The following is a 230,686-nucleotide window of genomic DNA, read 5'->3' as shown; positions in this document are numbered from 1 at the left end:
TCCGTTTTCTGGCTGAATATTCTCTCCGTACCGCCCAAAAAATCAGACCCGCATAATCAGTATCTCAATGTGGCGTATCAGACGCGAATCAAGCTTTTTTACCGACCTGCCGGACTGGAATTGAGTGCAGAGGCTGCCGGGGAGAAGCTGCAGTGGAAAAGAGAAGGCGACACCTTCAGCGTATTTAATCCCACGCCTTATCATATTACGTTGCTTAACGTCAGCGGAGAAGCAAACAATAAAGCCACCTCACTTCAGGGCGAAATGATTCATCCTTACGAAAAGCGCGTCATAGCGAAACAGATCGGTATGAAAAGCGGGGAACAGATAAATTACGCTATCGTGGATGATTTTGGGAAAGCGCTGCCACTGACTGCCAGGCTGAACTAAAAGGATTTAATAAAAGGAGCAGGGGATGCGATATTTTTTATTGATAATAATGTGGGTGATGTTTATAAAACCCGTTTATGCTACCGCGTGGGGGACGGACTGCAGTTACACAACAAAAACCGTTAATGTTCAGATACCATCGGGTAAGAAAATAACCATCGACCCGAATGCGCCCGTGGGGACCGTTTTTTTTGAGCATTTTGTACCGGCAGTTATCGGCCAGGATTTCAAATGCCAGACGGCGGGCGATTATACTCGTCAACACGCTTTAATTTATGGAGCCGGGGGGCAGACCGTAAGCATAAGCGGTGGTGGGTTGAACAATACCTATACAGTTTATAAAACGGACGTGCCGGGTATTGGCCTTGTTGCCCGCAATGGGATGTCCGGATTTCCTGTCTATTGGTCTTCAGTATCGTATACCAATACGGTGTTAAACTACTCTACCAATAGTCAGACAATGGTATTTGATATTGATGTTGTTAAGTATGGTGATATTCCGCCAGGGGCGCGCACTGTGCATATTGACTCAACGGTAATAACAAGTATCGACTGGATTATCAGAATAATATCTAGCGACAATAATTCCCGGTTACCTATCGGCAATGTGCCAACTGTCCGTTTTGTTTTATCTCCTGCCACCTTCGATATAGTTACCGGCACCTGCGATACCCCGGACTTCACTGTTGATCTGGGCAAACGCAGGAAGGGGGATACGAGTAACCGTGAGGGCGGGAAATTTGCCACCCCCTGGACGGATGCCAGCATCCGTTTAACCAACTGCCCGGTCTTCTACGGTACCGGAGAACGGGGTAGCAATAAAGATATCGTTCGCGACAACGTCATGACCGTCACCCTGACGCCGGGCAATGCGACCACCAGCAACCAGGGGATAATGCCTGTCGATAACGTCAGCCAGGCGGCAACGGGCGTGGGTATCCAACTGGCGTACGGCACCGCCGCTTCACCACAGCCTGTTAACTTTTCGGCAGGGAAAGCAGAGCAAAAATATACCATGTCGTCCAGCCAGGGGCAGAACTACACCATCCCTCTGGTGGCGCGCTACATTCAAACGGCAGGCTCTATAAACGACATCATGCCCGGAAAAGCCAACGGTAAAATTACCTACCTGATTAATTATTATTAACCGCCTTTAACTCAGTTTAAACGCGCCTGCGGGCGCGTTTTTTGTCATATTTGAAGGTTTAAAGTAAGCATACGTGATCGCGTTATTGTGCTCTGAATGTTTCAGCATTATTCTTTAAGAAATTCACTAAATTCGTTTTTCTAATATCTAATCTGAGAGAGTACCAGGTGAAATGATGGTGGCCGGACAGTCTTATTAAGATGAAGGGCACCCGATGGGTTCTGGTTTTTACTCTGTTCTCTTACTTTTTATCACCCTCATAAATTTCAGCGCGCAGGCCGGGATCGTCATCTCCGGGACGCGGGTTATTTACCCTGCGGATAAAAAAGAAGTGACCGTCAGTATGAAGAATACCGGGCGGTCGCCTGCGCTGGTCCAGAGCTGGATCGATACCGGCGATCCGACTGAAGTGCCGCAGAATATACAGGTGCCTTTTGTGCTGACGCCACCCATCGCCCGCATCGATGGCGGTAAGGGCCAGACGTTGCGGCTGATGTACACGGGCGGGGCGCTGCCGCAGGACCGGGAGTCCGTTTTCTGGCTGAATGTGCTGGTTATCCCACCAAAAACTCGCCATCAGGGAAAAAACCATATTGATATTGCCTGGCAGACGCGGGTGAAACTGTTTTATCGCCCGGCCTCGCTGGCCGTTCCTGCGGATGACGCACCACAACAGCTGCGCTGGAAAAAAGAAGCGGGCGCATTAACCGTGCACAATCCCACACCTTACTATATTACTGTCACCACCATTGGCTGGACGCTTAAGGGCGCAACGCATTCTCTGCCGGGAAATATGCTAATGCCATACTCCTCCTCCGTTTTCCCTGAGCCAGAAAAAGGGGGATTCAATAACATAACGTCCCTTTTTTACCAGGTAATTAACGACCAGGGCTCCGCCAGAGAATTTCATACTGAATTATAGTAAAACTATAACAGGAGTTACTCTATGTATTTTCGGCATACTCTATTTGGTTTGGCACTGTTTGCATTCACCTATCCCGCATGGTCATTTTCATGGGGAAGCTGTACATATACGACAAATGAATATACATTGACGCCTCCGTCCGGGGCTAAATTGTCAATAGATCCTAATGCGGCTAACGGGACGGTATTATATTCTATAAAGTATTCGGTGGGGGTTACTGGTTCGATGATGTGTACTAAGCCGAATAGTTACACCCAAAAATTAGGCTATATACTAACTAATGGCATTTCTGCAGCATCAGTGAGTGGATACGGATTGATTAGTATGGATTCAACATACCCGGTATTTAAAACCAGCGTGGATGGTATTGGGGTAGTGTTTAGATCTGATTCCAAAGCGCTGCCCTATTTTTTACACACTGATTTAATAAACGGCACAGTCGGTAATGCCTGGCTGATGAAATTTTCCATGGATTTGATTAAATATGGCACGATTAAGCCAGGACTCAGTCTGGTAGAAGTTAAGTCGGCTGATATGCCCATATTAGAATATGTTTATAATGTTTCCGGCAGTACGAATACAACAGGGCCAACGGCGATCCCCAATGGAAGTGCAACAGTATCGCGTATAAAAATAGCTTCGGCGACGTTTAGTGTTCTGAATGCTACCTGTAATACTCCTGATGTTTCTGTCGATCTGGGGATACGAGGGCTCTCCGATTCTGCAAACCAGTCCGGGGGGAAATTTGTAACCCCGTGGGTGGATTCCAGCATCCGATTGACCGGGTGTCCGCAGTTTCACGGCATTGGCGGACGGAGTTATGAAGGCACCACACGTAACAATGTCATGACCGTTACCCTAATCCCGAATAATGCGACCACCAGCGGTAAGGGGATCATGCCAGTCGACGCGGGCAGTGATGCGGCAACAGGGGTGGGTATCCAGCTGGCGTACGGCACTGCCGCTTCACCACAGCTTGTTAACTTTTCGGGAGGGAAAGCAGAGCAAGACTATACCATGTCGTCCAGCCAGGGGCAGAACTACACCATCCCTCTGGTGGCGCGCTACATTCAAACGGCAGGCTCTATAAACGACATCATGCCCGGAAAAGCCAACGGCAAAATCACCTACCTGATTAATTACTATTAACCGCCTGCTACCGAATTACAGACGCGCCTGCGGGCGCGTTTTTTGTCATAATTCACAGTTAAACGTAAAAATGCGTGATCGTGTTATTGTGCTTTGAACGCGCAGTCATTATTGTCTTTGAGGGTTTTCTTAAATTCATTTTTCTAATTTCTATTCTGAGAGAGTACCAGGTGAAATGATGGTGGCCGGACAGTCTTATTAAGATGAAGGGCACCTGATGGGTTCTGGTTATTACTCGATTCTTTTACTTGTTATCGCCCTGATAAATTTTAGTGCGCAGGCCGGGATTGTCGTGGCCGGGACGCGGGTTGTTTACCCTGCGGATAAAAAAGAAGTGACCGTCAGCATGAAGAATACCGGGCGGTCGCCTGCGCTGGTGCAGAGCTGGATTGATACCGGCGACCCAACTGAAGCGCCGCAAAACATAACGGTGCCTTTTGTGCTGACGCCACCCATCGCCCGCGTTGATGGCGGTAAAGGCCAGACGCTACGGCTGGTCTACACGGGCGGGGCGCTGCCGCAGGACCGGGAGTCCGTTTTCTGGCTGAATATTCTCTCCGTACCGCCCAAAAAATCAGACGCGCATAATCAGTATCTCAATGTGGCATATCAGACGCGAATCAAGCTTTTTTACCGACCTGCCGGACTGAAGTTGAGTGCAGAGGCTGCCGGGGAGAAGCTGCAGTGGAAAAGAGAAGGCGACACCTTCAGCGTATTTAACCCCACGCCTTATCATATTACGTTGCTTAACGTCAGCGGAGAAGCAAACAGTAAAGCCAACTCACTTCAGGGCGAAATGATTCATCCTTTCGAAAAGCGCGTTATTGCGAAACAGATCAGGATGAAAAGCGGGGAACAGATAAATTACGCCATCGTGGATGATTTGGGGAAAGCGCTGCCACTGACTGCCAGGCTGAACTAAAAGGATTTAATAAAAGGAGCAGGGGATGCGATATTTTTTATTGATAATAATGTGGGTGATGTTTGTAAAACCCGTTTATGCTACCGCATGGGGGACGGACTGCAATTACACAACAAAAATCGTTAATGTTCAGATACCCTCCGGTAAGAAAATCACCATCGACCCGAATGCGCCCGTTGGCACTGTTTTTTTTGAGCATTATGTACCCGCATATAGTGTGAGCTTTCAGTGTTCAACCAGCGCAAGCCATAGTTTTACAAGACAACGTGGCATTATTTATGCGGCAGGGGGGCAGGCGGTATCTATCAGCGGTGGTGGTCTGTATAGTCAGAATGGTGCTAACTATTCTGTATATAAAACCAATGTGCCCGGCATTGGTCTGGTTGCACGAGTGGGGGCATGGGCCTGGCCCTATTGGTGGAACAGTTCTGATTACACTGGTGTATGGGGCTACAGTGAAAGCTCCATCTCAAATTTCGATATTGATATTGTTAAATATGGTGATATTCCGGCGGGCGCCCGCACGGTAGAAATCGATCCTTCGGTAATCTCTGGTTTTGACCAAGTCATGAGATATTCCAACAGCGCCGATACTACCGGTTTTCCCAACGGGGATGTTATCCTGGCTCGCTTTGTTTTATCCCCTGCCACCTTCGATATTGTCACCGGCACCTGTGACACCCCGGACTTCACTGTTGATCTGGGCAAACGCAGGAAGGGCGATACCAGTAACCGTGAGGGCGGGAAATTTGCTACCCCCTGGACAGATGCCAGCATCCGCTTAACCAACTGCCCGGTCTTCTACGGTACCGGAGAACGCGGTAGCAATAAAGATACCGTTCGCGACAACGTCATGACCGTTACCCTGACGCCGGGCAATGCGACCACCAGCAACCAGGGGATAATGCCTGTCGATAACGTCAGCCAGGCGGCAACAGGGGTGGGTATCCAGCTGGCGTACGGCACTGCCGCTTCACCACAGCTTGTTAGCTTTTCGGGAGGGAAAGCAGAGCAAAAATTTACCATGTCGTCCAGCCAGGGGCAGAACTATACCATCCCTCTGGTGGCGCGCTACATTCAAACGGCAGGCTCTATAAACGACATCATGCCCGGAAAAGCCAACGGCAAAATCACCTACCTGATTAATTATTATTAATCTTCTTCCCTTTTATTGAGACCGAGCGGCTATTCACCAAAGATATGCCTGTCGACGGAAGCCATCGTGCACGTTATCTTATTTTACGTATCGATAACGTACCTGTGGTGAAAGGAGCGGGACAGTGCAGAGAGCACGTTGTTATCTGTTAGGTGAAACGGCAGTGGTGCTGGAGCTGGAACCTCCGGTGACGCTGGACACACAAAAACGCATCTGGCGCTTAACCCAGCGCCTGGTGGATGTGCCAGAGGTGGTCGAAGCGATTCCCGGTATGAATAACATCACCGTGGTGTTGCGTGAGCCGCAGGCCCTCGCCCTGGATGCCATTGAACGGCTACAGCGCTGGTGGGAAGAGAGCGAGGCGCTGGAGCCCGAGTCACGCAACATTGAGATTCCGGTGATTTACGGGGGGGAGGCTGGGCCGGATCTGGCGCTGGTAGCTCGTCACGCGAAATTATCGGAAAAGCAGGTGGTGGAACTGCACGCCTCGGTGGATTACGTGGTCTGGTTTTTAGGTTTTCAGCCGGGTTTCCCTTACCTTGGTGGGTTACCTGATGTGCTGGCTACCCCGCGTCGTGCTGAACCGCGCCTTCGCGTACCGGCCGGATCGGTGGGTATCGGCGGGGTGCAAACCGGCATTTATCCCTTGCAAACACCGGGCGGCTGGAATCTGATTGGCCGCACGGATGTCCCACTCTTTAACCCTTCATTACCCGAACCGGTGCTGCTTCGCCCCGGTGATACTCTCAGGTTTATCCCTCACAAGGAAGGCGTATGCTGACAATTATTCGTGCCGGGATCCACACCAGCGTTCAGGGCGGAAAACGCATCGGGTTGCGTCAGTCAGGCGTGAGCTATTGCGGTGCGCTCGACGGCCCTGCGCTCTCCATTGCCAACGCGCTGGTGGGCAACGACCTTAACGCGGCAGGACTTGAAATCACTCTTGGGCAGTGCGAGGTGGAATTCGCAAAAACAAGTTGGTTTGCGCTGACCGGGGCCGGCTGCGACGCGAAACTGGATGGTCAGGATGTCTGGACGGGCTGGCGTTATCTGGCGAAAGCGGGTCAGCGGCTGGTGTTAAAGCGTCCTCTACACGGGATGCGCAGTTACCTTGCCGTGGCGGGTGGGCTGGATGTGCCTGACGTGATGGGCTCCCCCAGCACTGACCTGAAAACCGGCGTGGGCGGACTGGAAGGGCGGTTGCTGCGTGACGGCGATCGGCTTGCTCTCAAACCGGCATCAAAACAGTTTTCCGGGCCGCAAGGGGTCAAGCAACTGCTGTGGAACAACCGTATTCGTGCGCTACCGGGGCCGGAGTATCACGAGTTTGCCAAAACCTCTCAGGAGTCGTTCTGGCGTTTGCCGTGGCAGTTGAATCCGCAAAGTAACCGAATGGGGTACCGCCTGCAGGGGCAACCGCTGGTCAGGACCGCTGACCGGGAGCTGGTTTCACATGGCCTGTTACCGGGCGTGGTTCAGGTGCCGTCTAACGGCCAACCGATTGTACTGATGAACGACGCTCAAACCACCGGCGGTTACCCGCGCATTGCCTGCATCATCGAAGCCGATATGTACCATCTGGCGCAGATCCCGCTGGGGCAACCGATCCATTTTGTTCCCTGTACCCTTGAAGAGGCATTGGCGGCACGCAGTGAGCAGACCCGTTTTCTGGAACAACTAGCCTGGCGCATTCGTCATGAAGATTGATCTCAATGCCGACCTGGGCGAGGGCGGGGCGAACGATACGGCGCTGATGGCGTTGATATCCTCAGCCAATATCGCCTGCGGTTTTCATGCCGGGGACGCGCAAACCATGCTGCTCTCGGTACGGGAGGCTCTGAGGCTGGGTGTCGCCATTGGCGCGCACCCGAGCTTTCCCGACCGCGAAAACTTTGGCCGCACGCTGATGCACCTGCCGCCCGAGGTGGTCTTTGCCCAGGTGGTGTACCAGACGGGCGCGCTGGCGGCGATCGTCAACGCGGAAGGCGGTCAGTTACGCCATGTTAAGCCCCACGGCATGCTCTATAATCAGGCGGCCAATGATCCTCAACTGGCGGAGGCTATCGCGCGTGCGGTGTATGCCGTCGACCCGGCGCTCATTCTGGTGGGGCTGGCAGGCAGCGAACTGATTCGCGCGGGCGCACGCTACCAGCTTGCCACCCGGCAGGAAGTGTTTGCCGACCGCGGCTATCAGGACGACGGTAGTCTTGTGCCTCGTACACAACCGGGCGCATTAATCACCGATGAGTCTCAGGCGCTGGCACAAACGCTGGAGATGATACTTAACGGCAAAGTGACCAGCGTGAGCGGGCAGCAGGTTGATGTGGCGGCGCAGACGGTCTGTTTACACGGTGACGGTGAGCATGCGCTGCTGTTTGCCCGTCGTCTTCGACACGCTTTTGCACAACAGAACATTCGGGTCAGTGCCGAGATTTAACAGGAGATGTGATGCCGGAAGGACCGGAAATTCGCCGTGCCGCAGACAGCCTCGAAGCGGCCATCAAAGGGGAGCCTTTAACCGATGTCTGGTTTGCTTTCCCTCATTTGCAACCTTTCGCAGCCGGGCTTATCGGCTGCACCGTTCAACAGATTGAAACCCGTGGCAAGGCGTTGCTGACCCATTTTTCCAATGGCCTGACGATGTACAGCCATAACCAGCTTTATGGTGTCTGGCGGGTGATGGATGCGGGTCAGACGGCGCAAAGCACCCGTGTATTGCGCGTGCGGCTGGAGACGGCGGACAAAGCCATTTTGCTCTACAGCGCCTCGGATATTGCGATCCTTACGGCGGATGAGCTGGCGGCACACCCCTTTTTACAGCGGGTTGGCCCGGATGTGCTGGATATGTCGCTCACCGCGGAAGAGGTGAAAGCGCGGCTGGTTTCTCCCCGTTTTGCGAAACGCCAGTTTTCCGGATTGCTACTGGATCAGGCCTTTCTGGCGGGGTTAGGCAATTATCTGCGGGTGGAGATCCTCTGGTCTGCGGCGCTGGCGCCTCAGCACCGCGCCTGCGATCTTAACGATACGCAGTTAACCACGCTTGCAAAGGCAATGCTTGATATTCCCCGCCTCTCTTACCAGACTCGGGGCAGGGTGGATGAAAACCGGCATCATGGGGCCCTGTTCAGTTTTAAAGTCTTCCACCGTGCGGGTAAGAAATGCGAGCGCTGTGGCGGGGTGATTGAGAAAACCACGCTCTCCTCCAGACCGTTCTACTGGTGCCCTGGCTGTCAGAAATAAAAAAACCCGCCGAAGCGGGTTTTTTGTCATAGGGCAAATTACTTGTTGAGGTCGGAGCTGAATTCGCGCTTCGCATAGCCGGTATACAGCTGACGCGGACGGGCGATTTTCAGGCCGTCGTCGTGCATCTCATTCCAGTGAGCAATCCAGCCTACGGTACGCGCCATCGCAAAGATAACGGTAAACATGGATGACGGAATGCCCATCGCTTTCAGGATAATGCCGGAGTAGAAGTCGACGTTCGGGTAGAGTTTGCGCTCAATAAAGTACGGGTCGTTCAGCGCAATGTGCTCAAGCTCCATGGCCACTTCCAGCAGATCGTCTTTGGTGCCCAGCTCTTTCAGCACTTCATGGCAGGTTTCACGCATCACGGTGGCACGCGGATCATAGTTTTTATAAACACGGTGACCGAAGCCCATCAGACGGAACGAATCGTTCTTGTCTTTGGCGCGACGCAGGAATTCCGGAATATGTTTAACAGTGCTGATCTCTTCCAGCATCTTCAGCGCAGCTTCGTTCGCGCCGCCGTGTGCCGGTCCCCACAGGGAGGCAATACCTGCTGCGATACAGGCAAACGGGTTCGCGCCCGATGAACCGGCAGTACGCACGGTGGAGGTGGAGGCGTTCTGCTCATGGTCCGCGTGCAGGATCAGGATACGGTCCATTGCGCGTTCCAGCACCGGGTTAACCTCATAAGGTTCGCACGGCGTGGCGAACATCATGTGCAGGAAGTTGCCTGCATAGGAGAGGTCGTTACGCGGATAAACAAACGGCTGACCGATAGAATATTTGTAACACATCGCTGCCACTGTCGGCATTTTGGACAGTAAACGGAACGCAGCGATTTCGCGGTGGCGTGAGTTGTTCACATCCAGCGAATCATGATAGAACGCAGCCAGCGCGCCGGTAACCCCGCAAAGGACGGCCATCGGGTGTGAGTCGCGACGGAAACCGTGGAACAGACGGGTAATCTGCTCATGAATCATGGTGTGGCGGGTGACGGTCAGTTTGAATTCGTCATACTGTTCCTGGGTTGGCTTTTCGCCGTACAGCAGGATGTAGGATACTTCCAGATAACTTGAGTCGGTGGCCAACTGGTCGATGGGGAAACCACGGTGCAGCAGAATCCCTTCATCACCGTCGATAAAGGTGATTTTGGATTCGCAGGATGCGGTAGAGGTGAAACCTGGGTCAAAAGTAAAAACCCCTTTTGAACCGAGACTACGGATATCAATCACATCCTCACCGAGCGTGCCTTTTAGCACATCCAGTTCAATAGCAGCGTCACCATTGTAGGTGAGGTTTGCTTTTTTATCAGCCATTTACGGTCTCCTTAGCGCCTTATGCTTAAGACTACCTGTTACCGGATTTGCATTCAAACTGCCTTTTAACGCTACCAGATTATAATGTTGCTCGCTGCTCTGATGAGAGGAGGAACCAGGGTACAGAGCGATGGGCGCATGCAGGTCAGCATCGAAAGTTCAGTTGAAACAACAACAAATCAGGGAGTCGGTAGTCCGAAATTGACAAAACTGGTTATCACTAATAACTGTCCTGATTAATTCGGTCAACACCATCACACTGTTGCATAACTTATTTGTAGTTGCATAACTTATTTGCAGGTGAAAGATAGACCCCATAACTTTTGCGAATTATATCTCTCTTCTGGTGAAGTTTGTAACAATAATGTTTAATATTTGTCAAATCCAATGGTTAAAGTTTAAAAAAATGTTGTTATCGTGACGCCAGTCACTGTTCTGCATAAAACCCGACAAACTATATGTAGGTTAATTGTAATGATTTTGTGAACGACCTATACTGCCGCCAGGTCTCCGGAATACCCTGCAATCCCGAGCCACCCAGCGTTGTAACCTGGCGTTTAGCATCTGGATGCACATTTTTTTGCATGACGCGCAGTTATAGAAAAGGACGCTGTCTGACCCGCACGCAGACCGGAGGAAGGAAACTAATAAGAACAGCATGTGGGCGTTATTCATGATAAAAAATGTGAAAAAACAAAGACCTGTCAATCTGGATCTGACAACGATCCGGTTTCCTGCCACGGCTATAGCCTCCATTCTCCACCGTGTTTCCGGCGTGATAACTTTTGTCGCCGTTGGCATTCTCTTGTGGTTACTGGGCCTGTCGCTGTCATCCGAAGAAGGCTTCCAGGCTGCTTCAGCCATCATGAACGGCTTTTTTGTTAAATTCATTATGTGGGGCATTCTGACTGCGCTGGCGTATCACGCCGTTGTCGGTATTCGCCATATGCTGATGGATTTTGGCTGGCTGGAAGAAACTTTTGAGGCAGGAAAACGTTCCGCTAACATTTCTTTTGCAATAACTGTCGTGCTTTCACTTCTCGCAGGAGTCCTCGTATGGTAAGCAACGCCTCCGCACTTGGACGCAACGGCGTACATGACTTTATCCTGGTCCGTGCTACCGCCATCGTCCTGACGCTGTACATCATCTATATGGTGGGTTTCTTCGCCATTAACGGTGACATTACCTGGCAAGTCTGGTCAGGCTTCTTCTCATCCGCCTTTACCAAAGTCTTCACCCTGCTGGCTCTGTTCTCTATTTTGATCCATGCCTGGATTGGCATGTGGCAGGTGTTGACCGACTACGTTAAACACGTGGCTTTACGCCTGATGCTGCAACTGGTGATTGTGGTTGCGCTCGCGGTTTACGTTATTTATGGATTCGTTGTGGTGTGGGGTGTGTAATGAAACTGCCAGTCAGAGAATTTGATGCTGTTGTAATCGGTGCAGGCGGCGCAGGCATGCGCGCGGCGCTACAAATTTCCCAGAGCGGCCAGACCTGTGCGCTGCTCTCTAAAGTCTTCCCAACCCGTTCCCACACTGTCTCTGCGCAGGGCGGCATCACCGTCGCGCTGGGTAATACCCATGAAGATAACTGGGAATGGCACATGTACGATACCGTCAAAGGGTCGGACTATATTGGCGATCAGGACGCGATCGAGTACATGTGTAAGACCGGCCCGGAGGCGATTCTGGAGCTGGAGCACATGGGCCTGCCGTTCTCTCGTCTGGATGACGGCAAAATTTACCAACGTCCATTCGGCGGCCAGTCTAAAAACTTCGGCGGCGAGCAGGCAGCCCGTACTGCGGCGGCGGCGGACCGTACCGGCCACGCGCTGTTGCACACGCTTTATCAGCAAAACCTTAAAAATCATACTACTATTTTTTCCGAGTGGTACGCGCTCGATCTGGTGAAAAACCAGGACGGTGCGGTGGTCGGCTGTACCGCGCTGAGTATCGAAACCGGTGAAGTGGTTTACTTCAAAGCCCGTGCTACGGTGCTGGCAACCGGCGGTGCGGGTCGTATTTATCAGTCCACGACCAACGCGCATATCAATACCGGTGATGGTGTTGGGATGGCCCTGCGTGCCGGTGTGCCGGTGCAGGATATGGAAATGTGGCAGTTCCACCCGACAGGCATTGCCGGGGCGGGGGTGCTGGTCACCGAAGGCTGCCGCGGTGAAGGCGGTTACCTGTTAAATAAACACGGTGAGCGTTTCATGGAGCGCTATGCGCCAAACGCGAAAGACCTGGCGGGTCGTGATGTGGTGGCGCGTTCCATCATGATCGAAATCCGCGAAGGTCGCGGTTGTGACGGCCCATGGGGTCCCCACGCCAAACTGAAACTCGATCACCTCGGCAAAGAGGTGCTGGAATCGCGTTTGCCAGGCATTCTGGAACTCTCCCGTACCTTTGCGCACGTCGATCCGGTGAAAGAGCCGATCCCGGTGATCCCAACCTGTCACTACATGATGGGCGGCATCCCGACCAAAGTGACCGGTCAGGCGCTGACGGTGAACGAGCAGGGCGAAGATGTGGTCATTCCGGGTCTGTTCGCGGTGGGTGAAATTGCGTGTGTGTCCGTACACGGCGCTAACCGTCTGGGCGGCAACTCTCTGCTCGACCTGGTGGTGTTTGGTCGCGCAGCGGGTCTGCATCTGCAGGAGTCCATCGCGGAACAGGGTGAACTGCGTGATGCCACTGAGGAAGAGGTCGAGGCTTCACTGGCTCGTCTGAACCGCTGGAACGGTAACCGTGATGGCGAAGATCCGGTGGTGATTCGTAAAGCCCTGCAAGAGTGCATGCAGCACAACTTCTCGGTGTTCCGTGAAGGTGATGCGATGGCAAAAGGCCTTGAGCAGTTGAAGGCGATTCGCGAGCGGCTGAAAAATGCCCGACTGGATGATACCTCCAGCGAGTTCAATACCCAGCGCGTTGAGTGTCTGGAGCTGGATAACCTGATGGAAACCGCCTATGCGACGGCGGTATCTGCCAACTTCCGTACCGAAAGCCGTGGCGCGCATAGCCGCTTCGACTATCCGGAAAGGGATGATGAAAACTGGCTGTGCCATTCCCTGTACCTGCCAGAGACGGAATCCATGACGCGTCGCAGCGTCAACATGGAACCGAAACTGCGTCCGGCATTCCCGCCGAAGATTCGTACTTATTAATGCGGAGACAGGAAAATGAAATTCGAGTTTTCAATTTATCGTTATAACCCGGATGTTGATGACGCTCCGCGCATGCAGGAATACACGCTGGAAGGTGAAGAAGGGCGTGACATGATGCTGCTGGACGCGCTGATGCTGATTAAAGAGCAGGATCCGAGTTTGTCATTTCGTCGCTCATGCCGTGAAGGGGTCTGTGGCTCCGATGGCGTGAACATGAACGGCAAAAACGGCCTGGCTTGCATCACTCCGCTTTCGGCATTGGGTAACGGCAAGCAGAAAATTGTTATCCGCCCGTTGCCGGGTCTGCCGGTTATCCGCGATTTGGTTGTGGACATGGGCCAGTTCTATGCTCAATATGAGAAGATTAAACCTTACTTATTGAATAATGGACAAAATCCACCCGCTCGCGAGCATTTACAGATGCCGGAACAGCGCGAGAAACTCGACGGATTGTATGAGTGTATTTTGTGCGCCTGCTGCTCTACATCCTGTCCGTCGTTCTGGTGGAATCCGGATAAATTTATTGGTCCGGCGGGTCTGCTTGCGGCCTATCGTTTCCTTATCGATAGCCGCGATACCGAAACCGATAACCGTCTGGAAGGCTTGAGCGATGCTTTCAGCGTATTCCGCTGCCATAGCATTATGAACTGCGTCAGTGTGTGTCCGAAGGGGTTGAACCCCACGCGCGCCATTGGTCATATCAAGTCGATGTTGCTGCAACGTAGTGCGTAATAAAAGTGAGGGGAGTGCCGTTCCCCTCACCCTGACCCTCTCCCCACAGGGGAGAGGGAATAACGCAGGAAATCTTTAAAAACCGCCAGATGGCAGTTCCAGTCATCGAGTCGTTCTGAGCGAGACAAGGCGGCAACTGAGCGCATTTCCAGGAGCATAGTGAACTATGTGACTGGGGTAAGCGAAGGCAGCCAACGAGGTCGCAGCCTGAACGACGAAGATGAATGGCAGTTTTTAAAGGTTCCTTCGCGGGCCAACAAGAGCTCGCAAGTGAACCCCGGGACGTGCGCGTTGCTGCGCGCGTCGTAGTTATCCACGGCGATGTAAGCATAACAATGCTTAAGGGATCACGATGCAGAACAGCGCTTTGAAAGCCTGGCTGGACTCTTCTTACCTCTCTGGCTCTAACCAGAGCTGGATAGAACAGCTCTATGAAGATTTCTTAACCGATCCTGACTCGGTTGATTCAAACTGGCGTGCCATGTTTGAAGAGCTACCGGGCACCGGAGTGAAACCGGATCAATTCCATTCCAAAACACGTGACTATTTCCGTCGTTTAGCGAAGGACGCCTCACGTTACTCTTCCTCCATTTCCGACCCTGACACCAACGCCAAGCAGGTTAAAGTCCTGCAGTTGATCAACGCCTACCGTTTTCGTGGTCATCAGCAGGCCAATCTGGACCCGCTGGGACTCTGGCAGCAGGATAAGGTCACCGACCTCGATCCGGCTTTCCATGATTTAAGTGAGGCCGATCTTCAGGAAACCTTTAACGTTGGCTCCTTTGCTATCGGCAAAGACACGATGCAACTGGGTGACCTGATTGAAGCGCTCAAGCAAACCTACTGCGGCTCCATCGGTGCGGAATACATGCACATCACCAGCACCGAGGAGAAGCGTTGGATCCAACAGCGCATCGAATCGGTTGTCGGTCATGCCACTTTCAGTAAAGAAGAGAAGAAACGTTTCCTGAGCGAGTTGACCGCTGCAGAAGGTATGGAGCGCTATCTCGGTGCGAAATTCCCGGGCGCGAAACGCTTCTCGCTGGAAGGCGGCGACGCGCTGGTACCGATGCTTAAAGAGATGATTCGTCATGCCGGTAAAAACGGTACCCGCGAAGTGGTACTGGGTATGGCGCACCGTGGTCGTCTCAACGTTCTGATCAATGTGCTGGGTAAAAAGCCGCAGGACCTGTTTGACGAATTTGCCGGCAAACATAAAGAGCACCTCGGCACCGGTGACGTGAAGTATCACATGGGCTTCTCATCTGATATGGAAACCGAAGGTGGCCTGGTGCATCTGGCGCTGGCGTTTAACCCGTCGCACCTGGAGATCGTAAGCCCGGTGGTCATGGGGTCAGTACGCGCACGTCTGGATCGCCTTGATGAGCCGAGCAGCAACAAAGTGCTGCCAATTACCATTCACGGTGATGCGGCGGTGGCCGGGCAGGGCGTGGTTCAGGAGACACTGAACATGTCCAAAGCGCGCGGTTATGAAGTAGGCGGTACCGTGCGTATCGTCATCAATAACCAGGTGGGCTTTACCACATCTAACCCGCTGGACGCCCGTTCCACACCGTACTGTACCGACATTGGTAAGATGGTGATGGCACCGATCTTCCACGTCAATGCAGACGACCCGGAAGCGGTCGCTTTCGTTACACGCGTGGCACTGGACTTCCGTAACACCTTTAAACGTGATGTCTTCATCGATCTGGTGTGCTACCGCCGTCACGGCCATAACGAAGCCGATGAGCCGAGCGCGACCCAGCCGCTGATGTACCAGAAAATCAAAAAACACCCGACGCCGCGCAAACTCTATGCTGGCAAGCTGGAGCAGGAAGGGATTGCAACGCTGGAAGATGCCACCGAACTGGTGAATCTGTACCGTGACGCGCTGGATGCCGGTGAGTGTGTGGTGGACGAGTACCGTCCGATGAACATGCACTCCTTTACCTGGTCGCCGTACCTCAACCACGAGTGGGATGAGAGCTACCCGAACAAGGTCGAGATGAAGCGCGTACAGGAACTGGCGAAACGCATCAGTACCGTGCCGGATGCCATCGAAATGCAGGCGCGTGTGGCCAAAATTTATAATGACCGTCAGGCGATGGCCGCTGGCGAGAAGCTGTTTGACTGGGGCGGCGCGGAAAACCTGGCGTACGCCACCCTCGTGGACGAAGGCATCTCCGTGCGCCTGTCCGGTGAAGACTCCGGTCGTGGCACCTTCTTCCATCGTCACGCGGTGATTCACAATCAGGCTAACGGCTCAACTTACACTCCGCTACACCATGTGCATAACAGCCAGGGGCCGTTCAAAGTCTGGGACTCCGTCCTTTCTGAGGAAGCGGTACTGGCGTTTGAATACGGTTATGCCACGGCTGAACCGCGCACCCTGACTATCTGGGAAGCGCAGTTTGGTGATTTTGCCAACGGTGCGCAGGTGGTGATTGACCAGTTCATCTCCTCCGGTGAGCAGAAATGGGGCCGTATGTGTGGGCTGGTGATGCTGCTGCCGCATGGTTACGAAGGCCAGGGGCCGGAGCACTCCTCCGCGCGTCTGGAACGTTACCTGCAGCTGTGTGCTGAACAAAACATGCAGGTTTGCGTCCCGTCGACCCCGGCACAGGTTTACCACATGCTGCGTCGTCAGGCGCTGCGCGGTATGCGTCGTCCGCTCATCGTGATGTCACCGAAGTCCCTGCTGCGTCACCCGCAGGCGGTCTCTTCGCTGGATGAACTGGCTAACGGCACCTTTATGCCAGCGATCGGTGAAGTTGATGAACTGGATCCGCAGGGCGTTAAGCGTGTTGTGATGTGTTCTGGTAAGGTTTATTACGACCTGCTTGATCAGCGTCGTAAGAACGACCAAAAAGATGTCGCCATTATCCGTATTGAACAGCTCTATCCGTTCCCGCACCAGTCGGTTCAGGATGTGCTGAAACAGTATGCTCATGTGAAAGATTTTGTCTGGTGCCAGGAAGAGCCGCTTAACCAGGGCGCATGGTATTGCAGCCAACATCATTTCAATGAAGTGATTCCATTTGGGGCTTCACTGCGTTACGCAGGTCGCCCGGCCTCCGCTTCGCCAGCGGTAGGATATCTGTCCGTTCACCAGAAACAGCAACAAGATCTGGTCAATGACGCGCTGAACGTCGATTAAATAAAGGATAAATAATGAGTAGCGTAGATATTCTTGTACCCGACCTGCCTGAGTCCGTAGCTGATGCGACCGTTGCGACCTGGCATAAAAAACCGGGCGATACCGTCCAGCGCGACGAAGTGCTGGTAGAAATCGAAACTGACAAAGTGGTACTGGAAGTACCGGCTTCGGCGGATGGCATTCTGGACGCAGTGCTGGAAGACGAAGGCACCACCGTCACCTCTCGCCAGATTCTGGGTCGCCTGCGTGAAGGCAATAGCGGCGGCAAAGAGAGCAGCGCGAAATCTGATGCAAAAGAGTCCACGCCGGCTCAGCGTCAGCAGGCCTCGCTTGAAGAACAGAATAACGATGCACTCAGCCCGGCGATCCGTCGTTTGCTGGCTGAACACAACCTCGAAGCCAGCGACATCAAAGGCTCAGGTGTGGGTGGACGTCTGACCCGTGAAGATGTTGAAAAACATCTGGCGAAAGCCCCGGCGAAGAAAGAAGAGAGCAAACCCGCGGCACCGGCTGCTGCCCCTGCTGCGCCACAGCTGGCTGGCCGCGCTGAGAAACGCGTGCCGATGACCCGTCTGCGTAAACGCGTGGCCGAGCGTCTGCTGGAAGCGAAAAACTCCACGGCGATGCTCACCACCTTTAACGAAGTGAACATGAAGCCGATTATGGATCTGCGTAAGCAGTACGGCGACGCCTTCGAAAAACGTCACGGTATCCGCCTGGGCTTTATGTCCTTCTACGTGAAAGCGGTCGTGGAAGCGCTGAAACGCTACCCGGAAGTGAACGCTTCTATTGATGGCGATGACGTGGTTTACCACAACTATTTCGACGTCAGCATGGCGGTTTCTACCCCGCGTGGCCTGGTGACCCCGGTTCTGCGTGACGTGGATACGCTGGGCATGGCAGACATCGAAAAACGGATTAAAGAGCTGGCCATCAAAGGTCGCGACGGCAAGCTGACGGTGGAAGATCTGACCGGTGGTAACTTCACCATCACTAACGGTGGTGTCTTTGGCTCACTGATGTCTACCCCGATCATCAACCCGCCGCAGAGCGCGATCCTCGGCATGCACGCCATTAAAGACCGCCCGATGGCGGTGGACGGTAAAGTGGAGATCCTGCCAATGATGTACCTGGCGCTCTCCTACGATCACCGTCTGATCGATGGTCGCGAGTCCGTTGGTTTCCTGGTGGCGATTAAAGAGCTGCTGGAAGATCCGACTCGTCTGCTGCTGGACGTGTAGTAAGCAAAAGTATCCCCTGCCCCGTAGGCCGGATAAGGTGTTTATGCCGCCATCCGGCGTTGGTGCGATGCCTGATGGCGACGCTTTTGCGGCTTATCAGGCCTACGGGTTTAAAGATAATGATGACCTGAAGGATGGACAGAATACATGAACTTACATGAATACCAGGCAAAACAGCTTTTTGCCCGTTACGGTCTGCCTGCCCCAGTAGGCTATGCGTGCTCGACGCCACGCGAAGCTGAAGAAGCCGCGTCCAAAATCGGCGCGGGCCCGTGGGTAGTGAAATGCCAGGTTCACGCAGGTGGCCGTGGTAAAGCCGGTGGCGTAAAAGTAGTGAACAGCAAAGAAGAGATTCGTGCCTTTGCTGAGCACTGGTTGGGTAAACGTCTGGTGACCTACCAAACGGATGCGAACGGTCAGCCGGTTAACCAGATTCTGGTAGAAGCGGCAACGGATATCGACAAAGAGCTGTATCTGGGCGCCGTTGTTGACCGCAGCTCCCGTCGCGTGGTGTTCATGGCTTCCACTGAAGGTGGCGTGGAAATCGAAAAAGTGGCGGAAGAGACGCCTCACCTGATCCACAAAATCGCACTGGATCCGCTGGCGGGCCCGATGCCGTACCAGGGCCGTGAGCTGGCGTTCAAACTGGGTCTGGAAGGTAAGCAGGTTCAGCAGTTCACCAAAATCTTTATGGGCCTGGCGACTATTTTCCTTGAGCGTGACCTGGCGCTGATCGAAATCAACCCGCTGGTCATCACCAAACAGGGCGACCTGATCTGCCTCGACGGCAAACTGGGTGCGGATGGCAATGCGCTGTTCCGTCAGCCGGATCTGCGCGAAATGCGTGACCAGTCTCAGGAAGATCCGCGTGAAGCGCAGGCGGCGCACTGGGAACTGAACTATGTGGCGCTGGATGGCAACATCGGCTGCATGGTTAACGGTGCGGGCCTGGCAATGGGCACCATGGACATCGTTAAGCTACACGGCGGCGAACCGGCAAACTTCCTTGACGTGGGCGGCGGCGCAACCAAAGAGCGCGTAACCGAAGCGTTCAAAATCATTCTCTCTGACGACAATGTGAAAGCCGTGCTGGTGAACATTTTCGGCGGCATCGTGCGTTGCGACCTGATCGCAGACGGGATCATCGGTGCGGTAGAAGAAGTGGGTGTTAACGTACCTGTTGTGGTACGTCTGGAAGGCAACAATGCGGAACTGGGCGCCAAGCGTCTGGCTGACAGCGGCCTGAATATTATTGCAGCGAAAAGTCTGACGGATGCAGCGCAGCAGGTTGTTGCCGCAGTGGAGGGTAAATAATGTCTGTTTTAATCAATAAAGATACCAAGGTTATCTGCCAGGGTTTTACCGGTAGCCAGGGCACCTTCCACTCTGAACAAGCCATTGCTTACGGCACCCAGATGGTTGGCGGTGTGACGCCGGGCAAAGGCGGCACCACGCATCTCGGCCTGCCGGTGTTCAACACCGTGCGTGAAGCGGTAGAAGCCACGGGCGCAACCGCCACCGTTATCTACGTTCCGGCACCGTTCTGCAAAGACTCCATTCTGGAAGCCATTGACGCAGGCATCAAACTTATTATCACCATCACCGAAGGCATCCCGACTCTGGACATGCTGACCGTGAAAGTGAAACTCGACGAAGCGGGCGTGCGCATGATTGGGCCGAACTGCCCAGGCGTTATCACCCCCGGCGAGTGCAAAATCGGTATCATGCCAGGCCACATTCATCAGCCGGGCAAAGTGGGCATCGTCTCCCGTTCCGGTACCCTGACCTATGAAGCCGTTAAGCAGACGACTGATTATGGCTTCGGCCAGTCCACCTGCGTGGGCATCGGTGGTGACCCGATCCCGGGCTCTAACTTCATCGACATCCTGAAGCTGTTCCAGGAAGATCCGCAGACCGAAGCGATCGTCATGATCGGTGAGATCGGCGGTAGCGCGGAAGAAGAAGCGGCGGCTTACATCAAAGATCACGTGACCAAACCGGTTGTGGGCTACATTGCCGGTGTCACCGCGCCGAAAGGCAAACGTATGGGGCACGCAGGCGCGATCATCGCGGGCGGTAAAGGCACGGCGGATGAGAAGTTCGCGGCGCTGGAAGCGGCTGGCGTGAAGACTGTGCGTAGCCTGGCAGATATCGGCGAAGCGCTGAAATCCGTCATCAAATAAGATTCAATGCCCCACATGAAAAGGGGCAGTAAGATGTTCGACATGGTTGGCCGCTCCACTAGAGCGGCCTTTTTTTATGCGCCCAGTTTGCGCACCTGCGTCTCTTGCGCCGACAGGACAGTGCCATCTCCGGCATGAGGTAGCATCGGGGCAACCGCGCGCCCGGTTCGCCTGTCTATCAGCACCGAGTGGGGTTCATCTGGGGCAAACAGATGACCTTCACCCCACTGACGCAGCGCCACGATCACGGGAAACAAGGCATTTCCTTTCGGTGTGAGCACATACTCCTGATAAGCGGTGCCGTCTGAGGCCGGTTGGGTCGTCAGGATTTTCGCGTCCACCAGCTTGCGTAACCGATCGGTAAGAATGTTACGCGCCATTCCCAGTCCACGCTGAAAATCACCAAAACGTCGGGCGCCATCGAAGGCATCCCGAATGATAAGTAGCGCCCAGCGGTCGCCCAGCACATCAACAGAACGTGCGACCGGGCAGGGCTGATAATCGGGCGGTAATGCGTTAGGCATCGGCTGACCTCATGAATAATATTCCGGTTGCATTTTAAAACTGGTTTCTTTAGGCTTCAACTAGTTTTCTTTTGCAACCAGGTTAACAATGAAAGCCTCTGTTATTGGGTGTGCTGCTTCTGAGAAGCGTTTGCCAGGCCGGCTGGTCGTGCTGTTTGCGGTTGCCAGCGGAATGAGCGTTGCCAATGTCTATTACGCTCAGCCATTGCTGGATGCTTTGGCGCGGGATTTTGCGATTAGCTATGCTGCGGTGGGGGGCGTGGTGACCGCCACCCAGGTGGGCTGCGCGCTGGCATTACTGCTGCTGGTCCCGCTGGGAGATATCATAAATCGGCGCAGGTTAATGCTGGTTCAGCTCATCGCACTGGTGATGGTGCTGGGCGTTGTGTCATTGGCAAACTCCACAGGGATGCTGCTTGCCGGGATGCTGGCGGTTGGCTTACTGGGCACGGCAATGACGCAAGGGCTTATCGCCTCTGCCGCCAGTGCATCCGATTCGCAGGAACGCGGGCGAGTGGTGGGAGCGGCTCAGGGGGGCGTCTTTATTGGCCTGCTGCTGGCCCGCGTTTTTTCAGGCGTGGTGAGCGACCTGGCAGGTTGGCGCGCCGTCTACGGTACCTCGGCACTGTTAATGCTGGTGTTGCTGCTGCTTCTCTGGCGGTGGCTACCCCGTTTCGAAACGCAGGAGCAGCCGGTCCGTTGGTCGCAGTTACTTTTTTCAATGCTGAAACTGCTCATTACCGATCGTGTGCTGGTGATTCGGGGGATGCTGGCGTTACTGATGTTTGCCGCCTTCACGATTTTCTGGAGTGCGATGGTACTGCCCCTGAGCGCGCCACCGTACCGTTTTTCGCATACTGTTATTGGGCTGTTTGCCCTGGCCGGGGTGGCGGGCGCGCTTGCTGCTGCCAGGGCAGGGCAGGCCGCCGATCGGGGTTATGCGCAGCGGACCAGCTTTCTTGCGCTGCTGGTGCTCTTGCTGGCGTGGTGGCCTCTCTCCCGACTTGAGCACTCAATTCCGCTGTTGCTGCTGGGGATTGTGCTCCTCGACCTGGGCGGCCAGGCGCTGCACGTCACCAACCAGAGTCTGATATTTCGTGCGGCGGCCGATCTGCATGGGCGGCTGGTGGCGCTTTATATGCTGTTTTATGCCATCGGCAGCGGCGTCGGCGCACTATTAACCACCGCCGTATATTCACAATATGGCTGGCAGGGTGTCTGCTGGCTGGGGGCATCAGTGAGCCTGCTGGCGCTGATGATATGGGGATTAACGCGACGCCTGATGCCAGAAGAATACCGATAACACAACAGGGGATTAAGATGGAAGAACGTGAATTACTGGCAGAGGCTGACGCGCGCGGCCTGCGTTATCTTGAGGGGACTAATACGCGGCGCGTATTTCCTTCGCCCGAGGCGATAGCGGCCCTTGCGGCCTTCGATGAGCCCCTGCCGCAGGCTGGGTTGCCCGCAGAAGAAACCCTGGCCTTGCTGGATGAGCGGGGCTCGCCTGCGACCACTGCATCCAATGGGCCGGGCTATTTTGGCTTTGTGGTGGGGGCCACCTTACCGGCAGCCGCAGCGGCAGAGCGCATGGTAATGGCCTGGGATCAATGTGCCTCTTCGTTTATCAACTCCCCGGTCGCTGACCGCATCGAACGCGTTGCCGGAAGATGGACGCTGGAAGCGCTCGATCTGCCGCGTGACAGCGCCGTAGGGTTTGGCACCAGCGCGACAGCCTGCACGCTGGCCGCCCTTGCGGCTGCCCGGCGTGAACTGTTGACCCGTGCGGGTTGGGATATCGACAATGACGGCTTACTGGGTGCGCCGGAGATAAAGGTCGTGGTCTCTGAACTGGCCCACATCACCATAAAAAAAGCGCTGCGCATCCTCGGATTTGGCCTGTCACGTCTTATTATCGCCCCGGTAGATGGTTTTGGGCGCGTAGACGTGGCTCAGCTCCCTCCGCTGGATGGCCGCACCATTCTGTGCTTGCAGGCCGGAGAGGTAAATACCGGGGAGTTCGACCCCTTTGCACAGTTAATCCCGCTTGCCCACGAGGCAGGGGCCTGGGTCCATGTGGACGGCGCATTTGGTTTGTGGGCGCGGGCTTCTTCACAGGCAGCCCTTACGGAAGGTATTGAGCTGGCGGACAGCTGGACGACCGATGCCCACAAATGGCTGAATACCCCCTATGACTGTGCAATGGTGATATGCCGCGATCCGCAGGTGCTTGCCGGTGCGATGAACAGCGATGCGGTCTATATGCGTGCCAGCGCCGATGCACAAAAAAACCTGACGCTGGAGTTTTCTCGCCGCCCGCGTGGGATCCCGGTCTGGGCTGCATTGCGTTCTCTGGGGCGGGAGGGGATAGGGGCAATGATAGACACGCACTGTGCCCTGGCGCGCGTCATCAGCGAGGGGCTCAGCGCACAGGGTTTTGAGGTATTAAACCGGGTGGTGATCAATCAGGTCTTGTTCCGTTGCGCCACCGATGCACAGACGGAAGCGGTGCTGGCGGCGGCGCAGGCGTCAGGAAACATCTGGTTTGGCAGTACCCGATGGCAGGGAAGGTTAGCCATGCGCATTAGCGTTTCGTCATGGCGTACCGAGCAACAGCATGTCGCCAGGCTGCTTAATACCCTGAAGACACTGCGCACGGGTCAGTAATCTATAACCGCCGGGAATAGTATTGACCAGTAAATAGCGTGCCAATGTAAATTAAGCCATGCATTATTTTGCGTGGCTTTTTTAAATAGTCACGCTGCGGTGTTAAGTCTCATAAAGGAGTAAGTGAAATAATTGTAAAATCTTACTTTCATACTTCTGTCACCCTCCCCAAACCGTGTTTTTACCAAATCCACAAGCCGAATAATGCCCCGGTGTTAAACGTTAAATAAGCTCGGTAATATTTCCTCTTTCTCGCCGATTGATAACCATAAAGCACGATAAAGTATACATATCGTTAACATGGTCTTTACTAAGCGGATACTATGGCTACAAAATTAACATGCCAGAATTAAATTGATTTAAATCAATATTTAAAAGCTTGGAAAAAACCCTAAAAATCGATAAATTGTCGCCGATCAAATTGGCTTAAAGTGAGCAAATTAGGTATAAATTGATCACTGTCGAAAAACGTAAAACAAACCCAATAAAAACCTTTTTATTGTAAGGGTTTTGCGGAGTAATATATTCGAGAGATCAATTCGGGTTTTTATTAACGTGGTTGTAACTTTTTTGAATCGGCATCAGTTTTATTCATGATGGCGATTTAAAAGTGCAACAACTTTGTATTGGGGCATGCGTGTAAACCTTCACTAACAGGGTTTACTCTCGGAGTCTTCATGCGATGAGCAAGGAGTCAGGATGTTAGATATTGTCGAACTGTCACGCTTACAGTTTGCCTTGACCGCGATGTACCACTTCCTTTTTGTACCACTGACGCTCGGTATGGCGTTCTTGCTGGCCATCATGGAAACGGTCTACGTTCTTTCCGGCAAACAGATTTATAAAGATATGACCAAGTTCTGGGGCAAGTTGTTTGGTATCAACTTTGCTCTGGGCGTGGCAACCGGTTTGACCATGGAGTTCCAGTTCGGGACTAACTGGTCTTACTATTCTCACTATGTTGGGGATATCTTCGGTGCGCCGCTGGCCATTGAAGGCCTGATGGCTTTCTTCCTCGAGTCGACTTTTGTAGGTCTGTTTTTCTTTGGTTGGGATCGTCTGGGCAAAGTGCAGCATATGGCAGTGACCTGGCTGGTTGCGCTGGGTTCTAACTTATCTGCATTGTGGATCCTGGTGGCTAACGGCTGGATGCAGAACCCGGTTGCCGCAGATTTCAACTTCGAAACCATGCGCATGGAGATGGTGAGCTTCGCCGAACTGGTGCTTAACCCAGTTGCTCAGGTGAAATTCGTACACACCGTCGCCTCCGGCTATACCTGCGGCGCGATTTTCGTGCTGGGTATCAGCTCCTACTACCTGTTGCGTGGCCGCGATATCGCCTTCGCCAAACGCTCTTTTGCCATTGCAGCAAGTTTCGGTATGGCTGCAATTCTCTCTGTTATCGTGCTGGGTGATGAGTCCGGTTATGAAATGGGTGACGTGCAGAAAACCAAACTGGCTGCTATCGAAGCAGAGTGGGAAACCCAGCCTGCGCCGGCCGCCTTTACCCTGTTTGGTATCCCGGATCAGGACGGGCAGAAAAACAACTTCTCCATCCAGATTCCTTATGCGCTGGGCATCATTGCTACCCGTTCCGTCGACACGCCAGTGGTTGGCCTGAAAGACCTGATGGTGCAGCATGAAGAGCGTATCCGTAACGGGATGAAAGCGTATCACCTGCTGGAGCAACTGCGTTCAGGTTCCACCGATCCGTCTGTTCGCGATGCGTTCAACACGGTGAAAAAAGACCTGGGTTACGGTTTGCTGCTCAAGCGCTACACCCCGAACGTTTCTGACGCCACTGAAGATCAAATCAAGCTGGCGACGCAGGACTCCATTCCACGCGTGGCGCCGCTGTACTTCGCCTTCCGTATTATGGTGGCGTGCGGTGTGCTGATGCTCTTCATCATCGCCGTGGCGTTCTGGACCGTGTGTCGTAACCGTATCGGTGAGAAAAAGTGGCTGCTGCGCGCGGCGCTGTATGGTATTCCGCTGCCCTGGATCGCTATCGAATCCGGTTGGTTTGTGGCGGAGTATGGCCGTCAACCGTGGGCCGTGGGTGAAATGCTCCCGACTGCGGTAGCAAACTCTACGCTGACCGCAGGCGACCTGATCTTCTCGATGGTGCTGATTTGTGGTCTCTATACCCTGTTCCTGGTGGCTGAAATGTTCCTGATGTTCAAATTTGCACGCCTTGGCCCAAGCAGCCTGAAAACCGGTCGCTACCACTATGAGCAGACCAAGGGTGTTTCTGGCGAATATGAGCAGTCCACCGTGGCTTCTCAGCCGGCACGCTAAGACAGGAGTCGTCAAATGATCGATTATGAAGTATTGCGTTTTATCTGGTGGCTGCTGGTTGGCATTCTGCTGATCGGGTTTGCCGTGACGGACGGTTTCGACATGGGGGTCGGCATGCTGACCCGTTTCCTGGGGCGTACTGACACCGAGCGCCGCGTGATGATTAACTCCATCGCGCCGCACTGGGACGGTAACCAGGTGTGGTTGATCACTGCAGGTGGCGCATTGTTCGCTGCCTGGCCGATGGTCTATGCCGCCGCCTTCTCCGGCTTCTATATGGCGATGATTCTGGTACTGGCGTCCTTGTTCTTCCGTCCGGTCGGTTTTGATTACCGCTCCAAGATTGAAGACACCCGCTGGCGTAACATGTGGGACTGGGGCATTTTCATCGGTAGCTTTGTTCCGCCTCTGGTGATTGGCGTGGCCTTTGGTAACCTGCTGCAGGGCGTTCCGTTCAGCGTGGATGAGTATCTGCGCCTGACCTATACCGGTAATTTATTCCAGCTGCTCAACCCGTTTGGTCTGCTGGCCGGTATTGTGAGCGTGGGCATGATCGTCACGCAGGGCGCGACCTACCTGCAAATGCGTACCGTTGGCGAGCTGCGTCTGCGTGCACGTTCTGTCGCTCAGTTTGCCGCCTTGTTGACCATGGTGTGCTTCCTGTTGGCCGGTATTTGGGTGGTTCTGGGTATCGACGGCTATGTCGTGACCTCTACGCTGGATCATCACGCGGCGTCTAACCCGTTGAATAAAGAAGTGGCACGTCAGGCCGGCGCCTGGTTGGTTAACTTCAATAACACCCCGATTCTTTGGGCGATTCCGGCTCTGGGTGTGGCTTTACCGGTACTGACCATCCTCAGTGCGCGTCTGGAAAAAACCGCGCTGGCGTTTATCTTCTCTTCATTAACGCTGGCGTGCATTATCCTGACGGCCGGTATTGCGATGTTCCCGTTTGTGATGCCATCCAGTATTATGATGAATGCCAGCCTGACTATGTGGGATGCCACATCAAGTCAGATGACGCTGAATCTGATGACCTTCGTGGCGCTGGTGTTCGTTCCGTTGATCCTTATCTACACCAGCTGGTGTTACTGGAAAATGTTCGGGCGCATCACCAAAGAGCAAATTGAAACCAATACCCACTCAATGTACTAAGTAAGGAGCTGATAATGTGGTATTTCGCATGGATTTTAGGAACGCTTCTTGCCTGTGCTTTTGGGATTATTACCGCGTTGGCGTTTGAGCACGTGGAAGCGACCAAAGCTGGAAAAGAAGAACATTGATGGATGAGATTATCGCAAAGCTCTATGCGGTAATGGATAAGCGCCCGTTAAGGGCGCTTTCCTTAATCATGGCGTTGGTGCTGGCGGGCTGTATTTTCTGGGACCCGTCAAAATTTGCGGCAAAGACCAGCGAGCTTGCTGTCTGGCAGGGCTTTCTGTTGATGTGGGCGGTGTGTGCCGGTGTGATCCACGGCGTGGGTTTTCGTCCGCGTTCGCTCGTCTGGCAAGGCGTCTTTTGTCCGTTAATCGCTATGGTTGTTTTGTTAACAGGTCTGATTTTTTTCTTCTTTTGAATAAGAAATCTCCGTTTACGACATGGGCTTGCAAAAGCCCATATATTTTTACTCTCCGTTTACTTCAACCCATTCCAAACCACCTTTCCCGCGCGTATAGTAACGACGTTTAAAAGTTCTAACTTTTTTTTGCATTACCGGGATGTAAAGTGAATACAACGCTGTTTCGATGGCCGGTTCGGGTCTACTACGAAGATACCGATGCCGGGGGTGTGGTGTACCACGCCAGCTATGTTGCTTTTTATGAACGAGCACGCACTGAGATGCTGCGCCATCACCACTTTAGTCAGCAGGTTCTGCTGGCCGAGCGCGTCGCATTCGTGGTACGCAAATTAACGCTGGAGTATTTTGCGCCCGCCAGACTCGACGATATGCTCGAAGTCCAAACGGAAATTACATCAATGCGTGGCACCTCCCTGGTCTTTACGCAGCGGATTGTCAATGCAGAGAACACGGTCTTGAATGAAGCCGAGGTTCTGATTGTCTGCGTTGATCCACTCTTAATGAAGCCTCGTGCGCTTCCCAAGTCTATTGTCGCGGAGTTTAAGCAGTGACTGACATGAACATCCTTGATTTGTTCCTGAAGGCTAGCCTTCTGGTCAAACTTATCATGTTGATTTTGATTGGTTTTTCCATCGCATCCTGGGCCATCATCATCCAGAGAACGCGTATTCTTAACGCAGCCGGCCGTGAAGCGGAAGCGTTTGAAGACAAATTCTGGTCTGGCATTGAACTGTCGCGTCTGTACCAGGAGAGCCAGGGGCGTCGCGATAACCTGACCGGGTCGGAACAAATTTTCTACAGCGGCTTTAAAGAGTTTGCCCGACTGCACAAGGCCAACAGCCATGCGCCGGAAGCCATCGTAGAAGGCGCGTCGCGGGCGATGCGTATTTCCATGAACCGCGAACTGGAGAGCCTTGAAACCCATATTCCTTTCCTCGGTACCGTAGGTTCCATCAGCCCGTACATCGGTCTGTTTGGTACGGTTTGGGGGATTATGCATGCCTTTATCGCACTGGGTGCGGTGAAGCAGGCGACATTGCAGATGGTTGCGCCAGGCATTGCTGAAGCGTTAATCGCGACTGCGATCGGTCTGTTTGCGGCTATTCCTGCGGTAATGGCCTATAACCGCCTGAACCAGCGCGTGAACAAACTGGAAATGAATTACGACAACTTTATGGAAGAGTTCACCGCTATTCTGCATCGTCAGGCGTTTACCAGCACCGAGAGCAACAAGGGGTAAACCATGGCCAGAAAGCGTGGACGCGGCAGTCGTGACCTCAAGTCCGAAATCAACATTGTGCCTCTGCTGGATGTGTTGCTAGTGTTGCTGCTGATCTTTATGGCAACCGCTCCGATCATTACGCAGAGCGTTGAAGTTGATCTGCCAGACGCGACAGATTCTAAAAGCGTCAGCACCAACGACGAACCACCGGTCATTATTGAGGTCTCGGGTGTCGGACAGTACAGCGTGGTAGTGGAAAAAGATCGTCTCGATCAGCTACCGCCTGAACAGGTGATTGCAGAGGCGCAGCGCCGTTTGCAAGCCAATCCGAAAACCGTTTTCCTGATCGGTGGCGCGAAAGAAGTGCCGTACGATGAAATCATTAAAGCGCTAAACCTGTTACATAGCGCGGGTGTGAAGTCGGTTGGCTTGATGACGCAGCCTATTTGATCCCCGGCATAACAGGCGGGCAGTTTTTGGGAACCGAGAGTGTCAAAGGCAACCGAACAAAACGACAAACTTAAACGCGCGATCATCATCTCAGCCGTGCTGCACGTAGTGCTTGTGGCCCTGCTGATATGGAGTTCGTTCGATGAAAATATTGACGCTTCTGCTGGCGGCGGTGGCGGTTCATCCATTGATGCGGTGATGGTTGATCCCGGCGCCGTTGTACAAAATTACAACCGTCAGCAACAGCAGCAGTCCAGCGCAAAACGTGCCGAAGAACAGCGTGAGAAACAGGCGCAGCAGCAGGCTGAAGAACTGCGTGAAAAGCAGGCTGCTGAGCAGGAACGCCTGAAGCAGCTTGAGCAGGAGCGTTTGCAGTCGCAGGAAGCGGCACGTCAGCAGGCTGAGCAGCAGAAGAAAGCAGAAGAGGCGGCGAAGAAAGCGCAGGAAGTGCAGAAGCAGGCGGAAGAAGCCGCTGCGAAGTCTGCAGCCGATGCGAAAGCCAAAGCGGATGCCCAGGCTAAAGCGGCTGCGGATGCGCAGGCTAAAGCCGCTGCGGATGCGGCGAAGAAAGCAGCAGCCGACGCACAGAAGAAAGCTGAAGCCGATGCGGCCAAAGCGGCTGCGGATGCGCAGAAAAAAGCCGAAGCCGAAGCAGCTAAAGCCGCAGCAGACGCACAGAAAAAAGCGGAAGCAGAAGCGGCGAAGAAAGCTCAGCAGGATGCTGAGAAGAAAGCGGCTGCCGACGCGGCTAAGAAAGCAGCGGCGGCTGAAAAGGCCGCTGCCGAGAAAGCTGCCGCCGCAGAAAAAGCTGCCGCCGCTGAGAAGGCTGCCGCCGAAAAAGCAGCAGCAGACAAAAAAGCCGCCGCCGCAGAGAAAGCGGCTGCCGATAAAAAGGCCGCAGCGGATAAAGCAGCAGCCAAAAAGGCGGCTGCAGAGAAAGCCGCGGCTGCATCAGGCGTGGATGATCTGTTTGGCGACCTGAGTTCCGGTAAGAATGCACCGAAAACGGGCGGCGGAGCGAAAGGGAACAATGCGGCTCCTGCAGGTTCAGGTAACAATAGTCGTAATGGCGACAATGGTGCCAGCAATGAAGACATCAGTAAGTACACTGGGCAGATAAGATCGGCTATTCAGAGCAAGCTTTATAATGCTGATTTGTTTGCAGGTAAAACATGTGATTTACATATCACGCTAAGATCGGATGGTTCGTTGAGCAACATCGAATCGAAAGGTGGCGATCCTGAACTTTGTGAAGCCGCACTCCGGGCTGCGCGTACGGCGAACATGCCAACGCCTCCGAGTAAAGCTGTCTATGAACGAGTTAAAGATGCCACGCTTGGGTTTAAGCTTTAAAGCGTCATTAATGAAGAATGCCTGACTCGCAATTGCGGGTCAGGATGTATAATTATCGTGTTTTGAGTTTGTTAACATTCTGCTAAATTATCGCGGGTTTTTTGCCCGGATAAGGGAGATACGATGAAGCAGGCATTACGTGTAGCGTTTGGTTTTTTAATGCTGTGGGCAGCGGTGCTGCATGCAGAAGTACGTATCGAGATTACCCAAGGGGTCGACTCGGCACGCCCAATCGGTGTTGTACCTTTCCAGTGGGCAGGGCCGGGTGCTGCACCTGAGGACATCAGTGACGTTGTTTCCTTCGATTTGCGCATGAGCGGCAAATTCAACCCGCTGGACCGTTCACGTCTGCCACAGACGCCAGCGACGGCACAAGAAGTTCAGCCTGCGGCATGGTCTGCACTGGGCATCGATGCGGTAGTGGTGGGTCAGGTTACCCCTAACCCGGACGGTAGCTTCAACGTTGCCTATCAACTGGTTGATACCGGTGGCGCACCGGGCACCGTACTGTCTCAGAACTCCTTCAAAGTCACCAAACAGTGGTTGCGTTACGCAGCACATACTGCCAGTGATGAAGTGTTCCAGAAACTGACCGGTATTAAAGGCGCATTCCGTACCCGAATTGCTTATGTTGTCCAGGCTAACGGTGGTCAGTTCCCGTACGAACTTCGCGTATCGGATTACGATGGTCACAACACCTCGGTGATCCACCGTTCATCTCAGCCGCTGATGTCACCTGCCTGGTCGCCGGATGGTTCACAGCTGGCCTACGTGACGTTTGAAAGTGGTCGTTCAGCGCTGGTGATTCAAAACCTGGCAACCACTGCAACGCGTCAGGTTGCCTCTTTCCCGCGTCACAACGGTGCGCCTGCATTCTCGCCTGATGGCAGCAAGATTGCCTTTGCACTGTCTAAAACCGGTAGCCTGAACATCTATGTGATGGATCTGGGTTCCGGTCAAATCCGTCAGGTTACCGACGGTCGCAGCAATAACACTGAACCGACCTGGTTCCCGGATAGCCAGAACCTGGCGTTTACTTCCGACCAGGCAGGCCGTCCACAGGTCTATAAAGTCAATGTGAATGGCGGTGCAGCACAACGTATTACCTGGCAGGGTTCGCAAAACCAGGATGCTGACGTGAGTGCTGATGGTAAATTTATGGTAATGGTGAGCTCCGAAGGCGGTCAGCAACACATTGCCAAACAAGATCTGGCAGCGGGTGGCGTGCAAGTTTTGTCGTCAACGTTCCTGGATGAATCGCCGAGTCTGGCACCTAACGGCACGATGGTAATCTACAGCTCTTCTCAGGGGATGGGATCCGTGCTGAACCTGGTTTCTACAGATGGGCGTTTCAAAGCGCGTATTCCGGCGTCTGATGGACAGGTAAAATCACCTGCCTGGTCGCCGTACCTGTAAATAATAAATAATTGATTACTAAAGGATCAAAGAAATGCAACTTAACAAAGTGCTGAAAGGGCTGGGTATCGCTCTGTCCGTAATGGCAATCGCCGCATGTTCTTCTAAAAAGAACGTGAGCAACGACCAGAGCGGCGAAGGCATGATGGGTGCCGGTACCGGTATGAACGGCAATGGCAATATGTCTTCTGAAGAGCAAGCGCGTCTGCAGATGCAGCAGCTGCAGCAGAACAACATTGTTTACTTCGATCTGGACAAGTTTGACATTCGTTCTGACTTCGCTGCAATGCTGGATGCGCACGCTAACTTCCTGCGTAGCAACCCGTCTTACAAAGTCACCGTAGAAGGTCACGCGGACGAACGTGGTACGCCGGAATACAACATCTCCCTGGGCGAACGTCGTGCTAACGCCGTTAAAATGTACCTGCAGGGTAAAGGTGTTACCGCTGACCAGATCTCCATCGTTTCTTACGGTAAAGAAAAACCTGCAGTACTGGGTCATGACGAAGCGGCTTACTCCAAAAACCGTCGTGCCGTACTGGTTTACTAAGAGAATTGCATGAGCAGTAACTTCAGACATCATCTGATGAGTCTGTCGTTACTGGTTGGCATAGCGGCCCCCTGGGCCGCTTTTGCTCAGGCGCCAATCAGTAGTGTCGGCTCAGGCTCGGTAGAAGACCGGGTCACTCAACTCGAGCGTATTTCTAACGCTCACAGTCAACTTTTAACCCAACTCCAGCAGCAGCTTTCTGACAACCAATCCGATATTGATACCCTGCGCGGTCAGATTCAGGAAAGTCAGTATCAGTTGAACCAGATTAATGAGCGGCAGAAACAGATTCTGACGCAGATTGACAGTCTGGGCAGCGGTGCAGGCGCGGCTGGGGGGCAGAACCCGCAAACTTCTGGCGACCAGAGTGCGGCAGCGGCACCTGATGCCTCTGCGTCCACCGCGGCCCCAGTGCAGAGCGGTGACGCCAACACGGATTACAATGCGGCAATCGCTCTGGTGCAGGATAAATCTCGCCAGGACGAAGCTATGGCTGCATTCCAGAACTTCGTCAAAAAATACCCGGATTCGACTTATATTCCGAATGCCAACTACTGGCTCGGGCAGTTGAACTACAACAAGGGTAAAAAAGACGACGCGGCATACTATTTTGCTTCCGTAGTGAAAAATTATCCGAAGTCGCCTAAAGCGCCTGATGCCATGTTCAAGGTCGGCGTCATCATGCAGGACAAAGGTGATGCGGCGAAAGCGAAAGCGGTGTATCAGCAGGTGGTCGCGAAATATCCGGGCACTGACGGCGCAAAACAAGCGCAAAAACGTCTCGGGTCGATGTAGCGAATAGCGCTTGACCAGAAATCGCATTATTTCTGGTCTTGTCGCGCGAATCGTAAGCAGTTAAGTGATCTTCCTCGAAATTTTTGTTGCGCTGAATTCTTAAATCAGTAATATATGCCGCCGTTGCCAAGGGATATCAAACATCCCAAAAGCAGTGCAGAAGTGGGTCGTTAGCTCAGTTGGTAGAGCAGTTGACTTTTAATCAATTGGTCGCAGGTTCGAATCCTGCACGACCCACCAATCGTTCTGGTGGAACGCGATAGTAAAACGTGAAGGATAGCGTTGCGTTTGCAACGGCCCGTAGGGCAAGCCTTCCTGCACGACCCACCGCTCACATAAGTGAGTAAGTTGTATCCAGCGCAGTATCGGGTGATTAGCTCAGCTGGGAGAGCACCTCCCTTACAAGGAGGGGGTCGGCGGTTCGATCCCGTCATCACCCACCACTCGGGTCGTTAGCTCAGTTGGTAGAGCAGTTGACTTTTAATCAATTGGTCGCAGGTTCGAATCCTGCACGACCCACCAATTTTAACATCTCGCTCAGGTGTTAACCGTGAAGGATAACGTTGCGTCAGCAACGGCCCGTAGGGCGAGGCGAAGCCGAGTCATCCTGCACGACCCACCACTTTATGTGGTTCCGAGTAAAAATCTTTCAGGTGACACCCGTATGGGTCGTTAGCTCAGTTGGTAGAGCAGTTGACTTTTAATCAATTGGTCGCAGGTTCGAATCCTGCACGACCCACCAATTCCAAGGTGGTCACTGGTAGAGAACGTGAAGGATAACGTTGCGACAGCAACGGCCCATAGGGCGAGGCGAAGCCGAGTCATCCTGCACGACCCACCATCCTGAATGATTAAGCACTAAATCCCGCAAGGGGTCGTTAGCTCAGTTGGTAGAGCAGTTGACTTTTAATCAATTGGTCGCAGGTTCGAATCCTGCACGACCCACCAATGTAAAAATGGCGCTGGCGGCGCTTTTTTGCTATCTGCGATCTATGCGATTCGGCATTTCCTTTGGCACGCTTTCCCCCGGCTCTTCATTTGTTGTGACTTTTCACCCTCAATCGGCTATCTTGTTTAGTATATAAAACTTATTGGCCTGTCTTTGCTCTGCTGTTGCTAAAGAAAGGCATTATTGTTAAGCCAGTAAAACGAGTAAGCATGATGAGCGTAATGTTTGATTCTGAAGCTGCGATTTATCCCTTCCCGCCAAAACCCTTGCCTCTCACGCTGGATGAGAAACATTTCTACCGTGAGAAAATCAAACGCCTGCTAAAAGAGCGGGATGCGGTTATGGTGGCGCATTACTATACGGACCCAGAGATCCAGCAGCTTGCTGAAGAAACCGGTGGCTGTATTTCAGATTCGCTGGAGATGGCCCGTTTTGGCGCGAAAAATCCGGCCTCGACGCTGCTCGTGGCCGGCGTGCGCTTCATGGGGGAGACGGCAAAAATCCTCAGCCCGGAAAAGACCATTTTGATGCCGACACTCAATGCGGAATGTTCTCTTGACCTCGGCTGCCCGATTGACGAATTCAGTGCTTTTTGCGATGCCCATCCAGACAGAACGGTGGTGGTGTACGCCAACACCTCCGCTGCGGTCAAGGCACGCGCTGACTGGGTGGTCACCTCCAGCATTGCAGTGGAACTGATCGAACATCTGGATAGCCTGGGTGAGAAAATTATCTGGGCACCGGACAGGCATTTGGGAAGCTATGTGCAAAAGCAGACCGGTGCCGATGTGTTGTGCTGGCAGGGGGCCTGCATTGTCCACGATGAGTTTAAAACGCAGGCGCTGGCTCGGATGAAGGCCCTCTATCCTGAGGCGGCGGTGTTAGTGCATCCTGAATCACCCCTCTCCGTGGTGAAACTTGCCGACGCGGTAGGGTCGACCAGCCAACTGATCAACGCCGCCAAAACGTTGCCGCACAAGCAGCTTATCGTCGCCACCGATCGAGGTATCTTTTATAAGATGCAGCAGGCGGTGCCGGAAAAAGAGCTGCTGGAAGCACCAACGGCAGGAGAGGGGGCCACATGCCGCAGCTGTGCACACTGTCCGTGGATGGCGATGAACGGCTTAAAAGCGATTGCTGAGGGGCTTGAGAATGGAGGAGCCGCGCATGAGATTCATGTGGACGCGGCGCTGCGTGAAGGCGCGTTACTGCCGCTTAACCGTATGTTAGATTTTGCGGCTACACTACGTCCTTAACGTTCTATAACGCGTAGGAATACGCTCTGGGGAGAAGATGGATTTTTTTAGCACGCAGAACATTCTGGTACATATTCCGATCGGCGCCGGTGGCTACGATCTTTCATGGATTGAAGCGGTAGGAACGCTGGCGGGGTTACTCTGTATCTGGCTCGCCAGCCTCGAGAAAATCAGTAACTATGCGTTTGGTTTAATTAACGTTACCTTGTTTGCCATTATCTTCTTTCAGATCCAGCTCTACGCCAGCCTGTTGCTGCAGCTGTTCTTCTTTGCCGCTAACCTCTATGGCTGGTATGCATGGTCACGTCAAAACACTGCCAATGAAGCCGTGTTGCAAATTCGCTGGCTCCCCTTACCCAAAGCCATTGCATGGCTTGCTGCCTGCGTCGTGGCCATTGGCGTGATGACGGCCTTCATTGATCCGGTTTTTGCGGTGCTGACGCGCGTAGCGGTGAACATAATGCAAGCGCTTGGGCTTAACGTCGCCATGCCGGAACTGCAACCTGACGCCTTCCCGTTCTGGGATTCCTGCATGATGGTGCTGTCGATAGCGGCGATGATCCTGATGACCCGCAAGTATGTGGAAAACTGGCTGCTTTGGGTCATCATCAACGTGATAAGCGTGGTGATATTTGCCCTGCAGGGCGTTTGGGCGATGTCACTGGAATATATGCTGTTGACGTTTATTGCACTCAACGGCAGCCGGATGTGGATGAAGAGCGCCCGTGAGCGTGGCTCCAGGGCGTTTTCTCATTAATGATGGTGTGAATGTGCGTGGTCAGCCTGCGTCTCGCTGAGATGGCAGTCTGGCCCGCTACAGGGCTGATATTCCATCTGGACAGTGGCATGCTCAACCTGATAATGATGCTGCAAGAAATGTTCGATTTGATGCAGTAAGCCGTCATGATCGTGCGGAGGAATGACATGCACATGCAGGGTCATCACGATTTTTTCCCCCACCAACCACACATGAACATGATGAACATCTCGTACCGCAGGGACTGAACGGCGCAAATGGCGTTTAACTGCCTCGATGTCCATCGACACCGGCGCCCCTTCCAGCAACTCATTCACACTCTCACGCAGTAACGACCATGCGCTGCGCAGCACCAGTACAGAAACCAGCACTGAGAGTATCGGGTCGGCAGGCGTCCAGCCGGTAAACATAATGATAAGCGCCGCAATAATCGCCCCGACTGAGCCCAGTAGATCGCCAAGAACATGTAACGCAGCGGCCCTGACATTTAAGTTCTTTTCCTCATTGCCCCGGTGGAGCAACCAAAACGCCAGGATATTCGCCACCAATCCCGCCACCGCGATAGTCATCATGGTTGCACCTGCCACGGGTTGCGGGTGCGTGAAGCGAACGAATGCCTCCCAGACAATAAAAATGGTGATCACCACCAGCGCAATCGCATTAACAAAGGCCGCCAGCGTCGTCAGGCGCAGCCAGCCAAAGGTACGCTTTGTGCTGGGTGGGCGTCGGGCAAAATGCACCGCCAATAGCGCAAAGAAGAGGGCGGCTGCATCGGTGAGCATATGCCCCGCGTCGGCCAGCAGAGCCAGCGATCCGGAGAGAAACCCGCCCACCACTTCAACCAGCATAAACAGCGCCGTGACGCTGAAGGCGAGCAGCAGCCGGCGAGCGTTGGCATCATCAGGGAGGGAAGAATGAGAATGCGCCATGTTAAGCGTCCTTTGTCAAAACGATATCAGCGACTTACATCATTGCAGATCTTTTCACATCCTACAGAAAAAATTAAGGAGAGCCGAAGCTCTCCTCTTAACTACGGGTCTCTCACTTACTGAGTAGTGCCGTCGGTTTTGGTCTTCGCATCATTATTGATGCCGTCACCAGTCTGGACTTTTTCGTTGATGTCCGGACATTTACCGTCTTTACACTGAGAGTTTTTGTGAATTTCGTCTTTGCTCAGACTGTCATCACTGATCCCATGTTTGCCATCATTATTCTGATGCAGCATGGTACCGCTCTGCGTACCGCCAGTGTTTGGTGCAAGATTCTCTTTCGCATCCGGGGCAACCTGGCCCGCATCTGCTGCGGCGTTGGCCTGACCGTTATTGGTTTGCGAGGTTGAGTCTGCTGCCAGCGCTGCGCCACTCGCCATGGTGAGGGTAGTCGTCAGTAAAAGTGCCGCTAATTTATTCATTTTCATCATGATGCTCCTGTTCTGGTCGTCATCTGCCGATCGGTTGATCGGTTTAACGTGCGCGAACGAGTTATCACGCTCAGTGGTTAAAAATTCCTGGCATGCAATAAAATGCAGCATGGAATATCGCAATAAAATAAAAACAAAGTATTTACACTTAAAAAGTGTAGTCCTTGAATCAATGAACGCTACTTTCCGGCGATTTTTTGCATAATTCCAGGAATTTTCTGCCCGTAGTGTAAAATCGCGTTTACACTCCTTGACCGACAAGATAGATTGGATGGATTGCATTCATTAAAAATAGTTGGCAAAGCTGGAACGAACATGACTTATCAGAACGATGACTTACGTATTAAAGAGATCAACGAGTTATTACCGCCTGTCGCACTCCTTGAGAAATTCCCTGCCACTGAAAACGCAGCCAATACGGTTTCCCATGCCCGTGCTGCCATCCACAGCATTTTGCGCGGTAGCGATGACCGCCTGCTGGTGGTGATTGGTCCTTGCTCCATTCACGATCCTGCGGCGGCTAAAGAGTACGCTGCGCGTCTGCTGACGCTGCGTGAGGAGCTCAAAGGCGAACTGGAAGTGGTGATGCGTGTTTACTTCGAAAAACCACGGACCACCGTTGGCTGGAAAGGGTTAATTAACGATCCGCACATGGATAACAGCTTCCAGATCAACGACGGCCTGCGCATTGCCCGTAAGCTGCTGCTCGAAATCAACGATAGCGGCCTGCCCGCAGCCGGTGAGTTTCTCGATATGATCACGCCGCAATACCTGGCGGATTTAATGAGCTGGGGAGCCATTGGTGCCCGCACCACTGAATCTCAGGTGCATCGTGAACTGGCTTCCGGTCTCTCATGCCCGGTGGGTTTCAAAAACGGGACGGATGGCACCATCAAAGTCGCCATCGATGCCATTAATGCTGCCAGCGCGCCGCACTGCTTCCTCTCCGTCACTAAGTGGGGCCACTCCGCGATTGTAAATACGGCGGGTAACGGCGACTGCCATATTATTTTGCGTGGCGGAAAAGAGCCTAACTACAGCGCTGCCCACGTTAAAGAAGTCAAGCAAGGGTTGGAAAAGGCAGGTCTGAAAGCGCAGGTGATGATTGACTTCAGCCACGCAAACTCCAGCAAGCAGTTCAAAAAGCAGATGGACGTGGGGACGGATGTTTGTGGTCAGATTGCCGGTGGTGAAAACGCCATTATGGGCGTGATGATTGAGAGCCATCTGGTGGAAGGCAATCAGAATCTGGAAAGCAGTGAACCGCTGGTTTACGGCAAAAGCGTAACCGATGCCTGTATCGGCTGGGAAGATACGGAAATCGTGTTGCGTCAGCTGGCAGAAGCAGTAAAAGCCCGCCGCAAATAAATACACTTCATCCTTTGGCCTGTCTCTTTGTTGGCCGCACTCAGAAACCCCAGTCACATAGTTACCTATGCTCCTGGGGATTTCTTCCTTTGCCGCCTCGACACAGCCTCAAATGATTTTGTGTATTGGCCCACAAAGAAAAAAAGCGTGGATGGCTCCACGCTTTTTTATATCTGGCGAAAAATTACTTCGCTTTACCCTGGTTAGCGACAGCCGCCGCTTTTGCTGCGATTTCGTCAGCATTGCCCAGGTAATAATGTTTGATCGGCTTGAAGTTTTCATCGAACTCATACACCAGCGGTACGCCCGTCGGGATGTTCAGCTCAAGAATTTCGTCTTCGCCCATGTTGTCCAGGTACTTCACCAGCGCACGCAGGGAGTTACCGTGAGCTGCGATGATGACACGCTCGCCGCTTTTCAGACGTGGCAGAATGGTTTCATTCCAGTAAGGCACAACGCGCTCAATGGTCAGCGCCAGGCTTTCCGTCTGCGGCAGCTCTTTGTCGGTCAGTTTTGCATAACGCGGGTCGTGGCCCGGGTAACGCTCATCATCTTTCGTCAGCTCCGGCGGGGTCACTGCGAAGCCGCGACGCCATTGTTTAACCTGCTCGTCGCCGTACTTCTCAGCGGTTTCCGCTTTGTTCAGACCCTGCAGCGCGCCGTAGTGACGTTCGTTCAGCTTCCAGGATTTCTCAACCGGCAGCCAGGCCTGATCCAGTTCGTCCAGTACGTTCCACAGAGTGTGGATAGCACGTTTCAGCACCGAGGTATAAGCAAAATCGAAGCTGAAGCCTTCATCTTTCAACAGCTTACCTGCTGCTTTTGCTTCGCCCACGCCTTTTTCTGACAGATCAACGTCGTACCAACCGGTGAAGCGGTTTTCATTGTTCCACTGACTTTCGCCGTGACGAACCAGAACCAGCTTAGTTACAGCCATACACTTACTCCTCATAAGCCTGATTGAATGATAACAATTCTCATTATATTGCTGCAGGATAAGCCGCAGCAACGATTACCCTTAACCATAGCGAAAATAGTCGCGCAGTGTAAGCTGCTTGTGAATCGGCGGTTGCCATTTTGTCGATAACTGGCGGATATTTCAGCACTATGGGCAAAAAAAACCCTCCGAACGGAGGGCTTTGCATCATGCCGGGATGAAGTGGTACGCCGTCAGGCTGACATACTGGTCGCCGGGCTGAAGTACGCAGTCTGGTTGTGGGAAGTCAGGACGATTGGGACTGTCGGGTAAGAATTCACTTTCAAGCGCCAGACCCTGCCAGGCGCTGTAGACGTTATTACCCCGTGCCGGTGTCCCTTCCAGATAATTCCCGGAATAGAACTGCAATGCAGGCGCGGTGGTATAAACCGCCATCTGCAACTGCTTATCGGCAGACCATAACTGTGCTGCCGGTGTGGTGAAATCGCCTTTGGCCTGCAGTAAAAACGCGTGATCGTAGCCTTTCACTGCCCGCTGATCGTCATCGCTGAGAAACTCAAGCGCGATTGTTTTCGGCTGACGGAAATCGAAGCTGGTCAACGCCACCTTCTTCAATGAGTCAACCGGGATGCCCATCTCGTCTACAGGTAAATACTCATCCGCCAGTAGCTGCAGCGTGTGGTTACGCACATCACCCTGTTCGCCGTCGAGGTTGAAATAGGCGTGGTTGGTGAGGTTTACCGGACAGGCTTTGTCCGTCGTGGCACAGTATTCAATGGTAAGACGGTTATCGTCACCCAATCGATACAATACGCTGGCGCTCAGATTACCCGGAAAGCCCTGATCGCCATCGGGAGAACGCAATGACAACAGCGCTTCGCCGTCGTTCTGGCGTTCGATTTTCCAACGGCGCTTATCGAATCCTTCCGGCCCACCGTGTAACTGATTCTCTCCCTGGCTTGGGGTGAGGAAATAGGTTTCATCCCCCAGGGTGAACTGGCTCTTTGCGATGCGGTTAGCATAGCGGCCCACCGAGGCCCCCAGAAAAGCGGTTTGCTCGATGTAGTGTTCAGGCGTTGCACAGCCCAGCAGGGCCTCGCGGACGCTGCCGTCTTTCATCGGCACGCGCGCGGATAATAAGGTTGCGCCCCAGTCCATAACGGTGACGACCATACCTGCGCTGTTGCGCAGCGTGATCACACGAAAGGGCAGGCCGTCTGGTGCGGCCCCTGTCGTTTCATTTAGCACTGTCCTGCTCCCTGTGATGGTTTACAGACATAGAAGGTTTCTTTGATACCGGTTTTCGCCTCGTATTGCGCTTCCACGGCCTGCTGGACGGTGGAGACCAGCGATTCCGGTACCAGAGAGACGATGCAGCCGCCGAAGCCACCGCCGGTCATACGCACGCCGCCCTTATCGCCAATGGCCGCTTTAACAATCTCAACCAACGTATCAATTTGTGGGACGGTGATTTCGAAGTCGTCACGCATAGAGGCATGTGATTCAGCCATCAGCTCACCCATGCGTTTCAAATCGCCTTTTTCCAGTGCGGAAGCCGCTTCAACGGTGCGGGCGTTTTCGGTCAACACATGGCGAACGCGTTTTGCCACCACCGGATCAAGCTCATGGGCGACGGCATTAAACTGGTCGATATTCACGTCACGCAGGGCTTTTTGCTGGAAGAAGCGGGCACCGGTTTCACACTGCTCGCGGCGGGTGTTGTATTCGCTACCCACCAGCGTGCGTTTGAAATTACTGTTAATAATGATAATAGCGACGCCTTCCGGCAGGGAAACGGCCTTCGTCCCGAGAGAACGACAGTCAATCAGCAGCGCATGATCTTTTTTACCCAGCGCAGAAATCAGCTGATCCATAATGCCGCAGTTGCAGCCGACAAACTGGTTCTCCGCTTCCTGACCATTAAGCGCGATTTGCGCGCCGTCCAGCGGCAGGTGATAGAGCTGCTGGAAAACGGTACCGACCGCCACTTCCAGCGAAGCGGATGAGCTTAGCCCCGCGCCCTGTGGAACGTTGCCGCTGATCACCAGATCCGCGCCGTGGAAGTTATTGTTGCGCTGTTGCAGGTGTTTCACCACCCCACGCACATAGTTCGACCACTGCTGGCTGTCGTGAGCGACGATCGGCGCATCCAGCGAAAACTCATCCTGCTGGTTGTCATAATCTGCGGCAATCACACGCACGATGTTATCCGGGCGCGGCGTACAACTGATCACCGTCTGGTAATCAATGGCGCAAGGCAGCACGAAGCCGTCGTTGTAATCGGTGTGTTCACCAATCAGGTTGACGCGCCCCGGCGCCTGGATAGTGTGAGTGGCAGGGTAGCCGAATTTTTCAGCAAACAGAGCAAGCGTTTTTTCTTTCAGACTCATTTTTAAACTCCAGATTCGCGAAAATGGACATCACTGACCGCACGCAGGCGTTCGGCAGCTTGTTCAGCAGTCAGGTCGCGCTGCGTTTCCGCGAGCATTTCATAACCGACCATAAATTTACGTACGGTGGCGGAGCGCAGCAGCGGCGGATAGAAGTGCGCATGCAGCTGCCAGTGGGTATTGTCTTGTTCAACAAAGGGGGCACCGTGCCAGCCCATAGAGTAGGGGAAGGAGCACTGGAACAAATTATCGTAACGGCTGGTGAGTTGCTTCAGTGCCAGCGCCAGATCGCTGCGCTGCGCGGCGGTTAAATCAGTGATCCGCTGAATGTGCGCCTTTGGCAGCAGCAGCGTTTCAAATGGCCAGGCTGCCCAATAAGGCACGACCGCAATCCAGTGTTCGGTTTCAACTACCGTACGGCTGCCGTCTTTGCCTTCACGAGCGGCGTAATCCACCAGCATCGGTGAGCCGTAGTGAGTGAAGTATTCTCTTTGCAATCTGTCTTCGCGCTCGGCTTCATTAGGCAGGAAGCTGTTGGCCCAGATTTGCCCATGTGGATGTGGGTTAGAGCAGCCCATGGCCGCGCCTTTATTCTCGAACACCTGAATCCACGGATAACGTTGACCCAGCTCCTGCGTCTGTTCCTGCCAGGTTTTCACCACATCTTCCAGCGCGCTGAGGCTCAGTTCTGGCAGTGTTTTGCTGTGATCCGGTGAGAAGCAGATGACGCGGCTGGTTCCTCGCGCGCCCTGGCTGCGCATCAACGGATCGTCGCTCTCCGGCGCATCCGGCGTGTCGGTCATCAGGGCGGCGAAATCGTTGGTGAACACATAGGTGCTGGGGTAATCCGGGTTTTTATCGCCGGTGACGCGGGTGTTCCCAGGGCACAAGAAACAGTCCGGATCGTGTTGGGGCAGCGTCTCTTTTGACGGTGTCTCCTGCGCGCCTTGCCATGGACGTTTGGCGCGATGGGGGGAGACCAGGATCCATTGTCCTGTCAGCGGATTATAACGGCGATGCGGGTGATCAACCGGGTTGAATTGCGTCATGATCCTTCCTTAATCTTCGTAACCTTGTGGATGGCGAGACTGCCAGCGCCAGGTATCTTGTGCCATTTCATCCAGCGTGCGGGTGACACGCCAGTTCAGTTCGTTATCCGCTTTGCTGGCATCCGCCCAATAGGCCGGGAGGTCACCGTCGCGGCGCGGTGCAAAGTGGTAACTGATCGGTTTACCGCAGGCTTTGCTAAAGGCGTTAACCACGTCCAGTACGCTGCTACCAACGCCTGCGCCGAGGTTATAGGTATGAACACCGGCTTTGCCTGCCAGCGTTTCCATGGCGGCGACATGGCCGTCGGCCAGATCCATCACGTGGATGTAATCGCGCACGCCGGTGCCGTCCGGGGTAGGGTAATCATTGCCAAATATCGCCAGCGAATCGCGACGCCCCACGGCAACCTGCGCAATATAGGGCATCAGGTTATTGGGAATGCCTTGTGGATCTTCGCCCATATCCCCTGACGGATGAGCGCCTACCGGGTTGAAATAACGCAGTAAGGCAATGCTCCATTCAGGCTGTGCTTTTTGCAGATCGGCGAGAATCTGTTCCACCATCAGTTTGCTTTTGCCATACGGGCTTTGCGGCGTACCGGTCGGGAAACTTTCCTGATAAGGGATTTTTGGTTGATCGCCGTAGACGGTGGCAGAGGAGCTGAAAATGAAGTTCTTCACGTTTGCCGCGCGCATGGCGTTTACCAGCCGCAGGGTGCCGTTCACGTTGTTATCGTAATATTCCAGCGGCTTAGCAACGGATTCACCCACGGCCTTCAAGCCGGCAAAATGGATAACTGCTTCGATGGCGTGATCGTGCAGAATTTCCGCCAGCAGCGCCTCGTCGCGGATGTCCCCTTCGACAAAGAGTGCGGACTTGCCACCCAGCCGCTCAAGCACCGGTACGACGCTGCGCTTACTGTTACAGAGGTTATCGAGAATGACAACGTCATGGCCATTTTGCAGCAATTGTACGCAGGTGTGGCTTCCAATGTAACCGCTACCACCGGTAACAAGAACTTTCATTTTTCACTCCATTAGGCGTATGTTATCAACTAACAGTAGCATAACAGAGATGTCAAAACTGTGATATGTGATAAGTTTGTGGAATCGCTTACACTAAGGAATCAGGCCATAGATTCCCGAAAAAAATATATTATAAATCATGCGCATGATTGTATGGTGATGCATAAAGTCTGAAAATGATACCACCAGAAAGCGGGAACGATTGTCCCCGCCCGTGAAACTTAATCAAGCTGATAGCGCCAGCCCTCTCCGTTCGGCACAAACTGCAGGCGGTGAGTAATGCAGTCAGGTGCATCGCTGGCATGATGCGAGACAAAGAGCAGCTGCGTCTCGCCTTCACCAATCAGCACATCGACAAAGCGACGGATAAGCTGGCGATTGAGCGGGTCCAGCCCCTGCAAGGGTTCATCCAGAATCAGCAATGTTGGATGCTTAACCAGCGCCCGGACAATCAGTGCCAACCGCTGCTGCCCCCATGAAAGGCTATGGAAAGGCGCATCGGCCGTTTGCGCGCTGAAACCCAGTATATCCAGCCATTGTTGCGCCAGTTTGCGCTGCTTGTCCGACACGGCCTGGTAAATACCAATCGAATCAAAATAGCCCGATAAAATCACATTACGCACGGTGGTGCTGACGCGATAATCCAGATGCAGGCTGCTGCTCACATAACCGATATGTTTTTTGATATCCCAGATGGTTTCACCGCTGCCGCGACGCCGGCCAAACAAGGTCAAATCGTTGCTGTAACCCTGCGGATGATCGCCGGTCACTAAACTTAACAGCGTCGATTTTCCTGCGCCGTTAGGGCCACTGATCTGCCAGTGTTCTCCCGCCTTCACCGTCCAGTCGAGGTGCTGAATGATCGGTCGATCGTTGTAAGAGACGAGGCCATCTTTAAGAACAATCAGCGGCTCACCCTGGTGAAGCAACTCCCGGGCTGGCGGTGCATCAGGCTCCGGAAGACGCATACCCGACAGTTTTTCACTGTGCGCCAGTTGGGCGATCAGCGCCTGCTCCAGCAGGGCGGCCTTTTCCCCGGTCTCCGTCAGGGCGCAGTCGACCAGCACCCCTGCGTGCTGCACAAAACGCGGGATCTCATCGAAGCGGTTCAGCACCAGCACCAGGGTATAGCCGTCAGCATTTAACTCCGCGAGTAACTCAGCCAGCTGTTCGCGCGAGTGGACGTCCAGCCCGTCGAAGGGTTCATCAAGAATCAGCAGATCCGGTTGCGACATCAGGGCCTGGCAGAGCAGCGTCTTGCGGGTTTCGCCGGTCGAAAGATACTTGAACCGGCGGGAGAGCAGGTGAGTTATCCCAAAACGCGCCGCCAGTTGCTGGCACCGATCGCTCTCTTTGACCTCGTCCTGAATAATGTCAGCGGTGGTGCGCCCGGTATCATCCTCACCGGGGCTTAGCAGGTCGGTGTTGTTGCGTTGCCACTCCTCGCTCACCAGTTGCTGTAGTTGCTCAAAGGAGAGACGCGTGACACGGCTAAATGTGCACTGACGGTCGCCTTTTAGCAGCGTAAGTTCACCAGCCAGGGCTCTGGCCAGCGCCGACTTGCCGCTGCCATTAGCGCCAACAAAGGCCCAGCTCTCACCAGCATGAAGCGTTAAATGGTCAATAGTAAGTGTACGGGTGTCGCTAAGACGAAACGTGCCTTGCGAAATTTGCAATGATGACATGATGTATCCCATTTTTTGCAGCGATAACCACAGGGATACGTCCTCATGCCACGCTTGTCAATCGACTCAGCACAACGTGGCGAGAATAACCTTATCGGCATTGAAATATGCGGTAACGTCGGCCCCTTCTGTGAAATCTTGCGTCTCTGCAACCGGCACCGTGGCGCAGAGTTGCTGCCCGTCGGGCAGGGTCATCAGCACCTCACACTGGGTTTCGCCGCGCTCAATATGGCTGATTCGTCCATGGAACTGGTTATCAGCTCTCTTTGCCAGCGTGTTATCCAGCGTGATGCCAACCCACGGCGCTTTAAGCAGCACCAGCACCTCTTTTCCTTGCTCCAGACTCAGGCGTTCGACGCTTTGACTGGTGATCGCCACCTTCACCGAGGTTTCCCCGTCCGCCAGCAGCACATCCACATGCTGTTGAACCTGCTGGTGGTCCAGCGCCGTAATGGTGCCAAACCACTGATTGCGGGCGCTGGTTTGCAAAGAAAAGCGGGAAATCGCGGCCAAAAGGCTGTTTAACGGCAGGGCATCGTCATCGCTCAATACATCAAATGCTTTTTGCTGGATTTGCCCCAGCAGATCGTAAAGCTCAATCAGACGGTGTCCGTAGCGGGTGACCACCGCACCGCCGCCCCCTTTGCCGCCGGTAGCGCGATCAACCAGCGTATGCTCACTTAGCTGATTCATTTCATTAATTGCATCCCAGGCGCTTTTATAACTAATGCCTGCGTTTTTTGCCCCCTGGCTAATTGAGCCAGTTTGTTCTATTTGTTTGAGCAGGGCGATGCGTCGTGGGTCGGCAAACAACCGTTGCTGGAGTTTGAGGGTAAGAAGAATTTCTGCCTGCATAAGGTAGCGTCCTGACCTAAAACCTCTATTTTTGGCGTAATTCCTTAGCAGCGCAATGACCGTCGCACAAAAGGAACATGATTTTCAACGTTATCAAGGTAGAATGGCCCGTTCACATTATCAGGAGTTGACCATGTTAGAGTTATTGAAGAGTCTGGTTTTCGCTGTCGTCATGGTTCCGGTGGTGATGGCCATCATCCTGGGGTTGATTTATGGCCTGGGTGAAGTTTTCAACCTGTTTTCCAATGTCGGACACCGGGATCGCCCCGCGCAACGCCGCTGATTTTCCATAAACGCCCGCTTCTGCGGGCGTTTTGCTATGAAGTTCCGCTCAAGCCTGCCGATATCTCATAAATTCCTGTAATGCTTCAGAGGTATGATCTCACCCCAGGGAATATCTGGTATTATCGTTATATTGCGATGTATATAACGACAATCACAGGAGTTAAAAATGGCAGGTACATGGTTACGCCTTTTTGCAGGGGCGACATTAACGCTTTCCGTAGCCGGACATGCGCTGGCTGAAGAAGGCAAGATCACCGTTTTTGCGGCAGCCTCGCTGACCAACGCGATGCAGGATATTGCAGCAGCCTATAAAAAAGAGAAAAACGTCGACGTGGTCTCCTCCTTTGCCTCTTCTTCTACTCTGGCACGGCAAATTGAAGCGGGGGCGCCGGCGGATCTCTTTATTTCTGCGGACCAGAAGTGGATGGATTATGCGGTAGAGAAGAAAAACGTCGACACCGCAACCCGTGAAACCCTGCTGGGCAACAGCCTGGTGGTGGTCGCACCGAAAGAGAGCGCCCAAAGCACTATCACCATTGACGCCAAAACCGACTGGAAAAACTTGCTCAAAGGCGGTCGTCTGGCGGTGGGCGATCCGGAACACGTTCCGGCAGGGATTTATGCCAAAGAAGCCCTGCAAAAACTGGGCGCGTGGGAGACCGTCTCTCCGAGCCTGGCACCCGCAGAAGATGTCCGTGGGGCGCTGGCACTGGTTGAGCGTAGCGAAGCCCCTCTGGGTATCGTTTACGGTTCTGATGCCGTAGCCAGCAAAGGGGTGAAAGTGGTCGGGACCTTCCCGGAAGACGCTCACAAGAAAGTGGAATATCCGATGGCTATCACCGAAGGTCACAAAAATGCGACAGTCAGCGCGTTTTATGACTACCTGAAAGGCCCGGAAGCTTCCGCCGTGTTTAAACGTTATGGATTTACGACGCACTAATGATGTTAACGGATCCCGAATGGCAGGCGGTATTGCTGAGCCTGAAAGTCTCATCCCTTGCGGTGCTTTTTAGTTTGCCCTTTGGGATCTTTTTTGCGTGGCTGCTGGTGCGTTGCACCTTCCCGGGCAAAGCACTCCTCGACAGTTTCCTGCATCTTCCCCTGGTCCTCCCTCCGGTTGTGGTGGGGTATCTGCTGCTAATTGCCATGGGAAGACGGGGTTTTATTGGTGAAAAACTGTTTGACTGGTTTGGCATCACGCTGGCCTTCAGCTGGCGCGGCGCCGTTCTGGCGGCGGCGGTGATGTCATTCCCGCTGATGGTGCGTGCCATCCGCCTGGCCCTTGAAGGGGTGGACACTAAACTGGAGCAAGCGGCCCGAACCTTAGGTGCTGGTCGCTGGCGCGTTTTTATGACCATCACGCTGCCATTAACCCTGCCCGGGATCATTGTCGGCACCGTACTGGCCTTTGCCCGTTCGTTAGGGGAATTTGGCGCAACCATCACCTTCGTCTCCAATATTCCCGGTGAGACGCGTACCATCCCGTCGGCGATGTACACCCTGATTCAGACGCCTGGCGGTGAGGGGGCCGCGGCCCGACTGTGTATGATTTCCATTGTGCTGGCCCTGGTCTCGCTGCTGATTTCAGAGTGGCTGGCGCGCCTGAGCCGCGAACGGATTGGGAGATAACAAGGATGCTGGAACTCAATATTACCCAAACGCTGGGAACGCATACACTGCGGCTGAATGAATCCCTGCCAGCCGATGGGATTACGGCAATTTTTGGCGTATCGGGCGCGGGCAAAACCTCACTCATTAATGCCATCAGTGGGCTTACGCGCCCGCAAGAGGGGCAGATCATGCTTAATCAGCGTGTGCTTTTTGATGCGCAGAAGAAGATCTGTCTGCCGCCGGAGAAGCGTCGCGTCGGTTATGTTTTCCAGGATGCGCGTCTGTTCCCGCATTACAAAGTGCAGGGTAACTTACGCTATGGCATGGCGAAATCCATGGCCGGGCAGTTTGATAAGCTGGTTGCGTTGCTGGGCATTGAACACTTGCTGGATCGCTTACCCGGTGGGCTTTCCGGCGGGGAGAAACAGCGTGTCGCCATTGGTCGGGCGCTGTTAACCGCCCCCGAACTGCTGCTACTGGACGAACCGCTCGCTTCACTGGATATCCCGCGTAAACGTGAACTGCTTCCCTACCTTCAGCGGCTGGCAAAAGAGATCAATATTCCCATGCTCTATGTCAGCCACTCGCTGGATGAAATACTGCATCTGGCTGATAAAGTCATGGTGCTTGAGGCGGGGGAGGTGAAAGCGTTTGGCAACCTGGAAGATGTCTGGGGAAGTCGGGTGATGAATCCCTGGCTGCCTCAGGACCAACAGAGCAGCGTGCTGAAAGCGAGCGTTCTTGAACACCATCCGCATTACGCCATGACCGCGCTGGCGCTGGGCGATCAGCATGTGTGGGTCAATAAACTCGATCGCCCCTTACAGGCCGCGGTGCGAATTCGGATTCAGGCAACGGATGTATCGCTGGTGCTCCAGCCCCCCGTCAATACCAGCATTCGTAATATCTTGCGCGCGAAAGTGGTCGCGATCTTTGACGTTGACGGGCAGGTCGAAGTGCAACTGGATGTCGCAGGCCGTACCCTGTGGGTGCGGATCAGCCCCTGGGCCAGGGATGAACTTGCCATCAAAGCCGGCCAGTGGCTTTACGCACAAATCAAAAGCGTCTCGATCACCGCCTGATTCACAGCAGCTCGCTGTAGATAAAGCTGGCGATGCTGTCCGTGGTGTTATCGCCAATCACGATGTTGGCGCGGGCTTTCACCGCGTCATCGGCATTACCCATTGCGACCCCTACACCTGCTGCTTCCAGCATGCTGATGTCGTTGTAGTTATCACCAAAGGCAACCACGTCCTGCATTGAGAGGCCCTGCGACGTGACCCACTCGGTGAGACGTTTGCCTTTGCTGTTACCGCTGCGCGCAATATCCACCTGGTCATGCCAGGACCACTCGCACTCCAGCCCCAGCGTCTGTTCAACGCTGTGCGCAAAACGTTTCAGTTTCTCGGTGTCTTCATCCGTCAGGGCAAACTTCCAGATAGCCTCGACTTCGCTTGCCGCCGCACGCAGAGAATCGACCTGCGTGAAGACCGGACGTTGTTCGGGCGGCAGCGTTTGCGCCCAGTTACTGGTACGAATGACATGGCCGGTCGGTTTTTCGTACAGCATGGCATTGTCGACATACATCAGGCCGTGAACGTCATGGGTGTCCAGCATCTCAATCAACTGCAGGGCCTGCGAAACGGGCAGCGGATCGGCAGTTAACACTTTTTTTGCCTGATAATCATACAAATAAGTGCCATTACAGCAAATTGCAGGTGTATCGAGGGCCAGCGCCTGATAAAAAGGATGGATGGCAACGTGATGCCGTCCGGTGACAATAATTAACTGGTGCCCGGCGGCTTTGGCGCGGGCGAGCGCTTCCAGCGAAGAGGGGAGAAGCGTTTTTTTGGGGGTCAGTAAGGTACCGTCTAAATCCAGTGCAATCACTCGCGAGGTCATGGGGTTTTCCGTGGTCAATGATGAATTTTAACTCTTTGGGATGGTACACCGAGTCGACCTCCGGGCAAAATCTCCAGGCGAAATTCGGCATTGACGACGAAAAAAGGCTATCCTGGTTAATTAACGCAGTATTGAGGAAAGGAGTATTCATGAAGCAAACCGTTTATACCGCCAGTCCAGAAAGTCAGCAGATCCACGTCTGGCGTTTAAATCCAGAAGGTACCCTGACGCTGGTGCAGGTGGTGGATGTCCCAGGCCAGGTACAGCCGATGGTCATTAGCCCTGATAAGCGTTACCTCTATGTGGGCGTGCGCCCGGAATTCCGCGTTATCGCTTACCGTATTTCACCTGATGATGGCGCGCTGACCTTCACCGCAGAAGCGGCTTTGCCGGGCAGTCCCACCCACATCTCAACCGATCGCAGCGGTCGCTTCCTGTTCAGCGGCTCTTACAATGCGGGTTGCGTTAGCGTCACCAGCCTGAACGACGGTATCCCAGGCGAAACCCTGGCGGTTGTGGAAGGGCTGGAAGGTTGCCACTCCGCTAACATCTCCCCGGATAACCGCACCCTGTGGGTGCCGGCACTGAAACAGGATCGTATCTGCCTGTTCACCCTGAGCGAAGAGGGTCAACTACTGCCTCAAGAGCCTGCAGAAGTGACGACCGTTGAAGGCGCTGGCCCACGCCATATCGCCTTCCATCCGAATCAGCGTTTTGCCTACTGCGTCAATGAGCTGAACAGCTCGGTTGATGTCTGGCAGCTTAACAATGCGCATGGCAACATCGAGTGCGTTCAGACGCTGGACATGATGCCCGCGGATTTCACGGAGACCCGCTGGGCTGCGGATATTCATATTACCCCGGACGGTCGGCATCTCTACGCCTGTGACCGCACGGCCAGTTTGATTACCGTCTTCAGCGTTTCTGAAGATGGCAGCGTGCTGGCGATAGAGGGTTATCAGCCGACCGAAACGCAGCCGCGTGGTTTCAACATCGATCACAGCGGTAAGTTCCTGATTGCCGCCGGGCAGAAGTCGCACCACATCGCGCTGTATGAAATTGCAGGCGCGCAGGGGCTGCTGACCGAGAAAGCCCGCTATGCCGTCGGCCAGGGGCCTATGTGGGTGGTAGTCAACGCCGGGTAATCTTCTGGCATAAAAAAACCTCGCCGCGGCGAGGTTTTTTATTGGCTGGCGTGATTACTTCTTCGGTTCAGCAACAACCTGGCTACCCACGCCACGGTTATTGTATTCCCATGCGCGGTTAAACTGGCTGTCATTCAACTGGCGCTGCACGTTGCCTTTGTCATCAACTGCACCGGTGTTGCCCGCAAAGGCGCGACCCGACGTGGCGGCATTGCCCCAGGGTTTTGCCACATTGAAGCCTTCGTTGATCACGCTATCACGAATCACCACCTGGCCGTTGGTGTTGGCATCCAGATCCAGCGAGCGACCCAGTTGCGCGACACCGTCACCCGCTGCGGTAAAGCGGCTGTTGGTGGCAAGGAAGCCGTAATAAATGTTAGACAGGGTTGCCGGTGCGAAAACGTAGGCTTCCTGCTGAGTGCGAGAATTGACGACACGGAATTCGGTGTTGTCGAAGACTACTGCACCGCGACCTGCAACGATATCAACATCGCCTTCAAGGTAGCTGTTCGTCACCTGAGTACGGGTCTGGCGATCGCTGCGCAGGGCGTTTTCCACACCGCTGTTGGTCACAAAGAAGGTGTTCTGACGGCCCAGGATGTTAACGTTGTTCAGTTGTACTTTGTCACCATCGCTACGGAAAGCGACGGCCTGATGGTTGCCCGCATCAACGCTGTCACCGAGGGTATTCTGGATGGTCAGGTTCTGCAGCTGCAGGCCATTGTTCTGGGACCAGAATACTGCAGAGCACATGACGCCAACGGTAGCAGTGCGTTTGCTCTGGCAGTTATCAAACATATACCAGGCCGGTTTGCCCGGCATGTATTTGCCCGATGGATTCACCAGCTTACGCCAGGTGGTTCCGTCCATTTCGGAATCAATGGCGAGGCCAATTTTGACATCAACCGCTTTTTCACCGGTGCCGTAAATGGTCACGCTGCCGGAAGCCGCAGGCACATAGACCGTACCTTCGTATTCGCCTGGCATCACGGCGATAAACTGGCGATCGCTGGAGTGCTTGTTGATTGCCGCGTCAACCGCTGCCTGAATCGTGGTATGCGTTACCCCAGGCGTACCCGCCGGGCCTACCACGAAGTTTGCCTGTGCCGGAACGCGAATAGCGAAAGGCTTCCACGCTTCTGCATTCGGGGTCAGAGAGGCAAAATAATTCGCCGCAACGAAGTTTTTCGCTTCACCCGCAGACAGGATCGGACGCGAAGCCGTACCCGGTGCAGTTTGAGTTGAAGGCTGTTGATCCGGTGGCGTTGAGCTACAGGCGGTCAATGTCACGCCAAAAGCCAGTGCCAGCGTCAGACGAGAAACCGAGAATGTATTCAAGGGGTGCTCCAGCTGTGCAAGTTTAAGTGTATTCCTCAGAAGCCTGCTTTTTTATACTAAGTTGAGCGAAACGGGAAGCCGATTGTGCAAATCGGCTTCAAATCAGCGATTTTTAGCTAAAGAACGCGGTCATGGAGGCGCTCGCCAGCGTATGGAAATGGACGTTAAAGCCGACCATTGCGCCGCTGGCATCCTCATCGACCTCAATGGCGGGCACATCCAGCGCAAAGACGGTAAAAACATAACGATGGGTTTCCCCTTTTGGCGGCGCGGCACCGCCATAACCGGCTTTACCAAAATCGGTTCGGGTCTGTAAGGCTCCCTCAGGCAATATACTCAGTGAGGAGCCAGCCCCCTGTTGCAAAACGCGGGTATCGGCGGGCAAATTCACCACGACCCAGTGCCACCAGCCTGAACCCGTCGGCGCATCGGGATCATAACAGGTGACCACAAAGCTTTTGGTGTTGGCAGGAACATCGTCCCACGCGAGGTGGGGAGAGATATTATCGCCATCATAGCCCATGCCGTTAAAGACATGGCGGTGGGGCAGTTTTTCACCGTCGCGAAAATCCTGGCTGACCAGTTTCATGTTACCTCCGGATGTCGTTGTAATCGCAAAAGAGTGTAGCCCATCCTTGTTCGGTCACGTTTATCTCAGGGGGTAAACAGCGCATCACGCGTCACCGCCGCGTTGACCGCGTCCGTTAAGCGTGTGAGCTGGTCGGGGGAGATAGTGTACGGCGGCATCAAATAGATGAGTCGCCCGAAGGGACGGATCCACACACCCTGCTCGACAAAGAAGCGTTGTAATGCCGCCATGTTTACCGTTCTTGTGGTCTCAATCACCCCTATGGCACCCAATACGCGCACGTCAGCAACGTATTCACTCGCGCGTGCAGGGGCGAGGGCTTCACGTAACTGCGTTTCGATAGCCGCAACCTGCGTTTGCCATTCGCCGCTCTCCAGAAGGCTCAGGCTGGCGGTTGCGGCGGCACAGGCCAGCGGGTTGCCCATAAAAGTAGGGCCGTGCATGAAGCATCCCGCTTCGCCGTCGCTGATGGTCCCGGCGACGTGGCGGGTGGTCAGGGTGGCCGAGAGGGTCATCGTGCCGCCAGTCAGGGCCTTACCGAGACAGAGAATATCCGGGGCAATGCCGGCGTGCTCACAGGCAAATAGCTTGCCGGTGCGGCCAAAGCCGGTGGCGATTTCATCGGCAATCAGCAAGATGCCCTCGCGGTCACACATCTTACGGATGCGTTTGAGCCATTCAGGATGATACATGCGCATCCCGCCCGCCCCCTGCACGATAGGCTCCAGGATCACGGCGGCGATGTCATGGCGATGGGCGGCCATCAGGCGGGCGAAACCGACCATATCGTGCTCATCCCATTCACCGTCGAAACGGCTTTGCGGCGCGGGGGCAAACAGGTTCTCAGGAAGATAACCCTGCCAGAGGCTATGCATGGAATTATCGGGATCGCAGACTGACATCGCCCCAAAGGTGTCACCGTGGTAGCCGTTACGGAAGGTCAGAAAACGCTGACGCGGATCGCCTTTCGCCTGCCAGTACTGCAACACCATCTTCATCGCGACTTCCACGGCCACCGAACCGGAGTCGGCAAGAAATACACACTCCAGATTATCCGGCGTCATCGCCACCAGCTTGCGGCACAGCGCAACGGCTGGCGCATGGGTAATGCCGCCGAACATCACGTGGGACATGCTGTCAATCTGCGCTTTCATCGCGACATTCAGCGCCGGATGGTTATAGCCGTGGATCGCCGCCCACCAGGAGGACATGCCGTCGATCAGCCGTTCGCCGCTCTCAAGAATGAGTTCACAGCCGTGGGCCGATGCCACCGGGTAAACGGGCAGAGGCGAGGTCATGGAAGTGTACGGGTGCCAGATATGGCGCTGGTCAAAGGTGAGATCGTCCGTTGTCATAATCGACTTGTAAACCAAATTGAAAACATTTAGGTTTACGATCATAACCCGAAACGAGACTTAACAACACCCTTTGGAGAAGCCCCATGGCTCACCACCCACGCTGGACACTGTCGCAGGTCACTGAACTGTTTCAAAAACCCTTTCTTGAATTACTGTTCGAGGCGCAGACCGTGCACCGTCAACACTTCGACCCACGTCAGGTGCAGGTCAGTACGTTGTTGTCGATCAAAACCGGTGCCTGCCCGGAAGACTGTAAATACTGCCCGCAGAGTGCCCGCTATAAGACCGGGCTGGAAGCCGAACGCCTGATGGAGGTGGATCAGGTTCTGGACTCTGCACGCAAAGCCAAAAATGCCGGATCAACGCGCTTCTGCATGGGGGCGGCCTGGAAAAACCCGCACGATCGCGATATGCCCTACCTGGAGCAGATGGTCGAAGGGGTAAAAGCCATGGGCCTGGAAGCCTGTATGACGCTCGGTACACTTAGCGAAACCCAGGCCCAGCGTCTCGCCACTGCCGGGCTGGATTACTACAACCATAACCTCGACACCTCGCCGGAATTCTACGGCAACATCATCACCACTCGCAGCTATCAGGAGCGACTCGATACGTTGGGAAAAGTGCGTGATGCGGGGATTAAAGTCTGTTCTGGCGGTATCGTCGGGTTGGGCGAGACGGTTAAAGACCGCGCCGGATTGCTGCTGCAACTGGCTAATCTGCCTGTTCCGCCGGAAAGTGTGCCGATCAACATGCTGGTGAAGGTAAAGGGAACGCCGCTCGCTGAAACCGAAGACGTCGACGCCTTCGATTTTATCCGCACCATCGCGGTAGCGCGCATCATGATGCCAACCTCCCATGTGCGTCTCTCTGCCGGGCGTGAACAGATGAACGAGCAGACGCAGGCGATGTGCTTTATGGCCGGGGCTAACTCTATTTTCTACGGCTGCAAACTGTTGACCACGCCAAACCCGGAAGAGGACAAAGACGTTCAGCTGTTCCGTAAACTGGGGCTGAATCCTCAGCAGACGGAGGTGCAGACGGGCGATAACGAACAGCAACATCAGCTGGAGCAGCAACTGTTGCACGCTGACACCGACCAGTATTACAACGCGGCCACCGCATGAGCTGGCAGCAGCGCATCGACAGGGCTCTTGCGTCCCGTCGAGAAAACAACACCTTTCGTCGCCGTCAGTGCGTAACCCAGGGCGCGGGGCGCTGGCTGGTGCAGGGTGAGCGCCGTTACCTTAACTTTTCCAGCAATGACTATCTGGGGCTCAGCCAGCACCCGGCGGTGATTCGTGCCTGGCAACAGGGGGCAGAACAATACGGGGTGGGCAGTGGCGGCTCGGGGCATGTGAGTGGGTACACCGCGGCGCACGGCGAGCTTGAAGAGGCGCTGGCTAACTGGTTGGGCTACCCGCGTGCGCTGCTGTTTATTTCCGGCTTTGCCGCCAACCAGGCGGTGATCGCCGCCCTGATGGCAAAAGAGGACCGCATTGTGGCCGACAGGCTCAGTCACGCCTCGTTACTGGAGGCGGCGGATCTCAGCCCGGCACAGTTACGCCGATTCCAGCATAACGACGCTGCGCACCTGGCAACCCTGCTGGCAAAACCGATAGCCGGTGAGCAACTGGTCGTCACCGAAGGCATTTTCAGTATGGACGGTGACGCGGCCCCGCTGGCCGACCTGCATGCGGCCACGCAGAAAGCCAACGGCTGGTTGCTGGTCGACGATGCGCACGGTATTGGCGTCTGGGGGCAAGAGGGGCGCGGCAGTTGCCATGCGCAACAGGTCACGCCAGATATTCTGATTGTCACCTTTGGCAAAGGCGTGGGACTGAGCGGGGCGGCGGTGCTATGCCGCGAGTCTGTCGCCAATTACTTCGTGCAGTTTGCCCGCCACCTGATTTACAGCACCGCGATGCCACCGGCGCAGGCGGTGGCACTCCTGGCATCACTTAATGTGATTCGGGGTGCAGAAGGGGACGAACGCCGTGAAAAGCTCGCCGCCCGGGTGGCGCAGTTTCGTGCCGGGGCAGCGTTACTGGAGGCGCAACTGACCGCATCTCACAGTGCCATCCAGCCGCTCATCGTCGGCGAGAATAGCCGGGCGCTGACACTGGCTGCTACCCTGCGCGAGCGGGGATGCTGGGTGACCGCGATTCGTCCGCCCACCGTGCCTGCGGGTACGGCCCGACTTCGACTTACCCTGACTGCGGCCCATGAGCCTGCCGATATCAGCCAGTTGCTGGAGGTGCTCAATGACGCCCGTGAATAAGCAGGCAGTGGCCCATGCCTTTGGTCGCGCGGCACAGCATTACCGGCAGCACGACGGGTTGCAGCGGCAAAGCGCGGAATTACTGCTGGCACGGCTGGGGGACGTTTCTGCACGTCATGTGCTGGACGCCGGATGTGGTCCGGGCGCGATGGGGCACCACTGGCAGCAGCGAGGGGCGCTGGTCACCGCGTTAGATCTCAGCGCCAGCATGTTGAGTGAGGCACGCCAGCAGCAGGCGGCGCATCACTATGTGCAGGGTGATATTGAAGCCATGCCGCTGCCGGACGACGCGTTTTGTCTGGCGTGGAGCAACCTGGCCGTCCAGTGGTGCGACTCGCTGCCCCAGGCTTTACATGAACTCTATCGGGTCGTCCGTCCCGGTGGGCACATTGCTTTCACGACTCTCGTACAGGGGTCGTTACCGGAGCTGAGTCAGGCCTGGCGGGCGGTGGATACTGCACCCCATGCCAACCGGTTTTTATCGGCAGCGCAGATTGGCGCCGCGCTGGCGGGCTGGCGGTATCAGGCCGGCGTGGAGACCCTCACCTTGTATTTTGATGATGCGGCGGGCGCAATGCGCTCTCTGAAAGGCATTGGGGCGACGCATCTGCATGCCGGGCGCACCTCAGGATTAACGCGTGGAAAATTGCAGCAACTTCAGCACGCGTGGCCACAACAGAACGGGATGTGCCCGCTCAGTTATCAACTATTTTGGGGAATTATCAGTCGTGACTGAACGTTATTTCGTTACCGGGACAGACACCGAAGTGGGGAAAACCGTCGCCAGCTGCGCGCTGCTCCAGGCCGCCGCTCAGTTGGGATGGCGCACTGCAGGCTACAAACCTGTGGCGTCGGGCAGTGAAATGACCGCTGAGGGACTGCGCAACAGCGATGCCCTGGCGCTTCAGCGCAACAGCACTGTGTCGCTACCCTATAACGTGGTGAATCCCTGGACCTTTGCGGAGCCGACCTCGCCACACATCGTCAGCGCCGCAACCGGCACGCCCATTTTAGCGCAAGGGATGTCTGACGGGCTGCGTCATCTGGAAGCACAGGCCCAATGGGTGCTGGTGGAAGGGGCAGGAGGCTGGTTTACGCCGTTAGCAGACCATTTTACCTTTGCAGATTGGGTGGTCACTGAGCAGCTGCCGGTTATTCTGGTGGTGGGCGTGAAGCTGGGTTGTATCAACCACGCGATACTGACGGCACTGGCGATTGAACAGGCTGGATTAACGCTGGCGGGATGGATTGCAAATGACGTTCAGCCACCGGGGCGTCGTCATCAAGAGTACATTGCGACCCTGCGGCGCGTGATTAAAGCCCCGATGATTGGGGAGATCCCCTGGCTTTCACACGCGCCGGATGAGGCAAATAACGGTCATTATCTCAATCTCAACGTACTGACTCCGGCGTCATCCAGTGCGCCAGAAGTCCGTCATCCAGTTGCCTGACGTCTCCCTGGGCGACATTGCGTCCGCGATGTAGCAAACAGAAACGATCGGTGACCCGACGAATAAAATTCAAATGTTGTTCAGCCAGCAGGAAGGTCATACCCAAATCCTGATTCAGGCGGACGATAATGTTGCCGAGCTTATGAATAAATGCCTGGCCCTGACCCCGGGTCGGTTCGTCGAGTATCAGCAATCGCGGGCGGGTTATCACCGCTCGCGCCATCGCCAGTTGATACTGATTATCTTCCGATAACCCTGCCGCTTTACTCTGACGGAACGCATAAAGATCGGGAAACAGGTCATATATCTCGCTGCTGACGGCATTGCGGGGGGCGGAGCCTGCCAGCAGAGCTATGTGCAGATTCTCTTCCACCGAAAGCTGGGAGAAGAGCCGCCTGTCCTGAGGAACATAGCCAATCCCCATCGCGCTGCGATGTTCAGCCTGTAACGGCAGCATGTTCTGCGGGGGGCCGCTGGTGTCCTGCCACACCATACTGCCACTCTCGACGGGTATCACACCGATAATGCAGTTGATGAGCGTCGTTTTTCCCATGCCGGGCAGACCAATTACCGACGTACAGCTGCCGGGATGTAAATCGAGGTCAACGTTCCACAAGGTGTGCTGACTACCATAAAATTGGTTCACTGAACGCAAACTCAACATAACCTGCTCCTTTCTCGCTTTGCGGTTCTGTTAAATGTGCAAATGGCTTGCCAATATCACAAAAAAGTCTCGTTTTCAGAGTCCGCCGAACAAAGTGAGGGGGAAAACCAGATGCAGTGAAAACTACCGAAAAATCCTGCACATTGTCGGTGCCGTGGATGATGGCTTATGGTGCATCAGAATGGGTAAATGTGAGCACGATCGCACCGCACTTCTCCGTTTCGTTAGGCATAATTTTGCAAAAATAAGCGATAAAAATTTTTTCCGAGCCGGAAATCCGCAGTTGTTAACAATCTGTGGGCTGGCGGTGCATATGGCCTGGAATGAGTTATCCACTATTCCTGTGGATAACCTTGTGCATTAGAGTTAGAAAAAGTGCGACAAGCGAGTAAATACGCGGCTTGCGCCTGAATTGATGCGAAACGCGGCTTTTTGCAAAAGTTGTTTATTTTCAGCTAATTAAATAAAAGCAATGGCTGTAAGAAAAGTGTCACCCGCTGCCACAAAACTTTCATCACCTCCCTTGACAAATGTTAAAAAACGAAATGTTCTGGGGATAACCCGCATGGGCAGCTATTTTGTGCCGTCCTTGAACAGGTTACGGTGAGCAAACCCGGTAAACCTGCCTGCTAGTACAGATTCCTGTTTGCGCCACTGTTTTTACATCCAGTATTAATGATTGGCAAATCTCGTCGCGATGGTTAAAATTACTTTCCTCCCCGCTCACTCCTTCATCAGGTCGCTGTCATGAGTAAACCGATAAAACTGCATTCCGCTTTTCGCCCTTCTGGCGATCAGCCCGAGGCTATTCGCCGCCTCAAAGAAGGCCTGGAAGATGGGCTGGCGCATCAGACCCTGCTGGGTGTGACCGGTTCGGGTAAAACATTCACCGTCGCCAATGTGATTGCAGATCTGCAGCGTCCAACGATGGTTCTGGCACCGAATAAGACGCTTGCCGCTCAGCTGTACGGCGAAATGAAAGAGTTTTTCCCGGAAAACGCGGTGGAGTATTTTGTTTCGTATTACGACTACTATCAGCCGGAAGCCTATGTGCCGAGTTCAGATACCTTCATTGAGAAAGATGCCTCGGTAAACGAGCACATTGAGCAGATGCGTCTGTCGGCCACCAAAGCCCTGCTTGAGCGCCGGGACGTAATTGTGGTGGCCTCTGTCTCTGCCATTTACGGTCTGGGTGACCCGGATTTGTACCTGAAGATGATGCTGCATCTGACTAACGGCATGATTATCGATCAGCGCGCCATTCTGCGTCGGCTGGCGGAGCTACAATATACCCGCAACGATCAGGCTTTTCAGCGCGGCACCTTCCGTGTGCGCGGCGAAGTGATTGACATCTTCCCGGCGGAGTCTGATGACATTGCGCTGCGTGTGGAGCTGTTTGATGAAGAGGTGGAGCGACTGTCATTGTTCGACCCGCTAACGGGTCATGTGGAGTCCGTGATTCCGCGCTTTACCGTCTACCCTAAAACTCACTACGTTACCCCGCGTGAACGTATTGTGCAGGCGATGGAAGAGATTAAAGACGAGCTGGCGGTGCGGCGTAAATCGCTGATGGACAACAACAAGCTTCTGGAAGAGCAGCGGCTGACCCAGCGTACCCAGTTCGATCTGGAGATGATGAACGAGCTGGGCTACTGCTCGGGCATTGAAAACTATTCGCGCTACCTCTCCGGGCGAGGGCCGGGTGAAGCACCGCCGACGCTGTTTGATTACCTGCCCGCCGATGGCCTGCTGGTGATTGACGAGTCCCACGTCACCATCCCGCAAATTGGCGGTATGTTCAAAGGCGACAGGGCGCGTAAAGAGACGCTGGTGGAGTACGGCTTCCGCCTGCCGTCCGCACTGGACAACCGTCCGCTGCGCTTTGAAGAGTTTGAAGCTCTGGCGCCGCAGACCATCTATGTTTCAGCCACACCCGGTAAATATGAGCTGGAAAAATCAGGTGAAGACGTCATTGACCAGGTGGTGCGTCCTACGGGCCTGCTTGATCCCATTATTGAAGTGCGCCCGGTGGCGACCCAGGTTGACGATCTGCTTTCGGAAATCCGCAAGCGTTCCACCATCAACGAGCGCGTTCTGGTGACCACCTTAACCAAACGGATGGCGGAAGATTTAACCGAGTATCTGGAAGAGCATGGCGAGAAGGTGCGTTATCTTCACTCCGATATCGATACCGTCGAACGTATGGAAATTATTCGCGATTTGCGCCTGGGCGAGTTTGACGTGTTGGTCGGCATCAACTTGCTGCGTGAGGGGCTGGATATGCCAGAAGTCTCCCTGGTAGCGATTCTTGACGCCGATAAAGAGGGCTTCCTGCGTTCTGAGCGTTCGCTGATTCAGACCATTGGCCGTGCGGCGCGAAACATCAACGGCAAAGCCATTTTGTACGGTGACAAAATCACGCCGTCGATGGCAAAAGCCATTGACGAAACCGAACGTCGCCGTGAGAAACAGCAGAAGTACAACGAAGAGAATGGCATCACGCCTCAGGGCCTGAATAAGAAAGTGGTCGACATTCTGAGCCTCGGGGAAAATCTGGCGAAAACCAAAGCCAAAGGGCGTGGCAAGTCACGGACACCGGCGCAGGCGGAAGCCGCAGAAATGGCGTTATCGCCGAAAGCGTTGCAGCAAAAAATTCAGGAGATTGAAGGGCAGATGATGCAACATGCGCAGAATCTTGAATTTGAAGAGGCGGCAAAATGTCGTGACAAGCTGCATCAATTGCGGGAACTTTTTATCGCCGTCTCATAATATGAAGCCCGTCACGAATGCGTGAACGGGCCTTAATGTTGGCTTAATGTTGTTCCGATACCCTCTTCAGTCATATTCAGGAGGGTCCGCCATGCAAAAAGAACAACTCTATCAGTACCTGGCTATTGCGCTGTCTATGGCGATTGTCATCGCCTTCAGTCACAGCTGGGTTCTTAGCTACTAAGCACGCGCTTAACGTATAATCGGTTTGAATTTCACCCATGCCCGTACCCCGGGCGTGGGTTGTCTGTTTTGCAGGAAAAATTGCGCATCATGAAGCTGGGCAATCCGGGTGACGATACTGAGCCCCAGACCGGCCCCACCATAGCGACTGTCCATGCGTACAAAGGCTTTGCTGAGCTCACCGCTGCGCGATTCATCAATGCCGGGACCTTCATCTTCCACCGCCAGCACCGGCACGTCTCCGTCCTCAATACAGAGGCGAATTGTCGACCCTGTCGGGCTGTAACGGTGGGCGTTTTCCACCAGATTTCTCACCAGCACGCGCAACAGCGTGGCATCCCCGGCGACCGCCACGTCCCGATTGCTTTCGGGCAGAAGCAGAACCTGTTCTCTTTCCGCCAGCATGGCGTCAAGCTGGCCCCAGACGGGGAGTACCACGTCCGCCATCAGCATCACCTGCTGATAGCTTCCCGCTGAAAATGACTGGCCTACGCGGGCAAGCTGCAGCAGCTGGGCGATATTTTCGGTCATCTGATCGAGTCGCTGAATCAGCGGCGCGACCTGAATATCGTGGGTTTTGGCCATCAACTCCAGATGCAGACGTAGCCCGGCAAGCGGGGTGCGAAGCTCATGGGCGACATCGGCGGTAAACAGCCTTTCGCGATCCAGCGTCACCGTCAGCCGCTCCACCAGTTGATTGATAGCCGATTCCACCGCCTGCACTTCAGGTACCGAGTTGTTCAGCGCAATCGGTTCGAGATTATCAGGCGTGCGGGCATCCAGCTCTCGCTGGAGCTCAGACAGCGGGCGCAGGATCATCTTGATAGCCTGTAAGCAAATTAACAGCGCCAGGCCGATAATCAACAAACTGGGCACCAGCAAGCTGGCAACAGCCTCATGCACTTCGTGCTGGATGTGCTTGTGGTTGTTATGGTTGTGCACGGCACTTTCTACCAGCAGTTGGATTTGCTCTTTGCTTTCATGCCACAGCCAGAACACGCTCACCAGCTGGCATAACACCAGTATCACGCCGATGGTCAGGACCAGCCGGCGGCGCATGGTCCAGCCTTTGAAATTCATTCTCACCCCACCTGATCCTGTTTTTCTGCGTTGACCAGCATATAGCCGTAACCGCGAACGGTGCGGATACGCGCTTTACCAATTTTGTCGCGCAGGTTGTGGATATGCACTTCCAGCGTATTGGTGGCCGGCTCGTTATCCCAACTGTAAATATCATTGTAGAGAATTTCGCGGTGCACCGGACTGCCGGCTTTTAGCATCAGGCGAGAGAGCAGGGCATACTCTTTTGGCGTCAGTTCCACCTGATTTCCCCCGCGCCAGACCTGCCGGCGAGAGACGTTAAGCGTCAGGTCACCGTTGATGATTTCGTTGTCGCCCTGGTTGTTATGCCGGCGCAGGAGCGCCCGGATACGGGCGTTAAGCTCTTCAAGCGCGAAGGGTTTTACCAGGTAGTCATCGGCCCCCGTATCAAGCCCCGAGATGCGATCGCCAAGCGTGTCGCGGGCGGTCAGAATCAACACCGGCAGGCTGTATTTTTCCCGGCGCACGCGCTGTAAGAAATGCAGGCCGTCTTCATCGGGCAGGCCTAAATCCAGTACCATCAGGCTGTAATGACCGGTCGCCAGGCTTAAGCCTGCCTCATGCGCGGTCGAGACGCCATCGCAGACATAGCCTTCGCTTTGCATGGCCAGCATCAGCCCCTGTAGCAGCAGCGCATCATCTTCTACGATCAGAATTTTCATTTCGGCTCTCCACGGCAGGCGGTCAAAATATCATCTTGCGCACGGTATTCTTTGGTCTCCACACCGGTTAACCCCAGCATGGTAGAAAAGAGATTATCCTGCGACACATTTTTCTGTTGGGCTTCTTTTTGCAAACACTGGCTGCTGACGCCATAGCGTTTCTGATAATCATCAGACAACCAGATTAAAAAAGGCACATGCTTTTGGCTCTCAGGGGCAATGGAGTAAGGCAGCCCGTGCAGATAGACACCGTTCTCGCCCAGCGACTCCCCATGATCGGAAAGGTAAACCAGACTGGTGGTGAAGTTATCCTGTTTGCTTTGCAGTAATTTAATCGCTTTATCGACGATATAATCCACATACACAATGGTGTTGTCGTAGGTATTAACCAACTGCTGCTGGCTACAGGTCTGAATCTGGTTCGTATCACAGGTCGGCGTGAATTTACGGAAGGCGGCCGGGTAACGGTTATAGTAGGTCGGCCCGTGGCTGCCAATGGTATGTAATACGATGACGCCATCATGCTGCAGGTGATTGATATAATCCTCAAGCTGGTGGAACAGTACCTCATCCACGCATTCGCCCTCGATACACTGGCCCGGCAGATTCAGTTTGGTCACATCCTGATTGGGTACGCGATCGCAGGCCCCCTTGCAGCCACCGTCATTATCATTCCAGAGCACCTGCAGCCCGGCACGCTGAATAATATCCAGTAAACCCTCCTGATGGTGCGCTAAGGCTTCGTCATAGTGGGCGCGTGGCATGCCGGAGAACATGCACGGTACAGAGATGGCCGTCGCCGTGCCGCAGGAGGTCGTATTGGGGAAATAAGCCACATCGTCTTGTTTTAACAGCGGATTAGTTTCACGCGCATACCCCCCGAGCGAGAAGTCTTCCGCCCGCGAGGTTTCACCCAAAACGAGGATGGTGAGGTTTTTACGCGGGCCTTGTTGCATCTGCGGGCGCTGTTTCGCATCTTCCCCAAGACGCAGCAGGGGCAGATTCGCCATGCTGTTGTGGCTATACCAGGACAACGATGCCGCAATGCTGTTAGAGGGGCTCAGCGATTTCACCAGTTCTTTATTATTGCGGAACAACGAGGCGTAATCTTTGTAAAACAATAGGGCAACGATCACGATAAGCAGGGCCGAAACGACCACGCTGATTAAACGTTTCCCCATGCTGCGCCAGACAGACATCGATGGTTTAACCCTGATCCACCAGGCCACCATCGTCATCAATACGCCCGTAAAGAACAGCACAATCATCATGCGGACTGACAGCAGGGCAAAACTTTCGGCGGGCGTGGTGTCGAGAATATTGGTAATCATTGAGCGGTCGATCACCACCCCAAAACTCATGATGAAATACTGCGAGGCTGCGCTCACCAGCACAAACAGGCTGATAACCAGACGGTCGAGGCGTAAGAACGAGGCGAGCGTAATCACAATGTTCATCACGCTAAACGCCACCACCGGCATCGACAAAAAGACCAGTGCGTTATGCAGTGAGTTGACCGGCAATAGGGCGAAGGCCTGGCGGTAAAAGGCGATGTTGAGCACCAGCGCAATGTAGAGCGCAAAAAAGAGGATAAAATTCAGGCGACTAAACGTGGGCCGACGCAAGAGAAATTCAGGCATGACAGGGATTCCTGGTGAAACAGTGCTGTCATGTTAGGTGGCGATGTTTAAGACAACCTTAAGAAATTAAGGAAGAGGGGAAAGCGGGCCGAAAAAGCCCGCAATGAGGTTAACCCAGGGTTTGCACCGCTTTTTCCAGCGCCATACGCAGCAGGTGACGGTCATGGCGATAGGGAATATCACTGGCCTCCAGCACATCCTGAATCACGACTTTGTCGCTGACAGCGGTGACATCTACGCCAGGGCCTACCACAACCGCATCAATAATGGGTTTACCCACGTACTGCTCCATAATGCTGAGTTTGTCTTTCAGCGTCAGGCTGGCGGCGGCCACGCTCAACTCTTTACCCAGATTATCGATATACACCACCGGTGCCGGGGTGCGTCTGAGCGCCTGCGAAAGGTCCTCAAGCAGCAGTAAGGGGAGCAGGCTGGTATAGAAACTGCCGGGCCCAATCAGGATTAAATCCGCTTCAGCAAGGGCCTGTACGGCCTCGCGGGTTGCGTGGACCCTGGGAAAAAGCATGAGCTCCTGAACCGGCGAATGGAGCTGATCAATATCCACTTCGCCATAGACCAGATTGCCTTCACTGTCCGTTGCCATTAAATCGACAGGTTGTTCGGACATGGGAATGAGAAATGCATCCACTTTTAATAAGTTTCGAATGATATTGATGGCTTCCAGAGGCCGCACGCTAAGGTGGTCCAGCGCCTTTAACATCAAATTTCCGAGGTTATGGCCTGAAAGTTCACCGTTACCGCTAAAACGGTACTCAAACATGGCCGAAGCGACGCTGGGTTCAGCAATTAACTGATTTAAACAGTTGCGCATATCTCCCCACGCAATGCCGCCTTCTGAGCGGCGGATACGCCCGGTCGACCCGCCGTTATCCGTGGTGGTAACAATGCCCGTCAGCCTGGAGCCGAGAGACGATAACGAAGACATCACCCGCCCGAGGCCGTGTCCACCGCCGAGTGCGACCACCCGGTCGAGGTCAGCAAGAGTGCGATTACGCATAGAAATCCTTGAGATAAAATTACCCTGTTACGTTAGCGCATCTACCACCAAATGACGATGCCACAGCGGGAGGAAAATGACGCATATCAAAGCAAAAGCATGATTTTCACGTACTCTATACCGAAAATGCACGATTAACTCGTTATATATAAAATTATATAGCGATATTTAGGATGGCGAAGGGAAAAGGTTCGCGCTACTATCGCCGTAACGCTATGTTAGCGTTGCATACAACATACACTCTAGCCTCTGTGCCTACGTCTGACGATACGGCATTTTGGCCGTGGCAATACCACCCGGTATTTGCCGCCAGGGTGCAGGAAGAAATGACTGCATCTCCCGTATTTGGAAAGGTGTACATGGCCACACAACTTACTGACACGTTCGCGCGTAAGTTTTTTTATTTACGTCTGTCGATCACCGATGTGTGCAATTTTCGTTGCACATACTGCCTCCCGGATGGCTACAAGCCCGGCGGCGTTACCAATAAAGGTTTTCTCAGTCTTGAGGAAATTCGCCGCGTCACGCGCGCCTTTTCCGCCATGGGCACCGAAAAAGTCCGTCTGACCGGTGGCGAACCCTCCTTGCGTCGCGACTTCACCGACATCATTGCCGCCGTGCGCGAAAATCAGAATATCCGTCAGATTGCGGTGACCACCAATGGTTATCGTCTGGCGCGTGACGTTGCAAACTGGCGTGACGCCGGACTCACGGCACTGAACGTCAGCGTCGACAGCCTCGATGCGCGGCAATTTCACGCGATTACCGGGCAGGACAAATTCCGTCAGGTGATGGACGGTATTGATGCCGCCTTCGCCGCCGGTTTCGAAAAAGTGAAAGTGAATACCGTGCTGATGCGTGATGTCAATCATCACCAGCTCGACACCTTTCTTGCGTGGATCCAACCCCGCCGCATTCAACTGCGTTTTATTGAACTGATGGAGACGGGTGAGGGGAGCGAGCTGTTTCGCAAACATCACCTCTCCGGCACGGTCCTGCGTGATGAACTGCTGCGCCGTGGCTGGATTCGCCAGCTAAGCCAGCGCAGCGATGGCCCGGCGCAGGTGTTCTGCCACCCGGACTACGCCGGAGAAATCGGCCTTATCATGCCCTATGAAAAAGATTTCTGTGCCACCTGCAACCGCCTGCGCGTCTCATCGACAGGTAAGTTGCACCTGTGTCTGTTTGGCGACGGCGGCGTAAATCTGCGCGACCTGTTGCAGGAAGACCATCAGCAGGCGGCGCTGGAAACACGCATCACTGAAGCGCTGGGGCATAAAAAGCAGACCCATTTCCTGCATCAGGGCCATACCGGTATTACGCAAAACCTTTCTTACATTGGCGGGTAAAAGTCATAAGGAGATAGTGAATGAGTCAGGTCAGCGCAGAGTTTGTTGCAACCCGTATCGCGATTCTTACCGTGTCCAGTCGTCGTGGTGAAGACGATGACACCGCCGGGCACTGGCTGCGCGACGCAGCTGAGGAAAGTGGTCACCATGTTGTGGCGAAAGCCATCGTAAAAGAGAACCGTTATGCCATTCGCGCCCAGGTATCGGCCTGGATAGCAAGCGACGATGTGCAGGTCGTGCTGGTCAACGGTGGCACCGGTTTTACCGAGGGTGATCAAACCCCTGAAGCTTTACTGCCGCTGTTCGATCGTGAAATCGAAGGCTTTGGCGAAGTGTTCCGTATGCTCTCCTTCGAAGAGATAGGCACCTCAACGCTGCAATCTCGCGCACTGGCGGGGATGGCGAATCACACGTTGATTTTTGCCATGCCCGGCTCGCCGAAAGCCTGCCGTACGGCCTGGGAACACATTATTGCCCCGCAACTGGATGCTCGCACCCGTCCCTGTAACTTCCACTCCCACATGAAGCCCTGAATGATGACACAACTGACCCATATCAATGCCGATGGCGAGGCGCACATGGTGGACGTGTCTGCCAAGGCGGAAACCGTACGCGAGGCCCGTGCCGAAGCCTTTGTTACCATGCTCCCCACGACGCTTGCGATGATCCTTGATGGCAGCCACCATAAAGGTGATGTGTTTGCCACCGCCCGTATCGCCGGGATTCAGGCGGCGAAACGCACCTGGGATTTGATTCCACTCTGCCACCCCTTGCTGCTCAGCAAAGTGGAAGTGCAACTGGAGGCGCAGCCTGAACATAACCGCGTGCGTATTGAGTCGGTCTGTCGTCTGAGCGGCAAAACCGGCGTCGAGATGGAAGCCCTGACCGCTGCCTCCGTTGCGGCACTGACCATTTACGATATGTGCAAAGCCGTCCAGAAAGACATGGTCATCGGGCCGGTCAGACTGCTGGCAAAAAGCGGCGGCAAATCCGGTGATTTCAAGGTAGAGAGCCATGATTAAGATACTGTTTTTTGCGCAGGTGCGTGAACTGACCGGCTGTGACCAACTGACGCTGGAGAGTGCATTTACCAGCGTCGAGTCCATCCGTCATCATCTGGCGCAACAGAGCGACCGCTGGGCGCTGGCGCTGGAAGAGGGCAAGCTGCTGGCGGCCGTCAATCAAACGCTGGTGAGTTTCGACACCCCGGTAGCAGATGGCGATGAAGTGGCCTTTTTCCCACCGGTGACCGGAGGCTGAGGATGACACTGACACGCATTCTGGTAGGCACTGCCCCGTTTAACGTCGGCGAGGAGTATCACTGGCTGGCGCAGGGGGATGAAGACGGCGCCGTGGTGACCTTTACCGGCAAAGTCCGCAATCACAATCTGGGCGACAGCGTGAGTGCATTGACGCTTGAGCACTACCCCGGCATGACGGAAAAATCGCTCACTGCTATCGTTGAAGAGGCGCGCGAACGCTGGTCGCTGGGACGCGTCACCGTGATACATCGGGTGGGCGAACTCTGGCCTGGCGATGATATTGTTTTTGTTGGCGTCACCAGCGCCCATCGCAGCAGCGCCTTCGACGCCGGGCAGTTCATTATGGATCACTTAAAGACCCGTGCGCCGTTCTGGAAACGTGAAGCGACGCCGGAGGGCGACCGCTGGGTGGAAGCGCGGGACAGTGACCAGCAGGCGGCACAGCGCTGGTAACGTTTTACCCCGAATGTGTTAGGCTTAAAGCGAGTTATCCCATCAATCAGGAGCGATTTATGGACCGATTTCCGCGATCCGATTCAATAGTCTCATCCGCCCGCACCGGCCTGCAAACCTACATGGCCCAGGTCTACGGCTGGATGACCTGCGGCCTGTTACTGACCGCATTTGTGGCAGGTTATGCCGCCAGTAACGAAAACATCATGGCCCTTGTGTTCTCAAGCCAGATCACCTTCTTTGGCTTGATCATTGCCCAACTGGCGCTGGTGTTTGTGCTTTCGGGCATGATTCATCGGTTAAGTGCAGGGGTCGCCACCACGCTGTTCATGCTGTATTCCGCGCTGACCGGGCTGACGCTCTCCAGCATTCTGTATATCTACACTGCCGAATCGATTGCCGCGACCTTCGTGGTCACCGCCGGGATGTTTGGTGCCATGAGCCTTTACGGTTACACCACCAAACGCGATCTCAGCGGATTTGGCAATATGCTGTTTATGGCGCTGATTGGCATCATTCTGGCATCGCTGGTTAACTTCTGGCTGAAAAGCGAGACCCTGATGTGGGTCGTGACCTATGTGGGTGTGATCGTATTTGTTGGCCTGACCGCTTACGACACCCAGAAGCTGAAAAATATCGGTTCGCAAATCGATGTGCAGGATAAATCCACCCTGCGCAAATATTCGATTTTAGGTGCGTTAACGCTCTATCTGGACTTTATCAACCTGTTCCTGATGCTGCTGCGTATCTTTGGCAACCGACGTTAAAAGAGACCTTCCACCCGGCTGCGGCCGGGTTTTTTACAGGATGATGTGATGATTTCCACGGGATGGATAACTCCGCCACCGATTTATCCGCGCGAAGTGACCACACGCCTTTCGCTGTGGCTTGTACTCAGCATGGCATTGAGTGCCGCCACGGCCTGGCTCGCGCTTAGCCAGACCTTTTTCCGTGAGCAGGTTGCGGGCAGTGGTTACATCGTATTGTTTGTGGTTCTCTGGCTGGGCAGTGGGCTCATTCTTAGACGTTTCGTGCCTCGCTTTACTGCCTTAATGGCCTTCAGCGTGCTTGTGACCATGAGCCTGCTAACGGGCCTGTTGAGCGCCAGCATCTTCCCGTTACACGCGGCTTTACTGGCCTTTGGATTGACCGGCGGTATGTATGCCAGCGGTGCCGTTTTAGCACGCTTTACCTCAGGTAAACGTTATTATTTTCTGCTGTTAGTGAGCGGTGTGGGGCTTTCGATACTGGTTAATATCGTCACCCATAGCAGTGGCTGGCGATGGGTAGGCACCAGCGCATTTCTCCTGCTTTTTTTGCTGGCGAGCGCCAGTAAAAGTGCAGAGGTTCAGGCCGATGCGCGTTCACTGTATGCCCGGGATTATGTTACTACCCAATCTTGCGCCCTCCGTGGCGCACTGACGGTATGGCTGGGTTTGATTACGATGCTGGTTGACCTGCTGCGTGTGCTGGTGGACTGGCTTTCCAGCATGACGCACGGCGGCTCCTTACATTAGAGCTCTCAGCTTTTAGCCATGGCCTTCTCATTTTTAGCGCGCAATTTTTTTGCCCGCCCTTCCAGCATCAGATAGGCAATCAGCGCCAGCAGGAGTGGGATGAAATAGTAGAGCACGCGATAGGCCAGCAGGGCGGCAATGATAACGCCCTGTGACGTATGCTCTCCGGCCAGCAGCGCCAGGAATACCGCTTCCAGAACGCCAATCCCGGCGGGGATATGCACAATCACGCCGGCGATACTGCTCACCAGTAACACACCCAGCACAAAGAAGAAGTTGGCCTGTTGACCTAACAGCAGCCAGATAATCACCCCCATCGCTATCCAGTTGGCGCTGGAAATCGCCATCTGGGCGAGGGCAAATTTCCACGAGGGAATCACTAACTTCTGCCCTTTAATGGTGAAATGGCGACGTTTCGCAAACCCACACGCCCACAGATAGAAAGCAATAAACAGCAGCAGCACCACGCCAATAATGCGCAGGGTGGTATCGGAGATATACCAGTGCGCCGGAATATCCACCACGCCAAAGGTAAAGATAATGCCACCAAGCAAAATGTAACCCAGCCAGTTAGTGGTAATACTGAGCGAGAAAATGCGCGTGATTGTACTGCTCGGCAACCCCAGGCGGGAATAGAGGCGATAACGCATGCCAATACCGCCGACCCAGGTGCTCAGCGTCAGGTTGAAGGCGTAACAAATAAACGACACCAGCATCACCTGGCGTTTAGCCAGTTTATGCCCGCAATAGGCGCGTCCCAGCAGGTCGTAGCAGCCGTAAATTAAATAGCTCACCACCACCAGGGCAGCGGCACCGAACAGCACGCTACGGTTGTAGTCGCGAATAACTTTCCCCACATCTTCCCAGTCGACCTTTTGCGCGTACAGCACCAGCAGCACGGCGACGGCGATGAAAAAGAGCCAGGTGAGGATTTTTTTGGCCAGCCGCCAACGTGAATGTGATTTCGCCATCAGAGTTTCACCTCCGAATTTTCAGGCGTGAGGCGATCCTGGGTCTCCATCTCAGGCTGAACGGGCGGTTCCACCTGCGCCAGCTTTGGCGTGTGGGCAGGCAGCCAGCCGACTAACGCGGGAAAGTGGCGCAGGAAGTGGAACACTACCACCCCCTTTGCCAGATTCCACCAGGTGCGTTTGGGGGCCATTGATTCATCCACGCGCTGACAATCGCGGGCGATAATCCCCGCCAGATTCTCCCGCAGCGTGTGATTAAATTCCCTGTCGTGAATAATCAGATTAGCCTCCAGGTTCAGCGAAAGGCTGAGTGGGTCGAGATTGCTTGACCCTACCGTTGCCCAGTGATCGTCCATCACGGCCACTTTGCCGTGCAGCGGACGGCGGCGGTATTCATAAACCTGCACGCCGCCTTTAAGCAGGTAGTTATAGAGCAGCTCCGCCCCAACTTTCACAATCGGCATGTCCGGCTCGCCCTGCACAATCAGTTTTACCTGTACGCCCCGGCGGGCCGCGTTTTTCATCGCGTGCAGCAGCCGGTAGCCAGGGAAGAAATAGGCGTTAGCGATAATCACTTCCCGCTTCGCATTGGCCAGCATTTTCAGGTAGTGGCGCTCAATATCATCACGGTGATCGTCGTTGTCTCGCCAGACGAACAGCGCCTGGGCTTCACCGGGCGTACGGTTATCTTCCGCCTGATGACGGCGGCGTTGCCACCAGCGTCGGACCGGCGCGTTTTCGGGCAAATTTTCCACTTCAAATTGCAGAATGTCGGCCACCACCGGGCCTTCAACCCGGACGGCATAATCCTGCTTGGCTTCGGGACCGTAGCTGGTGACATGCTCTGCTGAGTAATTGATCCCGCCGACAAACGCGACGGTATTGTCGATGACGACGATTTTGCGGTGCATCCGGCGGAACACATTGGTCCGCATACCCAGCAGGCGAGGGCGCGGATCGTAATAGCGGAAGACCACGCCTGCGGCAGTCAATTCGTTCACAAAGGCATCGCTAAGATCTGGCGAGCCGTAACCGTCTAATAAGACTTCAATGTTGACGCCACGCTTCGCCGCCTTCAGCAACACCGCGTGCAGCTCGCGACCCACTTCATCTTCAAACCAGATGAAGGATTCCAGAATAACTTTCTGCTTTGCCTGCCCGATGGCTTCATAGACCGCCGGGTAGTAGTTCTCACCATTTTCAAGCAACTGGATACGGTTGCCTTCTCGCCATGTGCATTTCATAAATGGATCTCCGCACTTAAAGGGGCATGGTCAGAGAGATGACGCCAGTTACGCAGCGGCAGCGCGGTGGGGGCGCTGGCGCTGGCATTTTTCACATAGATTCTGTCGAGGCGCAGCAACGGCAGGCTAACCGGGAAGGTGCGCGCCGGGCGACCATGGGCACGGGTGAAAATTTCGTCCAGCCCAGCCTGGGTTTTGAGTTGATGATTGGCCCGTTGCCGCCAGTCATTGAAATCCCCGGCGACAATAACCGGCTCATGCTCCGGAAAGGCGTTAACCCATTCCGCGAGCATTGTGAGTTGGGCAGTCCGGTGCGCTTCACGCAAGCCCAGGTGCACACAAATGACATGCACCGGATGGTCGATTTCCGGCGGGACAATGCGACAATAGAGCAACCCACGCTTTTCGCTGCCATCCACCGACACATCGCGATTTTCATAATGCTCAATCGGGAAGCGAGAGAGCACCGCATTGCCATGATGGCCCTCAGGGTAAACGGCGTTGCGTCCGTAGGCGTAATCGCTCCACATGGTGTCGGCGAGAAACTCGTAATGCGTCGTGTCGGGCCAGTTCTCCACATGCAGCGGGTGCACTTCATGCGCACCCATCACTTCCTGTAGACAAACGATATCGGCGCTCACCGTACGCACGGCATCACGCAGCTCCGGCAAAATGAAGCGCCGGTTAAACGCAGTGAAGCCTTTGTGTGTATTAATGGTGAGCACGTTTAATGAAAATTGCCGGGTTATTTGTGTCATTTTTCTCCTGCCAGCGTCACTATCCCCATGAAAATAAATTGTAGTCTCTGTCACAAAAAGAGGCGGGGTTACGGAATTTTCTGCAAATATCAGTACTCTCTGATCAGTTAAACATTCTTCAGGAGAGACGCCATGAAGTGGCAACAACGTGTTCGTGTCGCGACCGGTCTGAGTTGCTGGCAGATTATGTTGCATTTGCTGGTGGTGGCGGTATTGGTGCTGGCCTGGATGAACGCGGCCATGGTGCGCGTGGGGCTGGGACTCTGCGTGGTCTACGCAGTGACCGTGCTGGCGATGCTGTTTTTGCAGCGCCACCACGAGGAGCGCTGGCGCGATATCGGTGATGTCCTGGAAGAACTGACCACCACCTGGTATTTCGGCGTAGCCATGATTGTGCTCTGGCTGCTCTCCCGCGTTATGCAAAATAACCTGCTGCTGGCACTCGCCGGGCTGGTCATCCTTGCAGGCCCGGCGCTGGTTTCGCTGTTAGCGAAAGAGAAAAAATTACGCAATTTTGCGTCTAAACATGGCGTACGCCGCTGATCCCGTTGTGGCCGTGATCACCAGCAGCGGCCACACGCTTCCCCATACAATTCCAAAGCTCGCATCCTTCAAATAGATCTGCTTAGTGATATCCGTAAAGTGGCGGATAGGGTTCACCCACGTCAGATTCTGCAACCATACCGGCATATTCTCCACGGGCGAAACATACCCGGAGAGCAAAATCGCGGGCATCATAAAGACAAACACCCCGATAAACGCCTGCTGCTGCGTGGAGCAGAGTGAAGAGATGAGCAGCCCAAAACCCACCAGCGACAGACCGTAAATCAGCATGGTGAAATAGAACAACAGCAGCGAACCGGCGAACGGGATCTTGTAGGCAAGAATGCCGACTGCCAGCACGATGGTGGCCTGAAAGGTCGCAACCACCAGCGCAGGCACCGCCTTGCCGACAAAAATCTGCCAGGTCGCCAGCGGTGAGACCAGAAGTTGATCCAGGGTACCCTGTTCGCGCTCCCGGGCGACCGACAGTGAGGTCACAATCATCACCCCAATGGTGGTAATCATGGCAATCAGCGACGGCACCACGAACCATTTGTAATCCAGATTTGGGTTATACCAGTTACGGATAACCAGCTCGCTATTGTTCGGCCTCGCTTTCCCGTCCATTAACGCCTGCTGATAGTCTTTGACCACTTCCTGCAGGTAATTGGCGGCGATCTGCGCGCTGTTAGAGTTGCGTCCGTCAAGGATGAGCTGCATCGGCGCAGGGGTAAAAGTATCGAGCTTACGTGAGAAATCGGCCGGAAAACGCACCAGCAGGAGCGCTTTTTGTTCATCAATAGTGGGGCGAATCTCCTGGGGGCTATTAAGCAGCAACACATGTGTGAAGGCTTTGGCCCGGGCGAAGCGTTGCGTAAGTTCAACCGCATGTTTGCCATTATCTTCGTTGTAAACCGCAATGGTCGCATTGGTGACCTCAAGCGTCGCGGCAAAGGGGAACAGCAGCACCTGAATAAGCACCGGCAAAATCAAAATCGCGCGGGTTTGCGGTTCACGCAGCAGCGATTGCAGCTCTTTACGAATCAACGTCCATAAGCGATGAAACATCGTATTCTCCCTAGTCCAGTCGCCGTTTGGTTTTAAGCCAGGTGAGGCCGATAAACATCACCGCCGAGGCGAATAAAAACAGCACATTAACGATCAGCACCACCGGAATGTTGCCCGCCAGGAACAGGCTTTGCAGGGTATTAACAAAATAGCGGGCGGGGATAATGTAGGTCACCGCCCGAATAACCGCGGGCATGCTGTCTATCTGGAAAATAAACCCGGACAGCATAATTGACGGTAAAAACGCAGCGTTGAGCGCCACCTGAGCGGCATTAAACTGATTCCGCGTCACGGTTGAAATCAGCAGCCCCATTCCCAGCGTGCTGAGTAAAAACAGGCTGGTTATCAAGAACAGAATCACCAGTGACCCTCGGTAAGGCACGCCGAGAATAAACACCGAGACCAGCATGCACAGCAGCATCGCCAGCATGCCCAGGAAGTAATAGGGGATAAGTTTGCACAGCAGGAGTTCGGTCCGGGTCACTTCAGTGGAGAGCAGCGCCTCCATGGTGCCCCGCTCCCATTCGCGTGCCACCACCAGCGAAGTAAGGATTGCGCCAATCACCGTCATGATGATGGTGACCGCGCCTGGGATAATAAAATGCTGGCTGATGGCCGCCGGGTTAAACCAGTAGCGCATCTGCACGTCAATCAGTGGCTCAAACGTTTCGCCGCGATCTTCCGCCCGCTGTTGCTGCCAGAGTTGCCAGATACCCTGCACATAGCCCTGCACGAAGTTGGCGGTATTTGGTTCGCTGCCGTCTGTTATTACCTGTATCGGCGCGGTTTCGCCGGGGCGCGCCATCTGTTCGGCGAAGTTCACCGGAATCACCACCAGCCCGCGAATGCGCCCGGCCTGCATCATCTGAATAAGCTGCTGGCGATTGTCGCTGACTGTCGCATCAATATAGGGCGAGCCGCGCAGGGTGTGGGTGAAATCGAGCGCGTCTTCGCTCTGCTGCTCCAGCAAAACCCCGACCCGCAGCTTGCTGGAATCGAGGTTAATGCCGTAACCAAAAATAAACAGCAGCATCAGCGGAATCACCACCGCAATCAACCAGCTACTGGGGTCACGCACAATCTGCCGCGTCTCTTTAACACAAAGCGCGCGCACGCGGCGCAGGGAGAGGGGGCTATGGCGCATGGTGGTGCTCCTTATCCCAGTTCTGGATCAGCGTAATAAACGCATGCTACATAGTGGGATCGGGGTTATCCGCATCTGCGGTCTGGGCTTTCAGGTCATCCGGCGTACCGCGGGCAATCAATTTGCCGCGGTAGACCAGCCCGATGCGGTCACAATATTCGGCCTCATCCATAAAGTGGGTGGTCACCATCACCGTTACCCCTTTTTCCACCATGCTGTTGATGTGCAGCCAGAACTCACGGCGGGTGAGGGGATCCACGCCGGAGGTTGGCTCATCCAGAAACAGAATGTCCGGCTCATGCATCAGGGCACAGGCGAGGGCGAGGCGTTGCTTAAAGCCGAGCGGCAGCGCATCCGTTGCATGATCGGCAATGGCTTTTAAACCAAAGGCTTCGACCATACGCGAGATTTTTTCCTGCTGCGCACGACCACGAAGGCCATAAACACCCGAGAAAAACCGCAGATTCTGCGTCACCGTCAGGTTGCCGTAGAGGGAGAATTTCTGCGCCATGTAGCCCAGATGCTGGCGTGCCTTCCCGGAGCTGGTTTTTAAATCCATATCCAGCACCAGGGCTTTCCCAGCGGTGGGCACCAGCAGGCCGCACATCATTTTAAAGGTGGTGGATTTCCCCGCGCCGTTAGGGCCGAGCAGGCCAAAGATCTCGCCGCGCTTCACAGCAAAATCGACGTTATCAGTGGCGGCAAAATCACCAAATTTTTTGGTTAGCTGGCGGGCTTCAATCACGGTTTCATCCGCATTGCCCTCAACCGTATGCAGAATGGAGCCCAGCGGCGACTGGGTAAAACTGGCTCCGCCCAACAGATCAATAAAGGCATCTTCAAAGCGCGGTGCGGTTTCATCTATGTTCAGGGTCTCGAGTCCGGCCGCTTCCTGCAACGCATCGGCGGTGGCCTCTTTTTTTAAAATGGCGCGTACCGACTTACCCTGAATCATGCCGTCGCTCACCTGCGGCAGTTTCAACAGACGTTGCAATAGCTGGCGATTGTTTTCCTGAGGACTGCTGGCGAGAAAACTGCGCCCGGCCATGGTTTGCGTCAGCGCGCGCGGTTCGCCCTGATAAAGCAGTTCACCCTCGTTCATCAGCAGGACATCGCGGCACTGTTCCGCTTCGTCGAGATACGACGTACTCCACAGAATCAGCATCCCGTCCCCGGCAAGCTGGTGCACCATCTGCCAGAGTTCGCGGCGCGAAATGGGATCCACCCCGACGCCGGGCTCATCAAGCAACAGCACGCGCGGCTGGCCCACCAGCGTACAGGCCAGCCCCAGTTTCTGTTTCATGCCGCCGGAAAGTTTACCTGCCAGCCGCCCGGTGAACGGCCCGAGCGCGGTAAATTCCAGCAGCCGGGCGAAGGTGGCCTTGCGCTGCTCGCCGGTGACGCTACGCAGATCGGCGTACAGGTTGAGGTTTTCCATCACCGTCAAATCTTCATACAAGCCGAATTTTTGCGGCATATAGCCGAGTACCGCATGCAGTTCACTGCTGTTCGCGATGGGGTCATACCCGATGACGTCGACATTCCCTTCATCAGGTTTCATCAGCCCGGCCAGCATACGCATCAGGGTCGTTTTCCCTGCGCCATCCGGCCCCACCAGACCGGTGACATACCCGGCATGCACGGTGCAATCAAGGTGCGCCACTGCCGGTTTTTCCATGCCGGCGAAACGCTTCATCAGCCCGCTCAGGCGCAGAGTCGGCTCACTCATCCCGTGCCCCATTTTCAAAACTCACGGTAACAGGCATACCCTGACGCAGGCCGTCATCGGCATCGGTGACGATAATACGCAGGCGGTAGACCAGGTCAGTGCGCAGGTCCGGTGTCTCGACGGTTTTAGGCGTGAATTCAGCGGTGGGAGAGACGAAGCCAATTTTGCCGTGGTACGGTTTATCAGGACGCCCGTCAACATACAGCAGCACGGTTTTGCCAGGCTGCGCCTGATGCAGGCTGACTTCATTGACGTAAGCGCGCACCCAGACCGGTTTGGTTAGCGACAGGGTAAGCACGGTACTGCCCGCGCTTACCATGCTGCCCGGCTCGATGGCGCGGGTCAGCAGGGTACCGTCCGAAGGGGCCACAAGTTGCGTATCCTGCAAATCCAGTTGCGATTGCGCCAGTTGGGCCTGGGCTTGTTCAAGGCTGGCCTTCGCCTGAGCAATCTCCTGCGGCCGGTTCCCGCTGCGGTACTGGCTGAGTTTATCCTGAGCAGACTTCAGGGTAGCCTGCGCCTGATCGCGTGCTGAGCGGGCATTTTCTAAATCGTTCGCCGAGACGGTGCGGCTTTTCCACAACCCTTGCTGGCGCTGGTAAAAGTTTTGCGCATAGTCGAAGGCGGCCTGCGCCTGTTTTACCGCCGCCGCGGCCTGGGCAATCTCTTCATTACGGTAGCCGGCGGTCACGAGGTCATATTTTGCCTGAGCGGTCGAGACATTGGCTTTTGCCTGTAGCAGCGCATTCTCATAAGGGGCTTTATCCAGAGCGCCAAGCGGCTGCCCGGCTTTAATGGCGTCGCCTTCATCCACGGCCAGCGAGGCCAGCCGCCCGCCGACCCGGAAGCTCAGATTCACCGTGCGAATGTCGACATTGCCGTACAGCGTCAGGTCGCTGCTCTGACGGCTTTGATACCACACCCAGCCGCCGCCAAGCGCCGCCAGCAGGATCACAATGATTAACGCCACCAGTGGCTTTTTCATCAGGCTTTGCTCCTTGTTAATCCGTTGAGAATAAGATCGATATGGCAGGTGATGACCTGGCAAATCAGGCCAGCTTTCTCTTCATCAAATTGCGTCCATCCCATGCGCAGCAAAATAGTTTCACGCCCAAGTCGAAAGGCGAGGATCTCCCCGATCAACGCATGGGTGTGGAGGATAGTCTGGGTGTCGCTGGCGTCGCGCCCGGTATACGCCGCGATCAGTCGGGTCAGATGGCCGTGCAGAGGGTCAATCACCTGATCATGGATTAACTGATAGGCGCGGGTGGGGGAGAGCTGTTCGCGGGAGATAAATTTACTCAGGCTTAGGGTGTCGTCATGGGTTAATAGCGCAGTCATGTTGCGGCACGCCTGAAGGATCAATTCCCGCATTGCCGCTTTATCGGGATTCTTTGCAGCTAAAAGAGCTTCTGCGGCCTGAGCATGCGGGTGGAAGTTTTCACCAATAAAATCGGCAATCCACTGCGCGCAGGCGAGATACAAATCCTCTTTCGAGCCAAAGTAATAGGGAATGGCAGCAATGTTTTGCCCTGCCAGGGCGGCAATATCGCGGGTAGTGGCATGCAGGCCATACTCGCCGAATTGCGCGAGCGCTGCCGCAATGAGCTGATTGCGGGCCTGTTCACCTTTGCTGGTTGTCGAGTTCATATTCATTAGGCGCATAAAATTAATCAATCGATTGATTAACTTTATGGCTAATTTTTCACCTTGTCCAGCGATCGGCGGGAATTTGTTGTGGCAGAGGGGGGATAATTATCTCTTTAAAGATTGGCTCAGCAGTATTTTATGCGCTATGTCACAAAAGCTGCTACACTCCGCCGCTTCATGGCATTGTGGTTTTTGTCATCTGTCACATTATTATCTCCTCGAAAACTACACCTGTTATGGTCGGGGCGGTGCGGAGTTGTTATGTCTTTTGATTCCCTTGGCCTTATCCCGGAAATCTTGCGTGCAGTAGAAGAGCAGGGCTACCGTGAGCCAACCCCTATCCAGCAGCAGGCCATTCCTGCCGTTATGCAAGGTCGCGACCTGATGGCGAGCGCCCAAACCGGTACCGGCAAAACAGCAGGCTTTACTCTGCCGCTGCTGCAACGCCTGGTTGAGAAAGAGCCGCATGCAAAAGGCCGTCGCCCGGTCCGTGCGCTGATCCTGACCCCCACCCGTGAACTGGCCGCGCAAATCGGCGAAAACGTGCGTGATTACAGCAAATATCTGAACCTGCGCTCGCTGGTGGTTTTCGGCGGCGTGAGCATTAACCCGCAAATGATGAAGCTGCGCAGCGGTGTCGATATCCTCGTCGCCACGCCGGGTCGTTTGCTGGACTTAGAACACCAGAACGCCGTCAAACTGGACAGCGTTGAGATCCTCGTTCTGGACGAAGCTGACCGCATGCTGGACATGGGCTTCATCCACGATATCCGCCGCGTGCTGGCAAAACTGCCTGCGCGTCGTCAGAACCTGCTGTTCTCCGCGACCTTCTCGGATGACATCAAAGGCCTGGCCGAAAAGCTGCTGCACAACCCGCTGGAAATTGAAGTGGCGCGCCGTAACACCGCTTCTGAGCAGGTGACGCAGCACGTTCATATGGTCGACAAAAAGCGTAAGCGTGAGCTGCTCTCTCAGATGATTGGTGAAGGCAACTGGCAGCAGGTGCTGGTCTTTACCCGCACCAAACATGGCGCAAACCACCTGGCTGAGCAACTGAACAAGGACGGCATTCGCAGCGCCGCTATTCACGGTAACAAGAGTCAGGGTGCGCGTACCCGTGCGCTGGCTGACTTTAAATCCGGTGACATTCGCGTGCTGGTGGCGACCGACATTGCTGCCCGTGGTCTGGATATCGAAGAGTTGCCGCATGTGGTGAACTTTGAACTGCCAAACGTACCGGAAGATTACGTGCACCGCATCGGCCGTACCGGTCGTGCGGCGGCTACCGGTGAAGCGCTGTCGCTGGTCTGTGTGGATGAGCTTAAGCTGCTGCGCGACATCGAGCGCCTGCTGAAAAAAGAGATCCCACGAATTGCCCTGCCAGGCTATGAGCCGGACCCGTCTATCAAGGCCGAGCCGATTGTCAACGGTCGCCAGAGCCAGGGACGCGGCGGACGCGGTCAGGGCGGCGGCGGTCGTGGTCAACAGCAGCCGCGTCGTAATGACGGTGGCGCACCGAAGACCGGCGCGAAACCGGCCCGCTCTCAGGACGGTAAACCCGCGGGAGAAAAACCGCGCCGTCCTCGTCCGCGCAAACCCGCGGCGAACGCCTGATAACAAGCCCTGCCAGCGTGCAGGGCTTTTTTTTGGGTTTTAGTACGGTGCCGGTTGTTACACCTAAGGCTGAGGGATCCCCACAACATAATACGAGCACGAAATGTCCCCTCGCCCCTGCGGGGAGAGGGCAAGGGTGAGGGGAAACATGCGGCTCTGAAGGTCATTCCGTTCACCTTATGTTCCTTGCTTTTCTATAACGCCAGAACCCGTGAACGTGCCAGGGTGGTTCACCGCCACCACCCTGGCGACCCGGGCTCCCGGCCAGGAAAATCGCCGCTGGCGCGGTCCACTCAGCTTATGCCTTCAGGCTTATCGGGGACGGGCGAAGGAAACGTCCGTGTAAAGTCGCCCTCGCCGCGCATCCCTGCGCGTCGCCCCGGCCTTACGGATACGCTTCGTCGATTTTCAGCCGGACCCAGTCATCGCGGTGACTGTTGTGTTCTCATGGCGCAGTGTTATCGCTGTAAAATGTAATAGTACCGGGGATTCCTCAGCCTCCAGGAAGAGGCCCGACGCAGGGGGAAAGCTTACCCCTGCGTCGGCCTGAACTGCGCTATCCACGCCTGCCGATGTTCGCGTGCCCGCTGCGCCACTCGGGCAACCGGGTCTGAACTAAACCCGTGATAGGCCCCTGGCCAGACATTCATCTCCACCGCCACGCCCGCGCGAATTAACCCTTGTGCAAAGCGAAGGTTCTCATCAAGAAACAGGTCCAGCGTGCCGACGCCGAGCCAGGTGGGCGGCAGGTGAGTCAGGTCCGTTGCCCGTCCGGGAGCGGCATAAGGTGAAACATCCTCAGATCCCGGTTCACATCCCAACAGGGACGCCCAGCCAAAACGGTTATATTCCCGTGTCCAGACAAACTCCCCGGTCACCGGGTTAGGGTTTTCTTCCGTTACCGTGCGGTCGTCAAGCATCGGGAACATCAGGTTTTGAAAGGCGATGTGCGGGCCATTGCGGTCTCGGGCCAACAGCGCAAGCGAGGCCGCAAGTCCGGCCCCGGCGCTGTCGCCCATCAGACCGATATGCTCAGGATCAATACCGAGCACATCGGCCTGTTCGGTCATCCACACCAGCGTGGTGTAACAATCCTCCAGCGATCCTGGAAAAGCCGTTTCGGGCGCCAGTCGGTAATCCACTGAGACAATCACGCAGTCGTGTTGCAGGGCGGTGGCGGCGGTGAGTGAAAGAGATTGTTCCGGGCTACCGAACAGATGCCCGCCGCCGTGAATATGCAAAATGCCCATTCGGTTCTGCCCCGCGGCTTTAGGAGCAATCACGCAGACTCTGACGGCAGGGTGTGCGGGTGAGGCGATAAGCTGTTCGTCTACCGTTAACCCGGCATCGCAAAAATGTTGCACGTTAGCCAGAGCTGCCTGCTGGCGCTGTTGGCGAAGGGCGATGAGAGCGTCTTGTGTCAGGGAGAGGGGGCGGCTATCCGCCAGTGCCGGGCGTAACTCAGGATCGACCAAATTCCAGGTGTTCATCATGTAGCCTTGTCTGTCTTGGTAAGGTTTCTGGAGCGGGAAATCTCCCGCTCCGTCATTACCTTACAGCGTTTCGCCGTTGCTGGCGATAACCTGTTTATACCAGTCAAAGCTACGTTTTTTACTCCGTTTTAGCGTTCCTTTACCGTCATTGTCTTTATCGACGTAGATAAAGCCGTAGCGCTTTTTCATCTCGCCGGTCCCGGCGCTGACGATATCAATCGGCCCCCACCAGGTGTAGCCCATGATGTTGCAGCCATCGGCGATGGCTTCGCCCATCTCACGGATATGCTGGCGGCCATAATCGATGCGCGCGGTATCGTTGATGACACCCTTTTCATCCGGCTCATCCACGCCGCCGTAGCCATTCTCAACTATGAACAGCGGCTTACGGTAGCGGTCCGCCAGCTCGTTACAGACGATGCGAAACCCTTTAGCGTCAATCGGCCAGCCCCAGGCGGTTTTTTCGAGATACGGGTTGTCCTGACCGACGGTGCCTCCGGTGTCGACGCGGAATTCACCGCCTGCCTGGTGCAGCACACTACGGTAGTAGCTAAAGCCGAGATAATCGGACGGATAATCGGCGATTAACGCCAGGTCGCCATCCTCCATCGCCAGTTCAATGTTCTGCTCGCGGAACAGGCGCGGCGTCCAGGCCGGATATTCGCCCAGCATCATTACATCCGAGTAGAACAGCGAGCGGCGGCGCAGTTGCATGGTGGAGAAGATATCTTCCGGGTTGCAGGTGGCCGGGTAGACGGTGCTCAGCGACAGCATGCAGCCAATTTGCGCGTTCGGGATAATCTCGTGGCACAGCTTGTTGGCCAGCGCGTTGGCGACAAACTGATGATGGTTCGCCTGGTACAGCTCCTGCGGCGTGGAGCTGGGGTCAACGGCACCGGTGGCAAAGGGCATGCGGTTCATGTTGTTCAGCTCGTTGAAAGTCATCCAGTATTTGACCTTCTCGCGATAGCGGGTAAACACCACTTCGCAATAGCGGGTGAAGAAGTCCACCAGTTTGCGATTTTTCCAGCCGCCATACTCCTGATAGAGCGCCAGCGGCGTCTCGTAGTGAGAGAGGGTGATCACCGGCTCGATGCCGTATTTCAGCAGTTCATCAAACAGGTCATCATAAAACTTCAGCCCGGCCTCATTAGGCGTGGTTTCATCACCCCGCGGGAAGATACGCGTCCAGGCGATAGAGGTGCGGAAGCATTTGAAGCCCATTTCAGCGAACAGCGCCACGTCTTCTTTGTAATGGTGATAGAAGTCGATGGCTTCATGGCTGGCGTAGTATTTGCTCGGGTCGATGACCGCATCATGTTTACCAGAGGCGATACCGCCGCGTACCACGTCAGAGATGGACGGCCCTTTGCCGTCCACGTTCCATGCACCTTCCGCCTGGTTGGCGGCAATCGCGCCGCCCCATAAAAAATCTTTCGGGAAAACAGACATATCCACTCCTTAATCCGTTAAATCTTCGCCATTGGAGGCGATCACTTTTTTGTACCAGTGGTAGCTCTTTTTCAGCGAGCGCTTTTGGGTACCGTTGCCCATGTCGTCCTGGTCAACATAGATAAACCCATAGCGTTTGGAGATTTGCGCGGTGCCCGCGCTCACCACGTCAATCGGCCCCCACCAGGTGTAACCAAACAGATCCACACCGTCGGCCAGCGCCTCCTGCATCTGCTCAATGTGCAGGCGCAGATACTCAATGCGGTAATCGTCGTCGATTGAGCCATCCGGGTTCACCGTATCCACGGCGCCCAGGCCGTTTTCGGCAATAAACAGGGGCTTCTGGTAGCGGTCATACAGCTGGTTTAGCGCCAGACGCAGCCCTTTCGGGTCAATCTGCCAGCCCCACTGGCTGGTGGGCAGATGCGGGTTACGAATGCCGCCGGTGATCAGGTTGCCTTCGGCCCCTTCCAGCTTCTCCGGATGCGCACTCACGGTGCTGGACATGTAATAACTGAACGACACGAAGTCCACCGGGTGTTGACGCAGGATCTCATCGTCGCCGACCACTTTTTGCAGCGTGACGCCTTTCTCGGCCAACATGCGATCGGTGTACGCCGGGTAGTAGCCATGGGCCTGCACATCGCTGAAGAACAGCGACACGCGCTGCATCTCTTCACAGGCCTGCAAATCGTCGGGGTGACAGGTGTGCGGGTAGAGCATCTGGTAGCTGATCATGCAGCCCACTTGTGAGCCGGGGATGATCTGATGGCAGGCTTTGGTCGCCAGGGCACTGGCCACAAACTGGTGGTGCGCACCCTGGTATTTATCCTGCTCCAGGTGTGGGTTGTCCTCTTCAATGACGCCGACGCTGACATAGGGATGGTGCTTCACGCAGTTAATCTCGTTGAAGGTCATCCAGTACTTCACTTTTTTGCGGTAGCGGGTAAAGCAGGTGGTGGCAAAACGCACGTAAAAATCCACCACTTTGCGGTTCGGCCAGCCATCGTAATCGGTCACCAGCGCCAGCGGCATTTCATAGTGAGATAGCGACACTATCGGCTCGATGCCGTGGGAAAGCAGGGCGTCAAACACCTCATCGTAGAACTTGAGACCGGCTTCGTTAGGCTCACTTTCGTCACCGCGCGGAAAGATGCGCGTCCAGGCGATCGACATGCGGAAGCACTTAAAGCCCATGCCGGCAAAGAGGGCGATATCCTCTTTGAAGTGGTGGTAAAAGTCGTTGCCTTTGCGTTTCGGGTAGTATTTCGTACTGTTCGGATCCTGCGCTTCACGCACCTGCGCGTGGGTCATTCCCAGCCATTGGTCAAGCCAGCGCTCTTTGGGGGTGTTGATGTCAAAGGTGTAGACATCAGAGACGGACAGCCCTTTGCCATCGACGTTCCACGCCCCTTCAAGCTGATTGGCCGCCGTCGCGCCACCCCACAAAAAACCTTCCGGAAATGATTTAGAAAAAGTCATGCGCTTACTCCTCATGCCGCTGATGCGGTCAGTGTCAGAAATTCGTCGCGGCTGGCCACGTCACCCTTCGCTTTAACCGGGCTGATATCGCCGTAGCGTTCGCTGTTGGTCACTACCAGGATGACACTCGGGTCAATGCCTTCAGCCTGTAATGCCGCAAGATCAAAGGTGACCAGCAGGTCGCCCACTTCAATAAACTGCCCGGCGTCGATATGGCTGGTGAAATGTTTGCCGCCGAGTTTCACGGTATCGATGCCGATATGAATCAGGATTTCTGCCCCGGTATCGCTTTGCAGCGCCAGCGCGTGGTGGGTTTCGAACACCGACTCCACTTTGCCGTTAATTGGTGAACGGAGCTCACCGGTGGTGGGGTAAATCGCCAGCCCTTTGCCAAAAATCTCGTCGGCAAAGACCGGATCGCTGAGGGTGTTGAGGGCTTTTAACTCGCCGCTTACCGGGGCAAACAGCTTCTCTTCTGATTGGGCAAGGGGCATCGGGCTGACCCCTGCGACCACCGGCTGGGCGGCTTCTTCAAAACCGATGATGACGGTGATGATGGCGGCACCGACAAACGAGATGGCAATACTGACCAGCGCCCATAAGAAGGTGGGGCCGACCAGGCCCGGAATCCCCGGCAGACCGCTTAAGGCGAAGGCGTAAGTTTTCACCCCCATCGCCATGGCGAATGCGCCGCCGCAGGCCCCGCCAATCAACGCCGCAGCAAACGGGCGTTTATAGCGGATGTTGACCCCATACATCGCCGGCTCGGTGATCCCCATCGCGGCGCTGAAGCTGGTGGTCAGGGCCAGCGATTTGAGTTTTTTATCGCGAGCGCGCAGGAAGACGCCGAAGGCGGCACCGGCCTGCCCGAGGTTGGCGATGTAGAAGAGGATCTTAATCGGATCGAAGCCCATCGTACTGATGTTGTTGATCATGATCGGCACAATCACGTAGTGCATGCCGGTAATGATAATCAGCGACAGTGTGCCGCCCACGACCACGCCTGCCACAATCCCCATGTTCTCTACCATCCAGATAATGCCGCCTGAGAGCGCATTACCGGCATAAATCCCCACCGGACCGATGGCGATAAGAGTGATGGGCGTGACGATGAGCAGGCACAACAGCGGTACAAACATGGTTTTCAGCGGACCGGGCATAAAGCGGTCAACGAGGCGCTCCACATGGCTCAGCAGCCACACCGCCAGCAGAATGGGGATCACCGTCGAGGCGTAGTTCACGGTCGGAACCGGTAAGCCGATAAAATTGACCGGTCCTCCGGCTTTGAACAGCGCCTGGACCGCCGGATGAAAGAGCGTGGCGGTCAGCGCCACCGCCACGTAGGGGTTGGCGCCGAATTTCTTCGCCGCGCTGAAGGCCAGGGCGAAGGGCAGGAAGTAAAAGACGCCATCACTCACCGCCAGCAAAATTTGATAGGTTTGGTTGCTGGTATCTGCCCACTTCATCGCGACCATCAACGCAAGCAGCCCTTTCAGTATACCGGCCCCGGCAATGGCGGGAATAATGGGTGAAAAAATGCTCGACAGACCTTCCAGAATCATCGAGACGGGGTTACGCCGTTTGGTCGGGCGCGCGGCGTTATCCAGCGTCGGTAACTGGGCGAGAAGGGCATTGCATAAGGGGTCGACGTCGTTGCCAATAATGAGCTGGAACTGGTCGCCGGAGATATTGACCCCCATGACGCCATCAAGCGCTTCGAGGGCAGCACGGTCAGCCTTGTCGTTGTCTTTAAGCAGAAAACGCAGGCGGGTAATGCAGTGAAACAGCGAGAGTACGTTTTCTTTGCCGCCAATCCTGTCGATGATTTGGCGAGCCGTGTCCTGATAGTTCATAAAAATTCCTCCAGACTGAAGTCAAAAGCCGACTTCATCCACAATGACCGATCTGCATCGGGACCTTGTTTCCTCTGGGGTTTGCCTGATCTACCCGTCTATTTAGGGTATGAACAGTAACAAGCCTGGATGGAATTTATACGCTTCATCCTTCGGGCTACAGATGCGTTGGCTTTCCTCGTTCACCCCAGTCACTTACCAATGTAAGCTCCTGGAGATTTACTGCGTCGCCGCCTTCCTATAGCCCGAATTATTTTGCGTATAACTTAACATTTTAAACTTTCCCTGCGTCGGGCACCGTCCGCTGCACAATATTTTCAATGTGCACCGTCAGGTAGAGCTTTTCCGAGTTGCTCATGGTGTGGTGATAATTCTTGCTGACAAACTCATTCATTGCTTCAACGCATTTCAGCGTGGCCTGATAGCGCCGCTGCACAAGCGCAAAGAACTCTTCGTCATCATTATTTATCACCACTCCATCAATCACCCGTTGGGCAAAAAACTTCAGATGCGTAATAAACCGCTGGTAATTCAGGCTGTGCTCATCAAGCGGAATATTAAAAAAGTATTTAACGATGTTCTGTAACTGATAAATAAGCCGCGTAATCTGCGCGGTTTTTCCCATGGTATCATTGAGACCCGCATTCACAATATGCAAGGCGATGCTGCAGGCTTCACTGTCAGGTAACAGCGTGCCGGTGCGAGCGACAATCATCCCCAGCGCCTGGCGGCCAATGGCGTATTCAGCAGTGTAAAAATGGCGAACTTCCCACTCCAGTGGATTGGGTAAAATTTCATTGTTTTGTTGGCGTTGCAGAGCAAAATGCAGGTGATCGGCTAGGGTGACATATAGCCCCTCGCTGAGTTTGTGTTTGAGTACACTGCGGGCGTGGCTAATGATATCGGCAGTAATTTGCAAAATATCCACCGGCACTTCGCTGACCAGGTCTTTAAAACGTGCAGAAATCTGTGAATCTTCCAGACGGAATATTTTATCAATGGCGTCACGATCGATGCTGGCACCGTTGTGGGTATTAAACCCCAGGCCGCGCCCGGTTAATATCACCTCCAGGCCATCTTCATCCACTGCGCTGACAACATTATTATTTAATATTTGTTTGACCAGCATCGCCAACTCCTGAAAACAAAAACGGGCAAGACGTAAATACAGATATGGGCGGATTTTGCCCCTCAGTCTGCATTTAGGTTTTGCCCGATAGTCGGTAACAAGCGTAATGCAGTTAAAACCTAGCACCGTGAAAAAAAATATTCAATGCGACAAAAGGACTTGAGTACATTCATATGCCAAATTGTGATCCGGTCTGCGAAAACCAGTCCGGTAAGTGAAAATGCTGATGAGGGACAAACGTTGTCACTTTGCCCGGCTGTCGCTACCATACCGGAATGAAAGAGGGAGTTGCGCCAATGATCGACAAACATTCCACCGTGCCAGTCTATTTACAGCTTGAACAATACCTTACCGGGAAAATCGCCGCCGGTTCGCTTAAGCCTGGCGATGTGATTCCTTCTGAGAATGAACTCTGTCAGCAGTTTGCCATTTCCCGGATGACGGCGCGTAAAGCGGTGGACTACCTGGTGCGTCAGGGCAAAGTGGAACGTCGCCGGGGGCAGGGGACGTTCGTGGTGCAGTCGGGCAAAAACGTGCGCATCTCTCTGCCGCTGGATCGCCATCTCTCCTCCAGTGAAGCGACGCTCGGCCTTGACGAACCTGTGGTAAATCGCTTGATCTGCCTGTATCGCCAATCCGCGTCTAAAGAGATCGCCGAGAAGCTGCGGATTGCACCTGACAGTGAGGTGTGGTTTATGCAGCGTCTGCGTCTGGTGGGTGACATTCCGTTTGTTTTTGAACAGTCCTGGATGATCATTCAGCCTTTTGCCGATCTCAGTGAGGCGGATCTTAACCGCTCGAAATATGCCTACGTCAGCCGTAAAGGCTTCACTGTCGAGCGCTCGGAAAAGGAGATCCGCGCAGAGCTGCCGTCGCAAAATGTGCGCGATATGCTGGGGATTAACCGCGATGAACCCGTGCTCCACGCCACCTCCATCGCCTTTCTGCGCGATGATATCCCCTTTGAAATTTCAGAGATTTATTATAACCAGCAGCACTATCGCTTTACCTTAACCGCTGCCCGCCCCTAAAACCGGCAACGTCTTAACTTTGTGATCGTTGCCGCGTTTTAAAATGAGTGGGCTAGACAACTATACATTCACCCTGGCTATACTCAGTCCCATGTTCAGCCAGTACCCAAAGGAAAATAACAATGAGTCGGACGGGTGAGTTTCTTCAGGATTTAGGAAAGGCATTGATGATGCCCATTTCCGTGATCGCAGCAGCGGGGATATTCCTCGGTCTGGCGGCAGCATTACAGAACCCGGCTATCGTCGGCGAAAGCATTATTCATGCGGAAGTGATGCAGCAGATTATTGGCTTTATTCGCAAAGTAGCGGGGGCGCTATTTGGTAATCTGCCGTTACTGTTTGCCATTGCTGCGGCGATTGGGCTGGCGCGTGATGAAAAACCTACTGCGGCCCTGGCAGCCGTTATCGGTTTTATTACCTTCCACGTTGGCGTTAATTACAGTTTGCTGGCGCAAGGCTTAACACCGCAAACCACTTCGGTAGCTGCACTTATTGAGAAAGGTTATAGCCAGACCGAGGCGGTGATGTATTCCGCCGAGTTTGCCTCAACCTTAGGGATATTTTCCTATCAAATGAGCGTGCTCGGTGGGGTGATTTCTGGCCTGGTCACCGTCATTCTCCACAACCGTTTTTATACGATTAAACTCCCGGCGGCCATCGCCTATTTTGGTGGTCGCCGCTTTGTCCCGATTATTACCGTGATTGTTCTGCCGATTGTCGGCGTGCTGATGTCGCTGGTCTGGCCCTATATTGCTAACGCTATTATCCATCTTGGGCAATTTATTGGAGAGTCCGGTCCCTTTGGTACGTTCATTTATGCCTTCACTGAACGCATTCTTATTCCAACTGGCTTGCATCATATTCTGAATGAGACCGTGCGCTTTACCCCCGTCGGCGGCATGGTTCATGTGGATAATGAAAGTGTGATTGGTGCGCTCTCCATCTTCAATTATGCCCTCGCGCACCCAGGCGCGCTGGCAGACGATATCGTGCGTGAAGCGACCCGCTTCCTCGCGCAGGGGAAAATCCCGGTCATGATGTTCGGGCTGCCTGCTGCGGCGCTGGCCATTTACCGTTGTGCAAAGCCTGAACATAAACAACGGGTTAAGGCGCTGATGATGGCCGGTGCGCTTGCCTCCTTTACCACCGGCATCACCGAACCACTGGAATTCAGCTTTATCTTTGTTTCGCCGCTGCTGTTTTTATTTCATGCAGTGATGTCCGGTCTCTCTTTTGCCAGCGCGCAATTGCTGGACGTGATGATCGGCAATATCCAGGGCGGGCTGATTGATTTTATTGTCTTCGGCGTGTTGGGCGGTGCCAAAACCCATTGGTGGTTTGATCTCCTGCTCGGGTGCATTTGGGCACCGGTTTATTACTTCGCCTTCAAATGGATAATTTTACGCACCAACGCCAGAACCCCAGGGCGCGAAGAAGAGGACATGGCTTCGCCGGTAGCGAATGAAACACCCGCAGGCGATGCCGCCACCGAGCAAATTATTGCGGGCCTTGGCGGTCGGGAAAATATTCAGAACGTTGACTGCTGCTTTACCCGACTGCGCGTGAAAATTAATGACATGCAAAAAGTTGATGAGAAACAGCTTAAGCAGAGCGGGGCCAGCGGTTTTGTCCGCGCGACGGAAAACGATATTCAGGTTATTTACGGCCCGCAGGTCGAAAGTATTGCCAGTGCCGTAAAACAGCATTTACTTGTTCAACAGACGCAATAAGAGAACAGATGATATGAAAACATTTAATATTGTATTAGTCGGTGGCGGTTCCACATGGACACCGGGATTATTAAAAGCCCTCTGCAAACTCAAAGAGCGTCTGCCATTAAAAAAACTGGTGATGTTCGATGTGAATGAAGAGCGCCAGGCCGTTATTGGCGAATATGCCAAAGTGCTTTTCCGTGAAGAGTATCCGGAGCTGGAATTTGTTTATACCGGGGATGAGAACGTGGCTTTCACCGATATGGATTTCATCTTCTGTCAGATGCGTACCGGCGGCTATGCGATGCGCGAGAAGGATGAAAAAATCCCACTGAGCCTGGGCGTGATCGGCCAGGAAACCTGTGGCGCCGGTGGGTTTGCCTACGGTATGCGTTCCATTCGCGACATGATTGCATTAGTGGAAAAAGTGCGTGCGCGTTCGCCGCGAGCGTGGATCCTGAACTACACCAACCCGGCGGCGATTGTGGCCGATGCGTTGAATAAACGTTTTCCCGACGACGATCGCATCCTCAATATCTGCGATCAGCCGGTAAACCTGCTGCGCTCCTATGGGCGTTTGTTAAACCGCGACCCGGCAACGTTTGATCCGGTCTATTTCGGGCTTAACCACTTCGGCTGGTTTACCCACTTGTATGACGAGAATGGCCACGATCTGGCACCGGAGCTAAAAGCGTACATCGCGAAGAACGGCTTTATTCCGGCGGATGCCGAGCAGCGCGACCAGTCCTGGCTTGATACCTACGCCGCAGTGGCGGATATGCTGCGTGACTTCCCGGATTATCTGCCCAACACCTATCTGCAATATTATCTCTACCCGGAGTACAAGTTCTCCAAACTGGACCCGAACTTTACCCGCGCCAACGAGGTGATAAACGGTCGTGAAAAACGGGTATTTGATGAGTGCCGAACCGCGGTCGCCGAAGGAACCACCCGTAACGTCCATGTGGTGCACAATGATGCCCACGGCGACATGATTGTTGAGCTGGCGGAAGCTATCGCCTTCAATCTGAAGAAAAAGTTCATCGTGATGGTGCCAAATAACGGTCTGGTAGAGAATCTGGATGACGACGTAATGGTAGAGCTGACGGCGGAAGTGGGCAGCAACGGTCCGCGTCCATACGGGGTGGGGAAAATCCCGACCTTCTATAAAGGGATGATCGAGCAGCAGTTTGCCTACGAGCGCCTGACGGTGGAGGCCTGGTTTGAGGGGTCGTATACCAAAGCGTTACAGGCACTGACGCTGAACCGCACGATTATTGATGCGAAGAAGGCACGCAAGGTGTTGGATGCGTTGATTGAGGCGAACAGGGAGTATTGGCCGGAATTGAAATAGGATGCCCAACGCCAGGCGTTGCATTCTGGCAGAGAATCTTTTTGTTGTGTGGAATTGTTCCGTTCACTTTAGGTTTGGTGTTTCCGGGGTGCTTCTTCACACGTGAACGTGCAAGGGAAGCTCGCCGCCGCTTCCCTTGCATCCCAGGCTCCCGGCTCCGAAAATCGCCGCTTCGCGGTCCATGACGCTTATGCCGTCTGACTTTCGGGTCGGGGACCAGCCTGCATCCCTGCAGGCTATCCCCTCCGCCCGCATCCCTGCGTGCGGCCCCGGTCAGCCGTCAACGCCTCATCGATTTTCAGCCGGACCAGCAAACCCTCGCTGCAAGATAGTGCATCAAAGAAGATTTTTTTGCTTTTAACCCTGCGCAAAGAGGGTCAGGTGTGGTGGGTCCGGCTGAAAATTGGCGACGTGTTTACGTAAGGCCGGGGGAACCCGCAGGGATGCGGGTTCAGGGCGTGAGTTACATGGATGTAACGTCTCGCCCGACCCGATAGCCTGAAGGAAAAAGCGGAGCGGACCGCGAAGCGGCAATTTTCCTGGCCGGGAGCCTGGATTGTTAAGGAGGCGGCGGAGAGCCTCCTTAACACGTTCACGGGTAATGAGACTTCAGATGAACAATGAACTTAAAGTGAACGGAACAATACCACCGAGCGAAAATGCGCTTTCAGGTGTACAGAGCCATTCCATCGAGCAAACAGATTTCTTCTACACTAAGACTCCCCCCATTTTTTCGATCCCCTTTCCAGAACCAGAAAAAGCATTACCCCTGAAACGCAAAAAAGTGCCACAATAGTGTCTGTTTATACAGTGTTTCAGGTTTGCCGATGGCCCTCACCGCTGCGCTAAAAGCGCAAATTGCCGCCTGGTATAAGGCGTTGCAACAACAGATCCCGGATTTTATTCCTCGAGCCCCGCAGCGGCAGATGATTGCCGATGTGGCGAAAACGCTCGCCGGAGACGAAGGGCGGCATCTGGCGATCGAAGCGCCCACCGGCGTCGGTAAGACGCTCTCGTATCTGATTCCCGGCATTGCGATTGCCCGGGAAGAGCAGAAAACGCTGGTAGTCAGCACCGCTAACGTCGCCCTGCAGGATCAGATCTTCAGTAAAGATTTGCCCCTGCTGCGCAAAATCATCCCCGATTTACGCTTCACCGCCGCCTTTGGACGCGGACGTTATGTCTGCCCGCGTAATCTGGCCGCGTTGTCGAGTACCGATCCTACCCAACAGGATCTGCTGGCCTTTCTGGAAGATGAGCTGACGCCGAATAATCAGGAAGAGCAAAAGCTCTGTGCAAAGCTGAAAGGATCGCTGGATAGCTATAAATGGGACGGCCTTCGCGACCATACCGACCAGCCCATCAGCGACGATCTCTGGCGCCGTCTGAGCACGGACAAAGCCAGTTGTCTGAACCGCAACTGCCATTACTATCGCGAATGCCCCTTCTTTGTGGCGCGTCGTGAAATTCAGGAAGCGGAGGTGGTTGTCGCGAACCATGCGCTGGTCATGGCCGCGCTGGAAAGTGAAGCGGTGCTCCCCGAGCCTAAAAATCTGCTGTTGGTGCTCGATGAAGGCCATCACCTGCCCGAGGTTGCCCGTGATGCGCTGGAGATGAGTGCCGAAATCACCGCGCCCTGGTTTCGCCTGCAGCTCGATCTGTTCAGCAAGCTGGTGGCGACCTGCCTTGAACAGTTCCGGCCGAAAACCACGCCGCCGCTGGCGAACCCGGAACGTTTCAATGCTCACAATGAAGAGCTTTACGAGCTTATCGCCTCGCTGAACACTATTCTGGATCTCTATCTTCCGGCGGGTCAGGAAGCGGAACATCGCTTTACCATGGGAGAACTGCCGGAAGAGGTGATGGTGATTTGCCAGCGGTTAGCCAAACTCACCGAGATGCTGCGTGGACTCGCGGAGCTGTTCCTTAACGATCTCAGCGAGAAAACGGGCACCCATGACATCGTGCGTCTGCACCGGGTACTGTTGCAAATGAACCGGGCGCTGGGCATGTTCGAGTCCCAGAGTAAGCTCTGGCGGCTGGCTTCTATGGCGCAGGCCTCAGGGGCACCGGTCTCAAAATGGGCGACGCGCGACGTGCGCGACGGCCAGATACACCTCTTCTTCCACTGCGTGGGGATCCGCGTCAGCGATCAGCTGGAAAAACTGCTCTGGCGCAGCGTGCCGCATATTGTTGTCACTTCCGCGACCCTGCGATCGCTGAATAGCTTTTCACGCCTGCAGGAGATGAGCGGTCTGAGAGAAAAAGCGGGCGATCGCTTTGTGGCGCTGGACTCGCCGTTCAATCACGTTGAGCAGGGCAAAATCCTCATCCCGCAGATGCGTCATGCGCCGCTGATGGAAAACGAAGCGGAACACCTCGCTGAAATGGCGGCTTACTTCCGTGAACAGGTGGAGAGTAAAGCGCATTCGGGCATGCTGGTCCTGTTCGCCAGCCAGCGGGCAATGCAGCTCTTTTTGACCTTCGTGACGGATTTACGCCTGCTCCTGCTGGTGCAGGGCGATCAACCGCGTTACCGACTGGTGGAACTGCACCGTAAACGCATTGACGAGGGTGAGCGCAGCGTACTGGTGGGTTTACAGTCCTTCGCTGAAGGGTTGGATCTCAAAGGCGATTACCTGACGCAAGTGCACATTCATAAAATCGCTTTTCCACCCATTGATAGCCCGGTAGTCATCACCGAAGGCGAGTGGTTAAAAAGCCTCAACCGTTACCCCTTTGAAGTGCAGAGCCTGCCAAGCGCCTCTTTTACATTGATACAACAGGTGGGGCGCTTAATCCGTAGCCACAGCTGCCGCGGCGAGGTGGTGATTTACGACAATCGCTTACTGAGCAAAAGCTACGGTAAACGGCTGCTCGACGCGCTGCCGGTTTTTCCTATTTCACAACCTGATGTACCAGACGTTATAGTGAAGAAACCAAAGCAAAGCCGCCGTAAGCGCCGCTGAAAATGTGAGTCAGTGAGGAGTGTCGATGGATTACCGCAAAATCATTAAAGAGATTGGCCGGGGAAAAAACCACGCCCGCGATCTGGATTTTGACACCGCCCGTGGATTGTATTCCCGTATGTTGAGCGGCGATGTCCCGGATCTGGAACTGGGCGGCATCCTGCTGGCCCTGCGAATTAAGGGTGAAGGCGAAGCGGAAATGCTCGGCTTTTATGAAGCGATGCAGCAGCAGACTATCCGCCTGACGCCGCCTGTGGCAAAACCAATGCCGATTGTCATTCCTACCTATAACGGCGCGCGGAAACAGGCGAACCTGACGCCACTGCTGGCAATCCTGCTCAATAAACTGGGGTTTCCGGTGCTCGTTCATGGGGTGAGCGTCGATCCTACCCGCGTGGTCAGTGAAACCATCTTCGCCATGCTCGGGATTGAGGCTACGCTCCATGCCGGTCAGGCACAGGCGAAACTTGAGGGTCACCAGCCGGTGTTTATGCCAGTCAGTGCGCTCTGCCCGCCACTGGAGAAACAGCTTTCACTACGCTGGGTTATGGGCGTGCGTAACAGTGCTCATACCCTGGCAAAACTGGCTACCCCGTTCGAGAAAGCGGCCGCCCTGCGTCTTTCCAGTGTCTCTCACCCCGAATATGTTGCACGAGTCGGTAAATTTTTTGCCGATATCGGTGGTCGTGGTCTGTTGATGCACGGCACGGAAGGGGAGGTGTATGCCAACCCGCAGCGCTGCCCGCAAATCAATTTGATTGATGCTGAGGGTTCACGCGTGCTCTTTGAACGTCAGGATGCCCAGGCGCAGGCGGTGTTACCGACAGCGAAGGATCCGGAAACGACAGCGCGCTGGATTGAGCACTGCCTGTCCGGGCGCGAACCCATACCGGAATCGCTGAAAATCCAGATGGCATGTTGTTTAGTGGCGACGGGGGAGTGCGAGTCTCTGGATATCGCTCTGGCGCACATTGCGCAAAGCTTCTGATCGAGAGGAAAAAAAAAGCCCGTCTCATCACTGGACGGGCCAAAAAAGGGTAACAACAACAGGGTCAATGAGGGGTGGAGCATCCGTCAGAGGGTAAGCTAACGGGGTAAATCAGTTTCGGTTACTTGTAGATAACCGCGGTGCCGCTCAGCTTGTTGCTGGTATTCGCGGAGGTGATGCTATAACCGGTTGCGCCAGCCGCAGCCGCTTTCTCAGCCAGTTGCGCTTCCAGACCGTCCAGCGTCGTTGCGCCGTCCGCAGAAACCACACCAATTTTGTTCATACCCTGCGCCTGTGCTGGGTTAATGGCTTGTGCCGCGAAGGCGCCAAAGGACAGGGTGGAAAGGGCAATAGCAGCTACAGCATATTTGATGGTTTTCATGGTTAATCTCTCGCAGGTTATTCTGTTTAGGGGACGATGTTCCGTCGATGTGATAAGTATCACAGTATTTAACGAGCAAGAAAATCTAAGAGAATTGACGACCTTGTTTAAAAAAATTGAACAATAAATAAGTCAATGAATTTAATGTGATTTATTTATGCGGTATATGCATTTTGCCGTTGCGCTGCGTGGCGACAATTTTTTCGGCACAGATTGCTACTTTTTATTGCGGTAACTGTGCGCACAAACGAAACCGCTTGCGCTGAATTCAGAGGTAAAGAACAGTCAACGAAGCTGGCTATCTTTCGATCCTCTGCGATTATATCCTGCATGTGTAGAGTTATGTAAATCTTTCTGCTGCTGGCATTGCAGACAGAAACGCACGCCCGGTATTGCTTTGCGGCGTGCTTCTGGAATCGGCTCGCCACACTCTGCACACTCCTTCAGGCTTTCTCCTTTCGGCAGATCGTTACGCGCGCGTGCGACCGCATCTTCAATGGTGCTGTCGATCTGATCCTGTACTGCACCGTCATTTGCCCAACCGGAAGCCATCATCATCACCTTATACGTTGATCATTCATAAGATGAATATTGCGTATATTTTGGTCATTTCAAGCGCCGGACGTAAAAAAGCCCGCAACCGGTGCGGGCTAGCGAAACGGCAAAGGGTTAGCGATCGTCCGGGCGACGCATGTCGAAGCGCTGGGCCTCGGTAATGGTGTAATAGGCTGTCGGGCCACCGGCACGCAAAATGGGCTGGGCTTTTGCCGTCTGGTAAATGCCGTTCTCCAGCAAAGATTCATCAATATGAATCGCAACGGCTTCACCCAGCACCAGCCAACTGTCCAGCGCTTCACCGTTGGCTTTGGTAAGCTGGATGCACTGTGACAAACGGCACTCAAAATGCACCGGGCTTTGTGCCACACGCGGTGCTTTAACCAGACGGCTGGCAAGCGGCGTCAGGTTGCCAAATGCAAACTCATCTTCCCCATGCGGCAGGGACGCTGAGGTCTCATTCATACGCTCGGCAAGCGGACGGGTGGCAAGGTTCCAGACAAATTCTTTTGTTTCAACGATATTGCGCACGCTGTCTTTCCAGCCGCTACTGGCGAAGCCAATAATCGGTGGGCGATAATTAAAGCAGTTAAAGAAGCTGTAGGGGGCCAGATTTTGCTGGCCGCTGCCGTTTACCGAGGAAATCCAGCCGATAGGGCGAGGGCCAATAATGGCATTCAGTGGGTCGTGCGGCAGGCCGTGGCCCTGAGCGGGTTCATAAAAATACATGGTGATTCCCTGAATGATGAGAGTTTCTTTAACCTCACTTATTTACCCTGCCGCCGTCAACGGGTATCTTACGCCGCTGCCAACAGGAGAATGCCATGAACGCCCAGAAGCCGGGTTTGCACCCACGTAACCGCCATCACAGCCGCTATGATCTCGACACACTCTGCGAGAAGACCCCGTCATTGCGCGACTTTATTACGACTAACCCGGCGGGAGAACCCACGGTTAACTTTGCTGACCCTCAGGCAGTAAAAGCCCTTAACAAGGCGCTGTTGGCCCATTTCTATGGGGTTAACGAGTGGGATATTCCGGCGGGCTTTTTATGCCCGCCCGTTCCCGGTCGTGCGGACTATATTCACCATCTGGCGGACTTGCTGGCAGAGAATAACGACGGAACCGTGCCTTCACAGGCCAGCATTCTGGATGTCGGCACCGGCGCGAACTGTATCTATCCGCTGATTGGCGTTCACGAATATGGCTGGCGTTTTACCGGCAGTGAAGTGAGTCAGGAAGCGCTAACCAGTGCGCTGGCTATCGTTAACGCCAACCCTGGGCTGACCCGTGCCATTCGTCTGCGTCGTCAAAAAGATTCCACACTGATTCTGCCCGGCATTATTCATAAAAATGAGTTCTTTGATGCCACCCTCTGTAACCCTCCGTTCCATAACAGCGCCGAAGCCGCAGCAGAAGGCGGTGCGCGTAAGCGTCACAATCTGGGTCTGAGTAAAGACAGCGAAGCTAACTTTGGTGGCCAGCAGCAGGAATTGTGGTGTGAAGGCGGGGAAGTGGCGTTTATCAGTAAAATGATTGATGAAAGCAAACAGTTTGCCCGGCAGGTTATGTGGTTCAGTTCACTGGTTTCCCGTGGCGACAACCTGCCGCTGTTGTACCGTGCGTTAACCGAGGCCGGTGCTGTCAAAGTGGTGAAAAAAGAGATGGCGCAAGGGCAGAAACAGAGCCGTTTTATCGCCTGGACCTTCATGGATGACGCCCAACGCAAACGCTGGGCGAGCACCCGTTTTAAAGGCTAAGGTTACAACGTCGGTTCCGCAGGCGGTTGCGGTAAGGTCACTGCCTGCTGCTGAGCACCTGGCGTGGGCAGCATTTGATAGGTTTGCACCGGCGGACGCACGTCTGCCAGGTCGAAATGCTTTTTCACCATGCTGTCGAGGGCAAAGCGCACCGACCACTGTTTCAACGGCAGCGTAGTAAAGGTCACACGGATCGTGAACGCCGTATTGGTGAGGCCCACGATCCCCACGAAGGTGGGCTCGCCGATGATCAACCCGCGAATATCTTCCATTTCCATTAATTCTGTCACCGCGTCGGCCAGGGCTTTTTTTGCCTTCTCCGCATCTTCATGACGATCAACATCATAGTTGGCGACGACCGAACCAATACCGCGAACAAAGTTGGCAAAAGTGGTTATCGATGACCAGGGAATGATGTGATAAGCCCCGGTATCCTGCCGTACGCCTACCGAGCGTATCGACATCCGCTCCACCGTCCCGGTTAACGGACCAATTGTTACCAGGTCGCCGGTATTCATGCCGTTTTCAAACTGGATGAAAATACCGGTGATGATATCTTTCACCAGGGTTTGCGAACCAAAGGAAATGGCTAACCCCAGCGCCCCGGCCCCCGCCAGCAATGGCGCGATATTCACGCCAATCTCCGAGAGCACAATCATGATGGTGATGGTACTGATGACAACCGCCAGCGCGTTGCGGAATAACGTAAGCAACGTGCGGGTACGCGCACTGGGGAGCGGACGACCGTGCACATCGAGCGCCAGACGGTTTTCGATGAGGCTCGCCAGCAGCGTCCAGCCCACCGCCGAGAAGAAGAGGATAAGCGCAATGCGAATCAGGATATCGACCGCTTTTTCTCCCGCTCCGTAAGTCAGCCAGGACCAGAAATCGAACAAACCCCAGGCGCTCAGTAGCAACAGCACGGTGACGCAGACCACAAGGATGCGTGCAGCTTTTAATGCGGTGGAGAGCCAGCCGTTAAGGCGTTTTTGTAGCTCCGGGTAATTGCGCTGGGTTTCCACAGAGAGGGTGATGGTTTTGGTTATCCAGCGTGACAGCATACCGGAGAGGAAAGCGGCAATACTGAGGATAGCCAGACTGCTCACCGACGCGCCCATCATAAATTTCAGGCTGTTGCCGGGGTCGAACAGCGAGAAGAAGAACAGCACAATAAAATAGGCGCTGGCGAGCCAGTGCCACACGACGGCAAAGGCCCGTATAAACAAGCTAAAGAAGGCCAGTGAACGATCGGCAAGGGTGTTGAGATTACGCTGTATGGCTTTTTTATTATGGAAAATCAGGTACAACGCCCAGATAGTGATAAAGAGCATGATGATGACATTCGCCAGCGCACCCACCTGAACGTTCACCTGATTAGAGATGATAGGCACAGCAACCAACAGTCCGTAACCGATCAGGCTGCTCAGCGCGCTCAGGCGCAGGTGCCAGTAGCGGGCAGTCTCATCGCTAATGCGAAAGGGGCGCAGCTCAGGGATCCGTGGGCAAAACACCAGCCGGAGAATGGCTTTAAAAAACTCAATCAGGGCAAACGCATTCAGGAACAAGCTTTGCTGAAAGGCAATGGTGCGGTTGCCGTTATTGAGGTTTGCGCTGAGTACCTGTCCGACAAACAGCGTCAGCGCCAGCAGCAGTAAATCGATAATGAACGCGCCAATAATCATCGACGGAAGCTGAAGCCAGTTATGCTTTTCACGATTTTTATGCCGTCCCCACTGACCCATTTTACGGTACAACGGCATCGCCGCCAGCCGCACCAGGAACCAGAAGGCAAAGACCAGCCCGGCTAACACCAGAAACCAGGTCGCCGCCGTGTAAAAAGTTTGCGCATTAAAGGCCTTATGCGGCGAGCCGGTAATATTACGATAGAGCTGGGCAAAGCGTGACGAGAGCGCCTCTCCATAATAGCCGCTGACCTCGGTGACTTTTTCCAGCACCGTTTTTTGTTCAGCTATCGCAGGGGGAGTAATAAGCGGGACGGGCTCTTGCGGCGGTGTGGTGGCAACTTTACGTAACTGGTCGATGAGCTCCTGACGGGATTGTTCATTATCCAGTACGTCTGCAAGTGCTGCATAGGCCGCTTTTTTTTGCTCGACGTCCGGTTCAGGGGTGGCAGCGGGGGTTTCTGTACTTGTTGCGCCGGTGGTGACCCCCGGAATGGCAACGGCCTGCACTGACGAACAGAACAGGCTGGCGAGCAGCAGCAGGATCCACGGCACGGTGTTCTCCATTAAAAACAGTAGCAAAATGATAAGTATAGATGGCAAGCAGGGCAGGGGAGGATTTGGGAAAATTCTGGCGTAAAAAAGCCGGGCGAACCCGGCTTAGCGTGCGATCGGCAAAAATCAGGAGACGTGCTGCAGGAACTCTTGCAGACGCGGGCTCGGCGGATTTTCAATCAATGCTTGCGGATTACCATCTTCGGCAATGCGCCCTTTATCAATAAAAATCAGGCGGGAAGCCACTTTCTCAGCAAAGCCAATTTCGTGGGTGACGATAACCATGGTCATCCCTTCTTCGGCCAGATCCTGCATGACTTTCAGAACTTCATGACGCAGTTCCGGGTCAAGCGCGGAAGTCGGCTCATCAAACAGCATCATTTTAGGCTTCACCGCCAGCGCACGGGCGATGGCCACACGCTGTTGCTGACCACCGGAAAGCTCAGAAGGGTAGTGATGGGCGCGCTCCGCAAGGCCGACTTTAGCCAGCAGCTCTTTTGCCAGTTTCTCCGCATCCGCTTTTTTGGCGCCACGGACACGCAGCGGGCCAAACATCACGTTTTCCAGCGCGGTCAGGTGTGGGAACAGATAAAACTGCTGGAACACCATGCCCGCTTCCTGGCGGATAAGGCGATCGTCCACCTTCGGGTCATTAACCTTCAAACCATCAACAATCAGCTCACCGCTGGTGATCTCTTCCAGCTTGTTAATGCAGCGCAGCAGCGTGGATTTACCGGAGCCGGATGGGCCGATAATCACGACGACTTCGCCCTGAGTGATGTTCAGGTCGATATTGTGCAGCACCTGAGTTTGCCCAAAGTGCTTGGAGACATTCTTAAATTCAATCACAGGATTTTCATCCTTCTTTCAAGGCGGCGCAGAACAAAGCTCAGTACCAGCGTAATAATCAGATAAACAACGGCTACGGCGCTCCAGATTTCCAGCGCACGGAAGTTACCCGCGATGATCTCCTGGCCCTGACGGGTCAGCTCAGCCACCCCGATCACGATAAACAGCGAGGTATCTTTGATGCTGATGATCCACTGGTTACCCAGCGGCGGCAGCATACGGCGCAATGCCAGCGGCAGGATCACGTGGCGAATGGTTTCACCGCGGGATAACCCCAGGGCCAGCCCCGCTTCACGAAAACCTTTATGAATAGAGAGAACGGCACCGCGGGTAATTTCTGCGATGTAGGCACCGGAGTTGATCATAATAGTGACCACTGCGGCGCTAAACGGGTCGATACGTAAATCGTTGAATGCCATCGGCAGGGCGAAGTAGATAAACATCACCTGAACAACAATCGGGGTACCGCGAATGACTTCGATAAAGACGAGGGCGATATGGTTGGCGATCCAACCGCCGAAGGTGCGTGCGAAACCTGCCGCTAAACCAATAATCAGGCCGCCAACTAAGCCAAGGACCGAGATCCAAAGCGTCATTTTGGCACCTTCAATCAGAAGCGGAATGGCGGGCCAGATGGCACTCCAGTCAAACTGCATGATGAATTCCTGTAAACCGTGGTGGAGATATACAAACACCCATAGCGCCGGGAAACTGGCCTACGGGTGATAAAAATCAGCGTGATTAAGCCCGCTAAGCATAACGTTACCGGGCGAGAACCACGCTAAGACAACATTCTTATTTAGGCTCGGTACCGAACCATTTTTTATAAATTTCGTTGTAAGTGCCGTTATCACGCAGCGTTTTCAGCGCGCCGTTCACTTTGTTGCGCAGATCATCGCTACCTTTCGGGAAGGCAATACCATACTGCTGCGCTTCCAAGGAATCGCCAACTGCTTTGAACTGGCCTTTGCCCGCGGTCTTAATGAAGTAAAGAATGTTAGGCGTGTCATGCAGAACGGCGTCAGCACGGTTGGTGCCCAGTTCCATGTAGGCGTTATCGATGTTCGGGAACTGACGCAGATCTTTGGTTTTGATATTGGCTTTTGCGTAGTCAACGGAACCGGTGCCGCTCTTCACTGCAACCACTTTACCATCGAGATCTTTCACGCTTTTTACGTCGTTATTGTTGGTTTTCACCATCACCAGCAGACCGCTTTTGTAGTAGCCGTCAGAGAAATCGACCGCTTTTTTACGTTCTTCGGTAATGGTGATGCCAGCCAGAGCCAGGTCAACGTTTTTGGTCTGCAATGCCGGGATGATACCGCTGAAGTCCATCGGCTTCAGTTCATAGTCCAGCTTCAGCTCTTTGGCCACGGCGGCCCACAGGTCAACGTCAAAACCGACGTACTTGTCGCCTTGTTTAAATTCGAAAGGAACGAATGCGGTGTCAGTCGCGACAACTAATTTATCTGCGGCCTGGGAAGAAACAGCGAAAGCAAGAGCGAGTGTAGCCAGGGAAAGTTTGAATACAGACTTCATAGTTTTTCCTTTTATATCCACGGGGCAATCCCCTGCGAGAACGTACGCAGTATGAAAAAATCGTGCCAGGTTTACAACCCGTTGTTTTGTAAAGAGGCGGGATTCTGAAATCGCACTATAATGGCTGCCTGCGACATGCATTGCACCAAATTGGGGCTTTGTGCTGGTGCATGCGCATGGCTTGCACATCCTGATGGCAATTTAGCGCGGAAAATCGCCGCTTAACAATCTTTTCATAACAATTTTGTGAAGTGATGATAACAGGAGGGGCGGATTTCAGGCAGGAAAGAAAAAGGAAGTGCACCATAAAAGTGCAAAACCCCTCTACGCAGGGCGCAGAGGGGTCATGTTAACTGCTTATAGATTATTCGATGTTAGATTCAATAAACCACAGGAACTGATCCAGGTCGCGGGACGCAGCGGTGAAAATGTCCGCCGTATCTTCGTCTTTCGCTTCACCAATCGCTTTACGTACATCGTTTGCCACCACCGCGTAGCGGTCAGCCAGCTCTTTCAGGTGGTCCTGCACGCTATGGATGTCCAGCGGATAGCTTTTCAGTGCGGTTTTGCTGTTAATGACCTGCGTGGTCCCGAGCGCCACACCACCCAACTGTACGGCACGCTCTGCCATCGTATCGAGGTGATTTACCAGCGCAGTACGGAAGCCATCCAGCATTTCGTGAACGGCAATGAAGTTTGCGCCACGCATGTTCCAGTGGGCCTGTTTAGTAATCAGTGACAGGTCAATGAACTGGACCACCTGGCGATTCAGCAACTCAATGGTCGCCTTCTTGTCGCTGTCCGATACATCGTTACGGGTATAAAGCAGATTAGACGCTTTCGTTTTTACCAGTTTAGCGGTACTCATAATCTCATATCCTCTTGATGTTAGTGTCCAGGTAATGACTGGGATTAAGTATAGCACCAGATTTCAGAGTGATAATTTGAATATACCTATCGGTCCAATAGTAGGAATATGCCTAATACAATCAAGGATGCTGAATAATAATTATTATCAAGCTGGCGGGCAGGTTTTAATTCATTAACAGTAAGAAACATATTTTAACCATTAATAGAGACAGAGAGCAGCAAGAGATATTTTTACGAGGCGGGCGATTTACCAGATTATTCAGCATGATTGCAATAACCATGCTGAATAATAACCGTTACCCAATGTCTACTTTTTCAACTTTGCTCTCTTTGCGCAGCGTAAGCGTTGAGCCAATCGACGCGATGACGATGCACATTAATGCCATAGTTTGTTGAAGATTAAGGGTTTCTCCCAAAAAAACCATACCTGATATTGCCGCCAGTGCCGGTTCCATACTCATCAGCGTGCCGAACGTGCGCGTAGGAATACGGGTCAGGGCAATCATTTCCAGTGAATAGGGAAGGGCGGTTGACAATATGGCAACGGCAATGCCCAGCGGCAAAATAGACCAGTGCCATAATAACTCTCCCGCCTGCAGCGCACCTAATGGCACAAAAACAATCGCGGCAATTAATGAACCGAGCGCAACGGTCGCGGGGCCGTGATCTTCACCTGCTTTCTGGCCAGTAATAATATACACCGCCCAACATGCGCCAGCGCCTAATGCATAAGCGGCACCGGTTAAATCAACATGGGAAACATCGTCACCTAATGGTAATAAATACCACAGGCCCAGAACAGCCAGCACGACCCACAGGAAATCAATGGCGCGACGCGAACCAAACAGAGCAACAGAGAGGGGACCCACAAACTCCAGCGCCACCGCTATCCCCAGCGGAACCGTCTGCAGTGAGAGATAAAATAAGTAATTCATGGCGCCCAGCGACAGACCATAAAGCACCAGCGGCAAACGCTGTTCACGGGTAAACCTCAGCCGCCAGGGTTTGAAAATCACCACCAGAATCACCGTGCCAAGCGCAATACGCAGCGCCGTTACACCCGGTGCACCCACGAGGGGAAACAGCGATTTCGCCAGCGAAGCACCGCCCTGAATGGAACACATCGCCACTAACAGAACCACTATGGGTAGCCATACCGGCATTTTACGAGATAACCCAGGCATCCTTTCTCCCGTCAATTTGTGTCAAAAGAAGTAAAAGAGTGAGTCTACTTGAATAAGCCCCGGCTGGTTGAGGCTTTGTTGAAAATCACCGGTAAAATCCAGGTACAATAGAACACATCTGGTGGTTAATTAACCTGTTGGATTAGGAATAATCTGGATGAACATATTGTGATGGAACCTTCATAATGGCACGTTCTTTGGCAAAACGACTGTTTAATGAAAGAGTTAGTAAGTCGAGGAAATGTTCTGTTACATCATAGGTCCGGTTAGACATCGTTAATCCCAAAGAGTTTCTTAACAACTTTTGATATATTTAAAACTTAGGATTTACTTGAAGCACATTTGAGGTGGTTATGAAAAAAATTGCATGTCTTTCAGCACTGGCCGCTGTTCTGGCCGTTTCCGTAGGTACTGCTTCCGCTGCAACTTCTACCGTTACCGGTGGTTATGCTCAGAGCGACGCGCAGGGCGTACAAAACAAAATGAACGGTTTCAACCTGAAATACCGTTATGAAGATGATAGCAGCCCGCTGGGTGTGATTGGTTCTTTCACTTACACTGAGAAAGATCGTTTCGAAGACGGCACTTACAATAAAGGCCAGTACTACGGTGTTACCGCAGGTCCGGCATTCCGTCTGAACGACTGGGCAAGCATCTACGGTGTGGTGGGTGTAGGCTACGGTAAATTCCAGCAGTCTGAAGATCAGGTTAAAACTGCAAGCAACAGCGACTACGGTTTCTCCTACGGCGCAGGTATGCAGTTCAACCCAATGGAAAACGTTGCACTGGACTTCTCTTACGAGCAGTCTCGTATTCGTAACGTTGACGTTGGCACCTGGATCGCAGGCGTCGGCTACCGTTTCTAATTCGGTAAGCAATAAAAAATCCGCCTTGATGGCGGATTTTTTTTATCTGCAATACGCGTACAACTTAGCGATTACGTGTTTCGAAAATATCCGTCGCCAGGCGGCTGTAGTCAATTTTCTGTAACTTAAAGTTGGTAACGTAGACTGGCCCGGCTTTTTTCTCAGACATAAACGGGTACGCATTTTTAATCTCTTTCGCACTGATCCCTGTCCACTGTGAGAAGAAGCTCAGGAAATCATTAGCGGAGCGCCGCGCTTTAATCACCCGATGCGTTTTATCGTCGCTCGAAATCACCATGAACGGCACCTGGAAGTTCTGCTGGAACTTGTCGTCATGCGCCAGATACTGCACCTCTTTACCCCGCTCTCTGAAGGTCAATCCATGATCGGAAAAATAGGTAATGGAGAAGCTCTCTCCGCTGTTATTTAACTGCGAATAGAGTTTGCCAAGCAACTCGTCCGTTGCGGTGATGGAGTAGAGGTAGCACGAGGTCTCTTTCGACTGCACAAACTCATTGTATTTGTCGCCCGAACGTTCACAGGTTGAGGGGTGAGAACCCATCAGATGCAAAACGATCAGCTGCGGCTGCGTACGGTGCGTGGAAAGGACCTGAGACGTCATCTTCAACAAATCTTCGTCACGGGTATTTTTATCCGCTTCAAAGTCGCCTTTTTTCAGGAACTGCACTTCGTCAGCGCGTTTTGCGATGCTGGCGATGGCCGTATCGTACTCACCAATCTGGCCCTGGTTGGAGAACCACCAGGTCTGAAAGCCGGCACGGTTCGCGAGGGTGACGAAATTATTCTGATATTCCGGTTTGTCATTGACCACCCGGTTGAGAGTCAACCCAAGGGATTTTTGCGTTGAGCCGCTGGCCGAAATGTAATCCATAAAGAAAGTCCCGTTAGCCTGGCTGGCAAACGGCGTGTTATTCCAGTGGCCCCCAAACGCGCCAACGGCATCGCGGCGCACGCTCTCGCCAATCACCACAACGTAGGTGTGATACTTCGGTTTCACCGCGATCACGTTCCAGGAATCTTTCATGTTGGCAAGCTGAGCCATGCTGGCCTGCTCGTCAATCACACCCTGATTATTGACCACCACATCGCGCACAAAGCGCAGCACCGGAATACCGGTGTCGCGCAGATGCACATCGTAGCCACGGAAATAGTTTTGCACCGGCCCGACAAAATAACAGCCGACACAGAAAACGGCGGCAAGAGAGTCCCATTTTGTCCATGCCACCTTATGTTCCGTCTTACGACGGATCGACACCACGCCGAGGCCAAAAATGATCAACCCAATGGCGTAGTGATACCACGGGAATATTTTCAGAATTTCCGTGGACTCTTCCATATTGGTCGAGTGTAACGCCAGCAGGGTATTAAAGTTTGGCGCGCCATAGGCCTGACCAAACGGATAATAAGAGGCGGCGACCAGCGAGAAGATGCCGACCAGCACTTTTTGCGTGCGCGGCGCATGTCGCCACATCACCCACATAAAGCAGGTCAGCACCACCGCATACAGCACGCTGAATTCGTAGCCGAGGGCGTGATTAATCAGGATGGATTGTAAAAAGTAGAAGCCTGTCCACGGGCTTAGCGCTTGCCCACGGGAGACAAGAGGTTCTTTGATTATTAGGCTCATAGTCACTATCACGAAAACGCCATGTGAACACCCTGGCGTGAGGGTCAATACCTGCCGGACAGTGCGTGGAGAGGGGAGTGGTCCACTTCTGCGAGCCGCAATTTGTGCAGGGCTGCGCAAAGATAAATTGAGCGGCGATGAAGGTCAACACCTGCTAAGGGATTGTTTTGGGAGGAACGCAGCAAATTGCGAAAATAAGGGATAATTAGGGTCGGTGAGGCCAAGTATAACGGGGAATTATGACAAAAAAAATGAAGCGGCGTACCGCGACGCCGCGTTAGTGAGCAGACGTATCGTCTGATTTTGGTTTGCCGTTAATGATGTCGCACAACATGTTCAGCAGCATCAAACGCACTTTGAAGGGGGAGTGACTAAACACGCTCATACACCTCTTAAATTCATTCATGATGGCCTCCTTACTTCTCGATTTCGGCCTGCCCGTTCGTTAAAGCAGCGAACGTTATACATACAGATATAGCATAGGCTATATTGTATAGCTACGGCTAATACGTTAATTTTTTGTGCTGCTTCACGTTTAGTTTACAATGAGCGCTCTCTTATGATGCGGACGTCGCGTCACACCTCAGAGGAAGCACAATGAACCGTCGCGCAGGTAAGCAAACAATAAAAAAAGTGACGCTGGTAAATGTTGAAGAGCATGTCGAAGGATTTCGTCAGGTCCGTGAAGCGCATCGCCGCGAACTGATCGATGATTATGTCGAACTGATTTCTGATTTGATTCACGAAGTGGGGGAAGCCCGTCAGGTTGATATGGCTGCCCGTCTGGGCGTGTCCCAGCCGACGGTCGCCAAGATGTTAAAGCGCCTGGCAACGGTGGGGTTGATTGAACAGATCCCGTGGCGCGGGGTATTCCTGACGCCGGAAGGCGAAAAGCTGGCGCAGGCCAGCCGCGAGCGCCATCAAATTGTTGAAAGTTTCCTGCTGGTGCTGGGCATCAGCCCGGATACCGCCCGTCGCGATGCGGAAGGCATGGAGCATCATGTCAGTGAGGAGACGCTGGAGCGTTTTCGCCTCTTTACGCAACAACACGGGTCACCCTCTGAATGAGCCTGCCGTTTTTTCGTGCGCTACTGCGCGATCGCTTCCTGCATCTCCTGCTTCTGATTGGGATCGTGCTGTGCTTTGCCGTTCCCTTTGCGCCGGAAAAATGGCCCGCTGCCATTGACTGGCACACGATTATTACCCTGAGCGGGTTAATGCTCCTCACCAAAGGCGTTGAGTTAAGCGGCTATTTCGATGTACTTGGGCGGCGGATGGTGCGCCGTTTTCACAGCGAACGCCAGTTGGGCATGTTTATGGTGCTGGCGGCTGCGCTGCTCTCCACCTTCCTGACCAACGATGTGGCACTGTTTATCGTGGTGCCGCTGACCATTACCCTTAAAAAGCTCTGCGAAATTCCGGTTAACCGGCTGATCATTTTTGAAGCGCTGGCCGTCAACGCCGGTTCTCTGTTGACCCCGATAGGGAATCCACAAAACATTTTGTTGTGGGGGCGCTCCGGCAGTTCGTTCCTGGCCTTTATCGGCCAGATGGCCCCGCTGGCCCTGGCGATGATGCTCTCACTGCTGTTCCTCTGCTGGTTCTGTTTCTCAAACACGGCGCTGCGTTACCATAGCGGCGCTAAAAACCCCGACTGGCAGCCTCGCCTGGTGTGGGCCTGCCTGGCTTTTTACCTGGTTTTTATTACCGCACTTGAACTGAAGCAGGAACTCTGGGGGCTGGGACTGGTGGCGGCAGGCTTTATTGTGCTTGCCCGTCGCGTGGTGCTGAGCGTCGACTGGACGTTGCTGCTGGTGTTTACGGCGATGTTCATTGATGTGCATCTGCTGATTCAGCTGCCGGTGCTACATAACATATTGAGTGCCACCAGCCAGCTCTCACCGCCAGGGTTGTGGCTAACCGCTATCGGCCTGTCGCAATTCATCAGTAATGTGCCTGCCACCATCCTGCTGCTCAACTATGTTCAGCCGGATACCTTGCTTGCCTGGGCGGTTAACGTTGGGGGGTTTGGTTTGCTGCCGGGGTCGCTGGCAAATTTGATTGCGTTACGTATGGCTAACGATCGCCGCATCTGGTGGCGTTTCCACCTCTATTCCCTTCCCATGCTGGTCTGGGCCGCGCTGGTGGGTTACGGATTACTTCTTCTCAGATAGTGCTGATTTGTCAGTTTATCCTGGCAAATGTATAGCAAGCTTCTAACTTTAGTAAACGGCGTAACTGTGACGCCGTTCACTGACAGGATTGTTGCGAGCTATGGCAGACACTACTACTTCGCCTGAAAACGGGCAGCAAAAAGAAGAGACAACTCCCCGTAAGCGTCCGGGTAAAAAACCGCTCATTATATTGGGTATCGTGGTTATCGTGATGGTCATCGTCGCACTGGTCTGGTGGATGATGACCCGTAACCAGGAGACCACCGACGATGCCTTTACCGACGGTGACGCGGTGACCATTGCGCCGAAAGTCGCCGGTTACGTGACCGACCTGCGGGTCAAAGATAACCAGCAGGTCAAGAAAGGCGATCTGTTGCTGGTGATTGACCCGCGTGATGCCACGGCCCAGCGCGATCAGGCCCAGGCGCAACTGGGGCTGGCCGAGGCGCAGCTTCACCAGGCCCAGGCGCAGCTTGACCTCTCCAAAGTACAATATCCGGCACAGCGCGATGAAGCGCGAGCGCAGGTCCTGAAGGCGCAAGCCGATCTCGCCAACGCCCAGGCGGCTTACAAACGCCAGCGCGGCGTTGACCCGCGCGCTACCACCCAGCAGAACATCGACAGCGCGAATGCGCAATTGCGTAGCGCCCAGGCCCAGCTTGCCAGCGCGCAGGCCCAGCTTGAAGTGGCCGATCAGGTTCAGTTGCAGGTGCGACAACAGGAAACCAACGTCGAAGCGCGCCAGCGTCAGGTCGACCAGGCCAGAGCCCAGCTTGAAACCGCGGAACTCAATCTTTCCTGGACCGAAGTTCGTGCGCCCTTTGACGGCTTTGTCACCAAACGCAACGTGCAAACCGGCACCCTGGTGCAGGCCGGAACGGCGCTCTTTTCGCTGGTGTCGCCGCAGATTTGGGTGACCGCCAATTTCAAAGAGTCACAGCTGGAGCGGATGCGCCCCGGCAACAAAGTAACGGTGACGGTCGATGCCTGGCCGGACATGGAGCTGGAAGGACATATCGACAGCATCCAGCAGGGCAGTGGCTCGAAGTTCTCGGCCTTCCCGTCGGAAAATGCCACCGGCAACTTCGTGAAAATCGTACAGCGTGTGCCGGTGAAAATTGTCATCGACAAAGGGCTGGATGCGAGTCGTCCGCTGCCGCTCGGCCTCTCTGTTGAACCTAAGGTCACCCTGGAATGACAGAGACCAGCCATGAAAACTGGCGCCCGGCCAGTAATCCCTGGACGGTCGCGTGGGTCGTGACGCTGGCGGTGTTTATGGAAATTCTCGACACCACCATCGTCAACGTTGCGCTCCCCCACGTCGCCGGTTCGCTTTCGGCCAGCTATGACGAATCGACCTGGGTGCTGACCAGCTATCTGGTGGCAAACGGCATCGTGCTGCCCATCTCCGCGTTTCTGAGCCGGGTCTTTGGTCGCAAGCAGTTCTTTCTGATCTGCATTGTGATGTTTACCGTCTGCTCCTTCTTATGCGGCATCGCCACGGAACTCTGGCAAATCATTCTGTTCCGAATTTTACAGGGCTTTTTTGGCGGCGGCTTGCAGCCAACTCAGCAGTCGGTATTGCTGGACTACTTCAAACCGGAAGACAGGGGTAAAGCCTTTGGCCTGTCATCCATCGCCATCATCGTTGCACCGGTACTGGGCCCAACCCTCGGCGGCTGGATAACGGATAACTATTCCTGGCGCTGGGTCTTCTTTATCAATATCCCGGTCGGGATAGTCACCGTGCTGGCGATTTATCATCTGCTGGAAGACCCGCCCTGGGAACGTAAATCAGAAGAGAAACTCTCTGTTGACTGGACCGGGATCAGCCTGATTGCCCTGGGCCTCGGCTGCCTGCAGGTGATGCTCGACAGGGGCGAAGACGAGGACTGGTTTGCCTCCGATTTCACCCGTACCTTTGCCGTTCTGACGCTTATCGGGATTATTGGCGCCATTTACTGGCTGCTTTACGCCAAAAAACCGGTCGTGGATCTGCGCTGTATGGCGGATAAAAACTTTGCCGTGTCCAGCCTGCTGATGGCCGGGATGGCGATGATTCTGTACGGCAGCTCGGTGGTTATTCCCCAACTGGCGCAACAGGATTTGGGTTATACCGCCACCTGGTCCGGGCTGGTGCTCTCGCCGGGGGCGGTGCTTATCGTGCTGACGATCCCGCTGGTGCTCAAACTGATGCCGCTCGTGCAGACACGCTGGATAATTGCCTTCGGCTTTTTCTGCCTTGGCGCCTCGTTCTGGTGGTCACGCACCTTGACGCCCAATATCGACTTTGAAACCCTTGTGTTGTTCCGTAGCGCCCAGTCGATAGGGTTGGGGTTCCTGTTCGTGCCGCTCACCACCATTGCCTTTATTACTATCCCAAGGCAGCTCAACGCCGATGCGGCCGCGCTGTTTACCATGTTCCGAAACGTAGCAGGGTCCATTGGCATTTCGCTCTCTACGGCGGCGATTACCGAGCGTTCGCAGGCGCACAGTGCGCATCTTTCCACCCATGCCTCGCCGCTCAACGAGCAGTTCCAGCTCGCCCTGCGCGAGTCGGCAGAAGCGATACGCAATTTCACCGCCATTACCGGCGATGCACTCAATACCGCAACCGGGCAGATGTACAAAACCATGATAGCCCAGGCGCGTTTTCTGGCTTACATCGACGTGTTCACACTGCTCGCGGTCGTGGCGTTTTTACTGATTCCATTTTGTTTACTGCTTTCGCCAATCAAGAGCGAAGGCAGCGCAGGAGCACATTAATATGTCCAGGCGTGGTTTCTCTTTAATAATGTTGTCGCTCTTACTGGCCGGATGCGCAGTGGGGCCGGATTATCAGCAGCCGAAGCCGCAAACGCCGGCGCGCTGGAACGATCCGGGCGATAAAAGTGTCGCCTCGCAAACCGCGCCCCAGGCGGTCAATCCGCGCTGGTGGACGACCTTTAATTCGCCTCAACTTAATAGCCTGATTGAGCGCGCGGTTGCCGGAAATTTGTCACTGCAGCAGACGGTGCTCCGCATCGCCGGCGCGCGTGAGCAGATAAACCAGGCGGGTGGCGCTTTTCTGCCGGCGGTGAACGGCAACCTGCAGGCGACCCGACAGCAACTCGGGCTGGAAGGGGAGCTGAAATCCCATGACGTGTACGGGCAACTGAATAACGTCGACCCGGAAATCTCGGGAGCGTTGGGTGCATTAACCCAGCCCGTCAACCTCTACCAGGGCAGCTTCGATGCGCAATGGGAGCTCGACCTGTGGGGCAAAGTGCGTCGTCAGGTTGAAGCCAGCGCGGCTCAGCAGCAGCAGGCCATTGAGCAGCGCAACGATGCGCTGGTCTCACTGCAGGCGGAGGTGGCACGCGCCTGGCTGCAGCTGCGTGGCGCACAAAGTATCATCAAGACCCTGCAAACCCAGATTGATACCGCACAACAAACGTTTGAGTTGACGGAAAACCGCCAGCGCGGCGGATTGTCACCGCAATTAGATGTGGAAAATGCCCGTGCGCAGGTGGGCAACCTCGAAGCGCAACTGCCGCAGTATCAGGCTCAGGAGCGGCAGGCGATGAACGCCCTGGCGGTGCTGCTGGGCAAACCACCGGGTGCGCTCGACAGTGAATTGCGCGGCAACCAGCCGCTGCCGGCGTTGCCAAAAATCGTGCAGACCGGCATTCCATCGACCCTGGCGCGCCGTCGCCCGGATGTGCGGGAAGCCGAAGCCACCCTGCACGCGGCAACCGCTCAGATTGGCGTCTCGGTGGCGCAGCTTTTCCCCAGCCTGACGCTCAGTGGACAGTTTGGGCTACGTAACAGCGAAACGGACTGGCTGACCGACTGGAGCAGCCACTTTTACAGCTTCGGCCCGCAAATCTCCGTGCCCATTTTCCAGGGGGGCAGACTGGTCTCCAGCGTCAAGCTGGCTCGCGCCCAGCAAGGCGCCGCGGTGCTGAATTATCGTCAGACGGTGCTGGAAGCACTGGGTGATGTGGAAAACGCACTGGTCAGCTACCGCAGCGACCAACAGCGCGAAGCGGGGCTGGAAAAAACCATTGAAGCTCTGCAAAACGCCTTCAATTTAGCCAGCGATAGCTACCGTCAGGGGATCGCGACCTTTATTGATGTGCTGGATGCCCAGCGACAGCTGGCGCAGGCCGAGCAGCAGCGGGCCCAGGCGCGGGTCCAGAGTAGCCTTGATTTAGTGGCGCTGTATAAAGCGCTCGGCGGCGGCTGGGAACCTTATCAGAATGTGCAACTGCCTGAGTACGATGTTTTCGGTGATGCGCCTCGCGGGTAAGGTTCAGAGGTTTAGGCAAGAAACAGACAGGAACCTCACATTCCGGCGAGCCGCGTTTTGCGTATAACTGTTTGCGTCAACCACAGTGAGAGGAGACGCCCCATGCGTTATCAAAAACTCGGCAATACCGGTCTGTTTGTATCTGAATTATGCCTTGGCACCATGACCTTCGGTGGTGAAAGCGGGATGTGGAGTAAAATCGGGCAACTGGATCAGGCGCAAGCGGATAAGCTTGTCGGCAGTGCGCTGGATGCGGGCATTAACTTCATCGATACCGCCAACGTCTATTCTGAAGGCCGCTCCGAAGAGATAACAGGCCAGGCGCTGAGAAACCTGAAAATCCCCCGTGAGAACGTGGTGGTGGCGACCAAAGTCTTTGGTGAAACCGGAACGGCAGGGGTGAACTCGCGAGGCAGCTCGCGCTATCACATCATCGGTAGCGTGAAAGAGAGCCTGAGACGTCTGCAGCTCGATCATATCGATCTCTACCAGTTGCACGGCTTTGACCCGGCAACGCCAATGGAGGAGATGCTTTACGCGCTCGATAACCTCGTGCAGCACGGCCATGTGCGCTACATCGGCGTCTCCAACTGGGCGGCGTGGCAAATCGCCAAAGCGCTGGGCATTTCCGAACGCCTGGGGCTGGCGCGTTTTGCCTCATTGCAGGCTTACTACACCATCGCCGGGCGTGACCTGGAGCGTGAGCTGGTGCCGATGATGCAAAGTGAGAACGTCGGTCTGATGGTCTGGAGCCCGCTGGCGGGAGGCCTGTTAAGCGGTAAATACGGTCGCGACGGGCAGGGCGAGGCGGGCAGTCGCCGTCTGGAATTTGATTTCCCGCCGGTGAATAAAGATCGCGCCTTTGACTGCGTGGATGTGATGCGGGTGATAGCGGAAGCCAAAGGCGTCTCTGTTGCACAAATTGCTCTTGCCTGGCTGCTACACCAGCCGGTAGTGACCAGCGTAATTATCGGGGCTAAACGCCCGGAACAGCTGGATGATAACATTGCAGCCACGACGATTCGCCTGACCGAAGATGAACGACGCCAGCTCGATGCGGTGAGCGCGCTGCCGCGTGAATACCCCGGCTGGATGCTGGAGCGCCAGGGGGAATACCGGCGTAATCAGTTAGCCAAATAACCCCTTCGTTTGCCTGGCCCCGGTGTGCGTTTCAGCCCACCGGGGCTTTTTTTTGTGTTGCCCTTCACCCCGCTATTTTCTCCACGTGAGTCACAAAAAACGATCGTTCTCGTGGCCTGACTTTGCATGCTTGTCTATATGACTAGTCATGAAAATGAAATGACTTTACATGCCAACACGGAGAAGACGAGATGACAAAAACGCTACCGCCGGGCTTTTTATGGGGCAATTCAGTTTCCAGCATGCAGACCGAAGGGGCATGGAACGAGGGCGGGAAGGGGCCGTCCGTGTATGACATCCGCGAAGCCAGTGAGTTTGCTTCCGACTGGAAGGTCGCCACCGATTCCTATCATCGCTACCACGAAGATTTTGACTGTATGCAGGATCTCGGCATGAACTGCTACCGGTTCCAGATTGCATGGAGCCGTGTCTGCCCTGATGGTGAAGGGGAGTTTAATGAAGAGGGGATCGCGTTCTACGATCGCTTCATTAACGATCTCATCGACCGGGGCATTGCGCCGATGATCTGCCTCTACCATTTCGATATGCCGCTGGCGCTGGCGGAGAAATACAACGGCTTTACCGACCGCCGCGTGCTTGATGCCTTTGTACGTTACGGGCAGAAGATGATCGACTGCTTCGGCGACAAGGTGACCTGGTGGCTGACCTTCAATGAACAAAATATTTACCACATGCCTGAGGCGTTTAAAGTCGGTGGCTATCTCAACGGCGAGAAGACCCTGCGCGAGCTGTATCAGATTCAGCACCACGTGATGATGGCGCATGTGCAGCTCACCCAGTATCTGCATGAGACCAAACCGGGCAAGCTGATGGGGGGCATGCTGGCGCACCAGCTGGTCTACCCGGCGACCTGCAAACCGCGCGATGTTTTCTGCGCCCAGCAGTATGACGAATTCCTGAATCAGAACCTGCTGCGGGTGTTTGCCGGTCAGGGCTACAGCCCGGCGGTGATGGCGGTGGTGGAACGCGAAGGTTTTGGCGATATCTATCGGGCTGAAGATTTAACGCTCATCAGCCAGGTGAAAAGTGACTATATGGCCTTCAGCTATTACGCCAGCAAGACGCTGGACAGCGACGCTATCTCCCCCGATGCGCCGGTCAATTATTACCTGCAACAGGGCGACGTGCCTAACCCGCATCTGAAGGCGACGGAGTGGGGCTGGCAGATCGATCCGTTGGGTTTTCGCACCATCATCACCCGTTACTACAACGACTGGCGGCTGCCGGTGTTCCCGATTGAGAACGGCATTGGGGTGATTGAAAGCTGGGATGGGGTTAACCCGATTCAGGATGACTACCGCGTGGCCTATCACCGGGATCACCTGCAAGCGATGAAAGACGCGATTTTTGAAGACGGTGCAGAGGTCATCGGTTATCTCGGCTGGGGGCTTATCGACATTCTCAGCTCGCAGGGCGATATGCGTAAGCGCTACGGGGTGGTCTACGTCAACCGCGAAAATCATGATCTCAAAGATCTAAAACGCATTCCTAAACAGAGCTACGCCTGGCTGAAACAGGTTATTCATACTAACGGGCGCGAAATGTAAAGCGTAAGGCCGCGACTGCCATTCACGGGAGACCATTATGTCTGACTCTAAACAGACCGAAAATACGCCGTCCTTTGTCGACAGGTTTGTCGATTTTTCCGCTCGCCTGGCAGGTCAGGTGCATCTACGATCGCTAAGGGATGCCTTCGCCGCCGTGATGCCCATTTTTATTCTGGCCGGGCTGGCGGTGCTGGTGAATAACGTGGTTTTCCCGTGGATCCTCGAGGGCGAGACGCTGGTGCGTTTTAAAGTCTGGGGCGATGTCATCATCAATGGCACACTGAATATTGCGGCCTTGTTGATTGCGCCTATGACCGCCTGGTCACTGGCGCGCAACCGCAATTTTGATAATCCGGTTTCGGCGGTAGTGATTGCTTTATCGAGTTACATCATGATGATGCCGATGAAGCTGGAGGTGGTGCCGGAGGGCGGCAAAGCGGCAGTGACCGTCGGTCAGATGCTCTCCTTCGGTAATATTGGTTCGACCGGGATTTTCGCCGGGGTTATTATCGGCTTGCTCTCCACCGAGCTGTTTATTCGTGTGGCGAATATCAAAAAGCTGAATATCTCGTTGGGAGAAAATGTGCCCCCGGCGGTGGGCCAGTCGTTCTCAGCGCTGATTCCGACGATTATCACGCTGTCGACCTTCGCCATCGTGGCGGCGCTGTTGGCCAACGTGCTGCATACGGATTTAATCCACCTTATTACCACCCTGATTCAGCAACCGCTGCGGCTGATTAACACCAGCCTGCCAGGCACGCTGTTTATTTACAGCTTCGGTAACTTCCTGTTTACCTTGGGCATCCATCAGTCGGTGGTCAACGGGGTAATACTGGAGCCGTTCCTGCTTATCAACACCAATGAGAATATGATTGCCTTTGCTAACGGGCAGCCGATACCGCATATCATCAACAATATCTTTGTGCCGACCTTTGGCATGATTGGCGGCACCGGCAGTACCCTGTCGTTGCTGTTGGCAATTCTTATTTTCTCAAAACAGAAAGCCGCTAATCAGGTGGCGCGTCTGTCCGTTTCCCCGGGTCTGTTTAACATTAACGAACCGGTGATTTTCGGCCTGCCGATCGTCTTTAACCTGCCGCTGATGATCCCCTTTGTGCTGCTGCCCGCCATCGGTATTTACTTTGCCTGGATCTGCACGACCCTGGGCTGGATGTCAAAATGCGTGGTGATGATCCCCTGGACGACACCGCCGATTTTAAGCGCCTGGCTGGCAACGGCGGGGGACTGGCGAGCGGTGGTCGTTCAGTTGATAATCATCATCTTTGGTGTATTCTTCTACCTGCCTTTCCTCAAAATAGCCGAGAGAGTGGCCTTAAAAAACAATGGCATAACCGAATAAAACTAAGGACAGGCAATGGCGGCGAAATACATTCTTATCGCGCGGGAAATCAAACAGCGGATCCTCAGCCAGCGTTACGGCGCGAGTGACCCCTTGCCTGACCAGTTTGCCCTTGCGGCAGAGTTTAATACCAGCCGGATGACCATTCAGCAGGCGATGCGCCAGCTCATTGTGGAAGGGCTGGTCTATACCCGCCAGGGGCAGGGCACCTTTATTCGCAAAAACTTTCTCCAGCTCAGCCGTTGGGATCTGCCGGGGAGTGATTACTATGGCGCGACAAAAACCTGGGAGCACGTGGGCCAGGTGACGAGCAAGATTATCAAGTTTGAGCTGCGCTTCCCGACGGAAAAAGAGCAGGCCTCGCTGCTGGTGGGGCCAGACGACCCGGTATATGACTTTATCCGTCTGCGGCTGCTGGAGGGTGAACCGATGTCGCTGGAGTTTACCCTGATGCCGGTGAATCTGGTGCCGGGGTTGAATAAATCCCATCTTGAAAGTTCAGTATTCAGCTATGTACAGGAATCCCTGGCGTTGAAAATCATGGGTTCGTACCGTGTGGTACGAGCGCTGAAGCCGGGCGAAGAAGATAAAAAGTACCTGAACTGTGAAGAGACCGATCCGGTGCTGGAGGTGGAGCAGGTGATTTATCTGGAGGATGGTACGCCGCTGGAGTATGCCCATTGCCACTACCGCTACGATCACGGTGGCGTGATTGTGGTGAATAACGGATAAAAAAAAGCGGGTCTCAGACCCGCTTTTTTAGGGTGTACATGCTGCTTAGTTCAGACGTACCGGCATACCGGAACGGTTCTGGATGGCCTGCTCAACAATGCTTTGATCGACGTCAGACTGGCTGGTCACGCTCTGGACGCTTTTGGTCAACGAGATCGGCACGATTTCACCTTCGTTGAACTGCTCTTCCGTGGTGGACAGCGGGTTATGGACTTCTACATAACGTGAACCGTCTGGCTCGGTGGTCGCTTTTACCGGCTCATCAATGAACTGAACGCGGGTGCCGACCGGCACGTTTTCGAACAGGAATTTGATGTCGTCATTACGCAGACGCACGCAGCCGTGGCTCACGCGCAGACCGATACCGAAGTTGGCGTTGGTGCCATGAATAGCATACAGACGGCCGATGTAGAGCGCATACAGACCCATCGGGTTATCCGGGCCAGCCGGTACAACCGCAGGCAGCGGCTCGCCAGCGGCAATGTATTCAGCGTGCATTTTGGCCGTCGGAGTCCAGGTCGGACCTGCTTTCTTACGTTCAACTTTGGTGGTCCAGTTAATCGGGGTGTCTTTACCCAACTGGCCGATACCGATAGGCAGCACGATGACGGTGTTCGTGCCTTTCGGGTAGTAATAGAGGCGCATTTCAGCACTGTTAATCACGATACCTTCATGCACAGTATCCGGCAGAATCAGCTGCTGCGGGATGTTCATCACCGTACCGCCTTTCGGCAGGAAGGCATCAATACCCGGGTTGGCTTCCGTCATGTTGGAAAGACCCATCTGGTACTCCGCCGCAAAGTACTCCAGCGGCTGGGTATTGCCTTCTGGGATCGTCACGACCTGGTTCTGGCCGACAAGACGACTGCCATCGGTTGGCAGCGGGTAAGTAACAGCAGACGCGGTATTACAAAAGCCTACGACGGCAAACGCCGCCGCTAAAAGCGTTTTTATTTTCATGTTCATGTTGTGCGAGATTCGTGCCACAGGCCGTTGGGTTAATAATGCTTTCTATTGATGGGAGCGCATTATATGTGCATTCCCCCGCGCAGGGAATTCGGATGTGTACTAAATCACACTTTTTTCCCGTTGCTTTCATTTTAGCCCTGCGTTTCGAAGCAGGAATCTAATTCGGAATTGTGGCATAATAGGGTGTTTGTCACACATTTCAGGATACTTCCGTGTTAGTAACCAGCAACGTCACCATGCAGTTCGGCAGCAAGCCGCTCTTTGAAAACATTTCCGTCAAATTTGGCGGCGGCAACCGTTACGGCCTGATCGGCGCTAACGGAAGCGGTAAATCCACCTTTATGAAAATCCTCGGCAGCGACTTAGAGCCTACGCTGGGGAACGTCTCGCTCGATCCTAACGAGCGTATCGGTAAGCTGCGCCAGGATCAGTTTGCCTTCGAAACCTTCACCGTTCTCGATACCGTGATCATGGGTCATGGCGAGCTGTGGGAAGTGAAACAAGAGCGCGACCGCATTTACAGTCTGGCCGAAATGAGCGAAGAAGATGGCTACAAAGTGGCCGATCTCGAAACGCAGTATGGCGAGATGGACGGTTACTCTGCCGAAGCGCGCGCGGGCGAACTGCTGCTGGGCGTCGGTATCCCGGTAGAACAACATTACGGCCTGATGAGTGAAGTCGCTCCGGGCTGGAAGCTGCGTGTCCTGCTGGCTCAGGCGCTGTTCTCTAACCCGGACATCCTGCTGCTCGATGAACCGACGAACAACCTGGACATCGACACTATCCGCTGGCTGGAGCAGACGCTCAACGAGCGTGAAAGCACCATGATCATCATTTCGCACGACCGTCACTTCCTGAACATGGTGTGCACCCACATGGCGGATCTGGACTACGGCGAGCTGCGCGTTTACGCCGGTAACTACGACGAGTACATGACCGCTGCCACCCAGGCGCGTGAACGTCTGCTGGCCGACAACGCCAAGAAAAAAGCGCAGATTGCTGACCTGCAATCCTTCGTTAGCCGCTTTAGCGCCAACGCCTCAAAGTCTCGCCAGGCCACTTCACGTGCGCGTCAGATTGATAAAATCAAACTGGATGAGGTGAAAGCCTCCAGCCGTCAGAACCCGTTCATCCGTTTCGAGCAGGATAAGAAACTGTTCCGTAACGCGCTGGAAGTAGAAGCGCTGACCAAAGGCTTTGACAACGGCCCGCTGTTTAAAAACTTCAACCTGATGATGGAAGTGGGCGAAAAAATTGCCATTATCGGTGCGAACGGCGTGGGTAAATCCACCATGCTGAAAACCCTGGTCGGCGAACTTGCCCCGGACCACGGCACCGTGAAATGGTCTGAAAATGCGCAAATTGGCTACTACGCGCAGGACCATGCCGACGATTTCGATAACGATCTGTCCGTGTTTGACTGGATGAGCCAGTGGAAGCAGGAGGGCGACGATGAGCAGGTGGTTCGTGGTTTCCTCGGCCGCCTGCTGTTCAGCCAGGACGATATCAAGAAACCGGCTAAGGTGCTCTCTGGCGGTGAAAAAGGGCGCATGCTGTTCGGCAAGCTGATGATGCAAAAGCCTAACATTCTGATCATGGATGAACCGACCAACCACCTGGATATGGAATCCATTGAGTCGCTGAACATGGCGCTGGAGATGTATCAGGGCACCCTGATTTTCGTCTCCCATGACCGTGAGTTCGTCAGCTCGCTGGCGACCCGTGTGATTGAAATTACCCCAGAAAAAGTGGTCGACTTCAGCGGTAACTACGAAGATTACCTGCGCAGCAAAGGTATCGATAACTAATTTCCCGTCGTCTTTCACGCTGCAGATGCGTTGGCTTCACCTGTTCACCCCGGTCACTTACTTATGTAAGCTCCCGGGGATTCACAGGTTTGCCGCCTTCCTGCAACGCGAGATACTTAGGGAAAGACGTGTTGCTTCTGTTCCCTCTCCCGGTGGGAGAGGGAGAGGGTGAGGGTGAAAGAAGTGTTGCTTCTGTTCCCTCTCCCGGTGGGAGAGGGTGAGGGCATCAGGCCGCACTACAACACCCATTCACCCCTTTCTTCGCCATTCACCAGTAATTTACGTTTCTCACCCGCCGGTAACGACACCTTCAGCGCTTTCCACGCTGGACGATAATCCCCGCGTGCGTTGATCTTCAGGTTAATGCTTGCGCCGTCACACACCATCTCCCACTCCAGCCATAACGCATTACCCTTCTGGTAACCCCAGCTTTCGCCGTCGTCCTCGAACAGCAGGCCAGACGTGGCGCCAACCCCTTTTACCGGGAACAGCTTAAGCTCGCGCGTATCGTCTTTTTCAACTGACACATGCTTTATGCGTTCACTGAGCGGCAAGCCGGCACCCCCTCTCACCATTAACGGCAGTTTTTCCAGCGGTGCATCGCGCACAATCCACTGGCCGCCGGAGAACCATTCATGGGTGTAAAAATCGTACCAACCCGTTTCGTTTTCAGGCAGCCAGAGGCGGCGCTCACGTTGCCCCGGCTCTACCACGCTGGCGACCAGAATATCGCGGCCAAGCAGGAAATCGTCACACTCCTCAAAGGTCTGCGGGTCGTGCTCGTGGTCGAGGAAGGTTGGGCGCAGCATCGGTTCATCGTCAGCATGTGCCTGCCAAAGCAGCGTATAAAGATACGGCAACAAGCGATAACGAAGTTCAATCGCACTGCGGATAGCCGGTGTCACGCCCGGATACATCCAGGGCTCATTCACCGTGCGATCGTCATTCCACGAGTGAATAGTAAAGCGCGGATGCATCACGCCGTTTTGCACCCAGCGCACAAAGAGTTCAGCATCAGGCTTATCACCGGAAAAACCACCGACATCATGGCCGACGTTAAACAGCCCCGACAAACTCATGCCCAGCCCCATTCGCGTGTTGTAACGCAGCGTGTCCCAGTTGGTGCGGTTATCGCCGCTCCATGTCTGCACATAGCGCTGCATCCCGGCACAACCGGAGCGCGAAATCAGATACGGACGCTTTTGCGGCGCAAAGCGTTGTTGGGCTTCCAGCGAGGCGCGCATCATCAGCAGCGGCATCACCGGGCGAATATGCTTAATGGCGATCTCTTGCCCGAAGCCGTGGCAGCGGGCCTCGCCGTCCCAGACTTCAAACTCATTGTTATCGTTCCAGGTGGCGTCGATGCCCATTTCCAGCAGTTGGGTGGTCACCCCTTGCTGCCACCACTGCACCGTCTGCGGGTTGGTAAAGTCGAGGTGCGAACCTTCGTCATCCCAGAAGCTTGAGCGTTCTGGCGCATCGATTTCTGAATCACGGATGAAAAGACCGCTTTCCGCCACTTCGCTGTAGCGCGGATGATCCTGCAACAGGCAGGGTTTGATATTTGCGGCCAGTTTTAGCCCGGCATCGTGGAAGGCCTGACTCATCACCTTTGGCTGCGGCACTTTGTCATAGTTCCAGTTAAAGACGTAGCGCTTGCCGTTGATCGAGGTGTAGCCCGAAGAGAGCTGGAATGAATCGCAGGGAATGGCATGCTCTTCGCACAGGCGAATAAAGTTCATCAACTGGTTTTGCGCGTCCGGCGCATCGGTGTAATGCATGGTTGAGCCGCTGTAGCCCAGGCTCCACTTTGGTCCAAACAGGGTTTTCCCCGTCAGGCGAACAAAGGCTTTGGTGACATCCAGCGCTCGTGCACCGGTGAACATGTAGTAATCGATGTCACCCGCTTCGGCCTGCCAGCGGCGATAGGCGGTGTGATAGTTATCGATTTCATTGCCCAGATCCAGCCAGCAACTGCTGAGGTTGTCGTAAAACAGGCCGTAGCTGATGTCATCCCGCCGGGTCAGCGTGAAGGGAATGTGCTTGTACAGCGGGTCGGTACTGGCTGCGTTATAGCCCATGGCGTCGAGGTTGCGCATCTCATAGCGCTGCCCGGTACGCTGCAAATTACCTGCTTTCTCCCCCAGCCCGTAGAAGCGTTCCTCTTTTTTACGGCTGAGATAATGCGCAACACCATCGCCGTGGGCATTGATCAAGTAAGCGCTGGTGGGCCTGTCGCCGGCCAGCCATTGCCACTCCCCGGCATCGTTGCGGTAGTGCCACTCCAGCCACAGGGGGTGATGGATGGTCACCCGCAGTTGGTCGGTGGCGACAGTTAAACCCTCATCGTGCTGTTCCAGCGTCCAGTCCGGGCAGGAAAAACCGCTCACATCTTCACGGTCTCGGCCCTCCCAGGGAACATCCTGCGCCGGGGCGATGCTCCAGGTTCTGTTCAGAGCCAGCTCCCCTTTGCGTTTTACCAGCACACGGAACAGGCTGTTTTCCAGAACGTAGACACATAACGTGTGTTGTTGGTCGACACACAGCTCAACGTGGTGCGCGGCCTGCTTTTGCAGCGTCCAGTTTTTTAAGATTTTCATTGCAACTCTCCCTTATCAGGCGCGTTTTGCGCGACGTTCAGCAATAAATGACACCAGGAAAATGGCCCCAATCAGGTCAAAGAAGCCCATGGCGATAAACAACGGATTAAAGCCAATTTTGTCGGCGGTGACGCCTATCAGCAGTGAGAAGAGGAAGCTTGCGATCCACGCCGCCGAACCGCGCATGCCGTTGACGGTCGCCATCTGGCCTTTATCAAAAGATTCCACCACCAGCGCGCTCAGCATGCAGGAGATAATCTGGTGACCAAATCCACCAATCGAAATCAGGGCAATGGTGATGTAAGGGTCGCGGGTGAGGGCGACAACGCCCAACGAGATCATTAAGAATGCCCCGGTCACTGAGCTTGCTACCACTGAATTCACCCGGGAGCAGCCAAACCAGCGGACATACAATTTGGTGAGATAACCGCTGGCAACGCTACCCAGATCGGCGGCGAGGAACGGCAGCCAGGCAAACATGGCAATCTGTTTCAGATCCATGCCATGCTCTTTTGCCAGGTACAGCGGCACCCAAAAGCTCAGCACCGCCCACGCGGGTTCGGCCATAAATGCCGGAATGGCAATGCCGTAGAAGCGTTTGTTTTTTGAGACCGTCTTCAGGGCGGTAAAGAAGGGGAGCTTCACCGCCGGTGGCTCGTTGTCCTGATTGATAAACGCCAGCTCGTCTTTGCTCAGGTTCGGGTGTTTATCCGGGTTGTGGTAAAACACCCACCACAGCACCACCCACATCAGCGCGAGAAAGCCGGTAAACATAAACGCACCCTGCCAGCCAAAGGAGGCATGGGCAAAATAGATGATCGGCGGGGCGAGCATGGCTCCAATAGAGAACCCCACGCCTGCCCAGCCTGCGGCGACGGGACGTTCGGATTTTGGGAACCACTCTCCGAGGGTTTTAGCGTTGGCGGGTGTCGCTGCCGCTTCTGAGGCCCCCATGGTGAAGCGTAAAATAGCCAGTTGCAGCCAACTGCCCGCCCCGGCATGCGCGATACAGGCAATGGCCCAGATCGTTGCGCAGACCATAAAGCCCACTTTGAGGCCAATCACATCGATTAACCATCCGCATAACGGCTGGAACAGGGTATAGGCTAGCTGGAAGGCACCGACTATCCAGGAGTACTGCTCGGTGGTTATCCCCATGCTGGTTTTCAGCTCGGGGGCGAGGATGCCCAGTGAGTTTCGGGTAATGTAGTTTACCGTTACCCCCAGTAAAAACAGGACCAGCACCCACCAGCGTAAGTTCTTGACGATTCGGCGGCTTTTCGCTGCCACCCCTTCTGTATTGTTGATTCCCTGGCTCATTCTTTTCTCCGCACACCGTTCTGTAGGGAAGTCGTGGCGGCCATTTATTTGTTATACCGAAATGGCTCGCGTGAGGATTTTTTTGTCGTTCAGGTCTTTACTTTTCATACAACTAGTATGGAAGTTGTACGACACATTTACGGTATGGGAGAAAAACAGACTGCCAAAGTGGAATTTGTGCAAGGATTCTCACCGACAGGTAAAATTTTTAGGCATTATCATTTTTGAGCCAGTATTCATGGGTATTATATTTCATGAAAATTTTCCCACGACGGAAACGGAGCAAGATCACAGAATGGATAAAAAGCTAAAAATCGCCGAAATTGCCCAACGCACTAACCTGTCGACCAGCACAGTTTCCCGTGTGCTGGCCGGTAAGGCCAACACCAGCGAAGCTGCCCGAAAGCGGGTGCTCGCCTGTGCCCGTGACATGGGGGTCATGGAGGGAATGGCCGCAGGTCGCCTGTTGCTTAACAATCTGGTGGTTTTTGCTCCGCAGCGGGCGTTTGATGAGCGCTCCGATATCTTTTACTACCGGGTTATTCAGAGCATCAACAAAGCACTGGATTCCCATGAAGTGCGACTGCGTTACTGCGCGTTGGAAGAGCTCGACAGCGATGCCAATCATTTTATTGAGCGGATGAATTTGCCGGAGACGCAGGCGGCGATCCTGTTGGGTATCGACGATCCGCATATCCACGAGCTGGCGGCGGATTTTGGCAAACCCTGCGTGCTGATTAACTGTCGGGATAAACGCATGCGCCTGCCTTCGGTGGCGCCGGATCACCGGACGATCGGCGAATTTGCTGCCGACTATCTGTTTGATCTCGGGCATCGCGATGTCGTGACCGTGATGTGCTTACGTCGTTACACCATGGATCTTCGTCTGGCGGGGATCAAAGCGGCATGGCAGGCGCGCAATTTACGTTTTCAGAGTAAGCGGGACCTGATCACTGTCCCCAGTTTTGGGGCCATGGACGCGCAGGCGCGGGTGGGGGAATGGCTCGACGATCCGGCGCATAAATCTCCGCCGACGGCATTTCTGGTAGGCAGCGATTTTATGGCAGAAGGAACGGTTCGCGCTCTGCAACAGCGCGGCCTGCGCGTGCCACAGGATGTCTCGGTGATGAGCATTGATGCCTTTAATCTTGCTGCCATTCAGGATGTCCCCCTGACTGCCGTGCATGTGCCGCGCGATGAATTAGGAACTGAAGCCGTGCAGCTTTTACAACAGCGACTGATTCGCCCACACGCGCCGGTAGGATCGTTACTGCTGAACGGGACGCTGGTGGTGCGGGAATCAGTACGGCGGATACGCCCGGGAATGCGACGTTCCGCCGTGGAAAGTGAGGGATTATATGACGTTTAGCGGCTCATCCCCAACGCCCGTTTACCGTAATCATTCAGATCCGCTACCGTGAAGCGGTTTTGCCAGTGAGCTTCATAGTCCTCACGTGGGAAATCACCGGGTGACGCGCCGTTCTCCAGCGCCACTTTTACTTTACGGGCGTAGGCAAGGTTTTTCTCACACATCGGAGCGGCGGGAATATACATCACGTTGCCCCAGCCCTGCTGATCGTTAACCGGGGCCACGGAGTGGATCACATCGCAATGCCACCAGACCGAATCGCCGGCTTCCAGCGCCGGAATGGAGGTCAACGCTTCGATCAATAAGGGATGCCACTGCTCAGAGATGGGCAGAACGCGGCCCGGTGCCACACCGCACAGTTCATCTTCTGGTACATCGTCCAGCAGTGGACGCAACAGGATATAAGCCATCGCCTCCGGAATCGGCACCACGTGCAGCAACCCCTGGCCTGGGATCATGTCGGAGAGGGCCGTCCAGCCCTGGAAGGTACGGAACACGGAGCATTTCGTGGTGTTGTCCACCGTGTACTCTTCCACCTCCGTGCGGTGTGCTGCATCCCAGGGATCGTACGCGTCCACCTTGCCGTTAAAGACGCTGGCGAAAACGCGCTGGTAGGCCGGTAGCAGCCAGCGCTCCAGCGCGCCGGAATCGGTATGCGCACCCAGACCTTTCGAGGTGGTGCCAGGTGGACGACGACGAATACGGTCAGGGTAAATCACGCTTACATCCGGGTCGAACCACTGTTTTCCTTCGCTTTCAAAACGCCACAGACGATTAAGGAAAGATTGCACGGTGGCCATTTCGTTGCTTTGACGCGCCTGCATTTGCGCCTGCGACCAATAAATGGGGTAGATTTCAGGACGTGAGGCGTCCAGGGTGCCAAAGAAGCTGTCGCCTGGTCCTTTATAGACGTCGTCAAAATGGTTTTGATCCAGGTAAGCCATCATCTGCTGATCCCAGCCTAACGCCTTCTCGCGGGGAAAATGGCCTTTGATCACCGCACACCCACGGCGCCTGACTGCTGCCCGCTGCGTCTCGGTAATCTTACCGGCGGCCAGGTCCGCAAAAGGAATCACCGGCCAGATGGCCTCGCCGCTGGCTTTCAGTGCATTAATCTCTGCCACCCGCTCATGGATGCGTGCATGGAGAGCGTCAAAGACCGCCTGCACATCGCCAATCTGTTGACGCAGCGCCTGCTTCATCTGGCGGATCGCTTGTTTGTGGTCGGCGGGTAGTGTTTCGCTGGTGAACGTCATAATGACCTCGCAATCTTTCATTCGAAAGTTATAAATCTTACATATGACAATTTAAGTTAAAAATAAGTTAATGCAAGTTTAAAAAGTTGATGGAGAGCACAAAGCGGGAAAGAAGAGGCTTCAGGAGGACCAGGGGAGATGCAGGAAAAGGAAAACAGGCCGGAGCAGCCGCTCCGGCACGACGATCAGTTGAACGGTGCGCTGCCGTCAAGGACGGCCTGAATCACGTTCAGTGCGCCCTGATGGTTATTATCATCAGTACGGTGACGAGCAATCGCTTTAATGGCCTCGCCGGCATTGCCCATAGCAAAGGAGAAATCGGTCATGCGCAGCATTTCTGCATCATTGCCGCTGTCGCCAATGGTCACACATGCTTGCGGGGTAAGGTGCCAGCGCTTGAGCAGACGCGTAATCCCGTTGGCTTTGTGCAGGCCAGGAATGATGAGATCCACAAAACCAAAGCCGCTGGTCACAGGCTTCATAATGCCGTCGAGCGAGACGTGGAGCTTATCAATGAGCTGCGGGATTTCACTGTCCGGTAAATTCAGTGAGAATTTAAACAAAGTGTCATCAATCTGGTGATAATCACTGACGCGCTGCAGGCGGTGATAATGTTTTGCCATCAGGTCGACGAAGGCGTCCGGGGCGTTTTCGCTGACGTAAGCGCTGTTGAGACCACAGGCCACAAAATTAAGCCCTTTGTCTTTGAGCAATTCGCCGATAACGACCTGCGCTTCGTGACGGGTGAGCTCTCCATGGAACAATTGCTGGCCGTGCTCGTATACCAGCGCGCCGTTTTCTGCCACAAAGGAGATCTGGTCTTTCAGCTCAGGGAAGAAGGAAATGAGCTGATAGTACTGATTGCCGCTGGCCACGACGAATTCAATATCACGCTGTTTAAGCTGGCTGAACTGGGTCATAAAACGATCGCGGTCATACTGCTTGGCGTCGTCCAGAAAGGTTCCGTCCATGTCTGTGACGATAACTTTCACGGTCATACATAAGCTCCTGGAATATGTTTCACCAGTAACATTGTAATAACAGTGTGACCTGCAGCACAAATTTATTTCGAATGAAAGTGAGGAGGAAGCATATGAGCAGCGAATTACATGCTCGAGGTGCAGTGTCTGGTGGGTGGGAATAGCGGTGAAATGCGGCGCTGAGGGTCATTCCGTTCACTTTATGTTCCTTGCTTTTCTGTCACACCAGAACCCGTGAACGTGCCAGGGTGGTTCACCGCCACCACCCTGGCGACCCGGGCTCCCGGCCAGGAAAATCGCCGCTGGCGCGGCACACTCAGCTTATGCCTTCAGGCTTATCGGGGACGGGCGAAGGTAACCTCCCTGTAAAGTCGCCCTCGCCGCGCATCCCTGCGCGTCGCCCCGGCCTTACGGATACGCTTCGTCGATTTTCAGCCGGACCCAGTCATCGCTTTAACTGTTGTGTTCTCATGGCGCAGTGTTATCGCTGTAAAACGTAAGATTACTGGGGATCCCTCAGCGCTCAAGGGAGAGGGAACTGCACCGAGCTGCCTTTCTCCCTCCGTGGATGAGGGAATCGCACCGAGCTGCCTTTCTCCCTCCGTGGATGAGGGAATCGCACCGAGCTGCCTTTCTCCCTCTCCCTGTGGGAGAGGGCAGGGGTGAGGGCATCAGAGCGCAGAGGAACCCAGCGTTACAGCGTATGCTCAGTACGGGCAATAATATCGTCCTGCGCATCCGGTGACAGCGCGGTAAAGAACGCGGAATAGCCCGCTACGCGCACCACCAGATCGCGATACCGATCCGGGTGTTTTTTCGCTTCTACCAGCGTCTCACGCGAAACAATGTTGTACTGAATATGCCAGCCTTTATGATCCTCAAAGAACGTCCGCAGCAGCATCATCAGTTTTTCGCGATCGCTGTCATTCTCGAGCGTTGCCGGGTTCAGTTTCTGATTGAGCAACACCCCGCCGAGAATGGAACCGGTCGGCAATTTCCCCACGGAACCAATGACCGCCGTCGGGCCAAGATGGTCTGTTCCTGAAGCCGGGCTTGCCCCTTCTGCCAGCGGCGTCTTCGCCTTGCGCCCATCTGGTGTGGCCATGGTAGCCGCGCCAAAGGGCACATTGGCTGATATAGAGGATGTTCCCGCATAATAGGTGCCGCCAATCGGGCCGCGACCATAACGTGGATTACGGTAATTTTTCAGCTCATCAATGTAGGTCTGGTAGGCGCGTGCCAGCAGGTTATCCACGCTGTCATCATCATTGCCGTACTTTGGCGCACCGTTGATTAAGCGCTGACGCAGCTGTTCATGGGTTAATCCTTCAAAGTCTGCTGCCAGGGCTTCTGCCAGCTGCTGCTGCCCGATAGCGCCCTGTTCAAAGACCAGTTTTTTCACCGCCGCCAGCCCGTTACCAAGGTTAGCGATCCCCACCTGAAGACCGGAAACCCAGTCGTATTTCGCACCGCCCTGTTTGATGCTTTTCGCCCGCTCGATACAGTCGTCCACCAGCGCTGAACACAAAATGTCGTGCACGTTCTCTTCCAGCATGGTGTCGACAACGTACTCAATCTCAATGGATTTACGGGTGTAATAGCGAATCTGGGTATCCCAGTCGGCAAGCATCTCTTCGAATGAGGCGAAGTTGCCTTTTGACAGCGCATGTTGCTGGGGCAGGAAGACCTTGCCGCTGGTGGCGTCGCGTCCGCCTTCCATCGCTGCCAACATCACGCGGGCAAAGTTAATAAAACTCATACCGGTGCAACGATAGCCCCATTTGCCGCCGACGGCGGTTTCGATGCAGCCAATGGCCGCATAGTCCCAGGCGTCCTGCGGTTCAATGCCGAGCTTAATAAATTCCGGGATGACGATTTCATCATTGTTAAAGGCAGGCATACCAAAGCCGCAGCGGATGACCTGCACACAGGCATCGAGGAAGTCGTTGCTCATTCCGGCATGGTAACGCACGCTGAGATTGGGTTGCGTGGAGCGCAGGCGGCCACAGGATTCGAGGATCGCATACGAGAGGGGATTCACTGCATCCATGGCTTTGCCGTTCACCAGATGTTGCCCGCCGATAGTTACGTTCTGGTAGAGCGGGCTCCCGGCGGAGGCTTTGGAGTGAGAGCCGGAACGAATTTTGTTAACTTCCAGCAGCTTCAGCCAGCAGCCGTGCAGCATTTCAATCGCCTGCTCACGGTCGAGGGACTGATTCAGCTCCACATCGCGACGATAGAACGGGTAGAGATACTGGTCCATACGCCCGAACGAGACCGAGTGCCCGTTCGACTCAATCTGCAAAATCAGTTGAATGAAGTAGCACAGCTGCAGCGCCTGCCAGAAGGTTTTTGGCGGCTCATGGGCAATCACATCACAGTTTTCTGCAATAGCCAGCAGTTCATCGCGGCGGCTCTCGCGGGTTTCAGCGCGGGCCATCTGACGAGCCAGGTCGGCGAAACGTTCCATGTGCAGGCTGACCGCCTCCAGCACGATATCAATGGCTTTCAGGAACTGCTCGCCATGTAAATCTTCCAGCGCGGTCAGATTAATGCGTGAACGGCGTTCGTCTACTTTGTGGCGCAGACCATCCAGCCCTTTTTCCAGCAACAACGGGAAGTTCACCGCCAGGTGTGCGTCGCCGGAGGTCATGTTGCCTTCGGCCTTGATGATGCCGGTTTCCAGCAGGGCTTTTTGCTCATCGGTAAACATGCCGTAGCAGCGATCCTGCACCGTCTGCCCTCGCCACCAGGGACAGATGTCGTGCAGCACCCGTTTATTCTCTTCACTGACTGCGAAACCGGCTCCTGGACGATCCGCCAGGTCATCAATCTCTTTTTCAATCCACGACACGGTGTATTCCGGGAAGATGGGGGCGGCGCGCACTTCGCTTGCCTGATTGCCGACAATCAGCTCGTCGTGTTTGATCCAGATAGTCCGTGCAGCCAGATGGTGTGCCAGCGCCAGGGCGCGACGCACCGGAATGGGCTTGTCCATATGCGCACGATACATCTCAGTGTAGTGCTGCGCGCGCTCGGTACACACCGGCGGTTTAACAATGTGTACCAGCGCGTTTTTATGCGCTTTGATGCGTTCGGTCAGGGTGGTCAGTTGCAGAGTGGTCATGGCGTTATCCTCGTAAGGTGGCGGTGAGTCCTTTCTGGCGGGCGTAATCCTGGGCAAATGCCAGTAACGCGGGCGCATCAAGCGGCTTGCCCGGCGCGGTGTAGGGTTGATTGAGCAGGGTGTATTTGTTCATGCCTAATGTGTGATACGGCAAAAAATGGATCTCGCGGACGTTGAGTTCGTCAGCGGCGAAGCGGGTTATGTCGGTAATGGATTGTTCGTCGGCGTTGAAGCCTGGGATCAACGGCACGCGGATAGTCATCTGCTTCCCGGCCTGGGCCAGACGCCTGAGGTTGTCCAGCACGCGTCTGGCGCTACCGTCGGTCCACTGTTTGAAGGTTTTGCTGTCGACGTGTTTCAGGTCTGCGAGGAAGAGATCCACATAGGGCAATGACGGTTCAATGTAATGCCATGGCACATGCAGGCAGGTTTCCACAGCGGTGTGAATGCCCTGTTCGTGGCTCGCCCTGAACAGCGCGAGGGCAAGATCCGGGTGCATAAACGGTTCGCCACCGGACAGGGTAATGCCGCCGCCGCTGCGGGTGTAGAAGGCTTTGTCACGCAGCACTGTCGCCATGATCTCCTCGACGGACTGCGTCTCGCCGCAGACCGTCAGTGCCTGGGTCGGACAGCAGTCGGTGAGGGTATCCAAATCTGATTCGCTGAGTCTGTCGCGCTGGATCAACAGACCGTTAAGTGCGCGAGTGATTGCCGTTGGCGCTGCCTGTTGGCAAAGGTCACACCCTTCCAGACACAAGCGGGCATCAAACAGCACTTCGCGACCCCGCGCCCGGCTTTCCGGGTTCTGGCACCAGCGGCAGCCAAGAGAGCAGCCTTTCAGGAACACCACGGTGCGTATACCGGGGCCGTCGTGGGTGGAGTAGCGCTGAATATTGAAAATCATGGGGTATCCTCATATTGCGTATGAAGATTAAATTACTTTCGAATGAAAGTTAAATTGATGGGGATCAACTCCCTGGCAGGTAATGTCTCGTCAGTGTGAAAGCGTGTGTGAGGTCACATATTGAAAGGAGAGGTGAGGGGGGAGGTGCGCGTTGATGCCCTCACCCCGGCACGTTCACGGGTTCTGGCGTGACAGAAAAGCAAGGAACATAAGGTGAACGGAATGGCCCTCAGAGCCGCATGATTCCCCCCTAACCCCGGTCCTGTTAACCTCCACACACCTCACACTCAGGATTGCGCATCAGCTTCATCTCTCTGAACTGGCAGGTCAGCGCATCGTACATCACGATTTTGCCTACGGCGGGCGTCCCATAATGCGTTAACACCTTGATGGCCTCCATCGCCTGTAATGAACCGATGATGGCCACCAGCGGGGCCATCACGCCGGCTTCCACACAGGTTAACGCATTGTCGCCAAACAGCCGGCTCAGGCAGCGGTAGCAGGGTTCGCCTTCGCCCCAGGTAAAGACACTGATTTGCCCCTCCATGCGAATAGCCGCCCCGGAAACCAACGGAACCTTGTGCGCAAAACATCCGGCGTTGAGTTGGTTACGGATGGTCACATTGTCGGTGCAGTCCAGCACCAGGTCGTGAGCGGCAATCTGCGCAAACAGCGCTGGCTCATCGAGCAGCGCATTGAGGGTATCGAGCTGAACGAGAGGGTTGATGCGGGCAAGGCTTGCCTTCGCCGATGCCACTTTCGGCTGCCCAATTGTGGCATCGCTGTGCAGCGTCTGGCGCTGGAGATTGGAGAGCGCGACGGTGTCAAAATCCAGCAGCGTCATCTGGCCCACGCCTGCGGCGGCCAGGTATTGCGCCGCCGCGCAGCCAAGACCGCCTAAACCGACGACCAGAACGCGTGACGCTTTCAGTCTCTCCTGGCCCTCAAAATCAAATCCACGCAGGATAATCTGCCGATTGTAGCGCAGCATTTCCGCATCGCTCAGCGCTTCCACGATTAACCTCCGAACAGATGATTAAAGGTCTCGACCTCGACCCACTCACCCACCTCAACGTTGCCGCGTTCGCGCTCCAGCACGATAAAGCAATTACCGAGGCTAAATGAGGTGAAGATATGTGAACCTTGTGGGCCGGTGGTGCTGACGGTCAGCTCGCCGTTCTCATCACGGCTGAGCACGCCGCGCTGGAAATCAAGACGCCCGGGACTTTTCTTCAGTCGCGTGGCGGCGCGGGCGCGCAGACGCACTGGCAACGGGTTATCAGTGTTACCGCTCAGTTTTGCCAGTAATGGCTGCACCAGCTGATAGAAGGTGAGGGCGGCTGAAACCGGATTGCCCGGCAGGCCACAGAACCAGCTGTTTTGCAGGCGACCAAAAGCAAAAGGTTTCCCTGGTTTGATGGCCAGTTTCCAGAAGGTGATTTCGCCCAGTTCGTCGAGCATCGCCTTGGTGTAATCCGCTTCACCCACGGAGACGCCGCCGGAGCTTAATACCACGTCAGCCTGCTGGTCGGCGGCGATAAAGGTTTCGCGCAGCTGCGCCGGGGAATCAGGGATGATGCCAAGGTTAATCACCTCGCAGCCCAGTTGTTCGAGCATCAAATGCACCGCCAGACGGTTGGTGTCATAGATTTGCCCGTCGGCCAGCGGTTGCCCTGGCAGCTGTAACTCATCGCCGGTGGAGAACAGGGCGACGCGGATTTTGCGCACCACCTTCACCTCAGGGATGCCCAGCGAAGCCAGCACCGGCAGCTCTGCGGCGGTCAGTTTAGTGCCTGCTGTAAACACTACCGCACCGCTACGGATGTCTTCGCCGAGGTAGCGAATGTTTTGCCCGGCGCGCACGCTGGCGGTAAAACGTACGCCTGCGTCGGTCGCCTCGGTCTCTTCCTGCATCACCACCGCTTCGCAGCCTTGAGGAACCGGCGCGCCAGTCATGATGCGCACGCAGGTGCCGGTCGGCCATTCGCCGTTAAAAGGTTGTCCGGCAAACGCCTTGCCTGCCACGGGTAACGGTTTACCGCTGTCGATGTCCGCCATACGTACCGCATAACCGTCCATCGCGGCGTTATCAAAACCCGGCACATTCAGGGGAGAAATCACATCCTGCGCCACGACGCGACCAAAACAGGCCAGCAGCGGCAAGGTTTCACTTTGTTCAAGTGGGGTAATGGCCGACAGCATTTGAGCCATGGCCGAATCGAGAGGGATCAGGCCCGCAGTGTGTTCCATGGTGCGCTCCAGTCATACGGATGAAAGGGGCCATTATGGCAAAAAGTCCCCTCCGCTGCATGTACTCCTCCCGAGCGAGAATGCGACGGGTGCTTTACATAGCTGTAACGTCTTTCTATATTCAAAAATTGTATGAAGTTGTGACGACGATAATGATATTTATAGAAAAAGCAGCAAGCTACCTGACCGGGCGATGAAAAAATGACCAAAGCAGTAATTGCAATACACGGTGGCGCCGGGGCCATTGCCCGCGCACAACTGAGCCCGGAGAAAGAAAGGCACTACATCGACGCCCTGTCGTCCATCGTTGAATGCGGTCAGCGCATGCTGGAGGCGGGAGAAAGCGCACGGGACGTGGTGACCGAGGCCGTGCGGCTGCTGGAGGAGTGCCCGCTGTTTAATGCAGGCATTGGCGCCGTCTTTACCCGCGACGAAACCCATGAACTCGACGCCTGTATTATGGATGGCGAAACCCTGCTGGCCGGCGCCGTGGCAGGCGTCAGCCGCGTGCGCAACCCTATTCTGGCCGCCCGCCTGGTGATGGAGCGCAGCCCCCACGTACTGCTTGTGGGTGAAGGCGCTGAGAAATTTGTTTTTGCCGAAGGCATGGCGCCGGTGTCGCCAGAGATTTTCTCGACGCAGGAACGTTATCAGCAACTGCTGGACGCCAGGGCGAGCGGTGAGATGTACCTCGACCATGGAAATGCGCCGCTGGACGAAAGCAAAAAGTTTGGCACCGTTGGCGCCGTCGCCCTTGATAAACAAGGCAACCTGGCGGCAGCGACTTCCACCGGCGGGATGACCAATAAGTTACCCGGCCGCGTCGGCGACAGCCCCTTGCCCGGCGCAGGTTGCTATGCCAATAACGCCAGCGTGGCCGTTTCCTGTACCGGCACGGGAGAGGTCTTTATACGTACGCTTGCCGCTTACGACATTGCGGCCCTGATGGACTATGGTGGGCTGAGCCTGCATGAAGCCTGCGAGGCGGTGGTGATGGAAAAACTTCCGGCACTGGGCGGCAGCGGTGGCCTGATTGCGGTTGACCGCGAAGGCAACGTGGCGCTGCCCTTTAACAGCGAAGGCATGTACCGGGCCTGGGGTTACGCAGGCGATGCGCCGAGCGTCGGGATTTATCGTGAATAAGGGGAGCACTATGTCGCAAGGATTCGAAGCTGACGGGCAGGATGTACTGGACGTCAGCAATCTGAATATTGCTTTTCACCATGAAAAGCAACGTACCCAGGCGGTGCGCGATCTCTCTTTTACCCTCAAGCGGGGCGAGACGCTGGCGATTGTGGGTGAGTCGGGTTCCGGCAAATCCGTTACCGCTATGTCGCTGCTCCGTCTGCTGGAGCAGTCCGGCGGCGACGTGCAGTGCGATCATATGCTGTTGACCCGGCGCAACGGCGAGCGGGTCGATCTCGCTACCCTGAGTCGCTCTCGCCTGCACAGGGTCCGTGGGGCCGATATCGCGATGATTTTCCAGGAGCCCATGACCTCCCTGAACCCGGTTTTCCCGGTAGGTGAGCAAATCGCTGAGTCGATACGTTTGCATCAGGGATTGAATAAAGAAGCGGCATTGGTAGAAGCCCGACGCATGCTTGACCTGGTCCGTATTCCCGAGTCGCAAGCTATCCTCTCCCGCTTTCCACACCAGCTTTCAGGCGGCATGCGCCAGCGTGTGATGATCGCGATGGCGCTCTCCTGTCGCCCGGCGGTGTTGATAGCCGACGAACCCACGACCGCGCTGGATGTTACCATCCAGGCACAAATTCTCCAGCTCATCAGCGTGCTGCAAAAAGAGATGGCGATGGGGGTGATTTTTATCACTCACGATATGGGGGTCGTGGCGGATATCGCCGATCGCGTGCTGGTGATGTATCAGGGCGAGGCGGTGGAAACCGGCACCGTAGAACAGATTTTCAAAGCGCCGCAGCATCCCTATACCCAGGCGTTGCTGGCGGCGGTTCCACGCCTGGGGGCGATGAACGGTAGCGATCTACCGCGTCGCTTTCCCCTGATGTCACCCCAGCAGCCTGCGGTGCAGGAGGAAGAGACAGAGCAGGACACGGTGGTGCCCGGTGAACCCATTTTACAGGTGCGGGATCTGGTGGCACGTTTCCCGATTCGCACGGGCATTCTTAACCGCGTGACCCGCGAAGTACATGCGGTGGAAGGGGTGAGCTTTGATTTGTGGCCAGGGGAGACCCTGTCGCTGGTGGGGGAGTCCGGCAGCGGCAAATCCACTACCGGGCGGGCGCTGCTGCGCCTGGTGGAGAGTCAGAGCGGGCAGATAACCTTCAAAGGCGAGCGTATTGATACGCTGCCAGCCAACAAATTGCAGCCGCTGCGCCGGGATATACAGTTTATTTTCCAGGATCCCTATGCGTCTCTCGATCCCCGCCAGACGGTAGGGTATTCGATCATGGAGCCGCTGCGGGTGCATGGGATCATGGGTGAAGAAGAGGCCCAGCGCCGCGTGCTGTGGCTGCTGGAGCGGGTCGGATTAAAACCGGAACATGCATGGCGCTATCCCCACGAGTTCTCCGGCGGGCAGCGCCAGCGCATTTGTATTGCCAGAGCGCTGGCACTCAATCCACGGGTGGTGGTGGCCGATGAGTCGGTCTCGGCGCTGGATGTCTCCATTCGCGCGCAGATAATCAACCTGCTTTTAGATCTGCAACGGGAGATGGGCATCGCCTTCTTGTTTATTTCCCATGATATGGCGGTGGTCGAACGCATCAGTCACCGGGTGGCGGTGATGTATCTCGGGCAGATTGTGGAAATTGGCCCTCGCCGTTCGGTGTTTGAGAACCCCCAGCACCCTTACACGCGAAAACTGATGGCCGCGGTGCCGGTGGCGGATCCGTCGCATCATCGTGCGCAGCGTGTCCTGCTGTCGGACGAACTGCCCAGCAATATTCATAAGCGCGGCGACACCGTCGAACGCGTGCAGTTACACCACGTTAGCCCCGGGCACGCAGTCGCACGCACGACACCCGGTAATACTCAATCCCGTTTTTGACAGTTCCAGGCAGGGACACTCAGGAGAGCAAGATGACGCAATTTGTATCACGTAAATGGCAGGTTGGGGTGGCGGTTGCCGCCGCACTCGCCGCTGCGCCGGCACTGGCTGCCAAAGATGTTGTGGTCGCCGTGGCCTCGAACTTCACCACCCTGGACCCGTACGACGCCAACGACACGCTGTCGCAGGCGGTGGCGAAGTCCTTCTATCAGGGGCTGTTTGGCCTTGATAAAGACATGAAGTTGCAGAATGTGCTGGCAGAAAGCTACACCGTTTCCGACGACGGTCTGGTCTACACCATCAAACTGCGTCAGGGAGTGAAGTTCCAGGATGGTACCGACTTTAATGCGGAGGCCGTTAAAGCCAACCTCGATCGTGCCAGCAACGCCGACAATAAACTCAAGCGCTATAACCTCTACAAAAACATTGCCAAAACCGACGCTGTCGACGCCACAACGGTGAAAGTCACCCTAAAAGAGCCGTTCTCGGCGTTTATTAATATTCTTGCCCATCCGGCGACCGCCATGATCTCGCCGAAAGCGCTGGCGCAATATGGCAAAGAGATTGGCTTCCATCCGGTGGGGACAGGGCCGTACAGCCTGGAAACCTGGAACCAGACCGATTTCGTCAAAGTAAAGAAGAACCCGGACTACTGGCAGAAAGGGTTGCCAAAACTGGACTCCATCACCTGGCGACCGGTGGTCGACAACAACACTCGTGCGGCCATGTTGCAAACGGGTGAAGCGCAGTTTGCCTTCCCGATCCCTTACGAGCAGGCAGCTTTACTGGAGAAAAACAGCAAACTTGAACTGGTGGCCAGCCCGTCCATCATGCAGCGCTACATCAGCCTGAACGTGACGCAAAAACCGTTTGATAACCCGAAGGTCCGTGAAGCGATCAACTACGCCATTAACCGCCAGGCGCTGGTGAAAGTGGCGTTCGCGGGTTATGCCACCCCGGCAACCGGCATTGTGCCGCCTACCCTGGCGTATGCCCAGAGCTATCCGGCCTGGAAATACGATCCCGCAAAAGCGCGCGAATTGCTGAAAGAAGCTGGTTTCCCGAACGGGTTCAGCACCACGCTGTGGTCTTCACATAACCACAGTACGGCGCAAAAGGTGCTGCAATTCACTCAGCAGCAGCTGGCACAGGTAGGTATCAAAGCGCAGTTGACGGCGATGGACGCAGGGCAACGTGCTGCCGAAGTGGAAGCCAAAGGGCAGAAAGAGAGCGGCGTGAGAATGTTCTACACCGGCTGGTCGGCATCGACCGGTGAAGCTGACTGGGCGCTGTCGCCGCTGTTCGCCTCACAGAACTGGCCGCCTACCTTGTTCAATACCGCCTTCTACAGCAATCCGCAGGTGGATAAAGATTTGGTGGATGCGCTAAAAACCACAAATAGCGAAGAAAAAGCCCGCCTGTACAAAGACGCTCAGGATACTATCTGGAAAGAGTCTCCGTGGGTGCCTTTGGTTGTCGAAAAACTGGTTTCTGCGCACAACAAGAACCTGACCGGGTTCTACATTATGCCGGATACCGGTTTTAGTTTTGACAACGCCGACCTGAAATAAAGAAACTCATGCCCGCCGCCAGCGTGGCGGTGGGGTGAGGGAAAAAAGACATGCTGAATTATGTTTTAAAACGCCTGCTGGGGCTTATCCCGACGCTACTGATTGTGGCGGTGCTGGTGTTTTTATTTGTCCATCTGTTACCCGGCGATCCGGCGCGGCTGATTGCCGGACCGGAGGCTGACCAGCAGGTGGTGAACCTGGTGCGTCAACAGCTGGGGCTGGATCAACCCCTGTATGTCCAATTCTGGCACTACATTACCCACGTTCTGCAAGGCGATTTTGGCACATCGATGGCGTCGCGCCGCCCGGTAGTTGATGAAATTGCCAGCCGTTTTTTCCCGACCTTCTGGCTCACTATCGCCAGTATGACCTGGGCGATGCTCTTCGGGCTGATTGCCGGTATTGCCGCCGCGGTATGGCGTAATCGCTGGCCAGACAGGCTGGGTATGGCGCTCGCCGTCACCGGGATCTCTTTTCCGGCCTTTGCGCTGGGCATGCTGCTGATGCAGGTCTTTTCCGTTGAACTGGGCTGGTTGCCTACGGTCGGCGCCGACACGTGGCAGCACTATATCTTGCCGTCGATGACCCTGGGCGCTGCCGTCGCAGCGGTGATGGCGCGATTTACCCGTGCTTCGTTTGTTGAGGTCCTCAATGAAGACTACATGCGCACCGCCCGTGCCAAAGGGGTAAGTGAACGCTGGGTCGTTCTGAAGCACGGTTTGCGTAATGCGCTCATTCCGGTCATTACCATGATGGGGCTGCAGTTTGGTTTCTTACTGGGCGGATCGATTGTGGTCGAGAAAGTGTTCAACTGGCCGGGGCTTGGGCGCCTGCTGGTGGATTCTGTTGAGATGCGCGATTATCCGGTGATTCAGGCGGAGGTGCTGCTCTTCTCGCTGGAATTTATTCTTATCAATTTAGTGGTGGATGTGCTGTATGCCGCCATTAACCCCGCTATCAGGTACAAGTAAGGATGCGACTGTTTAACTGGCGTCGACAGGCGATATTGAACGCTCTGCCCGGAGTAAAACCGGGACAGGTCAGAACACCCTGGCATGAATTCTGGCGACGCTTTCGTCGTCAGCCGGTGGCGATGACCGCCGGGCTTTTTGTTGTCATCTTAATCCTGCTGGCGGCCATCGCCCCCTGGATTGCCCCGTTTGATGCAGAAAACTATTTTGATTATGACCGCCTGAACGATGGGCCCTCACTCATACACTGGTTTGGCGTGGATTCGCTGGGGCGCGATATTCTGAGCCGGGTGCTATTAGGGGCGAGGATTTCACTGGCTGCGGGCGTGTTTGCCGTGCTGATTGGGGCGGCAATAGGGACGGTACTCGGCCTGTTGGCCGGCTATTACGAAGGCTGGTGGGATCGCATTATTATGCGTATCTGCGACGTCCTGTTTGCCTTCCCCGGCATTCTGCTGGCGATTGCCGTGGTCGCGGTGATGGGCAGCGGGATGACTAACGTTATCATCGCGGTGGCCGTTTTCTCGGTTCCCGCCTTTGCGCGTCTGGTGCGTGGCAATACGCTGGTGCTCAAGCAGCAAACCTTCATCGAGTCGGCCCGCAGCATCGGGGCCAGCGATATGACCATTTTGTTCAGCCATATCCTCCCCGGCACGGTCTCCTCCATCGTGGTTTACTTCACCATGCGTATTGGCACGTCGATCATTTCGGCGGCCAGTCTGTCATTTCTGGGTCTCGGCGCGCAACCGCCCACCCCTGAGTGGGGCGCGATGCTCAATGAAGCCCGTGCCGACATGGTGATTGCACCGCATGTGGCACTGTTCCCCTCTTTGGCGATTTTCCTCACCGTGCTGGCCTTTAACCTGTTGGGCGACGGCCTGCGCGATGCGCTGGATCCAAAAATCAAAGGGTAATTAACGCCTCGCTCAGGGCCTTGAGGAACACCGGCACAACCGGGTTCGGATTGGCCTTTGAGTAAACAAGGAAGTTATGTGCCTGAATGTTCACCCCTTCGATATTCATAAAGGTCACGTTCGGCATACCCAGCGTGCGGGAAGAGGCGGGCACGATGGCGCAACCTAAGCCCGCGTTCACCAGCCCGAGGATGGTATGGGTCTGGGCGAGCTGGTATTTGTAGTCTGGCGTAATGTCGTTAAAGACGAACAGGTCGGTGATACGGTCGTAAAAATGTCGCGCTTCGCCAGGGCTATAGAGGAAAAAGGGCTCATTGTTAAATGCGCTGAGGGGGATCTTTCGCTTACGCGCCAGCGGATGTTCAGAATGAAAAGCGCCAACAAAGGTTTCCCCTTGTAGCGGCTGGTACGCCAACAGCGGATTTGGTGGGACATGGCGCACAAAACCAATATCAAGACTGTTGTTTTCAATCGCGCTTATTTGTTTATGCGACACCAGTTCATGTAGCTGAAAGGTGACTCCGGGCAATTTTATCGCCAGTTCTTTTAATAGCTGGGGAATAAAATTCCACGAAAATACCGCCGTAAATCCCAATGAAAGCGATCCCGTTTCGCCGGAGGCGCATTGTTGCACCGACGATTCAAGGCGGTCCGCTAATTTAAGAATTAATCGTGCTTCCGTGAGCAGATGTTGCCCCATATGGGTCAACTGTACATGCCTGTTATTCCTGTCAAATAACGCGCCGCCCAGGCTCTTTTCAAGCAGTTGGATCTGGCGACTCAGGGGCGGCTGCGTCATATGCAAACGGGCAGCGGCGCGGCCAAAATTCAGCTCTTCAGCGACGGCGATAAAACACCGCAGTTGGTGCAAATCCATAATTCAATTCTTATATTAATGAATACCGGATTTATATTAGACATGAATTATTACGCTGTCCATCATCGAATTAACGACCCTCGACGGAACAGCAAAATGACAAATAAAACCGACCAACAAAAAACTCACATCTTATTAACGCAAGCGGTGCCAGACCCGATAGACGACATATTAATGCGCGATTATTACGTACATCGACTGTATCAAACCCGCGAGCCTCAGCAGATGTTAGCGGAGTGTGGCCAATTGATTGAAGGCGTGGTTACCGGGGGAGCGAAAGGCCTGTCCCGTGACATCATGGCCTGTCTGCCTGCGCTGAAAATCGTCGCCGTCAGCGGTATTGGCACCGATGCCGTTGACCTGGCCTACGCCGCCGAACACGGCATTTTTGTCACCACCACGCCGGGTGTATTGACCGATGACGTCGCGGATATGGCGCTGGGCCTGTTGATCTCCACCCTGCGCCAGATGAGCGAAGGCGAACAGGTGGTGCGCGCCGGGCGCTGGCCGCAAACCAACCTGCCACTGGCACGTAAAGTCACCGGCACCACCGTCGGCATTATCGGCATGGGGCGCGTCGGTCAGGCGATTGCGCAGCGCGTGGCGGCGTTCAACACCCGTATCCTTTACACCGATCTCGGTCCGATTGCCGGGCTGGATTATAGCTATGTGGTCGATCTTCACGCCCTGGCCCAGGAAGTGGATGTGCTGATCCTTGCCGCCTCTGCCGACAGCGGCAAGGTCATCATCAGCGAGTCGGTACTGGAGGCACTCGGGCCGCAGGGGTACTTCATTAACGTGGCGCGGGGCAAGCTGGTGGATGAAACCGCGCTGCTCAACGCGCTTAAGGACCAGCGTATTGCCGGAGCCGGTCTGGATGTGTTTGCCAACGAACCGCATGTGCCGGAGGGCTTTTTCACGCTCAACAACGTGACGCTGCAGCCCCATCGCGCCAGCGCCACCCTCCAGACACGACTGGAGATGGGCGCGATTGTGCTGGAAAACCTGGCAGCCTGTTTCAGCGGTCAGTTACCGCCACACCGGGCGTAAGCACCCTGGCGACGACCTCTGTCTCCCCTGAAAAATCACAGTGAGCAAATCATGAGCAAACCAATAGAAGCCTCTCTGGAACACGTTAAACGTGTCGGGCACCACCGCTACTGGGTACTGGGCCTGATTTTTATCATTACCGTCATTAACTACGCCGACCGTGCCACCATGTCGATTGCCGGGACCTCGGTGGTGAAAGAGCTGGGTCTCGACCCAATGATGTTGGGGATGATCTTCTCCGCCTTCGCCTGGGCCTACGCGCTGGGGCAAATCCCCGGCGGCTGGCTGCTGGACCGCTTCGGGGCAAAAAAAGTGTATGGCCTGAGTCTGGTGCTGTGGTCGGTGTTTACCATGCTGCAAGGCACCGTGGGGTGGATGGGGCTCACCGGCAGTCTGGCGGCGATGACGCTCTTTCTGATGCGCTTTATGCTTGGTCTGGTCGAGTCACCGGCCTTCCCGGCAAACTCACGCATTGTCTCCAGTTGGTTCCCGACCCGTGAACGTGGGCTGGCCTCAGCGCTGTTTAACTCCGGGCAATATATGGCGGTAGTGGTCTTCACACCGATGATGGCCTGGCTTACCCACGCCTGGGGCTGGGAGCACGTCTTCATCTGGATGGGCGGCTTAGGCCTGGTGCTGGCAGCGGTCTGGTTTGCCTGGTACAAAGAGCCACATAAAGACCCGCGTCTGACGGACGATGAAAAAACGCTGATGCGTGAGGGCGGGGCGCTGGTGGATCTGGACAGCGAGGGGGCGAAACGGGGCAAAAAAACGTTGTTGCGTGACACTAAGTGCCTGTTTACCAACCGTAATTTGTGGGCCATTTATCTCGGGCAGTACTGCATCACGGCGTTGACCTACTTCTTTATCACCTGGTTCCCCATCTACCTGATTCAGGGGCGGGGCATGACTATCATGCAGGCGGGATGGGTGGCGGCGCTACCGGCGATTTGTGGATTTACCGGCGGCTTACTGGGAGGCTACCTGTCTGACTTCCTGATTAGCCGTGGCGTTCATCCCTCCCGCGCCCGTAAAACGCCGTTTGTGCTCGGCATGGGACTGTCGACTATGCTGGTGTTTGCCAACGTTGTAGATACCAACAGCGCGGTGATTGCGCTGATGGCGCTGGCCTTTTTTGGCAAAGGCTTTGCCGCCGTCGGATGGGCGGTTCTCTCTGATGTGGCACCGAAAACCATGATTGGCCTGTGCGGCGGCGTGTTTAATGGGATTGGCAACATAGCCGGGATAGTCACACCGCTGGTGATTGGCTATGTGGTGGCGGTCACCGGTTCGTTTAATAACGCATTGTGGTTCGTGGCGGCGCACGGTGTGCTGGCGGTCATAAGCTATGTGTTGATAGCGACCCGGTTTGAACGTGTGGCAGAGTAAGAAAAAACGCCGCCTGGTGACAGGCGGCGGCAGGATTACACGCGGGTGCCCCACAGATCGTATTCATCGGCGTTTTCAACTTTCACGCGGATGATGTCGCCGGGCTTGACGTTGGTTTCGCCGTTCAGATAGACCGCACCGTCGATTTCAGGTGCATCCGCCATACTGCGACCAATGGCGCCTTCTTCGTCAACTTCATCGACGATCACCAGAATTTCGCGGCCCACTTTTTCCTGCAAGCGTTCAGCAGAGATCTGCTGTTGCAGCTGCATGAAACGGTTCCAGCGCGCTTCTTTCACCTCTTCCGGAACCTGATCGGCCAGTTCGTTGGCGGTCGCGCCATCCACCGGGCTGTATTTAAAGCAGCCAACACGGTCCAGACGGGCTTCGGTCAGGAAGTCGAGCAGCATCTGGAAGTCTTCTTCGGTTTCCCCTGGGAAGCCAACGATAAAGGTAGAACGCAGGGTCAGTTCCGGGCAGATTTCACGCCACTGTTTGATGCGTGCCAGCTGGCGATCGACAGAACCCGGGCGCTTCATCAGCTTGAGAATGCGCGGGCTGGCGTGTTGCAGCGGAATGTCCAGATACGGCAGGATTTTACCTTCCGCCATCAGCGGAATGACATCATCAACGTGCGGATAAGGGTAAACGTAGTGCAGGCGCGTCCAGATACCCAGTTTTGCCAGTTGCTCGCACAGGCCCACCATGCTGGTTTTTACCGGTTCGCCGTTGTGGAAGCCCATGCGGTGCTTCACGTCGACGCCGTAGGCTGAGGTATCCTGAGAGATGACCAGAATTTCTTTTACGCCGGCATCTTTCAGGCGTTTCGCTTCACCCAGCACGTCACCAATCGGGCGGCTCACCAGATCGCCGCGCATGGACGGGATGATGCAGAAGGTGCAACGGTGGTTACAGCCTTCGGAAATTTTCAGGTAGGCATAATGGCGCGGCGTCAACTTGACCCCTTGTTCCGGCACCAGGCTCAGGAAGGGGTTGTGCTGCGGTTTTGGCACATAATGGTGCACATGCTCAAGCACCTGCTCGTAGCTGTGCGGGCCGGTGATTTCCAGCACTTTCGGATGGACTTCACGAATCTGATCGACTTTCGCCCCGAGGCAGCCGGTTACGATCACTTTGCCGTTTTCATTCAGCGCTTCGCCAATGGCTTCCAGCGACTCCTGAACCGCGCTGTCGATAAAGCCGCAGGTGTTGACGATAACCATATCGGCGTCGTTATAGCTCGGCACGACGTCATACCCTTCCGTGCGCAGTTCCGTCAGGATGCGTTCAGAGTCGACGAGGTTTTTCGGGCAGCCGAGGGAGACAAAGCCGATTTTCGGCTGGTGCGTAACATTGCTCATAGTTCAAAAATTAATCAGTTATAGGATGCTCAGGGCACGGATTGTACAGTTATCAGCGGGAGATTTATAGCGGATTGTCGGCAGGCAGGATCAAAAACCCGGCGGCCTGACGGGCAAAGGCTGCCCTACAGAATGACAGCAAATCACCGCGTGTGGTCAAAATTCATCAACCGTGTCGCGTTCATTATTAATTACGTCGAATACTAACTCGCCATCTTTCACCGCAAAGGTGATAGAGGTGGCGTAACTATCCTCAATATTCATATCCTGGCACAGGTTAAAGATGAAATAGTGAATTTGATAATAAAGAACAAAGGTATTGTCGCGTAATGGTTCGACCCTGCTGATAACGAAGTCATTGGTCGACCGCGCATGTGGGCTAATAAAGCTTAAATCCGTGTTCAGAACGGGAATAAGGGCAGGGGCGTGTCGATGGCGTTGCAGATAATGTTGAAGCGCAAGGGCAGAGTCTGTTGGGCTTTCGGTAAGGGTAAGCGTCAGAGGAAAGGTATGCATAACGAGCCTGGTCATAATGGAGGTGAGGTAAACATACCATGTATAGTCAGGTTCTCCATCACGCGGCTGCGGGGTATTTGGGGGTACAAAACCCGCGTTTAAAAAATACCTCAAAAGGAGGTCGTTGCCGTTGAACAGGCAAAAAAAAGCCGCTCGGACGAACGGCGATATACAACACAGGGAATTCTTTAGAAACATAATGATTTACGGCAAAAATAATAGCGTGCTAATTAATGATTGTCACTCGCTATGTTAAGAAAAAGTGTTTCTAATGTTAAAATGTGATGAAGATCATCTTTGTCTAAAAATGCAGCGCTGGGGTTTTGTCCGGTTATGCAGGAAACGGGGCCGGGCGTACGTCCCTGCGCAGCGAATCACGGCACGCCATTATTCCCATATTGTAAGAACGCCGGGCGCTGGTTTAAGCGCGCGAACCAGGCTTCCAGTGCCGGGAACGTCGGGTGATCGAACGGCGTCATCTTCCAGCGGTTCACCGACAGCCCCAGCACTACGTCCGCAAGCGTGAAATGGGCACCCACCACCCAGGCCTGGGTTTTTTCCAGTTGCTGATTCACTATCCCGATGCAGTGATTCCACTCTTTAATGCCGGCATCAATCGCCTGCCGATCGTTATAGGCCGGATTGTTACGCACCAGAGCAGGGAAGACATAGCGCCAGGCGTTGTTAAATTCGGTTGCCTGCCAGTCCATCCAGTGCTCCACGTTGGCGCAGGCCTGCGCATCGACGGGGAGCAGGTCGCTGCGGCTCGCTTTACGCGCCAGATAACGGCAGATGGAATTGGATTCCCAGAGCACAAAATCGTCGTCAATCAGTACTGGCACCATTTCATTGGGGTTCATGGCCCGAAAGGCCTCGGTTTGCGTGGAGGCAAACCCGCTGCCGTAATCTTCCTGCTGATAATCAAGGCCTGCTTCCTCGCAGGTCCACAAGACTTTTCGCACGTTAATGGACGAGGTTTTCCCCAGAATTCTTATCATGATCGCAGGTCGCTCTTTGCAGGATTAATCGTTTAAAAACAATACATCAATCGCACTGCGTCTTGCTACCTCCAGCCAGGCACCAGCATGGTGCACTGCCTGATGCTGGCTCACCAAAATAGTGAGTATCCGCAGAGGCATCATAGTAATTCACTGAATTTTAATAAAATTATAACCTGGCACACCGCTTGCAGTAGCAAGAGAGCAGTGCAACACACAATTTGCAAATAGCTGGCTAGGGTTCCGGTTCGCGTGAGCGGATGACTGGTCCAAGAGCTGGCGACCTCTGAGAGGTTACACGGCGGGACAAAAACCCGGGAGACAGCAGCACCAATGGGTGTCGCGCTGCCCCTTTTTGTACCAACCAGAGGTCCATGATGAAGAAAACGCCATTATTCCGCTCCCTCGTGCTGTCGCTGGTCATGCTGACCACTCTCCCTGCCTTTGCTGCGGTAAAGAAAGAATTTAACGTCTGCTGGACTATTTATGCGGGCTGGATGCCATGGGGCGCCATCAGTAACAGCAAAATCATTGATAAATGGGCCGATAAATACGGCATCAAGATCAATGTTGTTCAGCTCAATGACTACATCGAATCCATTAACCAGTACACCGCCGGTCAGTTTGATGGCTGCACCATGACCAATATGGACGCGCTGACCATTCCGGCGGCAGGCGGCGTGGACACCACCGCGCTGATTCTCGGTAGCTACTCCGAAGGCAACGACGGCGTGGTGATGAAAGGTGTGGGCAAAACCCTCAAGGATTTAAAAGGGCAGCAAATCTACCTGCCTGAGCTCTCCGTCTCCCACTATCTGCTGGTGCGCGGCCTCGAAAAAGCCGGGCTGGCAGAGAAAGATGTCACCGTGGTGAACACGTCGGATGCCGACATCGTCTCCGCGTTTGCCACGCCGAAAGTGCAGGCTGCCGTGGCCTGGAATCCGCAGCTTTCGGTCATTAAAGGGACGCCAGATACCACTGAAGTCTTTAGCTCTTCTCAGGTACCCGGTGAACTCATCGACATGATGGTAGTGAATACCGAGACCCTGAAAGACAACCCGGCGCTGGGCAAAGCTCTGACCGGCGCGTGGTACGAAATGATGGCGAAAATGAAGGCGCAGGATAAGGCGGTGCTGAGTGAAATGGCAGCCGCGTCGGGCACCGACCTGGCGGGCTATCAGGCACAGCTTAAGACCACGCATCTCTTTTACACCCCGACTGACAATCTGGCCTTTGCCGCCTCAGCTGATTTGCCGAAGACCATGCAGCGCGTGGCGCAGTTCTCCTTTGATAAGGGGCTGCTCGGTGACGGCGCACAAAGTGCCGATTTCATCGGCATGGCTTTCCCGGGTAACGCAGCCCTCGGCGATGCAGGGAACGTCAAACTGCGCTTTGACGACAGCTTCGTGAAAATGGCCGCCGACGGCAAGCTTTGACTGATTGACTGACGGGAAACGACGCCATGCGACACATTAATCGCCATCCGACCCGGGGCATGCGCTTTACGCTCGTCCTGTTGCCCTTCGTCATTTTGCTGGCGGCCTACTTTCTGGGATCGGCAGTACGCCTTGAGGCTAACCCGCAGGACAAGCTCCTGCCGGGAATGCAGCAAATGCTCGACGCCCTCTCACGCATGGCCTTTAGCCCGGATAAACGCAGCGGCGATTATCTCTTCTGGATGGACACCCTGGTGAGTCTGGTCCGCCTGCTGACCGGGCTTGCCATCGCCTCGCTGGTGGGATTATGCATCGGCATCACCGCCGGGGTCTTCCCGATGTGGCGCGCCTCACTGTCGCCGCTGATGACGGTGCTGTCGATGATCCCGCCGTTGGCGATTTTGCCGGTGCTGTTTATTGTTTTCGGGCTCGATGAGCTCTCGAAAGTGATGCTGATTGTGATTGGCATTACGCCGATGCTGGCCCGGGATCTCGAACACCGCGCGCGAGAAATTCCCCCTGAAATCCTGATCAAGGCGCAGACGCTGGGGGCCTCCAGCTGGACGCTGGTCCTGCGCGTGGTGTTGCCACAACTGCTGTCGCGCCTGCTGACCTCGCTGCGTCTGCTGCTCGGTTCTGCGTGGCTGTTTCTCATCTCAGCAGAGGCGATCTCGTCCACGGCAGGTCTGGGTTATCGCATTTTCCTGGTGCGCCGCTATATGGCGATGGACGTCATCATCCCCTACGTGGTGTGGATTACATTACTGGCGTGGCTGATGGATTTAGGCCTGCGTCAGCTTCATAAAACCTGTTTTCCCTGGGCGGAAGGAGGGAAGGCATGAGCTTTATCGACATCAACAATGTCTGGCAGGAGTACGGATCGCACGTGGTGCTGGAGCGGCTCAATCTGCAGGTGAATGCAGGGGAATTTTGCTCAATGGTCGGGGCGTCCGGCTGCGGTAAATCCACCTTCCTGCGTTTGCTACTGGGGCAGGAAGCGCCGAGCCGCGGCACGCTGTTGCTTGATGGTAAAACGCTACCGGCTGAGCCTGACAGCAGTCGTGGGGTGGTGTTTCAGCGCTATTCGGTCTTTCCGCACTTACGCGTGCTGGATAACGTCGCGATCGGCCTTGAGTTTCCGCAGGCCCGTCTTCTTGGTCGCCTGTTTGGTGCGCGTAAACGTGAAGCGCGGGAGCGGGCGGTGTGGATGCTGGAGAAAGTCGGTCTCGGGCAGGCGTTGGACAAATACCCGGCGCAGCTCTCCGGAGGCATGCAGCAGCGCCTCGCCATCGCCCAGGCATTCATTATGCAGCCGCGTGTGCTGTTGCTGGATGAGCCCTTTGGCGCGCTGGACCCCGGCATTCGCAAAGACATGCATGCGCTACTGCTCCAGCTGTGGAGCGAAACCCGCATGACGGTCTTTATGGTCACGCACGATCTGTCCGAAGGTTTTAACCTCGGCACCCGCCTGCTGGTGTTCGACAAAGTGCGCATCGACCCGCACGAACCCAATGCTTATGGGGCGCGCATTACTTATGACATTCCGCTTAACGAAGCGCGACTGGCCGAAATGACCGGCACCGCGCCTGAAAACGTCTATGCGTTAAGGAGTTAACAAGATGACTTCATTAGAAAAATCGACCGCTATTCTGCGAGAAGAGACGCTGCCCGGCGGCGGCACGCTCTCCTTCATCCTCAAGCGTGGGCAAATTCTGCGCATGACCGACATTGAAGGCGGGGCCAACGTCAGCCTGATGATGCTCAACCCGCATGAGAAGAGTGAACGTCTGAACCTGCCGGACACCCTGAAAGGCCAGCATACCGCACGCCTGACCGCCGGCCACTGTTTCTACTCCGATATGGGACGCGTGCTGGCAGGCATTACTGCCGACACCTGCGGCTGGCATGACCCGTTTGGCGGCGTGCTCAATGCTGCCGAAGTCAGTGAGAAATATGGCGACGGGCGCTATCAGAGCCTGCGTAACGGTTTTTACCGCAACGGTGCGGACAACCTGCTGGTGGAGATGGGGAAATGGGATCTGAGCCTTGAAGACCTGCTGATGGTGGTGAATTTCTTCAGCAAAGTGACGGTCGCCGAAGACGGCGCGTTCACCTTCCACCACGGTTTCTCGCAGCCGGGCAGCCACGTGGAGCTGTATGCGCCAATGGATGTGCTGCTGGTGATGACCGCGCTGCAACACCCGATGGATCCGGCAAGCGAGTACGCGCCGCGCCCGGTACAGCTGGCCTGGCGTCAGGCAGGTGATGAACATGCCGCCATCGATACGCTGCTCAGCCGCCCGGAAAACGAACGCGCATTCGCTAACACCCGCTTATTTGCCCTGTAAGGAGCCGCATGATGAATGTCACCAGCCAGATACATCCCGACCAGGCCGTCTTTCGCCATGTGATCCCGGCGGGCGAACCCTACCTGTTTGAAGTGAAAAAAGGCCAGACCGTGCGGTTGCTGGACCTGGAGGGCAACCAGGCCGTAGATACCCTGTTTTATAACGCTGACCAGTCACGTGAGCGCTACGATCCGCAACGCACCTTACGCCGCCAGGGCAACGCCTACCTCACCACCGGCAGCGTGCTGTACTCCAACCTCGGTAATCCGCTACTGACCATTGTGGCCGACACCTGTGGCCGTCACGACACCCTCGGCGGTGCCTGTGCTCAGGAGAGCAATACGGTGCGTTATGCGCTGGACAAACGTCAGATGCACAGCTGCCGCGACAACTTCCTCTGCGCCTGTCTGCACGATGGCCGCCTGCACAAACGGGACATCGGCGCCAACATCAATTTCTTTATGAACGTTCCGGTGACGCCAGAAGGCGGGCTGACCTTTGAGGATGGCATCTCGGCCCCCGGCAAATATGTGGAGCTGCGTGCCGAATGTAACGTCATTGTGCTGATTTCCAACTGCCCGCAGCTCAACAACCCCTGCAATGGCTGGAACCCGACGCCTGCGGAGGTGCTGGTATGGAATTGACACGCTGGGCGCGCCTGCGCAGCCTGATTTACCACCTGTTTGCCGTCCGTGCCGCACGTCTGCCCCTGAATCAGACCCCCAACACGACGCCACGCCCGTAAGGGATATCGCCCCTTATGGACGACCATAAGGTGAGCCGATTTTCGGTGGGACGACCCGCCACCATTGAGTTCTGACTATGTTTACGAAACTCCTGATTGCTAACCGTGGCGCGATTGCCTGCCGTATCCTGCGTACGCTGCGCACCATGAAGGTGGGCGGCGTGGCCGTCTGGTCTGAAGCCGACGCCAGCAGCTTACATATCCGTGATGCTGACGAAGCCATCAGCCTGGGCGAGGGCCCGGCGGCACAAACCTATCTGGTCATCGACAAAATTATTGCTGCCGCCCGCCACAGTGGTGCCGAGGCCATTCACCCCGGATATGGTTTCCTCTCGGAAAACGCCGCGTTTGCCGAAGCCTGTGAAGCGGCGGGGATTGCCTTTGTCGGCCCCACGCCGGAACAACTGCGCGTCTTTGGCTTAAAACACACTGCACGTGCGCTGGCAAAAACCCACGGCGTGCCGATGCTTGAAGGGACCGAACTGCTGGCTAACCTTGACGAGGCGCAACAGGCCGCACGCCTCGTCGGCTTCCCGGTAATGCTGAAAAGCACTGCGGGCGGCGGGGGGATCGGTATGCGCGTTTGCTATAACGCCGGGGAGTTGGCGGAAGCCTTCGATGCCGTGGTGCGGCTGGGCAAAAACAACTTCAGCGATGCCGGTGTGTTTATCGAAAAATACATCGAGCGGGCGCGCCATCTGGAAGTGCAGATTTTTGGTGATGGCAAAGGCGACGTCATTTCTCTCGGCGTTCGCGACTGCTCGGTCCAGCGCCGTAACCAGAAAGTGCTTGAAGAAACGCCCGCCCCGAATCTGCCGCAGGGCATGGAGGCCGCACTGTGCGAGGCGGCGATCACACTGGGTAAAGCCATCAGCTACCGCAGCGCCGGCACCGTGGAGTTTGTCTACGACAGCCTTGCCCGTCAGTTTTACTTCCTGGAGGTCAATACTCGCCTGCAGGTGGAGCACGGCGTGACCGAGCAGGTGTGGGGCGTGGACCTGGTGCGCTGGATGATTGAGCTGGCGGCAGGTGAGTTGCCGCCGCTGACTGAACTGGCCGCAGGGCTTGCTCCGCAGGGCCATGCGGTGCAGGCGCGCGTGTATGCCGAAGATCCGGGCCGTCAGTTTCAGCCTTCGCCGGGCCTGCTGACCGAGGTCTTTTTCCCGGCCGACGATCGCCAGGCGCTGCGTATCGACACGTGGGTAGCAGCCGGATGCGAAGTGCCGCCGTTCTTCGACCCGATGCTGGCAAAAATCATTACCTGGCAACCGACCCGCACCCAGGCGATTGCCCAACTGGATGCGGCGCTGGGGGCGACCCGGTTGTACGGCGTCGAGACCAACCGCCAGTACCTGCAACAGATTCTGGCGTTCGCACCTTTTGCCGAGGGTGAACCCTGGACCCGCTGTCTGGAAGCGCTCAGCTACTATGCCACCACCTTTGAGGTGTTGAGTGCCGGTACCCAGACCACGGTGCAGGATTACCCCGGTCGTCAGGGCTACTGGGCCGTGGGCGTACCGCCATCAGGACCGATGGACTCCCGTGCACTGCGCCTGGGCAATGCGCTGCTGGGCAATGCCTCAACCGAGGCAGCGCTGGAGATGACGCTCAGTGGCCCGACGCTGAAATTCAATACCGATGCCGTTGCGGTGGTGACCGGGGCGGCGATGAACATCACGCTCAATGGCGCCGATGCACCGATGAACACCGTATTTACGGTTCCGGCCGGAAGTACCTTGCGACTGGGTGAGGTGAGCGGGGCGGGTGTCCGCAGTTACCTGTGTCTGCGCGGCGGTATTCATGTGCCCGACTATCTCGGCAGCAAAAGCACCTTCACCCTCGGTCAGTTTGGCGGTCACGCCGGGCGGGCATTACGCACCGGCGATGTGCTGCACATCCCTGCGCTTAAAGAGAGCCGGAGCGGGGCCGTGTTACCCAGGACGTTGCACACCGATTTACCTGCCGTACGCGAGTTGCGGGTGATTTACGGGCCGCATGGCGCACCGGAATATTTCTCGGAAAATTACATCACCACCTTTTTTGCCACCGACTGGGAAGTGCACTTCAACTCCAGCCGTACCGGCATCCGCCTGATCGGGCCGAAACCGGAATGGGTACGCGACAGCGGCGGCGAGGCGGGGCTGCATCCGTCCAACATTCATGACAATCCCTACGCCATAGGTGCTGTGGATTTCACCGGCGATATGCCGGTTATTCTTGGCCCGGATGGCCCGAGCCTCGGCGGGTTTGTCTGCCCGGTGACTATCATCGAAGCCGATCTCTGGCAGCTTGGGCAACTGAAAGCGGGCGATAGGGTGCGCTTTGCGCCAGTGGATGTGGCGACCGCGCGCCTGCTGGCACAGGCGGAAAAGCAGGAAGTGGAAACCCTGCAACCCGTTGTCGTGAACTGGCAGCCGGCCCGGCCGGTGTCGCCAGTGGTACTCGACACGGGCGAGGCGGACAAACGGCTGGTGGCTCGTCTGTCTGGCGATACCCATCTTTTACTGGAGGTGGGTGCCCCGGAGCTGGATCTGGTGCTGCGTTTTCGCGCTCATGCCCTGATGCAGGCGCTGGAGGCCCGCGCGCTGGCCGGCGTCATTGACCTGACGCCGGGTATCCGCTCTTTGCAGGTGCACTATCAGCCGGAAACGCTGCCGCTCGGCGCGCTGCTGGCGGTGATTCGGGGAGTGTGGCGCGAGGTCTGTCAGAGTCAGGATCTGGACGTGCCTTCGCGCGTCGTCTGGCTGCCGCTCTCCTGGGACGATCCGGCCTGCCAGAAAGCCATCGAAAAATACATGACCACCGTGCGCCGCGATGCCCCCTGGTGCCCGAGTAACCTCGAGTTTATCCGCCGCATCAACGATCTCGAAAATATCGACGAGGTCTACAAAACCGTTTTTGACGCCCGCTATCTGGTGATGGGGCTGGGGGATGTGTACCTCGGCGCACCCGTTGCCACTCCGCTCGATCCGCGTCACCGCCTGGTGACCACCAAATACAACCCGGCCCGTACCTGGACGGCTGAAAACTCGGTGGGGATTGGCGGCGCGTATCTCTGTGTCTATGGGATGGAAGGGCCGGGAGGCTATCAGTTTGTCGGGCGCACGCTGCAGATGTGGAACCGCTATCGCGATGTGGCCGATTTTGGTGGTAAGCCCTGGCTGCTGCGCTTCTTCGATCAGATCCGTTTCTACCCGGTCTCTGCTGAAGAGTTGCTAACTATTCGCCGCGACTTCCCGCTCGGGCGCTATCCGCTGCGTATTGAGCAGACCACCCTGCGACTGGCGGAGTACCAGCAGTTCCTTGCCGATGAAGCCGAGAGCATTGCCGCGAACCGCACTCACCAGCAGGCGGCTTTTGCCGCCGAGCGCGATCGCTGGATTGCCAGCGGCCAGGCCCATTTCGACAGCACCGATGTGGTGAGTGATGAAGGGGAAGAGGCACCGCTTAACGCAAACGAAAGCGGGGTCGACAGCCCGGTCTCCGGCAACCTCTGGCAGGTAAATGTCAAAGCGGGCGACAGCGTCAGTGAGGGCCAGACGCTGGTCATCCTTGAGTCCATGAAGATGGAAATTCCGTTGACCGCGCCTCATGCCGGTGTGGTCAGTCAGGTTCGGGTGCAGCCGGGAAGCTCCGTGCGCGCCGGGCAATGCGTAGTGGTGATGGAGAAAGCACAATGACAGATTCTTTTGATTTACGACTCGATACGCTGGCAGCGCAGTACCGCAACGGCACCCTGACGCCGCGTGCGTTGATAAAAACGCTTCGCGAACGCGCCATCGCGCTCAACCCGGTGTTTAATCTTTTCATTCATATTCTCACGCAAGAGGAGCTGGAGCCGTACCTGTCAGCACTCGATGCCCGTCTACCCGACGAGCTGCCGCTTTATGGCGTGCCGTTTGCCATTAAAGACAATATTGATATCGCGGGCATTTCCACCACCGCGGCCTGCCCGGCCTTTGCCCGTATTGCAGAGCAGGATGCCACCATTGTGCGTCAACTGATTGCCCTGGGCGCTATTCCGATGGGCAAAACCAACCTCGATCAGTTTGCCACCGGGCTCAACGGCACGCGTTCTCCCTACGGCGCCTGCCGCAACAGCGTGCATCCCGACTATCCGTCGGGCGGCTCAAGCGCGGGTTCCTCACTTGCGGTCGCGCTGGGCGTCGCCAGTTTTGCGCTGGGCACCGATACCGCAGGCAGCGGGCGTGTTCCGGCTTCTCTTAACAATCTGGTCGGACTTAAAGCCACTAAGGGGCTGGTTTCCACGGCGGGTGTCTTGCCCGCCTGCCGCACCCTGGATTGCGTGACCTTCTTCACGGCGACCGCCGCCGAAGCCAGCCGTTTACTCGCGCTCACCGCCGGGCTGGATCCTGCCGATGATTACAGCCGTCAGAACCCAGCCTGGAATGGGGCGCAGGCCTTTGGATCACCGGAAAAAGGCTTTCGTTTTGGCGTGCCGGATACGCTGGAATTTCTCGGTTGTCAGGAGAGCGAAGCCCTGTTCCACACCGCTAAGGCGCAGCTTGAGGCGCTGGGTGGCGTGCCGGTGAGCATTGATTTCACTCCCTTTATGACCGCGGCGAAGCTGCTCTATGAAGGTCCGTGGGTGGCGGAGCGCTATCACGTGGTCGGGCCGTTGATTGAACAGCAGCCCGACGCTGTGCTGCCGGTGATCCGTGACGTGCTACAAAAAGCGCCGGGAACCGATGCGGTCAGCACCTTTGACGGGCTGTATACCTTGCAGCATTTCAAAGCCCAGTGCGACGCCACCCTCGCCGGGCTGGAGTGCGTGCTGACGCCAACCTATCCGCGCCCGGTCACGCTGGCCGAATTGCGCGACGAACCGGTGAAACGTAACGCGGATTTAGGCTATTACACCAACTTTATGAACCTGCTGGATTACGCGGCCGTCGCGGTGCCGGTCGGGTTTATGGCCAACGGTTTGCCCTCTGGCGTGACCCTGTTCGGACGCGCCTTTACCGACCAGTATCTGCTGGGGCTGGCAGATGCGCTGCAACGCGCGCAGCCGCTCACCTTACCGGGCGGCAGTCGACTTAGTGCGCCGGCACTTGCCGGGGTCGCCAGTAATGACCGGGTACAGGTCGTGGTCTGTGGCGCTCATCTTGATGGGCTGGCGCTTAACCACCAACTGCGTCAGCGCCAGGGGCGGCTGCGTGAGGTCACGCAAAGTGCAGCGGCCTATCGTCTCTATGCGTTAGCCGACGGTAAACGCCCGGGCATGGTGCGCGTTGCCGAGCAGGGACGGGCGATTGCGGTGGAGGTGTGGGAGATCCCGTCAAGCGAACTGGGTTCCTTCCTGTGTGGTATTCCCGCCCCACTTGGACTTGGCAAAGTGGAGCTGGCAGACGGTCGGTGGGTGACGGGATTCATTTGTGAAAATTATGGATTACAGGATGCGACCGACATCACTGAATGGGGTGGCTGGCGTGCATGGCTTGCAGGCCGTGCGTAATGTGAAGCATTGCTAAAGTGTAAAGATACCTTTTTGGCGGTGAATAGTTGATGGTGTTCATGCTTTTGTTCGAAAGTTGACCATACTATGAAGTGGCACAATGGCTGACAAGGGAGGGAATACGTATGACCGTCGATGAACTCACACGCTGCCTGTTGGACAAATTGCTCAATGCCCGTTTTGAGCTTGAGACCTATCTCCATTTGCGTAAAGCAAAAGGGTATATGTCAGTCAGCGAAACCGATCAGTTAAAGGACAGTTTCTTTGATCTCGCGAGGGAGATTCGCGACAGAGGTGAGCAACTTAATCAGTTGCTGGACCACGATAGCCGTGGCGCATTGTACCGTGCAGAAGAAGCGTTATCTTCAGCAGCCGTTAGTCTGCTGACCGGGCGTCATGACTGTCCGACCTACATTGCAGTGAATGCTGATAAGTTGGAGCGTTCGTTGAACGTGCTGAATTTCAGTATCGATTATTTGCGTGAACACTCACCGCTTGAAGAAGCGTGAGGCAGGGGGAGGAGACTCCCCCTTTTTACTGTGGTTTCGCCTGAAGGTTGAGTGATCCCGACAAAACAATACGAGCATGGGCAACCCCCTCTCCATTCAGGTAGAGGGCTGGGGTGAGGGGGAACATGCGGCTCTGGTGGTCATTCCGTTCACCTTATGTTCCTTGCTTTTCTGTCACGCCAGAACCTGTGAACGTGCCAGGGCGGTTCACCGCCACCACCCTGGCGACCCGGGCTCCCGGCCAGGAAAATCGCCGCTGGCGCGGTTCACTTAGCCTATTCCTTCAGGCTTATCGGGGACGGGCGAAGGTAACGTCCCTGTAAAGTCGCCCTCGTCGCGCATCCCTGCGCGGCGCCCCGGCCTTACGGATACGCTTCGTCGATTTTCAGCCGGACCCTGTCATCGCGGTAACGGTTTTATTCTCATGGCGCGATGTTATCGCTGTAAAACGTAATGTTACTGGGGAATCCTCAGCCCTCAGGGTGAGGGAAAAAAACGGGCCTCGAGGTGAACGTAATAAATAATTTCAGTTTTTGTAAAAGTCCCCTCCCGCTTGCGCTGGCTGTCTACCCTTTAGGCTAACAATCGCTCAAGGAGAGTGCCATGCGCCGCCACGCTGTTTATCTGATACCTACTTTGTTCCTCTCGGCCTCCGTACTGGCGGCCCCCGCGCCGGTGAAGGTTGAGGTACTGCAAACCAAACTGGACCATCCCTGGTCTCTGGCTTTTTTACCCGCTGATCAAGGCATGCTGATAACCCTGCGCGGGGGCCAGTTACGCCACTGGCAGGCCGGGAAGGGTATTTCCGATCCTATTGTTGGCGTGCCGCGCGTCTGGGCCAACGGCCAGGGCGGGTTGCTTGATGTTGTGCTGGCCCCCGACTTTGCCCAGTCGCGACGCGTGTGGCTGAGCTATGCGGAAGTGGGCAACGACGGCAAAGCGGGAACGGCAGTGGGCTACGGGCGATTGACGGACGATCTTTCGCGCATAGAGGCCTTCCAGGTTGTCTTCCGCCAGCAGCCAAAACTCTCCACTGGCAACCACTTCGGCGGCCGCCTGGCGTTTGATGGCAAAGGCTATTTGTGGATTGCGCTGGGGGAAAATAATCAGCGTCCCACCGCGCAGGAGCTGGATAAACTGCAGGGTAAGCTGGTGCGGCTTAGCGATCAGGGAAAAATCCCGACGGACAACCCTTTTGTGGGGCAGGCGGGCAAACGACCTGAGATCTGGGCCTATGGAATTCGTAATCCGCAGGGATTGGCAATGAACCCGTGGAGCAATGCGCTCTGGCTTAACGAGCATGGCCCGCGCGGTGGAGATGAAATCAACATTCCGGAAAAAGGCAAAAACTACGGCTGGCCGCTGGCAACCTGGGGCATCAACTACAGCGGATTCGCCATTCCGGAAGCCAAAGGTGAGAAGGTGGATGGCACCGAACAGCCCATTTTCTACTGGAAAAAATCACCCGCAGTCAGCGGCATGGCCTTCTACAACGCAGATACCTTCCCGCAGTGGAAAAACAAACTCTTTATTGGCGCGCTAAAGGATCAGGATGTGATCGTGATGAGCGTCAACGGCAATACGGTGACGGAAGACGGGCGTATTCTGGGCGATCGTAAACAACGTATTCGCGATGTGCGCGTAGGGCCGGATGGCTTTTTATACGTCCTGACGGACGAGTCTGACGGTGAGCTACTGAAAGTGAGCCCGGCGCAGTAAAAGGCGCCGGGCTAAGGGTCAGGTCACCGGGATCATCACGACCTCACGGAAGGCCGGGCGCTCGGTAAGACGCTGATACCAGCGTTCCAGATATGGGCGCGGCGCCCAGCTCAGGCCGATGTTGTAAAGGTTATAGACAAAGGGCGCGACGGCGATATCGCCGGGACCGAATTCATCACCAGAGAGCCACGGCTGGGTGGCCAGCGCATCATCCAGCAGGGCGAAGAGTTCGTCGCAGGCGTTGATGCCCGCTTCAATCGCAGTGGTATCACGTTTTTCTGCGGGGGTGCGCACAATGCCGACCAGCAAAATACCGTGCTTCGGGGCCAGGGTGCTCAGCGCCCAGTCCATCCACTTCTCACCCCTGGCGCGCGCAGCGGGTGACTCCGGCCACAGGCGGCCCTGACCATACTGCGCGCTAAGGTAGCGCACGATAGTGTTAGACTCCCAGAGGAGCACGTCGGTTTCGTCATCACGCAGCAACGGCACCAGCCCGTTCGGGTTCATTGCCAGATATTCGGCTTCGCGGTTAAGGCCAAAGGCCCCGCCAGCCAGAATATGTTCATACGGTAATTCGAGTTCTTCCAGCGTCCAGCGCACTTTCTTGACGTTCGACGAGTTATTTCTGCCCCACAATGTGATCATATGACCCCCTTGATGTTCCGCACCCTCAGATAGCCATCATGGTGAGATAAAGTTAACGTTCTGGCAACGATTTACAAAAAAATCGGCACCGGGCAGCGCAACAATATGTTATTGCATAAACTTTACTTTTCGGCGCTTTCATTCGCGTACGTTATGCGCTATTACTCACGGCTTGTTGCGGCACGGTGGTGCGACGTTTATTTCAGAATGGATACCTGGGTGGCCTATATGACGCATTTCTCTCTCTTTTCACGCAATCTTGCGGCGGGAGCCGCACTGATCGTTCTCTTCTCTTCCTCTCTGCATGCCGCGGAGCAAGCTCCTGATGCGCCGGCGATCGATGCTCGCGCGTGGATCCTGATGGATTACAACAGTGGCAAAGTGCTCTCGGAGGGCAATGCCGATGAGAAACTCGACCCGGCGAGTCTGACCAAACTGATGACCAGCTACGTGGTCGGTCAGGCACTCAAAGCCGGAAAAATTCAGCTTACCGACACGGTGACCGTCGGCAAAGATGCCTGGGCCACCGGTAACCCGGCCCTGCGCGGCTCCTCCCTGATGTTCCTTAAGCCAGGCGATCAGGTATCGGTGGCCGATCTGAATAAAGGGGTGATCATTCAGTCTGGTAACGACGCCAGTATCGCCATTGCTGACCATGTGGCGGGCAGTCAGGACTCTTTCGTCAGCCTGATGAACGGTTATGTGACCAAACTTGGGCTTACCAACACCACTTTCAAAACGGTACACGGGCTTGATGCGCCGGGGCAGTTCAGTACCGCGCGTGACATGGCGCTGCTCGGCAGGGCCCTCATTCACGACGTGCCGGATGAGTACGCCATTCATAAAGAGAAAGAGTTTACCTTCAACAAAATTCGCCAGCCGAACCGCAACCGCCTGTTGTGGAGCACCAGCATGAACGTGGACGGCATGAAAACCGGGACCACTGAAGGGGCGGGCTATAATCTTGTCGCCTCGGCAACCCAGGGCGACATGCGCTTGATTTCGGTGGTGCTCGGGTCGAAAACCGACCGTATCCGTTTTAATGAGTCTGAAAAATTGTTGACCTGGGGTTTCCGTTTCTTTGAGACCGTCACGCCCATTAAACCGGACGCGACCTTTGTCAGCCAGCGCGTCTGGTTTGGCGATCAAAGTGAGGTAAAACTCGGCGCGGGTGAGGCGGGTTCGGTGACCATTCCTCGTGGTCAACTGAAAAACCTGAAAGCCAGCTACACCCTGACGGAACCCCAACTGACGGCACCGCTGAAAAAAGGCCAGGTGGTCGGCACCATCGACTTCCAGCTCAACGGTAAGTCTATCGAACAGCGTCCGCTGATTGTGATGGAGGCCGTGGAAGAGGGTGGCTTCTTTGGCCGGATGTGGGACTTCGTGCTGATGAAATTCCACCAGTGGTTTGGTGGCTGGTTCTCCTGATGCTTAACGTCCGTGCCCCTGGCGGGCACGGAACCTCAGTACATCAGCGTGATCTGCTGCGTTTTGGCAAAATCCACTAACGCATCGTCCGGGCGGCAGTCGCTGACGATGGCATCAAAGTGGCTGAGTTCTCCCATGCAAGCCGGGCGCACTTTGCCAAACTTGCTGTTGTCGACCACCAGGACGTGGTACTGGGCGCTGGACATGGCCCAGTGCTTAAGCGGCAGCTCTTCCAGATTAAAGCAGGTTACGCCTTGCTCAACGTGCACCCCGGCAGCAGAGTAAAAGGCGATGTCCGGGCGCAGGTAGTTCAGCGTCTCTTTGAAACTGAGCGGCTGAAAAATAGCGTTGCTGGCGTGAAACTCCCCGCCGCTGAGAATCGCCCGGCATAAGGGTTTGTCCTGCAGGGAGAGAAAGGTGTTCAGGGAATAACAGACGCCGGTGAAGGGTAGCTCATCCGGGATGGCTTCAATGATCCAGGGCGTGGTAGTGCCACAATCGAAAAACACCATTTGATGAGGCTGCACCAGTTTCGCGGCCAGCTCAGCGGCACGACGCTTTTCATCCACCAGGCGCGTTTTTTGATCGCTCAGCAGATAATGGCTGGCGGTGCGGGGTTCCAGCACAATGTAGCCCCCGAGCAGCACAACAGGCGCACTGTTTGTACTGAGATCGCGGCGAATGGTCATCTCAGAGACGCCCAACAGGGCGGCGGCTTCTTTCAGATGCAGCTTATCACTGCGTTTAAGCGCGGAGAGTAACTGACCGATGCGTTCGTCACGTCTTGTTTCCATAGATCCCCTGAGTATAAAGAAAGCCCTGCATAGAGCAGGGCGTTCAGTTTACCTGTGCCGTCGGGCTTAGTCACGCACCCAGCCCCGACGAATGGGGATCGCAAAACAGAGACGGTAAAGCTGCTGTGCCACGCGAAGCAGGGCGCTACCGAGCCCGTGCCACAACATTTGTGCGCTCAGGCAGCCGCAGAGCGCAACCATCAGGCCGCCGAGCATGTCCAGCGGCCAGTGCACGCCAACGTAGACGCGTGACCAGGCAATCGCCAATGCGATAACCATCAACAGCGCGCCAGACCAGACCCGGTGCCAGGCGATAAAGGCGACGGCGAAGGTGAAAATCACCGTGCCGTGGTCGCTCGGGAAGGAATAGTCTGGCGAATGATGCAGGAAGTTGTAACCGATGTGGTCGACGAACGGGCGGTTATGCGGAAACAGATGCCCCAGCAGGTAAGAGAGCGACATGCTGATGGCCATCGCCATGGTGATTTTAATCACCAGCTGGCGCTGAGCGCTCACCTGATGGCGCGGCCCCCACAGCCATAACCCCACGGCCAACAGTGGCACAATGCCAATCACGTCATTGGCGATGATCCGGGCGGCGCTGATAAGCCAGGCGGGGGATTCAGGAGTGGCATTTATCCACTCAAACAGCGAGTAGTTGAGGGTTTCTAACATACCGTTGACGACGCTTAGCACACAGGCAGTAATGGGAAAACGCTAACCTTAAAAGCATGATTACGCAGGGTAAAGTGCTTTTACTTTTCTGGACGCAGAGTTAGAGGATTCTTACGCCAGAAGGTTCATTATTCTGAAACATTACGCCGTAACGCTTAAGAGAACCTTAAGCGGTAAAACGTGCTTTCTGCGCCGTTAACAACACAATTCACTATCCTGGCGCAGAGGCTTTGATTACACTCTGCGCGATTTTTTTACGTTAAAGAGATGGCATGCAAAATCATTCCCTTACTGGTCAACGTCTGGGTCGTCAGGCGCTGCTTTTCCCGCTCTGCCTGGTGCTGTACGAATTCTCCACCTATATCGCTAACGATATGATTCAACCCGGCATGCTGACCGTGGTCGAACAATATCAGGCGGGTATTGAGTGGGTACCGACCTCGATGACCGCCTATCTGGCAGGCGGTATGTTTTTACAGTGGTTGCTGGGACCGCTGTCGGATCGCATTGGCCGTCGGCCAGTGATGCTGGTGGGCGTGGTGTGGTTTATTGTCACCTGCCTTGCCACCCTGCTGGCGCAAAACATTGAACAGTTCACCCTGCTGCGTTTCCTGCAGGGGATAAGCCTGTGCTTTATTGGCGCGGTTGGCTATGCGGCAATTCAGGAGTCCTTCGAGGAAGCAGTGTGTATCAAAATCACCGCGCTGATGGCTAACGTGGCGCTGATCGCACCGCTGCTAGGCCCGCTGGTCGGTGCCGCCTGGGTGCATATCGCACCATGGGAAGGGATGTTTGTGCTCTTTGCCGTGCTGGCGGCCGTGGCCTTTGTTGGCTTACAACGTGCCATGCCGGAGACGGCCACGCGGCTTGGCGAGCCGTTGTCGATGAAAGCGCTCTGGCACGATTATGCGCAGGTGATGAAAAATGTGCGCTTTGTTGCCGGTGCGCTGGCGACTGGCTTTGTCAGCCTGCCGCTACTGGCGTGGATTGCCCAGTCGCCCATTATCATTATCAGCGGCGAACAGCTCAGTAGTTACGAGTATGGGCTGTTGCAGGTACCCATTTTCGGCGCACTGATCGTCGGGAATCTGGTGCTGGCAAAACTGACGTCTCGCCGGACGGTGCGCGCGCTGATTATCCTCGGCGGCTGGCCAATCGTCGCCGGACTTATCGTAGCCGCCATCGCCACCGTGGTGTCATCGCACGCGTACCTGTGGATGACGGCAGGTTTGAGTATTTACGCCTTTGGCATTGGGCTGGCGAATGCGGGTCTGGTGAGGCTGACGCTGTTCGCCAGTGACGTCAGCAAAGGGGCGGTTTCGGCGGCGATGGGCATGCTACAAATGTTTATCTTCACGGCGGGTATCGAAGTCAGTAAACATGCCTGGCTTATGGGCGGCAACGGTCTTTTCAGCTTATTCAACCTGCTGAACGGGATCATCTGGCTCGGGCTGATGGTGATTTTCCTGCGCGATAAACGCGTGGGTAATTCACTGGAAGGCTAGGGCTGTTCACATTTCGCTGCGAAACAGCCGCGTCTCTTAATGATGATGATCATCAATTTGGTGTTCGATGATCATTCCTTCACCGACGCTTGCCAGATGGCGAGCGCGGGGTGCAACGCGCACGACAGGGGCGGGTGCGACAACCTGCGGGGTGACGTACGCCGTTTGCGGTTCAGGGGTATTAACAGGGACGAGTTCGATTTTGTAGCCATCCGGCACATTGACCGTGACGTTTTGCGCCATCGCGCCTGTCGAGAGGGTGGCTAAAAGCAGAAGGGGGAGCAGGGTGCGTTTCATGTTCGCCTCGGGAAGTTGCAGTGGCTGACAGGATGTCAGCCACAAAACCGGACGAAGTATGCGTAATTGCCAGGGCGCGTTTGTTGCCGCGTGTGCGGCAGATTTTTCGCAAGCGCGAGTGAGTGTCACTCCGTAGCGGATTCCAGCGGGGTTGTCGGCTTCGCCACGGCTTTAGCAACCAGTGCGGCGACCAGCACCAGGCCCAACACCACCAGCATGGCGCTGCGTAATCCGTAGTGCTCGCCGAGGAAGCCCAGCAGCGGTGGCCCCACGAGGAACGCCAGATAACCGGTCGTCGCCACCACACTGACGCGTGTCGGTGCATCCGGCCCGGTGTCGCTGGCCGCGGAGATGGTGAGCGGGAAGCCTAAAGACGCCCCCAGTCCCCAGAAAATGACCGACAGTCCGGCAACCCAGGCATTATCGACAAAGATAATAAGCCCGATGCCGAGTGCGCCCATCAGGGCACTGGCCCGCACCACCGCCACGCGGCTGTAGCGATCGATAAACCAGCCACCGGTAAAACGCCCGACCGTCATCCCCAGGGTGAAGCCTGCATAAATCAGCGAGCCAGAGGTCGGGTTAAAGCCGTGACCATCGACCATCAGCAGCGGCAGCCAGTCGTTGGCGGAACCTTCCGCGAAAGCCATCGCCAGTACCACCACGCCAATTAGCAGGAGCTGGGCATCGCGATAAAACGGCACGCCTGCTTTATTACGCTGTTTGTCTTCCGGCGTATCTTTGCCGGTGCCTTCAGGAATGGCTGAAATGGCTATCACAATCGGCGTAATGGCGACCAGCGCCGCCAGCAGAATGTGCAGCGTGGCCGGGGTGCCGAAAGCGGTTAAGGTCATACCGATGCCTGCGCCCGCCAGCGTCCCGAGGCTGTAAAAACCGTGCATCATCGGCAGCACGGTTTTGTTCATCTCTCGTTCCACCACCGCGCCTTCGATGTTGATCGCCACTTCTCCCGCGCCCATGCTTCCACCGAAGAAGGCCAGCCCGACCGCAAACAGCAAGGGGGAAGCAAACCACAGCGCCAGGCTCAGAATCGCCATGCCAACCACCGCCGCCGCCATACTGGCGCGAATAACTTTACGGGTACCAAAGCGTTTCACCAGCCAGCCCGAGGAGAGGATACCGCTCATCGACCCCACTGAAAGACCGAACAGCACCGCCCCCATTTCAGCCGTCGAGACAGACAAAATGTCGCGGATAGCGGGGGTGCGGGTGGCCCAGGAAGCCATCAACAAACCGGGTATGAAGAAGAAGGTAAACAGCGCCCAGAGCCGATGTTTAAGGGCATTACGATGAGAGATGACAGCCATGACGTCGCATCCTGCAGGGAAAAGAGAGGACAACACTAGCAAGAGTGTGTACATTTGTACATAACTGATTAAGAGGATCTATGAGCAGACGACCGAACGACCCGCAGCGGCGCGAAAGAATCATTGAGGCGACGCTCGAGACCATCGCCGAACATGGCATTCAGGCCGTAACCCACCGTAAAATCGCCAGCTGCGCGGACGTGCCGCTCGGCTCGATGACCTACTATTTCACGGGTATCGACGCACTGCTTGATGAAGCCTTTACCCGATTTACTCAGCAGATGTCGGTCCAGTACCGGGCCTTTTTCGACAACGTCAAAAACCCGGCGGATGCCTGCGAGGCGGTCACCAATCTTATTTACAGCGCCCAGGTCACCACGCCACACAATATGGAGCTGATGTACCAGCTCTATGCCTTTATGAGCAAAAAGCCGACCTTTAAAAGCGTAATGCAAAACTGGATGCGTACCAGTCAGACCACCCTTGAGCAGTGGTTTGAGCCCATTACCGCCCGCGCGCTGGATGCGTTTATCGAAGGGATGACGCTGCACTTTGTGGTAGACAGAGAGCCGCTGAAGCGTGAAGACCTGAGAGTGATGGTTGGGCGGATTGCAGGGGAGAGGTGAGGCTAGAAAACAAAAAACCCATCAACCTTGAACCGAAGTGGCGGGGTTGATGGGCTCCACAAATTGGGGACATCAAAGAAAAGCAGTGGCACTAGTTATGACTGATGCCTGGTAAAAAAGTTCTCCGACCACTGAAAATAATTTCTACTTAGGAGTTATCCGAGGACAGGCCAGATGATGATGATCAAGGTCCCTGCCAGCGTCAGCAGCACGTTGGCGATGGCGTAAGTGCCAGCGTAGCCCAGCGCCGGGATGTTACTGCGCGCGGTGTCGCTGATGATCTCCATGGCGGGGGCGCAGGTGCGGGCACCCATCATCGCGCCGAACAGCAGGGCGCGGTTCATTTTGAGCACGTAAGCGCCGAACAGGAAGCAGATCATCACCGGCACCAGACTGACGATAAGCCCGGCAATCAGCATCTGTCCGCCCACTTCGCCCAGCCCGTTACCAATACCGCTGCCTGCGCTCAAACCGACGCCGGCCATAAAGACCATCAGACCAAACTCTTTCACCATGTTCAGCGCGCCCTGCGGGATATAGCCGAAGGTTGGGTGGTTAGCACGCAGGAAGCCGAGCATGATCCCGGCAAACAGCAGACCGGCTGCGTTACCAATCCCGAAGCTGAACGAGCTGAACTGGAAGGTGATCATGCCGATCATCAGGCCGACGATAAAGAAGGCGCAGAAGGCGAGCAGATCCGTCACCTGACTGTGAATGGAGATAAAGCCGATGCGGTCGGCAATGGTCTTCACGCGTTTCGCTTCGCCGCTCACCTGCAGAACATCGCCTTTATTGAGCACGATGTTGTCGTCGATCGGCATCTCAATCTGGCTGCGGATAACGCGGTTGAGGAAGCAGCCATGGTCAGTAAGCTTGAGCTGTGCCAGACGGCGATTGACCACGTTATGGTTTTTGACCACCACCTCTTCGGTCACGATGCGCATGTCGAGCAGATCGCGGTCAAACACCTCTTTACCGTTACGGAAACTGGGGTCGAGACGGGCATGGGCGTCCGGGTAACCCACCAGGGAGATTTCGTCGCCGACCTGCAGCACTGCATCGCCGTCCGGGTTTGCCAGAATGCCATTGCGGCGAATACGTTCGATGTAACAGCCGGTCTGGCGATAAATCCCCAACTCTCGCAGATTTTTACCATCCGCCCAGGCGACCAGCTCGGGGCCAACGCGATAGGCGCGGATTACCGGCAGATACACTTTGCGATTGGTGTCAGTATCCAGGCCTCGCTCGCGGGCGATTTGTTGGGCGCTGGTTTGCAGGTCCTGATGTTGCAGTTTCGGCATATAGCGCGAGGCAACAATTAAACTCACCAGACCAATGAGATAGGTCAGGGCGTAGCCGAGGCTGAGATGATCGAGCGCGCTGGAGAGCTGGCTGCTGTCCATCCCGAGATGGCGTAAGGTGTCTCCCGCGCCGACCAGCACCGGGGTGGAGGTCATCGATCCGGCGAGCATCCCGGCGGTAAGACCGATATCCCAGCCGAATAACTTACCCAGTCCGAGCGCAATCAACAGGGCGCTGCCCACTAATACCAGAGCCAGCATCAGATAATTCTTGCCGTCGCGGAAAAAAATAGAAAAAAAGTTTGGCCCCGCTTCCACACCCACACAAAAAATAAACAGCATAAAACCCAGATTCAACGCATCGGTGTTAATGCTGAAATGTTGCTGACCCAATAATAAGGAAACCACTAAAACGCCAATGGAATTACCGAGTTGTACAGATCCCAGACGTAATTTCCCCAGACAAAGCCCGAGTGCCAGGACAACAAATAATAACAGTATGTAATTCCCGTTTAACAAATCTGCGACGTTTATATTCACGGAGGCTAACTTCTTGTTTACTTGTAAGCTATTGAAAGAAAGGGTTATTTGGGCTACTGTTTTGTCTCGTTGCCGGCGCGGAAAATGTAGCATTCGAGCCGGGCTCTTAAAAGCAAAACAATAACTGGCCGCTAGTTTAATCGTATTGAATTGCAACGGCTAGTGAGAATCAACTATTCCCGTGGGGGGCATTTGGCACGGATTGCCATCACGCTTTATCTGACCGGGCGTTCTTTTGAACGAATGAAGTGTTTGATAGAGAAAAAACTCAGGAGGATAGATTGAAGTATAAACAAAGCCTGGCAGGCATTATCTGCTGTTTTATACTTTTTATTGTTGTTTGCTTATCACTGGTCATGAATGTAGACGGTGCTTTTCGGGCCTCCGGGCATCCCGAACTGGGGCTGCTGTTCTTTATTTTGCCAGGGGTTGTGGCGGGTGTTTTTTCCAGGCAGCGCAACGTTCTGGTATCGCTGATCGGTGCCATTCTTGCCGCACCGCTGTGCCTGGTGTTAATGCACGTCTGTTTTACGCCTGTTCGCTCTTTCTGGCAGGAACTGGCCTGGCTGTTCAGCGGGTTGTTCTGGTGCTCGCTGGGGGCACTGTGCTATTTGTTCTTCAGCCGACTGTTCACGCCGCGGGCGCGTTAAGTTTTTTGCGCCCAGCCGGGTTTCAGGCAAACCAGCCGAAATGTTTGCGAATGTATTTAGTGAATTCTGTTGCGCTGCCGATGTGCTTCTGATCGATAAAGATCTGTGGCACGGTCTCAATAGGTTTACCCGCCGCCTCTTCTAATGCCTTACGGCTTACGCCATCGGTGTGAATGTCCACATAGCGCCATTCAAACCCCTGCTGTTTTTTTGCGATTCGTTCAGCAACTTCTTTCACCCGAGCGCACTGCGGGCAACCGGCGCGACCAAATATCACGGCATACATCGTTTCTCTCCCTAAACCAGACGGTAACTGCGGCTATGATGCGGGTAGATTGCGCACTTTTAAAACAGGTTGTGCCTGTTGTGTTAATGCCTGGAACCTTTCAACGCAACTATCGGATAACCTCTGTCAAAGGTTCACCTATAATGTGCGCTTTGCTTCTTTTTCAGGGAAACGTCATGACCCCCACCATAGAACTTTTACGTAGCCATCGCTCCATTCGCCATTTCACTGCTGAGCCCATCACCGATGAACAGCGAGCGGCTATCGTTGCTGGCGCGCAGGGCACCTCCAGCTCCAGCTTTTTACAATGCAGTTCCATTATTCGCATCACGGACACCGCCCTTCGCGAACAGCTGGTTACGCTCACCGGCGGTCAACAGCATGTGGCGCAGGCAGCGGAGTTCTGGGTGTTTTGCGCCGATTTTAACCGCCATTTGCAGATTTTCCCGGAGGCACAGTTGGGGCTGGCTGAGCAGTTGCTGCTTGGCGTAGTGGATACGGCCATGATGGCGCAGAATGCAATGACGGCGGCCGAATCATTGGGACTCGGTGGCGTCTATATTGGCGGGCTGCGTAACAATATCGAATCGGTCACCACCTTGCTCAACCTGCCAAAACAGGTGTTACCCCTGTTTGGACTGTGCCTCGGCTGGCCGGCGGATAACCCGGATGTGAAACCGCGTTTACCGGCATCCCTGGTGATGCATGAAAACAGCTACCAGCCGGTGGACGCGCAGGCGCTCGCTCAGTACGACGAAGAACTGGCGGCGTATTACCTCTCCCGTGGCAGCAATAATCGTCGCGATACCTGGAGCGACCATATTCGTCGCACCCTCATCAAAGAGAACCGTCCCTTCATTCTCGATTATTTGCACAAGCAGGGATGGGCCGTGCGTTAATTCCCATGCATCCTGCACCTCGCTGCGTGTATGATACGCGGGCTTTTCCAGCGCTAATCAGAGAGGTGCAGGGTGAAAATAGCCGTATTGTCCCGGGACGGAACGCTCTATTCGTGCAAACGTCTGCGGGAGGCCGCCACGTCACGAGGCCATCAAATCGAGATCCTCGATCCGTTGTCATGTTATATGAGCATCGATCCGGCCGCCTCCGCGGTGCATTACAAAGGTCGTCAGCTTCCCCACTTTGATGCGGTGATCCCGCGCATCGGTTCTGCTATCACCTATTACGGCACGGCATCACTGCGTCAGTTCGAAATGCTGGGCAGCTATCCGCTAAACGAATCCGTCGCCATTATGCGCGCCAGAGATAAATTGCGTTCGCTACAGCTGCTGGCGCGACAGGGCATTGATCTTCCGGTTACCGGTATTGCCCATTCGCCGGATGACACCAGCGACCTGATTGCGATGGTCGGCGGTGCCCCGCTGGTAGTGAAGCTGGTAGAAGGTACTCAGGGAATTGGCGTGGTGCTGGCCGAAACCCGGCAGGCGGCGGAGAGCGTGATTGATGCGTTTCGCGGCCTGAACGCCCATATCCTGGTGCAGGAGTACATTGAAGAGGCGAAGGGCAGGGATATCCGTTGCCTGGTTGTTGGTGATGAAGTGGTGGCGGCCATTGAACGTCAGGCGAAAGAGGGCGATTTCCGCTCCAACCTACACCGTGGCGGCGTGGCCACCGTCGCCACCATTACGCCGCGTGAGCGTGAACTGGCGCTGGCAGCGGTCAAAACGCTCGGTCTGGATGTCGCCGGAGTCGATATTTTGCGCGCCAACCGCGGGCCGCTGGTGATGGAAGTGAACGCCTCGCCTGGGCTGGAAGGTATCGAAAAAACCACCGGCGTTGATATTGCAGGCAAAATGATCCACTGGATCGAGCGTCACGCTACCCCTGGTTTTTGCCTGAAAACCGGCGGATAGCCGATTTTCTCCCCGGTAGAATGGTACACGTCCGGCTTTTTGCGTAAGCTAGGGCATTATTTTTTTAGTCAGAGGTCGTTTCGTACTATGGATTCACTTGTCGTCCCTGGTCTGGACACCCTACGTCAATGGCTCGACGAAGTGGGTATTAATTTCTTTGAATGCGATACCTGCCAGGCGTTGCACCTGCCGCATATGCAGAATTTTGATGGGGTGTTTGACGCCAAAATCGATCTCATTAACGATGTGTTGCTCTTCACCGCAATGGCCGAAGTGAAGCCATCTGCGCTGCTGGCGCTGGCTGCCGATCTCTCAGCAATTAATGCCAGTTCTTTGACGGTGAAAGCGTTTATCGATATTCAGGATGATAACCTGCCAAAGCTGGTGGTTTGCCAGACATTATCCGTTAATGTTGGTGTCACTATCGAGCAGTTCGCCTGGTTTATGCAGCAAAGCGAAGAGCAAATTTCAATGGTGATTCTTGAGGCTCGCGCCCATCAATTGCTCTATATCCCGGAAGAAGAAGAATCGGCAAGCGGTGATGAATCGCGCAATTTTCTTCACTAAGGCTTTGTCACTTAAGCGCAGTCGCTGCCAGAGCGGCTGCATAACAGATATTTTTATTCTGCTTTTATCCTCTCTTGCCAGCATCATTCACCGCCATTCCCCCCTGTTCGGCTTATCACATAGACAGAATCTGCATAAAAAATTGATAAAAGGCGTTTTTTAATCTGCCCTATAGCCTCTAACCCTGGCTACAGTTATTCTTGCGATGCTTTAAAAGCATGCGGCGTCGACCGAAAGAATTTTTCTCTTCGGCCAGTGCAGACTGACAAAATATGCATGAATTTTGCATATCTTAAATGCGTACATTTAGTTCGTATGGTAACGGACTTTCCAGAAGGAATGAGATATGACCGCCTTGAGTAAAAAATGGTTATCAGGTCTTGTTGCGGGTGCATTGATGGCCGTCTCTGCCAGCACACTCGCCGCAGAGCAAAAGACGCTGCATGTTTATAACTGGTCTGACTATATTGCGCCGGATACGGTGGCAAATTTTGAAAAAGAGACAGGCATTAAAGTCGTTTACGACGTGTTTGACTCCAATGAAGTGCTGGAAGGCAAACTGATGGCCGGCAGTACCGGTTTCGATCTGGTGGTGCCGTCCGCGAGCTTCCTGGAGCGTCAGCTGACCGCAGGGGTTTTCCAGCCGCTGGATAAGAGCAAGCTGCCGAACTGGAAAAACATGGATCCGGACGTATTAAAGATGGTCGCCAAACACGATCCGGATAACAAATACGCGGTACCCTATCTGTGGGCCACCACCGGCATTGGCTACAACGTCGATAAAGTCAAAGCCGCGCTGGGTGATGTGCCGGTAGACAGCTGGGATCTGGTGCTGAAACCGGAAAACCTGGAGAAACTGAAGAGCTGCGGCGTCTCCTTCCTGGATGCGCCGGAAGAGATCTTCGCCACCGTGCTGAACTACCTTGGCAAAGATCCCAACAGCAGCAAAGCGGATGACTACTCCGTTGCCGCCACCGATCTGCTGCTGAAACTGCGTCCGAATATTCGCTACTTCCACTCTTCTCAGTACATCAACGATCTGGCCAACGGCGATATCTGCGTTGCTATCGGCTGGGCAGGAGATGTGTGGCAGGCGGCAAACCGCGCCAAAGAAGCGAAAAACGGTGTGAACGTTTCTTACATCATTCCAAAAGAGGGCGCGCTGGCGTTCTTTGATGTCTTCGCTATGCCGACTGACGCAAAAAACAAAGAGGAAGCTTATCAGTTCCTGAACTACCTGATGCGTCCGGACGTCATCGCCCATGTCAGCGACCACGTGTTCTATGCTAACGGTAACAAAGCATCGGTTCCCCTCATCAGCGCCGAAGTGCGTGACAACCCGGCTATCTATCCGCCAGCGGATGTATTCGCCAAGCTGTATACGCTGAAAGTGCAGGATCCTAAAATTGACCGCGTAAGAACCCGTGCGTGGACAAAAGTGAAAAGCGGCAAATAAATCAATCGCCTGAACCGTGATTGTGTTGCACCAGGGCGGTGCAGTTGCCCCAAAAATGGACAGAGGTCATCGGCCTCTGTCCAGTCATTTTTAATCAGCCGAAACGTGCGGTTGATGTTTTTTGCCGGAGAGCACTTGAGTGAATGACGCTATCCCCCGCCCACAGGCGAAAACCCGTAAGGATTTAACGCCCCTGCTGGAAATCCGTAATCTGACCAAGTCGTTTGAGGGTCAGCACGCGGTTGATGATGTCAGTCTGACCATCTACAAAGGCGAGATTTTCGCGCTGCTGGGGCCGTCCGGCTGCGGCAAATCGACGCTACTGCGTATGCTGGCAGGTTTTGAGCTGCCGACCAGCGGGCAAATCATGCTTGATGGCGTCGATCTGGCCCATGTGCCGCCGTATTTGCGCCCGATTAATATGATGTTCCAGTCCTATGCGCTCTTCCCCCACATGACCGTGGAGCAGAATATCGCCTTTGGCCTCAAGCAGGATAAGCTGCCGAAGGCGGAAATTACCGCCCGGGTGGCCGAAATGCTGAGTCTGGTGCATATGCAGGAGTTCGCCAAACGTAAACCTCATCAGTTGTCCGGTGGGCAGCGTCAGCGTGTGGCACTGGCGCGCAGTCTGGCAAAACGACCAAAATTACTGCTGCTGGATGAGCCGATGGGCGCGCTGGATAAAAAGCTGCGCGACCGCATGCAACTGGAAGTGGTCGACATCCTGGAGCGCGTAGGCGTGACCTGTGTGATGGTGACGCATGACCAGGAAGAGGCGATGACCATGGCGGGACGTATCGCCATCATGAACCGTGGCAAGTTCGTGCAGATTGGTGAGCCGGAAGAGATTTACGAACACCCCACCACCCGCTATAGCGCAGAATTTATCGGTTCCGTTAACGTCTTTGAAGGGGTGCTCAAAGAGCGCCAGGAAGACGGGTTGGTCATTGACTCTCCGGGACTGATTCATCCGCTGAAAGTGGATGTGGATGCCTCCGTCATCGACAACGTGCCGGTTTATGTGGCGCTGCGTCCGGAGAAAATCATGCTCTGTGAAGAGCCGCCTGCCGATGGCTACAACTTTGCGGTAGGCGAGGTGGTGCATATCGCCTACCTGGGTGACCTGTCGATTTATCATGTGCGCTTGCAGAGTGGGCAAATGATCAGTGCGCAGCTGCAAAACGCCTATCGTTATCGTAAAGGCATGCCGACCTGGGGCGACGAAGTGCGCCTGTGTTGGGAAGCAGACAGCTGCGTCGTGCTGACGGTTTAAGGAGCGGTAATGAGTACACTTGAACCCCCATCCCGCGTTGAACAGCCGGGCGGTTTTAGGCTCTGGCTGGCGCGTTTACAGATGAAGCACGGGCGCAAACTGGTGATTGCGCTGCCCTATATCTGGCTGATTCTCCTGTTCTTACTGCCGTTTTTGATTGTATTCAAAATCAGCCTCGCAGAGATGGCCAGGGCGATTCCCCCCTACACCGATCTGGTGGAGTGGGCCGATAATCAACTGACGATTTCGCTCAACATCAACAACTTCCTGCAGCTGACGGACGATCCGCTCTATTTTGAAGCTTATCTCCAGTCGTTACAGGTGGCTGGCGTGTCGACAATTTGCTGCCTGCTGCTGGGCTACCCGCTGGCCTGGGCGGTGGCGCACAGTAAGCCGTCAACCCGCAACATTTTGCTGCTGCTGGTGCTGCTGCCGTCATGGACGTCGTTCCTTATCCGCGTCTATGCGTGGATGGGCATTCTGAAAAGCAATGGCGTACTGAATAACTTCCTGATCTGGCTCGGCGTCATCGATCAGCCGCTGGCGATTTTGCACACCAATCTGGCGGTTTATATCGGCATTGTGTACGCCTATCTGCCGTTTATGGTGCTGCCTATCTATACCGCGCTGACCCGTATCGATTACTCGCTGGTGGAAGCCTCTCTGGATTTGGGCGCACGTCCGCTGAAAACCTTCTTCAGCGTGATTGTGCCGCTGACCAAAGGGGGCATTATTGCGGGCTCTATGCTGGTATTTATCCCGGCGGTAGGGGAGTTCGTGATCCCTGAGCTACTGGGGGGGCCAGACAGCATTATGATTGGTCGCGTTCTGTGGCAGGAGTTCTTCAACAACCGTGACTGGCCTGTTGCTTCGGCGGTCGCCATTATCATGCTGTTGCTGCTGATCGTGCCGATCATGTGGTTCCATAAACATCAGCAGAAACAGATGGGAGAGGGTGCATGAATAACTTGCCGGTTGTGCGCTCACCGTGGCGTATCCTGATTCTGGTGCTGGGTTTTACTTTTCTCTATGCACCGATGCTGATGCTGGTCATCTACTCGTTTAACAGCTCTAAGCTGGTCACCGTCTGGGCAGGCTGGTCGACACGCTGGTATGGCGAGCTTTTCCGTGACGATGCGATGATGAGCGCGGTGGGGCTGAGCCTTACCATTGCCGCCTGTGCCGCCACCATGGCGGCCGTACTGGGGACCATCGCCGCCGTCGTGATGGTGCGTTTTGGCCGTTTTCGTGGCTCGAATGGCTTTGCGTTTATGATAACCGCACCGCTGGTTATGCCCGATGTCATCACCGGTCTGTCGCTGCTGTTGTTGTTTGTGGCGCTGGCTCACGCCATTGGCTGGCCGTCAGACCGTGGCATGCTGACCATCTGGCTGGCCCATGTCACCTTCTGTACGGCCTACGTGGCGGTGGTTATCTCGTCGCGTCTGCGCGAGCTTGACCGCTCTATTGAAGAGGCGGCGATGGATCTGGGGGCGACCCCCCTTAAGGTCTTCTTCATCATCACCTTACCGATGCTGATGCCCGCCATCATTTCAGGCTGGCTGCTGGCCTTTACCCTGTCACTGGATGACCTGGTGATTGCGAGCTTCGTCTCCGGCCCGGGCGCGACGACCCTGCCGATGCTGGTGTTCTCCAGCGTGCGCATGGGGGTGAATCCGGAAATCAACGCCCTGGCCTCGTTGATCCTTGGCGTGGTGGGGATCGTTGGTTTTATCGCCTGGTGTCTGATGGCGCGTGCTGAAAAGCAACGTATCAGAGATATCCAGCGTGCAAGACGGGGATAATGCCTCTAGAATCTTTACAGTTGTGTCGCAGATGCCGCGCTTGTCGCGGCATCTATTCACAGGGAATAGTACCAATTGGGATTCTTTACTAAAACACGCCACACCCACGCCCGCCCGAATGTTCCGGCGTTAGTTCAGGTCGCGGCTATCGCCATTATCACCATCCGTTGCGTCGACTTTCTGATGATTTTCATCACGCTCGGCCCGCAAGGTCTGGTCGATTTTGTCCAGCGCAGCGCACAAACCTGGGCGTTAACCCTGATTTTCTTCGGCAGCCTGGTGCTGGTATTCATCGAAATACTTTGCGCCTTTTCGGTGGTTAAAGGCCGAAACTGGGCGCGTTGGATCTATTTGCTGACCCAACTCATCTCGGGTAGCTATCTTTGGGCGGCTTCGTTGGGTTACGGCTATCCGGAGCTGTTTAGCATCCCTGGGGAATCAAAACGTGAGATTTTCCGAACCCTCATGATGCAAAAATTGCCGGATCTTCTGGCGCTGCTTCTGTTGTTTGTTCCGTCACCCAGCCGACGGTTTTTCCGACTGCAATAACGGTGGTACAATCCGGCCCCCGCAAAACAGAAGGCTTTATTATGCAGTGCGCACTTTATGACGCCGGACGCTGTCGATCCTGCCAGTGGATTGAGCAACCGGTATCAACACAATTGACCGCTAAAATGTCGGATCTCCGTACGCTGATGGAGGGATTACCGGTAGCGGAATGGTGTGCGCCGGTGAGTGGCCCTGAAGCGGGCTTTCGTAATAAAGCAAAAATGGTCGTCAGCGGTAGCGTTGAGAAACCCCTGTTCGGTATGCTGCATCGTGACGGAACGCCGGTTGATCTGACCGATTGTCCGTTATACCCGCCATCCTTCTCTCTGGCATTTACCGCCCTGAAACCCTTTATCGCCCGTGCCGGTTTAACGCCCTATAACGTTGAACGCAAGCGCGGTGAACTGAAATACCTCCTGCTCACCGAAAGCCAGCACACCGGTGGGATGATGCTCAGGTTTGTGCTGCGCTCTGAAGCCAAGCTTGAGCAGCTACGCGCGGCGTTGCCCTGGTTGCAGGCTCAACTGCCCACCTTAAGCGTCATCTCCGTCAATATTCAGCCGGTGCATATGGCGATTATGGAGGGTGAAAAGGAGATATTCCTGACGCAACAGCAGGCGCTGGCAGAATGCTTCAACGATGTGCCTTTATGGATCCGTCCGCAAAGCTTTTTCCAGACCAACCCGGTGGTCGCCAGCGCGTTATACGCGACGGCCAGGGAGTGGGTGAGATCGCTGCCGGTACAGCATATGTGGGATCTCTTCTGTGGCGTGGGCGGCTTTGGTTTGCACTGCGCCACACCTGAGATGACGCTGACCGGGATCGAAATTGCGCCGGAGGCCATTGCCAGCGCCACCCAGTCTGCGGAACAGTTGGGTCTGACCCGGCTGCATTTTCAGGCCCTCGACTCTACGGCTTTTGCAACAGACCAGGGGGACGTGCCGGATCTGGTGCTGGTGAACCCACCGCGCCGCGGGATTGGCAAAGCACTCTGTGACTACCTGAGCCGCATGGCGCCGCCGTTTCTTGTCTACTCCAGCTGTAACGCACAGACCATGGCGAAGGATTTCCGCCTGTTGCCGGGTTACCGTATTGAACGGGTGCAACTGTTTGATATGTTCCCGCATACCGCCCACTACGAAGTGCTGACGCTGCTTATCCGAAAATAGTGCCCTTCTGAAATTTATAACGAATTTGTGACAACTTCCTGCCCGGTTATTCGTTACTCTAATCAGTAACGCCCTAACCGGAACAGAAGATGGACGCCGCTAAAAAAATACTGTTGGTCGAAGACGATCGGGATATTGCTGACCTGTTGCAGCTCAACCTGCGGGATGAGGGCTTTCAGATTGTCCACGAAGAGGATGGCGCGAAAGCACTGCTTCAACTGGAGAAAACTGACTGGGATGCGGTGATCCTCGATTTAATGCTGCCGAATGTGGATGGGCTGGAAATTTGTCGTCGTATCCGGCAGATGACCCGCTACCTGCCGGTGATTATCATCAGCGCCAGATCCAGCGAAACGCACCGCGTGTTGGGCCTGGAAATGGGCGCAGACGACTACCTGGCAAAACCCTTTTCCGTGCTGGAACTGGTGGCGCGGGTGAAAGCGCTGTTTCGCCGCCAGGAGGCCATGGGGCGCAATATCCGGCTGGGGATGGGAAGCATTGCGTGCCACTCTCTCACCATTGACCCTCTGCCCCGTGAAGTTCGTCTGCGCGGTGAACTGGTTGATTTAACGCCGCGCGAATTCGATCTGCTCTACTGGTTTGCCCGTCATCCTGGCGAGGTGTTCTCGCGACTGGCGCTGCTGGAACAGGTGTGGGGTTACCAGCATGAGGGCTATGAACATACCGTCAATACCCACATCAACCGCCTGCGCATGAAGATCGAAAAAGATGCCGCCGCGCCGGAAATTATCCTCACCGTCTGGGGAAAAGGCTATAAATTCTCTACAAGCGGACACGAGGAGGGGTGATGCAACGGTTAAGTTTGAGCCAACGGCTGACGCTGGTATTTACCGCGCTGCTGTTGTTATGCGCGGCTGCGGCCTGCTCATTACAACTCTACAGCAGCACGCGCTATGGGGATGCGATGGTCCAACGACTCTCGGCTGGCCTGGCGCAGCAGATAGCCCGAAGCGAATCACTGCTCGACAAGCAGGGGCTAGTGAACCGTGAGGCGCTGAAATCCCTGTTCGACCGCCTGATGACCCTCAATCCCAGCGTGGAGCTGTATATGGTCTCCCCGGACGGGATTTTGCTGGCTGATGCTGCTCCGCCAGGGCACATCAAGCGTGAACGTATTAATCTCGCACCGTTGCAGGATTTCCTTGCCGGGGCAGCCTGGCCCGTTTATGGCGACGATCCTCGCAGCCTTGATAAGCAAAAGGTATTCAGCGTGTCGCCCGTCCGTGTGGAAGGGCAGTTGCGCGGTTACCTTTACATTATTCTGCAGGGAGAGGCGCTGGATGCCCTGGCTGACAGCGCCTGGCAGCAAGCCTTATGGCGCGCGTTATTATGGTCCCTCCTGCTGGTCGCGCTATTAGGCGCGCTGGCTGGTGTGTTCGCCTGGTGGTGGGTGACACGCCCGGTGAAGTTACTGACCCGTGAAGTGAGTGCGCTGGAGCAGGAGGGGATCGTCGCCATTAAACGGCTTGCGGAGCAACCCCTTGACCCGGGTATCGGCAATGAAGTTGCGGTACTGCAAAATGCATTTATTGAACTGTCGCGCCGGACGGCCAGCCAGTGGGATGAACTGGCTGATAACGACCGACAACGCCGGGAGTTCGTAGCAAACATCTCCCATGACCTGCGCACGCCGCTGACGTCCTTACTCGGCTACCTGGAAACGCTGTCGGTAAAAGCGGACCATTTGACGGCGGAAGAGTCTAAACACTATCTCAATATAGCAATGCGACAGGGCAACAAGGTGCGCCATCTGTCGCAGCAGCTTTTCGAGCTGGCAAGGCTGGAGCACGGCGGCATTAAACCGCAACCGGAAGCGTTTTCCATGGCTGAGCTGGTGCAGGACGTGACGCAAAAATTCGACCTGATGGCTGAAACGCGCGCCATTCGCCTGCATCTGGACCTGCCCATGGGGCTACCGCAGGTCTGTGCCGATCTATCGATGATGGAACGGGTGCTGACCAATCTGCTCGACAATGCCATTCGACATACGCCTGACGGCGGCATCATTGCCCTGCGCGCGCATCAGGAGGGGGGCCAACTGGTGGTGGAAATTGAAGACAGCGGTGCCGGCGTTCCGATGGCGCTCCGTGCCAGTTTGTTCCAGCGCCCGTCGGTGCTGGATAAACCGCAAACGGGAGAAGCGCGGGGTGGGTTGGGACTGATGATTGTCAGGCGGATGCTGCAACTGCACGGCGGGGATATTCAGTTAATCGATATACGTACGGGCGCCTGTTTCCGTTTTTCACTGCCGTTTCAGGGTCGCTAAAATAAAAAAGCCGCATTACGCGGCTTTTTCTTTGGCTGTCAACTTACTGTGGGAACCACTGATCGCTGATTTTTTGGTAAGTGCCGTCAGCCTTGATGGCTGCCAGCGCGCCGTTCAGTTTTTCCAGTAGCGCTTTGTTGTCCGGGCGAACCGCGATGCCAAGGCCGGTGCCGAAGTACTGGGCATCGGTCACTTTCGGCGTGGCAGCACCCAGTTGCGGGTTGGTTTTCAGCCACTCGTTCACCACCGCCGTGTCACCAAACACGCCATCTATACGGCCATTTTTCAGGTCGATAATCGCGTTCTGATAGCTGTCATAGGCAACGGTTTTCACTTCCGGGTGCTTATCCTGCAGGTATTTCTGATGGGTCGTCCCGTTTTCCATCCCGATACGTTTGCCTTTCAGATCTTCAAAAGATTTAAAGGCATCTTTTTTAGCGATGACCAGCGCAGAGTTGGCGTAGTAAGGCTCGGTGAAGGAGACCTGCTTGCTACGTTCCGGGGTGATGTCCATTCCAGAGATCACGGCATCATATTTTTTGAATTTCAGCGCCGGGATCAGACTGTCGAAAGCATGGTTGGTAAAAGTGCACTCGGCCTGCATTTGTTTGCACAGTGCCGTCGCGAGATCGATATCGAAACCAACAATTTTATTGTTGGCATCCATGGACTCAAAGGGCGGATAAGTCGCAGAGACACCGAAGTTAATTTTGTCTGCCGCCGTTGCGCCTGCGGCGAAAGTGGCGAGAAGGGCGGCCAGAATCAATTTTTTCATTGTTGGAACTCCTGTCTGTCAGTCTTATTGTTGTTGCCGTGTCTGAGGCATGGGGCTAACAATGCCAGTTAATGAATTTGTATGCAATATATTTGCTTAAATATTTTGTATGTCGCATAAAAAAAGCGAGTACTTAATAAGTTACTCGCTTAGTTGATTACTGTTTATGCATTAGTTTCGGCGTTCAAAGGCCAGCGCTCTGCGTTCAATTAAGCGCATCATCAGGGTCAACAAGCCATTGACCACCAGATAAATCAGACCTGCTGCACCAAACACGGTGACATCATACGTGCGGCCGTACAGCAACTGCCCGTGCCCCATGACTTCCATCAGGGTGATGGTGTAAGCCAGTGAGGTACTTTTAAACACCAGCACCACTTCGTTCGAATACGACGAGAGGGCGCGTTTGAAGGCATAGGGCAGCAGAATGGCCAGCGTGTCCTTCTTGCTCATTCCCAGCGCGCTGCAGGACTGCCACTGCCCTTCAGGGATGGCGCGAATCGCCCCATGGAAAAGCAGGGTGGTGTAAGCCGCACTGTTCAGCGACAGGGCCAGCAATGCGCACAGCCAGGGTTCCGATAACAGACGCCAGACAGCCGGATATTCCTGCAGTACCGGGAACTGACCTGGCCCGTAGTAAATCAGGAAGATCTGCACCAGCAGCGGCGTCCCGGTGAAGAGCGTGATGTACCCGCGCACTATCCAGTTGAGTACCGGCGTTTTCAGCGTCAGTACGATGGTAAACAGCAGCGAGAGGATCAGCGCCACAATCAGCGAGGCGACGGTGAGCGTCAGGCTGGTATGAAGGCCTTTGAGTAATTCCGGGAAAAATTCGAGCATTAGCCTGGTCTCCGTTCAAAGCGCGTGGCACGCAGGTCAATGCGTTTGAGGATCCATTGGCTAAGCAGGGTGACTACCAAGTAGATAGCCGCCGCCACAATGTACCAGGTGAAAGGCTCCTGAGTACGAGTGGCAATACTTTTGGTCTGGAGCATCAGATCATTTACGCTTATCAGCGAAACCAGAGCCGTATCTTTCAGCAGCACCAGCCACTGGTTACCCAGTCCTGGCAGCGCATGACGCCACATCTGCGGCATCACCAGGCGGAAAAAGATGGCGCTTTTTGACAGCCCCAGAGCCTGACCGGACTCCCACTGACCTTGCGGTACGGCTTTGAGCGCACCGCGCAGCGTCTGGGAGGCATAGGCGGAATAGAGCAGGGAAAGCGCAATGACGCCGCACAGGAACGGACTGACATCGAAGTTTTCAATCTGCAACTGCACGGGAATCTGAGCAAACCCGAGGTTAATACTGAAACCGTCAGAAAGAATAAGCAGTAGCTGGGAAGAGCCAAAATATATAAACAGCACCACCAGAATCTCTGGCAGGCCGCGCAAAATGGTGACCAGTGCGGTGCCTGCCCATGCGACAGGGCGCCACTTCGCTGATTCCCATACCGCAAATATCATCGCCAGAGCCAGGCCGATAATCAGCGCGCAAACGGCAAGGCCGACGGTCATCCCGGCGGCGCTTGCTAAAGGAAAAATTTCGTTCATTCAGATTACTTCTGGAACCATTTGCTGTAGATGGTCTCGTAAGTCCCATCTTTCTTCACTTTTTCCAGCGCAGCATTAAATTTCTGCTGCAGCTCCGTGTTGCCCTGACGCACAGCAATACCCAGGCCAGTACCGAAGTACTCTTTGTCAGTCACTTTATCGCCCACTGCGACCAGCTTATCGTTCGCTTTCAGCCACTCGGTCACGACCGCAGTATCACCAAACACGGCGTCGATACGGCCATTTTGCAGATCCAGCTTCGCGTTCTGGTAGCTGTCGTACGGGACGGTGGTGATTTCCGGGTGCTTATCGTTAATAAATTTCTGGTGGGTGGTGCCGTTCTGTACGCCGACTTTTTTGCCTTTCAGGGCATCAATGCTGGTGAATTTACCGGCCTGACCCACGAACAGAGCAGAGTTGTCATAGTAAGGGGTGGTAAACAGCACCTGCTTTTCACGCTCAGGCGTGATATCCATACCGGCCATTACCGCGTCAAAACGGCGGAATTTCAGGCTCGGGATCAGGCTGTCAAAGGCCTGGTTGGTGAAGGTACAGGTGGCATCAATCTCTTTACATAATGCGTTTGCCAGATCGACATCAAAACCGACAATTTTGTTGTTCGCATCAGTGGATTCAAACGGAGGGTAGCTTGCTTCGGTGGCGAAACGGATAGTCTGTGCTGCGGAGGCAGTCAGGCTGACGCTTGCAAGCAGTGCGGCGATCAGTACTTTTTTCATTGTCATTTCCCCAAGAACATCAGTGAGATAAGTAATATTTGAACGCATCGGTTTGCGGCGTGGCAAAGCAGCTCGCATCCCCTTGTTCGACGATACGGCCATTTTCCATGTAAACCACACGGCTGGCGGTTTTACGTGCCACTTCCACTTCGTGGGTGACGATCACCTGCGTAATGCCGGTCTCTGCCAGTTCACGAATGATACTGACGATCTGCGCGGTAATTTCTGGATCAAGGGCCGCCGTCGGTTCGTCAAACAGCAGCACCTGAGGTTCCATCATCAGCGCACGAGCAATAGCGACACGCTGTTGCTGACCGCCGGAAAGGTGGAGTGGGTAACGGTCGCTATAGGGTTTGAGGCGTAAACGTTCCAGCAGTTTGTCGGCACGGGCCATCGCCGCATCTTTGCTTAAGCCCAGCACGCGGCAAGGGGCTTCAATCAGGTTTTGCACCACCGTCAGGTGGGGCCACAGATTGTACTGCTGGAAGACCATGCCCACGTTCTGGCGCAAGTCGCGGATCGCTTTGTCAGACGGGGTTTTTGCAAAATCGAAGTGATTGCCTGCAATACTGAGCTGACCAGAACGCGGCAGCTCAAGCAGGTTCAGCACGCGCAGCAGCGAGCTTTTACCCGCGCCGCTCGGGCCGAGGAGCACCAGCGTTTCGCCCTGTGGGCAATCAAGCGTAATGTCGAAGAGCGCCTGGTGTGCGCCATAGAAGCAGTTAATGCCGTTTAATTTTATACTCATCGAGGCAATCTAATAGCAATTGAGGCCGCAAATAGTAACGTTGGCAGAATAGTTATGCAATATTTGTGCGTTAAAACTTAAATATAAACCGTGTTACCTAATAAAGTTAGCACAAAATACCGGGCCGCGAGGTTAGCAGGAATAAATGTCGGCATTCGCAGGGGAATGCCAGACATTTTGCGGGGTTAAAGGGGGATTGCCTGCTTAGACACCCCGGATTCGCTATCGATGCTCGATAGACTGGCGTAATGTGCCAGCGGGCGCATGCGCGGCGCCTCCCAGATAACGCACATCGTCAACGGCCCAACATTGGCCTTCGCGAATCATCAGCACTTCATCCTGCCATTGCTGGCTACCCTGCGTAAGCGTCACCGTTAAAGGGATATTACGGGCATCGGTATTAGGAATGGTCGAGGCGCTAGCGACGCTGGCTTTTTCAGGAGCGACGGTGCGGCTGGAGAAGGGATCAGATTTGAGCAGCGCGGTGTTACGGTTGTCGCGACCGGCTGCGTTAAGCATTGCCGCCAGGTCATCGCTCAGATAAGGGCGCAGCGCCGTTACATCGTTGTTACGGTGCTCAATACGATAATCATAAAATTTCTGCGCGACGGTATCAGGGCCACCTTCAATGCATTGACCGCTGCGGGTGCCAGTGTCCTTAAACGCAGGGGTGACCGTGGTACAGGCACTTAGCAGCAGTGCACAGGGTAAAGCGAGAGTCAGAGCAGAATAGCGCATAATGATTTCCTTATTTTCGCTTCGGAGTTAAGTACCTTTCAAGAATAGTGTATTGCTTCGATAATGTGAGGAGTAACGCACTGAAGTCTAAAAGGAGAAACTGATGCAATTTACAACGACCCCAACGCTGGAAGGGCAGCCGATCGTGGAATACTGCGGCGTGGTAACCGGTGAAGCGATTCTGGGGGCCAATATTTTTCGTGATTTCTTTGCCGGTATTCGCGACATCGTGGGTGGCCGTTCCGGCGCTTATGAAAAAGAGTTACGCAAAGCGCGTGAAATCGCCTTTCGTGAACTGGGCGAGCAGGCTAAAGCACTGGGTGCGAACGCGGTTGTCGGTATTGATATCGATTATGAGACCGTCGGCAAAGACAGTAGCATGTTGATGGTCAGCGTCAGCGGAACCGCAGTGAAGACACGCTGATGCGCCGTCTTTTAGGATTATTATTGCTGACACTGCTGCTCGCAGGATGCGCGGGTGAAAAGGGCATTGTTGAGAAAGATGGGTATCAGCTTGATACCCGCCGTCAGGCACAAGCCGCCTATCCGCGTATTAAAGTGCTGGTGCTTCACTATACGGCCGATGATTTTGACGTCTCCCTGGCGACCTTAACCGACAAACATGTCAGCTCGCATTACCTCATTCCGGCACGTCCGCCGGTTTACGGGGGTAAGCCTCGTATCTGGCAGCTCGTGCCGGAGCAGTCGCTGGCCTGGCATGCGGGGATCAGCTACTGGCGTAATGCCACGCGCATCAACGACACCTCGATAGGCATTGAGCTGGAAAACCGCGGTTGGCAAAACGTTGCGGGTACAAAGCGTTTCACCCCTTTTGAGCCACAACAAATTGCCGCGTTGATTCCTCTGGCGAAAGACATTATAAGTAGTTACAACATACTACCGCAAAATGTGGTGGCGCACTCGGATATCGCGCCGCAGCGAAAAGACGATCCCGGCCCACTGTTCCCCTGGCGTGAACTTGCCGGGCAGGGGATCGGGGCCTGGCCGGATGCTGCACGCGTCGCTTTTTATCTCAATGGCCGTGACCCTTACGACGCTGTCGATACCGCTTCCTTGCTCGATTTGCTGGCCCGCTATGGCTACGAGGTGAAACCTGACATGACGCCAGGTCAGCAGAAACGGGTGATCATGGCGTTTCAGATGCATTTCCGCCCGGCGCTGTACAACGGTGTAGCCGATGCACAAAGTCAGGCGATTGCAGAAGCGTTGCTGGAAAAATATGGTCAGGGTTAGAGGTTAGATTTTGCCGTGGTCTTTAAGCCAGTGAGCCGTGCGGGTGATGCCGTCATCAATCGTGACGATGGGCTGATAACCCAGCTCTTTTTCCGCTCGGCTGATGTCGAGCGTGAAGTCAAAATTGAGCTTAGACACACCGTAATGGGTGAACGCCGGCTCTTTTGCTGACTTATTACCGAAATGCTCCATACTGCGGGCCACCACATCCAGCATGGCATAGGGCACGGAGCGGATGCGGCAATCCACCTCCAGCTCGTCAATGAGCTTCTGCACAATGCTGCGCAACGTACGGGGTTCGCCATTGGTGATGTTGTAAGCTCGCCCCGAAGGCAGCGTATCGCAGGCGGGCTGGCTTGCCAGCCACATGGCGTGTACCGCGTTCTCGTAATAGGTCATGTCCACCGTAGCGCGGCCACCGCGTGGGAGCAGTACGCTGCGGTAGTGATGCATCATCTGCGCCAGGCGGGGGATCAGCACTTTGTCATGGGGGCCAAACACGCTTTGTGGACGCAGCACCGTAAATCGGGTGTTAGGGTTGGCCTGCGCCAGCAGCTGAATGACATCTTCGCTGGCCGCCTTGCTACGCGCGAATTCGTTGGCAAATCGCGTCGGGCAAAAGTCTTCATGAATGGCGTGATGATGGCGGTAGTCGAAGTAGAGAGAGGGGGACGAGATATGAATAAAATTGCGTACCCCCCAGGCAACGGCCCATTCGCCAAGACGACGTGTGGCACGAACGTTTGCCAGATCAAAGGCAGCCTGAGTGCCCCAGGGCGAAGTAAAGCTGGAGCAATGCCAGAGGGTATCGACTCCCGCAAGCATGGCTTTGGCCTGGGAAGAGACCAGCTCGGTCAGGTCGGCATGAATAAACTCCGCGCCCATTTTCGTCAGCAGCGCGCCCATCGCTTTGTTGCGCCCGGTGGCCCGCACGCTTATGCCTTTCTGGCGTAAATATTCGACGGCATTGCGCCCTAAACCGCTGGTTGCGCCTGTGACCAAAACCTTCATAGCAATCCACTATAGTGACCCGCATTCATTGCGTGCGCATTCTTCCGTGAAATACGTCGGTATGCAATCGGAAACATGAAAGAATAAGGTCTGTTTTTAGTTTTTTTCTGTGGATTGTTCTGCGAGTCGCGCAATACGCCGCGCCATCCCCCGAAAGATAAACAGATGAGGCGGGAACATCAGCAACCAGTAAATTAACCCTGGCATACCGTGCGGATGCCACCAGGCGCGAACATCCAGCAGGCGGTACTGGCCTTTGTCCGTCAGGGTAAAACTCAGGCGACCGAGTCCGGGGGCTTTCATGCCAAACAGCAGCGCCAGCTGTTCCTGCGGGTCGGCGATAATGACGCGCCAGCTATCCACCCGATCGTCCACCTGCAAATGCGCATGCGCAGGGCGGCCTTTCGCCAGCCGATGGCCGATGAGCCTGTCGAGCAGGGCGCGAGTTTGCCAGAGCGCATTGCCGAAGAAATAACCTTCTTTGCCGCCAATCTGATTGATGACATCCCAGAGCGCACTCAGACTGGCCTCGGTCTTAACGGTGAATCCAGCTTGTTTGGGGAAATAGCCATATTGTGGCCGCCAGCGGGCAAACGCCTGAGGGGAATAACCCCAGTCGCTGGAGTTTGCCAGCTTCTCTTCGTCCTTTAGGGTGCGTCTTACGGCTTCATCAAAAGGGATCAAGGGCTGAGGAATGCGCTCACGCAGGGCCGCATCATCCGCCAGTAAGTCGTGTTTCAGCCCCTGAATCAGGCTCTGCGCTATGGTCGGTGGCACCGAGGTGATGGCCTGTAAAAACCAGACGGAAATCAGTCGGGTCGGTAGCGGAATGGCGATAAGCGGGCGATGTACACCGCTTACCGCCATAAAATGTTCAAACTGTTGCTGATAGCTGAGCACCTCGGGTCCGGCTGCTTCGAAAACACGATGCTCGGGCGAAAAGTGATGGCGCAGTTCCAGTAAATAGTGCAGCAGGTTCTCCAGCGCAATGGGCGTGGTGCGCGAACGAACCCAGCGCGGCGGCGTCAGTACCGGCAGGTTGTACACCATATCGCGCATCACTTCGAAGGCCGCGGAACCGGCTCCGACGATGATCCCGGCACGCAGTTCGGTCACTGGCACCCCCGCATCACGCAGCAGGTCGCCGGTGAGCTGGCGGGCCTTGAGATGGTGTGATTCGCTGGCCTCTTTCGCCTGCAATGAGCTTAAGAAAATAACCTGGCTGACCGGAGTCTCCCGTAAGGCATCCCGCACGTTGAGGGCAATTTGCCGCTCCTGGGCCACCAGATCCCTGCTGTCGCCCATGCTGTGCACCAGGTAGTAGAGCGTCTCGACATCTTTTAGCAATGACGGGAGATCGTTTGGCCAACTGAGGTCAATCTCGTGGCAGGTCACCCCTGGCAACTGCTGTTTTTGCAAACGCGAAAGCTGGCGCGCCGCCGCCCGCACCTCATGACCCTGATCGCTCAAGGCCTTAATCAAGTGCTGACCAATGTAGCCGCTGGCACCCAGCACCAGAATGGGATGTGGCACGCCCGGCTCCTTAACGCTGCAAAAATGCCTGCCAGTGGCGAACCACTTCGGCAAGCTGCTCACGATTGACGTCCAGGTGCATCACCAGCCGTACAATTGGCGAGGCATTAAGCAAGACGTCATGGTCCCGCATGTAGTCACCCAGCGCGGCGGCGTGCTCTTCACCCACGCGAACAAACAGCATGTTAGTATCGTGACGCATCACATCTGCGCCGATTTCACGCAGCTGCGCTGCCATCCAGGCCGCGTTATCGTGATCGTCCTTGAGACGCTGCACGTTGTTTTGCAGCGCATAAAGTCCGGCGGCTGCAAGGATCCCGGCCTGACGCATGCCGCCACCGGTCATCTTACGCCAGCGGTTGGCACGTTTGATGTAGTCGCTACTGCCCACCAGCAGAGAACCCACCGGCGCGCCTAACCCTTTTGAGAGACAAATGGTGAACGAGTCACAATATTGGGTAATCTCACGCAGCTCACAGCCATAGGCCACCACGGCGTTGAAGATACGCGCACCGTCAACATGCAGTGCCAGCCCCTTCTCACGGGTGAACGTCCACGCTTGTTGAAGATAGTCGCGTGGCAGGACTTTGCCGTTGTGGGTGTTTTCGAGGCTGAGCAGTTTGGTGCGCGCGAAGTGAATATCATCGGCTTTGATTTTGGCGGCGACTTTATCCAGTGGCAGGCTGCCATCGGGTGCCGCATCAAGGGGTTGGGGCTGAATGCTACCCAGTACCGCCGCGCCGCCGGCTTCGTACAGGTAATTGTGCGCGCCCTGACCGACGATATACTCCTCGCCGCGTTCGCAGTGGCTCAGCAGCGCCACCAGGTTAGCCTGCGTGCCTGTCGGCAGGAAAAGGGCAGCTTCTTTGCCGCTGAGTTCGGCGGCGTAGCGTTGTAGTGCGTTGACGGTCGGGTCATCCCCGTAGACATCGTCCCCGACAGGGGCGGCCAGCATCTGTTCGAGCATGGCGCGAGTGGGGCGGGTGACGGTATCGCTGCGTAAATCAATCATGGCATTTCCTTATATACACTTCATCCTTCACGCTGAATCTGCGTTGGCTGAACTCGCTATCCCCAGTGGCATAGTGACCTATGCGCCTGGGGATTATCGTGCTTGCCGCCTTGATGCATCATGAATGATTTGTGTCGAGGTAAAAGGATGTTTTACCTGAGCCAGTTGGTTTTCGCCAGTTCGACAACTTCATCGCCGCGTCCGCTGATGATGGCGCGCAGCATATAAAGGCTAAAGCCCTTGGCCTGTTCCAGCTTGATTTGCGGTGGGATCGCCAGTTCATCTTTAGCGACTACCACGTCTACCAGCACCGGGCCATCGATGGAAAAGGCCTGTTGCAGCGCCGCATCGACATCGGCTGATTTTTCCACCCGAATGCCCGGGATGCCACAGGCTTCGGCAATGCGGGCGAAGTTGGTGTCATGCAAGTCGGTGCCGTCCGTCAGGTAGCCCCCCGCCTTCATCTCCATCGCGACAAAGCCCAGTACGCTGTTATTAAAGACGATGATTTTCACGGGCAGCTTCATCTGCACCACCGACAGAAAATCGCCCATCAGCATGCTGAAGCCGCCATCGCCGCACATGGCAATAACCTGACGATCGGGTGCCGTCGCTTTGGCTCCCAGCGCCTGCGGCATGGCATTGGCCATCGAACCGTGATTAAACGAGCCCAGCAGGCGACGTTTGCCGTTCATTTTCAGGTAGCGAGCGGCCCAGACGGTAGGTGTACCCACATCGCAAGTGAAAATGGCATCATCACTGGCAAAGTGGCTAATCTGTTGCGCCAGATATTGCGGATGCACGGCTTTATCGCTGGGTTTGGCAAGATCGTCCAGCCCTTTACGGGCATCACGATAGTGCTCCAGCGCTTTATCGAGGAAACGGCGATCGGTTTTCTCTTCCAGCAAAGGCAACAGGGCCGTTAAGGTCGCATTGATGTCTCCCACCAGCGCCATGTCCACCTTGCTATGCGCACCTATGCTGGCTGGGTTGATATCGATTTGAATGATTTTGGCATCCGTGGGGTAGAAAGCGCGATAGGGGAACTGCGTGCCGAGCAGGATCAAGGTATCGGCGTTCATCATGGTATGAAAACCGGAGGAGAACCCAATGAGGCCTGTCATACCCACATCGTAAGGGTTGTCATACTCCACATGCTCTTTGCCGCGCATGGCGTGCACGATTGGCGCTTTAAGTTTGGCGGCGAACTCAATCAGCGAGCTATGCGCACCAGCGCAGCCGCTGCCGCACATCAACGCGATGTTGCTGGAGTAGCGCAGCAGTTGCGCCAGTTTTTTCAGTTCTTCCTCAGCGGGCGTCACCACGGGCTGGGGTGCCGGGTACCAGTGGCTGCTGGCTGTTTCCGGGGCCGGTTTCAGTGCCACGTCGCCCGGCAGAACAATCACCGCCACGCCACGTTTCAGGATGGCGGTGCGCAGCGCAATGGCCAGCACCTGAGGGATTTGTTCAGGGGAGGAAACCAGCTCGCAATAGTGGCTGCACTCACGGAACAACTCTTGCGGGTGGGTCTCCTGAAAATAGCCGCTACCGATTTCGCTTGAAGGAATATGGGCCGCAATCGCCAGTACCGGAACATGATTGCGATGGCAGTCAAAGAGGCCATTAATCAGGTGCAGGTTGCCCGGGCCGCAGGAACCGGCACATACCGCCAGTTCACCCGTTAACTGGGCTTCCGCACCCGCAGCAAACGCCGCCACTTCTTCATGACGCGTCGGCATCCAGTCGATGGTTCCCATACGATTAAGGCTATCACTTAAGCCATTCAGCGAATCACCGGTTACGCCCCAGATCCGTTTGATGCCGACCTGCTCCAGCGTTTTTGCAATATAGGCTGCCACTGTCTGTTTCATCATCTGACTCCATTTGAATATCTCGTCTAAAGCGTAGTCGATGAAATGTCATTAATTTTGCGTAAATTGCCCCTTATTAGTTAGGGCTTTATTTATTTCAGGATTAGGAATAATCTGCCTGCAGTTGGATAAAAATAGGAATCATTTCAGATGGTTAAAACATTGTTAGATCCGGTTAATAAGATGTTAGCGCATGAGGATTTTGGTCGGTTACTGCTGCGCCTGGCAGTAGGCGGACTGATGTTTTTTCACGGTTTCCACAAGCTGATGGACGGTATTGATGGCATTGCCGGTATGTTAGTGGCGAAAGGATTGCCAGGTTTTATCGCCTACGGCGTGCTGGTGGGTGAGGTACTTGCTCCTGTCCTGATTGTTATCGGCGTCTTTACGCGCCCGGCGGCGTTGGTTCTGGCCTTTACCATGGTAGTGGCATGGCTGATGGTGGGTGTCGGTAAGACGGGTGCGCTGGATCCGACAGGTGCCTGGGCCATTGAGAGTCTGGTCTATTTCTTTATTGGCGGGCTGGCAGTCGCCTTCCTGGGGGCAGGGCGTTACTCTCTTATTCCTTCCCTGAAGTAACAAAAAAGCCTTCCCGCAAAGGGAAGGCTTTTGAACGTGCCCGATACTCTCATCACGCCAGCACTAAATCACTCTCCGGGTGGCATGAACAGGCCAGCACATAGCCCTCAGTAATCTCCTGCGGGGTCAGCGTCATCGTGCTGTTAACACTGTATTTCCCGGAAATGACCTTCGTTTTACAGGAACCGCATACGCCAGCACGACATGCGGCATTTACCGGCACGTTGTTGCTTTCGAACGCTTCCAACAGGGTTGTGCCGACCGGCGCAAAGAAGGCTTTCGCCGGCTGGAGTTTGGTAAACTTCAAGCCGCTGGTGGCCGCTTCTGCAACCGGGGTAAAGAATTTCTCGTTAAAGAATTGCGTGACGCCCAGCGCTTTTACATCCTTTTCAACCTGGTCCATGTAAGGTGCAGGTCCGCAGGTCATGACGGTGCGTGAGGCAAGGTCAGGAACCATACGCAGGATCTCCGGCGTCAAACGTCCGGCCAGGAAACCGTCGACGGCATGGTTTTCTGCGACCAGGGTGACCGGGTAGTTTTTCCACTCTTCGGCAAATATCACATCACGCGGCGAACGGACGCTAAAAATCACCTCCACATCCGCCTGCGGACGGTATTTTGCCAGCCAGCGACGCATTGACATGACCGGCGTCACCCCACAGCCAGCCGCCAGTAGCAGCAACTTATCATTGGTCTGATTGTCGCAGGTAAAATCTCCCTGCGCGTCAGATAACCACAGATAATCGCCGCGTTTGACCTCCTGCGTCAGCCAGGATGAACCCACGCCGTCATCCAGACGACGAATGGTCAGCGTAATGTACTCGCTGACCCCCGGCGTTGAGGAGAGGGTGTAGGCGCGCATCTGATCTGCACTGTTGCGGATACTGACCAGCGCATACTGGCCCGCGCGGTACGGATAGTAATCATGGCATAACAGCGACAGGGTCCAGACATCCGGCGTTTCCTGATGAATGTGATGAACCTGCATACGCCACGGGCACTGCGGGGTTGGCATTGTCATTCTTTACTCCTTAAGCGCCTAACATCTGCTGCAGATCCTGCTCGACGGTGGTGATGGCACGCAGACCGAATTTTTCATTCAGTACCGCCAACAGATCGGGAGTCAGGAAGCCCGGCGCGGTTGGCCCGGTTACAATGTTAGTCACGCCCAGCGACAGCAGGGTCAGCAGAATCACGATCGCTTTTTGTTCGAACCAGGAGAGCACCAGCGACAGCGGCAGGTCGTTCACGCCACAACCGAGTTTCTCGGCAAGCGTTACCGCCAGGATAATGGCGGAGTAAGCATCGTTACATTGACCGGCATCGACCAGACGCGGCAGTCCTTCAATGTTGCCAAAGTCCAGTTTGTTAAAACGATACTTCCCGCATGCCAGGGTCAGAATCAGGCAGTCGTCCGGCACGCTGGTGGCGAAATCGGTGAAGTAGTTACGTTCACCGCGTGCGCCATCACATCCCCCGACGAGGAAGATGTGACGCAGTTTTTCGCGGCTGACGAGGTCAATCAGGGTATCTGCCGCGCCAAGAAGTGTCTGACGACCAAAGCCGACGGTGATGAGGTGTTCAATCTCGCTGTACGGGAAGCCCGCCAGCTGTTGTGCCTGGGTGATGACACGGCTGAAGTCGTCGCCCTCAAGATGATTAACGCCCGGCCAACCCACGATGCTGCGCGTCCAGATACGTTCGTCATACGACCCCACGGTCGGATCGATAATGCAGTTCGAGGTCATCACGATAGGGCCAGGGAAGCGGGCAAACTCAACCTGTTGGTTCTGCCAGCCGCTACCGTAGTTACCGACCAGATGCTTGTATTTACGCAGTTCAGGGTAACCGTGCGCCGGCAGCATCTCACCATGGGTGTAGACGTTAACGCCCGTGCCTTCGGTCTGTTGCAGCAGGTTGTGCAGATCTTTCAGATCGTGGCCGGAAATCAGGATGCATTTACCAGCAACCGCTTTGACGTTGACCTGGGTTGGCGTCGGGTGACCGTATGCCGTGGTTTCGCCAGCGTCCAGAATGCTCATGACCTTAAAGTTCATCTGACCGATTTCCATCGAACAGTTGAGCAGGGCATTCATATCGGCAGGCCAGGTACCCAGCCAGGCCATGATCTTATGATATTGGGCATAAATGTCGTTGTCGTACTGACCCAACACGTGGGCATGCTCCATATACGCAGCGGCACCTTTCAGGCCATACAGGCAGAGAAGACGCAGGCCCAGAATATTTTCACCGATCACGGCTTTATCAATGTTTGGCGTGAAGGCAGCGGCCTGACGTTGCAGATCGCCCAAATCGTCGCTCAACAGTTGCAGATCCGCCATCGGATTCTCAACGGCAGCCGCAGGATCAATGCTCAGGCACCGGGCTTTTAATGCTTCACGATACGCAATCGCTTCACGCGCATAACCGACGATACGCACGGAATCAAAGTTAACGTTGGTCAGGGTAGAGAAGAAGGCGCGTGGCGCGAAATTATCAATATCATGATTGATAATAGCGTACTCACGGGCTTTGCTGGCCCAGGCAGAAAGTCCCTGAAGCGCTGCGATCAGCAGGTCCTGCAGGTCCGATGTTTCGGCCGTTTTGCCGCACATACCCTGCGCATACGCGCAGCCATCGCCCGCCGGGGTACGGATGGTTTGTTCACATTGCACACAAAACATAGTCACACCTTATAAGTTTTAAAGTTATATTTTAAATACATGTTTAAGATTAAGCGTGTGGGCAGGGGCTTAAAAGGGGTTTTTCATGCAAAGTGAAGAGAGATTGATTTAGCGCAATTTTGATAGCCTAATCCGTGCTGACCCGTCGATTCGTATAAATGCAGTTTTTCCTGCGGACTGCCGCCGCTATACTCAGGGTAACTTTATGGAAAATGGCAGGTTTCCCGGAGGGGCTATGATTCTGGAACGGGTGGAAATTGCAGGGTTTCGCGGCATTAACCGGTTATCGCTGATGCTGGAGCATAACAACGTGCTCATCGGAGAAAACGCCTGGGGTAAATCCAGTCTGCTGGATGCCTTAACCCTACTGTTATCGCCTCAGGACGAGCTCTACCATTTTGTTCGCGAAGATTTCTGGTTTCCGCCTGGCGATATTCAGGGGCGTGAACATCATCTGCATATCATTTTAACCTTTCGTGAAGCGGTGCCGGGCCGTCATCTGGGACGACGCTTCAGACCGCTGTCGGCATGCTGGGTGCCTGATGACGACGGCTATCATCGCCTCTTTTATCGGCTTGAAGGGGAGTTGGGCGAAGATAACAGCGTCATGACCCTGCGAACGTTCCTGGATGCCGCGGGTGAGCCTTTACCGCTTGTGGACATCGACGCCAGTGCTCAGCATGTAACGCGTCTGATGCCGGTTTTACGCCTGCGTGATGCGCGTTTTATGCGCCGCATGCATGGCGGAGGCCATACGGAAACCCCGGAGCTTGAAGCGACCGCACGGCAGTTGGATCTCCTCTCCCGCGAGCTGGTCTCCCGCCCACAAAATCTTTCCGACGCACAAATTCGTCACGGGCTCTCGGCGATGGTTCAACTGATTGAGCACTATTTTGCTGAACAGGGGAGTGGTCCTTCTCATCAGCGGCTGATGCGCCGCCGTTCACATGATGAACAACGTAGCTGGCGCTATCTCGACATCATCAACCGGATGATTGATAAACCGGGCGGGCGGATGTATCGGGTGATTTTGTTAGGTTTTTTCGCCACCTTGCTGCAGGCGAAAGGGACTTTCCACCTGGATCGTGACGCTCGCCCCCTTTTACTGGTTGAAGATCCTGAAACGCGGCTGCACCCCATCATGCTCTCCGTGGCCTGGCATCTGCTCAATTTGCTGCCGTTGCAACAGATTACCACCACCAACTCGGGAGAGCTGCTCTCGCTGACCCCGGTAGAACACGTCTGCAGGCTGGTGAGAGAGTCTTCTCGCGTCGCCGCCTGGCGTCTGGGGCCAGGGGGGATGAACGCCGACGAAGGGCGGAGAATCGCCTTTCACATCCGCTTTAATCGCGCCTCGTCACTTTTTGCCCGCTGCTGGCTGCTGGTTGAAGGGGAGACGGAAACCTGGGTGATTAACGAATTTGCACGCCAGTGTGGGCACCATTTCGACGCTGAAGGCGTCAAGGTGATCGAATTTGCCCAGTCAGGGTTAAAACCGCTGATCAAGTTTGCACGGCGGATGGGCATCGAGTGGCATGTGCTGGTGGATGGCGATGAAGCAGGGAAAAAATACGCGGCGACGGTTCGTAGTCTGCTTAATGACGATCGAGATCAACTGCGCGATCATCTTACCCAACTGCCGGCGCTGGATATGGAGCACTTCATGTACCGCGAGGGCTTCGCTGATGTTTATCATCGCGTCGCGCAGCTGCCGGAAAATGTGCCGATGAACATGCGCCGTATTATCACCAAGGCCATCCATCGCTCATCAAAACCGGATTTGGCCATTGAAGTCGCGATGGAGGCGGGCAGGCGTGGCGTTGAGTCCGTGCCTCACCTGTTACGTAAAATGTTCTCACGCGTTCTGTGGTTGGCGCGAGGACGCGCTGACTAGCTTTGCAGCGCGCGGCGCATCTGGGCCTGCAGCGAATCGAGCAGTTCATAGCGACGACGGTACTCGGCGCGTTTTTTACTGGCTATCTCTTCCATTGGTTTGCGGGCAATGGCTGATGGCAGGAGAAAGGTCCCATCGGCATTCTGTTCACCCGCCAAAGACAGCCAGAAGCTGTCATAGTCGGCAAACAGTTTGCCCTGTTTTTTCTTGTGATAACGCCAGCTCTTATAGATATGCGTCGTATTGCTGACGGCAAGGATCTGCTCCATTCCCATAAAGGCGGCCAGCTCAGTGCAGGCTTCCAGCAATAAACGCTTCGGGAACAGACCATGACACGCCTTGGTGGCGAACTGGATGGCATCATGGGCTACGTTCGCTTTTGCGCCCTGCAGCCCGCCGATAAACAGGGTCCGTTTACCCTGATATTCACAGAGGGCGAACGTCATTTCCGCCAGCGGCGTCTGTTGTGCGTCGCAAAAAATGAGCGTCGCTTCGCCTTCTTTGTCCAGATTGGCTTCGGCAACCAGGCGAAGGGTATAAAGCGCCTCGCTTTTTCCCGTAAGCTCGGCCAGGGGAATACCCTGCGATGTAAAATAGTTCATGCGCACCGGGGCGGAGAGATGTGCGGTAAAGGTCTGATAATGGAATGCCAGCGCGGAGAGGGTCTGTTTTCGGTCCATGGTCAGGGACAACCAGGGGCGATGCAGTCGGCAGGGCAAGCCCGGCTGCGCATGGAGCATCGGCAGAATATCCGTCTGTTTTGCCAGACTGGACAGCAGCGTGGCGGTGCTCACAGGCATTAACAACGAACGCAGCATAAATTTGCGGCGATAGGCCGGGTTATGCCAGGCGAGTCCGGGTTTCAGTGCCCCGGTGGCGAGGGCACGAAAAAGCTGCCAGCCTGTCTGAGTAACAGGGGCGTCGGAAGAAGGGACATCAGCGAGAATGGACATGGAATAACCTGGTCTTAAAGAGTGATGGCTGTATTGAAACAACCGCACCTTCAACGCCAGATAAATGAAGGCGGGTGTAAATGAAAAGATTACGTTTCGTTAAGACACCGTTTAGTTATTATTGGCATCAATAGCGTTAGTGAAGACATTAGGAATTTTTATGAATTTGAAGGGAAAACGCAAAAAGCGCTGGCTGGTACTGGGCGTGGTGGTGGTACTACTGGCCTTCTGGCTGTGGCGTCAGTTGAATGCGCCGGTGCCGCAATATCAGACGCTGATCGTCCGCCCTGGCGATTTGTCGCAGAGCGTGCTGGCGACGGGCAAGCTGGATGCCGTCCGTAAGGTAGACGTGGGCGCACAGGTCAGTGGTCAGTTGAAAACCCTGTCGGTGAACATCGGCGATAAGGTAAAAAAAGATCAGCTACTTGGGGTGATTGACCCTGAACAAGCGCAGAACCAGATTAAGGAAGTGAACGCGACGCTCATGGAGCTGCGCGCCCAGCGGCGTCAGGCGGAAGCAGAGCGCAAACTGGCAAGCGTGACGCTGGCGCGTCAACAGCAACTGGTTAAAAATAACCTGGTTTCGCGTCAGGATCTGGACAGCGCAGTCACCGAGCTTGCGGTGAAAGAGGCGCAGATTGGCACGATTGATGCGCAAATTCAGCGCAACCAGGCCACACTCGATACCGCCAAAGCCAACCTCGATTACACGCGCATTGTGGCACCTATGGCGGGTGAAGTGACAGAAATCACGACCTTACAAGGCCAGACGGTGATTGCCGCTCAGCAGGCGCCGAACATTCTGACCCTGGCGGATATGTCTACCATGCTGGTGAAAGCGCAGGTGTCCGAGGCTGACATCATTCACCTCAAGCCCGGTCAAAAGGCCTGGTTCACGGTATTAGGTGACCCTGAAACGCGCTATGAAGGTGTCCTTAAGGACATCCTGCCGACGCCGACTAAGGTCAACGATGCCATTTTCTATCATGCACGCTTTGAAGTGCCGAATCCCCAGGGCGTGCTACGTCTGGAGATGACGGCGCAAGTACATATCCAGTTAAGTGGCGTAAAAAATGTGCTGACGGTTCCGCTGGCCTCGCTGGGGGATCCGGTCGGAGACAATCGTTATAAGGTGAAACTACTGCGTAACGGTGAGGTTAAAGAGCGCGAAATCACGATCGGGATGCGTAACGATACCGATGCTGAGGTGACAAAAGGACTGGAAGCGGGCGATGAAGTGATCATCACCGCCACCACGCCCGGAGCCGCGCAATGACGGCTCTGCTCGAACTCAGCAATATTCGCCGTAGCTACCCCTCCGGCGATGGGCAGGTGGAGGTGCTTAAAGGCATCTCGCTCGCCATACATGCGGGTGAAATGGTCGCGATAGTCGGGGCATCCGGCTCGGGTAAGTCGACGCTGATGAACATCCTGGGCTGCCTGGATAAGCCCACCAGTGGCACATACCGTGTAGCCGGTACGGATGTGTCAACCCTCGACAGCGATGCGCTGGCGCGTCTGCGCCGTGAACATTTTGGTTTTATCTTCCAGCGTTATCATCTGTTGTCGCACCTGACGGCGGCGCAGAACGTGGAAGTGCCTGCGGTGTATGCCGGGGTTGAGCGCAAAGCCCGTCTTGCCCGCGCCCTGGAGCTGCTGGCGAGGCTGGGCTTAAGCGAGCGCGAAGGCTATTCCCCTTCTCAGCTCTCGGGAGGGCAGCAGCAACGTGTCAGCATTGCCCGTGCGTTGATGAACGGTGGACAGGTGATTCTTGCCGACGAGCCGACCGGTGCGCTGGACAGTCATTCAGGCGAAGAGGTGATGGCTATCCTGCATCAGCTTCGTGAACGCGGGCATACCGTGATTATCGTGACTCACGATCCTGAAGTGGCCGCGCAGGCGCAGCGGGTGATTGAAATTCGCGACGGGGAAATCCTCTCTAATCCGCCCTCGCAGGTCTCTGCATCAACGGGTACGCTGAGTGCCTCCCCGGAAAACACCACCGGTATGCGGCAATTCTCGGGACGTTTTCGTGAAGCTCTAATGATGGCATGGCGGGCGATGGCGGCGAATAAAATGCGCACCCTGCTGACCATGCTGGGGATCATTATTGGTATCGCCTCGGTGGTCTCTATCGTGGTGGTGGGAGACGCGGCCAAACAGCTGGTGCTGGCCGATATCCGGGCAATTGGCACGAATACCATTGATATCTATCCTGGAAAAGATTTCGGCGATGATGACCCTCAGTACCAGCAGGCGCTGAAGTATGACGATCTCCTCGCCATTCAAAAACAGCCGTGGGTCAGTTCCGCCACCCCGGCGATTTCGCAAAACCTGCGGCTGCGAAACGGTAATATTGATGTTGCCGCCAGCGCCAACGGGGTCAGCAGCCAGTACTTCAACGTCTACGGAATGACCTTCAGCGAGGGGAGTACCTTCAATGATGAGCAGCAAAAAGGGCGCGCGCAGGTCGTTGTGCTGGATAACAACACGCGGCGTCAGTTGTTCCCGAATAAAGCGAAGGTTGTCGGTGAGATTATCCTGGTAGGGAATATGCCCGCGACGGTCATTGGCGTGGCGCAGGAGAAGCAGTCGATGTTCGGCAGCAGTAAAATTCTGCGGGTCTGGATGCCGTACTCTACGCTCTCCGCGCGTGTTTTAGGGCAATCCTGGCTCAACTCCATTACCGTGAGGGTGAATGAGGGCTACGGCAGTACCCAGGCGGAACAACAGCTCGAACGGTTGCTCACGCTGCGTCACGGAAAGAAAGATTTCTTTACCTGGAATATGGACGGCGTCTTGAAAACGGCGGAAAAGACCACACGTACTCTTCAGTTGTTCCTGACGCTGGTTGCGGTGATCTCGTTGCTGGTAGGGGGCATTGGCGTGATGAATATCATGCTGGTGTCAGTCACTGAGCGCACGCGCGAAATTGGCATCCGCATGGCGGTAGGTGCAAGAGCAAGCGACGTACTGGCGCAGTTTTTAATCGAGGCGGTGCTGGTGTGTCTGGTCGGTGGGGCATTGGGCGTGACGCTCTCTATGGCGATTGCCTTCACGCTACAGCTGTTCTTGCCCGGATGGGAAATCGGTTTTTCTCCGGTGGCGCTGGTGACCGCGTTTGTTTGCTCAACGTTTACCGGCGTTCTGTTTGGCTGGTTACCGGCTCGCAGTGCGGCCCGTTTGGATCCCGTTGAGGCACTGGCGCGTGAGTAAATAAAAATGCCAGTCAACTGGACTGGCATTTTAACGGCGGGATGTACACAATGAAGGAGGCGGCGTCAGGCGACGGCTTCCATTTCAAGAGGCACGATAAGGCTGGCATGGTTGCCTTTAGGGCCTTGATGTACATCAAACCGGACGGTTTGCCCGGCTTTTAACGTTCTGTAACCATCCATTTGAATGGTGGAGTAATGCGCGAAGATATCCTCGCCGCCGCCTTCAGGGCAAATAAAGCCAAACCCTTTAGCATTGTTGAACCACTTAACAGTACCCGTTTCCATGCTTCGACATCCTTCGTAAATCTTATTTAAGTAAGATGGAATGAACCGGTGGCAGAGTGTGGGGGTTGTTCAAAACCTCGCCAACTCTCGCCTGTACAATTTAGAGAAATCGGGCATCGCGTCAAGCGTTTGGCAGGGGTTCTGAGAGGTGTTTCAATCAAAAATTTGAAGCAGTTAACGCTATTGGAAGGGTTTGTGACAGCCGTCGCGAATGGCAATGATAGATGATAGTTATCTAACACCTGATGTAGATTTAAAATACATCTGGAATCATGTAATCGGTCGATTGTACGTCGCCGGAACCTGTAACCTAAGATGAAAACTGACGATGGGCAAAAGCAATAGTTGGCTGGATTTTGACCACCTGGCGGAAGATAAACTGCGTGACGCGCTAAAACCGCCATCGATGTATAAAGTTATGTTAATGAACGATGACTACACGCCGATGGAATTTGTTATTGACGTGCTACAAAAGTTCTTTTCTTATGATGTAGAACGTGCAACGCAACTGATGCTTACCGTGCACTATCGTGGAAAGGCCATTTGTGGAATTTTCACCGCCGAAGTCGCAGAAACGAAAGTGTCTATGGTGAATGATTACGCCCGGGAGAACGAGCATCCGTTGCTGTGTACGCTGGAAAAGGCCTGATTACAGGCGTGAAATTGGGGGAGGTGCCAATGCTCAATCAAGAACTGGAACTCAGTTTAAACATGGCTTTCGCCAGAGCGCGTGAGCACCGACATGAGTTTATGACCGTCGAACATCTGTTACTGGCATTGCTCAGTAACCCCTCGGCCCGAGAAGCGCTGGAAGCGTGTTCAGTGGACCTGGTGGCGTTGCGGCAGGAACTCGAAGCCTTCATCGAACAAACCACACCCGTCCTACCGATGAGTGAAGAAGAGCGCGACACTCAGCCGACGCTCAGCTTCCAGCGTGTACTTCAGCGCGCGGTGTTTCACGTTCAGTCTTCCGGTCGTAGCGAAGTGTCCGGGGCGAACGTGCTGGTTGCAATATTCAGCGAGCAGGAGTCGCAAGCGGCTTATCTGTTACGCAAACATGAAGTCAGCCGCCTTGATGTGGTGAACTTTATCTCCCACGGTACCCGTAAAGATGAACCGGGACAGTCTTCTTCCGATTCAGGCAGTCAGGCCAACAATAGCGAAGAGCAAGCAGGCGGGGAGGAACGTATGGAAAACTTCACCACCAACCTTAATCAGCTTGCTCGCGTCGGCGGTATTGATCCGCTGATCGGACGCGGCAAAGAGCTTGAGCGTGCGATTCAGGTTCTGTGCCGTCGTCGTAAAAATAACCCGCTGTTGGTGGGTGAGTCCGGTGTGGGTAAAACCGCTATTGCTGAAGGGCTGGCATGGCGGATTGTGCAGGGTGATGTGCCAGAAATTATGGCTGACTGCACGATTTACTCCCTCGACATTGGTTCATTGCTGGCCGGAACGAAATACCGCGGTGATTTCGAGAAACGTTTCAAAGCCCTGCTGAAACAGCTTGAGCAGGATACCAGCAGCATTCTGTTTATTGATGAGATCCACACCATCATCGGAGCGGGTGCGGCATCGGGTGGGCAGGTGGATGCTGCGAACCTTATCAAGCCACTGCTTTCAAGCGGCAAGATTCGCGTTATGGGTTCCACGACCTATCAGGAATTCAGCAACATCTTCGAGAAGGATCGTGCGCTGGCGCGTCGTTTCCAGAAAATTGATATCACTGAGCCTTCTGTTGAAGAGACGGTGCAGATCATCAATGGCCTGAAACCGAAGTATGAAGCTCACCATGACGTGCGTTATACCGCGAAAGCGGTGCGTGCAGCAGTGGAGCTGGCGGTGAAATACATCAACGATCGTCATCTGCCGGATAAGGCTATTGACGTGATTGATGAAGCCGGTGCGCGTGCGCGTCTGATGCCCGTGAGCAAGCGTAAGAAAACCATTAACGTTGCCGATATCGAATCTGTGGTTGCTCGTATCGCACGTATTCCTGAGAAGAGCGTATCGCAAAGCGATCGCGATACGCTGAGAAACCTCAGCGATCGTCTGAAAATGCTGGTCTTTGGGCAGGATAAAGCCATTGAGGCATTAACCGAAGCCATTAAGATGAGCCGTGCAGGTCTCGGTCAGGATCACAAACCGGTGGGATCTTTCCTGTTTGCCGGCCCGACCGGTGTCGGGAAAACCGAGGTGACGGTCCAGCTCTCCAAAGCGCTGGGTATCGAGTTGTTGCGTTTTGATATGTCCGAGTATATGGAGCGTCACACTGTCAGTCGTTTAATCGGTGCGCCTCCGGGCTACGTCGGTTTCGACCAGGGCGGGCTGTTGACGGATGCGGTGATCAAACACCCGCATGCGGTACTGCTGCTCGATGAAATCGAAAAAGCGCACCCGGATGTCTTTAACCTGCTGTTGCAGGTGATGGATAACGGCACGCTGACCGATAACAACGGGCGAAAAGCAGACTTCCGCAACGTGGTGCTGGTTATGACCACCAACGCCGGGGTGCGGGAAACCGAGCGTAAATCCATTGGTCTTATCCACCAGGATAACAGCACCGATGCGATGGAAGAGATCAAAAAGATCTTTACGCCCGAGTTCCGCAACCGTCTGGATAACATTATCTGGTTCGATCACCTCTCTACCGAGGTTATCCATCAGGTTGTCGACAAATTTATTGTCGAGCTCCAGGTGCAGTTGGATCAAAAAGGCGTCTCGCTGGAAGTCAGTCAGGATGCGCGCGACTGGCTGGCAGAAAAAGGCTACGACCGTGCCATGGGCGCTCGCCCGATGACCCGTGTTATTCAGGACAACCTGAAAAAACCATTGGCCAATGAACTGTTGTTTGGTTTGTTAGTTGACGGCGGGCAGGTGACGGTAACCCTGGATAAAGAGAAAAATGAGCTGAAGTATGGCTTCCAGAGTGCGCAAAAGCACAAACCGGAAACAGCGCATTAATGACGCAGTAAAGGAAATAAAAAACCGGACAACAGTCCGGTTTTTTTATGTCTGCAAGTAGCAACGTTAATTATTTATAAATGACAAAAGCCGGACAACTGTCCGGCTTTCAAAATTTCGCACGTGGCGTCGTGGCTAACGGTAATTAACGGCTACGGAAGACAATGCGGCCTTTGCTCAGGTCGTACGGGGTCAGCTCAACAGTCACTTTATCGCCAGTCAGAATACGGATGTAGTTTTTACGCATTTTGCCGGAAATGTGTGCAGTGACCACGTGACCGTTTTCAAGTTCTACGCGGAACATAGTATTAGGCAACGTATCCAGAACGGTGCCTTGCATTTCGATATTGTCTTCTTTGGCCATCTAATCCTCGGGGGTATCACTACCATATTTTTTTGAACCGGCAAGATAATGCCCAAGTTCGTCTGTTAAGTAAAGATTTGTGCTGATAAAACGCAACAAACGGCTTTTGCGTATTACCCTCATGCCATATTCAGGACGCGCATAATGCGCATCGTAAAGGGGAGCGATAAAGTAGTAGAAGGGCGTCCCTGATACGAGCTTCCCGAATAATGGCGGGTAACAGGCAGAAGCTGCTCTGAGCGACCATTATAACACCCTGATAAAAAATGTGCCGAAAACATTCATCACGCGTGTAAAAACAGTTCCCGTGGCACCCAAAAATGGGACGGCAAATGCTGTTGTCGCGCCTGACCCAGATAGTCCAGGTATTCGCGGCGTGGTATTTCGACGGCCCCCAGCGAAGCGGTGTGCGAGTTGAGAACCTGGCAATCCACCAGTTGGCCTCCCGCCTGCGCAAAAGCGTGACAAAAGAGCATCAGCGCGGTTTTAGAAGCATTAATCCGACGGCTGAACATGGATTCTCCGCAGAACAGCGTGCCCTGCGACACGCCATACATTCCCCCGACAAGCAGATCGTCATGCCAGACTTCGATGGAGTGCGCGTGGCCCAGCTCATGCAGGCGGTGATAGGCGAGCACAATATCAGGCGTAATCCACGTGCCTTCGTTGCGATCTTCCGCACACCCATCGATGACCTGACCAAAAGCGTGATTAATAGTTACCCGATAGGGGGTGGTTTTATGAAACCGCTTCATGCTGCGGCTAATGTGGAATTTGTCGGGCCACAGTACGGCACGAGGGTCGGGAGACCACCATAAAATAGGATCACCGGGTGAAAACCAGGGGAAAATGCCACGTTGATAAGCCATTAACAATCGGGCAGGGCTAAGATCCCCGCCCAGCGCCAGCAGGCCATTAGGTTCACGTAACGCCGCCTCAGGCGAAGGAAAAGCGATGGTATGACGAGAAAGCTGAACCAGGCGCATGACTGCAACGCTCCACAACACAACAAAGAGTCATTCATGATATATATCGTCATCTTCCCGCCACACTTTAACGACAACGTATTGGCGGGAGGGAGTGACGATATAAACTGATTACAGACGCTGCTTAAACTGGTAGTAACGCCCCTGTTTCGCCATTAACGCTGCGTGATTACCTTGCTCAATAACTTCGCCATTGTCCATCACAATTATCTGATCAAATTGTGACAAACCACGCAGGCGGTGGGTCACCATCAGCAGGGTTTTTTCTTTCATCACTTCATTCAATAAATCGAGTATTTGACGCTCAGTCTGCGCATCGAGACCTTCGGTCGGTTCATCAAGCAGGACCAGTGGCGCATCATGCAACAATGCGCGAGCAATCGCCAGGCGGCGAAGTTCACCGCCGGAGAGCTGACGCCCACCTTCACCTAACCAGGCATTGAGACCGCTGTCATCCAGCAACTTTTCAAGTCCGACCCGCCCGAGCATCGCCACCAGCATTTCATCGCTGGCCTGTGGAGCGGCCAGCAGCAGGTTGTCACGCAGTGTGGCACTAAATAAATGAACACGCTGAGGAACCATGCTGATGCTGGCACGCAGCGCCGCTTCGCTCAGATCCGCGAGCGGTTTGTCGTTGAACAGGATGGTCCCTGACTGCGGATCCCATGCGCGGGTAAGCAGTTGCAGGAGCGTCGATTTACCGCAACCGGTGCGCCCGAGTATCGCTGCATGCTCTCCTGAAGAGAGGGAAAGTGAGAGATGATTAAGTGCATTCAGTGGTTGGCCAGGGTAGGCAAACGTGACGTTGCTAAGATGCAGATTCACTTTGTCAGGGGATGCGTCAGCGACATCGGGGAAGGTGACTTCAGGCGGACAGTCGGTAATTTGTGTAATGCGGGCCGCAGAGGCGATGACTTGACCCATATGCTGAAATGCGCCTGTCACCGGTGCCAGGGCTTCAAACGCGGCCAGTGCGCAAAACACAAAGAGCGCGATGAGGGCACCGGGTTGGGTATTGCCACCCACGCCGCCCGCAGCGAGCCACAGCATGGCAATGACCGCCGTGGCACTGATAATCAGCATGACGGCCTGGGAGGCCGCCGTCAGGTCTGACTGACGGCGTTGGGCGTCATGCCAGCTCAGCTCGGTATTTTCCATCTGTTCGCGAAAGCGTTGGCTGGCGCCGAAAAGGGTGAGTTCTGCCTGCCCTTGCAGCCAGCCAGTGAGCTGTTGACGGTATTGCCCACGAAGATGGGTCAAACTTTCCCCGCCTGGCTTTCCTGCACGGTAAAACAGCGGGGGCAGAATAAACAGCGTGGCCAGCATGATGCCCCCTAAGGTTAATGCCAGCGTCACGTCCAGGAAGCTGAGGCCCAGGGTGACCACCACAATCACCACCAGCGCCCCCACCAACGGTGAGATCACGCGCAGATACAGGTGATCCAGCGTATCCACATCCGCAACCATACGGTTTAGCAATTCACCCTGACGGAAACGCGCCAGGCCCGCTGGCGAGAGCGGCAGCAATTTACTGAACGTACTGACGCGTAAATGCAGGAGAACGCGAAACGTGGCGTCATGGCTGACCAGACGCTCAAAGTAACGTCCTGCAGTGCGAATAATGGCGGCAGCGCGCACGCCGGCGGCGGGAAGCATGTAGTTAAAACTGTAGATGCCGGCGACCCCGACGATAGCTGATGCCGAGAGGAACCAACCCGAGAGGGTAAGCAAGCCAATGCTTGCCAGCAGTGTCACAATCGCCAGAACGACCCCAAGGCTCAGCAGCCAGATGTGGCGTTTATAGAGGGCGAGGAAGGGGAGAAGGGCGCGCATTTAAATCTCCTCCTGGCGGTGAGCGAGCAGCGAGGCAAAAGCCCCCTCTGCCTGCGAAAGTTCGGCGAAGGTGCCTTGTTCAATGATCTGTCCGTTATCCATCACCCAAATAGTGCTCCAGTCGGTTAACCCTTCCAGTTGATGGGTGACCATCAACGTCGTCTGATGCGTTGAGGCCGCGTTCAGCGCCTGCATCACCCGTTGCTCACTATGGCTGTCCAGGCTGGCGGCGGGTTCATCAAGCAACAGCAGTTTGCAGTTATCCAGCAGCGCACGAGCGACCGCGACACGTTGGGCCTGCCCGACGGAGAGGCGAGCCCCCTGATCGCCGGTAGGCGTCTCCAGGCCCTGGGGTAATAAAGGCAAAAATTCACTCACCCAGGCTTTGTCGATAACGGCCTGCAATTCGGCATCACTGGCGTCAGGTCTGCCCAACAGGATGTTGTCTCGCAAGGTCGTGGCAGGAAGTTGTGGATTCTGGCCTACCCAACTGATTGAACGTCGCCAGGCATCCGGCTCCAGATCGCTTAATTCCACCCCGTTAATCCTCAGAGAGCCGTCATAGGGGAGAAAACCGGAAAGCGCATTAATCAGGGAGCTTTTTCCAGAACCGCTTTTACCGACCAGTACAACCCGTTGCCCGGCGGACAAGGTGAAATTGAGTGGCCCGGCAAGCACGGCGCCTTCGGGGGATTTGAGGATCAGATCGTGCGCGGTGAGTGTGAGAGCTTCGTCATTTTTTAAAACGATATCTCCCCGCTTTGGATGAGCCAGGGGCGCTTCCATAAAGGTTTTCAGGCTGTCGGCTGCGCCAATTGCCTGCGCTTTCGCATGATAAAATGTGCCTAAGTCACGCAAAGGCTGGAAAAACTCAGGTGCCAGCACCAGGGCCAGGAATCCGGCAAACAGCGTCACTCCCGCCCCGTAGTGGCCAAAATTAAGTTCGCCCAGATACGAAAAACCGAAATAGACCGCGACCAGTGCGATAGACAGTGAGGTGAAGAACTCAAGTACACCCGACGATAAAAAGGCCAGCCGCAATACTTCCATTGTGCGACTACGAAAATCTTCTGAAGCCAGGCGGATGTTTTCCGTCTCTGCGGCACCGCGATGAAAAATACGCAGCGTTTCCATACCGCGTAAACGGTCAAGAAAATGACCACTTAACCGCGCCAGTGCTTTAAAGTTACGGCGGTTAGCATCTGCGGCCCCCATGCCGACCATCGCCATAAACAAGGGGATGAGTGGCGCGGTACATAACAGGATTAATGCTGCAGCCCAGTTAATTGGCAACAGCGTTACCACGATCAACAAAGGCACCGTTGCGGCCAACGTCATCTGTGGCAGGTAGCGTGCGTAGAAATCGTGCATATCATCGATTTGCTCAAGGATAAGCGTCGCCCAACTGCCTGCCGGTTTGCCCTGAATCCAGGCCGGACCTGCCTGTTGTAGTCTGTCCAGCACCCGGCGGCGAATTTCGAAACGGATGTGCGCACCCGCATGAAAACCTACACGCTCCCGTAACCAGGTAACCCAGCTGCGTAAAATGAAAACCAGCACCAGCAGCACGAAGGGGAGCAGTAACGCTTCGCGAGGAATATTTTCCATGATCAGTTGGTTAAGGATTTTCGCCAGCATCCAGGCCTGGGCGATGATCAGGACACCGCTCACCACACCCAACAGTCGGGACATCATGAGCCAGCGACGTGAAATGACGCTTTGCTGTTTTAACCAGCGGGTTAATTCTTGTTGACGGGTTTTATTCATTGCGCGCTTTGCAGGTGAAGTTATGGGATTTTTTAGCTTCGCAATGTTACATCGGCGCAAAAATAAAGGCGACTTATAGTCGCCTTATTTACCTTTGTTACTGACTTGTAAAGATTATTTACTTACCTGCGCCAGTCCGTCCAGATAACGCTCAGCATCCAGCGCCGCCATACAACCGGTTCCGGCAGAGGTAATAGCCTGGCGATAGATATGATCCATCACGTCACCGGCCGCAAACACGCCCGGAATACTGGTTTGCGTCGCATTGCCATGAATACCGGACTGCACTTTGATATAGCCATTCTCCAGTTCTAACTGGCCGGCAAAAATAGCCGTATTTGGGCTATGGCCAATGGCAACGAACAGACCCGCAACCTCCAGCGTGTCCACGGTATCGGTATTTTGCGTATCGCGCAGTCGCAGACCGCTCACACCCATTTGATCGCCGGTCACTTCTTCAAGAGTACGGTTGGTATGCAGAACGATATTGCCGCTCGCCACCTTCTCCATCAGGCGTTTAATCAGGATTTTCTCCGCGCGGAAGGTCTCACGGCGGTGAATCAGATGGACTTCTGAAGCAATATTCGCCAGATACAGGGCTTCTTCCACGGCAGTGTTGCCGCCGCCAATGACCGCGACTTTCTGGTTACGGTAGAAGAAACCGTCGCAGGTCGCGCAGGCGGAAACACCCCGGCCCTTAAACGCTTCTTCAGAAGGCAGACCCAGGTAACGCGCCGATGCGCCGGTTGCGATGATTAACGCGTCACAGGTGTATTCGCCGCTATCGCCGGTCAGGCGGAACGGACGATTCTGCAGATCCACGGTATGAATGTGATCGAACAGAATTTGCGTATCGAACTTTTCGGCATGCTCATGCATGCGCTCCATCAGTAACGGCCCGGTCAGGTGATTAGGATCGCCTGGCCAGTTTTCCACTTCGGTCGTGGTAGTGAGCTGACCGCCTTTTTCCATACCTGTAATCAGTACCGGTTCCAGGTTTGCGCGTGCAGCATAGACCGCAGCGGTATAACCCGCGGGGCCTGAACCCAGGATAAGCAGCTTGCTGTGTTTGGCCGTACCCATGAAATCCTCGTTTTTATTTGCAGACATTGGTCTGGATTGTAGGGAATTTGCAGGCGTAAAAAAAGAGTGCAGCGGTTTTGTTAACGATATGTGTAATAGATAAAGCCGATGGAAAAGTTCAAGCGAATAATCGAAATATAATAATTTCTACTGAAAATAGGCCGGTTATAAGGGGATAACATGAGTATTCAGGGACCGCGATGATGAATATCTGGCATGTTGTACTAAAAAAAGATGTTTTGCTTTGACAATCCCCTGCGCATTTGCGAAAACATCAAAGGAAGAAAAAAAGCAGGGTTTCGCGCGTGAAGCACATTCACGCACGTAAATGCCATCTTTACCGGGTTAGCGAAATCTACGCATGGTGTGGACAGATGCCATTCGTGATGTCGATAGCTGCCTTCAGGCAACGGCTTCTTAATACAGACCCTGGGATTACGTGGTATTAGCGTTCACTAATGCATTGCACGTAACGCGAAGGGCAAAGACTCTGAACAGTGAAGTGCACAGGGTCAAGACAGGAGTAGGGAAGGAATACAGAGAGACAATAATAATGGTAGATAGCAAGAAGCGCCCTGGCAAAGATCTCGACCGCATCGATCGTAATATTCTGAACGAATTGCAAAAAGATGGGCGTATTTCCAACGTCGAGCTTTCTAAACGAGTGGGACTTTCTCCTACGCCGTGCCTTGAGCGCGTGCGCAGACTGGAAAGACAGGGTTTCATTCAGGGCTATACCGCGCTGCTGAACCCGCATTATCTGGATGCATCACTTCTGGTATTTGTTGAGATTACTCTGAATCGTGGCGCCCCGGATGTGTTTGAGCAATTTAACTCCGCGGTACAGAAACTTGAAGAAATTCAAGAGTGCCATCTTGTATCTGGTGATTTTGACTACCTTTTGAAGACGCGTGTGCCTGATATGTCAGCCTATCGTAAGCTATTAGGGGAAACCCTGCTGCGACTGCCTGGCGTGAATGACACCCGTACTTATGTGGTGATGGAAGAAGTCAAACAGAGCAATCGTCTGGTTATCAAGACGCGCTAATACGGAACAGGTGCACAATCGGTTTTTTTTGATTACACTCCTGTTAATCCATACAGCAACAGTGCCGGGGCTACCCGGCGCTGTTGTCCGTTTTAGCTGGAGAGCCTTACTTGAGCCAGGAATACACAGAAGACAAAGAAGTCACACTTACCAAGCTAAGCAGCGGACGTCGACTCCTTGAGGCGTTGCTGATCCTCGTAGCTCTGTTTGCCATCTGGTTGATGGCCGCGCTTATCAGCTTTAATCCGTCCGATCCCAGCTGGTCTCAAACCGCATGGCATGAACCTATCCATAATTTAGGTGGTCAGCCCGGCGCGTGGCTGGCAGATACCTTATTCTTCATCTTTGGCGTTATGGCTTATACCATTCCGATAATCATTATCGGCGGATGTTGGTTTGCTTATCGTCATCGTGCCAATGAAGACTATATCGATTACTTTGCCGTTTCCCTGCGCCTTATTGGCGCGCTGGCGTTAATTCTCACCTCCTGTGGCCTTGCCGCAATAAATGCTGATGATATCTGGTACTTCGCCTCGGGTGGCGTTATCGGCAGCTTACTCAGCACCACTCTGCAACCCTTGCTACGTAGTAGTGGCGGCACTATCGCTTTATTGTGCGTCTGGGCGGCAGGGCTTACGCTGTTCACGGGCTGGTCATGGGTGACCATCGCCGAGAAGATTGGTAGCGTCATTCTCAGTATTCTGACTTTTGCCAGTAATCGTACCCGCAGGGACGACACCTGGGTCGATGATGAAGAGGAGTATGAGGACGACGACTATATCGAAGAGACGCCTAAAGCCCCTCGTGAATCACGCCGGGCCCGTATCATGCGGGGCGCACTTGCGCGTCGCAAAAGCGTAGCGGAAAAATTCAGCAATCCGATGGGGCGCAAGACCGATGAAGCCTTGTTCTCCGGTAGGCGCATGGATGATGGGGGAAACGACGAGGTCGAATACTCTGCAGGTGGCGTGCCGGCAGATGCTGACGATGTCTTGTTCTCCGGAAATCGTGCGACTCAGGCCGAAGCAGAACCCTACGATCCTTTACTCAGTGGTTACCGTGCAACAGAACCGCTGAATGCTGCGGCCGCTGAAATGACGGCAGCTCAGGCCTATGCGGCCCCGTCAGCGCCTGCGGCTTATACGCCAGAACAAACGCCGGTATTCCAGCCGGAGATACCTGAGCAATACGCGCAGCAAGCTGCCGTGGAACATGCTCCGCTTTCTCAGTATGCTGCCCCTGCTCACGAGACGGAGTGGCAGCCGACAGCCCCGGTTGTCGCCGAGCCTGCTGAATATCAGGCGGCCATTCCAGAGCCTCAATACTTCGCACCTGAACCGATGGTCGAGCCTGAGCCTCAGCCTGAGATGGAAGAGGTTAAACAGGCGCGTCCTCCGCTCTATTATTTCGAAGAAGTGGAAGAGAAGCGCGCCCGCGAGCGTGAACAACTTGCTGCCTGGTATCAGCCCGTGCCTGAGCCCGTCCATGAACCCGCTCGTCCGGTTGCGTCTGTGCCAACGCCAACGCCGCCTGCAGCGGCGTCAGTTGCTCCTGTAGCCGCGTCAGTCACGTCAAGCCTGTCTGAAAGCACCGTTGCCGATGCGGGGAGCCCATTATTTAGTCTGGCAGAAGGCGGTGCGCCACGTCAGCAAGTAAAAGAGGGCATCGGTCCGCAACTGCCGCGCCCTAATCGTGTACGTGTGCCTACGCGCCGCGAACTGGCCTCTTATGGTATTAAATTGCCTTCGCAGCGGATGGCTGAAGAGCGCGCGCGTGCCGAACAGCGCCCGCAACATGAACTGATGAGCGACGATGAAGCCGACATGCTTCAAGAGCATGAGCTCGCTCAGCAGTTCGCTGCAAGCCAGCATAATCGCTACGGGGAAGAGTACAGGCATGACGCACCCACCGCGTCTGCAGTACCTGAACTCACTGAGGATGAAGAAGCCGAAGCTGAGCTGGCGCGTCAGTTTGCCAGCAGCCAGCAGCAACGCTACTCAGAGGATCGCTCCGTCTCTCCGGGCATGTTCTCTCTGGATGATTTTGAGTTTTCGCCGACCAAAGCACTCCTTGATGATGGACCCAGTGAACCGCTGTTTACGCCCGGTGTAATGCCTGAAGCCGAGCCACCGCGTGTTCAGTATGCCCAGCAGCAACCGGTACATCAGCAGCAACCTGTTCATCAGCACCAACCGGTGCATCAACAGCCTGTTCACCAACAACCCGTGCATCAGCATCACGCGCCGGTGCATCCTGCTGCCGCTACGCAGCAACCTGCTGCGCAACCGCAGGCACCCGCACCGCATGAAAGCCTGATTCACCCCTTATTGATGCGCAACGGAGACAGTCGCCCATTACAGAAACCAACGACACCGCTGCCTTCTCTGGATCTGTTGACACCGCCGCCGTCCGAGGTCGAACCGGTCGATACCTTCGCGTTACAACAAATGGCGCGGCTGGTAGAAGCCCGACTGGCAGATTTCCGCATTAAAGCAGACGTGGTGAACTATTCACCGGGTCCGGTGATCACTCGTTTTGAATTAAACCTTGCGCCGGGCGTTAAAGCCGCGCGTATTTCCAATTTGTCGCGCGATTTAGCGCGATCGCTGTCAACCGCTGCGGTGCGCGTGGTAGAGGTTATTCCAGGCAAGCCCTATGTTGGCCTTGAACTGCCGAATAAAAAGCGTCAGACCGTGTACCTGCGTGAAGTACTGGATTGCGCCAGTTTCCGGGATAACCCATCCCCGCTGACCGTTGTTCTTGGTAAAGACATTGCGGGTGAGCCAGTGACTGCCGATTTGGCGAGGATGCCTCACCTGCTGGTCGCGGGTACTACAGGGTCCGGTAAATCTGTTGGCGTAAACGCCATGATCCTCAGCATGCTCTACAAAGCGCAGCCTGAAGATGTCAAGTTCATCATGATCGATCCCAAAATGCTGGAGCTGTCCGTCTATGAAGGCATCCCGCATCTGTTAACGGAGGTGGTCACCGACATGAAAGACGCCGCCAATGCGTTGCGCTGGAGCGTGAACGAAATGGAGCGTCGCTACAAATTGATGTCGGCATTGGGTGTCCGAAATCTGGCGGGCTACAACGATAAGATTGCAGAAGCCGCGAAAATGGGCCGTCCCATCCCTGATCCTTACTGGAAGCCGGGTGATAGCATGGCTATTGAGCATCCGGTGCTGGAAAAACTGCCGTACATCGTGGTGCTGGTAGATGAATTTGCTGACCTGATGATGACGGTTGGCAAGAAGGTCGAGGAGCTAATCGCCCGTCTGGCTCAAAAAGCGCGTGCAGCCGGTATTCACCTGGTGCTGGCTACGCAACGTCCATCGGTTGATGTGATTACAGGACTGATCAAAGCCAATATCCCCACGCGTATTGCCTTTACCGTATCGAGTAAAATTGATTCGCGTACCATTCTTGATCAGGGCGGCGCGGAGTCGTTGCTGGGTATGGGTGACATGCTCTATTCAGGCCCGAACTCAACCATCCCTGTTCGTGTTCATGGGGCTTTTGTTCGCGATGAAGAAGTGCATGCCGTTGTTCAGGACTGGAAAGCACGTGGTCGACCGCAGTATATCGATGGCATCACGTCAGACAGCGAAAGTGAAGGCGGTGGTGGCGGTTTAGACAGTGGAGAGGAACTGGACCCTCTGTTCGATCAGGCGGTTAATTTTGTGACTGAAAAGCGCAAAGCCTCGATTTCAGGGGTACAACGTCAGTTCCGCATCGGCTATAACCGCGCCGCACGCATTATTGAGCAAATGGAAGCCCAGGGCATTGTGAGTGAGCAGGGGCACAACGGCAACCGTGAAGTGTTGGCACCCCCGCCCTTTGATTAAATGCAAAGTTGGGTAAAACGGTAAAAATTAAGTCTTTTCTCCTGTCGCTTCTGGCGAACTGCTTTTAGAGTGACAGGCAGGTGCTCCCCGTTCGGGAGCGACGAAAGTTAAGGAACAATAATGAAAAAAATCGCTTTGGCATGTGCATTACTGGGTAGCTTTATGGTCAGCAACGTATGGGCTGATGCCTCCAGCGATCTCAAAAGCCGCCTTGATAAAGTGAACAGTTTCCATGCCACCTTTACACAGAAAGTGACAGACGGCAGCGGTGCCGCAGTGCAAGAAGGGCAGGGAGATTTGTGGGTAAAACGTCCAAGCCTGTTTAACTGGCACATGACCCAACCGGATGAAAGCGTGCTGGTTTCTGATGGTAAAACGCTATGGTTTTACAACCCGTTTGTTGAGCAAGCCACTGCCACAACGCTGACGGATGCCACCAGCAACACCCCTTTTATGCTGATTGCGCGCAACCAGAGCAGCGACTGGCAGAAATATAACATCGCCCAAAATGGTGACGATTTCGTCCTGACGCCAAAAGCGGCCAGTGGCAACCTGAAACAGTTCACCATCAATGTGGGTCGTGATGGCACTATTCATCAGTTCAGCGCCATTGAACAGGACGATCAGAAGAGCAGCTATCAGCTTAAATCTCAGCAAAACGGCAGCATTGATCCTTCTAAATTCACCTTTACCCCGCCAAAGGGCGTAACGGTAGACGATCAACGTAAGTAAGAGGCATGCGTGGGCAACCTGTCGCTCGATTTTTCCGATAATGCATTCCAACCTCTGGCCGCGCGTATGCGGCCAGAAAATTTAGCGCAGTACATCGGTCAGCAGCATTTACTGGCAGCCGGTAAACCACTGCCCCGCGCGATTGAAGCCGGACATCTGCACTCCATGATTCTTTGGGGGCCGCCGGGTACCGGAAAAACCACGTTGGCTGAAGTCATTGCCCGCTACGCCAGTGCTGATGTTGAGCGTATCTCTGCGGTCACTTCAGGCGTTAAAGAGATCCGTGAGGCAATTGAACGCGCACGGCAAAACCGCAACGCCGGGCGACGCACCATCCTCTTTGTGGACGAAGTTCACCGTTTCAACAAAAGTCAGCAGGATGCTTTTCTGCCGCACATTGAAGATGGCACGATCACCTTTATCGGCGCAACGACCGAAAATCCCTCATTTGAGCTTAATTCCGCTTTGCTCTCCCGCGCGCGCGTCTACTTGCTGAAGTCGCTGACCACTGAAGATATTGAGCAGGTCTTAACCCAGGCGATGGATGATAAAGCGCGCGGTTACGGTGGTCAGGACATTGTTCTGCCTCCGGAGACCCGCAAGGCCATCGCTGAACTGGTGAATGGCGATGCCCGACGTGCGCTGAATACGCTGGAAATGATGGCCGATATGGCTGAGCTGGATGATTCCGGTAAGCGCGTGCTGCTGCCCTCCCTGTTGACGGAAATTGCCGGTGAGCGTAGCGCGCGTTTCGATAACAAAGGTGACCGTTTTTACGATTTGATCTCCGCCCTGCATAAATCCGTACGCGGTAGTGCTCCCGATGCAGCACTCTACTGGTATGCGAGAATCATCACCGCTGGCGGCGATCCGCTCTATGTAGCCCGTCGTTGCCTGGCGATTGCCTCTGAAGATGTAGGCAACGCCGATCCTCGTGCTATGCAGGTCGCTATTTCCGCGTGGGATTGCTTTACTCGCGTCGGGCCTGCGGAAGGGGAGCGCGCCATCGCACAGGCGATTGTCTATCTGGCCTGTGCGCCAAAAAGTAATGCCGTGTATACCGCGTTCAAAGCAGCCATGGCTGATGCCCGCGAGCGTCCGGATTACGATGTGCCGGTGCATTTGCGCAACGCACCGACGAAGCTGATGAAAGAGATGGGGTATGGTCAGGAGTATCGCTACGCCCATGATGAACCCAATGCTTACGCGGCTGGCGAGGTCTTCTTCCCGGAGGAAATAGCACAAACGCGCTATTACTATCCAACAAACCGCGGTCTTGAGGGCAAGATTGGCGAAAAGCTCGCCTGGCTGGCTGAACAGGATCATAAAAGCCCCATAAAACGCTACCGTTGAGAGTGACCTTGCGGTAATGTTGTCGCTGTATCTCTGTGGCCGCAGGCTGTGGTCACTTTCCCATTATTTCAATTCGATAAGCACAGGATAAGCATGCTCGATCCCAATCTGCTGCGTACCGAGCCAGACGCAGTCGCAGAAAAACTGGCACGCCGGGGCTTTAAGCTGGATGTAGATAAGTTACGCGCTCTTGAAGAGCGTCGTAAGGTTTTGCAGGTAAACACTGAAAATCTGCAGGCAGAGCGTAACGCGCGATCGAAATCCATCGGCCAGGCGAAAGCACGCGGGGAAGATATCGAGCCTTTACGCCTGGAAGTGAACAAGCTGGGTGAGGATCTGGATGCAGCCAAGGCTGAACTGGATACGCTGCTGGCAGAAATCCGCGAAATCGCGCTGGCTATCCCTAATACCCCGGACGACAGCGTGCCGGTGGGTAAAGATGAAAATGACAACGTTGAAGTGAAACGCTGGGGCACCCCGCGTCAGTTCGACTTTGACGTTCGCGACCACGTGACGCTGGGTGAAATGCATGGCGGGTTAGATTTTGCCGCTGCGGTTAAACTGACCGGCTCCCGTTTCGTGGTGATGAAAGGCCAGATTGCTCACCTGCACCGTGCACTGGCGCAGTTCATGATTGATCTGCACACCGAACAACATGGTTACAGCGAGACCTATGTACCTTACCTGGTGAACCATGACACCCTGTACGGTACGGGCCAGTTACCTAAATTTGCGGGTGACCTGTTCCATACGCGTCCGCTGGATGAAGAAGCCGACAGCAGCAACTACGCGCTGATCCCGACGGCTGAAGTGCCGCTGACGAACCTGGTGCGCGATGAGATCATCGACGAAGACGATCTGCCGATTAAACTGACGGCGCACTCTCCGTGCTTCCGTTCAGAAGCCGGATCTTACGGTCGTGATACCCGTGGTTTAATCCGTATGCACCAGTTCGATAAAGTTGAGATGGTACAGATCGTGCGCCCGGAAGAATCCATGGCGGCACTTGAGGAGATGACCGGTCACGCTGAGAAAGTGCTTGAGCTGCTGGGTCTGCCGTACCGTCGTGTGGCGCTTTGCACCGGTGATATGGGCTTTGGCGCATGCAAAACCTACGATCTGGAAGTGTGGGTTCCTGCGCAAAATACCTATCGTGAAATTTCTTCCTGCTCCAACGTCTGGGATTTCCAGGCACGCCGTATGCAGGCGCGTTGCCGCAGCAAATCCGATAAGAAAACCCGTTTGGTTCATACCCTCAACGGCTCGGGTCTGGCGGTAGGCCGTACTCTGGTGGCGGTACTGGAAAACTATCAGCAGGCTGATGGTCGTATCGAAATACCAGCCGTGTTGCGCCCCTATATGCGCGGTCTCGAGTTTATCGGTTAACCTTCATTTTTGAATCAAAAGCGCCTGCGGGCGCTTTTTTTATTTATTTCTGCAGATCTGATTATTAAAATGTGAATATGTACGCATAACTTCTGGTGAGCATCAGTCGCACTCAGGCAACGCACCGGGAGGCGAAATTCTCCATGAATTATTTCAACTGAGTTTTATACAGGTAAATTATAAAAAATCAATAAATTCAGCTTCTTAAATAGGGTTGATGCGCGGATTTACCCTGCCAGGATTAGTTTTATATATCGTCCATGAACAAAATGTGTCGGTGCTAAAAATCAGTAGATTGACAATGTTTTTGCCAGTGGCATGATGCGCACGAATATTGAACTTCCTCACGGTTTTTACCCATGAACATCTATACCCGGCCAGTGCTTTTATTGCTCTGTGGCCTGCTTCTGTTGACCCTGGCGATCGCGGTGCTGAACACGCTCGTTCCACTCTGGCTCGCCCATGAAAACATGCCGACATGGCAGGTTGGCATGGTGGGATCATCGTATTTTACCGGTAATTTACTGGGCACGTTGATGACCGGATGGCTCATCCAGCGACTGGGTTTTAATCGTACCTATTACATGGCTTCGCTGATTTTCGCCGTCGGTTGTGCGGGGCTGGGCTTTAATATCGGTTTCTGGAGCTGGCTGATTTGGCGCTTCGTGGCCGGCATTGGTTGTGCCATGATTTGGGTGGTGGTGGAGAGTGCGCTGATGCGTAGCGGCACTTCACACAATCGTGGACGCCTGCTTGCAGCTTATATGATGGTCTATTACGTCGGGACCGTGCTGGGACAGATGATGGTCAGCAAATTGCCAACGGAACTGATGAGCGTTCTGCCGTGGGCTGTGGGTCTTATCCTGGCGGCCATTCTACCGTTATTGTTTACCCATATTACTGGCCAGCATGAAGAAGCGCAGACAACAACCTCAATATGGCCAATGTTTCGTTTGCGTCAGGCCCGACTGGGAGTGAACGGTTGCATTATCTCCGGCATCATCCTGGGCTCCCTCTATGGACTCATGCCGCTGTACCTTAATCATCAGGGCGTGAGCGATTCCGGGATTGGTTTCTGGATGGCACTGATGGTTAGCGCAGGGATCGTCGGGCAGTGGCCAATAGGGCGCCTTGCCGATCGCTTCGGTCGTTTACTGGTGCTTCGGGTACAGGTATTCGTCGTCATCATGGGATGCGTAGCGATGCTCAGTAATGCTGCGATGGCTCCCGCTCTGTTTGTATTAGGCACCGCCGGCTTTACGCTTTATCCGGTTGCGATGGCCTGGGCGTGTGAAAAAGTCGAATTCCATCAACTGGTGGCGATGAACCAGGCGTTGTTATTAAGCTACACCATAGGCAGTCTGTTAGGCCCAACGCTGACGGCGATGCTGATGCAAAGCTACTCCGACAGTTTGCTGTTTATCATGATAGCCAGCGTATCGCTTATTTACCTGATGATGCTGATGCGCAAAGCAGGCCACCATCCTACCCCGGTTGCTCATGCCTGAAAAAAAGCCCGCTGGAAAACTCCGCGGGCTTTTTACTGAGTGCTCTGTTGGAAACTTAGTACATCACCTTGTGACCGTACTGTTCCAGAATACCTTTCACGCGTTCCATGGTCTCTTTCTTCGGTGGATGAATACCATCAAGTTTGTACTCTTCACCCATCGCCACCCATTTATGTTTACCCAACTCGTGATAAGGCAGTAACTCGATTTTCTCGACGTTGCCCATGTCACGGGTAAATTCACCCAGGCGGTGTGCAGAGTCATCATCGTCTGACCAGCCCGGTACGACGACATAGCGGATCCAGACGTTGATATTTTTGTTGGACAGGTACCTGGCAAACTCCAGCGTACGGTGGTTGGAAACGCCAACAAGATTTTGGTGGATTTCATCGTTCATCTGCTTGAGATCGAGCATCACCAGGTCAGTCACTTCCAGTAACTCATCAACCACCGGATCGTAGCGACGCACAAAGCCATTAGTATCAAGGCAGGTATGAATACCCTCTTTTTTGCAGGCACGGAACCAGTCACGAACGAACTCGGCTTGTAACATTGCTTCGCCACCGGACGCGGTCACACCGCCACCTGATGCGTTCATGAAGTGGCGATAGGTCACCACATCTTTCATGAGCTCATCGACGGTTATCTCTTTGCCACTGTGCGTGTCCCAGGTGTCCCGGTTGTGACAGTAGAGGCAGCGCATCAGGCAGCCCTGGAAGAAGGTGATGAAACGGATACCTGGGCCATCAACGGTACCACAGGATTCAAAGGAGTGGATGCGACCAATCACTGACATTGCGGTGTATTCTCCAGATATGGCCCATCCGGGGCCTGTATTGATGCACAGCTCAATCCGGCTGTGTTTAAGTCTATTTTGGCTGATATCCATCGTTTTAGTATAGATATCTGACAAAGCAGACTGGGGAGGGGTGTTAAAAAGGCCCCACTGACGTGGAGCCTTTAGTGTACGCTTTTTACTTCGCGATTTCAGTCAATACCATTACATGGTCTGAGTGAAAGTACGGGTGATAACGTCCTGCTGTTGTTCTTTAGTCAGGGAGTTAAAACGTACTGCGTAGCCAGATACACGGATGGTCAACTGCGGATATTTTTCCGGGTTTTCCATCGCATCGAGCAGCATTTCGCGGTTCATTACGTTTACGTTGAGGTGCTGACCACCTTCAATGGAAGACTCATGATGGAAGTAACCATCCATCAGGCCTGCCAGGTTGGTTTTACGCACTTCATCGTCTTTACCCAGTGCGTTCGGCACGATAGAGAAGGTGTAAGAGATACCATCTTTAGCGTAAGCAAACGGCAGTTTAGCAACAGAGGTCAGTGAGGCAACAGCACCTTTCTGATCACGGCCGTGCATTGGGTTAGCACCTGGTCCGAACGGCGCGCCAGCACGACGACCATCTGGGGTGTTACCGGTTTTCTTACCGTACACAACGTTAGAGGTGATGGTCAGAACAGACTGAGTCGGGATAGCGTTACGGTAAGTAGTGAGTTTCTGAATTTTCTTCATGAAACGTTCTACCAGGTCAACCGCCATGTCATCAACGCGAGCATCGTTGTTACCAAACTGCGGGTATTCGCCTTCGATTTCGAAGTCGATAGCCAGACCGTCTTCGTCACGAATCGGTTTAACTTTCGCATGTTTGATTGCAGACAGGGAGTCGGCTGCAACAGACAGGCCAGCGATACCACACGCCATGGTGCGAACAACGTCACGGTCATGCAGCGCCATCAGCGAAGCTTCATAGCTGTATTTATCGTGCATGTAGTGGATGACATTCAGTGCGGTGACATACTGTTTAGCCAGCCAGTCCATGAAGTGATCCATACGATCCATGACTTCGTCGAAGTTCAGAACATCGCCTTTGATAGGTTCAGATTTCGGACCTACCTGGATTTTCAGTTTTTCATCTACGCCGCCGTTAATGGCATACAGCATGGTTTTCGCGAGGTTAGCGCGAGCGCCGAAGAACTGCATTTGTTTACCCACAACCATCGGGCTTACGCAGCAAGCAATTGCGTAATCGTCGTTGTTAAAGTCCGGACGCATCAGGTCATCGTTCTCATATTGCAGAGAAGAGGTGTCGATGGAGACTTTAGCCGCGTATTTTTTGAAGTTCAGTGGCAGTTTTTCAGACCACAGAATGGTGATGTTCGGCTCCGGAGACGGCCCCATGGTGTACAGGGTGTTCAGGAAGCGGAAGCTGTTTTTGGTAACCAGGGTACGGCCATCAACGCCCATACCGGCGATGGATTCCGTTGCCCAGATCGGGTCACCAGAGAACAGTTCATCATATTCAGGGGTACGCAGGAAGCGAACCATACGCAGTTTCATGACCAGGTGGTCAACCATTTCCTGCGCTTCTTGTTCGGTGATTTTGCCTGCTTTCAGGTCACGTTCGATGAACACGTCAAGGAAGGTAGCGGTACGGCCGAAGGACATTGCTGCGCCGTTCTGGGATTTCACTGCAGCCAGGTAGCCGAAGTAAGTCCACTGGATTGCTTCCTGAGCGTTTGTTGCCGGACCGGAGATATCGCAGCCATATTTTGCTGCCATTTCTTTGATCTGGCCCAGAGCGCGATGCTGCTCGGAGATTTCTTCACGCAGACGGATGGTGGCTTCCAGGTTAACGCCATTTTCCATGTCAGACTGCAGGGACAGGAACTGCGCGTATTTGTCTTTCATCAGGAAGTCGATGCCGTACAGGGCAACACGACGGTAGTCACCGATGATACGACCACGGCCATAAGCATCCGGCAGGCCGGTCAGCACGCCAGATTTACGGCAGTTCAGGATGTCTTTGGTATAAACATCAAATACGCCCTGGTTATGCGTTTTGCGGTATTCGGTGAAGATTTTTTTCAGTGCTGGATCCAGCTCGCGGTTGTACGCTTTGCAGGAACCTTCAACCATTTTGATACCACCGAACGGGATGATCGCACGTTTCAGTGGCGCTTCAGTTTGCAGACCAACGATTTTCTCAAGGCTTTTGTTGATGTAACCAGCGTCGTGAGAAGTAATGGTAGACGCAACAGAGGTGTCAAAATCAACAGGCGCGTGAGTGCGGTTTTCCTGTTTAACACCTTCCATAACTTTATCCCACAGCGTGGTGGTCGCTTCAGTAGCGCCCGCCAGGAAGGATTCGTCACCTTCATAAGGGGTATAGTTTTTCTGGATGAAGTCGCGTACGTTTACTTCGTTCTGCCAGTCACCTTTCGCAAAACCTTCCCAGGCTGTGGCTAATTTTTCATTAAGCTCGGACATGTAACACCTACCTTCTTAAGTGGATTTTTTATTTACTGCCTGAGACAACCATTAATGATGATCGTCGCCACGCAGGTAAATGACCCAGTATGTCAACCCAACTAACAATCCTCCACCAATGATATTCCCAATTGTTACAGGAATCAGATTATCGGTGATGAAATTTGCAACAGTCAGGTGAGAAAAGTTATCCGGGGTGGAACCAATCGCGGTCCAGAACTCCGGGGTCGCAAAATGACGAATTAAGATACCCATAGGGATCATAAACATGTTTGCGATACTGTGCTCAAAGCCGCTGGCAACAAACATGCCCACCGGCAGCACCATTATCAACGCTTTGTCTGTCAGGCTGCGGCCGGAATAACTCATCCATACCGCCAGGCAGACCATCAGGTTCGCCAGAATACCCAGTGCAACAGCTTCAATAAACGTATGGTGCAATTTGTGGTCGGCGGTTTGCAGGACGTTCAGGCCCCAGCCACCGTTGGCCACCATATACTCGCCAGATAACCAAATCAGCAGGACGAAGAGCAGTGCTCCGATCAGGTTACCGATATAGACGTTTGCCCAGTTACGAGCCAGTTGGCCCCAGGTAATACGCCCGCTGGCTTTCGCCACTACAATCAACACGGTTGAGGTGAAGAGGTCCGCGCCACAGATGACGCAAAGAATCAGCCCTAATGAGAAACACACACCACCAATAAGTTTTGCAATGCCATAGGGCATCGATGCAGTACCTGTTGTGGCGGTAATATAGAAAACAAAAGCGATAGAGATAAAGACACCTGCTGTGATCGCCAAAAAGAACGTGGTCAGCGGTTTCTTCGTTGCTTTATAGACACCTGCTTCTTCGGCAACTTTTGCCATCGCAGCGGGAAGTATTAGATCAAAAGGGTTGTCAGCTTTCACACTAACTCTCTCTTTGTTTATGTCGGCGAGGAGATACTAACAAAGCATTATAGAAGAGAATTTGATATGGATCATATCTCGCCTGGCTAATGGTACCGCAAAGCGCAAGGTTATAGTGCAATTGCGAGTTAATTTGTTGATTATCAAAATAAAAATAAATTTTAAAGTTTGCAAAAAGTGTTGAATATTTTTATGTGGCCTCCCAAATAGCAGTTAATTAAAATGGAGTAATTGCCATTAAAAGTAACAATAAGCCCTGAGTATTTATATATATATTTACTCATAATTAACTTAATTATTACAATTGGCGTACATTGCCAAAATATAAATAAAAAGGGGCAATGAAATTGCCCCGTAATATAGCGTAGACCCTGGATTAAGCCTACATATTGTCGTACTACCTGGCGTTATTTCGACCAGAACGCACGTTTGGCGCGTTGTAATTTTTCGTAAGCGGCTAACAAGGCCTGGTGGGCCGGGAACGCTTCAAGCGTACCGTCAGCAGGTTGTAATCCGTAGAAAGGCGCTTCGCCGCTTAAGGCGGCACTGGCGGCTTCAACGGCATCCGCACCGTACATCCGCACAAAAGCATTCAGATACTGAAGCGGTTGACGCTCTTCTTCCTGCGCCAGCAGCAGTAAGGTTTGCAGGCAACGGTAGTAATTGGCACGCTCGGCGCTAAAGACAGAGCCATTAAACTCAATTGTCCACTCGACCCAGGACAGCGCCTGCTCCAGATCGCCACCCGCCAGTGCAAGCATGGCCTTCAGTTCACCAATACGCAGCGTAAACCAGCCGTTATCTTTGCCGGTCGCCAGGCCCAGCAGCTCACGCACACGCGTGAAATCGTCGTGGCCTTCTTCATCAAGCTGCTCGATCAGATTCAGGTAATCTTCTTTTTCCCACTCACTGCCCGGCAGAGAGAGGAGGGTTTCACGCAGATGCGTGCCCATGGCATTGTTTGCCAGCCACAAATCTTCAGCAGGATAAATGTCAGACATGCCTGGTACCAGAATACGGCAGGCGTAAACGCCCAGATGCTCATAATCGGCGATATAGACTTCTTTATCTTCCGCGTTGAAAATCGCCATCAGCGTCGCGAATTCTTCTTCCGTTGTACCGGCGAAGCTCCAGTCTGCGAAGGGATAATCGGCGTCCTGCTTGAACAGATCCCACGAGATCGAACCGCTGGAGTCGATGAAGTGCGTTTCGAGGTTGGTGTGCTCTGCCACTTCTTCATCATCAAAGGTCGGTGGCGTAAAGACATCAAGATCTTTCAGGCCGCGGCCCTGCAACAATTCGGTAACGGTACGCTCCAGCGCCACACCGAAGTCGGGGTGTGCACCAAAGGACGCAAAACATGTCCCGTTGGCCGGATTAAACAGCACCACACAAATCACCGGATACTGGCCGCCCAGCGAGCCGTCGTAGGCAAAAATCGGGAAGCCTTCTGCTTCCAGTTTCTCAATGGAAGCGACCACGCCAGGATAACGTGCCAGCACATCGGCAGGGATTTCAGGCAAGCTGATTCGCTCGCTGATGATGCGGTTTTTGATGTGGCGCTCAAAGACTTCAGACAATCCCTGAACACGCGCTTCGTTAGCGGTGTTACCGGCTGACATGCCGTTAGAGACATAAAGGTTACCGACGATGTTCATCGGGATATAAACCGTTTGCGCATCTGACTGGCGGGTAAACGGCAGGGCACAGATGCCACGCGCTTCGTTACCCGACTGCAAGTCCACCAGCATACCGGCGGTCAGCTCGTTTTCCGGATCGTAAAATGCACGCAGGCGGGCATCTAAAATACCTTCCGGCAATGATTCGTCTTCCGGCAGCGGGAACCATTTTTCATTCGGATAGTGGACGAACGGGCCATTAGCAATGGTGTCGCCTAACCAGAAATCGGCAAAGAAATAGTTGGTGGACAGACGCTCAAAATACTCACCCAGGGCGGAAGCCAGGGCTGCCTTTTTGGTGGCACCTTTCCCATTAGTAAAGCACAGGGCGCTGTCTTTATCGCGAATATGCACCGACCAGACATTGGGTACCGGGTTCAGCCAGGAAGCCTCTTCGATATTGAAACCGAGATCGAGCAGTTTTTGCTGGAAGCGGGCGATGGAATCTTCCAGTGCGGCGTCTTTGCCGGGGATATAAGTTTGCGTCATAGCAGCAGTCACTTTTTTTGTACGTAAAGCGGGCGATCATACGGGTTTTATGTGACTGACGCTATCTTCGCCGGGCAGTCGGCGAAAATAAAACTTTTGGCTATGCTTATCAGAGATAAATAACTGATAAGGCATTAAAAATGAAAGCGTTTGATCTACACCGTATGGCGCTTGATAAGGTACCGCTGGAGTTTCTTGGCGAAGTCGCGCTACGCAGTCTTTATACCTTTGTTCTGGTGTTCCTGTTTTTAAAAATTACCGGTCGTCGTGGCGTTCGACAGATGTCGTTATTTGAAGTGCTGATCATCCTGACGTTAGGTTCTGCGGCGGGGGACGTCGCCTTTTATGATGATGTTCCCATGCTGCCGGTGCTGGTGGTTTTTATTACCCTCGCCGTCTTGTATCGAATCGTCATGTGGCTCATGTCTCATAGCGAAAAACTAGAAGATCTGCTTGAAGGTAAACCCGCCATCATTATTAAAGACGGGGAGTTTGCCTGGGAGAAAGTCGGCAAGGAGAATATGACCGAATTCGAGTTTTTCATGGAGTTACGTATTAGCGGTGTCGATCACCTCGGGCAGGTTCGTCTCGCTATTCTGGAAACCAACGGCCAGCTCAGCGTCTTTTATTATGCCGATGAAGATATCAAACCTGGGCTGTGTATCTTACCGGATGAATTTTCCCCCCGTTATACAACGGTACCAGAACAAGGAGACTACGCCTGTGTGCGATGCAGCCACATAGCGGTCATGCGGGCAGGGGAGCATCAATTATGTCCGCGCTGTGCAAATCCAGAATGGTCGAAGGCGAGCCGGGGTATTCGCATTACCTGACAGCAAATATGTCGGTTTAATGACGGTTACTCC

At 54.7% G+C, this 230,686-nt stretch carries 205 protein-coding genes, 5 tRNA genes and 2 riboswitches (1 of these 212 running past the window's edge); of the genes, 123 read left to right on the top strand and 87 right to left on the bottom strand.

Translation table 11 applies throughout. From position 1 onward, the window contains the following. The 10 genes from ACUY4Q_RS16700 to nei form a co-directional block, all read left to right on the top strand. A protein-coding gene (locus tag ACUY4Q_RS16700; protein ID WP_458043843.1) for a fimbrial biogenesis chaperone crosses the window boundary here: on the top strand, positions 1–390 show its 3' portion. 240 nt of this gene lie to the left of the window's left edge; the window shows 390 of its 630 coding nt (coding positions 241–630); the start codon falls outside the window, past its left edge; the stop codon is at positions 388–390. Positions 391–415: 25 nt separating this feature from the next. Further along, positions 416–1,537: a fimbrial protein gene (locus tag ACUY4Q_RS16695; protein WP_458043842.1), complete on the top strand. Its 1,122-nt coding sequence runs from the start codon at positions 416–418 to the stop codon at positions 1,535–1,537. Positions 1,538–1,751: 214 nt separating this feature from the next. Beyond that, the gene (locus tag ACUY4Q_RS16690) at positions 1,752–2,459 is read left to right on the top strand and encodes a fimbrial biogenesis chaperone (protein ID WP_458043841.1); all 708 of its coding nucleotides are present in this window, start codon (positions 1,752–1,754) and stop codon (positions 2,457–2,459) included. A 24-nt stretch (positions 2,460–2,483) separates the two neighbouring features. Continuing rightward, the gene (locus tag ACUY4Q_RS16685) at positions 2,484–3,611 is read left to right on the top strand and encodes a fimbrial protein (protein ID WP_458043840.1); all 1,128 of its coding nucleotides are present in this window, start codon (positions 2,484–2,486) and stop codon (positions 3,609–3,611) included. 217 nt (positions 3,612–3,828) lie between these two features. After that, positions 3,829–4,533, top strand: coding sequence for a fimbrial biogenesis chaperone (locus ACUY4Q_RS16680; protein WP_458043839.1), 705 nt, complete (start codon positions 3,829–3,831; stop codon positions 4,531–4,533). Positions 4,534–4,558: 25 nt separating this feature from the next. Beyond that, the gene (locus ACUY4Q_RS16675; protein WP_458043838.1) at positions 4,559–5,689 is read left to right on the top strand and encodes a fimbrial protein; all 1,131 of its coding nucleotides are present in this window, start codon (positions 4,559–4,561) and stop codon (positions 5,687–5,689) included. A 124-nt stretch (positions 5,690–5,813) separates the two neighbouring features. Beyond that, a complete protein-coding gene (gene pxpB, locus ACUY4Q_RS16670) occupies positions 5,814–6,470 on the top strand; it encodes a 5-oxoprolinase subunit PxpB (protein WP_458043837.1) in 657 nt (218 codons plus the stop codon). Continuing rightward, the gene (gene pxpC / locus ACUY4Q_RS16665) at positions 6,464–7,396 is read left to right on the top strand and encodes a 5-oxoprolinase subunit PxpC (protein ID WP_458043836.1); all 933 of its coding nucleotides are present in this window, start codon (positions 6,464–6,466) and stop codon (positions 7,394–7,396) included. Before pxpB ends, pxpC begins: the two co-directional genes overlap by 7 nt. Continuing rightward, positions 7,386–8,126 carry a 5-oxoprolinase subunit PxpA gene (pxpA, locus tag ACUY4Q_RS16660; protein WP_458043835.1) on the top strand — a complete coding sequence of 247 codons (741 nt, stop codon included), beginning with the start codon at positions 7,386–7,388 and terminating at the stop codon, positions 8,124–8,126. The genes pxpC and pxpA overlap by 11 nt, the downstream gene beginning before the upstream one ends. Before the next feature lie 11 nt (positions 8,127–8,137). Beyond that, entirely contained in the window at positions 8,138–8,929 is a 792-nt protein-coding gene (nei, locus tag ACUY4Q_RS16655; protein ID WP_458043834.1) for an endonuclease VIII, read from the top strand. A 38-nt stretch (positions 8,930–8,967) separates the two neighbouring features. On the opposite strand, the gene ACUY4Q_RS16650 is transcribed toward nei, so the two are convergent. Then, positions 8,968–10,251, bottom strand: coding sequence for a citrate synthase (locus ACUY4Q_RS16650; RefSeq protein WP_458043833.1), 1,284 nt, complete (start codon positions 10,249–10,251; stop codon positions 8,968–8,970). Positions 10,252–10,909: 658 nt separating this feature from the next. Between ACUY4Q_RS16650 and sdhC the strand changes: the two genes are divergently transcribed. The 8 genes from sdhC to sucD all read left to right on the top strand — a co-directional run bounded on the left by sdhC (position 10,910) and on the right by sucD (position 20,737). Then, positions 10,910–11,314, top strand: coding sequence for a succinate dehydrogenase cytochrome b556 subunit (sdhC, locus tag ACUY4Q_RS16645; RefSeq protein WP_458043832.1), 405 nt, complete (start codon positions 10,910–10,912; stop codon positions 11,312–11,314). Then, positions 11,308–11,655, top strand: coding sequence for a succinate dehydrogenase membrane anchor subunit (gene sdhD, locus ACUY4Q_RS16640; RefSeq protein WP_458043831.1), 348 nt, complete (start codon positions 11,308–11,310; stop codon positions 11,653–11,655). Before sdhC ends, sdhD begins: the two co-directional genes overlap by 7 nt. Beyond that, positions 11,655–13,421 carry a succinate dehydrogenase flavoprotein subunit gene (sdhA, locus tag ACUY4Q_RS16635; RefSeq protein WP_458043830.1) on the top strand — a complete coding sequence of 589 codons (1,767 nt, stop codon included), beginning with the start codon at positions 11,655–11,657 and terminating at the stop codon, positions 13,419–13,421. Before sdhD ends, sdhA begins: the two co-directional genes overlap by 1 nt. A gap of 15 nt (positions 13,422–13,436) precedes the next feature. After that, positions 13,437–14,153 carry a succinate dehydrogenase iron-sulfur subunit gene (locus tag ACUY4Q_RS16630; protein WP_458043829.1) on the top strand — a complete coding sequence of 239 codons (717 nt, stop codon included), beginning with the start codon at positions 13,437–13,439 and terminating at the stop codon, positions 14,151–14,153. A 352-nt stretch (positions 14,154–14,505) separates the two neighbouring features. Further along, complete coding sequence (gene sucA, locus ACUY4Q_RS16625; RefSeq protein WP_458043828.1) at positions 14,506–17,313, top strand: 2-oxoglutarate dehydrogenase E1 component; 2,808 nt, start codon at positions 14,506–14,508, stop codon at positions 17,311–17,313. Positions 17,314–17,327: 14 nt separating this feature from the next. Continuing rightward, a complete protein-coding gene (gene odhB, locus ACUY4Q_RS16620) occupies positions 17,328–18,554 on the top strand; it encodes a 2-oxoglutarate dehydrogenase complex dihydrolipoyllysine-residue succinyltransferase (RefSeq protein ID WP_458043827.1) in 1,227 nt (408 codons plus the stop codon). Positions 18,555–18,701: 147 nt separating this feature from the next. Beyond that, a complete protein-coding gene (gene sucC / locus ACUY4Q_RS16615; protein WP_458043826.1) occupies positions 18,702–19,868 on the top strand; it encodes an ADP-forming succinate--CoA ligase subunit beta in 1,167 nt (388 codons plus the stop codon). Continuing rightward, a complete protein-coding gene (gene sucD, locus ACUY4Q_RS16610; protein WP_458043825.1) occupies positions 19,868–20,737 on the top strand; it encodes a succinate--CoA ligase subunit alpha in 870 nt (289 codons plus the stop codon). Before sucC ends, sucD begins: the two co-directional genes overlap by 1 nt. A gap of 74 nt (positions 20,738–20,811) precedes the next feature. Here sucD and ACUY4Q_RS16605 read toward each other — a convergent pair whose 3' ends face one another. After that, positions 20,812–21,261 (bottom strand): winged helix-turn-helix transcriptional regulator, encoded by a 450-nt coding sequence (locus ACUY4Q_RS16605; protein ID WP_458043824.1) that lies wholly within the window; start codon positions 21,259–21,261, stop codon positions 20,812–20,814. 88 nt (positions 21,262–21,349) lie between these two features. On the opposite strand from ACUY4Q_RS16605, the gene ACUY4Q_RS16600 reads away from it, so the two are divergent. From ACUY4Q_RS16600 to pnuC, 20 genes are all read left to right on the top strand, one after another. Continuing rightward, positions 21,350–22,564 carry an MFS transporter gene (locus ACUY4Q_RS16600; RefSeq protein ID WP_458043823.1) on the top strand — a complete coding sequence of 405 codons (1,215 nt, stop codon included), beginning with the start codon at positions 21,350–21,352 and terminating at the stop codon, positions 22,562–22,564. A 17-nt stretch (positions 22,565–22,581) separates the two neighbouring features. Beyond that, a complete protein-coding gene (locus tag ACUY4Q_RS16595; protein ID WP_458043822.1) occupies positions 22,582–23,928 on the top strand; it encodes a pyridoxal phosphate-dependent decarboxylase family protein in 1,347 nt (448 codons plus the stop codon). A gap of 699 nt (positions 23,929–24,627) precedes the next feature. Beyond that, positions 24,628–26,226 (top strand): cytochrome ubiquinol oxidase subunit I, encoded by a 1,599-nt coding sequence (gene cydA, locus ACUY4Q_RS16590; RefSeq protein ID WP_458043821.1) that lies wholly within the window; start codon positions 24,628–24,630, stop codon positions 26,224–26,226. A gap of 15 nt (positions 26,227–26,241) precedes the next feature. Continuing rightward, positions 26,242–27,381, top strand: coding sequence for a cytochrome d ubiquinol oxidase subunit II (cydB, locus tag ACUY4Q_RS16585; RefSeq protein ID WP_458043820.1), 1,140 nt, complete (start codon positions 26,242–26,244; stop codon positions 27,379–27,381). Between the two features lie 14 nt (positions 27,382–27,395). Further along, the gene (gene cydX / locus ACUY4Q_RS16580) at positions 27,396–27,509 is read left to right on the top strand and encodes a cytochrome bd-I oxidase subunit CydX (RefSeq protein ID WP_090460606.1); all 114 of its coding nucleotides are present in this window, start codon (positions 27,396–27,398) and stop codon (positions 27,507–27,509) included. Next, a complete protein-coding gene (gene ybgE / locus ACUY4Q_RS16575) occupies positions 27,509–27,802 on the top strand; it encodes a cyd operon protein YbgE (RefSeq protein WP_458043819.1) in 294 nt (97 codons plus the stop codon). Before cydX ends, ybgE begins: the two co-directional genes overlap by 1 nt. Before the next feature lie 149 nt (positions 27,803–27,951). Further along, positions 27,952–28,356: a tol-pal system-associated acyl-CoA thioesterase gene (gene ybgC, locus ACUY4Q_RS16570; protein WP_041852070.1), complete on the top strand. Its 405-nt coding sequence runs from the start codon at positions 27,952–27,954 to the stop codon at positions 28,354–28,356. Then, entirely contained in the window at positions 28,353–29,045 is a 693-nt protein-coding gene (tolQ, locus tag ACUY4Q_RS16565) for a Tol-Pal system protein TolQ (RefSeq protein ID WP_458043818.1), read from the top strand. The genes ybgC and tolQ overlap by 4 nt, the downstream gene beginning before the upstream one ends. Positions 29,046–29,048: 3 nt before the next feature. Then, the gene (gene tolR, locus ACUY4Q_RS16560; RefSeq protein WP_458043817.1) at positions 29,049–29,477 is read left to right on the top strand and encodes a colicin uptake protein TolR; all 429 of its coding nucleotides are present in this window, start codon (positions 29,049–29,051) and stop codon (positions 29,475–29,477) included. 39 nt (positions 29,478–29,516) lie between these two features. After that, positions 29,517–30,830 carry a cell envelope integrity protein TolA gene (tolA, locus tag ACUY4Q_RS16555; protein ID WP_458043816.1) on the top strand — a complete coding sequence of 438 codons (1,314 nt, stop codon included), beginning with the start codon at positions 29,517–29,519 and terminating at the stop codon, positions 30,828–30,830. A 123-nt stretch (positions 30,831–30,953) separates the two neighbouring features. Continuing rightward, positions 30,954–32,246 carry a Tol-Pal system beta propeller repeat protein TolB gene (tolB, locus tag ACUY4Q_RS16550; RefSeq protein ID WP_458043815.1) on the top strand — a complete coding sequence of 431 codons (1,293 nt, stop codon included), beginning with the start codon at positions 30,954–30,956 and terminating at the stop codon, positions 32,244–32,246. A 34-nt stretch (positions 32,247–32,280) separates the two neighbouring features. Beyond that, entirely contained in the window at positions 32,281–32,796 is a 516-nt protein-coding gene (pal, locus tag ACUY4Q_RS16545; protein WP_437430925.1) for a peptidoglycan-associated lipoprotein Pal, read from the top strand. A 9-nt stretch (positions 32,797–32,805) separates the two neighbouring features. After that, the gene (cpoB, locus tag ACUY4Q_RS16540; RefSeq protein ID WP_458043814.1) at positions 32,806–33,591 is read left to right on the top strand and encodes a cell division protein CpoB; all 786 of its coding nucleotides are present in this window, start codon (positions 32,806–32,808) and stop codon (positions 33,589–33,591) included. A gap of 164 nt (positions 33,592–33,755) precedes the next feature. After that, a tRNA-Lys gene (locus ACUY4Q_RS16535) sits at positions 33,756–33,831 on the top strand. Between the two features lie 127 nt (positions 33,832–33,958). Then, a tRNA-Val gene (locus ACUY4Q_RS16530) sits at positions 33,959–34,034 on the top strand. Between the two features lie 3 nt (positions 34,035–34,037). Further along, positions 34,038–34,113 (top strand) — tRNA-Lys (locus ACUY4Q_RS16525). Positions 34,114–34,257: 144 nt separating this feature from the next. Then, positions 34,258–34,333 (top strand) — tRNA-Lys (locus tag ACUY4Q_RS16520). A 130-nt stretch (positions 34,334–34,463) separates the two neighbouring features. Continuing rightward, positions 34,464–34,539: transfer RNA gene (locus ACUY4Q_RS16515), tRNA-Lys, on the top strand. 213 nt (positions 34,540–34,752) lie between these two features. After that, positions 34,753–35,796: a quinolinate synthase NadA gene (gene nadA, locus ACUY4Q_RS16510; protein WP_458047370.1), complete on the top strand. Its 1,044-nt coding sequence runs from the start codon at positions 34,753–34,755 to the stop codon at positions 35,794–35,796. A gap of 37 nt (positions 35,797–35,833) precedes the next feature. Beyond that, positions 35,834–36,553, top strand: coding sequence for a nicotinamide riboside transporter PnuC (gene pnuC, locus ACUY4Q_RS16505; RefSeq protein WP_458043813.1), 720 nt, complete (start codon positions 35,834–35,836; stop codon positions 36,551–36,553). Here pnuC and zitB read toward each other — a convergent pair. Both zitB and ACUY4Q_RS16495 read right to left on the bottom strand, forming a co-directional pair. Next, on the bottom strand, positions 36,550–37,482 hold the full coding sequence (gene zitB, locus ACUY4Q_RS16500) for a CDF family zinc transporter ZitB (RefSeq protein ID WP_458043812.1): 933 nt from the start codon (positions 37,480–37,482) through the stop codon (positions 36,550–36,552). The genes pnuC and zitB overlap by 4 nt on opposite strands. Before the next feature lie 116 nt (positions 37,483–37,598). After that, positions 37,599–37,970: a protein YbgS gene (locus ACUY4Q_RS16495; RefSeq protein WP_458047369.1), complete on the bottom strand. Its 372-nt coding sequence runs from the start codon at positions 37,968–37,970 to the stop codon at positions 37,599–37,601. Between the two features lie 318 nt (positions 37,971–38,288). Between ACUY4Q_RS16495 and aroG the strand changes: the two genes are divergently transcribed. Beyond that, a complete protein-coding gene (gene aroG, locus ACUY4Q_RS16490) occupies positions 38,289–39,341 on the top strand; it encodes a 3-deoxy-7-phosphoheptulonate synthase AroG (RefSeq protein WP_458043811.1) in 1,053 nt (350 codons plus the stop codon). 184 nt (positions 39,342–39,525) lie between these two features. On the opposite strand, the gene gpmA is transcribed toward aroG, so the two are convergent. The 7 genes from gpmA to modE all read right to left on the bottom strand — a co-directional run bounded on the left by gpmA (position 39,526) and on the right by modE (position 47,283). Continuing rightward, a complete protein-coding gene (gpmA, locus tag ACUY4Q_RS16485) occupies positions 39,526–40,278 on the bottom strand; it encodes a 2,3-diphosphoglycerate-dependent phosphoglycerate mutase (protein ID WP_458043810.1) in 753 nt (250 codons plus the stop codon). A gap of 207 nt (positions 40,279–40,485) precedes the next feature. Then, entirely contained in the window at positions 40,486–41,526 is a 1,041-nt protein-coding gene (gene galM, locus ACUY4Q_RS16480) for a galactose-1-epimerase (protein ID WP_458043809.1), read from the bottom strand. Continuing rightward, a complete protein-coding gene (galK, locus tag ACUY4Q_RS16475) occupies positions 41,520–42,668 on the bottom strand; it encodes a galactokinase (protein ID WP_458043808.1) in 1,149 nt (382 codons plus the stop codon). Before galK ends, galM begins: the two co-directional genes overlap by 7 nt. Before the next feature lie 2 nt (positions 42,669–42,670). Next, on the bottom strand, positions 42,671–43,717 hold the full coding sequence (gene galT, locus ACUY4Q_RS16470) for a galactose-1-phosphate uridylyltransferase (protein WP_458043807.1): 1,047 nt from the start codon (positions 43,715–43,717) through the stop codon (positions 42,671–42,673). 9 nt (positions 43,718–43,726) lie between these two features. Further along, positions 43,727–44,743 carry a UDP-glucose 4-epimerase GalE gene (galE, locus tag ACUY4Q_RS16465; protein ID WP_458043806.1) on the bottom strand — a complete coding sequence of 339 codons (1,017 nt, stop codon included), beginning with the start codon at positions 44,741–44,743 and terminating at the stop codon, positions 43,727–43,729. A 221-nt stretch (positions 44,744–44,964) separates the two neighbouring features. Then, positions 44,965–46,428, bottom strand: coding sequence for a molybdate ABC transporter ATP-binding protein ModF (modF, locus tag ACUY4Q_RS16460; RefSeq protein ID WP_458043805.1), 1,464 nt, complete (start codon positions 46,426–46,428; stop codon positions 44,965–44,967). Between the two features lie 66 nt (positions 46,429–46,494). Beyond that, positions 46,495–47,283, bottom strand: coding sequence for a molybdenum-dependent transcriptional regulator (modE, locus tag ACUY4Q_RS16455; RefSeq protein ID WP_458043804.1), 789 nt, complete (start codon positions 47,281–47,283; stop codon positions 46,495–46,497). Between the two features lie 133 nt (positions 47,284–47,416). Here modE and ACUY4Q_RS16450 point away from each other — a divergent pair, with 133 nt between their 5' ends. The 4 genes from ACUY4Q_RS16450 to modC all read left to right on the top strand — a co-directional run bounded on the left by ACUY4Q_RS16450 (position 47,417) and on the right by modC (position 50,261). Continuing rightward, on the top strand, positions 47,417–47,566 hold the full coding sequence (locus ACUY4Q_RS16450; protein WP_458043803.1) for an AcrZ family multidrug efflux pump-associated protein: 150 nt from the start codon (positions 47,417–47,419) through the stop codon (positions 47,564–47,566). 168 nt (positions 47,567–47,734) lie between these two features. After that, on the top strand, positions 47,735–48,508 hold the full coding sequence (gene modA, locus ACUY4Q_RS16445) for a molybdate ABC transporter substrate-binding protein (protein ID WP_458043802.1): 774 nt from the start codon (positions 47,735–47,737) through the stop codon (positions 48,506–48,508). Next, positions 48,508–49,197 (top strand): molybdate ABC transporter permease subunit, encoded by a 690-nt coding sequence (modB, locus tag ACUY4Q_RS16440; protein ID WP_458043801.1) that lies wholly within the window; start codon positions 48,508–48,510, stop codon positions 49,195–49,197. Before modA ends, modB begins: the two co-directional genes overlap by 1 nt. 5 nt (positions 49,198–49,202) lie before the next feature. Then, on the top strand, positions 49,203–50,261 hold the full coding sequence (modC, locus tag ACUY4Q_RS16435; protein ID WP_458043800.1) for a molybdenum ABC transporter ATP-binding protein ModC: 1,059 nt from the start codon (positions 49,203–49,205) through the stop codon (positions 50,259–50,261). Between the two features lies 1 nt (position 50,262). On the opposite strand, the gene ACUY4Q_RS16430 is transcribed toward modC, so the two are convergent. Further along, positions 50,263–51,081, bottom strand: a complete 819-nt coding sequence (locus tag ACUY4Q_RS16430; RefSeq protein ID WP_458043799.1) for a pyridoxal phosphatase — start codon at positions 51,079–51,081, stop codon at positions 50,263–50,265. Between the two features lie 149 nt (positions 51,082–51,230). On the opposite strand from ACUY4Q_RS16430, the gene pgl reads away from it, so the two are divergent. Beyond that, complete coding sequence (gene pgl / locus ACUY4Q_RS16425; RefSeq protein WP_458043798.1) at positions 51,231–52,226, top strand: 6-phosphogluconolactonase; 996 nt, start codon at positions 51,231–51,233, stop codon at positions 52,224–52,226. A gap of 54 nt (positions 52,227–52,280) precedes the next feature. On the opposite strand, the gene ACUY4Q_RS16420 is transcribed toward pgl, so the two are convergent. The 3 genes from ACUY4Q_RS16420 to bioA all read right to left on the bottom strand — a co-directional run bounded on the left by ACUY4Q_RS16420 (position 52,281) and on the right by bioA (position 55,508). Continuing rightward, positions 52,281–53,564 (bottom strand): putative acyl-CoA thioester hydrolase, encoded by a 1,284-nt coding sequence (locus tag ACUY4Q_RS16420; protein ID WP_458043797.1) that lies wholly within the window; start codon positions 53,562–53,564, stop codon positions 52,281–52,283. A 112-nt stretch (positions 53,565–53,676) separates the two neighbouring features. After that, positions 53,677–54,153 carry a kinase inhibitor gene (locus ACUY4Q_RS16415; protein ID WP_458043796.1) on the bottom strand — a complete coding sequence of 159 codons (477 nt, stop codon included), beginning with the start codon at positions 54,151–54,153 and terminating at the stop codon, positions 53,677–53,679. Positions 54,154–54,218: 65 nt separating this feature from the next. Continuing rightward, positions 54,219–55,508 (bottom strand): adenosylmethionine--8-amino-7-oxononanoate transaminase, encoded by a 1,290-nt coding sequence (gene bioA / locus ACUY4Q_RS16410; RefSeq protein WP_458043795.1) that lies wholly within the window; start codon positions 55,506–55,508, stop codon positions 54,219–54,221. An 86-nt stretch (positions 55,509–55,594) separates the two neighbouring features. Between bioA and bioB the strand changes: the two genes are divergently transcribed. From bioB to bioD, 4 genes are read left to right on the top strand one after another with little or no spacing between them, the layout of a single operon-like run. Continuing rightward, entirely contained in the window at positions 55,595–56,635 is a 1,041-nt protein-coding gene (gene bioB, locus ACUY4Q_RS16405) for a biotin synthase BioB (RefSeq protein ID WP_458043794.1), read from the top strand. Beyond that, positions 56,632–57,789, top strand: coding sequence for an 8-amino-7-oxononanoate synthase (gene bioF, locus ACUY4Q_RS16400; RefSeq protein WP_458043793.1), 1,158 nt, complete (start codon positions 56,632–56,634; stop codon positions 57,787–57,789). Before bioB ends, bioF begins: the two co-directional genes overlap by 4 nt. After that, positions 57,773–58,525: a malonyl-ACP O-methyltransferase BioC gene (gene bioC / locus ACUY4Q_RS16395; RefSeq protein WP_458043792.1), complete on the top strand. Its 753-nt coding sequence runs from the start codon at positions 57,773–57,775 to the stop codon at positions 58,523–58,525. The genes bioF and bioC overlap by 17 nt, the downstream gene beginning before the upstream one ends. Continuing rightward, positions 58,518–59,240 (top strand): dethiobiotin synthase, encoded by a 723-nt coding sequence (bioD, locus tag ACUY4Q_RS16390; RefSeq protein ID WP_458043791.1) that lies wholly within the window; start codon positions 58,518–58,520, stop codon positions 59,238–59,240. Before bioC ends, bioD begins: the two co-directional genes overlap by 8 nt. Here bioD and ACUY4Q_RS16385 read toward each other — a convergent pair. Further along, complete coding sequence (locus ACUY4Q_RS16385) at positions 59,182–59,904, bottom strand: ABC transporter ATP-binding protein (protein ID WP_458043790.1); 723 nt, start codon at positions 59,902–59,904, stop codon at positions 59,182–59,184. The genes bioD and ACUY4Q_RS16385 overlap by 59 nt on opposite strands. A 747-nt stretch (positions 59,905–60,651) precedes the next feature. Between ACUY4Q_RS16385 and uvrB the strand changes: the two genes are divergently transcribed. Continuing rightward, positions 60,652–62,673 carry an excinuclease ABC subunit UvrB gene (uvrB, locus tag ACUY4Q_RS16380; RefSeq protein WP_458043789.1) on the top strand — a complete coding sequence of 674 codons (2,022 nt, stop codon included), beginning with the start codon at positions 60,652–60,654 and terminating at the stop codon, positions 62,671–62,673. A 192-nt stretch (positions 62,674–62,865) separates the two neighbouring features. Here uvrB and pmrB read toward each other — a convergent pair whose 3' ends face one another. The 4 genes from pmrB to yvcK form a co-directional block, all read right to left on the bottom strand. Next, positions 62,866–63,936 (bottom strand): two-component system sensor histidine kinase PmrB, encoded by a 1,071-nt coding sequence (gene pmrB / locus ACUY4Q_RS16375; RefSeq protein WP_458043788.1) that lies wholly within the window; start codon positions 63,934–63,936, stop codon positions 62,866–62,868. A gap of 2 nt (positions 63,937–63,938) precedes the next feature. Next, positions 63,939–64,619: a two-component system response regulator PmrA gene (gene pmrA, locus ACUY4Q_RS16370; RefSeq protein WP_458043787.1), complete on the bottom strand. Its 681-nt coding sequence runs from the start codon at positions 64,617–64,619 to the stop codon at positions 63,939–63,941. Further along, positions 64,616–66,259: a phosphoethanolamine transferase EptA gene (eptA, locus tag ACUY4Q_RS16365; RefSeq protein ID WP_458043786.1), complete on the bottom strand. Its 1,644-nt coding sequence runs from the start codon at positions 66,257–66,259 to the stop codon at positions 64,616–64,618. Before eptA ends, pmrA begins: the two co-directional genes overlap by 4 nt. Positions 66,260–66,368: 109 nt before the next feature. Further along, positions 66,369–67,277: a uridine diphosphate-N-acetylglucosamine-binding protein YvcK gene (gene yvcK / locus ACUY4Q_RS16360; RefSeq protein ID WP_458043785.1), complete on the bottom strand. Its 909-nt coding sequence runs from the start codon at positions 67,275–67,277 to the stop codon at positions 66,369–66,371. 226 nt (positions 67,278–67,503) lie between these two features. Then, positions 67,504–67,649: riboswitch (molybdenum cofactor riboswitch) on the top strand. Here yvcK and moaA point away from each other — a divergent pair. From moaA to ACUY4Q_RS16325, 7 genes are all read left to right on the top strand, one after another. Next, positions 67,637–68,626 (top strand): GTP 3',8-cyclase MoaA, encoded by a 990-nt coding sequence (moaA, locus tag ACUY4Q_RS16355; RefSeq protein ID WP_458043784.1) that lies wholly within the window; start codon positions 67,637–67,639, stop codon positions 68,624–68,626. Its footprint overlaps the riboswitch before it by 13 nt. Before the next feature lie 20 nt (positions 68,627–68,646). After that, on the top strand, positions 68,647–69,159 hold the full coding sequence (moaB, locus tag ACUY4Q_RS16350) for a molybdenum cofactor biosynthesis protein B (protein ID WP_458043783.1): 513 nt from the start codon (positions 68,647–68,649) through the stop codon (positions 69,157–69,159). Positions 69,160–69,162: 3 nt separating this feature from the next. Next, a complete protein-coding gene (moaC, locus tag ACUY4Q_RS16345) occupies positions 69,163–69,648 on the top strand; it encodes a cyclic pyranopterin monophosphate synthase MoaC (protein WP_458047368.1) in 486 nt (161 codons plus the stop codon). Next, on the top strand, positions 69,641–69,886 hold the full coding sequence (moaD, locus tag ACUY4Q_RS16340) for a molybdopterin synthase sulfur carrier subunit (protein WP_458043782.1): 246 nt from the start codon (positions 69,641–69,643) through the stop codon (positions 69,884–69,886). The genes moaC and moaD overlap by 8 nt, the downstream gene beginning before the upstream one ends. 2 nt (positions 69,887–69,888) lie before the next feature. Continuing rightward, complete coding sequence (moaE, locus tag ACUY4Q_RS16335) at positions 69,889–70,341, top strand: molybdopterin synthase catalytic subunit MoaE (RefSeq protein WP_458043781.1); 453 nt, start codon at positions 69,889–69,891, stop codon at positions 70,339–70,341. A 59-nt stretch (positions 70,342–70,400) separates the two neighbouring features. Further along, positions 70,401–71,108: a Bax inhibitor-1/YccA family protein gene (locus ACUY4Q_RS16330; protein WP_458043780.1), complete on the top strand. Its 708-nt coding sequence runs from the start codon at positions 70,401–70,403 to the stop codon at positions 71,106–71,108. A 48-nt stretch (positions 71,109–71,156) separates the two neighbouring features. After that, positions 71,157–71,858, top strand: a complete 702-nt coding sequence (locus ACUY4Q_RS16325; protein ID WP_458043779.1) for a Bax inhibitor-1 family protein — start codon at positions 71,157–71,159, stop codon at positions 71,856–71,858. Positions 71,859–71,863: 5 nt separating this feature from the next. Here the strand turns inward: ACUY4Q_RS16325 and ACUY4Q_RS16320 are convergent, their stop codons facing one another. The 3 genes from ACUY4Q_RS16320 to ACUY4Q_RS16310 are packed head-to-tail and all read right to left on the bottom strand — an operon-like array spanning position 71,864 to position 74,831. Continuing rightward, positions 71,864–72,829, bottom strand: coding sequence for a lysylphosphatidylglycerol synthase domain-containing protein (locus ACUY4Q_RS16320; RefSeq protein ID WP_458043778.1), 966 nt, complete (start codon positions 72,827–72,829; stop codon positions 71,864–71,866). Next, positions 72,829–74,073, bottom strand: a complete 1,245-nt coding sequence (clsB, locus tag ACUY4Q_RS16315) for a cardiolipin synthase ClsB (RefSeq protein WP_458043777.1) — start codon at positions 74,071–74,073, stop codon at positions 72,829–72,831. The genes ACUY4Q_RS16320 and clsB overlap by 1 nt, the downstream gene beginning before the upstream one ends. Beyond that, complete coding sequence (locus ACUY4Q_RS16310) at positions 74,070–74,831, bottom strand: endonuclease/exonuclease/phosphatase family protein (RefSeq protein ID WP_458043776.1); 762 nt, start codon at positions 74,829–74,831, stop codon at positions 74,070–74,072. The genes clsB and ACUY4Q_RS16310 overlap by 4 nt, the downstream gene beginning before the upstream one ends. Before the next feature lie 132 nt (positions 74,832–74,963). Here ACUY4Q_RS16310 and ACUY4Q_RS16305 point away from each other — a divergent pair, with 132 nt between their 5' ends. Next, positions 74,964–75,374, top strand: coding sequence for a YbhQ family protein (locus ACUY4Q_RS16305; RefSeq protein ID WP_458043775.1), 411 nt, complete (start codon positions 74,964–74,966; stop codon positions 75,372–75,374). Here ACUY4Q_RS16305 and ACUY4Q_RS16300 read toward each other — a convergent pair. Genes ACUY4Q_RS16300 through cecR form a run of 5 tightly spaced genes read right to left on the bottom strand, consistent with a single transcriptional unit; the run spans position 75,336 to position 80,971 of the window. Then, positions 75,336–76,442 carry an ABC transporter permease gene (locus ACUY4Q_RS16300; RefSeq protein WP_458043774.1) on the bottom strand — a complete coding sequence of 369 codons (1,107 nt, stop codon included), beginning with the start codon at positions 76,440–76,442 and terminating at the stop codon, positions 75,336–75,338. The genes ACUY4Q_RS16305 and ACUY4Q_RS16300 overlap by 39 nt on opposite strands. A 10-nt stretch (positions 76,443–76,452) precedes the next feature. Next, positions 76,453–77,586 carry an ABC transporter permease gene (locus ACUY4Q_RS16295; RefSeq protein WP_458043773.1) on the bottom strand — a complete coding sequence of 378 codons (1,134 nt, stop codon included), beginning with the start codon at positions 77,584–77,586 and terminating at the stop codon, positions 76,453–76,455. A 46-nt stretch (positions 77,587–77,632) separates the two neighbouring features. Beyond that, positions 77,633–79,315 carry an ATP-binding cassette domain-containing protein gene (locus ACUY4Q_RS16290; RefSeq protein ID WP_458043772.1) on the bottom strand — a complete coding sequence of 561 codons (1,683 nt, stop codon included), beginning with the start codon at positions 79,313–79,315 and terminating at the stop codon, positions 77,633–77,635. Next, positions 79,308–80,300 carry a secretion protein HlyD gene (hlyD, locus tag ACUY4Q_RS16285; RefSeq protein ID WP_458043771.1) on the bottom strand — a complete coding sequence of 331 codons (993 nt, stop codon included), beginning with the start codon at positions 80,298–80,300 and terminating at the stop codon, positions 79,308–79,310. Before hlyD ends, ACUY4Q_RS16290 begins: the two co-directional genes overlap by 8 nt. Then, positions 80,300–80,971, bottom strand: coding sequence for a transcriptional regulator CecR (gene cecR / locus ACUY4Q_RS16280; protein WP_458047367.1), 672 nt, complete (start codon positions 80,969–80,971; stop codon positions 80,300–80,302). The genes hlyD and cecR overlap by 1 nt, the downstream gene beginning before the upstream one ends. A 255-nt stretch (positions 80,972–81,226) precedes the next feature. Here cecR and rhlE point away from each other — a divergent pair, with 255 nt between their 5' ends. After that, on the top strand, positions 81,227–82,579 hold the full coding sequence (gene rhlE / locus ACUY4Q_RS16275; protein WP_458043770.1) for an ATP-dependent RNA helicase RhlE: 1,353 nt from the start codon (positions 81,227–81,229) through the stop codon (positions 82,577–82,579). 530 nt (positions 82,580–83,109) lie between these two features. On the opposite strand, the gene ACUY4Q_RS16270 is transcribed toward rhlE, so the two are convergent. The 5 genes from ACUY4Q_RS16270 to licT all read right to left on the bottom strand — a co-directional run bounded on the left by ACUY4Q_RS16270 (position 83,110) and on the right by licT (position 89,988). Next, complete coding sequence (locus ACUY4Q_RS16270) at positions 83,110–84,069, bottom strand: alpha/beta hydrolase (RefSeq protein ID WP_458047366.1); 960 nt, start codon at positions 84,067–84,069, stop codon at positions 83,110–83,112. A 63-nt stretch (positions 84,070–84,132) separates the two neighbouring features. Further along, complete coding sequence (locus ACUY4Q_RS16265) at positions 84,133–85,524, bottom strand: glycoside hydrolase family 1 protein (RefSeq protein ID WP_458043769.1); 1,392 nt, start codon at positions 85,522–85,524, stop codon at positions 84,133–84,135. Positions 85,525–85,533: 9 nt separating this feature from the next. Then, entirely contained in the window at positions 85,534–87,006 is a 1,473-nt protein-coding gene (locus ACUY4Q_RS16260; RefSeq protein WP_458043768.1) for a glycoside hydrolase family 1 protein, read from the bottom strand. A gap of 11 nt (positions 87,007–87,017) precedes the next feature. Further along, positions 87,018–88,859 carry a beta-glucoside-specific PTS transporter subunit IIABC gene (locus tag ACUY4Q_RS16255; RefSeq protein ID WP_458043767.1) on the bottom strand — a complete coding sequence of 614 codons (1,842 nt, stop codon included), beginning with the start codon at positions 88,857–88,859 and terminating at the stop codon, positions 87,018–87,020. A 274-nt stretch (positions 88,860–89,133) separates the two neighbouring features. Then, a complete protein-coding gene (licT, locus tag ACUY4Q_RS16250) occupies positions 89,134–89,988 on the bottom strand; it encodes a BglG family transcription antiterminator LicT (RefSeq protein ID WP_458043766.1) in 855 nt (284 codons plus the stop codon). Between the two features lie 296 nt (positions 89,989–90,284). Between licT and ACUY4Q_RS16245 the strand changes: the two genes are divergently transcribed. The 6 genes from ACUY4Q_RS16245 to ybiB all read left to right on the top strand — a co-directional run bounded on the left by ACUY4Q_RS16245 (position 90,285) and on the right by ybiB (position 98,042). Next, positions 90,285–91,019: a GntR family transcriptional regulator gene (locus tag ACUY4Q_RS16245; RefSeq protein ID WP_458043765.1), complete on the top strand. Its 735-nt coding sequence runs from the start codon at positions 90,285–90,287 to the stop codon at positions 91,017–91,019. Between the two features lie 122 nt (positions 91,020–91,141). Next, a complete protein-coding gene (locus tag ACUY4Q_RS16240; protein ID WP_458043764.1) occupies positions 91,142–92,749 on the top strand; it encodes a PTS transporter subunit EIIC in 1,608 nt (535 codons plus the stop codon). Positions 92,750–92,762: 13 nt separating this feature from the next. Next, the gene (locus ACUY4Q_RS16235) at positions 92,763–94,085 is read left to right on the top strand and encodes a 6-phospho-alpha-glucosidase (protein ID WP_458043763.1); all 1,323 of its coding nucleotides are present in this window, start codon (positions 92,763–92,765) and stop codon (positions 94,083–94,085) included. Between the two features lie 613 nt (positions 94,086–94,698). Then, entirely contained in the window at positions 94,699–94,881 is a 183-nt protein-coding gene (locus tag ACUY4Q_RS16230; RefSeq protein ID WP_458043762.1) for a hypothetical protein, read from the top strand. A 31-nt stretch (positions 94,882–94,912) separates the two neighbouring features. Beyond that, positions 94,913–97,054 carry an ATP-dependent DNA helicase DinG gene (gene dinG / locus ACUY4Q_RS16225; RefSeq protein WP_458043761.1) on the top strand — a complete coding sequence of 714 codons (2,142 nt, stop codon included), beginning with the start codon at positions 94,913–94,915 and terminating at the stop codon, positions 97,052–97,054. Positions 97,055–97,079: 25 nt separating this feature from the next. Continuing rightward, complete coding sequence (gene ybiB, locus ACUY4Q_RS16220) at positions 97,080–98,042, top strand: DNA-binding protein YbiB (RefSeq protein ID WP_458043760.1); 963 nt, start codon at positions 97,080–97,082, stop codon at positions 98,040–98,042. Between the two features lie 121 nt (positions 98,043–98,163). Here ybiB and ybiJ read toward each other — a convergent pair whose 3' ends face one another. The 3 genes from ybiJ to ACUY4Q_RS16205 all read right to left on the bottom strand — a co-directional run bounded on the left by ybiJ (position 98,164) and on the right by ACUY4Q_RS16205 (position 99,708). Beyond that, positions 98,164–98,424: a DUF1471 family protein YbiJ gene (ybiJ, locus tag ACUY4Q_RS16215; RefSeq protein WP_458043759.1), complete on the bottom strand. Its 261-nt coding sequence runs from the start codon at positions 98,422–98,424 to the stop codon at positions 98,164–98,166. A 285-nt stretch (positions 98,425–98,709) separates the two neighbouring features. After that, positions 98,710–98,976: a DksA/TraR family C4-type zinc finger protein gene (locus ACUY4Q_RS16210; protein ID WP_458047365.1), complete on the bottom strand. Its 267-nt coding sequence runs from the start codon at positions 98,974–98,976 to the stop codon at positions 98,710–98,712. A 117-nt stretch (positions 98,977–99,093) separates the two neighbouring features. Further along, complete coding sequence (locus ACUY4Q_RS16205; RefSeq protein WP_458043758.1) at positions 99,094–99,708, bottom strand: flavin reductase family protein; 615 nt, start codon at positions 99,706–99,708, stop codon at positions 99,094–99,096. A 95-nt stretch (positions 99,709–99,803) separates the two neighbouring features. On the opposite strand from ACUY4Q_RS16205, the gene rlmF reads away from it, so the two are divergent. Next, a complete protein-coding gene (gene rlmF, locus ACUY4Q_RS16200; RefSeq protein ID WP_458043757.1) occupies positions 99,804–100,739 on the top strand; it encodes a 23S rRNA (adenine(1618)-N(6))-methyltransferase RlmF in 936 nt (311 codons plus the stop codon). Positions 100,740–100,741: 2 nt separating this feature from the next. Here the strand turns inward: rlmF and ybiO are convergent, their stop codons facing one another. The 6 genes from ybiO to rhtA form a co-directional block, all read right to left on the bottom strand. After that, complete coding sequence (gene ybiO, locus ACUY4Q_RS16195) at positions 100,742–102,976, bottom strand: mechanosensitive channel protein (protein WP_458043756.1); 2,235 nt, start codon at positions 102,974–102,976, stop codon at positions 100,742–100,744. 126 nt (positions 102,977–103,102) lie between these two features. Then, a complete protein-coding gene (gene glnQ, locus ACUY4Q_RS16190; RefSeq protein WP_458043755.1) occupies positions 103,103–103,825 on the bottom strand; it encodes a glutamine ABC transporter ATP-binding protein GlnQ in 723 nt (240 codons plus the stop codon). Next, complete coding sequence (gene glnP, locus ACUY4Q_RS16185) at positions 103,822–104,481, bottom strand: glutamine ABC transporter permease GlnP (protein WP_458043754.1); 660 nt, start codon at positions 104,479–104,481, stop codon at positions 103,822–103,824. Before glnP ends, glnQ begins: the two co-directional genes overlap by 4 nt. Positions 104,482–104,620: 139 nt before the next feature. After that, complete coding sequence (glnH, locus tag ACUY4Q_RS16180) at positions 104,621–105,364, bottom strand: glutamine ABC transporter substrate-binding protein GlnH (RefSeq protein WP_458043753.1); 744 nt, start codon at positions 105,362–105,364, stop codon at positions 104,621–104,623. A 364-nt stretch (positions 105,365–105,728) separates the two neighbouring features. Further along, positions 105,729–106,232: a DNA starvation/stationary phase protection protein Dps gene (dps, locus tag ACUY4Q_RS16175; RefSeq protein WP_458043752.1), complete on the bottom strand. Its 504-nt coding sequence runs from the start codon at positions 106,230–106,232 to the stop codon at positions 105,729–105,731. Positions 106,233–106,530: 298 nt separating this feature from the next. Then, positions 106,531–107,418: a threonine/homoserine exporter RhtA gene (gene rhtA, locus ACUY4Q_RS16170; protein ID WP_458043751.1), complete on the bottom strand. Its 888-nt coding sequence runs from the start codon at positions 107,416–107,418 to the stop codon at positions 106,531–106,533. Positions 107,419–107,771: 353 nt separating this feature from the next. Here rhtA and ompX point away from each other — a divergent pair, with 353 nt between their 5' ends. Beyond that, positions 107,772–108,284, top strand: a complete 513-nt coding sequence (ompX, locus tag ACUY4Q_RS16165) for an outer membrane protein OmpX (protein ID WP_458043750.1) — start codon at positions 107,772–107,774, stop codon at positions 108,282–108,284. Positions 108,285–108,348: 64 nt separating this feature from the next. On the opposite strand, the gene ACUY4Q_RS16160 is transcribed toward ompX, so the two are convergent. Both ACUY4Q_RS16160 and mntS read right to left on the bottom strand, forming a co-directional pair. Further along, positions 108,349–109,932 (bottom strand): phosphoethanolamine transferase, encoded by a 1,584-nt coding sequence (locus ACUY4Q_RS16160; protein ID WP_458043749.1) that lies wholly within the window; start codon positions 109,930–109,932, stop codon positions 108,349–108,351. A 277-nt stretch (positions 109,933–110,209) separates the two neighbouring features. After that, positions 110,210–110,338, bottom strand: coding sequence for a manganase accumulation protein MntS (mntS, locus tag ACUY4Q_RS16155; RefSeq protein ID WP_458043748.1), 129 nt, complete (start codon positions 110,336–110,338; stop codon positions 110,210–110,212). A gap of 191 nt (positions 110,339–110,529) precedes the next feature. On the opposite strand from mntS, the gene mntR reads away from it, so the two are divergent. The 9 genes from mntR (at position 110,530) to ACUY4Q_RS16110 (ending at position 121,197) form a co-directional block, all read left to right on the top strand. Next, entirely contained in the window at positions 110,530–111,000 is a 471-nt protein-coding gene (gene mntR, locus ACUY4Q_RS16150) for a manganese-binding transcriptional regulator MntR (RefSeq protein ID WP_458043747.1), read from the top strand. After that, complete coding sequence (locus tag ACUY4Q_RS16145; RefSeq protein WP_458043746.1) at positions 110,997–112,106, top strand: anion transporter; 1,110 nt, start codon at positions 110,997–110,999, stop codon at positions 112,104–112,106. The genes mntR and ACUY4Q_RS16145 overlap by 4 nt, the downstream gene beginning before the upstream one ends. A 100-nt stretch (positions 112,107–112,206) precedes the next feature. Beyond that, positions 112,207–113,304, top strand: a complete 1,098-nt coding sequence (locus tag ACUY4Q_RS16140) for an HlyD family secretion protein (RefSeq protein WP_458043745.1) — start codon at positions 112,207–112,209, stop codon at positions 113,302–113,304. Further along, positions 113,301–114,872, top strand: coding sequence for a DHA2 family efflux MFS transporter permease subunit (locus ACUY4Q_RS16135; protein WP_458043744.1), 1,572 nt, complete (start codon positions 113,301–113,303; stop codon positions 114,870–114,872). The genes ACUY4Q_RS16140 and ACUY4Q_RS16135 overlap by 4 nt, the downstream gene beginning before the upstream one ends. 1 nt (position 114,873) lies before the next feature. After that, positions 114,874–116,397 carry an efflux transporter outer membrane subunit gene (locus ACUY4Q_RS16130; protein ID WP_458043743.1) on the top strand — a complete coding sequence of 508 codons (1,524 nt, stop codon included), beginning with the start codon at positions 114,874–114,876 and terminating at the stop codon, positions 116,395–116,397. Positions 116,398–116,499: 102 nt separating this feature from the next. Then, entirely contained in the window at positions 116,500–117,537 is a 1,038-nt protein-coding gene (locus ACUY4Q_RS16125; RefSeq protein WP_458043742.1) for an aldo/keto reductase, read from the top strand. A 191-nt stretch (positions 117,538–117,728) separates the two neighbouring features. Then, positions 117,729–119,105, top strand: coding sequence for a glycoside hydrolase family 1 protein (locus tag ACUY4Q_RS16120; protein ID WP_458043741.1), 1,377 nt, complete (start codon positions 117,729–117,731; stop codon positions 119,103–119,105). A gap of 37 nt (positions 119,106–119,142) precedes the next feature. Further along, positions 119,143–120,465 carry a PTS sugar transporter subunit IIC gene (locus tag ACUY4Q_RS16115; protein WP_458043740.1) on the top strand — a complete coding sequence of 441 codons (1,323 nt, stop codon included), beginning with the start codon at positions 119,143–119,145 and terminating at the stop codon, positions 120,463–120,465. Between the two features lie 15 nt (positions 120,466–120,480). Beyond that, positions 120,481–121,197 (top strand): GntR family transcriptional regulator, encoded by a 717-nt coding sequence (locus ACUY4Q_RS16110; protein WP_458043739.1) that lies wholly within the window; start codon positions 120,481–120,483, stop codon positions 121,195–121,197. A gap of 45 nt (positions 121,198–121,242) precedes the next feature. Here the strand turns inward: ACUY4Q_RS16110 and ldtB are convergent, their stop codons facing one another. Further along, complete coding sequence (gene ldtB / locus ACUY4Q_RS16105) at positions 121,243–122,163, bottom strand: L,D-transpeptidase (protein WP_458043738.1); 921 nt, start codon at positions 122,161–122,163, stop codon at positions 121,243–121,245. 215 nt (positions 122,164–122,378) lie between these two features. Here ldtB and ACUY4Q_RS16100 point away from each other — a divergent pair, with 215 nt between their 5' ends. Continuing rightward, positions 122,379–123,974 (top strand): ABC-F family ATPase, encoded by a 1,596-nt coding sequence (locus ACUY4Q_RS16100; protein WP_458043737.1) that lies wholly within the window; start codon positions 122,379–122,381, stop codon positions 123,972–123,974. Positions 123,975–124,210: 236 nt separating this feature from the next. Here the strand turns inward: ACUY4Q_RS16100 and ACUY4Q_RS16095 are convergent, their stop codons facing one another. Continuing rightward, positions 124,211–126,574 carry a glycoside hydrolase family 31 protein gene (locus tag ACUY4Q_RS16095; RefSeq protein WP_458043736.1) on the bottom strand — a complete coding sequence of 788 codons (2,364 nt, stop codon included), beginning with the start codon at positions 126,572–126,574 and terminating at the stop codon, positions 124,211–124,213. Between the two features lie 15 nt (positions 126,575–126,589). Continuing rightward, the gene (locus ACUY4Q_RS16090) at positions 126,590–127,894 is read right to left on the bottom strand and encodes an MFS transporter (RefSeq protein WP_458043735.1); all 1,305 of its coding nucleotides are present in this window, start codon (positions 127,892–127,894) and stop codon (positions 126,590–126,592) included. A 295-nt stretch (positions 127,895–128,189) separates the two neighbouring features. On the opposite strand from ACUY4Q_RS16090, the gene ACUY4Q_RS16085 reads away from it, so the two are divergent. Continuing rightward, positions 128,190–129,263 (top strand): LacI family DNA-binding transcriptional regulator, encoded by a 1,074-nt coding sequence (locus ACUY4Q_RS16085; RefSeq protein WP_458043734.1) that lies wholly within the window; start codon positions 128,190–128,192, stop codon positions 129,261–129,263. On the opposite strand, the gene ACUY4Q_RS16080 is transcribed toward ACUY4Q_RS16085, so the two are convergent. The 6 genes from ACUY4Q_RS16080 to moeA all read right to left on the bottom strand — a co-directional run bounded on the left by ACUY4Q_RS16080 (position 129,260) and on the right by moeA (position 137,780). Next, a complete protein-coding gene (locus tag ACUY4Q_RS16080) occupies positions 129,260–130,519 on the bottom strand; it encodes a DUF1479 domain-containing protein (protein ID WP_458043733.1) in 1,260 nt (419 codons plus the stop codon). The genes ACUY4Q_RS16085 and ACUY4Q_RS16080 overlap by 4 nt on opposite strands. 185 nt (positions 130,520–130,704) lie before the next feature. Then, positions 130,705–131,517 (bottom strand): Cof-type HAD-IIB family hydrolase, encoded by an 813-nt coding sequence (locus ACUY4Q_RS16075; protein WP_458043732.1) that lies wholly within the window; start codon positions 131,515–131,517, stop codon positions 130,705–130,707. A gap of 676 nt (positions 131,518–132,193) precedes the next feature. After that, a complete protein-coding gene (locus ACUY4Q_RS16070) occupies positions 132,194–134,626 on the bottom strand; it encodes a formate C-acetyltransferase/glycerol dehydratase family glycyl radical enzyme (protein WP_458043731.1) in 2,433 nt (810 codons plus the stop codon). Positions 134,627–134,630: 4 nt separating this feature from the next. After that, a complete protein-coding gene (locus ACUY4Q_RS16065; protein ID WP_458043730.1) occupies positions 134,631–135,530 on the bottom strand; it encodes a glycyl-radical enzyme activating protein in 900 nt (299 codons plus the stop codon). A gap of 265 nt (positions 135,531–135,795) precedes the next feature. Beyond that, a complete protein-coding gene (gene moeB, locus ACUY4Q_RS16060; RefSeq protein ID WP_458047364.1) occupies positions 135,796–136,548 on the bottom strand; it encodes a molybdopterin-synthase adenylyltransferase MoeB in 753 nt (250 codons plus the stop codon). Then, complete coding sequence (moeA, locus tag ACUY4Q_RS16055) at positions 136,548–137,780, bottom strand: molybdopterin molybdotransferase MoeA (RefSeq protein ID WP_458043729.1); 1,233 nt, start codon at positions 137,778–137,780, stop codon at positions 136,548–136,550. Before moeA ends, moeB begins: the two co-directional genes overlap by 1 nt. Before the next feature lie 201 nt (positions 137,781–137,981). Between moeA and iaaA the strand changes: the two genes are divergently transcribed. The 5 genes from iaaA to gsiD are packed head-to-tail and all read left to right on the top strand — an operon-like array spanning position 137,982 to position 144,261. Next, positions 137,982–138,923, top strand: coding sequence for a beta-aspartyl-peptidase (gene iaaA / locus ACUY4Q_RS16050; protein WP_458043728.1), 942 nt, complete (start codon positions 137,982–137,984; stop codon positions 138,921–138,923). A gap of 10 nt (positions 138,924–138,933) precedes the next feature. After that, a complete protein-coding gene (gsiA, locus tag ACUY4Q_RS16045) occupies positions 138,934–140,805 on the top strand; it encodes a glutathione ABC transporter ATP-binding protein GsiA (protein ID WP_458043727.1) in 1,872 nt (623 codons plus the stop codon). A gap of 32 nt (positions 140,806–140,837) precedes the next feature. Next, positions 140,838–142,376 (top strand): glutathione ABC transporter substrate-binding protein GsiB, encoded by a 1,539-nt coding sequence (gsiB, locus tag ACUY4Q_RS16040; RefSeq protein ID WP_458043726.1) that lies wholly within the window; start codon positions 140,838–140,840, stop codon positions 142,374–142,376. A 50-nt stretch (positions 142,377–142,426) separates the two neighbouring features. Next, the gene (gene gsiC / locus ACUY4Q_RS16035; RefSeq protein WP_458043725.1) at positions 142,427–143,347 is read left to right on the top strand and encodes a glutathione ABC transporter permease GsiC; all 921 of its coding nucleotides are present in this window, start codon (positions 142,427–142,429) and stop codon (positions 143,345–143,347) included. 2 nt (positions 143,348–143,349) lie between these two features. Continuing rightward, complete coding sequence (gene gsiD, locus ACUY4Q_RS16030) at positions 143,350–144,261, top strand: glutathione ABC transporter permease GsiD (protein WP_458043724.1); 912 nt, start codon at positions 143,350–143,352, stop codon at positions 144,259–144,261. Here gsiD and ACUY4Q_RS16025 read toward each other — a convergent pair. Next, complete coding sequence (locus ACUY4Q_RS16025) at positions 144,251–145,138, bottom strand: LysR family transcriptional regulator (RefSeq protein WP_458043723.1); 888 nt, start codon at positions 145,136–145,138, stop codon at positions 144,251–144,253. The genes gsiD and ACUY4Q_RS16025 overlap by 11 nt on opposite strands. Positions 145,139–145,234: 96 nt before the next feature. On the opposite strand from ACUY4Q_RS16025, the gene ACUY4Q_RS16020 reads away from it, so the two are divergent. Next, on the top strand, positions 145,235–146,188 hold the full coding sequence (locus ACUY4Q_RS16020; protein WP_458043722.1) for a 2-hydroxyacid dehydrogenase: 954 nt from the start codon (positions 145,235–145,237) through the stop codon (positions 146,186–146,188). A gap of 51 nt (positions 146,189–146,239) precedes the next feature. Continuing rightward, positions 146,240–147,577 carry an MFS transporter gene (locus ACUY4Q_RS16015; protein ID WP_458043721.1) on the top strand — a complete coding sequence of 446 codons (1,338 nt, stop codon included), beginning with the start codon at positions 146,240–146,242 and terminating at the stop codon, positions 147,575–147,577. A gap of 35 nt (positions 147,578–147,612) precedes the next feature. On the opposite strand, the gene rimO is transcribed toward ACUY4Q_RS16015, so the two are convergent. From rimO to ACUY4Q_RS16000, 3 genes are all read right to left on the bottom strand, one after another. Next, a complete protein-coding gene (gene rimO, locus ACUY4Q_RS16010; RefSeq protein WP_458043720.1) occupies positions 147,613–148,938 on the bottom strand; it encodes a 30S ribosomal protein S12 methylthiotransferase RimO in 1,326 nt (441 codons plus the stop codon). Positions 148,939–149,094: 156 nt separating this feature from the next. After that, complete coding sequence (locus tag ACUY4Q_RS16005) at positions 149,095–149,454, bottom strand: hypothetical protein (protein WP_458043719.1); 360 nt, start codon at positions 149,452–149,454, stop codon at positions 149,095–149,097. Positions 149,455–149,828: 374 nt separating this feature from the next. Then, entirely contained in the window at positions 149,829–150,452 is a 624-nt protein-coding gene (locus ACUY4Q_RS16000; RefSeq protein WP_458043718.1) for a glutathione S-transferase family protein, read from the bottom strand. Between the two features lie 224 nt (positions 150,453–150,676). Continuing rightward, positions 150,677–150,775: riboswitch (guanidine-I (ykkC/yxkD leader) on the top strand. Between the two features lie 54 nt (positions 150,776–150,829). Between ACUY4Q_RS16000 and ACUY4Q_RS15995 the strand changes: the two genes are divergently transcribed. The 9 genes from ACUY4Q_RS15995 (at position 150,830) to ACUY4Q_RS15955 (ending at position 162,685) form a co-directional block, all read left to right on the top strand. Then, entirely contained in the window at positions 150,830–151,888 is a 1,059-nt protein-coding gene (locus ACUY4Q_RS15995; protein WP_458047363.1) for a putative urea ABC transporter substrate-binding protein, read from the top strand. A 26-nt stretch (positions 151,889–151,914) separates the two neighbouring features. Further along, positions 151,915–152,730, top strand: coding sequence for an ABC transporter permease (locus tag ACUY4Q_RS15990; protein WP_458043717.1), 816 nt, complete (start codon positions 151,915–151,917; stop codon positions 152,728–152,730). Continuing rightward, the gene (locus ACUY4Q_RS15985; protein ID WP_458043716.1) at positions 152,727–153,503 is read left to right on the top strand and encodes an ABC transporter ATP-binding protein; all 777 of its coding nucleotides are present in this window, start codon (positions 152,727–152,729) and stop codon (positions 153,501–153,503) included. The genes ACUY4Q_RS15990 and ACUY4Q_RS15985 overlap by 4 nt, the downstream gene beginning before the upstream one ends. Positions 153,504–153,507: 4 nt before the next feature. Then, positions 153,508–154,236: an urea amidolyase associated protein UAAP1 gene (locus ACUY4Q_RS15980; RefSeq protein WP_458043715.1), complete on the top strand. Its 729-nt coding sequence runs from the start codon at positions 153,508–153,510 to the stop codon at positions 154,234–154,236. A gap of 11 nt (positions 154,237–154,247) precedes the next feature. Beyond that, positions 154,248–154,880, top strand: a complete 633-nt coding sequence (locus ACUY4Q_RS15975; protein WP_458047362.1) for an urea amidolyase associated protein UAAP2 — start codon at positions 154,248–154,250, stop codon at positions 154,878–154,880. A gap of 178 nt (positions 154,881–155,058) precedes the next feature. Beyond that, positions 155,059–158,661, top strand: a complete 3,603-nt coding sequence (gene uca / locus ACUY4Q_RS15970) for an urea carboxylase (protein ID WP_458043714.1) — start codon at positions 155,059–155,061, stop codon at positions 158,659–158,661. Further along, positions 158,658–160,457: an allophanate hydrolase gene (atzF, locus tag ACUY4Q_RS15965; protein ID WP_458043713.1), complete on the top strand. Its 1,800-nt coding sequence runs from the start codon at positions 158,658–158,660 to the stop codon at positions 160,455–160,457. The genes uca and atzF overlap by 4 nt, the downstream gene beginning before the upstream one ends. A gap of 125 nt (positions 160,458–160,582) precedes the next feature. Further along, positions 160,583–160,966, top strand: coding sequence for a biofilm formation regulator BssR (locus tag ACUY4Q_RS15960; protein WP_458043712.1), 384 nt, complete (start codon positions 160,583–160,585; stop codon positions 160,964–160,966). Between the two features lie 603 nt (positions 160,967–161,569). Next, a complete protein-coding gene (locus ACUY4Q_RS15955; protein WP_458043711.1) occupies positions 161,570–162,685 on the top strand; it encodes a PQQ-dependent sugar dehydrogenase in 1,116 nt (371 codons plus the stop codon). Positions 162,686–162,703: 18 nt separating this feature from the next. Here ACUY4Q_RS15955 and ACUY4Q_RS15950 read toward each other — a convergent pair whose 3' ends face one another. Further along, positions 162,704–163,330: a glutathione S-transferase family protein gene (locus ACUY4Q_RS15950; protein ID WP_458043710.1), complete on the bottom strand. Its 627-nt coding sequence runs from the start codon at positions 163,328–163,330 to the stop codon at positions 162,704–162,706. Positions 163,331–163,558: 228 nt separating this feature from the next. Between ACUY4Q_RS15950 and dacC the strand changes: the two genes are divergently transcribed. After that, complete coding sequence (dacC, locus tag ACUY4Q_RS15945) at positions 163,559–164,761, top strand: serine-type D-Ala-D-Ala carboxypeptidase (RefSeq protein ID WP_458043709.1); 1,203 nt, start codon at positions 163,559–163,561, stop codon at positions 164,759–164,761. Positions 164,762–164,796: 35 nt separating this feature from the next. Here the strand turns inward: dacC and deoR are convergent, their stop codons facing one another. Together deoR and ybjG are read right to left on the bottom strand one after the other, a co-directional pair. Then, entirely contained in the window at positions 164,797–165,555 is a 759-nt protein-coding gene (deoR, locus tag ACUY4Q_RS15940; protein WP_458043708.1) for a DNA-binding transcriptional repressor DeoR, read from the bottom strand. 66 nt (positions 165,556–165,621) lie between these two features. Further along, complete coding sequence (gene ybjG, locus ACUY4Q_RS15935) at positions 165,622–166,230, bottom strand: undecaprenyl-diphosphate phosphatase (protein WP_458043707.1); 609 nt, start codon at positions 166,228–166,230, stop codon at positions 165,622–165,624. A gap of 272 nt (positions 166,231–166,502) precedes the next feature. Here ybjG and ACUY4Q_RS15930 point away from each other — a divergent pair, with 272 nt between their 5' ends. Continuing rightward, on the top strand, positions 166,503–167,735 hold the full coding sequence (locus ACUY4Q_RS15930; RefSeq protein WP_458043706.1) for an MFS transporter: 1,233 nt from the start codon (positions 166,503–166,505) through the stop codon (positions 167,733–167,735). A 36-nt stretch (positions 167,736–167,771) separates the two neighbouring features. Here ACUY4Q_RS15930 and ACUY4Q_RS15925 read toward each other — a convergent pair whose 3' ends face one another. After that, entirely contained in the window at positions 167,772–168,032 is a 261-nt protein-coding gene (locus ACUY4Q_RS15925; protein WP_458047361.1) for a hypothetical protein, read from the bottom strand. Between the two features lie 125 nt (positions 168,033–168,157). Continuing rightward, positions 168,158–169,360, bottom strand: coding sequence for an MFS transporter (locus ACUY4Q_RS15920; RefSeq protein ID WP_458043705.1), 1,203 nt, complete (start codon positions 169,358–169,360; stop codon positions 168,158–168,160). An 80-nt stretch (positions 169,361–169,440) separates the two neighbouring features. Between ACUY4Q_RS15920 and ACUY4Q_RS15915 the strand changes: the two genes are divergently transcribed. Next, positions 169,441–169,986 (top strand): TetR/AcrR family transcriptional regulator, encoded by a 546-nt coding sequence (locus ACUY4Q_RS15915; RefSeq protein WP_458043704.1) that lies wholly within the window; start codon positions 169,441–169,443, stop codon positions 169,984–169,986. A gap of 155 nt (positions 169,987–170,141) precedes the next feature. On the opposite strand, the gene ACUY4Q_RS15910 is transcribed toward ACUY4Q_RS15915, so the two are convergent. After that, positions 170,142–171,827 carry an aspartate:alanine antiporter gene (locus tag ACUY4Q_RS15910; protein WP_458043703.1) on the bottom strand — a complete coding sequence of 562 codons (1,686 nt, stop codon included), beginning with the start codon at positions 171,825–171,827 and terminating at the stop codon, positions 170,142–170,144. A 281-nt stretch (positions 171,828–172,108) separates the two neighbouring features. Between ACUY4Q_RS15910 and ACUY4Q_RS15905 the strand changes: the two genes are divergently transcribed. Next, complete coding sequence (locus ACUY4Q_RS15905; RefSeq protein WP_458043702.1) at positions 172,109–172,477, top strand: inner membrane protein YbjM; 369 nt, start codon at positions 172,109–172,111, stop codon at positions 172,475–172,477. A gap of 22 nt (positions 172,478–172,499) precedes the next feature. Here ACUY4Q_RS15905 and ACUY4Q_RS15900 read toward each other — a convergent pair whose 3' ends face one another. Then, positions 172,500–172,763 carry a GrxA family glutaredoxin gene (locus ACUY4Q_RS15900; protein ID WP_458043701.1) on the bottom strand — a complete coding sequence of 88 codons (264 nt, stop codon included), beginning with the start codon at positions 172,761–172,763 and terminating at the stop codon, positions 172,500–172,502. A 176-nt stretch (positions 172,764–172,939) separates the two neighbouring features. On the opposite strand from ACUY4Q_RS15900, the gene nfsA reads away from it, so the two are divergent. The 11 genes from nfsA to ACUY4Q_RS15845 all read left to right on the top strand — a co-directional run bounded on the left by nfsA (position 172,940) and on the right by ACUY4Q_RS15845 (position 183,743). Continuing rightward, positions 172,940–173,662: an oxygen-insensitive NADPH nitroreductase gene (gene nfsA / locus ACUY4Q_RS15895; RefSeq protein ID WP_458043700.1), complete on the top strand. Its 723-nt coding sequence runs from the start codon at positions 172,940–172,942 to the stop codon at positions 173,660–173,662. Between the two features lie 72 nt (positions 173,663–173,734). Beyond that, positions 173,735–174,637, top strand: a complete 903-nt coding sequence (gene rimK, locus ACUY4Q_RS15890) for a 30S ribosomal protein S6--L-glutamate ligase (RefSeq protein ID WP_458043699.1) — start codon at positions 173,735–173,737, stop codon at positions 174,635–174,637. A gap of 87 nt (positions 174,638–174,724) precedes the next feature. Next, positions 174,725–175,204 (top strand): YbjN domain-containing protein, encoded by a 480-nt coding sequence (locus tag ACUY4Q_RS15885; RefSeq protein WP_458043698.1) that lies wholly within the window; start codon positions 174,725–174,727, stop codon positions 175,202–175,204. A gap of 346 nt (positions 175,205–175,550) precedes the next feature. Then, entirely contained in the window at positions 175,551–176,660 is a 1,110-nt protein-coding gene (gene potF, locus ACUY4Q_RS15880) for a spermidine/putrescine ABC transporter substrate-binding protein PotF (protein ID WP_458043697.1), read from the top strand. 139 nt (positions 176,661–176,799) lie between these two features. Next, positions 176,800–177,933 (top strand): putrescine ABC transporter ATP-binding subunit PotG, encoded by a 1,134-nt coding sequence (potG, locus tag ACUY4Q_RS15875; protein WP_458043696.1) that lies wholly within the window; start codon positions 176,800–176,802, stop codon positions 177,931–177,933. A gap of 9 nt (positions 177,934–177,942) precedes the next feature. After that, positions 177,943–178,896: a putrescine ABC transporter permease PotH gene (gene potH / locus ACUY4Q_RS15870; RefSeq protein ID WP_458043695.1), complete on the top strand. Its 954-nt coding sequence runs from the start codon at positions 177,943–177,945 to the stop codon at positions 178,894–178,896. Further along, positions 178,893–179,738 (top strand): putrescine ABC transporter permease PotI, encoded by an 846-nt coding sequence (gene potI / locus ACUY4Q_RS15865; RefSeq protein ID WP_458043694.1) that lies wholly within the window; start codon positions 178,893–178,895, stop codon positions 179,736–179,738. The genes potH and potI overlap by 4 nt, the downstream gene beginning before the upstream one ends. 75 nt (positions 179,739–179,813) lie before the next feature. Beyond that, positions 179,814–180,287, top strand: a complete 474-nt coding sequence (locus ACUY4Q_RS15860; protein ID WP_458043693.1) for a YbjO family protein — start codon at positions 179,814–179,816, stop codon at positions 180,285–180,287. A 41-nt stretch (positions 180,288–180,328) separates the two neighbouring features. Then, positions 180,329–181,456 carry a 23S rRNA (uracil(747)-C(5))-methyltransferase RlmC gene (gene rlmC / locus ACUY4Q_RS15855; RefSeq protein ID WP_458043692.1) on the top strand — a complete coding sequence of 376 codons (1,128 nt, stop codon included), beginning with the start codon at positions 180,329–180,331 and terminating at the stop codon, positions 181,454–181,456. An 89-nt stretch (positions 181,457–181,545) separates the two neighbouring features. Continuing rightward, positions 181,546–182,265 (top strand): response regulator, encoded by a 720-nt coding sequence (locus ACUY4Q_RS15850; protein ID WP_458043691.1) that lies wholly within the window; start codon positions 181,546–181,548, stop codon positions 182,263–182,265. Beyond that, positions 182,262–183,743 carry a sensor histidine kinase gene (locus ACUY4Q_RS15845; RefSeq protein ID WP_458043690.1) on the top strand — a complete coding sequence of 494 codons (1,482 nt, stop codon included), beginning with the start codon at positions 182,262–182,264 and terminating at the stop codon, positions 183,741–183,743. Before ACUY4Q_RS15850 ends, ACUY4Q_RS15845 begins: the two co-directional genes overlap by 4 nt. A 43-nt stretch (positions 183,744–183,786) precedes the next feature. Here ACUY4Q_RS15845 and artJ read toward each other — a convergent pair whose 3' ends face one another. The 6 genes from artJ to ACUY4Q_RS15815 all read right to left on the bottom strand — a co-directional run bounded on the left by artJ (position 183,787) and on the right by ACUY4Q_RS15815 (position 188,297). Continuing rightward, complete coding sequence (gene artJ / locus ACUY4Q_RS15840; RefSeq protein WP_458043689.1) at positions 183,787–184,518, bottom strand: arginine ABC transporter substrate-binding protein ArtJ; 732 nt, start codon at positions 184,516–184,518, stop codon at positions 183,787–183,789. A 171-nt stretch (positions 184,519–184,689) separates the two neighbouring features. After that, on the bottom strand, positions 184,690–185,358 hold the full coding sequence (gene artM, locus ACUY4Q_RS15835) for an arginine ABC transporter permease ArtM (protein ID WP_458043688.1): 669 nt from the start codon (positions 185,356–185,358) through the stop codon (positions 184,690–184,692). After that, the gene (artQ, locus tag ACUY4Q_RS15830) at positions 185,358–186,074 is read right to left on the bottom strand and encodes an arginine ABC transporter permease ArtQ (RefSeq protein ID WP_458043687.1); all 717 of its coding nucleotides are present in this window, start codon (positions 186,072–186,074) and stop codon (positions 185,358–185,360) included. Before artQ ends, artM begins: the two co-directional genes overlap by 1 nt. Before the next feature lie 5 nt (positions 186,075–186,079). Then, positions 186,080–186,811 carry an arginine ABC transporter substrate-binding protein ArtI gene (artI, locus tag ACUY4Q_RS15825; RefSeq protein WP_458043686.1) on the bottom strand — a complete coding sequence of 244 codons (732 nt, stop codon included), beginning with the start codon at positions 186,809–186,811 and terminating at the stop codon, positions 186,080–186,082. 19 nt (positions 186,812–186,830) lie between these two features. After that, entirely contained in the window at positions 186,831–187,559 is a 729-nt protein-coding gene (gene artP, locus ACUY4Q_RS15820; RefSeq protein WP_458043685.1) for an arginine ABC transporter ATP-binding protein ArtP, read from the bottom strand. A gap of 222 nt (positions 187,560–187,781) precedes the next feature. Continuing rightward, a complete protein-coding gene (locus tag ACUY4Q_RS15815; RefSeq protein WP_458043684.1) occupies positions 187,782–188,297 on the bottom strand; it encodes a lipoprotein in 516 nt (171 codons plus the stop codon). A 103-nt stretch (positions 188,298–188,400) separates the two neighbouring features. Here ACUY4Q_RS15815 and ACUY4Q_RS15810 point away from each other — a divergent pair, with 103 nt between their 5' ends. Next, positions 188,401–188,721 carry a heavy metal-binding domain-containing protein gene (locus tag ACUY4Q_RS15810; protein ID WP_458043683.1) on the top strand — a complete coding sequence of 107 codons (321 nt, stop codon included), beginning with the start codon at positions 188,401–188,403 and terminating at the stop codon, positions 188,719–188,721. Next, positions 188,721–189,551: an N-acetylmuramoyl-L-alanine amidase gene (locus ACUY4Q_RS15805; RefSeq protein ID WP_458043682.1), complete on the top strand. Its 831-nt coding sequence runs from the start codon at positions 188,721–188,723 to the stop codon at positions 189,549–189,551. Before ACUY4Q_RS15810 ends, ACUY4Q_RS15805 begins: the two co-directional genes overlap by 1 nt. Before the next feature lie 3 nt (positions 189,552–189,554). Here ACUY4Q_RS15805 and ACUY4Q_RS15800 read toward each other — a convergent pair whose 3' ends face one another. The 4 genes from ACUY4Q_RS15800 to poxB all read right to left on the bottom strand — a co-directional run bounded on the left by ACUY4Q_RS15800 (position 189,555) and on the right by poxB (position 194,978). Beyond that, a complete protein-coding gene (locus ACUY4Q_RS15800) occupies positions 189,555–190,562 on the bottom strand; it encodes a 3-beta-hydroxysteroid dehydrogenase (protein ID WP_458043681.1) in 1,008 nt (335 codons plus the stop codon). Positions 190,563–190,658: 96 nt separating this feature from the next. Continuing rightward, positions 190,659–192,095, bottom strand: a complete 1,437-nt coding sequence (locus ACUY4Q_RS15795) for a DUF2867 domain-containing protein (RefSeq protein ID WP_458043680.1) — start codon at positions 192,093–192,095, stop codon at positions 190,659–190,661. 10 nt (positions 192,096–192,105) lie between these two features. Continuing rightward, on the bottom strand, positions 192,106–193,107 hold the full coding sequence (gene ltaE, locus ACUY4Q_RS15790; RefSeq protein ID WP_458043679.1) for a low-specificity L-threonine aldolase: 1,002 nt from the start codon (positions 193,105–193,107) through the stop codon (positions 192,106–192,108). Positions 193,108–193,259: 152 nt separating this feature from the next. Next, positions 193,260–194,978: a ubiquinone-dependent pyruvate dehydrogenase gene (gene poxB, locus ACUY4Q_RS15785; protein ID WP_458047360.1), complete on the bottom strand. Its 1,719-nt coding sequence runs from the start codon at positions 194,976–194,978 to the stop codon at positions 193,260–193,262. 150 nt (positions 194,979–195,128) lie between these two features. On the opposite strand from poxB, the gene ACUY4Q_RS15780 reads away from it, so the two are divergent. Continuing rightward, on the top strand, positions 195,129–195,557 hold the full coding sequence (locus ACUY4Q_RS15780) for a DoxX family protein (protein WP_458043678.1): 429 nt from the start codon (positions 195,129–195,131) through the stop codon (positions 195,555–195,557). 52 nt (positions 195,558–195,609) lie between these two features. Here the strand turns inward: ACUY4Q_RS15780 and hcr are convergent, their stop codons facing one another. Both hcr and hcp read right to left on the bottom strand, forming a co-directional pair. Further along, a complete protein-coding gene (gene hcr / locus ACUY4Q_RS15775; protein WP_458043677.1) occupies positions 195,610–196,578 on the bottom strand; it encodes an NADH oxidoreductase in 969 nt (322 codons plus the stop codon). A 10-nt stretch (positions 196,579–196,588) separates the two neighbouring features. Then, positions 196,589–198,241, bottom strand: a complete 1,653-nt coding sequence (hcp, locus tag ACUY4Q_RS15770; protein ID WP_458043676.1) for a hydroxylamine reductase — start codon at positions 198,239–198,241, stop codon at positions 196,589–196,591. 235 nt (positions 198,242–198,476) lie between these two features. On the opposite strand from hcp, the gene ACUY4Q_RS15765 reads away from it, so the two are divergent. After that, the gene (locus ACUY4Q_RS15765) at positions 198,477–200,135 is read left to right on the top strand and encodes an ATP-dependent endonuclease (protein ID WP_458043675.1); all 1,659 of its coding nucleotides are present in this window, start codon (positions 198,477–198,479) and stop codon (positions 200,133–200,135) included. On the opposite strand, the gene ACUY4Q_RS15760 is transcribed toward ACUY4Q_RS15765, so the two are convergent. After that, positions 200,132–201,088, bottom strand: coding sequence for a VirK/YbjX family protein (locus tag ACUY4Q_RS15760; RefSeq protein ID WP_458043674.1), 957 nt, complete (start codon positions 201,086–201,088; stop codon positions 200,132–200,134). The two genes, ACUY4Q_RS15765 and ACUY4Q_RS15760, sit on opposite strands and share 4 nt — an antisense overlap. A gap of 160 nt (positions 201,089–201,248) precedes the next feature. On the opposite strand from ACUY4Q_RS15760, the gene macA reads away from it, so the two are divergent. Both macA and macB read left to right on the top strand, forming a co-directional pair. Beyond that, on the top strand, positions 201,249–202,364 hold the full coding sequence (macA, locus tag ACUY4Q_RS15755) for a macrolide transporter subunit MacA (RefSeq protein ID WP_458043673.1): 1,116 nt from the start codon (positions 201,249–201,251) through the stop codon (positions 202,362–202,364). Next, positions 202,361–204,304 (top strand): macrolide ABC transporter ATP-binding protein/permease MacB, encoded by a 1,944-nt coding sequence (gene macB / locus ACUY4Q_RS15750; RefSeq protein WP_458043672.1) that lies wholly within the window; start codon positions 202,361–202,363, stop codon positions 204,302–204,304. The genes macA and macB overlap by 4 nt, the downstream gene beginning before the upstream one ends. Before the next feature lie 65 nt (positions 204,305–204,369). On the opposite strand, the gene cspD is transcribed toward macB, so the two are convergent. Further along, a complete protein-coding gene (cspD, locus tag ACUY4Q_RS15745) occupies positions 204,370–204,591 on the bottom strand; it encodes a cold shock-like protein CspD (RefSeq protein WP_437431279.1) in 222 nt (73 codons plus the stop codon). A 328-nt stretch (positions 204,592–204,919) separates the two neighbouring features. On the opposite strand from cspD, the gene clpS reads away from it, so the two are divergent. After that, the gene (gene clpS / locus ACUY4Q_RS15740) at positions 204,920–205,240 is read left to right on the top strand and encodes an ATP-dependent Clp protease adapter ClpS (protein ID WP_458043671.1); all 321 of its coding nucleotides are present in this window, start codon (positions 204,920–204,922) and stop codon (positions 205,238–205,240) included. Positions 205,241–205,269: 29 nt separating this feature from the next. Then, a complete protein-coding gene (gene clpA, locus ACUY4Q_RS15735) occupies positions 205,270–207,552 on the top strand; it encodes an ATP-dependent Clp protease ATP-binding subunit ClpA (protein WP_458043670.1) in 2,283 nt (760 codons plus the stop codon). Positions 207,553–207,697: 145 nt separating this feature from the next. Here the strand turns inward: clpA and infA are convergent, their stop codons facing one another. The 5 genes from infA to trxB form a co-directional block, all read right to left on the bottom strand. After that, positions 207,698–207,916 carry a translation initiation factor IF-1 gene (gene infA / locus ACUY4Q_RS15730; protein ID WP_002211347.1) on the bottom strand — a complete coding sequence of 73 codons (219 nt, stop codon included), beginning with the start codon at positions 207,914–207,916 and terminating at the stop codon, positions 207,698–207,700. A 284-nt stretch (positions 207,917–208,200) separates the two neighbouring features. Next, entirely contained in the window at positions 208,201–208,902 is a 702-nt protein-coding gene (gene aat / locus ACUY4Q_RS15725; RefSeq protein ID WP_458043669.1) for a leucyl/phenylalanyl-tRNA--protein transferase, read from the bottom strand. A gap of 111 nt (positions 208,903–209,013) precedes the next feature. Continuing rightward, positions 209,014–210,735 (bottom strand): heme ABC transporter ATP-binding protein/permease CydC, encoded by a 1,722-nt coding sequence (gene cydC / locus ACUY4Q_RS15720; RefSeq protein ID WP_458043668.1) that lies wholly within the window; start codon positions 210,733–210,735, stop codon positions 209,014–209,016. Then, a complete protein-coding gene (gene cydD / locus ACUY4Q_RS15715) occupies positions 210,736–212,502 on the bottom strand; it encodes a heme ABC transporter permease/ATP-binding protein CydD (protein WP_458043667.1) in 1,767 nt (588 codons plus the stop codon). Between the two features lie 114 nt (positions 212,503–212,616). Next, on the bottom strand, positions 212,617–213,585 hold the full coding sequence (trxB, locus tag ACUY4Q_RS15710; RefSeq protein WP_458043666.1) for a thioredoxin-disulfide reductase: 969 nt from the start codon (positions 213,583–213,585) through the stop codon (positions 212,617–212,619). Between the two features lie 553 nt (positions 213,586–214,138). Here trxB and lrp point away from each other — a divergent pair. The 6 genes from lrp (at position 214,139) to ACUY4Q_RS15680 (ending at position 223,460) form a co-directional block, all read left to right on the top strand. Next, positions 214,139–214,633, top strand: coding sequence for a leucine-responsive transcriptional regulator Lrp (gene lrp, locus ACUY4Q_RS15705; RefSeq protein ID WP_002439523.1), 495 nt, complete (start codon positions 214,139–214,141; stop codon positions 214,631–214,633). Between the two features lie 110 nt (positions 214,634–214,743). Continuing rightward, the gene (ftsK, locus tag ACUY4Q_RS15700; protein WP_458043665.1) at positions 214,744–218,481 is read left to right on the top strand and encodes a DNA translocase FtsK; all 3,738 of its coding nucleotides are present in this window, start codon (positions 214,744–214,746) and stop codon (positions 218,479–218,481) included. A gap of 120 nt (positions 218,482–218,601) precedes the next feature. Continuing rightward, positions 218,602–219,213: an outer membrane lipoprotein periplasmic chaperone LolA gene (gene lolA, locus ACUY4Q_RS15695; protein ID WP_458043664.1), complete on the top strand. Its 612-nt coding sequence runs from the start codon at positions 218,602–218,604 to the stop codon at positions 219,211–219,213. A gap of 9 nt (positions 219,214–219,222) precedes the next feature. Further along, on the top strand, positions 219,223–220,566 hold the full coding sequence (rarA, locus tag ACUY4Q_RS15690) for a replication-associated recombination protein RarA (RefSeq protein ID WP_458043663.1): 1,344 nt from the start codon (positions 219,223–219,225) through the stop codon (positions 220,564–220,566). Positions 220,567–220,659: 93 nt separating this feature from the next. Continuing rightward, positions 220,660–221,952 (top strand): serine--tRNA ligase, encoded by a 1,293-nt coding sequence (gene serS, locus ACUY4Q_RS15685; protein WP_458043662.1) that lies wholly within the window; start codon positions 220,660–220,662, stop codon positions 221,950–221,952. A 359-nt stretch (positions 221,953–222,311) separates the two neighbouring features. Further along, positions 222,312–223,460, top strand: coding sequence for an MFS transporter (locus tag ACUY4Q_RS15680; RefSeq protein WP_458043661.1), 1,149 nt, complete (start codon positions 222,312–222,314; stop codon positions 223,458–223,460). 55 nt (positions 223,461–223,515) lie between these two features. Here ACUY4Q_RS15680 and pflA read toward each other — a convergent pair whose 3' ends face one another. The 4 genes from pflA to ycaO all read right to left on the bottom strand — a co-directional run bounded on the left by pflA (position 223,516) and on the right by ycaO (position 229,820). Further along, positions 223,516–224,256, bottom strand: coding sequence for a pyruvate formate lyase 1-activating protein (gene pflA / locus ACUY4Q_RS15675; RefSeq protein ID WP_043865553.1), 741 nt, complete (start codon positions 224,254–224,256; stop codon positions 223,516–223,518). A gap of 204 nt (positions 224,257–224,460) precedes the next feature. Continuing rightward, complete coding sequence (pflB, locus tag ACUY4Q_RS15670) at positions 224,461–226,743, bottom strand: formate C-acetyltransferase (RefSeq protein WP_458043660.1); 2,283 nt, start codon at positions 226,741–226,743, stop codon at positions 224,461–224,463. Between the two features lie 51 nt (positions 226,744–226,794). Then, positions 226,795–227,652 (bottom strand): formate transporter FocA, encoded by an 858-nt coding sequence (focA, locus tag ACUY4Q_RS15665; RefSeq protein WP_458043659.1) that lies wholly within the window; start codon positions 227,650–227,652, stop codon positions 226,795–226,797. A 407-nt stretch (positions 227,653–228,059) separates the two neighbouring features. Next, a complete protein-coding gene (gene ycaO / locus ACUY4Q_RS15660) occupies positions 228,060–229,820 on the bottom strand; it encodes a 30S ribosomal protein S12 methylthiotransferase accessory factor YcaO (RefSeq protein WP_458043658.1) in 1,761 nt (586 codons plus the stop codon). 140 nt (positions 229,821–229,960) lie between these two features. Here ycaO and ACUY4Q_RS15655 point away from each other — a divergent pair, with 140 nt between their 5' ends. Next, the gene (locus ACUY4Q_RS15655) at positions 229,961–230,653 is read left to right on the top strand and encodes a DUF421 domain-containing protein (RefSeq protein ID WP_458043657.1); all 693 of its coding nucleotides are present in this window, start codon (positions 229,961–229,963) and stop codon (positions 230,651–230,653) included. The last annotated feature ends 33 nt before the right edge of the window (positions 230,654–230,686 follow it).

The organism is Phytobacter cepae, assembly GCF_054165735.1.
Note: the sequence above shows the minus strand (reverse complement) of the source record. Positions and strands in the feature narration are given on the sequence as shown.

Coding starts and splice junctions, on each gene's coding strand:
- ACUY4Q_RS15680 (WP_458043661.1), top strand. CDS start 222,312: ATGAACATCTATACCCGGCCAGTGCTTTTATTGCTCTGTGGCCTGCTT.
- sucC (WP_458043826.1), top strand. CDS start 18,702: ATGAACTTACATGAATACCAGGCAAAACAGCTTTTTGCCCGTTACGGT.
- ACUY4Q_RS16205 (WP_458043758.1), bottom strand. CDS start 99,708: ATGTATTTTTATGAACCCGCTCAGGGCCACGGCCTGCCGCACGACCCA.
- sucA (WP_458043828.1), top strand. CDS start 14,506: ATGCAGAACAGCGCTTTGAAAGCCTGGCTGGACTCTTCTTACCTCTCT.
- galK (WP_458043808.1), bottom strand. CDS start 42,668: ATGAGTCTGAAAGAAAAAACGCTTGCTCTGTTTGCTGAAAAATTCGGC.
- ACUY4Q_RS16385 (WP_458043790.1), bottom strand. CDS start 59,904: ATGTTGAGTTTGCGTTCAGTGAACCAATTTTATGGTAGTCAGCACACC.
- modC (WP_458043800.1), top strand. CDS start 49,203: ATGCTGGAACTCAATATTACCCAAACGCTGGGAACGCATACACTGCGG.
- iaaA (WP_458043728.1), top strand. CDS start 137,982: ATGACCAAAGCAGTAATTGCAATACACGGTGGCGCCGGGGCCATTGCC.
- moaE (WP_458043781.1), top strand. CDS start 69,889: ATGACACTGACACGCATTCTGGTAGGCACTGCCCCGTTTAACGTCGGC.
- gsiD (WP_458043724.1), top strand. CDS start 143,350: ATGCGACTGTTTAACTGGCGTCGACAGGCGATATTGAACGCTCTGCCC.
- artQ (WP_458043687.1), bottom strand. CDS start 186,074: ATGAACGAAATTTTTCCTTTAGCAAGCGCCGCCGGGATGACCGTCGGC.
- ACUY4Q_RS16080 (WP_458043733.1), bottom strand. CDS start 130,519: ATGACGTTCACCAGCGAAACACTACCCGCCGACCACAAACAAGCGATC.
- ACUY4Q_RS16125 (WP_458043742.1), top strand. CDS start 116,500: ATGCGTTATCAAAAACTCGGCAATACCGGTCTGTTTGTATCTGAATTA.
- ACUY4Q_RS15655 (WP_458043657.1), top strand. CDS start 229,961: ATGAAAGCGTTTGATCTACACCGTATGGCGCTTGATAAGGTACCGCTG.
- ybiJ (WP_458043759.1), bottom strand. CDS start 98,424: ATGAAAACCATCAAATATGCTGTAGCTGCTATTGCCCTTTCCACCCTG.
- ACUY4Q_RS16265 (WP_458043769.1), bottom strand. CDS start 85,524: ATGTCTGTTTTCCCGAAAGATTTTTTATGGGGCGGCGCGATTGCCGCC.
- cydX (WP_090460606.1), top strand. CDS start 27,396: ATGTGGTATTTCGCATGGATTTTAGGAACGCTTCTTGCCTGTGCTTTT.
- cecR (WP_458047367.1), bottom strand. CDS start 80,971: ATGAATATGAACTCGACAACCAGCAAAGGTGAACAGGCCCGCAATCAG.
- artI (WP_458043686.1), bottom strand. CDS start 186,811: ATGAAAAAAGTACTGATCGCCGCACTGCTTGCAAGCGTCAGCCTGACT.
- bioA (WP_458043795.1), bottom strand. CDS start 55,508: ATGACAACGGACGATCTCACCTTTGACCAGCGCCATATCTGGCACCCG.
- atzF (WP_458043713.1), top strand. CDS start 158,658: ATGACAGATTCTTTTGATTTACGACTCGATACGCTGGCAGCGCAGTAC.
- ACUY4Q_RS15950 (WP_458043710.1), bottom strand. CDS start 163,330: ATGATCACATTGTGGGGCAGAAATAACTCGTCGAACGTCAAGAAAGTG.
- sdhC (WP_458043832.1), top strand. CDS start 10,910: ATGTGGGCGTTATTCATGATAAAAAATGTGAAAAAACAAAGACCTGTC.
- ACUY4Q_RS16110 (WP_458043739.1), top strand. CDS start 120,481: ATGGCGGCGAAATACATTCTTATCGCGCGGGAAATCAAACAGCGGATC.
- moeA (WP_458043729.1), bottom strand. CDS start 137,780: ATGGAACACACTGCGGGCCTGATCCCTCTCGATTCGGCCATGGCTCAA.
- ACUY4Q_RS16240 (WP_458043764.1), top strand. CDS start 91,142: ATGAGTCGGACGGGTGAGTTTCTTCAGGATTTAGGAAAGGCATTGATG.
- ACUY4Q_RS16020 (WP_458043722.1), top strand. CDS start 145,235: ATGACAAATAAAACCGACCAACAAAAAACTCACATCTTATTAACGCAA.
- ACUY4Q_RS16605 (WP_458043824.1), bottom strand. CDS start 21,261: ATGCCTAACGCATTACCGCCCGATTATCAGCCCTGCCCGGTCGCACGT.
- ACUY4Q_RS16675 (WP_458043838.1), top strand. CDS start 4,559: ATGCGATATTTTTTATTGATAATAATGTGGGTGATGTTTGTAAAACCC.
- uca (WP_458043714.1), top strand. CDS start 155,059: ATGTTTACGAAACTCCTGATTGCTAACCGTGGCGCGATTGCCTGCCGT.
- macA (WP_458043673.1), top strand. CDS start 201,249: ATGAATTTGAAGGGAAAACGCAAAAAGCGCTGGCTGGTACTGGGCGTG.
- hcp (WP_458043676.1), bottom strand. CDS start 198,241: ATGTTTTGTGTGCAATGTGAACAAACCATCCGTACCCCGGCGGGCGAT.
- ACUY4Q_RS15985 (WP_458043716.1), top strand. CDS start 152,727: ATGAGCTTTATCGACATCAACAATGTCTGGCAGGAGTACGGATCGCAC.
- ACUY4Q_RS16295 (WP_458043773.1), bottom strand. CDS start 77,586: ATGCGCCATAGCCCCCTCTCCCTGCGCCGCGTGCGCGCGCTTTGTGTT.
- artP (WP_458043685.1), bottom strand. CDS start 187,559: ATGAGTATAAAATTAAACGGCATTAACTGCTTCTATGGCGCACACCAG.
- clpA (WP_458043670.1), top strand. CDS start 205,270: ATGCTCAATCAAGAACTGGAACTCAGTTTAAACATGGCTTTCGCCAGA.
- ACUY4Q_RS16630 (WP_458043829.1), top strand. CDS start 13,437: ATGAAATTCGAGTTTTCAATTTATCGTTATAACCCGGATGTTGATGAC.
- ltaE (WP_458043679.1), bottom strand. CDS start 193,107: ATGATTGATTTACGCAGCGATACCGTCACCCGCCCCACTCGCGCCATG.
- mntR (WP_458043747.1), top strand. CDS start 110,530: ATGAACCGTCGCGCAGGTAAGCAAACAATAAAAAAAGTGACGCTGGTA.
- ybjG (WP_458043707.1), bottom strand. CDS start 166,230: ATGTTAGAAACCCTCAACTACTCGCTGTTTGAGTGGATAAATGCCACT.
- pxpC (WP_458043836.1), top strand. CDS start 6,464: ATGCTGACAATTATTCGTGCCGGGATCCACACCAGCGTTCAGGGCGGA.
- rhtA (WP_458043751.1), bottom strand. CDS start 107,418: ATGCCTGGGTTATCTCGTAAAATGCCGGTATGGCTACCCATAGTGGTT.
- ACUY4Q_RS15995 (WP_458047363.1), top strand. CDS start 150,830: ATGAAGAAAACGCCATTATTCCGCTCCCTCGTGCTGTCGCTGGTCATG.
- uvrB (WP_458043789.1), top strand. CDS start 60,652: ATGAGTAAACCGATAAAACTGCATTCCGCTTTTCGCCCTTCTGGCGAT.
- galT (WP_458043807.1), bottom strand. CDS start 43,717: ATGACGCAATTCAACCCGGTTGATCACCCGCATCGCCGTTATAATCCG.
- rlmC (WP_458043692.1), top strand. CDS start 180,329: ATGCAGTGCGCACTTTATGACGCCGGACGCTGTCGATCCTGCCAGTGG.
- ACUY4Q_RS15915 (WP_458043704.1), top strand. CDS start 169,441: ATGAGCAGACGACCGAACGACCCGCAGCGGCGCGAAAGAATCATTGAG.
- cydD (WP_458043667.1), bottom strand. CDS start 212,502: ATGAATAAAACCCGTCAACAAGAATTAACCCGCTGGTTAAAACAGCAA.
- pmrA (WP_458043787.1), bottom strand. CDS start 64,619: ATGAAAATTCTGATCGTAGAAGATGATGCGCTGCTGCTACAGGGGCTG.
- cydB (WP_458043820.1), top strand. CDS start 26,242: ATGATCGATTATGAAGTATTGCGTTTTATCTGGTGGCTGCTGGTTGGC.
- ACUY4Q_RS16260 (WP_458043768.1), bottom strand. CDS start 87,006: ATGACTTTTTCTAAATCATTTCCGGAAGGTTTTTTGTGGGGTGGCGCG.
- moaC (WP_458047368.1), top strand. CDS start 69,163: ATGACACAACTGACCCATATCAATGCCGATGGCGAGGCGCACATGGTG.
- pmrB (WP_458043788.1), bottom strand. CDS start 63,936: ATGAATTTCAAAGGCTGGACCATGCGCCGCCGGCTGGTCCTGACCATC.
- potF (WP_458043697.1), top strand. CDS start 175,551: ATGACCGCCTTGAGTAAAAAATGGTTATCAGGTCTTGTTGCGGGTGCA.
- glnH (WP_458043753.1), bottom strand. CDS start 105,364: ATGAAGTCTGTATTCAAACTTTCCCTGGCTACACTCGCTCTTGCTTTC.
- ACUY4Q_RS15815 (WP_458043684.1), bottom strand. CDS start 188,297: ATGCGCTATTCTGCTCTGACTCTCGCTTTACCCTGTGCACTGCTGCTA.
- ACUY4Q_RS16695 (WP_458043842.1), top strand. CDS start 416: ATGCGATATTTTTTATTGATAATAATGTGGGTGATGTTTATAAAACCC.
- artM (WP_458043688.1), bottom strand. CDS start 185,358: ATGCTCGAATTTTTCCCGGAATTACTCAAAGGCCTTCATACCAGCCTG.
- sdhD (WP_458043831.1), top strand. CDS start 11,308: ATGGTAAGCAACGCCTCCGCACTTGGACGCAACGGCGTACATGACTTT.
- hcr (WP_458043677.1), bottom strand. CDS start 196,578: ATGACAATGCCAACCCCGCAGTGCCCGTGGCGTATGCAGGTTCATCAC.
- ACUY4Q_RS16290 (WP_458043772.1), bottom strand. CDS start 79,315: ATGAGTGAGCCGACTCTGCGCCTGAGCGGGCTGATGAAGCGTTTCGCC.
- ACUY4Q_RS15800 (WP_458043681.1), bottom strand. CDS start 190,562: ATGAAGGTTTTGGTCACAGGCGCAACCAGCGGTTTAGGGCGCAATGCC.
- aroG (WP_458043811.1), top strand. CDS start 38,289: ATGACTTATCAGAACGATGACTTACGTATTAAAGAGATCAACGAGTTA.
- ACUY4Q_RS15810 (WP_458043683.1), top strand. CDS start 188,401: ATGCAATTTACAACGACCCCAACGCTGGAAGGGCAGCCGATCGTGGAA.
- rlmF (WP_458043757.1), top strand. CDS start 99,804: ATGAACGCCCAGAAGCCGGGTTTGCACCCACGTAACCGCCATCACAGC.
- dps (WP_458043752.1), bottom strand. CDS start 106,232: ATGAGTACCGCTAAACTGGTAAAAACGAAAGCGTCTAATCTGCTTTAT.
- licT (WP_458043766.1), bottom strand. CDS start 89,988: ATGCTGGTCAAACAAATATTAAATAATAATGTTGTCAGCGCAGTGGAT.
- ACUY4Q_RS16085 (WP_458043734.1), top strand. CDS start 128,190: ATGGATAAAAAGCTAAAAATCGCCGAAATTGCCCAACGCACTAACCTG.
- ACUY4Q_RS16130 (WP_458043743.1), top strand. CDS start 114,874: ATGTCCAGGCGTGGTTTCTCTTTAATAATGTTGTCGCTCTTACTGGCC.
- ACUY4Q_RS16310 (WP_458043776.1), bottom strand. CDS start 74,831: ATGACACAAATAACCCGGCAATTTTCATTAAACGTGCTCACCATTAAT.
- ACUY4Q_RS16300 (WP_458043774.1), bottom strand. CDS start 76,442: ATGTTTCATCGCTTATGGACGTTGATTCGTAAAGAGCTGCAATCGCTG.
- tolB (WP_458043815.1), top strand. CDS start 30,954: ATGAAGCAGGCATTACGTGTAGCGTTTGGTTTTTTAATGCTGTGGGCA.
- rimO (WP_458043720.1), bottom strand. CDS start 148,938: ATGAGCAATGTTACGCACCAGCCGAAAATCGGCTTTGTCTCCCTCGGC.
- ACUY4Q_RS16595 (WP_458043822.1), top strand. CDS start 22,582: ATGGAAGAACGTGAATTACTGGCAGAGGCTGACGCGCGCGGCCTGCGT.
- cpoB (WP_458043814.1), top strand. CDS start 32,806: ATGAGCAGTAACTTCAGACATCATCTGATGAGTCTGTCGTTACTGGTT.
- ACUY4Q_RS15900 (WP_458043701.1), bottom strand. CDS start 172,763: ATGTATGCCGTGATATTTGGTCGCGCCGGTTGCCCGCAGTGCGCTCGG.
- gpmA (WP_458043810.1), bottom strand. CDS start 40,278: ATGGCTGTAACTAAGCTGGTTCTGGTTCGTCACGGCGAAAGTCAGTGG.
- ACUY4Q_RS16115 (WP_458043740.1), top strand. CDS start 119,143: ATGTCTGACTCTAAACAGACCGAAAATACGCCGTCCTTTGTCGACAGG.
- pnuC (WP_458043813.1), top strand. CDS start 35,834: ATGGATTTTTTTAGCACGCAGAACATTCTGGTACATATTCCGATCGGC.
- cspD (WP_437431279.1), bottom strand. CDS start 204,591: ATGGAAACGGGTACTGTTAAGTGGTTCAACAATGCTAAAGGGTTTGGC.
- ACUY4Q_RS16145 (WP_458043746.1), top strand. CDS start 110,997: ATGAGCCTGCCGTTTTTTCGTGCGCTACTGCGCGATCGCTTCCTGCAT.
- galE (WP_458043806.1), bottom strand. CDS start 44,743: ATGAAAGTTCTTGTTACCGGTGGTAGCGGTTACATTGGAAGCCACACC.
- ACUY4Q_RS16075 (WP_458043732.1), bottom strand. CDS start 131,517: ATGACCGTGAAAGTTATCGTCACAGACATGGACGGAACCTTTCTGGAC.
- ACUY4Q_RS15980 (WP_458043715.1), top strand. CDS start 153,508: ATGACTTCATTAGAAAAATCGACCGCTATTCTGCGAGAAGAGACGCTG.
- deoR (WP_458043708.1), bottom strand. CDS start 165,555: ATGGAAACAAGACGTGACGAACGCATCGGTCAGTTACTCTCCGCGCTT.
- ACUY4Q_RS16255 (WP_458043767.1), bottom strand. CDS start 88,859: ATGAACTATCAGGACACGGCTCGCCAAATCATCGACAGGATTGGCGGC.
- ACUY4Q_RS15765 (WP_458043675.1), top strand. CDS start 198,477: ATGATTCTGGAACGGGTGGAAATTGCAGGGTTTCGCGGCATTAACCGG.
- ACUY4Q_RS16415 (WP_458043796.1), bottom strand. CDS start 54,153: ATGAAACTGGTCAGCCAGGATTTTCGCGACGGTGAAAAACTGCCCCAC.
- ACUY4Q_RS16325 (WP_458043779.1), top strand. CDS start 71,157: ATGATTTCCACGGGATGGATAACTCCGCCACCGATTTATCCGCGCGAA.
- ACUY4Q_RS16090 (WP_458043735.1), bottom strand. CDS start 127,894: ATGAGCCAGGGAATCAACAATACAGAAGGGGTGGCAGCGAAAAGCCGC.
- ACUY4Q_RS16065 (WP_458043730.1), bottom strand. CDS start 135,530: ATGATTTTCAATATTCAGCGCTACTCCACCCACGACGGCCCCGGTATA.
- moaB (WP_458043783.1), top strand. CDS start 68,647: ATGAGTCAGGTCAGCGCAGAGTTTGTTGCAACCCGTATCGCGATTCTT.
- zitB (WP_458043812.1), bottom strand. CDS start 37,482: ATGGCGCATTCTCATTCTTCCCTCCCTGATGATGCCAACGCTCGCCGG.
- ACUY4Q_RS15925 (WP_458047361.1), bottom strand. CDS start 168,032: ATGAAACGCACCCTGCTCCCCCTTCTGCTTTTAGCCACCCTCTCGACA.
- ACUY4Q_RS16120 (WP_458043741.1), top strand. CDS start 117,729: ATGACAAAAACGCTACCGCCGGGCTTTTTATGGGGCAATTCAGTTTCC.
- trxB (WP_458043666.1), bottom strand. CDS start 213,585: ATGGGTACGGCCAAACACAGCAAGCTGCTTATCCTGGGTTCAGGCCCC.
- pxpA (WP_458043835.1), top strand. CDS start 7,386: ATGAAGATTGATCTCAATGCCGACCTGGGCGAGGGCGGGGCGAACGAT.
- ACUY4Q_RS16005 (WP_458043719.1), bottom strand. CDS start 149,454: ATGCATACCTTTCCTCTGACGCTTACCCTTACCGAAAGCCCAACAGAC.
- ACUY4Q_RS16070 (WP_458043731.1), bottom strand. CDS start 134,626: ATGACCACTCTGCAACTGACCACCCTGACCGAACGCATCAAAGCGCAT.
- mntS (WP_458043748.1), bottom strand. CDS start 110,338: ATGAATGAATTTAAGAGGTGTATGAGCGTGTTTAGTCACTCCCCCTTC.
- bioB (WP_458043794.1), top strand. CDS start 55,595: ATGGCTCACCACCCACGCTGGACACTGTCGCAGGTCACTGAACTGTTT.
- tolR (WP_458043817.1), top strand. CDS start 29,049: ATGGCCAGAAAGCGTGGACGCGGCAGTCGTGACCTCAAGTCCGAAATC.
- clsB (WP_458043777.1), bottom strand. CDS start 74,073: ATGAAATGCACATGGCGAGAAGGCAACCGTATCCAGTTGCTTGAAAAT.
- odhB (WP_458043827.1), top strand. CDS start 17,328: ATGAGTAGCGTAGATATTCTTGTACCCGACCTGCCTGAGTCCGTAGCT.
- ACUY4Q_RS16135 (WP_458043744.1), top strand. CDS start 113,301: ATGACAGAGACCAGCCATGAAAACTGGCGCCCGGCCAGTAATCCCTGG.
- ACUY4Q_RS16690 (WP_458043841.1), top strand. CDS start 1,752: ATGGGTTCTGGTTTTTACTCTGTTCTCTTACTTTTTATCACCCTCATA.
- cydA (WP_458043821.1), top strand. CDS start 24,628: ATGTTAGATATTGTCGAACTGTCACGCTTACAGTTTGCCTTGACCGCG.
- bioF (WP_458043793.1), top strand. CDS start 56,632: ATGAGCTGGCAGCAGCGCATCGACAGGGCTCTTGCGTCCCGTCGAGAA.
- ACUY4Q_RS16210 (WP_458047365.1), bottom strand. CDS start 98,976: ATGGCTTCCGGTTGGGCAAATGACGGTGCAGTACAGGATCAGATCGAC.
- ybiB (WP_458043760.1), top strand. CDS start 97,080: ATGGATTACCGCAAAATCATTAAAGAGATTGGCCGGGGAAAAAACCAC.
- modE (WP_458043804.1), bottom strand. CDS start 47,283: ATGCAGGCAGAAATTCTTCTTACCCTCAAACTCCAGCAACGGTTGTTT.
- moaD (WP_458043782.1), top strand. CDS start 69,641: ATGATTAAGATACTGTTTTTTGCGCAGGTGCGTGAACTGACCGGCTGT.
- ACUY4Q_RS16235 (WP_458043763.1), top strand. CDS start 92,763: ATGAAAACATTTAATATTGTATTAGTCGGTGGCGGTTCCACATGGACA.
- ACUY4Q_RS16450 (WP_458043803.1), top strand. CDS start 47,417: ATGTTAGAGTTATTGAAGAGTCTGGTTTTCGCTGTCGTCATGGTTCCG.
- ldtB (WP_458043738.1), bottom strand. CDS start 122,163: ATGAACATGAAAATAAAAACGCTTTTAGCGGCGGCGTTTGCCGTCGTA.
- pal (WP_437430925.1), top strand. CDS start 32,281: ATGCAACTTAACAAAGTGCTGAAAGGGCTGGGTATCGCTCTGTCCGTA.
- ACUY4Q_RS15960 (WP_458043712.1), top strand. CDS start 160,583: ATGACCGTCGATGAACTCACACGCTGCCTGTTGGACAAATTGCTCAAT.
- ACUY4Q_RS16015 (WP_458043721.1), top strand. CDS start 146,240: ATGAGCAAACCAATAGAAGCCTCTCTGGAACACGTTAAACGTGTCGGG.
- macB (WP_458043672.1), top strand. CDS start 202,361: ATGACGGCTCTGCTCGAACTCAGCAATATTCGCCGTAGCTACCCCTCC.
- nfsA (WP_458043700.1), top strand. CDS start 172,940: ATGACCCCCACCATAGAACTTTTACGTAGCCATCGCTCCATTCGCCAT.
- ACUY4Q_RS16140 (WP_458043745.1), top strand. CDS start 112,207: ATGGCAGACACTACTACTTCGCCTGAAAACGGGCAGCAAAAAGAAGAG.
- pflB (WP_458043660.1), bottom strand. CDS start 226,743: ATGTCCGAGCTTAATGAAAAATTAGCCACAGCCTGGGAAGGTTTTGCG.
- moaA (WP_458043784.1), top strand. CDS start 67,637: ATGGCCACACAACTTACTGACACGTTCGCGCGTAAGTTTTTTTATTTA.
- modB (WP_458043801.1), top strand. CDS start 48,508: ATGATGTTAACGGATCCCGAATGGCAGGCGGTATTGCTGAGCCTGAAA.
- glnP (WP_458043754.1), bottom strand. CDS start 104,481: ATGCAGTTTGACTGGAGTGCCATCTGGCCCGCCATTCCGCTTCTGATT.
- serS (WP_458043662.1), top strand. CDS start 220,660: ATGCTCGATCCCAATCTGCTGCGTACCGAGCCAGACGCAGTCGCAGAA.
- ACUY4Q_RS16230 (WP_458043762.1), top strand. CDS start 94,699: ATGAACAATGAACTTAAAGTGAACGGAACAATACCACCGAGCGAAAAT.
- ACUY4Q_RS16270 (WP_458047366.1), bottom strand. CDS start 84,069: ATGAACACCTGGAATTTGGTCGATCCTGAGTTACGCCCGGCACTGGCG.
- lolA (WP_458043664.1), top strand. CDS start 218,602: ATGAAAAAAATCGCTTTGGCATGTGCATTACTGGGTAGCTTTATGGTC.
- ACUY4Q_RS16680 (WP_458043839.1), top strand. CDS start 3,829: ATGGGTTCTGGTTATTACTCGATTCTTTTACTTGTTATCGCCCTGATA.
- nadA (WP_458047370.1), top strand. CDS start 34,753: ATGAGCGTAATGTTTGATTCTGAAGCTGCGATTTATCCCTTCCCGCCA.
- ycaO (WP_458043658.1), bottom strand. CDS start 229,820: ATGACGCAAACTTATATCCCCGGCAAAGACGCCGCACTGGAAGATTCC.
- modA (WP_458043802.1), top strand. CDS start 47,735: ATGGCAGGTACATGGTTACGCCTTTTTGCAGGGGCGACATTAACGCTT.
- rhlE (WP_458043770.1), top strand. CDS start 81,227: ATGTCTTTTGATTCCCTTGGCCTTATCCCGGAAATCTTGCGTGCAGTA.
- hlyD (WP_458043771.1), bottom strand. CDS start 80,300: ATGAAAAAGCCACTGGTGGCGTTAATCATTGTGATCCTGCTGGCGGCG.
- ACUY4Q_RS15990 (WP_458043717.1), top strand. CDS start 151,915: ATGCGACACATTAATCGCCATCCGACCCGGGGCATGCGCTTTACGCTC.
- ACUY4Q_RS16305 (WP_458043775.1), top strand. CDS start 74,964: ATGAAGTGGCAACAACGTGTTCGTGTCGCGACCGGTCTGAGTTGCTGG.
- ACUY4Q_RS16600 (WP_458043823.1), top strand. CDS start 21,350: ATGAAAGCCTCTGTTATTGGGTGTGCTGCTTCTGAGAAGCGTTTGCCA.
- ACUY4Q_RS15930 (WP_458043706.1), top strand. CDS start 166,503: ATGCAAAATCATTCCCTTACTGGTCAACGTCTGGGTCGTCAGGCGCTG.
- ACUY4Q_RS16025 (WP_458043723.1), bottom strand. CDS start 145,138: ATGGATTTGCACCAACTGCGGTGTTTTATCGCCGTCGCTGAAGAGCTG.
- ACUY4Q_RS15975 (WP_458047362.1), top strand. CDS start 154,248: ATGAATGTCACCAGCCAGATACATCCCGACCAGGCCGTCTTTCGCCAT.
- ompX (WP_458043750.1), top strand. CDS start 107,772: ATGAAAAAAATTGCATGTCTTTCAGCACTGGCCGCTGTTCTGGCCGTT.
- dinG (WP_458043761.1), top strand. CDS start 94,913: ATGGCCCTCACCGCTGCGCTAAAAGCGCAAATTGCCGCCTGGTATAAG.
- ACUY4Q_RS16430 (WP_458043799.1), bottom strand. CDS start 51,081: ATGACCTCGCGAGTGATTGCACTGGATTTAGACGGTACCTTACTGACC.
- ACUY4Q_RS15955 (WP_458043711.1), top strand. CDS start 161,570: ATGCGCCGCCACGCTGTTTATCTGATACCTACTTTGTTCCTCTCGGCC.
- ACUY4Q_RS16495 (WP_458047369.1), bottom strand. CDS start 37,970: ATGAAAATGAATAAATTAGCGGCACTTTTACTGACGACTACCCTCACC.
- ACUY4Q_RS15760 (WP_458043674.1), bottom strand. CDS start 201,088: ATGTCCATTCTCGCTGATGTCCCTTCTTCCGACGCCCCTGTTACTCAG.
- ACUY4Q_RS16095 (WP_458043736.1), bottom strand. CDS start 126,574: ATGAAAATCTTAAAAAACTGGACGCTGCAAAAGCAGGCCGCGCACCAC.
- ACUY4Q_RS16000 (WP_458043718.1), bottom strand. CDS start 150,452: ATGATAAGAATTCTGGGGAAAACCTCGTCCATTAACGTGCGAAAAGTC.
- gsiA (WP_458043727.1), top strand. CDS start 138,934: ATGTCGCAAGGATTCGAAGCTGACGGGCAGGATGTACTGGACGTCAGC.
- lrp (WP_002439523.1), top strand. CDS start 214,139: ATGGTAGATAGCAAGAAGCGCCCTGGCAAAGATCTCGACCGCATCGAT.
- artJ (WP_458043689.1), bottom strand. CDS start 184,518: ATGAAAAAATTGATTCTGGCCGCCCTTCTCGCCACTTTCGCCGCAGGC.
- ACUY4Q_RS15885 (WP_458043698.1), top strand. CDS start 174,725: ATGGATTCACTTGTCGTCCCTGGTCTGGACACCCTACGTCAATGGCTC.
- sucD (WP_458043825.1), top strand. CDS start 19,868: ATGTCTGTTTTAATCAATAAAGATACCAAGGTTATCTGCCAGGGTTTT.
- sdhA (WP_458043830.1), top strand. CDS start 11,655: ATGAAACTGCCAGTCAGAGAATTTGATGCTGTTGTAATCGGTGCAGGC.
- ybgE (WP_458043819.1), top strand. CDS start 27,509: ATGGATGAGATTATCGCAAAGCTCTATGCGGTAATGGATAAGCGCCCG.
- pflA (WP_043865553.1), bottom strand. CDS start 224,256: ATGTCAGTGATTGGTCGCATCCACTCCTTTGAATCCTGTGGTACCGTT.
- cydC (WP_458043668.1), bottom strand. CDS start 210,735: ATGCGCGCCCTTCTCCCCTTCCTCGCCCTCTATAAACGCCACATCTGG.
- ACUY4Q_RS15780 (WP_458043678.1), top strand. CDS start 195,129: ATGGTTAAAACATTGTTAGATCCGGTTAATAAGATGTTAGCGCATGAG.
- gsiC (WP_458043725.1), top strand. CDS start 142,427: ATGCTGAATTATGTTTTAAAACGCCTGCTGGGGCTTATCCCGACGCTA.
- ACUY4Q_RS15850 (WP_458043691.1), top strand. CDS start 181,546: ATGGACGCCGCTAAAAAAATACTGTTGGTCGAAGACGATCGGGATATT.
- dacC (WP_458043709.1), top strand. CDS start 163,559: ATGACGCATTTCTCTCTCTTTTCACGCAATCTTGCGGCGGGAGCCGCA.
- ACUY4Q_RS15920 (WP_458043705.1), bottom strand. CDS start 169,360: ATGGCTGTCATCTCTCATCGTAATGCCCTTAAACATCGGCTCTGGGCG.
- ACUY4Q_RS16160 (WP_458043749.1), bottom strand. CDS start 109,932: ATGAGCCTAATAATCAAAGAACCTCTTGTCTCCCGTGGGCAAGCGCTA.
- eptA (WP_458043786.1), bottom strand. CDS start 66,259: ATGCCTGAATTTCTCTTGCGTCGGCCCACGTTTAGTCGCCTGAATTTT.
- modF (WP_458043805.1), bottom strand. CDS start 46,428: ATGTCATCATTGCAAATTTCGCAAGGCACGTTTCGTCTTAGCGACACC.
- bioC (WP_458043792.1), top strand. CDS start 57,773: ATGACGCCCGTGAATAAGCAGGCAGTGGCCCATGCCTTTGGTCGCGCG.
- yvcK (WP_458043785.1), bottom strand. CDS start 67,277: ATGCGTAATCGCACTCTTGCTGACCTCGACCGGGTGGTCGCACTCGGC.
- potI (WP_458043694.1), top strand. CDS start 178,893: ATGAATAACTTGCCGGTTGTGCGCTCACCGTGGCGTATCCTGATTCTG.
- poxB (WP_458047360.1), bottom strand. CDS start 194,978: ATGAAACAGACAGTGGCAGCCTATATTGCAAAAACGCTGGAGCAGGTC.
- potH (WP_458043695.1), top strand. CDS start 177,943: ATGAGTACACTTGAACCCCCATCCCGCGTTGAACAGCCGGGCGGTTTT.
- ACUY4Q_RS16685 (WP_458043840.1), top strand. CDS start 2,484: ATGTATTTTCGGCATACTCTATTTGGTTTGGCACTGTTTGCATTCACC.
- aat (WP_458043669.1), bottom strand. CDS start 208,902: ATGCGCCTGGTTCAGCTTTCTCGTCATACCATCGCTTTTCCTTCGCCT.
- gsiB (WP_458043726.1), top strand. CDS start 140,838: ATGACGCAATTTGTATCACGTAAATGGCAGGTTGGGGTGGCGGTTGCC.
- ACUY4Q_RS16245 (WP_458043765.1), top strand. CDS start 90,285: ATGATCGACAAACATTCCACCGTGCCAGTCTATTTACAGCTTGAACAA.
- ACUY4Q_RS15805 (WP_458043682.1), top strand. CDS start 188,721: ATGCGCCGTCTTTTAGGATTATTATTGCTGACACTGCTGCTCGCAGGA.
- ACUY4Q_RS16650 (WP_458043833.1), bottom strand. CDS start 10,251: ATGGCTGATAAAAAAGCAAACCTCACCTACAATGGTGACGCTGCTATT.
- ACUY4Q_RS16330 (WP_458043780.1), top strand. CDS start 70,401: ATGGACCGATTTCCGCGATCCGATTCAATAGTCTCATCCGCCCGCACC.
- infA (WP_002211347.1), bottom strand. CDS start 207,916: ATGGCCAAAGAAGACAATATCGAAATGCAAGGCACCGTTCTGGATACG.
- nei (WP_458043834.1), top strand. CDS start 8,138: ATGCCGGAAGGACCGGAAATTCGCCGTGCCGCAGACAGCCTCGAAGCG.
- clpS (WP_458043671.1), top strand. CDS start 204,920: ATGGGCAAAAGCAATAGTTGGCTGGATTTTGACCACCTGGCGGAAGAT.
- pgl (WP_458043798.1), top strand. CDS start 51,231: ATGAAGCAAACCGTTTATACCGCCAGTCCAGAAAGTCAGCAGATCCAC.
- ACUY4Q_RS16320 (WP_458043778.1), bottom strand. CDS start 72,829: ATGGCGAAATCACATTCACGTTGGCGGCTGGCCAAAAAAATCCTCACC.